This window comes from Curtobacterium sp. MCBA15_004 (assembly GCF_001865055.2).
Classification (GTDB): domain Bacteria; phylum Actinomycetota; class Actinomycetes; order Actinomycetales; family Microbacteriaceae; genus Curtobacterium.
Genome location: NZ_CP126266.1, coordinates 1828055 through 2058740, shown reverse-complemented (window position 1 = coordinate 2058740; position 230686 = coordinate 1828055). Strand labels below are relative to the sequence as shown.

At 72.3% G+C, this 230686-nt stretch carries 202 protein-coding genes, 2 tRNA genes and 2 pseudogenes (2 of these 206 cut by a window edge); 141 read left to right on the top strand and 65 right to left on the bottom strand.

Annotation, left to right across the window (positions count from 1 at the left end):
* The 10 genes from dxr to rbfA form a co-directional block, all read left to right on the top strand.
* Nucleotides 1-301 carry the 3' end of a 1-deoxy-D-xylulose-5-phosphate reductoisomerase gene (gene dxr / locus QOL16_RS09650; RefSeq protein ID WP_065959206.1) on the top strand. 788 nt of this gene lie to the left of the window's left edge, so the window shows 301 of its 1089 coding nt (coding positions 789-1089); its start codon lies off the left edge, out of view; the stop codon is at nucleotides 299-301.
* Nucleotides 302-496: 195 nt separating this feature from the next.
* Nucleotides 497-1831, top strand: coding sequence for an RIP metalloprotease (locus QOL16_RS09645; RefSeq protein WP_175473036.1), 1335 nt, complete (start codon nucleotides 497-499; stop codon nucleotides 1829-1831).
* 94 nt (nucleotides 1832-1925) lie between these two features.
* A complete protein-coding gene (locus QOL16_RS09640) occupies nucleotides 1926-3371 on the top strand; it encodes a cytosine permease (RefSeq protein WP_071247316.1) in 1446 nt (481 codons plus the stop codon).
* Complete coding sequence (locus tag QOL16_RS09635; protein ID WP_083393983.1) at nucleotides 3368-3994, top strand: cysteine hydrolase family protein; 627 nt, start codon at nucleotides 3368-3370, stop codon at nucleotides 3992-3994. Before QOL16_RS09640 ends, QOL16_RS09635 begins: the two co-directional genes overlap by 4 nt.
* A 50-nt stretch (nucleotides 3995-4044) precedes the next feature.
* Nucleotides 4045-5178: a flavodoxin-dependent (E)-4-hydroxy-3-methylbut-2-enyl-diphosphate synthase gene (ispG, locus tag QOL16_RS09630; RefSeq protein WP_071247348.1), complete on the top strand. Its 1134-nt coding sequence runs from the start codon at nucleotides 4045-4047 to the stop codon at nucleotides 5176-5178.
* Between the two features lie 21 nt (nucleotides 5179-5199).
* Nucleotides 5200-6957, top strand: a complete 1758-nt coding sequence (locus tag QOL16_RS09625) for a proline--tRNA ligase (protein ID WP_071282634.1) — start codon at nucleotides 5200-5202, stop codon at nucleotides 6955-6957.
* Between the two features lie 232 nt (nucleotides 6958-7189).
* Complete coding sequence (gene nusA / locus QOL16_RS09620) at nucleotides 7190-8185, top strand: transcription termination factor NusA (RefSeq protein ID WP_065959200.1); 996 nt, start codon at nucleotides 7190-7192, stop codon at nucleotides 8183-8185.
* 11 nt (nucleotides 8186-8196) lie between these two features.
* Nucleotides 8197-8610, top strand: a complete 414-nt coding sequence (locus QOL16_RS09615) for a YlxR family protein (protein ID WP_366556874.1) — start codon at nucleotides 8197-8199, stop codon at nucleotides 8608-8610.
* 75 nt (nucleotides 8611-8685) lie between these two features.
* Nucleotides 8686-11538: a translation initiation factor IF-2 gene (infB, locus tag QOL16_RS09610; protein WP_065959198.1), complete on the top strand. Its 2853-nt coding sequence runs from the start codon at nucleotides 8686-8688 to the stop codon at nucleotides 11536-11538.
* A gap of 134 nt (nucleotides 11539-11672) precedes the next feature.
* A complete protein-coding gene (rbfA, locus tag QOL16_RS09605) occupies nucleotides 11673-12122 on the top strand; it encodes a 30S ribosome-binding factor RbfA (protein ID WP_065959197.1) in 450 nt (149 codons plus the stop codon).
* A 3-nt stretch (nucleotides 12123-12125) separates the two neighbouring features.
* Here the strand turns inward: rbfA and QOL16_RS09600 are convergent, their stop codons facing one another.
* Complete coding sequence (locus QOL16_RS09600) at nucleotides 12126-13004, bottom strand: A/G-specific adenine glycosylase (RefSeq protein WP_071282665.1); 879 nt, start codon at nucleotides 13002-13004, stop codon at nucleotides 12126-12128.
* A gap of 106 nt (nucleotides 13005-13110) precedes the next feature.
* Here QOL16_RS09600 and QOL16_RS09595 point away from each other — a divergent pair, with 106 nt between their 5' ends.
* The 5 genes from QOL16_RS09595 (at nucleotide 13111) to QOL16_RS09575 (ending at nucleotide 16444) form a co-directional block, all read left to right on the top strand.
* The gene (locus QOL16_RS09595) at nucleotides 13111-13557 is read left to right on the top strand and encodes a hypothetical protein (protein WP_071282632.1); all 447 of its coding nucleotides are present in this window, start codon (nucleotides 13111-13113) and stop codon (nucleotides 13555-13557) included.
* Nucleotides 13558-13606: 49 nt separating this feature from the next.
* The gene (truB, locus tag QOL16_RS09590) at nucleotides 13607-14572 is read left to right on the top strand and encodes a tRNA pseudouridine(55) synthase TruB (protein ID WP_065959193.1); all 966 of its coding nucleotides are present in this window, start codon (nucleotides 13607-13609) and stop codon (nucleotides 14570-14572) included.
* Nucleotides 14569-14934, top strand: coding sequence for a hypothetical protein (locus tag QOL16_RS09585; protein WP_071282630.1), 366 nt, complete (start codon nucleotides 14569-14571; stop codon nucleotides 14932-14934). Before truB ends, QOL16_RS09585 begins: the two co-directional genes overlap by 4 nt.
* A 95-nt stretch (nucleotides 14935-15029) precedes the next feature.
* Entirely contained in the window at nucleotides 15030-15473 is a 444-nt protein-coding gene (locus tag QOL16_RS09580) for a hypothetical protein (RefSeq protein ID WP_071282628.1), read from the top strand.
* Nucleotides 15474-15481: 8 nt separating this feature from the next.
* Nucleotides 15482-16444 (top strand): bifunctional riboflavin kinase/FAD synthetase, encoded by a 963-nt coding sequence (locus tag QOL16_RS09575; protein WP_071282626.1) that lies wholly within the window; start codon nucleotides 15482-15484, stop codon nucleotides 16442-16444.
* Nucleotides 16445-16574: 130 nt separating this feature from the next.
* Here QOL16_RS09575 and QOL16_RS09570 read toward each other — a convergent pair whose 3' ends face one another.
* Both QOL16_RS09570 and QOL16_RS09565 read right to left on the bottom strand, forming a co-directional pair.
* Entirely contained in the window at nucleotides 16575-17807 is a 1233-nt protein-coding gene (locus tag QOL16_RS09570; protein WP_171898685.1) for a DUF349 domain-containing protein, read from the bottom strand.
* 112 nt (nucleotides 17808-17919) lie between these two features.
* The gene (locus QOL16_RS09565; protein WP_065959185.1) at nucleotides 17920-18729 is read right to left on the bottom strand and encodes a peptidylprolyl isomerase; all 810 of its coding nucleotides are present in this window, start codon (nucleotides 18727-18729) and stop codon (nucleotides 17920-17922) included.
* 130 nt (nucleotides 18730-18859) lie between these two features.
* Between QOL16_RS09565 and QOL16_RS09560 the strand changes: the two genes are divergently transcribed.
* The 9 genes from QOL16_RS09560 (at nucleotide 18860) to aroB (ending at nucleotide 29363) form a co-directional block, all read left to right on the top strand.
* Nucleotides 18860-20239, top strand: a complete 1380-nt coding sequence (locus tag QOL16_RS09560) for a replication-associated recombination protein A (protein ID WP_083394162.1) — start codon at nucleotides 18860-18862, stop codon at nucleotides 20237-20239.
* A 260-nt stretch (nucleotides 20240-20499) separates the two neighbouring features.
* A complete protein-coding gene (gene rpsD / locus QOL16_RS09555; protein ID WP_058742120.1) occupies nucleotides 20500-21129 on the top strand; it encodes a 30S ribosomal protein S4 in 630 nt (209 codons plus the stop codon).
* Nucleotides 21130-21259: 130 nt separating this feature from the next.
* Complete coding sequence (locus QOL16_RS09550; protein ID WP_065959183.1) at nucleotides 21260-21442, top strand: hypothetical protein; 183 nt, start codon at nucleotides 21260-21262, stop codon at nucleotides 21440-21442.
* An 87-nt stretch (nucleotides 21443-21529) separates the two neighbouring features.
* Nucleotides 21530-24187, top strand: a complete 2658-nt coding sequence (alaS, locus tag QOL16_RS09545) for an alanine--tRNA ligase (RefSeq protein ID WP_065959178.1) — start codon at nucleotides 21530-21532, stop codon at nucleotides 24185-24187.
* 8 nt (nucleotides 24188-24195) lie between these two features.
* Nucleotides 24196-24639, top strand: coding sequence for a Holliday junction resolvase RuvX (gene ruvX / locus QOL16_RS09540; protein ID WP_065959320.1), 444 nt, complete (start codon nucleotides 24196-24198; stop codon nucleotides 24637-24639).
* An 87-nt stretch (nucleotides 24640-24726) separates the two neighbouring features.
* The gene (gene mltG, locus QOL16_RS09535; RefSeq protein ID WP_253181518.1) at nucleotides 24727-26301 is read left to right on the top strand and encodes an endolytic transglycosylase MltG; all 1575 of its coding nucleotides are present in this window, start codon (nucleotides 24727-24729) and stop codon (nucleotides 26299-26301) included.
* Between the two features lie 55 nt (nucleotides 26302-26356).
* The gene (gene aroC, locus QOL16_RS09530) at nucleotides 26357-27577 is read left to right on the top strand and encodes a chorismate synthase (RefSeq protein ID WP_065959318.1); all 1221 of its coding nucleotides are present in this window, start codon (nucleotides 26357-26359) and stop codon (nucleotides 27575-27577) included.
* Nucleotides 27574-28257 carry a shikimate kinase gene (locus tag QOL16_RS09525; protein ID WP_366556873.1) on the top strand — a complete coding sequence of 228 codons (684 nt, stop codon included), beginning with the start codon at nucleotides 27574-27576 and terminating at the stop codon, nucleotides 28255-28257. Before aroC ends, QOL16_RS09525 begins: the two co-directional genes overlap by 4 nt.
* A 23-nt stretch (nucleotides 28258-28280) precedes the next feature.
* A complete protein-coding gene (gene aroB, locus QOL16_RS09520) occupies nucleotides 28281-29363 on the top strand; it encodes a 3-dehydroquinate synthase (RefSeq protein WP_065959316.1) in 1083 nt (360 codons plus the stop codon).
* Nucleotides 29364-29383: 20 nt separating this feature from the next.
* Here aroB and QOL16_RS09515 read toward each other — a convergent pair whose 3' ends face one another.
* Complete coding sequence (locus tag QOL16_RS09515) at nucleotides 29384-29563, bottom strand: hypothetical protein (RefSeq protein ID WP_065959176.1); 180 nt, start codon at nucleotides 29561-29563, stop codon at nucleotides 29384-29386.
* Nucleotides 29563-29913: a hypothetical protein gene (locus tag QOL16_RS09510; RefSeq protein ID WP_305410762.1), complete on the bottom strand. Its 351-nt coding sequence runs from the start codon at nucleotides 29911-29913 to the stop codon at nucleotides 29563-29565. The genes QOL16_RS09515 and QOL16_RS09510 overlap by 1 nt, the downstream gene beginning before the upstream one ends.
* Before the next feature lie 135 nt (nucleotides 29914-30048).
* Between QOL16_RS09510 and QOL16_RS09505 the strand changes: the two genes are divergently transcribed.
* From QOL16_RS09505 to QOL16_RS09440, 14 genes are all read left to right on the top strand, one after another.
* Nucleotides 30049-31737 carry an AarF/ABC1/UbiB kinase family protein gene (locus tag QOL16_RS09505; protein ID WP_065959174.1) on the top strand — a complete coding sequence of 563 codons (1689 nt, stop codon included), beginning with the start codon at nucleotides 30049-30051 and terminating at the stop codon, nucleotides 31735-31737.
* Nucleotides 31738-31959: 222 nt separating this feature from the next.
* On the top strand, nucleotides 31960-32523 hold the full coding sequence (gene efp / locus QOL16_RS09500) for an elongation factor P (protein ID WP_065959173.1): 564 nt from the start codon (nucleotides 31960-31962) through the stop codon (nucleotides 32521-32523).
* 10 nt (nucleotides 32524-32533) lie between these two features.
* Nucleotides 32534-33031 carry a transcription antitermination factor NusB gene (gene nusB / locus QOL16_RS09495; protein ID WP_253181517.1) on the top strand — a complete coding sequence of 166 codons (498 nt, stop codon included), beginning with the start codon at nucleotides 32534-32536 and terminating at the stop codon, nucleotides 33029-33031.
* Between the two features lie 57 nt (nucleotides 33032-33088).
* Nucleotides 33089-33712, top strand: coding sequence for a bifunctional pyr operon transcriptional regulator/uracil phosphoribosyltransferase PyrR (gene pyrR, locus QOL16_RS09490; protein ID WP_071282624.1), 624 nt, complete (start codon nucleotides 33089-33091; stop codon nucleotides 33710-33712).
* Nucleotides 33709-34671, top strand: coding sequence for an aspartate carbamoyltransferase catalytic subunit (locus QOL16_RS09485; RefSeq protein ID WP_065959169.1), 963 nt, complete (start codon nucleotides 33709-33711; stop codon nucleotides 34669-34671). The genes pyrR and QOL16_RS09485 overlap by 4 nt, the downstream gene beginning before the upstream one ends.
* Complete coding sequence (locus QOL16_RS09480; protein ID WP_071282622.1) at nucleotides 34668-36023, top strand: dihydroorotase; 1356 nt, start codon at nucleotides 34668-34670, stop codon at nucleotides 36021-36023. Before QOL16_RS09485 ends, QOL16_RS09480 begins: the two co-directional genes overlap by 4 nt.
* Nucleotides 36020-36562 (top strand): hypothetical protein, encoded by a 543-nt coding sequence (locus QOL16_RS09475; protein ID WP_083394904.1) that lies wholly within the window; start codon nucleotides 36020-36022, stop codon nucleotides 36560-36562. The genes QOL16_RS09480 and QOL16_RS09475 overlap by 4 nt, the downstream gene beginning before the upstream one ends.
* On the top strand, nucleotides 36562-37761 hold the full coding sequence (carA, locus tag QOL16_RS09470; protein WP_071249555.1) for a glutamine-hydrolyzing carbamoyl-phosphate synthase small subunit: 1200 nt from the start codon (nucleotides 36562-36564) through the stop codon (nucleotides 37759-37761). Before QOL16_RS09475 ends, carA begins: the two co-directional genes overlap by 1 nt.
* A complete protein-coding gene (gene carB, locus QOL16_RS09465; protein ID WP_071282620.1) occupies nucleotides 37761-41039 on the top strand; it encodes a carbamoyl-phosphate synthase large subunit in 3279 nt (1092 codons plus the stop codon). The genes carA and carB overlap by 1 nt, the downstream gene beginning before the upstream one ends.
* A 2-nt stretch (nucleotides 41040-41041) precedes the next feature.
* Nucleotides 41042-41935, top strand: a complete 894-nt coding sequence (gene pyrF / locus QOL16_RS09460) for an orotidine-5'-phosphate decarboxylase (RefSeq protein WP_370692518.1) — start codon at nucleotides 41042-41044, stop codon at nucleotides 41933-41935.
* Entirely contained in the window at nucleotides 41932-42846 is a 915-nt protein-coding gene (gmk, locus tag QOL16_RS09455; protein WP_253181516.1) for a guanylate kinase, read from the top strand. Before pyrF ends, gmk begins: the two co-directional genes overlap by 4 nt.
* A gap of 103 nt (nucleotides 42847-42949) precedes the next feature.
* Entirely contained in the window at nucleotides 42950-43213 is a 264-nt protein-coding gene (gene rpoZ, locus QOL16_RS09450; protein ID WP_071249552.1) for a DNA-directed RNA polymerase subunit omega, read from the top strand.
* 5 nt (nucleotides 43214-43218) lie between these two features.
* A complete protein-coding gene (metK, locus tag QOL16_RS09445; protein WP_065959153.1) occupies nucleotides 43219-44433 on the top strand; it encodes a methionine adenosyltransferase in 1215 nt (404 codons plus the stop codon).
* 39 nt (nucleotides 44434-44472) lie between these two features.
* Nucleotides 44473-46692: a hypothetical protein gene (locus tag QOL16_RS09440; protein ID WP_071249550.1), complete on the top strand. Its 2220-nt coding sequence runs from the start codon at nucleotides 44473-44475 to the stop codon at nucleotides 46690-46692.
* Between the two features lie 161 nt (nucleotides 46693-46853).
* On the opposite strand, the gene QOL16_RS09435 is transcribed toward QOL16_RS09440, so the two are convergent.
* Entirely contained in the window at nucleotides 46854-47309 is a 456-nt protein-coding gene (locus tag QOL16_RS09435; RefSeq protein WP_065959146.1) for a DUF4383 domain-containing protein, read from the bottom strand.
* 168 nt (nucleotides 47310-47477) lie between these two features.
* On the opposite strand from QOL16_RS09435, the gene QOL16_RS09430 reads away from it, so the two are divergent.
* The 19 genes from QOL16_RS09430 to QOL16_RS09340 all read left to right on the top strand — a co-directional run bounded on the left by QOL16_RS09430 (nucleotide 47478) and on the right by QOL16_RS09340 (nucleotide 70428).
* Nucleotides 47478-48413, top strand: coding sequence for a methionyl-tRNA formyltransferase (locus tag QOL16_RS09430; RefSeq protein WP_071282618.1), 936 nt, complete (start codon nucleotides 47478-47480; stop codon nucleotides 48411-48413).
* Nucleotides 48410-50035 carry an RsmB/NOP family class I SAM-dependent RNA methyltransferase gene (locus QOL16_RS09425; protein WP_083393801.1) on the top strand — a complete coding sequence of 542 codons (1626 nt, stop codon included), beginning with the start codon at nucleotides 48410-48412 and terminating at the stop codon, nucleotides 50033-50035. Before QOL16_RS09430 ends, QOL16_RS09425 begins: the two co-directional genes overlap by 4 nt.
* Nucleotides 50036-50225: 190 nt before the next feature.
* On the top strand, nucleotides 50226-51005 hold the full coding sequence (locus QOL16_RS09420; protein ID WP_071282616.1) for an Abi family protein: 780 nt from the start codon (nucleotides 50226-50228) through the stop codon (nucleotides 51003-51005).
* A complete protein-coding gene (gene rpe, locus QOL16_RS09415) occupies nucleotides 51002-51661 on the top strand; it encodes a ribulose-phosphate 3-epimerase (RefSeq protein WP_065959142.1) in 660 nt (219 codons plus the stop codon). Before QOL16_RS09420 ends, rpe begins: the two co-directional genes overlap by 4 nt.
* A 152-nt stretch (nucleotides 51662-51813) precedes the next feature.
* Complete coding sequence (locus tag QOL16_RS09410) at nucleotides 51814-52077, top strand: phosphoribosyl-ATP diphosphatase (RefSeq protein WP_058742152.1); 264 nt, start codon at nucleotides 51814-51816, stop codon at nucleotides 52075-52077.
* Nucleotides 52078-52147: 70 nt separating this feature from the next.
* The gene (gene hisG, locus QOL16_RS09405; RefSeq protein WP_065959140.1) at nucleotides 52148-52987 is read left to right on the top strand and encodes an ATP phosphoribosyltransferase; all 840 of its coding nucleotides are present in this window, start codon (nucleotides 52148-52150) and stop codon (nucleotides 52985-52987) included.
* Nucleotides 52984-53793: an imidazole glycerol phosphate synthase subunit HisF gene (hisF, locus tag QOL16_RS09400; protein WP_254780163.1), complete on the top strand. Its 810-nt coding sequence runs from the start codon at nucleotides 52984-52986 to the stop codon at nucleotides 53791-53793. The genes hisG and hisF overlap by 4 nt, the downstream gene beginning before the upstream one ends.
* A 153-nt stretch (nucleotides 53794-53946) precedes the next feature.
* Nucleotides 53947-54399 (top strand): phosphoribosyl-AMP cyclohydrolase, encoded by a 453-nt coding sequence (gene hisI, locus QOL16_RS09395; RefSeq protein ID WP_065959139.1) that lies wholly within the window; start codon nucleotides 53947-53949, stop codon nucleotides 54397-54399.
* Complete coding sequence (locus QOL16_RS09390) at nucleotides 54396-55946, top strand: anthranilate synthase component I (RefSeq protein WP_071282614.1); 1551 nt, start codon at nucleotides 54396-54398, stop codon at nucleotides 55944-55946. The genes hisI and QOL16_RS09390 overlap by 4 nt, the downstream gene beginning before the upstream one ends.
* Nucleotides 55943-56677: a Trp biosynthesis-associated membrane protein gene (locus QOL16_RS09385; RefSeq protein ID WP_065959134.1), complete on the top strand. Its 735-nt coding sequence runs from the start codon at nucleotides 55943-55945 to the stop codon at nucleotides 56675-56677. The genes QOL16_RS09390 and QOL16_RS09385 overlap by 4 nt, the downstream gene beginning before the upstream one ends.
* A complete protein-coding gene (locus tag QOL16_RS09380) occupies nucleotides 56674-56913 on the top strand; it encodes an HGxxPAAW family protein (protein WP_065959132.1) in 240 nt (79 codons plus the stop codon). Before QOL16_RS09385 ends, QOL16_RS09380 begins: the two co-directional genes overlap by 4 nt.
* Before the next feature lie 13 nt (nucleotides 56914-56926).
* Nucleotides 56927-57727 carry an indole-3-glycerol phosphate synthase TrpC gene (trpC, locus tag QOL16_RS09375; protein ID WP_065959303.1) on the top strand — a complete coding sequence of 267 codons (801 nt, stop codon included), beginning with the start codon at nucleotides 56927-56929 and terminating at the stop codon, nucleotides 57725-57727.
* A gap of 65 nt (nucleotides 57728-57792) precedes the next feature.
* Nucleotides 57793-59007, top strand: coding sequence for a tryptophan synthase subunit beta (trpB, locus tag QOL16_RS09370; RefSeq protein ID WP_065959130.1), 1215 nt, complete (start codon nucleotides 57793-57795; stop codon nucleotides 59005-59007).
* Nucleotides 59004-59807 carry a tryptophan synthase subunit alpha gene (gene trpA / locus QOL16_RS09365; protein ID WP_071282612.1) on the top strand — a complete coding sequence of 268 codons (804 nt, stop codon included), beginning with the start codon at nucleotides 59004-59006 and terminating at the stop codon, nucleotides 59805-59807. Before trpB ends, trpA begins: the two co-directional genes overlap by 4 nt.
* Before the next feature lie 274 nt (nucleotides 59808-60081).
* Nucleotides 60082-61074, top strand: coding sequence for a prolipoprotein diacylglyceryl transferase (lgt, locus tag QOL16_RS09360; RefSeq protein WP_083229944.1), 993 nt, complete (start codon nucleotides 60082-60084; stop codon nucleotides 61072-61074).
* 208 nt (nucleotides 61075-61282) lie between these two features.
* Nucleotides 61283-65890 carry a glutamate synthase large subunit gene (gltB, locus tag QOL16_RS09355; RefSeq protein WP_139266483.1) on the top strand — a complete coding sequence of 1536 codons (4608 nt, stop codon included), beginning with the start codon at nucleotides 61283-61285 and terminating at the stop codon, nucleotides 65888-65890.
* On the top strand, nucleotides 65883-67340 hold the full coding sequence (locus QOL16_RS09350) for a glutamate synthase subunit beta (RefSeq protein ID WP_071285128.1): 1458 nt from the start codon (nucleotides 65883-65885) through the stop codon (nucleotides 67338-67340). The genes gltB and QOL16_RS09350 overlap by 8 nt, the downstream gene beginning before the upstream one ends.
* Before the next feature lie 139 nt (nucleotides 67341-67479).
* Nucleotides 67480-68925 carry a pyruvate kinase gene (pyk, locus tag QOL16_RS09345; RefSeq protein ID WP_065959125.1) on the top strand — a complete coding sequence of 482 codons (1446 nt, stop codon included), beginning with the start codon at nucleotides 67480-67482 and terminating at the stop codon, nucleotides 68923-68925.
* 405 nt (nucleotides 68926-69330) lie between these two features.
* Nucleotides 69331-70428: a VIT1/CCC1 transporter family protein gene (locus QOL16_RS09340; RefSeq protein ID WP_071285129.1), complete on the top strand. Its 1098-nt coding sequence runs from the start codon at nucleotides 69331-69333 to the stop codon at nucleotides 70426-70428.
* A 287-nt stretch (nucleotides 70429-70715) separates the two neighbouring features.
* Here the strand turns inward: QOL16_RS09340 and QOL16_RS09335 are convergent, their stop codons facing one another.
* The 7 genes from QOL16_RS09335 to QOL16_RS09305 are packed head-to-tail and all read right to left on the bottom strand — an operon-like array spanning nucleotide 70716 to nucleotide 79465.
* The gene (locus tag QOL16_RS09335; RefSeq protein ID WP_139266484.1) at nucleotides 70716-71255 is read right to left on the bottom strand and encodes an HdeD family acid-resistance protein; all 540 of its coding nucleotides are present in this window, start codon (nucleotides 71253-71255) and stop codon (nucleotides 70716-70718) included.
* Nucleotides 71256-71284: 29 nt separating this feature from the next.
* The gene (locus QOL16_RS09330; protein WP_065959120.1) at nucleotides 71285-71902 is read right to left on the bottom strand and encodes a hypothetical protein; all 618 of its coding nucleotides are present in this window, start codon (nucleotides 71900-71902) and stop codon (nucleotides 71285-71287) included.
* Entirely contained in the window at nucleotides 71899-75849 is a 3951-nt protein-coding gene (gene eccCa, locus QOL16_RS09325) for a type VII secretion protein EccCa (RefSeq protein WP_071285130.1), read from the bottom strand. Before eccCa ends, QOL16_RS09330 begins: the two co-directional genes overlap by 4 nt.
* On the bottom strand, nucleotides 75846-76700 hold the full coding sequence (locus QOL16_RS09320) for a hypothetical protein (protein WP_065959117.1): 855 nt from the start codon (nucleotides 76698-76700) through the stop codon (nucleotides 75846-75848). The genes eccCa and QOL16_RS09320 overlap by 4 nt, the downstream gene beginning before the upstream one ends.
* Entirely contained in the window at nucleotides 76700-78028 is a 1329-nt protein-coding gene (locus QOL16_RS09315; RefSeq protein WP_065959115.1) for an EsaB/YukD family protein, read from the bottom strand. Before QOL16_RS09315 ends, QOL16_RS09320 begins: the two co-directional genes overlap by 1 nt.
* Nucleotides 78025-78402 carry a hypothetical protein gene (locus QOL16_RS09310; protein WP_065959114.1) on the bottom strand — a complete coding sequence of 126 codons (378 nt, stop codon included), beginning with the start codon at nucleotides 78400-78402 and terminating at the stop codon, nucleotides 78025-78027. Before QOL16_RS09310 ends, QOL16_RS09315 begins: the two co-directional genes overlap by 4 nt.
* Nucleotides 78395-79465, bottom strand: coding sequence for an FHA domain-containing protein (locus tag QOL16_RS09305; protein WP_071285131.1), 1071 nt, complete (start codon nucleotides 79463-79465; stop codon nucleotides 78395-78397). Before QOL16_RS09305 ends, QOL16_RS09310 begins: the two co-directional genes overlap by 8 nt.
* A 134-nt stretch (nucleotides 79466-79599) precedes the next feature.
* On the opposite strand from QOL16_RS09305, the gene QOL16_RS09300 reads away from it, so the two are divergent.
* The 6 genes from QOL16_RS09300 to QOL16_RS09275 all read left to right on the top strand — a co-directional run bounded on the left by QOL16_RS09300 (nucleotide 79600) and on the right by QOL16_RS09275 (nucleotide 85159).
* Nucleotides 79600-80016, top strand: a complete 417-nt coding sequence (locus QOL16_RS09300) for a hypothetical protein (RefSeq protein ID WP_366556872.1) — start codon at nucleotides 79600-79602, stop codon at nucleotides 80014-80016.
* Between the two features lie 16 nt (nucleotides 80017-80032).
* Complete coding sequence (locus tag QOL16_RS09295) at nucleotides 80033-80347, top strand: pore-forming ESAT-6 family protein (protein WP_065959111.1); 315 nt, start codon at nucleotides 80033-80035, stop codon at nucleotides 80345-80347.
* A 155-nt stretch (nucleotides 80348-80502) separates the two neighbouring features.
* On the top strand, nucleotides 80503-80847 hold the full coding sequence (locus tag QOL16_RS09290; RefSeq protein WP_139197247.1) for a DUF6507 family protein: 345 nt from the start codon (nucleotides 80503-80505) through the stop codon (nucleotides 80845-80847).
* Nucleotides 80844-83423 carry a DNA/RNA non-specific endonuclease gene (locus QOL16_RS09285; protein ID WP_305410744.1) on the top strand — a complete coding sequence of 860 codons (2580 nt, stop codon included), beginning with the start codon at nucleotides 80844-80846 and terminating at the stop codon, nucleotides 83421-83423. Before QOL16_RS09290 ends, QOL16_RS09285 begins: the two co-directional genes overlap by 4 nt.
* A 264-nt stretch (nucleotides 83424-83687) precedes the next feature.
* A complete protein-coding gene (locus QOL16_RS09280; protein ID WP_139266458.1) occupies nucleotides 83688-84290 on the top strand; it encodes a hypothetical protein in 603 nt (200 codons plus the stop codon).
* Nucleotides 84291-84295: 5 nt separating this feature from the next.
* Entirely contained in the window at nucleotides 84296-85159 is an 864-nt protein-coding gene (locus QOL16_RS09275) for an SseB family protein (protein WP_071284958.1), read from the top strand.
* 33 nt (nucleotides 85160-85192) lie between these two features.
* On the opposite strand, the gene QOL16_RS09270 is transcribed toward QOL16_RS09275, so the two are convergent.
* Nucleotides 85193-85600 (bottom strand): hypothetical protein, encoded by a 408-nt coding sequence (locus tag QOL16_RS09270; RefSeq protein WP_139266457.1) that lies wholly within the window; start codon nucleotides 85598-85600, stop codon nucleotides 85193-85195.
* 366 nt (nucleotides 85601-85966) lie between these two features.
* Between QOL16_RS09270 and QOL16_RS09265 the strand changes: the two genes are divergently transcribed.
* A complete protein-coding gene (locus QOL16_RS09265) occupies nucleotides 85967-87253 on the top strand; it encodes a hypothetical protein (RefSeq protein WP_139266456.1) in 1287 nt (428 codons plus the stop codon).
* Between the two features lie 46 nt (nucleotides 87254-87299).
* Here the strand turns inward: QOL16_RS09265 and QOL16_RS09260 are convergent, their stop codons facing one another.
* Nucleotides 87300-87698 (bottom strand): hypothetical protein, encoded by a 399-nt coding sequence (locus QOL16_RS09260; RefSeq protein WP_071284956.1) that lies wholly within the window; start codon nucleotides 87696-87698, stop codon nucleotides 87300-87302.
* Nucleotides 87688-88773, bottom strand: coding sequence for a DUF6177 family protein (locus QOL16_RS09255; protein WP_139266455.1), 1086 nt, complete (start codon nucleotides 88771-88773; stop codon nucleotides 87688-87690). Before QOL16_RS09255 ends, QOL16_RS09260 begins: the two co-directional genes overlap by 11 nt.
* 130 nt (nucleotides 88774-88903) lie before the next feature.
* Here QOL16_RS09255 and QOL16_RS09250 point away from each other — a divergent pair, with 130 nt between their 5' ends.
* Entirely contained in the window at nucleotides 88904-90445 is a 1542-nt protein-coding gene (locus QOL16_RS09250) for an aldehyde dehydrogenase family protein (RefSeq protein WP_071249288.1), read from the top strand.
* Nucleotides 90445-90879 (top strand): annotated as a pseudogene (locus tag QOL16_RS09245) (DUF779 domain-containing protein); the annotation flags it as partial. The gene QOL16_RS09250 and the pseudogene QOL16_RS09245, both read left to right, overlap by 1 nt.
* Nucleotides 90880-91073: 194 nt before the next feature.
* Here QOL16_RS09245 and QOL16_RS09240 read toward each other — a convergent pair.
* Nucleotides 91074-92339 carry a glycosyltransferase gene (locus tag QOL16_RS09240; protein ID WP_083395084.1) on the bottom strand — a complete coding sequence of 422 codons (1266 nt, stop codon included), beginning with the start codon at nucleotides 92337-92339 and terminating at the stop codon, nucleotides 91074-91076.
* 62 nt (nucleotides 92340-92401) lie between these two features.
* Between QOL16_RS09240 and QOL16_RS09235 the strand changes: the two genes are divergently transcribed.
* The 3 genes from QOL16_RS09235 to QOL16_RS09225 all read left to right on the top strand — a co-directional run bounded on the left by QOL16_RS09235 (nucleotide 92402) and on the right by QOL16_RS09225 (nucleotide 96201).
* Nucleotides 92402-93298: a UbiA family prenyltransferase gene (locus QOL16_RS09235; protein WP_254780294.1), complete on the top strand. Its 897-nt coding sequence runs from the start codon at nucleotides 92402-92404 to the stop codon at nucleotides 93296-93298.
* Nucleotides 93295-94788: an NAD(P)/FAD-dependent oxidoreductase gene (locus QOL16_RS09230; RefSeq protein WP_305410739.1), complete on the top strand. Its 1494-nt coding sequence runs from the start codon at nucleotides 93295-93297 to the stop codon at nucleotides 94786-94788. Before QOL16_RS09235 ends, QOL16_RS09230 begins: the two co-directional genes overlap by 4 nt.
* Nucleotides 94789-94995: 207 nt before the next feature.
* Nucleotides 94996-96201 carry a GAF domain-containing protein gene (locus tag QOL16_RS09225; protein WP_175473111.1) on the top strand — a complete coding sequence of 402 codons (1206 nt, stop codon included), beginning with the start codon at nucleotides 94996-94998 and terminating at the stop codon, nucleotides 96199-96201.
* A gap of 190 nt (nucleotides 96202-96391) precedes the next feature.
* On the opposite strand, the gene QOL16_RS09220 is transcribed toward QOL16_RS09225, so the two are convergent.
* Nucleotides 96392-96937: a hypothetical protein gene (locus QOL16_RS09220; RefSeq protein ID WP_305410738.1), complete on the bottom strand. Its 546-nt coding sequence runs from the start codon at nucleotides 96935-96937 to the stop codon at nucleotides 96392-96394.
* 144 nt (nucleotides 96938-97081) lie between these two features.
* On the opposite strand from QOL16_RS09220, the gene QOL16_RS09215 reads away from it, so the two are divergent.
* Nucleotides 97082-97765 (top strand): response regulator transcription factor, encoded by a 684-nt coding sequence (locus QOL16_RS09215; RefSeq protein ID WP_071284953.1) that lies wholly within the window; start codon nucleotides 97082-97084, stop codon nucleotides 97763-97765.
* Nucleotides 97766-97944: 179 nt separating this feature from the next.
* Entirely contained in the window at nucleotides 97945-99711 is a 1767-nt protein-coding gene (locus QOL16_RS09210) for a HAMP domain-containing sensor histidine kinase (protein ID WP_254780293.1), read from the top strand.
* A gap of 989 nt (nucleotides 99712-100700) precedes the next feature.
* Here QOL16_RS09210 and QOL16_RS17265 read toward each other — a convergent pair.
* Nucleotides 100701-100913 (bottom strand): annotated as a pseudogene (locus QOL16_RS17265) (tetratricopeptide repeat protein); the annotation flags it as partial.
* A 115-nt stretch (nucleotides 100914-101028) separates the two neighbouring features.
* Complete coding sequence (locus QOL16_RS09205) at nucleotides 101029-102456, bottom strand: 26S protease regulatory subunit (protein WP_071284951.1); 1428 nt, start codon at nucleotides 102454-102456, stop codon at nucleotides 101029-101031.
* 186 nt (nucleotides 102457-102642) lie between these two features.
* Between QOL16_RS09205 and QOL16_RS09200 the strand changes: the two genes are divergently transcribed.
* The 3 genes from QOL16_RS09200 to QOL16_RS09190 all read left to right on the top strand — a co-directional run bounded on the left by QOL16_RS09200 (nucleotide 102643) and on the right by QOL16_RS09190 (nucleotide 104119).
* A tRNA-Leu gene (locus tag QOL16_RS09200) sits at nucleotides 102643-102723 on the top strand.
* A gap of 92 nt (nucleotides 102724-102815) precedes the next feature.
* Nucleotides 102816-103421: an ANTAR domain-containing response regulator gene (locus QOL16_RS09195; RefSeq protein ID WP_022903868.1), complete on the top strand. Its 606-nt coding sequence runs from the start codon at nucleotides 102816-102818 to the stop codon at nucleotides 103419-103421.
* A gap of 227 nt (nucleotides 103422-103648) precedes the next feature.
* On the top strand, nucleotides 103649-104119 hold the full coding sequence (locus QOL16_RS09190) for a GNAT family N-acetyltransferase (protein ID WP_065959079.1): 471 nt from the start codon (nucleotides 103649-103651) through the stop codon (nucleotides 104117-104119).
* An 11-nt stretch (nucleotides 104120-104130) separates the two neighbouring features.
* Here the strand turns inward: QOL16_RS09190 and QOL16_RS09185 are convergent, their stop codons facing one another.
* Nucleotides 104131-104499 carry a PaaI family thioesterase gene (locus QOL16_RS09185; protein ID WP_058743365.1) on the bottom strand — a complete coding sequence of 123 codons (369 nt, stop codon included), beginning with the start codon at nucleotides 104497-104499 and terminating at the stop codon, nucleotides 104131-104133.
* Between the two features lie 143 nt (nucleotides 104500-104642).
* Between QOL16_RS09185 and polA the strand changes: the two genes are divergently transcribed.
* The 15 genes from polA (at nucleotide 104643) to QOL16_RS09110 (ending at nucleotide 126244) form a co-directional block, all read left to right on the top strand.
* On the top strand, nucleotides 104643-107288 hold the full coding sequence (gene polA / locus QOL16_RS09180; RefSeq protein ID WP_305410732.1) for a DNA polymerase I: 2646 nt from the start codon (nucleotides 104643-104645) through the stop codon (nucleotides 107286-107288).
* Nucleotides 107289-107414: 126 nt separating this feature from the next.
* A complete protein-coding gene (locus QOL16_RS09175) occupies nucleotides 107415-109094 on the top strand; it encodes a DUF885 domain-containing protein (RefSeq protein ID WP_071284950.1) in 1680 nt (559 codons plus the stop codon).
* Nucleotides 109095-109442: 348 nt separating this feature from the next.
* Nucleotides 109443-110921 carry a 30S ribosomal protein S1 gene (gene rpsA / locus QOL16_RS09170; RefSeq protein ID WP_065959074.1) on the top strand — a complete coding sequence of 493 codons (1479 nt, stop codon included), beginning with the start codon at nucleotides 109443-109445 and terminating at the stop codon, nucleotides 110919-110921.
* 140 nt (nucleotides 110922-111061) lie between these two features.
* Nucleotides 111062-111673 carry a dephospho-CoA kinase gene (coaE, locus tag QOL16_RS09165; protein WP_071284343.1) on the top strand — a complete coding sequence of 204 codons (612 nt, stop codon included), beginning with the start codon at nucleotides 111062-111064 and terminating at the stop codon, nucleotides 111671-111673.
* Between the two features lie 75 nt (nucleotides 111674-111748).
* The gene (uvrB, locus tag QOL16_RS09160; protein ID WP_171898683.1) at nucleotides 111749-113833 is read left to right on the top strand and encodes an excinuclease ABC subunit UvrB; all 2085 of its coding nucleotides are present in this window, start codon (nucleotides 111749-111751) and stop codon (nucleotides 113831-113833) included.
* On the top strand, nucleotides 113823-114752 hold the full coding sequence (locus QOL16_RS09155) for an SDR family NAD(P)-dependent oxidoreductase (RefSeq protein WP_071284346.1): 930 nt from the start codon (nucleotides 113823-113825) through the stop codon (nucleotides 114750-114752). The genes uvrB and QOL16_RS09155 overlap by 11 nt, the downstream gene beginning before the upstream one ends.
* 121 nt (nucleotides 114753-114873) lie before the next feature.
* Nucleotides 114874-117834 (top strand): excinuclease ABC subunit UvrA, encoded by a 2961-nt coding sequence (gene uvrA / locus QOL16_RS09150; protein WP_071284349.1) that lies wholly within the window; start codon nucleotides 114874-114876, stop codon nucleotides 117832-117834.
* Nucleotides 117835-119979, top strand: coding sequence for an excinuclease ABC subunit UvrC (uvrC, locus tag QOL16_RS09145; protein ID WP_083395010.1), 2145 nt, complete (start codon nucleotides 117835-117837; stop codon nucleotides 119977-119979).
* A 112-nt stretch (nucleotides 119980-120091) separates the two neighbouring features.
* The gene (gene rapZ / locus QOL16_RS09140; protein ID WP_083395011.1) at nucleotides 120092-121069 is read left to right on the top strand and encodes an RNase adapter RapZ; all 978 of its coding nucleotides are present in this window, start codon (nucleotides 120092-120094) and stop codon (nucleotides 121067-121069) included.
* A gap of 73 nt (nucleotides 121070-121142) precedes the next feature.
* On the top strand, nucleotides 121143-122123 hold the full coding sequence (gene whiA, locus QOL16_RS09135; RefSeq protein WP_065959066.1) for a DNA-binding protein WhiA: 981 nt from the start codon (nucleotides 121143-121145) through the stop codon (nucleotides 122121-122123).
* Nucleotides 122124-122389: 266 nt separating this feature from the next.
* Nucleotides 122390-123400: a type I glyceraldehyde-3-phosphate dehydrogenase gene (gene gap / locus QOL16_RS09130; protein WP_058742911.1), complete on the top strand. Its 1011-nt coding sequence runs from the start codon at nucleotides 122390-122392 to the stop codon at nucleotides 123398-123400.
* Nucleotides 123397-124614, top strand: coding sequence for a phosphoglycerate kinase (gene pgk / locus QOL16_RS09125; RefSeq protein WP_071247041.1), 1218 nt, complete (start codon nucleotides 123397-123399; stop codon nucleotides 124612-124614). Before gap ends, pgk begins: the two co-directional genes overlap by 4 nt.
* Before the next feature lie 52 nt (nucleotides 124615-124666).
* The gene (tpiA, locus tag QOL16_RS09120) at nucleotides 124667-125446 is read left to right on the top strand and encodes a triose-phosphate isomerase (RefSeq protein ID WP_071281939.1); all 780 of its coding nucleotides are present in this window, start codon (nucleotides 124667-124669) and stop codon (nucleotides 125444-125446) included.
* A 183-nt stretch (nucleotides 125447-125629) separates the two neighbouring features.
* Nucleotides 125630-125881, top strand: a complete 252-nt coding sequence (gene secG, locus QOL16_RS09115; protein ID WP_065959060.1) for a preprotein translocase subunit SecG — start codon at nucleotides 125630-125632, stop codon at nucleotides 125879-125881.
* Between the two features lie 3 nt (nucleotides 125882-125884).
* A complete protein-coding gene (locus tag QOL16_RS09110; RefSeq protein ID WP_065959058.1) occupies nucleotides 125885-126244 on the top strand; it encodes an RNA polymerase-binding protein RbpA in 360 nt (119 codons plus the stop codon).
* A gap of 295 nt (nucleotides 126245-126539) precedes the next feature.
* Here the strand turns inward: QOL16_RS09110 and pgl are convergent, their stop codons facing one another.
* The 6 genes from pgl to tkt form a co-directional block, all read right to left on the bottom strand.
* Complete coding sequence (gene pgl / locus QOL16_RS09105; protein WP_071281937.1) at nucleotides 126540-127310, bottom strand: 6-phosphogluconolactonase; 771 nt, start codon at nucleotides 127308-127310, stop codon at nucleotides 126540-126542.
* A 147-nt stretch (nucleotides 127311-127457) separates the two neighbouring features.
* Entirely contained in the window at nucleotides 127458-128402 is a 945-nt protein-coding gene (locus QOL16_RS09100; protein WP_065959052.1) for a glucose-6-phosphate dehydrogenase assembly protein OpcA, read from the bottom strand.
* Entirely contained in the window at nucleotides 128399-129937 is a 1539-nt protein-coding gene (zwf, locus tag QOL16_RS09095; RefSeq protein ID WP_065959048.1) for a glucose-6-phosphate dehydrogenase, read from the bottom strand. The genes QOL16_RS09100 and zwf overlap by 4 nt, the downstream gene beginning before the upstream one ends.
* Nucleotides 129938-129960: 23 nt before the next feature.
* The gene (locus tag QOL16_RS09090) at nucleotides 129961-131559 is read right to left on the bottom strand and encodes a glucose-6-phosphate isomerase (protein WP_065959046.1); all 1599 of its coding nucleotides are present in this window, start codon (nucleotides 131557-131559) and stop codon (nucleotides 129961-129963) included.
* Nucleotides 131560-132672, bottom strand: a complete 1113-nt coding sequence (tal, locus tag QOL16_RS09085; RefSeq protein ID WP_071247045.1) for a transaldolase — start codon at nucleotides 132670-132672, stop codon at nucleotides 131560-131562.
* A 134-nt stretch (nucleotides 132673-132806) separates the two neighbouring features.
* Nucleotides 132807-134900 (bottom strand): transketolase, encoded by a 2094-nt coding sequence (gene tkt / locus QOL16_RS09080; RefSeq protein WP_071281935.1) that lies wholly within the window; start codon nucleotides 134898-134900, stop codon nucleotides 132807-132809.
* 383 nt (nucleotides 134901-135283) lie between these two features.
* Between tkt and QOL16_RS09075 the strand changes: the two genes are divergently transcribed.
* Nucleotides 135284-136216 (top strand): heme o synthase, encoded by a 933-nt coding sequence (locus tag QOL16_RS09075; protein ID WP_065959037.1) that lies wholly within the window; start codon nucleotides 135284-135286, stop codon nucleotides 136214-136216.
* Between the two features lie 396 nt (nucleotides 136217-136612).
* Here QOL16_RS09075 and QOL16_RS09070 read toward each other — a convergent pair whose 3' ends face one another.
* A complete protein-coding gene (locus tag QOL16_RS09070) occupies nucleotides 136613-137599 on the bottom strand; it encodes a heme A synthase (RefSeq protein ID WP_083229936.1) in 987 nt (328 codons plus the stop codon).
* Between the two features lie 264 nt (nucleotides 137600-137863).
* Between QOL16_RS09070 and sufB the strand changes: the two genes are divergently transcribed.
* From sufB to QOL16_RS09045, 5 genes are all read left to right on the top strand, one after another.
* Entirely contained in the window at nucleotides 137864-139282 is a 1419-nt protein-coding gene (sufB, locus tag QOL16_RS09065; RefSeq protein WP_065959033.1) for a Fe-S cluster assembly protein SufB, read from the top strand.
* On the top strand, nucleotides 139282-140568 hold the full coding sequence (sufD, locus tag QOL16_RS09060; RefSeq protein ID WP_065959030.1) for a Fe-S cluster assembly protein SufD: 1287 nt from the start codon (nucleotides 139282-139284) through the stop codon (nucleotides 140566-140568). Before sufB ends, sufD begins: the two co-directional genes overlap by 1 nt.
* Complete coding sequence (locus QOL16_RS09055) at nucleotides 140568-140894, top strand: non-heme iron oxygenase ferredoxin subunit (protein WP_083394845.1); 327 nt, start codon at nucleotides 140568-140570, stop codon at nucleotides 140892-140894. The genes sufD and QOL16_RS09055 overlap by 1 nt, the downstream gene beginning before the upstream one ends.
* Before the next feature lie 103 nt (nucleotides 140895-140997).
* Nucleotides 140998-141771, top strand: a complete 774-nt coding sequence (gene sufC, locus QOL16_RS09050; RefSeq protein ID WP_065959025.1) for a Fe-S cluster assembly ATPase SufC — start codon at nucleotides 140998-141000, stop codon at nucleotides 141769-141771.
* Between the two features lie 2 nt (nucleotides 141772-141773).
* Nucleotides 141774-142103: a metal-sulfur cluster assembly factor gene (locus QOL16_RS09045; protein WP_022902786.1), complete on the top strand. Its 330-nt coding sequence runs from the start codon at nucleotides 141774-141776 to the stop codon at nucleotides 142101-142103.
* Nucleotides 142104-142422: 319 nt separating this feature from the next.
* Here the strand turns inward: QOL16_RS09045 and QOL16_RS09040 are convergent, their stop codons facing one another.
* On the bottom strand, nucleotides 142423-143022 hold the full coding sequence (locus tag QOL16_RS09040) for a biotin transporter BioY (RefSeq protein ID WP_071247050.1): 600 nt from the start codon (nucleotides 143020-143022) through the stop codon (nucleotides 142423-142425).
* A gap of 116 nt (nucleotides 143023-143138) precedes the next feature.
* Here QOL16_RS09040 and QOL16_RS09035 point away from each other — a divergent pair, with 116 nt between their 5' ends.
* A complete protein-coding gene (locus tag QOL16_RS09035; RefSeq protein WP_065959018.1) occupies nucleotides 143139-144737 on the top strand; it encodes an ABC-F family ATP-binding cassette domain-containing protein in 1599 nt (532 codons plus the stop codon).
* A 197-nt stretch (nucleotides 144738-144934) separates the two neighbouring features.
* On the opposite strand, the gene QOL16_RS09030 is transcribed toward QOL16_RS09035, so the two are convergent.
* From QOL16_RS09030 to QOL16_RS09020, 3 genes are read right to left on the bottom strand one after another with little or no spacing between them, the layout of a single operon-like run.
* Nucleotides 144935-145930, bottom strand: a complete 996-nt coding sequence (locus QOL16_RS09030) for an SURF1 family protein (RefSeq protein ID WP_083393971.1) — start codon at nucleotides 145928-145930, stop codon at nucleotides 144935-144937.
* A complete protein-coding gene (locus QOL16_RS09025; protein WP_065959017.1) occupies nucleotides 145927-146235 on the bottom strand; it encodes a hypothetical protein in 309 nt (102 codons plus the stop codon). Before QOL16_RS09025 ends, QOL16_RS09030 begins: the two co-directional genes overlap by 4 nt.
* Nucleotides 146235-146735 carry a DUF3099 domain-containing protein gene (locus tag QOL16_RS09020; RefSeq protein ID WP_071281930.1) on the bottom strand — a complete coding sequence of 167 codons (501 nt, stop codon included), beginning with the start codon at nucleotides 146733-146735 and terminating at the stop codon, nucleotides 146235-146237. The genes QOL16_RS09025 and QOL16_RS09020 overlap by 1 nt, the downstream gene beginning before the upstream one ends.
* A gap of 165 nt (nucleotides 146736-146900) precedes the next feature.
* Here QOL16_RS09020 and fabG point away from each other — a divergent pair, with 165 nt between their 5' ends.
* The gene (gene fabG, locus QOL16_RS09015) at nucleotides 146901-147614 is read left to right on the top strand and encodes a 3-oxoacyl-ACP reductase FabG (protein ID WP_071281928.1); all 714 of its coding nucleotides are present in this window, start codon (nucleotides 146901-146903) and stop codon (nucleotides 147612-147614) included.
* 23 nt (nucleotides 147615-147637) lie between these two features.
* Here the strand turns inward: fabG and serB are convergent, their stop codons facing one another.
* Nucleotides 147638-148276 carry a phosphoserine phosphatase SerB gene (serB, locus tag QOL16_RS09010; RefSeq protein ID WP_065959012.1) on the bottom strand — a complete coding sequence of 213 codons (639 nt, stop codon included), beginning with the start codon at nucleotides 148274-148276 and terminating at the stop codon, nucleotides 147638-147640.
* A gap of 113 nt (nucleotides 148277-148389) precedes the next feature.
* Nucleotides 148390-149631 (bottom strand): glucose-1-phosphate adenylyltransferase, encoded by a 1242-nt coding sequence (gene glgC / locus QOL16_RS09005; protein ID WP_065959011.1) that lies wholly within the window; start codon nucleotides 149629-149631, stop codon nucleotides 148390-148392.
* 47 nt (nucleotides 149632-149678) lie between these two features.
* Between glgC and glgA the strand changes: the two genes are divergently transcribed.
* From glgA to QOL16_RS08990, 3 genes are all read left to right on the top strand, one after another.
* The gene (gene glgA / locus QOL16_RS09000) at nucleotides 149679-150878 is read left to right on the top strand and encodes a glycogen synthase (RefSeq protein ID WP_071281926.1); all 1200 of its coding nucleotides are present in this window, start codon (nucleotides 149679-149681) and stop codon (nucleotides 150876-150878) included.
* Nucleotides 150879-150887: 9 nt separating this feature from the next.
* Nucleotides 150888-151670, top strand: a complete 783-nt coding sequence (locus QOL16_RS08995) for an ABC transporter ATP-binding protein (protein ID WP_065959006.1) — start codon at nucleotides 150888-150890, stop codon at nucleotides 151668-151670.
* A 145-nt stretch (nucleotides 151671-151815) separates the two neighbouring features.
* Nucleotides 151816-152064: a type B 50S ribosomal protein L31 gene (locus tag QOL16_RS08990; RefSeq protein ID WP_065959005.1), complete on the top strand. Its 249-nt coding sequence runs from the start codon at nucleotides 151816-151818 to the stop codon at nucleotides 152062-152064.
* 193 nt (nucleotides 152065-152257) lie between these two features.
* On the opposite strand, the gene QOL16_RS08985 is transcribed toward QOL16_RS08990, so the two are convergent.
* The 13 genes from QOL16_RS08985 to treS form a co-directional block, all read right to left on the bottom strand.
* Nucleotides 152258-153067, bottom strand: a complete 810-nt coding sequence (locus QOL16_RS08985) for a hypothetical protein (RefSeq protein ID WP_071281923.1) — start codon at nucleotides 153065-153067, stop codon at nucleotides 152258-152260.
* Nucleotides 153064-155715, bottom strand: a complete 2652-nt coding sequence (locus QOL16_RS08980) for a phosphoribosyltransferase domain-containing protein (RefSeq protein WP_071281921.1) — start codon at nucleotides 155713-155715, stop codon at nucleotides 153064-153066. The genes QOL16_RS08985 and QOL16_RS08980 overlap by 4 nt, the downstream gene beginning before the upstream one ends.
* Entirely contained in the window at nucleotides 155712-156899 is a 1188-nt protein-coding gene (locus QOL16_RS08975; RefSeq protein WP_071281919.1) for an HpcH/HpaI aldolase/citrate lyase family protein, read from the bottom strand. The genes QOL16_RS08980 and QOL16_RS08975 overlap by 4 nt, the downstream gene beginning before the upstream one ends.
* A 3-nt stretch (nucleotides 156900-156902) precedes the next feature.
* Nucleotides 156903-157478 (bottom strand): hypothetical protein, encoded by a 576-nt coding sequence (locus tag QOL16_RS08970; protein ID WP_139266266.1) that lies wholly within the window; start codon nucleotides 157476-157478, stop codon nucleotides 156903-156905.
* 347 nt (nucleotides 157479-157825) lie between these two features.
* On the bottom strand, nucleotides 157826-158386 hold the full coding sequence (locus tag QOL16_RS08965; RefSeq protein WP_065958994.1) for a TerD family protein: 561 nt from the start codon (nucleotides 158384-158386) through the stop codon (nucleotides 157826-157828).
* Complete coding sequence (locus QOL16_RS08960) at nucleotides 158383-158943, bottom strand: hypothetical protein (RefSeq protein ID WP_065958991.1); 561 nt, start codon at nucleotides 158941-158943, stop codon at nucleotides 158383-158385. The genes QOL16_RS08965 and QOL16_RS08960 overlap by 4 nt, the downstream gene beginning before the upstream one ends.
* Nucleotides 158944-158961: 18 nt before the next feature.
* Nucleotides 158962-160182: a toxic anion resistance protein gene (locus QOL16_RS08955; RefSeq protein ID WP_071281881.1), complete on the bottom strand. Its 1221-nt coding sequence runs from the start codon at nucleotides 160180-160182 to the stop codon at nucleotides 158962-158964.
* An 86-nt stretch (nucleotides 160183-160268) separates the two neighbouring features.
* Nucleotides 160269-160847, bottom strand: a complete 579-nt coding sequence (locus QOL16_RS08950; RefSeq protein ID WP_071247063.1) for a TerD family protein — start codon at nucleotides 160845-160847, stop codon at nucleotides 160269-160271.
* A 71-nt stretch (nucleotides 160848-160918) separates the two neighbouring features.
* A complete protein-coding gene (locus QOL16_RS08945; RefSeq protein ID WP_065958984.1) occupies nucleotides 160919-161500 on the bottom strand; it encodes a TerD family protein in 582 nt (193 codons plus the stop codon).
* 20 nt (nucleotides 161501-161520) lie between these two features.
* Complete coding sequence (locus QOL16_RS08940; protein WP_065958982.1) at nucleotides 161521-162108, bottom strand: TerD family protein; 588 nt, start codon at nucleotides 162106-162108, stop codon at nucleotides 161521-161523.
* A gap of 77 nt (nucleotides 162109-162185) precedes the next feature.
* Entirely contained in the window at nucleotides 162186-163313 is a 1128-nt protein-coding gene (locus tag QOL16_RS08935) for a DUF475 domain-containing protein (protein WP_065958980.1), read from the bottom strand.
* A 76-nt stretch (nucleotides 163314-163389) separates the two neighbouring features.
* The gene (locus QOL16_RS08930; protein WP_083229955.1) at nucleotides 163390-164133 is read right to left on the bottom strand and encodes a 3'-5' exonuclease; all 744 of its coding nucleotides are present in this window, start codon (nucleotides 164131-164133) and stop codon (nucleotides 163390-163392) included.
* A 218-nt stretch (nucleotides 164134-164351) separates the two neighbouring features.
* Nucleotides 164352-166061 (bottom strand): maltose alpha-D-glucosyltransferase, encoded by a 1710-nt coding sequence (gene treS, locus QOL16_RS08925; RefSeq protein WP_071281879.1) that lies wholly within the window; start codon nucleotides 166059-166061, stop codon nucleotides 164352-164354.
* Between the two features lie 359 nt (nucleotides 166062-166420).
* Here treS and QOL16_RS08920 point away from each other — a divergent pair, with 359 nt between their 5' ends.
* Nucleotides 166421-167497, top strand: coding sequence for an alpha/beta fold hydrolase (locus QOL16_RS08920; RefSeq protein ID WP_254780121.1), 1077 nt, complete (start codon nucleotides 166421-166423; stop codon nucleotides 167495-167497).
* A 5-nt stretch (nucleotides 167498-167502) separates the two neighbouring features.
* Entirely contained in the window at nucleotides 167503-168579 is a 1077-nt protein-coding gene (locus QOL16_RS08915; RefSeq protein WP_071281951.1) for a glycosyltransferase family 1 protein, read from the top strand.
* A 92-nt stretch (nucleotides 168580-168671) separates the two neighbouring features.
* On the opposite strand, the gene QOL16_RS08910 is transcribed toward QOL16_RS08915, so the two are convergent.
* The 3 genes from QOL16_RS08910 to QOL16_RS08900 form a co-directional block, all read right to left on the bottom strand.
* Entirely contained in the window at nucleotides 168672-169391 is a 720-nt protein-coding gene (locus QOL16_RS08910) for a hypothetical protein (RefSeq protein WP_139266265.1), read from the bottom strand.
* A gap of 149 nt (nucleotides 169392-169540) precedes the next feature.
* Nucleotides 169541-170179 carry a histidine phosphatase family protein gene (locus tag QOL16_RS08905; protein WP_065958974.1) on the bottom strand — a complete coding sequence of 213 codons (639 nt, stop codon included), beginning with the start codon at nucleotides 170177-170179 and terminating at the stop codon, nucleotides 169541-169543.
* Complete coding sequence (locus QOL16_RS08900; protein ID WP_071247242.1) at nucleotides 170176-171009, bottom strand: NAD-dependent protein deacetylase; 834 nt, start codon at nucleotides 171007-171009, stop codon at nucleotides 170176-170178. Before QOL16_RS08900 ends, QOL16_RS08905 begins: the two co-directional genes overlap by 4 nt.
* Nucleotides 171010-171083: 74 nt before the next feature.
* Here QOL16_RS08900 and QOL16_RS08895 point away from each other — a divergent pair, with 74 nt between their 5' ends.
* The 3 genes from QOL16_RS08895 to QOL16_RS08885 all read left to right on the top strand — a co-directional run bounded on the left by QOL16_RS08895 (nucleotide 171084) and on the right by QOL16_RS08885 (nucleotide 174705).
* Entirely contained in the window at nucleotides 171084-171902 is an 819-nt protein-coding gene (locus QOL16_RS08895) for an RNA methyltransferase (protein ID WP_071247072.1), read from the top strand.
* Between the two features lie 20 nt (nucleotides 171903-171922).
* Nucleotides 171923-173161 carry a D-alanyl-D-alanine carboxypeptidase family protein gene (locus QOL16_RS08890; RefSeq protein ID WP_175473022.1) on the top strand — a complete coding sequence of 413 codons (1239 nt, stop codon included), beginning with the start codon at nucleotides 171923-171925 and terminating at the stop codon, nucleotides 173159-173161.
* A 149-nt stretch (nucleotides 173162-173310) separates the two neighbouring features.
* On the top strand, nucleotides 173311-174705 hold the full coding sequence (locus QOL16_RS08885; protein WP_071281871.1) for a serine hydrolase: 1395 nt from the start codon (nucleotides 173311-173313) through the stop codon (nucleotides 174703-174705).
* An 87-nt stretch (nucleotides 174706-174792) separates the two neighbouring features.
* Here QOL16_RS08885 and QOL16_RS08880 read toward each other — a convergent pair whose 3' ends face one another.
* Nucleotides 174793-175584, bottom strand: a complete 792-nt coding sequence (locus QOL16_RS08880) for an SGNH/GDSL hydrolase family protein (protein ID WP_065961664.1) — start codon at nucleotides 175582-175584, stop codon at nucleotides 174793-174795.
* A 23-nt stretch (nucleotides 175585-175607) separates the two neighbouring features.
* Between QOL16_RS08880 and QOL16_RS08875 the strand changes: the two genes are divergently transcribed.
* The 8 genes from QOL16_RS08875 (at nucleotide 175608) to QOL16_RS08840 (ending at nucleotide 185623) form a co-directional block, all read left to right on the top strand.
* A complete protein-coding gene (locus tag QOL16_RS08875; protein WP_071281869.1) occupies nucleotides 175608-176765 on the top strand; it encodes an acyl-CoA dehydrogenase family protein in 1158 nt (385 codons plus the stop codon).
* Between the two features lie 134 nt (nucleotides 176766-176899).
* Nucleotides 176900-178150 (top strand): DNA polymerase IV, encoded by a 1251-nt coding sequence (gene dinB / locus QOL16_RS08870; RefSeq protein WP_071281867.1) that lies wholly within the window; start codon nucleotides 176900-176902, stop codon nucleotides 178148-178150.
* A 167-nt stretch (nucleotides 178151-178317) separates the two neighbouring features.
* Nucleotides 178318-180114, top strand: coding sequence for a DEAD/DEAH box helicase (locus tag QOL16_RS08865; RefSeq protein WP_065961680.1), 1797 nt, complete (start codon nucleotides 178318-178320; stop codon nucleotides 180112-180114).
* Nucleotides 180115-180124: 10 nt separating this feature from the next.
* Nucleotides 180125-180334, top strand: coding sequence for a hypothetical protein (locus QOL16_RS08860; protein ID WP_065961658.1), 210 nt, complete (start codon nucleotides 180125-180127; stop codon nucleotides 180332-180334).
* 192 nt (nucleotides 180335-180526) lie between these two features.
* Nucleotides 180527-181855: an NAD(P)/FAD-dependent oxidoreductase gene (locus QOL16_RS08855; RefSeq protein ID WP_071281865.1), complete on the top strand. Its 1329-nt coding sequence runs from the start codon at nucleotides 180527-180529 to the stop codon at nucleotides 181853-181855.
* Nucleotides 181856-182092: 237 nt separating this feature from the next.
* Nucleotides 182093-183586, top strand: a complete 1494-nt coding sequence (locus QOL16_RS08850; protein ID WP_071281863.1) for an HD domain-containing protein — start codon at nucleotides 182093-182095, stop codon at nucleotides 183584-183586.
* Between the two features lie 187 nt (nucleotides 183587-183773).
* The gene (locus tag QOL16_RS08845) at nucleotides 183774-184913 is read left to right on the top strand and encodes a zinc-dependent alcohol dehydrogenase (RefSeq protein WP_071247084.1); all 1140 of its coding nucleotides are present in this window, start codon (nucleotides 183774-183776) and stop codon (nucleotides 184911-184913) included.
* Nucleotides 184910-185623: a hypothetical protein gene (locus QOL16_RS08840; RefSeq protein ID WP_254780119.1), complete on the top strand. Its 714-nt coding sequence runs from the start codon at nucleotides 184910-184912 to the stop codon at nucleotides 185621-185623. Before QOL16_RS08845 ends, QOL16_RS08840 begins: the two co-directional genes overlap by 4 nt.
* A gap of 255 nt (nucleotides 185624-185878) precedes the next feature.
* On the opposite strand, the gene QOL16_RS08835 is transcribed toward QOL16_RS08840, so the two are convergent.
* A tRNA-Leu gene (locus tag QOL16_RS08835) sits at nucleotides 185879-185964 on the bottom strand.
* Between the two features lie 184 nt (nucleotides 185965-186148).
* Here QOL16_RS08835 and QOL16_RS08830 point away from each other — a divergent pair.
* The 3 genes from QOL16_RS08830 (at nucleotide 186149) to mshC (ending at nucleotide 189598) form a co-directional block, all read left to right on the top strand.
* The gene (locus QOL16_RS08830; protein ID WP_071281861.1) at nucleotides 186149-187465 is read left to right on the top strand and encodes a M20/M25/M40 family metallo-hydrolase; all 1317 of its coding nucleotides are present in this window, start codon (nucleotides 186149-186151) and stop codon (nucleotides 187463-187465) included.
* 61 nt (nucleotides 187466-187526) lie between these two features.
* Nucleotides 187527-188357: an undecaprenyl-diphosphate phosphatase gene (locus QOL16_RS08825; protein ID WP_071281858.1), complete on the top strand. Its 831-nt coding sequence runs from the start codon at nucleotides 187527-187529 to the stop codon at nucleotides 188355-188357.
* On the top strand, nucleotides 188354-189598 hold the full coding sequence (gene mshC, locus QOL16_RS08820; RefSeq protein WP_071281855.1) for a cysteine--1-D-myo-inosityl 2-amino-2-deoxy-alpha-D-glucopyranoside ligase: 1245 nt from the start codon (nucleotides 188354-188356) through the stop codon (nucleotides 189596-189598). Before QOL16_RS08825 ends, mshC begins: the two co-directional genes overlap by 4 nt.
* Nucleotides 189599-189756: 158 nt before the next feature.
* On the opposite strand, the gene QOL16_RS08815 is transcribed toward mshC, so the two are convergent.
* Complete coding sequence (locus tag QOL16_RS08815) at nucleotides 189757-190689, bottom strand: proteasome assembly chaperone family protein (RefSeq protein ID WP_065961678.1); 933 nt, start codon at nucleotides 190687-190689, stop codon at nucleotides 189757-189759.
* Between the two features lie 209 nt (nucleotides 190690-190898).
* On the opposite strand from QOL16_RS08815, the gene QOL16_RS08810 reads away from it, so the two are divergent.
* The 9 genes from QOL16_RS08810 (at nucleotide 190899) to QOL16_RS08770 (ending at nucleotide 201617) form a co-directional block, all read left to right on the top strand.
* Complete coding sequence (locus QOL16_RS08810; protein WP_254780117.1) at nucleotides 190899-191609, top strand: HAD family phosphatase; 711 nt, start codon at nucleotides 190899-190901, stop codon at nucleotides 191607-191609.
* 104 nt (nucleotides 191610-191713) lie between these two features.
* Complete coding sequence (locus tag QOL16_RS08805; protein ID WP_370692572.1) at nucleotides 191714-192862, top strand: tRNA (adenine-N1)-methyltransferase; 1149 nt, start codon at nucleotides 191714-191716, stop codon at nucleotides 192860-192862.
* A gap of 43 nt (nucleotides 192863-192905) precedes the next feature.
* Nucleotides 192906-193829: an FKBP-type peptidyl-prolyl cis-trans isomerase gene (locus QOL16_RS08800; protein ID WP_071281853.1), complete on the top strand. Its 924-nt coding sequence runs from the start codon at nucleotides 192906-192908 to the stop codon at nucleotides 193827-193829.
* A 69-nt stretch (nucleotides 193830-193898) separates the two neighbouring features.
* Nucleotides 193899-194957: a YafY family protein gene (locus QOL16_RS08795; RefSeq protein ID WP_071281850.1), complete on the top strand. Its 1059-nt coding sequence runs from the start codon at nucleotides 193899-193901 to the stop codon at nucleotides 194955-194957.
* Nucleotides 194950-195921, top strand: a complete 972-nt coding sequence (locus QOL16_RS08790; protein WP_065961639.1) for a YafY family protein — start codon at nucleotides 194950-194952, stop codon at nucleotides 195919-195921. Before QOL16_RS08795 ends, QOL16_RS08790 begins: the two co-directional genes overlap by 8 nt.
* Before the next feature lie 298 nt (nucleotides 195922-196219).
* Nucleotides 196220-196972, top strand: a complete 753-nt coding sequence (gene tatC / locus QOL16_RS08785) for a twin-arginine translocase subunit TatC (protein WP_071247250.1) — start codon at nucleotides 196220-196222, stop codon at nucleotides 196970-196972.
* Complete coding sequence (locus QOL16_RS08780; RefSeq protein ID WP_071247093.1) at nucleotides 196972-199413, top strand: RNA helicase; 2442 nt, start codon at nucleotides 196972-196974, stop codon at nucleotides 199411-199413. Before tatC ends, QOL16_RS08780 begins: the two co-directional genes overlap by 1 nt.
* An 11-nt stretch (nucleotides 199414-199424) precedes the next feature.
* Nucleotides 199425-201089 (top strand): apolipoprotein N-acyltransferase, encoded by a 1665-nt coding sequence (gene lnt / locus QOL16_RS08775; protein WP_254780113.1) that lies wholly within the window; start codon nucleotides 199425-199427, stop codon nucleotides 201087-201089.
* 177 nt (nucleotides 201090-201266) lie between these two features.
* Complete coding sequence (locus QOL16_RS08770) at nucleotides 201267-201617, top strand: RNA polymerase-binding protein RbpA (RefSeq protein WP_071247095.1); 351 nt, start codon at nucleotides 201267-201269, stop codon at nucleotides 201615-201617.
* 69 nt (nucleotides 201618-201686) lie between these two features.
* Here QOL16_RS08770 and QOL16_RS08765 read toward each other — a convergent pair whose 3' ends face one another.
* Both QOL16_RS08765 and QOL16_RS08760 read right to left on the bottom strand, forming a co-directional pair.
* The gene (locus QOL16_RS08765) at nucleotides 201687-202862 is read right to left on the bottom strand and encodes an SPFH domain-containing protein (protein ID WP_071281848.1); all 1176 of its coding nucleotides are present in this window, start codon (nucleotides 202860-202862) and stop codon (nucleotides 201687-201689) included.
* A complete protein-coding gene (locus tag QOL16_RS08760) occupies nucleotides 202859-203329 on the bottom strand; it encodes an NfeD family protein (RefSeq protein WP_065961631.1) in 471 nt (156 codons plus the stop codon). The genes QOL16_RS08765 and QOL16_RS08760 overlap by 4 nt, the downstream gene beginning before the upstream one ends.
* A 277-nt stretch (nucleotides 203330-203606) precedes the next feature.
* Between QOL16_RS08760 and QOL16_RS08755 the strand changes: the two genes are divergently transcribed.
* The 7 genes from QOL16_RS08755 (at nucleotide 203607) to QOL16_RS08725 (ending at nucleotide 210332) form a co-directional block, all read left to right on the top strand.
* Nucleotides 203607-204368, top strand: a complete 762-nt coding sequence (locus tag QOL16_RS08755) for an SDR family oxidoreductase (protein WP_065961630.1) — start codon at nucleotides 203607-203609, stop codon at nucleotides 204366-204368.
* Between the two features lie 119 nt (nucleotides 204369-204487).
* Complete coding sequence (locus QOL16_RS08750) at nucleotides 204488-204955, top strand: NUDIX hydrolase (protein WP_065961667.1); 468 nt, start codon at nucleotides 204488-204490, stop codon at nucleotides 204953-204955.
* Between the two features lie 62 nt (nucleotides 204956-205017).
* Nucleotides 205018-207381, top strand: coding sequence for an excinuclease ABC subunit UvrA (locus QOL16_RS08745; protein WP_071281846.1), 2364 nt, complete (start codon nucleotides 205018-205020; stop codon nucleotides 207379-207381).
* A 100-nt stretch (nucleotides 207382-207481) separates the two neighbouring features.
* Nucleotides 207482-207790, top strand: coding sequence for a DUF4190 domain-containing protein (locus QOL16_RS08740; RefSeq protein WP_139197465.1), 309 nt, complete (start codon nucleotides 207482-207484; stop codon nucleotides 207788-207790).
* A 239-nt stretch (nucleotides 207791-208029) separates the two neighbouring features.
* Nucleotides 208030-208194 (top strand): hypothetical protein, encoded by a 165-nt coding sequence (locus tag QOL16_RS08735; RefSeq protein ID WP_171898746.1) that lies wholly within the window; start codon nucleotides 208030-208032, stop codon nucleotides 208192-208194.
* A 300-nt stretch (nucleotides 208195-208494) separates the two neighbouring features.
* The gene (locus QOL16_RS08730) at nucleotides 208495-209130 is read left to right on the top strand and encodes a response regulator transcription factor (RefSeq protein WP_139197466.1); all 636 of its coding nucleotides are present in this window, start codon (nucleotides 208495-208497) and stop codon (nucleotides 209128-209130) included.
* Nucleotides 209127-210332, top strand: a complete 1206-nt coding sequence (locus QOL16_RS08725; RefSeq protein WP_254780111.1) for a sensor histidine kinase — start codon at nucleotides 209127-209129, stop codon at nucleotides 210330-210332. Before QOL16_RS08730 ends, QOL16_RS08725 begins: the two co-directional genes overlap by 4 nt.
* A gap of 304 nt (nucleotides 210333-210636) precedes the next feature.
* On the opposite strand, the gene QOL16_RS08720 is transcribed toward QOL16_RS08725, so the two are convergent.
* Together QOL16_RS08720 and QOL16_RS08715 are read right to left on the bottom strand one after the other, a co-directional pair.
* Complete coding sequence (locus QOL16_RS08720; RefSeq protein WP_071281842.1) at nucleotides 210637-211674, bottom strand: alcohol dehydrogenase catalytic domain-containing protein; 1038 nt, start codon at nucleotides 211672-211674, stop codon at nucleotides 210637-210639.
* Between the two features lie 224 nt (nucleotides 211675-211898).
* Nucleotides 211899-212579: an SDR family NAD(P)-dependent oxidoreductase gene (locus QOL16_RS08715; protein ID WP_071281840.1), complete on the bottom strand. Its 681-nt coding sequence runs from the start codon at nucleotides 212577-212579 to the stop codon at nucleotides 211899-211901.
* A 101-nt stretch (nucleotides 212580-212680) separates the two neighbouring features.
* Between QOL16_RS08715 and QOL16_RS08710 the strand changes: the two genes are divergently transcribed.
* Entirely contained in the window at nucleotides 212681-213514 is an 834-nt protein-coding gene (locus QOL16_RS08710; protein WP_071281838.1) for a helix-turn-helix domain-containing protein, read from the top strand.
* Between the two features lie 122 nt (nucleotides 213515-213636).
* On the opposite strand, the gene dhaM is transcribed toward QOL16_RS08710, so the two are convergent.
* The 3 genes from dhaM to dhaK are packed head-to-tail and all read right to left on the bottom strand — an operon-like array spanning nucleotide 213637 to nucleotide 216079.
* A complete protein-coding gene (gene dhaM / locus QOL16_RS08705) occupies nucleotides 213637-214401 on the bottom strand; it encodes a dihydroxyacetone kinase phosphoryl donor subunit DhaM (protein WP_071281836.1) in 765 nt (254 codons plus the stop codon).
* Entirely contained in the window at nucleotides 214398-215024 is a 627-nt protein-coding gene (dhaL, locus tag QOL16_RS08700; protein WP_065961619.1) for a dihydroxyacetone kinase subunit DhaL, read from the bottom strand. Before dhaL ends, dhaM begins: the two co-directional genes overlap by 4 nt.
* A 53-nt stretch (nucleotides 215025-215077) precedes the next feature.
* The gene (gene dhaK, locus QOL16_RS08695; RefSeq protein WP_071281834.1) at nucleotides 215078-216079 is read right to left on the bottom strand and encodes a dihydroxyacetone kinase subunit DhaK; all 1002 of its coding nucleotides are present in this window, start codon (nucleotides 216077-216079) and stop codon (nucleotides 215078-215080) included.
* Between the two features lie 311 nt (nucleotides 216080-216390).
* Here dhaK and QOL16_RS08690 point away from each other — a divergent pair, with 311 nt between their 5' ends.
* Together QOL16_RS08690 and glpK are read left to right on the top strand one after the other, a co-directional pair.
* Nucleotides 216391-217113 carry an MIP/aquaporin family protein gene (locus QOL16_RS08690; protein WP_071247109.1) on the top strand — a complete coding sequence of 241 codons (723 nt, stop codon included), beginning with the start codon at nucleotides 216391-216393 and terminating at the stop codon, nucleotides 217111-217113.
* A gap of 101 nt (nucleotides 217114-217214) precedes the next feature.
* The gene (glpK, locus tag QOL16_RS08685) at nucleotides 217215-218726 is read left to right on the top strand and encodes a glycerol kinase GlpK (protein WP_065962232.1); all 1512 of its coding nucleotides are present in this window, start codon (nucleotides 217215-217217) and stop codon (nucleotides 218724-218726) included.
* Nucleotides 218727-218904: 178 nt separating this feature from the next.
* Here the strand turns inward: glpK and trpD are convergent, their stop codons facing one another.
* On the bottom strand, nucleotides 218905-219960 hold the full coding sequence (gene trpD / locus QOL16_RS08680; protein ID WP_071281832.1) for an anthranilate phosphoribosyltransferase: 1056 nt from the start codon (nucleotides 219958-219960) through the stop codon (nucleotides 218905-218907).
* Between the two features lie 70 nt (nucleotides 219961-220030).
* On the opposite strand from trpD, the gene QOL16_RS08675 reads away from it, so the two are divergent.
* The 5 genes from QOL16_RS08675 to QOL16_RS08655 all read left to right on the top strand — a co-directional run bounded on the left by QOL16_RS08675 (nucleotide 220031) and on the right by QOL16_RS08655 (nucleotide 225434).
* Nucleotides 220031-220669 carry a heme-copper oxidase subunit III gene (locus QOL16_RS08675; RefSeq protein WP_065962236.1) on the top strand — a complete coding sequence of 213 codons (639 nt, stop codon included), beginning with the start codon at nucleotides 220031-220033 and terminating at the stop codon, nucleotides 220667-220669.
* Between the two features lie 21 nt (nucleotides 220670-220690).
* Nucleotides 220691-221500, top strand: a complete 810-nt coding sequence (locus tag QOL16_RS08670) for a cytochrome c (RefSeq protein ID WP_065962238.1) — start codon at nucleotides 220691-220693, stop codon at nucleotides 221498-221500.
* A 33-nt stretch (nucleotides 221501-221533) separates the two neighbouring features.
* Complete coding sequence (locus QOL16_RS08665; RefSeq protein WP_071281830.1) at nucleotides 221534-222604, top strand: ubiquinol-cytochrome c reductase iron-sulfur subunit; 1071 nt, start codon at nucleotides 221534-221536, stop codon at nucleotides 222602-222604.
* A complete protein-coding gene (locus QOL16_RS08660; protein WP_065962241.1) occupies nucleotides 222604-224292 on the top strand; it encodes a ubiquinol-cytochrome c reductase cytochrome b subunit in 1689 nt (562 codons plus the stop codon). Before QOL16_RS08665 ends, QOL16_RS08660 begins: the two co-directional genes overlap by 1 nt.
* A 182-nt stretch (nucleotides 224293-224474) precedes the next feature.
* Nucleotides 224475-225434, top strand: coding sequence for a phosphodiesterase (locus QOL16_RS08655; protein ID WP_071281828.1), 960 nt, complete (start codon nucleotides 224475-224477; stop codon nucleotides 225432-225434).
* 272 nt (nucleotides 225435-225706) lie between these two features.
* Here QOL16_RS08655 and QOL16_RS08650 read toward each other — a convergent pair whose 3' ends face one another.
* From QOL16_RS08650 to QOL16_RS08635, 4 genes are all read right to left on the bottom strand, one after another.
* The gene (locus tag QOL16_RS08650) at nucleotides 225707-227260 is read right to left on the bottom strand and encodes a stealth conserved region 3 domain-containing protein (RefSeq protein WP_065962249.1); all 1554 of its coding nucleotides are present in this window, start codon (nucleotides 227258-227260) and stop codon (nucleotides 225707-225709) included.
* A 175-nt stretch (nucleotides 227261-227435) separates the two neighbouring features.
* Nucleotides 227436-227885 (bottom strand): DUF6804 family protein, encoded by a 450-nt coding sequence (locus QOL16_RS08645; RefSeq protein ID WP_254780109.1) that lies wholly within the window; start codon nucleotides 227883-227885, stop codon nucleotides 227436-227438.
* The gene (locus QOL16_RS08640; RefSeq protein WP_065962251.1) at nucleotides 227885-228484 is read right to left on the bottom strand and encodes a GDSL-type esterase/lipase family protein; all 600 of its coding nucleotides are present in this window, start codon (nucleotides 228482-228484) and stop codon (nucleotides 227885-227887) included. Before QOL16_RS08640 ends, QOL16_RS08645 begins: the two co-directional genes overlap by 1 nt.
* Nucleotides 228481-230013: an SDR family oxidoreductase gene (locus QOL16_RS08635; protein ID WP_071281825.1), complete on the bottom strand. Its 1533-nt coding sequence runs from the start codon at nucleotides 230011-230013 to the stop codon at nucleotides 228481-228483. The genes QOL16_RS08640 and QOL16_RS08635 overlap by 4 nt, the downstream gene beginning before the upstream one ends.
* 42 nt (nucleotides 230014-230055) lie before the next feature.
* Here QOL16_RS08635 and deoC point away from each other — a divergent pair, with 42 nt between their 5' ends.
* Nucleotides 230056-230686, top strand: partial view of a deoxyribose-phosphate aldolase gene (deoC, locus tag QOL16_RS08630; protein WP_071281823.1) — the 5' portion only. The gene runs 116 nt beyond the window's last position; the window shows 631 of its 747 coding nt (coding positions 1-631); the start codon lies at nucleotides 230056-230058; the stop codon falls past the right edge of the window.

Below are 230686 nucleotides of genomic sequence, written 5' to 3'. Positions count from 1 at the left end.
CCCGCTCGACTGGACGACCGCGAGCACCTGGACGTTCGAGCCGCTGGACACGCAGGCGTTCGGGGCCGTCGACCTCGCGAAGCACGTCGGGGTCCTCGGCGGCACGTTCCCCGCGGTGTTCAACGCGGCCAACGAGCAGGCCGTCGCCGCCTTCCACGCGGGGGCCATCGGGTTCCTCGACATCGTCGACACGGTGCGCCGGGTCGTCGACGCGCACACGGCGGGGGAGCCGTCGCTCGACGGGGTGCTCGCCGCCGAGCGGTGGGCCCGCGACACGGCCGACCGCGTCCTGTCGCGCTGACGCGCCGATGCGGTCGGCGCCACGCGACCGCCTCCTCGACGACCCGTCGACGTGCGCGGGGCACGCGACCCGGCCGCGTGGCGACGCGACGGGTGCGCGTCACGTGCACCGCGCCTCCAGACCGGACGGGAGGCGCGGCAGACCTCTCAGGGTGCGCTCGGCTCCGTCATGGCCAGGGTCCCGTACCCTCTCCTGGTGACCGTCGAAACCGTGCTCCTCTTCGTCCTCGGCGTGGTCGTCTTCATCGTCGGCCTGCTGGTCTCGATCGGACTCCACGAGCTCGGACACCTGTCCTTCGCGAAGCTCTTCGGGGTGAAGGTCACGCAGTACTCGCTCGGCTTCGGGAAGCCCCTCTGGTCCTTCCGCCGCGGTGAGACCGAGTACGGGATCCGACCGATCCTGCTCGGCGGGTACATCTCGATGGTGGGCATGCTCAAGCCGCGTGCCTCCGGCAAGCCGAGCGCGATCACGAACACCGGCATGTACGGCGCGTTCGTGCAGGACGCCCGCGAGGCGAGTGCGGCCCAGATCGCCGACTCCGGCGGCGACGACTCCCGTGCCTTCTACCGCCTGACGCCGTGGAAGCGCATCATCGTCATGGTCGCCGGCCCCGCGATGAACCTCGTCATCGGTGTCGTGCTGTTCGGCGTGCTGCTCTGCGGGTTCGGCGCCCCGACGACGACCTTCACGTCGAGCGTCGACTGCGTCCTCCCGTCGAGCAGCGCCACGGCCTGCACGCCCGGTGACGCCGAGTCGCCCGCGAAGCAGGCCGGCATCCGGGACGGCGACGTCGTGCTCGCGGTGGACGGGCGGCAGGACCCGACGATCGCCGAGGTCTCGAACGTCTTCCAGCGGTCCGCGGGCGAGCGTGTCACGGTCGTGGTCGAACGCGACGGCGAGCGGAAGACCCTCGAGGTCACGCCGCAGCTCGCCACGCGCGACGTGGTGAAGGCGGACGGCACGGTCGCGAAGCAGGCCGACGGGTCGACGAGGACGCAGGAGGTCGGCGTCGTCGGCGTCAGCATCGGGCAGTCGCTCGTCCGCCAGTCCCCGGCGGCGGTGCTCCCGGCGACCGGTGCGCAGATCGCGGCGTCGGCGCACCTCATCATCGACCTGCCGCAGCGGCTCGTCGCGGTGTGGAACGCGGCGTTCGGCTCGCAGGCGCGGTCGCAGGACAGCCCGGTGTCGGTCGTCGGCGTCGGCCGCGCGATCGGCGAGGTGTCCTCGATGAGCGGGGTGCCGGTCGTCGACAAGGCGTACACGATCCTCGGGCTGCTCGCGTCGCTCAACATCGGTCTGTTCGTCCTCAACATGGTCCCGCTGCTGCCGCTCGACGGCGGGCACATCGCCGGGGCGCTGTGGGAGGCGGTGAAGCGTCGGGCCTACGTGCTCGCCGGCAGGCCGGACCCGGGTGCGATCGACCTCGCGAAGACGATGCCGCTGACGATGGTCGTCGTCGTGCTCCTCGCCGGGATGAGCGCGCTGCTCATCTACGCCGACCTCGTCCGCCCGGTCGACCTGTTCGGCTGACCCGGTTCCTCCACACGGCCCCGGCAGTCGGGGTGCGTCCACAGGACGCGCCTGACGGCCGGCTGCCCGTCGCGTCCGCCGCTACGCTCGCCCCATGAGCACAGTCCCCGAGGTCCGCGCCGTCGAGCGCCAGGGCATCGACGTCATCGCCGAGTCCGACCGCAAGGGCCGACCGCGGGGGCTGTTCTGGCCGTGGTTCGCCGCGAACGTCTCGGTCCTCGGCCTGAGCTACGGTTCGTTCGTCCTCGGCTTCGGGATCTCCCTCGTGCAGGCGACGGTCGTGTCCGTCGTGGGCGTGGCGTTCTCGTTCCTGCTGTGCGGCATCGTGGCGATCGCCGGCAAGCGCGGTTCGGCACCGACCATGGTGCTCAGCCGGGCGGCCTTCGGGGTGCGCGGGAACCGGCTGCCGTCGTTCCTCAGCTGGGTGTTGACGGTCGGGTGGGAGACCGCGCTGGCCTCGCTCGCCGTGCTCGCCACGTCGACGGTGTTCCGCGAGCTCGGCTGGGACGACGGCGTCCTGACGAAGCTCGTCGCCCTGGTGGTGGTGGCGGCGCTCGTCGTCGGGGCCGGCATCGCGGGCTTCGACGTCATCATGCGGCTGCAGACCGTGATCACCGTCGTGACCGCGGTGCTGACCGTGGTCTACGTCGTGCTCGCGGTGCCCTCGATCGACCTCGGCACCCTCGGGGCCCTGCCTGCGGGCAGCGCGCAGAACGTCCTCGGTGCGCTCGTGCTCGTGATGACCGGCTTCGGCCTCGGCTGGGTCAACGCGGCGGCCGACTACTCGCGGTACCTGCCGCGCACGGCGTCGACCGGCGGAGTGGTCTGGTGGACGACGTTCGGCGGCGCCCTCGCCCCCGCGGTGCTGGTCGTGGTCGGGGTCCTGCTCGCCGGCTCGTCGAAGGGGCTGAACGACGCGATCGGCGCCGACCCGATCGGTGCGCTCACGACGATCCTGCCGGTGTGGTTCCTCATCCCGTTCGCCCTCGTCGCGATCCTCGGGCTGGTCGGTGGTGCCGTGCTCGACATCTACTCGTCGGGTCTGGCGCTCCTCAGCGCCGGGGTGCGCATCCCGCGGCCGGTGGCGGCCGGGGTCGACGGCGTCGTCATGGTCGCCGGCGCGGTGTACGTGGTGTTCTTCGCCCGCGACTTCATCTCGCCGTTCCAGGCCTTCCTCGTCACGCTCGGTGTCCCGGTCGCCGCGTGGGCGGGCGTGTTCGTCGCCGACGTCCTGCTCCGCCGTCGGGCCTACGCCGACACCGAGCTCGACGACCGCCGTGGTCGCTACGGCGACGTCCGGTGGGCGGCGATCGGCCTCGTGGTGCTCGGCACCGTCCTCGGTTGGGGGCTCGTGACGAACACGTACGGTGTGCCCGCCTGGCTCAACTGGCAGGGCTACCTGCTCGGCCCGTTCGGCCTCGGCGGCCGCGACGGTGCCTGGGCGTACGCGAACCTCGGCGTCCTCGTGGCCCTGGTCGTCGGCTTCGTCGGCACGCTGCTCACCGCGCGCGGCACGGTCCGGCGGCAGGAGCGGGCGTGAGCGTCGCCGTGCCGGACGACGCCTGGCTCGTCGCGATCGACCTGCAGCGGATCTTCACCGGGGACAGCCCGTGGGCGGCGCCGCGCTACGACGACGCGGCCGCCGGCACGGAACGGCTGCTGCCGCGCTTCGCCGGCCGCACGGTCGTCACCAGGTTCGTCGCCCCGTCCCGGCCCGCCGGCGCCTGGGTGCCGTACTACCGCGACTGGTCCTTCGCGCTCGTCCCGGACACCGACCCGCTGTACGCGCTGACCGAGCCGTTCGCAGCGGCAGCGGCAGCGGCAGTGGCAGCGGCGGCATCGGCAGCGGCCTCGTCACCGGGGTCGTCGGCCGGACGGCTCCCCGTCGTCACCGAACCCACCTTCGGCAAGTGGGGGAGCGCCCTCCGCGCGGTCGTCGGCGAACACCCGCACCTGGTGCTCACCGGCGTCTCGACCGACTGCTGCGTGCTCAGCACCGCCCTGGCCGCCGCGGACGCGGGCGCGACGGTGACGGTCGTGGCCGACGCCTGCGCCGGCGCGACCGACGCCGACCACGAACGAGCCCTCGACGCGATGCGGCTCTACGCCCCGCTCATCACCGTCGTCGAGCGCGGGACGGACCTGGTGACGGGCAGCGAGTGACGTCACCCGGACCGCGTAGAGTGACGCGCGTGCCAGCAGTGAACCTCGGTCTGCCGAAAGTCCCCGAAACCCTCGCCCCGCGCCGGAAGTCCCGGCAGATCCGGGTCGGCAAGGTGCTCGTGGGCGGTGACGCCCCGGTGTCGGTGCAGTCGATGACGACCACCCCGACGACGAACATCAACGCGACGCTGCAGCAGATCGCCGAGCTCACCGCCTCGGGCTGCGACATCGTCCGGGTGGCGGTCCCGAGCCAGGACGACGCCGACGCACTGCCGATCATCGCGAAGAAGTCGCAGATCCCGGTCATCGCCGACATCCACTTCCAGCCGAAGTACGTCTTCCAGGCGATCGACGCCGGCTGTGCCGCGGTCCGCGTGAACCCCGGCAACATCCGCAAGTTCGACGACCAGGTCGGCGCCATCGCCCGTGCCGCCAAGGACGCCGGCGTCTCGCTCCGCATCGGCGTGAACGCGGGGTCGCTCGAGCCGAGTCTGCTGCAGAAGTACGGCAAGGCGACGCCCGAGGCGCTCGTCGAGTCGGCGGTGTGGGAGGCGAGCCTGTTCGAGGAGCACGACTTCCACGACTTCAAGATCTCGGTCAAGCACAACGACCCGATCGTCATGGTCAAGGCCTACCGGCAGCTCGCCGCGGCGGGGGACTGGCCGCTGCACCTCGGCGTGACCGAGGCCGGCCCGGAGTTCCAGGGCACGATCAAGAGCGCGACCGCGTTCGGCATCCTGCTCGCCGAGGGCATCGGCGACACCATCCGCGTCTCGCTGTCGGCACCGCCCGCGCAGGAGGTCAAGGTCGGTCTGCAGATCCTGCAGTCGCTGAACCTGCGGGAGCGCAAGCTCGAGATCGTCTCCTGCCCGAGCTGCGGCCGTGCGCAGGTCGACGTCTACCAGCTCGCGAACGACGTCACCAAGGGGCTCGAGGGCATGACCGTGCCCCTGCGCGTCGCCGTCATGGGCTGCGTCGTGAACGGTCCGGGCGAGGCCCGTGAGGCCGACCTCGGTGTCGCGTCGGGCAACGGCAAGGGCCAGATCTTCGTCAAGGGCGAGGTCGTCAAGACCGTGCCGGAGCGCGAGATCGTGCAGACGCTCATCGCCGAGGCGAACCGCATCGCCGACGAGATGGGGCCGGACGCGGCTCCCGGCACCGTGCAGGTCGTCACCGCGCCGTAGCACGCCGCTAGGCTTGCGTCCGTGGTCACACGGCTCTCGCATCTGTTCCTCCGTACGCTCCGCGACGACCCCTCCGACGCCGAGGTGACGAGCCACAAGCTGCTCGTCCGCGCCGGGTACGTCCGTCGCCAGTCGCCCGGTGTCTTCGCCTGGCTGCCGCTCGGGCTGCGTGTCCGGCGGCGCATCGAGGAGATCGTCCGCGCCGAGATGATCGCCGCCGGTGCGCAGGAGGTCCTGCTCCCCGCGCTCCTGCCGCGCGAGCCGTACGAGGCCACGGGTCGCTGGACCGAGTACGGCGACGGCATGTTCCGCCTGCAGGACCGCAAGGGCGCGGACCACCTGCTCGCGCCGACCCACGAGGAGATGTTCGCGCTCCTCGTCAAGGACCTGTACGGCTCGTACAAGGACCTCCCGGTGACGCTGTTCCAGATCCAGGACAAGTACCGCGACGAGGCCCGCCCCCGTGCCGGTCTGCTCCGTGGCCGCGAGTTCACGATGAAGGACGCCTACTCGTTCGACCTCACCGATGAGGGGCTCGAGCGCAGCTACCAGGTGATGCGCGACGCGTACGAGCGCATCTTCACCCGTCTCGGCCTCGAGTACGTCGTCGTCAAGGCGGACGCCGGTGCGATGGGCGGCTCGAAGTCGGAGGAGTTCCTGCACCCCATCGGCGTCGGCGAGGACACCTTCGTCCGCAGTGCCGGCGGCTACGCGGCGAACGTCGAGGCGTACGTCACCCCGGTGCCCGACGCCCTGCCGATCGAGGGCCAGCCGGAGCCCGTGACGCTGCCGTCCGCGGACACCCCGACGATCGACACGCTCGTCGCCCACGCGAACGCCGTCGCGCCGCGCGAGGGGGCAGGGTGGACCGCGGCCGACACCCTCAAGAACGTCGTGCTCGCCCTCACACACCTCGACGGCACCCGCGAGGTCGTGGTCGTCGGCCTGCCCGGTGACCGCGACGTCGACCTCAAGCGCGCCGAGGTCGCCTTCGCGCCCGCGGACGTCGAGCCGGCCGGCGACGACGACTTCCGGAAGCACCCGGGCGTCTTCGTGAAGGGCTACATCGGACCGCAGGTCCTCGGCGCGGACAGCCCCTCCGGCATCCGGTACTTCGTCGACCCCCGTGTCGTCGACGGCACCGCGTGGATCACGGGTGCGAACGAGCGCGGCGTGCACGTCTCGGGCCTCGTGATGGGCCGCGACTTCACCGCGGACGGCGTCGCCGAGGTGTCCGACGTCCGGGCCGGCGACCCGGCCCCGGACGGCTCCGGGCCGCTCGAGACCGCGCGCGGCATGGAGATCGGCCACGTGTTCCAACTCGGTCGCAAGTACGCCGAGGCGCTCGACCTCAAGGTGCAGGACGAGAACGGCAAGCTCGCGACGGTCACGATGGGCTCGTACGGCATCGGCGTGACCCGCATCATGGCGATCCTGGCCGAGGCGCACAACGACGAGAAGGGGCTGGCCTGGCCCAAGGAGGTCGCCCCGTTCGACGTCCACGTCGTCGCCACGGGCAAGGACCAGACGGCGTACGACCTCGCGACGTCGCTCATCACGTCGCTCGAGGCCGAGCGCTACGACGTCGTGTACGACGACCGTCCGAAGGTGTCGCCCGGCGTGAAGCTCCGCGACGCCGAGCTGCTCGGCGTCCCCGTCGTGGTCGTCGCCGGTCGGAACGCCGCCGACGGCGTCGTCGAGCTCTGGGACCGCCGGTCCGGCGAGCGTCGCGACGTCCCGGTCGCGGACCTCCTCGAGGCGGTCCGCGCGATCCAGTAGCACCCGTCGCCGGTCACGGACGACGCGACCAGGGCGGCTGCCCGCAGCGGGATCCCGCTGCCGGGCAGCCGCCCTCGTCACGTTGCGTGGGTGGGCGCGGACCGCGGGGCGGACGGGAGGCCCGTGGCGGGCCCGCCACGGGCCTCCCGTCCGGAACTGGGGTACGCTGATCGCCGACTTCCGCGCAGATCCACCCCGCGGAGGCGACTCAGCTGAACACGGAGGCACCTCGGTGAAGATCGACCTCGCAGTCCTGCGACTCATGGAACGCGAGCGGGAGATCCCGTTCGACGAACTCGTCCAGATCATCGAATCCGCCATCCTGACGGCGTACCAGAAGCACTCCGCCGAGAACGGCGAGCCCGCGGACGCGCAGTCCCGCGTCGAGCTCGACCGCAAGAGCGGCGAGGTCTCGGTCTACGTGCCGGAGCGCGACGAGGAGGGCACCGTCGTCGGGGAGGCCGTCGACCAGCCCAGCGACTTCGGGCGCATCGCCGCCTTCGCCGCGAAGCAGGTCATCAACCAGCGGCTCCGCGACATCGGTGACGACAAGATCCTCGGCCAGTTCCGCGGCAAGGAGGGCGACATCGTCGCCGGCATCATCCAGCAGGGACCGAACCCGAAGATGGTGCACGTCGACCTCGGCACGGTCGAGGCGATCCTGCCGCCCGAGGAGCAGGTCCCGGGCGAGGAGTACAAGCACGGGCAGCGCATCCGCGTGTACGTGACGAGCGTCGGTCGCGGCCCCAAGGGTCCGCAGATCATCGTGTCGCGCACCCACCCCGGTCTCGTCCGCAAGCTGTTCGCCCTCGAGGTGCCGGAGATCGCGTCCGGCGTCGTCGAGATCACCTCGATCGCCCGCGAGGCCGGCCACCGCACCAAGCTCGCGGTGAAGGCGAACGAGCAGGGCGTCAACGCCAAGGGTGCCTGCATCGGTGAGCTCGGTGCCCGCGTGCGGGCCGTCACGACCGAGCTCGGCGCCGAGAAGATCGACATCGTCGACTGGTCGTCCGACCTGTCGTCGTTCGTCGCGAGCGCGTTGTCGCCGGCCAAGGTGACCAGTGCCTTCGTGCTCGACGCCTCGACGAAGGCCGTCCGTGCGCTCGTCCCGGACTACCAGCTGTCGCTCGCGATCGGCAAGGAGGGGCAGAACGCCCGTCTCGCCGCGAAGCTCACGGGTGCCCGCATCGACATCCAGCCGGACAGCATCCTGGACGGCGAGGACTAGGGACCAGCACGGTGGACCGGCTGCCCGACCCCCGGTCGGCGGCCGGTCTTCGCTCGTGGCGTGACCGGATCGGGCGCGCCGGATCGCGGTCGTCCGAGGCAAGGAGTAAGGTGGTACCCGTCAGAACGTGCATCGGCAGTCGTCGCCGTGCTCCCCGATCCTCCCTCCTCCGTGTCGTCGCCCTGCGTGACGGTCGCGTCGTGGCGGATCCGAAGGCAGTCATGCCGGGCAGGGGAGCGTGGCTCACCCCGACCGTCGATGCCTACGAGCTGGCCGTCAAGCGCCGGGCCTTCCGCCGGGCGCTCCGGCTGGATCGCGAACCCGACACGTCCGCAGTGCTCGACCATCTGCTCAGCCTCACAGCTGCGCGGTCGGACGGACACGAGGACACGACAGAACAGGCTGAACGGCTTATGGACAACTGATGAGCGGCTCGAAATGAGACCCGTCATCCAGTGAGTCCTGCCCCCTTCGCGGGGTGGGACCCGTGAAGGAGAACAGTGGCGAAACCACGCGTACACGAGATCGCATCCGAACTCGGTGTCGACAGCAAGACCGCAATGGAGAAGCTCAAGGAACTCGGCGAGTTCGTCAAGGGCCCGAGCTCCAGCGTTGAACCCCCCGTCGCGCGCAAGCTCCGTGCTGCGCTGCAGGCTGCTGGCGCCTCGGCGTCCGCCCCGGCAGCGTCCGCATCGACGAGCGCGCCCGCCAAGAGCGCCGCGCCGAAGTCGAGCGCGCCGAAGCCCGGCGGTCCCCGCCCGGGTCCGGCACGTCCGGCCGCCGCCGAGCCCGAGCCCGAGGCCCAGACGCCGGCTCCCGCCTCGGACGCTCCGGTGCCCGCTGCGCCGAAGTCGGTCGCCCAGCGACAGGCCGAGGCCGAGGCTGCCCGCAAGGCCGCTGCCGCCGAGAAGGCCGCAGCAGCCGAGCAGTCGACCGAGCAGGGCTCCGCCGACTCCGGCGAGCCGAAGAGCGACGCCGTCAAGCCCGGTGGCGCCCCGAAGCCCGGGTCGGCCGCCGGCCCGAAGCCGGGTGGCCCGAAGCCGGGCGCACGTCCCGGCAACAACCCGTACGCGTCGAGCCAGGGCATGGGCTCGCGCCCGCCGCGTCCGGGCAACAACCCGTACTCGTCCAACCAGGGCATGGGGCAGCGTCCCGCTGCCGGTGCCGGTGGTGGGAACGGCATCCCGCGTCCGGCCCCGCCGCGTCCGGGCGTGCCCCGTCCGGGTGCTCCGCGTCCGGGTGGCCCCGGTCAGGCGAACCGCCCCAACGGCTTCGGGCAGCGCCCGGGCCAGGGTGGCGGCCGTGGTGGCCCCGGCGGTCGTCCGGGTGCACCGGGTGCCGGTGGCGGCTTCCCGCGTCCGGCCTTCAGCGGCCCGCGTCCCGCCGGTGGCGGTGGCCGTGGTCGTGGCCCCGGCGGTGGTACCGCAGGTGCGTTCGGTCGCGGTGGCGGCAAGAGCCGTGCCCGCAAGTCGAAGCGGACGAAGCGCGCCGAGTACGAGATGCGGCAGGCGCCGTCGCTCGGCGGTGTGCAGGTCCCTCGTGGCGACGGCAACACGGTCGTCCGTCTGCGTCGCGGTGCGAGCATCTCGGACTTCGCGGACAAGATCGACGCCATGCCCGGCAACCTCGTGACGGTGCTGTTCCACCTCGGTGAGATGGCGACCGCCACGGAGTCGCTCGACGAGGCGACGTTCGAGGTCCTCGGCGAGGAGCTGGGCTACAAGATCCAGATCGTCTCGCCCGAGGACGAGGACCGCGAGCTCCTCGAGGGCTTCGACATCGACCTCGATGCCGAGCTCGAGGACGAGGACGACGACGTGCTGCAGCAGCGCCCGCCGGTCGTCACCGTCATGGGTCACGTCGACCACGGCAAGACCCGCCTCCTCGACGCGATCCGCAACTCGAAGGTCGTCGAGGGCGAGGCCGGTGGCATCACCCAGCACATCGGTGCGTACCAGATCACGACCGAGCACGAGGGCATCGAGCGCCCGATCACCTTCATCGACACCCCGGGTCACGAGGCGTTCACCGCCATGCGTGCCCGTGGTGCGCAGGTGACGGACATCGCGATCCTCGTGGTCGCGGCGGACGACGGAATCATGCCCCAGACGATCGAGGCACTGAACCACGCGCAGTCGGCCGGTGTGCCGATCGTGGTCGCGGTGAACAAGATCGACAAGGAGGGTGCGAACCCCGCCAAGGTGCGTCAGCAGCTCACCGAGTACAACCTGGTGGCCGAGGAGTACGGCGGCGACGTCATGTTCGTCGACGTGTCGGCGCGCAACAACGTCGGCATCCAGGACCTCCTGGACGCCGTGCTGCTCACCGCCGACGCCGGGCTCGACCTGCGAGCGAACCCCGACAAGGACGCCCGCGGTGTGGCGATCGAGGCGCGACTCGACAAGGGTCGTGGTTCGGTTGCGACCGTGCTCATCCAGTCCGGAACGCTGCACGTCGGCGACGCGATCGTCGCGGGTACGGCCTACGGCCGCGTCCGTGCGATGACGGACGAGAACGGCGACCCGGTCAAGGCCGCGACGCCGAGCCGCCCGGTCCAGGTGCAGGGTCTGTCGTCGGTGCCCCGCGCCGGTGACACGTTCCTCGTCACCGAGGAGGACCGTACGGCCCGTCAGATCGCCGAGAAGCGTGAAGCCGCCGAGCGCAACGCCCAGCTGGCCAAGGCCCGCAAGCGCATCTCGCTCGAGGACTTCACCCGTGCGCTCGAAGAGGGCAAGGTGGACTCGCTCAACCTCATCATCAAGGGTGACGTCTCCGGTGCCGTCGAGGCACTCGAGCAGTCGCTCCTGGACATCGAGGTCGACGACAGCGTCCAGCTCCGGATCCTGCACCGCGGCGTCGGTGCGATCACGGAGTCGGACATCGACCTGGCCACGATCGACAACGCGATCGTCGTCGGCTTCAACGTCCGTCCGGACGTCAAGGCCCGCGAGCGTGCAGCCCGCGAGGGCATCGACGTGCGCTTCTACTCGGTCATCTACAACGCACTCGAGGACATCGAGCAGTCCCTCAAGGGCATGCTCAAGCCCGAGTACGAAGAGGTCCAGTCGGGTGTCGCCGAGATCCGCGAGGTGTTCCGCTCCTCGAAGTTCGGCAACATCGCCGGTGTCATCGTCCGCTCCGGCACGATCACGCGCAACGCCAAGGCGCGCGTCATCCGTGACGGTGTGGTGCTCGCCGACGGCCTCGCGATCGAGTCGCTGCGTCGCTTCAAGGACGACGTCACCGAGGTCCGCACGGACTTCGAGGCCGGTATCGGTCTGGGCAAGTACAACGACATCCAGATCGGTGACGAGATCGAGACCACCGAGCTCGTCGAGAAGCCGCGCGACTGATCGTGTGACTACTCTGGGCCCCGGCCTCCTTCACGGGAGGCCGGGGCCCGACCCCGTTCCGGGGCCATCCGCCCCGGGACACGAACCAGGAACACCGTGCGGGACGCGTCCCGCCACTGCCCCAGGAGGCACCCATGGCCGATCCGCAGCGCGCACGCAAGATGGCGGACCGCATCAAGGAAGTCGTCGCCCGACGACTCGACAAGGGGCTGCGCGACCCGCGCCTCGGATTCGTGACGATCACGGACGTCCGGGTGACGGGCGACCTGCAGCACGCCTCGATCTTCTACACCGTGTACGGCTCCGACGAGGAGCGCGCCGACTCCGCCGCGGCGCTCAAGGCGGCGACCGGCATGCTCCGCTCGGAGGTCGGCAAGAACATCACCGCGCGGCTGACCCCGTCGCTCGAGTTCATCGCCGACGCCCTGCCGGAGACCTCCGCGCACATGGAGGACCTGCTCGTGCAGGCGCAGGTCCGCGACGCGCAGGTCAAGGCCGCGGCCGCCGGCGCGCAGTACGCCGGCGACGCCGACCCGTACAAGCACGACGAGGACGACGACGAGGACGAGACCGACCGGGCCTAGTGCTCACGCAGACGGGAGCGTGTACCCGCGCGCATCGTCACCGACGGCCAGACCGTCGCGGACGAGCGAGGCGAGGGCGCGCTCCCGCTGTGCGTCGTCGGGCCACACCAGGTCGATCTCCGACCGGGTCACGGGGACGTCGCTCGACCGCAGCTCGGCCATGAGCAGCCCGCGCACCTGACGGTCGCTGCCGGCGAACCTCGCCTGCTTCGGCGCCCGCGGGCCGTCGTGCTCCGGGTACCCGGCGGCACGCCACGCGCAGCGGTCCGCGATCGGGCAGGCGTCGCAGGCGGGGGAGCGGGCCACGCACACGAGCGCGCCGAGCTCCATCACGGCGGCGTTGGTCGCGGCGGCGGCGTCCCGGTCGGCGGGCAGCACGGACTCCATGAGCGGCAGGTCCTGCTTCGCCTTCGCGGGCCCCGGTTCGCCCTGTCCGAGCAGGGCACGTGCGAGCACGCGTCGCACGTTGACGTCGACCACCGGGTGCCGGTCGCCGTACGCGAACACCGCGACCGCCCGGGCCGTGTAGTCGCCGATGCCCGGCAGCGCGAGCAGCGCGTCGACGTCGCGCGGGACGACGTTGTCGTGCTGCTCGGCGATCGCGGTCGCCGCCGCGTGCAGCGCGAGCGCGCGTCTCGGGTAGCCGAGCCGGTCCCAGGCACGCACCGCCTCCGCCGGAGGCGACGCCGCGAGGTCCGCAGGAGTCGGCCACCGGGTGAGCCACGCCTCCAGCCGGGGGACCACGCGCGCGACCTGCGTCTGCTGCAGCATGACCTCGCTCACCAGCGTGCCCCACGCGGGGAAGCCGGGGCGGCGCCAGGGCAGGTCCCGCGCCTCGGCGCGGAACCAGGCGACCAGCGGGGTCGCGATGTCGGGGTGGATCGCGGCCGGCGGGTCGTCCACAGGTGAGCGGGTGACGTCCGGTGGGCTGTCCACAGGGGGACGGGAGGCTCCGCGCGCGTTCACCACGACAGCCTACGGTGGGCACATGGCACGCTGGGCACCGCAGGAGACCGACACGTACGCCGAGATCGCGGGCGAGGTGATCGCACAGGTCGGGACCAACCGCGCCGTCGTCGGTGTCGACGGACAGGACGGCGTCGACCTCGAGCGTGTGGCCGCCGGGCTGGTCGCCGGGTTCGCACGATACGGGGTGTCCGCGATGGCGGCGGCGGCGCCCTCGAGCGACGTCGACGTGCTGCGCTCCGACGTCGTGACGCCGTTCCGCACGACCGGGGCCGGGGACGGCGTGCTCGTCGTGCACGGGCACGGCCTGCTGGCACCGGGCGCGCGCGGTCTGTGGCGCTGGTCGCTGTGGGCGGAGCAGGAGACCGGTCGGCTCGAGCGGCGGGCCGACGTCAAGATCGCGGCCTCGGCGGTGCTCGACGTCACCGACCCGGACCACCCCCGCCGCGAGTGGAACGACGCCTGCTGACGGGCGGCACCGGGGTCGCGGCGGGCGTGGCCGCTGGTAGCCTCGTCCGGTGCTCGCATCCGCGCCTGACGGCATCCTCCTCGTCGACAAACCGCAGGGCATCTCCAGCCACCGCGTCGTCTCGATCGCACGGCGGCGGCTGGGTCTGAAGAAGATCGGGCACGCGGGCACCCTCGACCCGATGGCGACGGGTCTGCTCATCCTCGGGGCCGGACCGTCCACGCGGCTCCTCACGCACCTCGTCGGGCTCGGCAAGACCTACACCGCGACCATCCGCCTCGGCGTCTCGACCGACTCGGACGACGCCGACGGCACACCGACCGCCGCCGTGGGCGTCCGGGACGCCGACGTCTCGGCGGACGCCGTCGAACGGGCCGTCGCCGCGCAGCGCGGCACCATCGACCAGGTCCCGTCGACCGTCAGTGCGATCAAGGTGGACGGTCGTCGCGCCTACGACCTGGCGCGGAAGGGCGAGGAGGTCGTCCTCCGTGCACGGACCGTGACGGTCTCGCGGTTCGAGGTGACCGGACGCGAGGAGCACACGGTCACGGTCGACGGCACCGACGTCACGGTCGTCGACCTCGACGTCGTGGTCGACTGCTCGTCGGGCACCTACGTCCGGGCCCTCGCACGCGACGTCGGGGCCGCGCTCGGCACCGGCGCCCACCTCACGGCGCTCCGGCGCACGGCGGTCGGTCCCTTCGCGGTGACCGACGCGGTCGACATCGAGGACGAGTCCGTCGACGTCACCGCGGCCCTCGCCCGTCCTGCGGACGTCGCACGACGGCTCTTCCCGGTCGTCACGCTCGACGCCGCCGAGGCGAAGGACCTGACCGACGGCAAGCGGGTCGCCGCTGAGCACCCCGATTCAGAGGCTCCGGTCGCGGCGGTCGCACGCGAGGACGACCGGCTCGTCGGACTGGTGTCCGTCCACCGTGGGCGCCTGCGCGTCATCACGAACTTCCCGGCGCCGACCCCGGCCTCCGCCGCCCGCGGGACGGAGGCACGCCCGTGATCGAGTGGTTCACCTGGGTGCAGGTCGTCCTCGCCGTCGTCGTGGGGCTGTTCGCGGTCGTCGTCGGGTTCGTGGGGTGGAAGCCCGACGACTACACGGTCGGTGCGCTGGCGCTCGTCGAGCTCCTGCTCCTCGCGCAGGGCGTCGTCTCGCTCGTCCTCCCCGCGACCGGTGCGCCGCCGCAGGGCAACGCACTCGAGTTCGGGGTCTACGCGGTGTCGGTGCTGCTCGTCCCGCCGGCCGCGATCGTGTGGGCACTGATCGACCGGACGCGGTGGAGCACGGTCGTCCTCGGCGCGGGGGCGTTCACGGTCGCCGTGATGGTCTACCGGATGTACCAGATCTGGTTCGCCCTGAACTGAGGCGGACCGCGGACCGGCCCCACCGTCGGGCCCGCTGTGGGGCGTCGGCGGGCGTCCGTCGTCGGCTGTCCCCGGGCGTCGGTAGACTCGGTGCAATGGCGACCAGATCCTCCCTCGCGACCGGTGTCGGGCGCGTCCTCATCGCCGTCTACGGCATCCTCGCCCTCGCCGCGACCGGTCGCAGCGTGGTGCAGATCATCGAGAAGTTCTCCCACGCTCCCGTCGCCTACACGCTCAGCGCCCTCGCCGCGGTCGTCTACATCGTCGCGATGATCGCGCTGATCGCACCCGGCCGGGCCTGGTACCGCGTCGCCTGCGTGACGATCGGCTTCGAGATGGCCGGCGTGCTCGTCGTCGGCACGCTCTCGCTCGTCGACCGCCAGCTGTTCCCCGACGACACCGTCTGGTCCTACTACGGGCTCGGCTACGTCTTCGCCCCGCTCGTCCTGCCGATCGCCGGGCTGTGGTGGCTGCGCAAGCACCACCGTGCCGCGGCGGTCGAGCCCGCGCGGGCGTCCGTGCCGGCGGCCGGCGAGTAGGGCGCGCCGTGCAGTTCTACGACGACGTCGCGGACGTCGCCCAGGGGTTCGGCCCGAGTGCCGTCACGATCGGCAAGTTCGACGGCGTGCACGTCGGCCACCGTGCCGTCATCGCACACCTCGAGCGCGCCGCCCGCGAGCACGGCCTGGTGTCGACCGTCGTGACGTTCGACCGGCACCCCCTGAGCGTCATCGACCCGCAGCGGGTCCCGCCGTCGCTCACGAGCACCGCGCAGCGTCGCGAGCTGCTCGAGTCGATCGGTGTGGACGCCACGCTGCTCCTGCACTTCGACGACCGACTGCAGTCCCGCGAGCCCGAGGCGTTCGTGTCGGACGTCCTCGTCGACACACTGCACGCCCGGCTCGTCTTCGTCGGCAGCGACTTCCGCTTCGGTGCCCGCGGTGCCGGTGACGTCGCGCTGCTCCGGCAGCTCGGCGAGCGGCACGGCTTCCGGGTCGAGCTGATCGACGACGTCGACCTCCGCGACGACGTCCGCGCCGCCGACGAACGACGCGTGTCCTCGACCTGGATCCGCGAGCTGCTCACCGACGGCCGGGTCGCCGAGGCCGCACGGCTGCTCGGGCGCGAGCACGCGGTCCGCAGCACCGTGGTCCGCGGCAACCAGCGCGGCCGGCTCATGGGCTACCCGACCGCGAACCTCGACCCGGCATGCGAGGGCTTCGTCCCGGCCGACGGGGTGTACGCGGCGCGGGTGCTCCACGACGGGACGATCTACCCGGCTGCCGTCTCCGTCGGCAACAACCCGACGTTCGAGGGTGTGCCGGCGAAGCAGATCGAGGCGCACCTGCTCGACGTCGACATCGACCTGTACGACGAGACGATCTCGGTCTTGTTCGTCGCGTACGTCCGCGGGATGGTGGCGTTCTCGTCGATGGACGAGCTCGCGACGCAGATGCGGCAGGACGACCTCGACATCCGGCTCCTGCTCGGGATGCAGTCGACGGTCTGAGGCTCCCGACGGCCTGAGGCTCCCGACGGACTGAGGCTCCCGACCGTCTGAGCTTCCCGGAGGCGGTCCGCAACGCAGGAGGCCCCGTGACCGGTCGGTCACGGGGCCTCCTGCGTCGTCCGGGGTGGTGTCAGCCGCCCAGTGCGTCGAGCCAGATCCGGCGGGCGTCCAGGGCTTCCTGCGCGTCCTTGATCTTGCGGGCGTCACCGGTCGCGCGCGCGTCGGCGAGCTCGGCCTCGAGCTTGCCGATGGCGTCCTCGAGCTGGCTGGCGAGGCCGGTCTGGCGGGCCTTGCGCTCCGGGTCGGAGGACTTCCAGTGCTGGTCCTCGAGGCTCCGCACGTGGTCCTCGACGGCGCGGAGGCGGTCCTCGATCCGGCGCACGTCACCGCGGGGGACCTTGCCGATCTCGTCCCAGCGACGCTGGATGTCGGTCAGGGTCCGGCGTGCGGCGACCCGGTCGGTCTGCTGCAGGAGCGGCTCGGCCTCGGTGAGGAGGGCCTGCTTGGCGACCAGGTTCGCGGAGAACTCCTCGTTCTCGACCGCGACCTCGGCGTGGCGCTGCTCGAACAGCACGTCGCCGGCGGCCTTGAACCGTGCCCAGAGCGCGTCGTCGTGACGCTTCCCGGCGCGTCCGGCGCGCTTCCAGTCGTCGAGCAGCTCGCGGTAGGCGGGGATCCCGTCGGCACCGCGCGACGCGAGGGCCTCGGCCTGCTGGACGAGCTCCTGCTTGCGAGTGCGGGCGTCACGGTGCTGCGCGTCGAGCTCCGAGTAGAACGCACGGCGGTGCTGGTCGACGGTCGAGCGGGCGGCACGGAAACGCTTCCACAGCTCGTTCGCCTCGTTCTTGGGCAGACGCGGGCCGTCGTGCTGGTGCTGCTGCCAGCGTGCGAAGACGTCGTCGAGCTGCGCCGTGATCTGCTTCCACTGCGCACGGGCGGGGTCGACCGCGGCCAGCGCCTCGGCCTCCTCGACCAGTGCGGTGCGGTGCGCGAGGGCTTCGGTGAGGGCCTGCTGCGCCTGGGCAGCCTGCTCCGCGGTCAGGGAGCCGACCTGCTCGGACAGCGCCGCGACGCGGGTCTCGAGCGACTTCAGGTCGCCGACGACCCGGGCCTCGGCCACCTGGGCGCGCAGGTGCTCGACGCTCCGCGAGACGTCGTTCGCCGAGGCACCGCCCTTGGCGCGCTGCTCGGCGATCTTCACCTGGCCCTCGAGGTCGGCGTACTTGCGCGCGAAGTACGCGAGCGCTTCGTCCGGGGTGGCGTCCGGGTACTCACCGACCGCCTTCTCGGTGTCCTCGTACCGGACGTACACCGTCCCGTTCTCGTCGACCCGGCCCCAGGTCGTTGCTTCGTCAGGTCCCACAGGTCTCGCCTCGATCGTGGTAGTGCATCGCCGACGTCACCGTCGGCACGGTCAGGTCGTCAGCCTATTGCACGGACGGCCCCAGCGGCCCGCCGTGACGGGGACCTGTGGACTACTGCTCCTCGCGGATGGTCGCACCGGTGATCGTGGTGGCGACCTTCGGCTTCCCCGTGCCGTCCGCCCCGGGGTCCTGGACGCCCTTCGACGTGATCGTCGACTCGAGCGCGTCGAGACCGCTCGTGACCTTGCCGACGACCGTGTAGCCGCCGGTGGAGCCGTCGAGCGTGGTGTCGCCGTAGACGATGAAGAACTGCGTGGACTGCGAGTACGGCGAGGCCCCGCGGGCGATCGCGATGTCGCCGGTCGCGTACTTCCCGTCGGCCGGGACGTTCTCGAGCGGGCCGTACTGGAACCCGGCGTCACCGGTGCCGTCGCCGTTCGCCGACCCGCACTGCAGGAAGCGGAGGTCGGCGCCGTCGGCCAACCGGTGGCAGGTCGTCCCCGTGTAGAACTGCTTGCGGATGAGGTCGATCTCGACGCTCGCCGCCTGCGGGGCCGCCGCACCGTCGAGCTCGATGCCGAGGTCGACGGTCTTGTTCAGCGTCAGCGTGCCGGTCCAGGTGGCGCCCTTCGCGATGCGCTTGCTCGGGACGTCGCCGGTGTTGCCGGCCGCGCTCGCGGACGGTGTCGGCGTGGCGGTGGCCGACGCACTCGCGTCCGCTCCGGCCGATCGGTGCGTGCCGGCGAAGGCGAGCTGCGACCCGGTCGCGAGCGCGGCGACGAGCACCAGGACCACGATCCCGACCGTGTCGTCCCGGACACGCCGGCGTCGCTGCCGCTCGTGGAGGCCCTGACGGGCCTGGTACAGACGGAGCCGCTCGCGCGCCTCGCGGTTGTCGCGCGACTGGTTCTTCGGTGCCACGGTGCTGGTCGGACCTCTCGTCGAGTGTGCCGACGAGCGTAGCGGACGGCGCGGTGCGCCCGGCCTGGAGGCGCGCCCCCCGTCGGTGGGTCGGCCTACGATCGTCTGCATGGCAGCGGATCGATCGGGGATGCGTGCGCCCACCACGGGTGGGCGTGCGGGCCTGGCACAGGGGTCCGTCCCGCTCGCGGTGCGGATGCGCCCGACCAGCCTCGACGAGGTGGCCGGGCAGCAGCACCTGCTCGGACGCGGCAGCCCGCTCGTGCAGCTCGCGTCCGGCACCCGTGAGAACCCCGGTGGGGTCTCGGTGATCCTGTGGGGTCCTCCCGGCACCGGCAAGACGACCCTGGCGCAGGCGATCGCCCGGCAGTCCGGGCGCGAGTTCGTCGAGCTCTCGGCGGTGACCGCGGGCGTCAAGGACGTGCGCGAGGTCATGGAGAAGGCCCTGACCCACCGCGACCTGTACGGGTCGACGACGGTCCTGTTCCTCGACGAGATCCACCGCTTCAGCAAGGCCCAGCAGGACGCGCTGCTCCCCGGGGTCGAGAACGGGTGGGTCATCCTCATCGCAGCGACGACCGAGAACCCGTCGTTCTCGGTGATCTCGCCGCTGCTCTCCCGGTCGCTCCTGCTCACGCTCAAGCCGCTCACCGACGAGGACCTCGGCATGCTCGTCGACCGTGCCGTCGAGGACCCACGCGGCCTCGGCGGTTCGGTCGTGCTCGGCGACGACGCCCGGGCGGCCATCGTGCGGCTCTCGTCCGGCGACGCCCGCCGCGCCCTCACCGCGCTCGAGGCCGCGGCGGCCTCGGCCACGTCGCTGCACGAGGACGACGACGCGGACGGCCCCGCCCTCGACGGGGTCGACACCGTGCCGCTGGTGGACGCCGACACGGTCGCCGCCGCGGTCGACCGTGCCCTGCTGCGCTACGACCGACAGGGCGACGAGCACTACGACGTCATCAGCGCGTTCATCAAGTCGGTGCGGGGGAGCGACGTCGACGCCGCGCTGCACTACCTGGCCCGCATGATCGAGGCGGGGGAGGACCCGCGCTTCATCGCTCGTCGCATCATCATCTCGGCGTCCGAGGACATCGGCATGGCGGACCCGCAGGCGCTGCCGATCGCGGTCGCCGCCGCGCAGGCGGTGCAGCTCATCGGCATGCCCGAGGGGCGCATCCCCCTGGCCGAGGCGGTCGTCTACCTGGCGACCGCGCCGAAGTCGAACGCCGCGTACAACGGGGTGAACGCCGCGGTGGCCGACGTCAAGGCCGGTCGCATGGGGGTCGTGCCGCCGCACCTGCGTGACGCGCACTACCCGGGGGCGAAGCGCCTCGGGCACGGCAAGGGCTACGTCTACTCGCACGACGCCGAGCACGGTGTGGCGCAGCAGCAGTACCTGCCCGACGCGCTCGACGGCACCGAGTACTACACGCCCACCGGCAACGGCTTCGAGCGAGAACTCGGCCCGCGGCTCGAGCGGCTCCGGAAGATCACCCGCGGCGAGTAGCCACGCCGACACCGGCGTCCTGCGCCGGGCCGCGGTTGCTGCTATCGTTGTCGAGCCCACGTCCCGGTCCTCGCGTGCGGCTGCGTCGAGGACAGAGTGTCCACCGGTCTCCGGTGCCACGCGGACAGGGTTCGGACTGTAGCCGTCCGATCCCACAGGCTCATCCCTCTGGATCCCGTCGTCGGGTCCGACCGTGTCCGTTCGTCGAGCGCGCGTCCGGTGCCCCTCGAGTATTCAGTTCAGACAGAGAAAAGGACCCTGTGTCTACCAAGTCACGCACCCGTAGCAAGACCCGCCTGTCGCGCGCCCTCGGCATCCCGCTGACGCCGAAGGCGGCCCGGTACCTCGAGAAGCGCCCCTACGGCCCCGGTGAGCACGGCCGCACCCGCCGTCGTGCGGACAGCGACTACGCCGTCCGCCTCCGTGAGAAGCAGCGTCTGCGCGCCCAGTACGGCATCCGCGAGAAGCAGCTCCGCATCGTCTTCGAAGAGGCCCGCAAGACGAAGGGCCTGACCGGTGAGAACCTGGTCGAGCTCCTCGAGCAGCGCCTCGACGCCCTCGTGCTCCGTGCCGGCTTCGCCCGCACCACCGCGCAGGCCCGTCAGCTGATCGTGCACCGCCACATCATGGTCGACGGCAAGCTCGTCGACCGCCCCTCCTTCCGCGTGAAGGAGGGCCAGATGATCCACGTCAAGCAGCGCTCCGAGTCCCTCGAGCCCCTCCAGGTCGCCGCCGCCGGTGGCCACCTCGAGGTCCTCCCGAAGGTCCCGGGCTACCTCGAGGTCGAGATCGAGAAGCTCCAGGCCCGCCTGGTCCGTCGCCCGAAGCGCGCCGAGGTCCCCGTGACCTGTGAAGTGCAGCTCGTCGTCGAGTACTACGCAGCTCGCTGATCACCTGATCACCCCGAACGGCGGGTCGTCCTCTCAGGAGGGCGGCCCGCCGTTCTGCGTTCCCGGGACGTCCCGCCGCTAGACTCGTCGGCGCACGCAACCGCCCGCGTGCGCGAGAGGGAGAGGCACCGTGAAGCAGCTGGTCTTCGTCGCCGTCGGCATCGTCATCGGCTTCGCCGCTGCGCACCGGATCGCCCACACGCCCGGTGGTGCCCGCTTCTTCGCCGACGTGGACGCGCGCACGAAGGCCTTCACCGGCGCCGTGGCCGACGGCTACCGCTCGCGCGAGGCCGAGCTCCGCACCGACGCCTGACCCCCGCGGGGCGACCCGCCAGCGACCGCGTCACCGCACGACCCGTGCACCGCACGACCCTCCCGCCGACCTGAATCAGGAAGCACCATGCAGACCGCAGAGATCCGCCGCCGTTGGCTCCAGTTCTTCGGTGACCGCGGCCACACCGTCGTCCCGTCCGCGTCGCTCGTCTCGGACGACCCGTCGCTCCTGTTCACCGTCGCGGGCATGGTGCCGTTCATCCCGTACCTCACCGGTCTCGTGCCGGCGCCGTACCGTCGTGCGACGAGCGTGCAGAAGTGCATCCGCACGAACGACATCGAGGAGGTCGGCAAGACCCCGCGGCACGGCACGTTCTTCCAGATGAACGGCAACTTCTCGTTCGGCGACTACTTCAAGGAGCAGGCGATCGAGTACGCCTGGGAGTTCCTGACGTCGGCGGAGTCGGACGGCGGCCTCGGGTTCGACCCCGAGGACCTCTGGGTCACGGTGTACGAGGAGGACGACGAGGCGATCGCGTTCTGGAAGCAGCACTCCACGCTGCCCGACGAGCGCATCCAGCGCCTGGGCAAGGACACGAACTACTGGTCGACCGGCCAGCCCGGCCCGGCCGGACCCTGCTCGGAGATCTTCTTCGACCGCGGACCCGAGTACGGCGTCGACGGCGGTCCGGCGACCGACGACGACCGCTACGTCGAGATCTGGAACCTCGTGTTCATGCAGTACCAGATCCAGAACGTGCGGTCGAAGATCGACTTCGACATCACCGGCGACCTGCCGAACCAGAACATCGACACCGGCATGGGCCTCGAGCGCGTCGCGTTCATCAAGCAGGGTGTCGACAACATGTACGAGACCGACCAGGTCCGCCCGGTGCTCGACCGTGCCGCGGCCGTGTCCGGTCGTCGGTACGGTGCGGTGCACGAGGACGACGTCCGCATGCGGGTCATCGCCGACCACGTCCGGTCGTCGCTCATGCTCGTCGCCGACGGCGTCACCCCGTCCAACGAGGGCCGCGGCTACATCCTCCGCCGCCTGCTCCGTCGCACGGTGCGGGCGATGCGCCTGCTCGGCGTCGAGGGCGCGACCTTCCCCGAGCTGTTCCCGGCGTCGCGCGACGCCATGCAGGACGCCTACCCCGAGGTCGCCGAGCAGTACGACCGCATCGCGCGGATCGTCTACGCCGAGGAGGAGACCTTCCTCCGCACCCTGGCGCAGGGCACCACGATCCTGGACGTCGCGGTCGAGCGCGCGAAGCAGGACGGTGCGGCGGCGATCGGCGGGGACACCGCCTTCCTGCTGCACGACACGTTCGGCTTCCCGATCGACCTGACGATGGAGATGGCCGAGGAGGCCGGGGTCCACGTCGACCGCACGGCCTTCGAGACGCTCATGTCGGAGCAGCGGTCCCGCGCGAAGGCCGACGCGAAGAGCAAGAAGACCGCCCTCGCCGACCTCAGCGTCTACAGCGCCTTCCGCGCTGCCGGCGAGACGGTCTTCCTCGGGTACGACGCGCTCGAGGCCGAGTCGGCGATCCTCGGCATCATCGTCGGCGGGGTCAGCGTCGACCGTGCGGTCGCCGGCGACATCGCCGAGGTGATCCTCGGCGAGACCTCGCTGTACGCCGAGTCCGGTGGCCAGGACGCCGACCAGGGCTCGATCGTCGGCAACGGGTTCGACCTCGAGGTGCTCGACGTGCAGCGCCCCGTCGCCGGCCTCTGGAGCCACACCGTGCAGGTCCGCTCCGGCGAGGTCGGGGTCGGGGACGCCGCGACCACGGTCGTCGATGCCGAGTACCGCCGCGGTGCGACCCAGGCGCACTCGGCCACGCACCTCGTCAACGCCGCGCTCCGCGACGTCCTCGGTCCCGAGGCGCTGCAGGCCGGCTCGTACAACAAGTCCGGCTACATGCGCCTGGACTTCTCGTGGTCGCAGCCGGTGTCCACCGCGACGCGCTCCGAGATCGAGGAGGTCGTGAACGCCGCGATCCGCTCCGACCTCGAGGTCTCGACGCGTGTGCTGCCGCTCGACGAGGCGAAGTCCCTCGGTGCGCAGGCCCTGTTCGGCGAGAAGTACGGCGCCGAGGTCCGCATGGTCGACATCGGCGGCCCGTGGTCCCGCGAGCTGTGCGGTGGCACGCACGTGGCCTCGAGCGCCCAGGTCGGGCTCGTCAACCTCGTGGGGGAGTCGAGCGTCGGTTCGACGAACCGTCGTGTCGAAGCCCTGGTCGGGCTCGAGGGCTTCCGCGACCTCGCCGCCGAGCGCACGATCGTGTCGCAGCTGTCCAGCGCGCTCAAGGCGCCGCGCAACGACCTGCCCGCGCGGGTGCAGAGCCTGATGGAGGACCTCCGGAACGCCCAGAAGCGCATCGCGGAGTTCGAGTCGGCCAACCTGCAGCAGCGCGTCCCGACCATCGCGAAGCAGGCGACCACCGTCGGCTCGACGACCGTCGTGGCGGAGGCCGTCGACGGCCTGCAGTCGGGCGACGAGCTGCGGTCCCTCGCCACGGGCGTGCGTGCACAGCTCGGCGACGCCGCGGCCGTGGTCGTGCTCGGCGCCGTGGTCAGCGGCAAGCCGGTCGTGATCGTCGCGACGAACGACGCCGCGCGCGCCGCCGGTGTCCAGGCGGGCCCGCTCGCCAAGGAGGCCGCCGGCGTCCTCGGCGGTGGTGGCGGCGGCAAGCCCGACCTCGCCCAGGGCGGCGGGACCGACGCGGCGGCACTCCCGGCCGCGCTCCGCGCCGTCACCGCGCGTCTGGCGGGCTGAGGGTGGCGATGCGGTCCGGGCGACGACTCGGCGTCGACGTCGGGCGCGCCCGGATCGGCATCGCCGTCTGCGACCGGGACGGGCTGCTCGCCACCCCGGTCGAGACCGTCCGTCGTGACGACAAGACCGACGTCGGTCGCATCCTCGCGATCGCCGACGAGTACGACGTGCTCGAGATCGTCGTCGGGCTGCCGCTGTCGATGTCCGGCGACGACACGGCCTCGACGGCCGATGCCCGCGCGTTCGCCGACCGGCTGGCACGGCACCGACCCGTCCGGCTCGTCGACGAGCGACTGTCGACCGTCACGGCGCAGCGTGGCCTGCACCAGGCGGGCCGGAACACGAAGAAGTCGCGGGCCGTGATCGACCAAGCGGCCGCTGTTATCATTCTGCAACACGCGCTCGACCACGAGCGCGCGTCCAGCGCCGCCCCAGGCGCCACGCTCCCCTGACCGGCCGGCCCGGGACGCCGCGCCGACCGTCGTACCCGGACCGACGACCCCAGGCGGAGAACCCCGACCCGAGAGACCGAGGATCTGTTGGCAGACGACCTGGACTGGAACGCGATCATCGCGCCCGGCGACGACGCCGAGGGGCGGAACCAGCCTTCCGACCGTCCGACCGACACCGTCCGACCGCGCTCACGCCGCGAGGCGCGTGCAGCCGAGGCCCGTGCCCAGCAGGAGCAGGAGCAGGAGCAGGCGCTCAGGGCTCCGCAGCAGCAGGAGCCGCAGGAGCAGCCGGTGCCGCACCAGGCGATCACGCCGGACGAGGCCGCGCCGCAGCGACGCCGCGCGCAGCAGCAGGACCGGCCCGTCTCACCCGCTGACGCTCCCGTCGCGCGTGACCACGACGAGCTGCACCCCGAGGTGCAGGCCCTCCTGACCGGCGAGGTCCCGGCCGGTGCGGCTCGCGCCGGCGGCGCGGGAGGATCCGGACGTGACGGCGGCGACGGAGCCGGCCACGGCGGTGGCGGCGCGGGAGACGACGGACGCGACGGTCGTGGCGGGCGTGGGCGAGCCTCCCGTCAGCCGCGCGGACCGCGCCCGAAGCGGCGCCGCGGTCCGCTCGTGGCGGGCATCGTGATCGTCGCGGTCGTGCTGGCGGCCGGTGGTGGCGCGTACGCCTTCGCCGCGCCCAAGATCCAGCAGGTCGTGCAGGCATTCAGCGGGTCGCAGGAGTCCGACGACTACTCCGGCTCGGGCACGAGCAAGGTGACGATCACGATCAAGCAGGGCGACATCGGCGAGGACGTCGCGAAGACCCTGCAGCGCAGCGGTGTCGTGAAGAGCTCGAAGGTGTTCTACAAGCTCCTGCTCACCTCGCCCGACGTGCAGTTCCAGCCCGGCTCGTACGAGCTGAAGAAGCAGATGAGCGCGAAGTCGGCGCTCTCGGCCCTGCAGGACACGAAGAACCGGGTCCAGGCGTCGATCGTCATCCCCGAGGGCACAGCGCTGCAGGACATCGAGGCCGGCATGGTCTCGAAGGCCGGACTGAGCAAGGACGAGGTGTCCTCGGCCGCGAAGGACGTGCAGGCGTACGGTCTGCCGGCCGGTGTGACGACCCTCGAGGGCTGGCTGTTCCCCGCGACCTACCCGATCAACCCGGGGTGGAGCGCGAAGCAGTACTTCCAGTCGATGGTCGACACCATGAAGCAGCACCTGCAGGCCGCCGGCGTCGCCGAGGCCGACCAGGAGCGCGTGGTGGTCTTCGCCTCGCTGGTGCAGAAGGAGGCCGGCCAGGCCGACGACTTCCCGAAGGTCGCGCGCGTGTTCCAGAACCGCCTCGACAAGGGGATGCTCCTGCAGTCCGACGCGACGGTGGCCTACGGGACGGGGAACACCCACACCGTCACGACCACCGACGCCGAGCGCGCGGACGCGGACAACCCGTACAACACCTACGTGCACAAGGGGCTGCCCCCGGCACCGATCTCGAACCCGGGCGACGTCGCGATCAAGGCCGTCACCCAGCCGGCCACGGGCAACTGGCTGTACTTCGTGACCGTGAACCTGGACACCGGCGAGACCGTGTTCTCGGACACGCTGGCGCAGCACGACGCGGCGGTCGCCCAGTTCCGAGCGTGGTTGCGGGCGCACCCCGAGTACCAGTAGCAGCGGGGGCGTCGCAGGCCGTCGCACGTGCACGGGCTGTGGGAGGATGGGCGGCATGCTTCGTTGGTTGACCGCTGGTGAGTCCCACGGACCCGAACTCATCGCGATGCTCGAGGGCCTGCCCGCTGGCGTCCCGGTGTCGTTCGAGTCCATCCGCACCGACCTCGCGCGACGCAAGCTCGGCTACGGCCGTGGCTCGCGCATGAAGTTCGAGCAGGACGAGCTGCACGTCTCGGGCGGCGTCCGCCACGGGTACTCCATGGGCAGCCCCATCGCGATCCGCATCGGCAACACCGAGTGGCCGAAGTGGGTCGAGGTGATGAGCCCGGAACCGATCGAGCAGACCGAGATGTCCCGTGGTCGCGGCGCACCCCTCACCCGGCCCCGCCCCGGCCACGCCGACCTCGTCGGCATGCAGAAGTACGGCTTCGACGAGGCCCGCCCGATCCTCGAGCGCGCCTCGGCCCGCGAGACCGCGGCTCGTGTCGCCCTCGGCGCCGTCGCGAAGTCCTTCCTGGCCGAGCTCGGCATCCGGTCGGTCGCGCACACCCTGCAGGTCGGTACCGTGCGCGTGCCGGACGGCACCGCGCTGCCGATGCCCGACGACGTCGACCGCCTCGACGAGGACCAGCTGCGCTGCGCCGACCCCGAGACGTCGGCACGCATGGTCACCGAGGTCGAGGCCGCGAAGAAGGACGGCGACACGCTCGGCGGCGTCGTCGAGGTGCTGTTCTACGGGGTCCCGCCGGGCCTCGGCTCGCACGTGCAGTGGGACCGTCGGCTCGACGCTCGGCTCGCCGCGGCGATCATGGGCATCCAGGCCATCAAGGGCGTCGAGGTCGGCGACGGCTTCGCGACCGCCGGTCGTCGCGGTTCGGCCGCGCACGACGAGCTGTACCGCGAGGACGGCGAGATCATCCGGACGAGCGACCGCGCCGGCGGGACCGAGGGCGGCATGTCCACGGGCACCGTGCTGCGGGTCCGTGCCGCGATGAAGCCGATCGCCACCATCCCGCACGCGCTGCACACCATCGACACCACCACGGGTGAGGACGCCGCAGCGCACCACCAGCGCAGCGACGTCTGCGCCGTGCCGGCCTCCGGCGTCGTCGCCGAGGCGATGGTCGCGCTCGTGCTCGCCGACGCCGTGCTCGAGAAGTTCGGCGGCGACAGCCTGGCCGAGACCAAGCGCAACCTGGAGGGGTACCTGGCCGCGATCCCGGAGACGCTGCGCTCCCGGCGCACCGAGACCACCGAGCCGACCGCCGCCCGGTGACCGGGACGGGACCGGCGCAGGCGGCCACCGCGGGCAGCACCGCGCCGGTCGTGGTCATCGGACCGATGGGCGCCGGCAAGTCCAGCGTCGGCAAGCGCGTCGCGAAGGCGCTCGGGGTGTCCTTCACCGACACCGACCGTGCGATCGTCCGCGAGCACGGTCCGATCCCCGGCATCTTCGCCGACCGCGGTGAGGCGGCGTTCCGCGAGCTCGAGGCCGAGGCCGTGCGCGCCGCGGTCACGCGCGGCGGCGTCGTCGCCGTCGGCGGGGGAGCGGTCACGCACGCGGCGACCCGCGAGGCGATGGCCGGCGCGCGGATCGTCCTGCTGACCGTCTCGCCCGAGGCCGTCGCCGACCGCATCGCCGGCAGCGACCGGCCGCTGCTGGCGGACGGCGGCATCGACGCGTGGCAGACCATCCTGGACGCACGCGCGGCGACGTACGCCGAACTCGCGCACGCGACCTTCGACACCTCGCGGCGGCCGATGTCGCACGTCGTTGACGAGGTCGTCGCGTGGGTGCGGGGAAGCACACCGCCCGACCCCCGCACGCCGGCCGGTACGAGCACCCCGGCCGACACGAACACGCCGACCAGTGCGAGCACGCCGACCGGCACGAGCACGCCGACCGACACGAGCCCCGGAGCGGGGCGTCGCACCACCACCGGAGGGACCCCGTGAACCAGTCGACCCCGAGCACCCACCTGCCGGAGGGCACCACCGAGATCCGTGTCGGCGGCGAGGGCGGCTACGTCGTCGTGGTCGGGAACGGGCTGCTCGGCGCCGTCCCGGCACTGCTCGGGCCGCGGGTCGCGAAGGTGCTGATCGTGCACGCGCCGACGCTCGGCGCCCGCGCGAACGAACTCCGCGCGCTGCTGGCGGACGCCGGGCTCGAGGCGCTCATCGCCGAGGTGCCCGACGCCGAGGGCGCGAAGCGCGTCGAGGTCGCCGCATTCTGCTGGCAGGTGATGGGGCAGGCCGACTTCACCCGGACCGACGCCGTCATCGGGCTCGGCGGGGGCGCGGTGACCGACCTCGCGGGCTTCGTCGCCGCGACGTGGCTCCGCGGCGTCGCGTTCCTGGCGATCCCGACGAGCGTGCTCGCGATGGTGGACGCGAGCGTCGGCGGGAAGACGGGCATCAACACCAACGAGGGCAAGAACCTCGTCGGGGTGTTCGCCGCGCCGCGTGCGGTGGTCGTCGACCTCGACCTCGCGAAGACCCTGCCGCGGAACGAGATCCTGACCGGGTTCGCCGAGATCGTGAAGGCCGGGTTCATCGCGGTGCCGGAGATCCTCGACCTGGTCGAGGCCGACGTCGCCCGGGTCACCGACCCCACCACGCCGGAGTTCCGTCGCGTGGTCGAGCTGGCGATCGAGCTCAAGGCGCAGGTGGTGTCCGACGACTTCACCGAGCAGGGCCGCCGGGAGATCCTGAACTACGGGCACACGCTCGGGCACGCCATCGAGCACGCTGAGCGGTACCAGTGGCGGCACGGCGCGGCGGTCGCCGTCGGCATGGTGTTCGCGGCCGAGCTCGCTCGGCTCACGGGGCACCTCGACGACGCCACGGTCGATCGGCACCGCTCGATCCTGGAGTCGCTCGAGCTGCCGACCACGTACGGCCTCGGCCGGTGGGAGGGACTGCTCGCGACGATGCGTCGGGACAAGAAGGCCCGGGCCGGGATGCTGCGGTTCATCATCCTCGACGGGGTCGGCAAGCCGGTCACGCTCGAGGGACCCGAGGACCACCTGCTGTTCACGGCCTACCAGGAGGTCGGGGTCTAGGCCGACGCCGCCGAAGGGGTTCAGCGGAGCGTCGGCCGTGTCCGCCGCCACCACCACTTCAGGCGCATCGACACCGTGAGCACCCCGGTGCGTTGCCACTCCCGGAACTCCTCGACCGTGGCGCCGTTCTCCCACGCCCAGTACTCGTCGTCGTCCCGGTCGGGGTCGAGGGCGTCCGGCAGCGGCTTCAGGAGAGACATCAGGAGGGCTCCTCATCGGGTGACGGTGTCTGCAACGGTGACGATGACGGCGGTTGTCGTGGCGGTCGTGGTGGTTGCGACGCGACGGCGGGGTCGCTGGCGAGGGCGCGACGCGCGAGGCGTCGGTCGGCCTTCGGCCAGGACGTTACCGTCGCCAGGTTCCGCAGTACAGCGGTGGAAATGTTGTACGCGCTGCTGCCCGGGCGCTGGTCGAGCGCCCAGGTGAAGCGGTCCCAGGCATGGTGTCGGACCGCCGTTCGCCGCGCCTGGTGGGCGCCGAACCAGCTGACCGCCGCACCGACGATCGATGCGACCGCCGCGAGAGCGGCTGCGATGACTGCTGTCTCCATGCGATGATCCTGCGGCCCGGAAGGCGAGGCGAGGACGGCGGTGCGCCGACCTGTGGATGCCGCGCCGCGCCTCCAGGCTGTGGAGGAACACGGGCGCTGCGGCTGTCGCGCAGGGCCGGGGAGCAGACTGGTCCGGTGCCCACTCCGCCCCGCCTGAGCGACCTCGGTCAGCAGGACGTCGAGGTCGGGAGCCTGCGGTCCCGCGGCCGTCGCTTCGCCGAGCTGCTCGCGATCGCCCGCCGTCACCGGCTGCTGCCGTTCCGTCGACTCGACTTCACCCGTGACCCCGCGACCGCGGACCTGCGACGTGACCAGGCCGAGCACCTGCGCCGAGCGCTCGAGGAGGCCGGCGGCGGGTTCGTGAAGATGGGGCAGCTGCTGTCGACCCGGGACGACCTGCTCCCCGAGGAGTGGACCGAGGGGCTCGTGCACCTGCAGGGGAGCGTGACGCCCGCCGCCCCCGACGAGGTCGCCGCGCTGCTCCTGGAGGAGCTCGGCGCGCCGGTCGACGAGGTGTTCGCGACGTTCGACCCGGAGCCGGTCGCCGCGGCCTCGATCGCGCAGGTCCACCGCGCGACGCTGGCCGACGGGACCACCGTGGCCGTCAAGGTGCAGCGCCCCGGCATCGACGCGGCGGTGCGGCGGGACGTCGACATCGCGATGCGGGTCGTGCGGTTCCTCGCCCGGACCAGCGCCGAGGCGCGGCAGGTCGGCATCGTCGACGTCGCGCAGCAGTACGCCGACGACCTGGTCCGCCAGGTGGACTTCGCCTCCGAGATGCGGAACCTCGCGGCGCTGCGTGCGGCGCAGGCCCGGAGCGCGCGGCCGGATGCGGTGGCGTTCCCCGAGCCGTACCGGGAGCTCTCCACGCGACGGGTGATGGTGATGGAGTTCCTCGAGGGCGAGACCCTCAGCGCGCTCCGCGCCGTCCGGTCCGACCGCGACCTGGACGCGCCGATGCGCGCCGTCCTCGACGCGTTCCTGCGACAGGTCGTGTTCGACGGGATCTACCACGCCGACCTGCACCCCGGGAACGTCGTGCTCCTGCCGGACGGTCGGCCGGCGCTCATCGACTTCGGGTCGGTCGGGCGGCTCGACCCGGGGCTGCGGGAGACCGTCCAGGAACTCCTCGCCGGGTACATCCAGGACGACACGGCACGGATCGCCGACGGGGTGCTCCGGATGGCGCCCGTGCGGGACCCCGAGGACGAAGCCGACTTCCGCCGGGACATCGCCGCGTTCGTCGCCGACGAGCTCGGGCCGGGTGCCCGCATCGGCGTGGAGACGGTGGACGACGCCGTGGCCGTCTTCGGGCGGTACCGGCTCAAGCCGCCGCCGGACTTCGTGGCCGCCGCCCGGGCACTCGCCATCTTCGAGGGGACGCTCCGGACCCTGGCGCCGTCGTTCGACCTGCTCGAGGAGTCCCGGGACCTGGCCCGTCGCCAGATCCGCGACCAGCTCCGGCCGAAGGCGGTGCGGGACCTGGCGCTGCGCGAACTCGTCGGCGTGGCGTCGACGCTCCGGAAGCTCCCGCGCCGGATCGACCGGATCGGCGAGGCCGTCGAGAAGGGCGACCTGGCGGTCCGGATCCGGCTGTTCTCGGACCGGCGCGACCGGGAGGTCGTCGCCGGCCTGGTCCGTCGGGTGCTGCTCGTGCTCCTCGGGGCAGGCGCCGGCGTGCTCGCGATCGTGTACCTGGCGACGCCCGTGCGGTCGGACGCCGTGCTGTCGACCGCGAGCGCCGGGGGACTGCTCGGCGGGACGGCGGTGGTGCTGCTGGTGTGGGCGGCCGTCGACGCGTGGATCGCACGGCGGAGACGGTGACGCCGTGCCGTGCCGCGGGCGTCCTGCGGCGGCAGGGACGCTGACGCCTGCGGCGACGCTGACGCCGTGCGTCGGCGGTCCTGCGGCGCGGGCGTCCTGCCCTGCGGGCGTCCCGCCCCCGTCCGCTAGACTCGTCCGGGCGTCGGCTCGGGTCACCCCGGCCGACACCGGGACCGGACGCACGTCCGGGAGACCTTCACAACACCATCGAACGGAAGACCCATGGCGAGTACCACTGACATCAAGAACGGCGCCGTTCTCATCATCGACGGGCAGCTCTGGTCGGTCGTCGAGTTCCAGCACGTCAAGCCGGGCAAGGGCGGCGCATTCGTCCGCACCAAGCTCAAGAACGTCGTCTCGGGCAAGGTCGTCGACCGCACGTTCAACGCCGGCGCGAAGATCGACACCGCGACCGTCGACCGTCGCGACTACCAGTACCTGTACCAGGACGGCGAGTCCTACGTGTTCATGGACACCGACACCTACGACCAGGTCCACGTCTCGGAGACCGTCGTCGGCGACGCCAAGAACTTCCTGCTCGAGTCCGCCATGGTCACCATCGCGATGAACGAGGGCAACCCGCTCTACATCGAGCTCCCGACCTCCATCGTCACCGAGGTCGAGACCGAGCCCGGCCTGCAGGGCGACCGCTCGTCCGGTGGCACGAAGGACGCGACGATCATCGCGACCGGCCACCGCATCCAGGTCCCGCTGTACCTCGAGAGCGGCACCACCGTGAAGATCGACACGCGCGACGGCAGCTTCCTCGGCCGCGTCAACAACTAGGCGACGCTGTATGAGTGCTCGTTCGAAGGCCCGCAAGCGCGCCCTCGACATGCTGTACGTGGCCGAGGTGCGTGAGCTCCCGATCACCGACGTCCTGGCGACGGAGACCGTGCGGCACCTCGACCAGCCCGAGCGTGCCTCGAGCTGGGACTACGCACGACAGATCGTGACCGGTGTCGACGACGACCGGTCCGCGATCGACAAGGTGATCATCGAGCACGCGCAGGGCTGGTCGATCGCCCGGATGCCCGTGCTCGACCGCTGCATCCTCCGGATGGGCGTGTGGGAGATCCGGTACAACCCGGAGGTGCCCGACGCGGTGGCCATCGCCGAGGCGGTCGAACTCGCGCAGTCGCTGTCGACGGACGACTCGGCGAGCTTCGTGAACGGCGTCCTCGGCGCCGTCGCGGGCGGCCGGGGAGCAGCCGGTCGGAACGGCGACCACGGCACCACGCAGCACGAGGAACCGTCCGATCGGACGGTCGCAGGGGACCAGGAGTCCCGGTAGGGTTGTCCACGTCAGCGTCCTTTAAGTCCGTCCGGTGAGGCGGGGAAGGAGGTCGGCGTGGGAACCAGAACGGTCCTGCATCAGTCCGACATCACGCGTGCTCTGACACGCATCGCACACGAGATCCTCGAGGCCAACCACGGTGCCTCGGACCTGGTGTTGCTCGGCATCCCGACACGGGGTGCCGTCCTGGCCGAGCGGCTCGACCGCGTCCTGGCCGACATCGAGCCCGAGTGGGCCCACGACCGCGACCAGCGGGTCGGGACCCTCGACGTCACGATGCACCGTGACGACCTCGGGCACGGCATCGGTCGCGCCCCGCACCGCACGACGATCCCGACGAGCGGCATCGACGGCAAGGTCGTCGTGCTCGTCGACGACGTGCTGTACTCCGGCCGGACCGTCCGGGCGGCGCTCGACGCGCTGCAGGGCATCGGCCGCCCGCGCGCGGTCCGCCTCGCGGTGCTCGTCGACCGCGGGCACCGGGAGCTGCCGATCCGGGCCGACCACGTGGGCAAGAACCTGCCCACCGCGTCGGACGAGCGGGTCACGCTGCGGCTGACCGAGACCGACGGCACGGACGAGGTCGTCATCGTGCAGCCCGGCACGCCCGGGCAGCCGAGCGCGACCGAGCAGCCCGTGCAGCCCGGCACCGCCGAGCAGCAGGGGGGCGCAGCGTGAAGCACCTCCTCTCCACCGCCGACCTGTCCCGCGCCGAGGCCGTCCACGTCCTCGACGTCGCCGAGGAGATGGCCGAGGTGAACACCCGCGAGGTCCGGAAGCTCCCGGCCCTCCGCGGCAAGACGGTCGTGAACCTCTTCTTCGAGGACTCCACCCGCACCCGCATCTCGTTCGAGGCCGCCGCCAAGCGCCTCTCGGCCGACGTCATCAACTTCGCCGCCAAGGGCTCGAGCGTCTCGAAGGGCGAGTCCCTCAAGGACACCGTGCAGACCCTCGGCGCGATGGGCATCGACGGGATCGTGATGCGCCACCACGCCTCCGGCGCACCGCGCGTGCTCGCCGAGGCCGACTGGATCGACGTGCCCGTGGTGAACGCCGGCGACGGCACCCACGAGCACCCGACGCAGGCGCTCCTCGACGCCTTCACGATGCGGCGCCGCCTGCACGGTGGTGCGAGCCGCGGGAAGGGCCTCGACGGCGTCCGGGTGACGATCGTCGGCGACGTCCTGCACAGCCGGGTCGCGCGGAGCAACGCCTGGCTCCTCCGCACCCTCGGGGCCGAGGTCACCTTCGCCGCCCCGCCGACGCTGCTGCCCGCGGTGGACCGCCCGTTCGGCGCGGCGGTGCACCACGACCTCGACGCGGCCCTCGCCGAGGACCCGGACGTCGTGATGCTGCTCCGCATCCAGCAGGAGCGCATGAACGACGCGTTCTTCCCGAACCCCCGCGAGTACACGCGGCACTTCGGCCTGACCGCGGCCCGCGCTGCGGCGCTGTCCGAGCGCACGCTGATCATGCACCCGGGGCCGATGAACCGCGGGCTCGAGATCGCCGGCGTCGCCGCCGACGACCCCCGCTCGACGGTGGTCGAGCAGGTCGCGAACGGCGTCTCGGTCCGGATGGCCGTCCTGTACCTCGCCCTGACGGGCGAGCACGAACCGAAGGAGTCCGTCGCATGACCGCCCACCTCATCCGCGGCGCGCAGCTGGTCGACGGCTCGCGTGCCGACATCCGCCTGGAGGCGCGGCGCATCACCGCGGTCGGGTCCGGTCTCGACGTGGCCGGTGCCACGGTCGTCGACGCCGACGGGCTGATCGCCCTGCCCGGTCTGGTGGACCTCCACACCCACCTGCGCGAACCCGGCTTCGAGGAGTCCGAGACGGTGCTCACCGGGTCCCGCGCCGCGGCCGCCGGCGGCTTCACGGCCGTCAACGCGATGGCGAACTCGTCGCCGGTCGCCGACACCGCGGGGGTCGTCGAACAGGTGCAGGCACTCGGTGACGACGCCGGCTACGTCACGGTCCGCCCGATCGGCGCGGTCTCGCAGGGGCTGCAGGGCACCCACCTGTCCGAGATCGGCGCGATGGCGACGTCGCGGGCGAAGGTCCGGGTGTTCTCGGACGACGGTTCCTGCGTCGCCGACCCGCTGCTCATGCGCCGGGCGCTCGAGTACATCAAGGGCTTCGGCGGGGTGCTCGCGCAGCACGCCCAGGAGCCGCGACTGACCATCGGCGCGCAGATGAACGAGGGCCGGCTGTCGTCGGAGCTCGGGCTCGCCGGGTGGCCCGCCGTGGCCGAGGAGGCGATCATCGCCCGCGACGTGCTGCTCGCCGACCACGTCGGTGCCCGGCTGCACGTGTGCCACGTGTCGACCGCCGGCAGCGTCGAGGTCGTCCGGTGGGCGAAGTCCCGCGGGATCGACGTCACCGCCGAGGTCACGCCGCACCACCTCGTGCTCACCGAGGACCTCGTCTCCGGGGTCGACGGTGCGCCCGGGTACGACGCCCGGTACAAGGTGAACCCGCCCCTGCGCTCCCGCGAGGACGTCGACGCGCTGCGGGCCGCCCTGGCCGACGGCACCATCGACATCGTCGCCACCGACCACGCGCCGCACACGGCCGAGGCGAAGTGCTGCGAGTGGCCGGCCGCCGCGAACGGCATGGTCGGGCTCGAGTCGGCACTGAGCGTCGTGCACGCCGCCGTGGTCGAGAGCGGGCAGCTCGACTGGGCGGACGTCGCCCGGGTGCTCTCCGAGGCGCCGGCGCGGATCGGGCAGGTCCAGGGGCACGGCCAGGGCATCGTGGCGGGCGCACCCGCGGAGCTGACGCTGTACGACCCCGCCGCGGTGCGCGAGTTCTCGGTCGACGACCTCGCGGGGCAGTCGCAGAACTCGCCCTACCTCGGCATGCGCCTGCCCGGCCGTGTCGTCGCGACCTTCCACCAGGGCTACCCGACGCTGCTCGACGGCCGGCTCGTCGACACCGACACCGTCGCGGCCGCCGCGGCGACCGCGACGGCGGCGCTCCGGTGAGCGGCGACGGGCTGCGCTGGCTGACCGGCGGGGTGGTGCTGCTGCTGGTGGCGCTGCTGTTCGTCGCGATGGCGCGCACCTGGCGGACCCGCACCCGCGCGCAGGCGGCGGCCGTGCCTCCCGTCCCGGTCCCGGCCGGGCTGGGACCGGCGGCCGGGTCCTGGGACGGCTTCACCGTCGCGACGACCCGTGCCGACCAGCCGCTCGAGCGGATCACGGCGGGCGGACTCGGCTTCCGGGGCCGCGGTGGCGTGACCGTGCACGACACCGGTGTGGTGCTGCACCACGCCGGGGTGGCAGACCGCTGGATCGAGGCCGGCGACGTCCGCGGTGCCGACCGCGCGACCACGGCCATCGACCGCGTGGTCGAGCCGGGGGGACTGGTCCGTCTGCGATGGACGGCGACCGGCGCCGCAGGTGCGACGGACCTCGACACCTACTTCCGGTTCCCGCAGGGAGACCAGGCCGCACTGGCCGCCCTGCAGGGACTGACGACGACGAACGACCACCCGCAGAGCGCGGGCGAAGGGACGAACTGATGACACGCGAACGGGCTGTACTGGTCCTCGAGGACGGCACACGGTACGACGGTTGGGCGTACGGCGCACGAGGCCGATCCCTCGGCGAGGTCGTCTTCGCGACCGGCATGACCGGGTACCAGGAGACGCTCACCGACCCCTCCTACGCCGGGCAGATCGTGGTGCAGACCGCGCCGCACATCGGCAACACGGGCGTCAACGACGAGGACCCCGAGTCCCGTCGCATCTGGGTCGCCGGGTACGTGGTGCGCGACCCCAGCCGCGTGGTGTCGAACCACCGCGCGAACGCGACGCTCGACGACCACCTGGTGCGCGACGGCATCGTCGGCATCTCGGGGATCGACACCCGCGCGCTGACCCGCCGGATCCGCGACGCGGGCGCCATGAAGGGCGGCGTGTTCAGCGGTGCCGACGCGGCGCTCGACCCGGACGCGCAGCTCGACGCGGTCCGGTCGCAGGCGACGATGGCCGGGGCGAGCTTCTCGTCGGTCGTGTCGACGCCGGAGACGTACGTCGTCCCGGCCGTCGGCGAGCAGATCGGCCGGCTCGCGGTGCTCGACCTCGGCGTCAAGGCGTCGACCACGCGGTACCTGGCGGAGCGCGGCTTCGAGGTGCACGTGGTGCCGCAGGACATCACCGCCGCCGAGCTCTCGGCGCTCGACCCGGACGCGCTCTTCTACTCGAACGGCCCCGGCGACCCCGCGGCGAGCGACGCGCAGGTCGCGCTGCTGCAGGAGTCGCTGCGGACCGGGCGGCCGTTCTTCGGGATCTGCTTCGGCAACCAGCTCCTCGGCCGCGCGCTCGGCTTCGGCACGTACAAGCTGCCGTTCGGCCACCGCGGGATCAACCAGCCGGTGCTCGACACGGCCACCGGCAAGGTCGAGATCACGAGCCAGAACCACGGCTTCGCGGTCGACGCGCCCCTCGGCGAGGTGCTCGAGTCGCCGGCCGGGTTCGGCCGTGTCGAGGTCTCGCACTACTCCCTGAACGACCAGGTCGTCGAGGGCCTCCGCGCGCTCGACGTGCCGGCGTTCAGCGTGCAGTACCACCCGGAGGCGGCGGCCGGTCCGCACGACTCCATGTACCTGTTCGACCGGTTCGCCGAGATGGTCCGCGCACGACGTGCCGGCGAGCCGCTCGACGCGGCGACCGCCACCGCGACCACCCCCGCAGCCGACGTCACGAAGGAAGCCAACTGATGCCGAAGCGCGCAGACATCGAGTCCGTCCTCGTCATCGGCTCCGGTCCGATCGTCATCGGGCAGGCCGCCGAGTTCGACTACTCCGGCACCCAGGCGTGCCGCGTCCTCCGTGCCGAGGGCGTCCGCGTGATCCTCGTCAACCCGAACCCGGCGACGATCATGACCGACCCGGACTTCGCCGACGCGACGTACATCGAGCCGATCACGAGCGCCTCGCTCGAGGAGATCATCCGGATCGAGCGTCCGGACGCCGTCCTGCCGACGCTCGGCGGCCAGACGGCCCTGAACGCCGCGATCAAGCTCGACGCCGAGGGGATCCTCGCGAAGTACGACGTCGAGCTCATCGGCGCGAAGGTCGACGCGATCCAGCGTGGTGAGGACCGGCAGCTCTTCAAGGAGCTCGTGCTGGAGTCCGGCGCCGACGTCGCCCGGAGCCACATCGCGCACACGCTGGACGAGGCGAAGGAGTTCGCGAAGGACCTCGGCTACCCGCTCGTCGTGCGCCCGTCCTTCACGATGGGCGGTCTCGGCTCCGGCTTCGCGTACAACGAGGAGGAGCTCATCCGCTTCGTGGGGGACGGCCTGCAGTCGAGCCCGACCACCGAGGTGCTCCTGGAGGAGTCGATCCTCGGCTGGAAGGAGTACGAGCTCGAGCTCATGCGCGACAACTTCGACAACACCGTCGTGATCTGCTCGATCGAGAACGTCGACCCGGTGGGCGTCCACACGGGTGACTCGATCACGGTCGCTCCCGCGCTGACGCTGACCGACCGCGAGTACCAGAACATGCGGAACATCGGCATCGACATCATCCGCCGCGTGGGCGTCGACACGGGTGGCTGCAACATCCAGTTCGCGGTCGACCCGTCGAACGGCCGGCTCATCGTCATCGAGATGAACCCGCGCGTGTCCCGCTCGTCGGCCCTGGCGTCGAAGGCGACCGGGTTCCCGATCGCCAAGATCGCCGCGAAGCTCGCGATCGGCTACCGCCTGGACGAGATCGAGAACGACATCACCCGCGTCACGCCGGCGAGCTTCGAGCCGACGCTCGACTACGTCGTCGTGAAGACCCCGCGGTTCGCGTTCGAGAAGTTCCCGGCCGCCGACGCGACGCTCACGACGACGATGAAGAGCGTGGGCGAGGCGATGGCGATCGGCCGCAACTACGCCACGGCGCTGCAGAAGTCGCTCCGCTCGCTCGAGAAGCGCGGCTCGTCGTTCCACTGGGACACCCCGGCGGCGGAGCTCGACAAGGACGCCCTGCTCGAGAAGGCCCGGATCCCGACCGACGGCCGCATCGTGACGGTGCAGCAGGCCCTGGTCGCCGGTGCCACCGCGGACGAGGTGTTCGAGGCCACGAAGATCGACCCGTGGTTCATCGACCAGATCGTGCTCATCAACGAGGTCGCGGCCGAGGTCGCGGCAGCGGGGACGCTCGACGCCGACACCGTGCGCTGGGCCAAGGAACACGGCTTCAGCGACGCGCAGATCGCGAGCCTGCGCGGCATCTCCGAGCAGGAGGCACGCGACGCCCGGCACGCGTTGGGCATCCGCCCGGTCTTCAAGACCGTCGACACCTGTGCCGGCGAGTTCCCGGCCCTCACGCCGTACCACTACTCGTCGTACGACACCGAGACCGAGGTCGCCGCGAGCGACCGGAAGAAGGTCGTCATCCTCGGGTCCGGCCCGAACCGCATCGGTCAAGGCGTCGAGTTCGACTACTCGTGCGTGCACGCGTCCTTCGCGCTGAGCGACGCCGGGTTCGAGACGATCATGATCAACTGCAACCCCGAGACGGTGAGCACCGACTACGACACCTCGGACCGCCTCTACTTCGAGCCGCTGACCACCGAGGACGTCCTCGAGGTCATCGCCGCCGAGGCGGCGTCCGGCGAGCTCGTGGGCGTGGTCGTGCAGCTCGGGGGCCAGACCGCTCTCGGGCTCGCGAAGCCGCTCGAGGCCGCTGGCATCCCGATCCTCGGCACGACGCCGACCGCGATCGACTCCGCCGAGGAGCGCGGCCAGTTCTCGCGCATCCTCGAGGAGGCCGGGCTGCTGGCGCCGCGCAACGGCACGGCGCACGACCTCGCGAGCGCGACCGCCGTGGCGGAGGAGATCGGCTACCCGGTGCTCGTCCGGCCGTCGTTCGTGCTCGGCGGCCGCGGCATGGAGATCGTCTACGACCCGAGCGCCCTCGCCGACTACTTCGACCGGATGGCCGACCAGGCGATCATCGGGCCGGACCTGCCCCTGCTGGTGGACCGGTTCCTCGACGACGCCGTGGAGATCGACGTCGACGCGCTGTTCGACGGGGAGCGCCTGTACATCGGCGGCATCATGGAGCACATCGAGGAGGCCGGCATCCACTCCGGTGACTCGGCGTGCACCCTGCCCCCGGTCGGCCTCGGCAAGACGGAGATCCGCGGCGTGGTCGCGGCGACCGAGAAGATCGCCCGCGGCATCGGCGTGCAGGGCCTGCTCAACGTGCAGTTCGCCATCGGCGCGGGTGTGCTCTACGTCCTCGAGGCGAACCCGCGTGCCAGCCGCACGGTCCCGTTCGTGTCGAAGGCGCTGGGGATCCCGCTCGCCAAGGCCGCTGCGCGGATCATGACGGGCACGACCATCGACGCGCTCGTCGCCGAGGGCATGTTGCCCGAGCGCGACGGTTCCTCGGTGCCGCCGCAGGCCCCGGTCGCCGTCAAGGAGGCCGTGCTGCCCTTCCGCCGGTTCCGCACCCACGACGGCCAGGTCGTCGACTCGGTGCTCAGCCCGGAGATGCGCTCCACGGGCGAGGTCATGGGCATCGACCGCGACTTCCCGCGCGCGTTCCTCAAGTCGCAGGACGCCGCGTACGGCGGGCTGCCGACGAGCGGCACCGTGTTCGTGAGCGTCGCGGACACCGACAAGCGCCAGGTCGTCCTGCCCGTGCACCGGCTGCAGCAACTCGGCTTCACGATCACCGCGACCGAGGGGACCGCCGAGGTCCTGCGCCGCAACGGCATCGAGGTCACGCTCGTCGGCAAGTACAGCGAAGGTGGCGAGAGCGTCGTCGACCTGCTCGCCCGCGACGCCGTCGACATCGTGATCAACACCCCGTCCGGCGCGGCCGGTCGTGCCGACGGCTACGAGATCCGCGCGGCGACCGTGGCCGCGGACAAGCCGCTCTTCACGACGATCGCGCAGCTCGGCGCGGCGGTCGCCGCGATCGAGACGATCGGCACCCCGCTCAGCGCGCGCAGCCTGCAGGACTACGCGCTCGAGCGCGCGAGCTGGTGACGGTGACCGACGTGGTCACGGACCGGCCGGGAGGCGCGACCCCCTTCGGCGTGCGGCTCGCCGCCGCCGTGGGGGAGCGTTCCCCCCTGTGCGTCGGCATCGACCCCCACGCCGCCACCCTGGCGGCGTGGGGGCTCGGCCGCGACGAGGCCGGCCTGACGGCCTTCGGCGCGACCCTGGTCGACGCGGCCGCCGGCCGCGCGGCGATCGTGAAGCCGCAGGTCGCCTTCTTCGAGGCGGCCGGGGTGGCGGGCTACCGTGCGCTCGACGCGACCCTGCGTCGGGCACGCGATGCGGGCCTCCTGGTCGTCGCCGACGTCAAGCGGGGCGACATCGGCTCGACGGGTGACGACTACGCGCTCGCGTGGCTCGACCGCGACGGGCCGTTCCGGGCGGACGCGATGACCGTGTCGCCCTACCTCGGCTACGGATCGCTGGCCGGCACCGTCGACGTCGCGCGCCGGAACGGCGCCGGGGTCTTCGTGCTCGCCGCGACGAGCAACCCGGAGGCGCGCCTGCTCCAGACCGCGGTCGTCGCGGAGGGCCCGCGTGCCGGACGGAGCGTGGCGGCCGGTATCGTCTTGGACGTGGCAGACGACAACCGGACCGGCGGCGACCAGCCGCTCGGGGACGTCGGGCTCGTGCTCGGCGCCACCCTCGACCTCGACGACTTCGGCATCGACGCGCAGGCCATCGGCTCCGCGCCGGTGCTCGCCCCGGGCTTCGGAGCCCAGGGCGCCCGCATCGAGGACCTCCGGTCGCTGTACGGCGCGCGTGCCGAGCAGGTCCTGGTGAGCGAGTCGCGCGGGCTGCTCGTCGACGGACCGGACGGTGTCGCGGCGCTCGTGCGCGACCGTGCGGACCGCATCCGCACAGCCCTGGCGGTCGCCGCGTGACCGACGACCGCGACGCCCTGCCCGCGCACCGCAACCCGCCGGAGGTCGACCGCGTCGCCGCCGCCCGCGCAGCCGTCGCCGCGCGACGCGCCCGGGCCGCGGTGAAGGCCCAGGTCGCCTCGGGGGAGCGCAGCCCCCTCGAGGTGGCGCGGGCCGCCTGGTCGGACGCCGACCTGCCCGCCGAGAAGTCCCTGCGGGTGCGCGACCTGCTGACGAGCATCTCCGGCATCGGTCCCGCACGCGCCGAGGCCGTGATGGGCGAGCTCCGCATCGCGCCGTCGAAGCGCCTCGGCGGACTCGGGTCCCGGCAGCGGACGGCCCTCGCCGACTGGCTCGCCGCACGTGGCCGCAAGCGCGGGGCGTCGAAGCTCGTCGTGCTCGCCGGACCGACCGCCGTCGGCAAGGGCACGGTGAGCGCGTACATCCGCGAGCAGTACCCGGACGTGAACCTCAGCGTCTCGGCGACGACCCGCAAGCCGCGTCCCGGCGAGGTCGACGGCGTGCACTACTACTTCGTGGACGACGCCGAGTTCGACCGGATGATCCGCGACCGCGAGCTGCTCGAGTGGGCGGTCGTGCACAACTCCTACCGCTACGGCACACCCCGTCCGCCGATCGACCGTGCGCTCGACGCCGGCGACAAGGTGATGCTCGAGATCGACCTGCAGGGCGCCCGGCAGGTGCGCGACGCCATGCCCGAGGCCGTGCTCGTGTTCCTGCTCCCGCCGACGTGGGACGAGCTCGTCCGTCGACTGATCGGCCGCGGCACCGAGTCCGCCGAGGAACAGGCGCGACGGCTCGAGACCGCGAAGGTCGAACTGGCCGCCCAGGACGAGTTCGACGTGCGGATCGTGAACTCCGATGTCGGCACCGCGGCACGCGAGGTCGTAGACTTGTTCTCTGCGCCCTGACACGGGCGTCCCCGCGCCCGCCGGCCAGCTCCGGCAGCGCGTCCCGCGAGTCCGGCCCCGGTCGGCGTCGCGCCCCACGCATCCGCTGCCGACAGGAGACACCATGGCCAACCCCCAGGGCATCATCGACCCGCCCATCGACGACCTGCTCGCCAAGGTGGAGTCGAAGTACGCGCTCGTCATCTTCGCCTCGAAGCGCGCGCGCCAGATCAACGACTACTACGCCGACCTGCACGAGGGTTCGCTCTTCGACAACGTCGGCCCGCTCGTCGACTCGACGATCGACGACAAGCCGCTGTCCGTCGCTCTCCACGAGATCAACGAGGACAAGCTGACCGTCACCAAGCAGCAGCAGCCCGCCGACTGATCGCGGTGACGAGCACCAACCTGCGCCTCTTCACGTCCGAGTCGGTGACGGAGGGGCACCCCGACAAGATCTGCGACCAGATCTCGGACACGATCCTGGACGCCCTGCTCACGGTCGACCCGCACGCGCGCGTCGCTGTCGAGACGATGGTGACGACGGGTCTGGTGCACGTCGCCGGCGAGGTCACCACCTCGGGCTACGTCGAGATCCCGAAGCTCGTGCGTGACGTCATCACGGGCATCGGGTACAACTCGTCCGAGGTGTCCTTCGACGGCCGCACCTGCGGTGTCGAGGTGTCGATCGGTGCGCAGTCCCCGGACATCGCGCAGGGGGTCGACGAGTCGCTCGACTCGCGCTCCGGTGCCGGCGTCGACCCGCTCGACCGCCAGGGTGCCGGCGACCAGGGCATCATGTTCGGCTTCGCGACGAACGAGACGCCCGAGTACATGCCCGTCGCGATCTGGCTGGCGCACCGACTGGCCGAGCGTCTGGCCGAGGTCCGCAAGACCGGGCAGCTCGACTTCCTGCGTCCGGACGGCAAGACCCAGGTCACCGTCGGGTACGACGGCGTCGTGCCGAAGACGGTCGAGACCGTCGTGCTCTCGACGCAGCACTCGCCGGCCGTCACGCTCGCCGAGCTCACCGCGCAGATCACCGAGCACGTCATCCGTCCGGTGCTCGACCTGGTCGACCTCGACTCGTCGCACGTCGACGTCATCGTGAACCCGACCGGCCGCTTCGAGATCGGCGGTCCGCAGGGCGACGCCGGGCTCACCGGGCGCAAGGTCATCGTCGACACGTACGGCGGCGCGTCCCGCCACGGCGGTGGCGCGTTCAGCGGCAAGGACCCGTCGAAGGTCGACCGTTCGGCCGCGTACGCGCTCCGTTGGGTCGCGAAGAACGCGGTCGCAGCGGGCCTGGCCGACCGCCTCGAGGTCCAGGTCGCCTACGCCATCGGCCGTGCGAAGCCGGTCGGGCTGTACGTCGAGTCCTTCGGCACCGGCCACGTCGACGACGCCACGATCGAGGCCGCGATCCTCGAGGTCTTCGACCTCCGTCCGGCCGCGATCATCCGCGACCTCGACCTGCTCAAGCCGCGGTACGCGCAGACCGCCGCGTACGGGCACTTCGGCCGCGAGCTGCCCGGGTTCACCTGGGAGCAGCTCGACCGTGTCGACGCCCTCCGCGCTGCAGCAGGGCTCGTCGCCGCAGCCGTCTAGGCACCGCGTGCGTCCGTCCCGCCGACGTCCGGGCACCGTGTGACCACCGTCGCGCGCGTCGTCCTCGACTCGCCGCTCCCGCAGTTGGACCGTCTGTTCGACTACCGGGTGCCGGCCGAGCTCGAGGACGACTGCGTGCCCGGGGTCCGCGTGAAGGTGCCGCTGCGCACCGGTGCCCGGATGTCGGACGCCTACGTCGTCGAACTCGTCTCCGAGGGGGACTGGCCGGGCGAGTTGAGTCCGATCGAGCAGGTGCTCTCGCCGGTCCCGGTGCTCGCGCCCGAGATCTGGACGCTCGCCCGTGCCGTCGCCGACCGTGCGGCGGGGGTGGCGTCCGACGTGCTCCGGCTCGCGGTCCCGCCCCGGCAGGTCCGTGCCGAGAAGGCCTGGCTCGCCCGGGACACGTCGTGGTCGCCGCCGCCGGTCGTCGCCCCGCCGGTCACCGGCTACGCCGAGGGCGTCCTGGAGGCGCTGGTCGCCGAGCGCGGTCGGGCTGCGGTGGCCGCGGTGCCGCACCCGGTGGCGCTCCGCCCGGTCCGGGGTGGTCCGTCGGCGGCGGCCGCGCCGTCCTCGACTCCAGATGTCGCGTCTGCGACGGCGGGCGCCCCGCCCTCGGCGCACGCCGAGCCGTCTGCGACGCACCCCGAGGCGTCTGCGACGCACCCCGAGGCGTCTGCGACGGCGGACGCGCCGTCCGCGGCGGCGGACGTGCCGGCCGCGACGGCACCGGCGCCGGCCTCGACCCCGGGCGGGTCGTCACCGCTCGGCGCGGGCCCCGACGACGTGTGGGTGCCCGGCTGGGCCGCCACCGTCGCCCAGGCCGCCGCGCACGCGCTGGCCGCCGAGCGGTCCGCGGTCGTCGCGGTCCCCGACTTCCGCGACGTGCAGGACCTCGAGCGGGCGCTGCTCGCCGTGCTGCCGCCGGAACGCGTCGTGCGGTTCGACGCGAAGCAGACGAACGGGCAGCGTGCGAAGGCACTGCTGCAGGCCCGGACGCACGCGGTGGTCGCGATCGGCAACCGCACCGCCGTCTACGCGCCGGCGACGGAGCTCGGACTCGTCGTGCTGTGGGACGACGGCGACGCCTCGTTCGTCGAGCCGCGCGCGCCGTACGTGCACACGCGCGACGTCGCCCTCATCCGGGCCGCACAGTCGGGCGCCGGTCTGCTGTTCGTCTCGCACGCGCGGAGCACCGACGTGCAACGCCTCGTCGAGCTGCACTGGCTCGACGAGGTGACGCCGTACCGCGTGCGGACGCCGAAGGTCATCCCGACCGTGCAGCAGTCGGCGGCCGAGGGCCACGCCGCGCAGGCCCGCATCCCGAGCACCGCATGGCGCGCTGCCCGTGAGGCCAGTCGTGAGGGACCGGTGCTCGTGCAGGTCGCGAGCCCCGGGTTCGGCACCGGACTCGTCTGCGCGCAGTGCGGGGAGCGTGCGCACTGCCGCGTGTGCGGCGGCCCGCTCGGGCAGCCCCACCGCGGCGCCACACCGCAGTGCCGGTTCTGCGGCGCCCTCGCGGTCGGGTTCCGCTGCCCGACCTGCGGCAACGGGACCGTCAAGGCCGTCGGACAGGGGGCGCAGCGCACGGCCGACGAGCTCGGTCGGGCGTTCCCCGGCACGCGCATCGTCGTCGCGGACGGTTCACGCCCGCTCGACGAGGTCCCCGCCCGCCCGTCCGTCGTGGTGGCGACGCGCGGCGCCGAGCCGAACGTGCCCGGGGGCTACGCCTGCGTACTGCTGCTCGACGGTGAGCGCATGCTCGCCCGCGAGGGCCTGCGCGTGCAGGAGGACGTGCTGCGCTTCTGGACCGGTGCCGCCGCGAAGGGGGCACCGGGCGCTGAGGTGTACCTCGTCGGCATCGGGGGACGGCTCGCGACCGCGATGGCGCTCTGGCGGCTCGACGGCCCCGCGCACGACGAACTCGTCGACCGCCGGGCGTTGCACTTCCCGCCGGCGGTCCGCGTGGCGACGCTGACGGGCACGGACGAAGCGGTGACCGCCGCGGTGGAGGCACTCGGTGACGCCACGGCCGGCCCCGTGCTCGGCCCGGTCCCGGCGCCGGACGACCCGGTCCCGGGGACGGTCCGGGCGATCGTGCGCTTCCCGTACGCGCACGGCGCCGAGGTCGCGGCGACCCTCAAGGCCGAGGTCATCCGGCGGTCGTCGACCCGCCGCGTGCTGCCGGGCGGCAACCGGCGCCGCGCCGCCCCGACGCTCCGGGTGCGGATGGACGACGTCGAACCCTTCAGCGAGGTCTGACCCCCGTCCCTGCCCGGGCATCCCCGAACGCCCCGGAACGCACGGTCGGCGGTTGCTCGCAGCGAGATGTCGCTACGAGCAACCGCCGACGTGGCGTGGCGCGGGTGCCGCTCGGGGGCGGACCGGCCGGACCGACCGAGGTCGACCGAGCCGGATGGGCGTCAGGCGCTGACCGGGGTGCGACGGCCGCGCGGGAAGATGATCCCGAGCGCGACCATGCCGACGGCGAGCACGAGGTGCAACCAGTTGTCGGCGTTGTTGAGCGGCACGAAGTTCGCTCCGGTGCTGTGGCCGGCGGTGAACAGGCCGTAGATCCAGAGGACGAAGTAGACGATGCCGCCGATGACGAGGTACATGCGGGAGCCGCTGGCGCGGTTGGCCGCGAGCAGGCCGACGACGCCGAACAGCAGGTGGACGACGTTGTGCAGCACCGAGACCTGGAAGATCCCGAGCAGCATCGCCATCGAGCCGTGGCCGGCACCGGCGAGGTCGCCGGAGGTCAGGCCGGGGACGAACCCGGCGATCCCGACGAGCAGGAAGACGATGCCGACGACGAGCGCGACCTTCTGGACGGACGAGCCCGCGTAGCGGTTGGTGGACGTGGTGACGTCAGACATGGTGGTGCTCCTTCGATCGCTGTGGTGCAGACGCTACGCAGGATCTTCACGGGCCGTTCTCAGTCCGACGCGTTCGCGCGTGCCGTGGACAGAGCGGTCTGCTGTGGAGGGCGTCACGGGCTGTGGAGGAGTGCTGGCGGCGGCCCGGCCCGTGGGACCATGGATGCCATGCGTCTCGTCGTCGCCGGCAGCCCCGCTGCGGCCGTCCCCACCCTCCGCCGCCTCGCGGCGTCCGACCACGAGATCGCCGCCGTGCTCACCCGCCCGCCGACGCCGCAGGGCCGCAAGCGCGTCCTCACGCCGACCCCGGTCGCCCAGGCCGCCGAGGAGCTCGGGCTCCCGGTGATCGAGGCCGTCCGTGTCGACGACGAGGTGACCGCCCGGATCGCCGACCTCGGGGTCGACCTCGGGGTCATCGTCGCGTACGGGGCCCTGCTCCGTCGGCCCGCCCTCGACACGCCCCGTCACGGGTGGGTCAACCTGCACTTCTCCGACCTGCCCGCCTACCGGGGCGCCGCTCCCGTGCAGCGTGCGGTCATGGCCGGCGACACCCGCACCGCCGCCACCGTCTTCCAGCTCGTGGAGGCCCTCGACGCCGGGCCGGTCTTCGCGAGCGACCCGTTCACGATCGACGCCGAGGCCACGGCGGGCGAGGTCCTCGCGGCGATGGCCGAGCGCGGCGCCGACACCGTTCTGCGGGTCGTCGACGCGATCGCCGACGGGACCGCCGTCGCGCGCGAGCAGGTCGGCACCCCGACCACCGCCCCGAAGACCACGATCGAGGACGGCCTGGTCCGCTTCGCCGCGCCCGCCGCCGTCGTGCACGCCCACCTGCGCGGCGTCACGCCCGAGCCCGGTGCGTACGCCCACCTCGGCGAGACGCGGGTCAAGCTGCTCCGCAGCGCCCGCCTGTCGCCAGGCTCGTCCGAGCCCGTCCCGTCGCTCGCCCCCGGCGCGCTCGCCCTCCACGGCGGTCGGCTGCTCGTCGGGACCGCCGACGACCCGCTCGTGCTCACCGAGGTCCAACCCGCCGGCAAGAAGGCGATGGACGGTGCCGCCTGGGCCCGCGGGCTCGGCGACCTCACCTCGGCGGTGCTGTCGTGAGCGCCGCACCACGCCGTCCGCAGGGCGGGCGCCCGGCGGGTCCGCGCACCACGAGTGCGCGGCGGGTCGCGTTCGACGTGCTCCGCGCCGTGCAGGTCGACGACGCGTACGCCAACCTCCTGCTGCCGAGCCGCATCCGGCGTGCCGGCCTGTCCGCCCGCGACGCGGGGTTCGCGACCGAGCTCACCTACGGCTCGATCCGCATGCTCGGTCGCTACGACGCGATCATCGGCGTCGCGTCCGGACGCCGTGTCGAGAACGTCGAAGCCGACGTGCTCGACGTGCTGCGGCTCGGTGTGCACCAGCTCCTCGGCATGCGCACGCCCGTGCACGCGGCGGTCTCGGCGACCGTCGAGCTCGCACGCGAGGTCGGCGCGCGCCGGGCCACGGGCTTCGTGAACGCCGTGCTGCGCAAGGTCGCCGCCCGCACCGACGACGAGTGGGACGCCTCGATCACCGAGGGCCGGGCGGGCGACGCCCTGCTCGCGACCCGCTGGTCACACCCAGCGTGGGTGGTCGCGGCCCTGCGGGACGCCCTGGCGGCGGAACGGTCCCGCGACGAGCTCGCGGCGCTGCTCGCGGCCGACAACGTCGCGCCGCGGGTCCAGCTCGTGGCGCTGCCCGGACTCGCGACCGACGAGGACGTGCGCACCGCGGTCCGCCCACCCGCGTCGGCACCGGAGGACGACGCCTCCGCGGCTGCCGACCGCGCCCGGCCCTCGGCCGCGACGGAGGACGACGTGACCGACGCCGTCGACCGCGACCAGTCGTCCGACGGAACGGGGGACCCGTCCGTGACCACGTCGGGGCCGCGAGCCGCCGACGGCACGGACGCCGCGCCTCCCGTCCCGGACGTGGTGGTCGAGGCGGACCGCAGCCCGGTCTCACCCGTCGGCATCCGTGGCGTCTCCGGCGACCCCGCCCGGGTGCCGGGCGTCGCCGCCGGACGCCTGCGCGTGCAGGACGAGGGTTCGCAGCTCGCGGCCCTCGCGCTGAGCCGGTCCTCGGCGGTGCGGCCGGGCGAACGCTGGCTCGACATGTGCGCCGGGCCCGGCGGCAAGGCGGCGCTCCTCGCCGCCGAGGCCCGCGTCGGCGGCGCGACCCTGGTCGCGAACGAACTCGTGCCGGCCCGCGCCGGGCTGGTCCGGAAGGCGCTGTCCACGGTCGCCGACGAATCCGTGGTGACCGTCCGCCAGGGCGACGCACGACGGTTCGGCGCACCGGGGGACGAGCGCTTCGACCGCATCCTGCTCGACGCGCCGTGCACCGGACTCGGTGCCCTGCGACGGCGGCCCGAGGCACGGTGGCGCAAGCAGCCCGAGGACGTCCCCGAGCTGGCGGCCCTGCAGACCGAGCTGCTCGACGCCGCGGTCCGGGCCCTCGCACCCGGCGGCACGCTCGCGTACGTCACGTGCTCGCCGCACCTCGCCGAGACGCGCGGGCAGGTCGACGCGCTGATGTCCCGGCACGGCGACGTGCTCGAACAGCTCGACACCGCGGGCATCGTCCGTGCGGTGGCCGCCCGTGACCCGCAGGTCGCCGACGGTCGGACGGTGCAGCTCTGGCCGCACCGGACCGGCACGGACGCCATGTTCGTCGCGCTGTTCCGCCGGACCGCCTGACGCAGCACGCCCGACCCGTTGCAGTGTCGGAGGGCGTCTGATATGTTGGTCGGACAAGACCGGTTCCGCCTGCTCAGCAGGTCCAGGGCCGGTCCTCTTCGTTGTCGGGGGCGTCCCGTCATCGGGGACGGCCCGCTGTCAGGGCCGCTGATCGCAGGGAAGGTCGGTTCCGTCGCACGGTGTCGACGGGGTGCGGATCGAGTGGGGGTCGATGTCCGAGGTCGAGCGTTACTGCTCTCCGGAGGAACAGGTCGTCCTGCTCCGCGGCCGCGGGTTGCACATCGACGACGAGGGCATCGCCGTCGACCGACTCCGGCAGATCGGCTACTACCGGCTGAGCGGGTACTGGTACCCCTTCCGTGTCCTCCAGGGCGACCGCCGCACCGACTCCTTCGTCCCCGGCTCGACCCTCGACGACGTCCTCGCGTTGCACTCGTTCGACGAACGCCTCCGAACCGCCGTGCTCGGCGCGCTCGGAGCGGTCGAACTCGTCGTCCGTGCTCGACTCGGCGACGCGCTCGGGCGGGTCGACCCGTGCGCCCACCTCCGGCCCGACCTGCTCGGTCCGCTCGCGCGTGACGGACGCGACCACGACGAGTGGCTCCGGCGGCACCACGCCGAGGTCGCCCGTTCGCGCGACGAGTTCGTCGAGCACCATCGCGCGTCGTACGGGGGACGGCTGCCGGTCTGGGCCGCGGTCGAGGTCATGGACTGGGGAGCGCTGACGAGACTCTTCAGCTTCGTGTCGCCACCGGTGCAGCGGTCCGTCGCGAGCACGTTCGACCTCCGGCCGCCGCAGATGGTGTCCTGGCTCCGAGCGCTCAACGTCCTGCGCAACGTGTGCGCCCACCACGGTCGCGTGTTCAACCGCGTCTACGCGAAGCAGCCTCGGCTGCCCCGGCCAGGCGGACCTCGCCGCTCTGGGCGTCACGCGACGCTGCACAGCCGCGTCGGTAGGCTTGTCCGGTGACCATCCGCATCGCGCCGAGCATCCTGTCCGCCGACTTCGCGAACCTCGAGCGGGAACTGCACCGCATCGAGAGCGCCGACCTGGTGCACGTCGACGTGATGGACAACCACTTCGTGCCGAACCTCACCCTCGGCCTGCCGATCGTGCAGCGGTTGCAGGAGGTCTCCCCGGTGCCGCTCGACGTGCACCTGATGATCACCGACGCCGACACGCAGGCGCCGAAGTACGCCGAGACCGGTGCGTCGAGCGTCACGTTCCACTTCGAGGCGGCGGCCGACCCCGTGGCGACCGCGGCGGCGATCCGCTCGAACGGCGCCCGCGCGGCGGTGGCGATCAAGCCCGGGACGCCCGTGACCGACGTGCTGCGGCACCTCGACGCCTACGACATGGTCCTGCTCATGACGGTCGAGCCGGGCTTCGGCGGCCAGTCGTTCATGCCGTCCGTGATGCCGAAGCTCGCCGACGCCCGCGCAGCGGTCGACGCCTCGGGGCTCGACGTGTGGCTCGAGGTCGACGGCGGGATCGCGGTCGACACGGTGCCCGAGGCGGTCCGCAGCGGTGCCGACACGCTCGTCGCGGGGTCCGCCGTCTACGGCGGGGAACCGTCGCAGCGCATCGCCGACCTGCGGGCGGCAGCCGCGGCGGCACGCGCGTGACCGCCGACGCGACCGGCGCGTCGGACCCGGCCCGCGCCTCCCGGCCGACCGGAGCGGCCGACGGTGCGGACGACGGTGCGGACGTCGGCGTGACCGCCGGTGTCCCGGTGGGTGGGTCCGCCGGGGCGGCCGGGGACGGTAGCCTGTCCTCCGTGAAGACGTTCGACGACCTGTTCGCGGAGCTGACCGAGAAGGCGCGGACGCGCCCCGAGGGCTCCGGCACCGTCGCCGAACTGGACGCAGGCGTGCACCAGATCGGCAAGAAGATCGTGGAGGAAGCCGCCGAGGTCTGGATGGCGGCCGAGTACGAGGGCGACGAGCGCACCTCCGAGGAGATCTCGCAGTTGGTCTACCACCTGCAGGTCCTCATGGTCGCGAAGGGCCTGACCCCGGCGGACGTCTGGCGACATCTGTAGGCAGGCGTGTCGCGCACCGAGCGCCACCGCCCCCGCAGCCGTCCCGACCTCCAGCAGAAAGCAGACCCTGATGCTCCGCATCGCCGTGCCCAACAAGGGCTCGCTGTCCGAGACCGCCTCCGAGATGCTCAAGGAGGCCGGGTACGCCGGTCGCCGCGACCCGAAGGCGCTGCACCTGCTCGACGAGCGCAACGGCGTCGAGTTCTTCTTCCTCCGTCCGCGGGACATCGCGACGTACGTCGGGTCGGGGGCGCTCGACGTCGGCATCACCGGTCGCGACCTGCTGCTGGACTCCGGCTCGGCGGCGCACGAGGTCGACGCGCTCGGGTTCGCCGACTCGACGTTCCGCTTCGCGGGCACGCCCGGCCGATTCACCGAGCTGCAGGACCTCGACGGCGTGCGGGTCGCGACCAGCTACCCCGGCCTGGTCGGGGAGTTCCTCGCCCAGCACGGCGTCTCCGCGACCCTCGTCAAGCTCGACGGCGCCGTCGAGAGTGCGGTGCGCCTCGGTGTCGCCGACGCGGTCGCCGACGTCGTCTCGACCGGCAGCACCCTCCGCGCCGCCGGCCTGGAGATCTTCGGCCCGGTCATCCTCGAGTCGACCGCGCTGCTCATCTCGACCGACGAGTCGATCCCGGGCATCGACGTCCTGCGCCGTCGGCTGCAGGGCGTGCTCGTCGCCCGCGGCTACGTGATGCTCGACTACGACATCCCCACCGGCCTGCTCGAACAGGCCACCGCGGTCGCCTCGGGCATCGAGTCGCCGACCGTGTCGCCGCTGCACGACCGCGACTGGTCGGCGGTGCGGGTGATGATCCCGCGCGAGGACGCGAACCTCATCATGGACGCGCTCTACGACCTCGGCGCACGCGCCATCCTCGTCAGCCCGATCCACGCCGCACGCCTGTGACCGACGCAGCGGAGCCGGGCGTGTCCGGTGTACCGGCGGCGGTCGGCGGGGTCGCCGTGCGCGTCGTGCCGTGCCTCGACGTGCACGGCGGTCGCGTCGTCAAGGGCGTCAACTTCCTGGACCTGCAGGACGCCGGCGACCCGGTCGAGCTCGCGGCGCGCTACTACGAGCAGGGCGCCGACGAACTGACCTTCCTCGACGTCGGAGCGACGGTCGAGAACCGCGCGACGATGTACGACACCGTGACGCGAACCGCCGAGCAGGTGTTCATCCCGCTGACGGTGGGCGGTGGGGTCCGCAGCGTCGACGACGTGTCGCGCCTGCAGCAGTGCGGCGCCGACAAGATCGGTGTGAACAGCGCCGCGATCGCCCGGCCCGACCTGGTCGGCGAGATCGCGGACCGCTTCGGCGCGCAGGCGGTCGTGCTCTCGCTCGACGTCAAGCGGTCCGACCGGATGCCGTCCGGCTTCGTCGTGACGACGCACGGCGGGCGCACCGAGTCCGACCTCGACGCGATCGCGTGGGCGCGCGAGGGCGTCGAACGCGGCGCGGGGGAGCTGCTCGTCAACTCGATCGACGCCGACGGCACGAAGAACGGCTTCGACCTCGAGCTCATCGCCGCGGTCCGCGCGGTGTCCTCCGTCCCCGTGATCGGGTCCGGCGGCGCGGGCCGGATCGAGCACTTCGCCCCGGCCGTCGAGGCGGGCGCCGACGCGGTCCTCGCGGCGAGCGTCTTCCACCGCGGCGAGATGACCATCGGCGACGTCAAGGCCGCGCTGCGCGCGGACGGTCTCGTCGTCCGCTGACCAGTCCTCGTCGACCGCGCCCCCGCCCCGTGGTGGACCCGAGGCGCGTGGGCCCTGCCCCCGCCCCGTGGCGCGACCACGGCCGGACGGGAGGCGCGGGGCGGGCCCGCCCCGCGCCCCCCCCCGTCCGGCACGCCGTAGGCTAGGAGCCTCATGACCGACAGCACCAGCACCAGCACGGACGCGGTCCTCGACCGCGCGCGGTTCGGTGCGGACGGGTTGCTCCCCGCCGTCGTGCAGGAGGAGTCCACGAAGGACGTCCTCATGCTCGGCTACATGGACCGGGAAGCCCTCCGCCGCACCCTGACCGAGGGCCGGGTGACCTTCTGGTCACGCTCCCGGCAGGAGTACTGGCGCAAGGGTGACACGTCCGGCCACGCCCAGTACGTGCGTGCCGCGGCGCTCGACTGCGACGACGACACCCTGCTCGTCACCGTGCAGCAGGTCGGTGCGGCGTGCCACACCGGCGCGCACCGCTGCTTCGACGTCGACCCGCTCGACCCGGTCACGGCCTCCGCGCCGCCCGCCGGGTCCGCCGCGGACGAGGCCGTCGCGGCCTGGACCGCACTCACCGACGCCGCCACGTCGGACGGAGCGGCACGGTGAGCGCGGCGACCGCGCACGGCTCCGACGAGCCGCGCACGACGACCCGCGCCGCGTACGACGGTCTGCTCGCCGACCACCGGGTGGTCCCGGTCGTCCGCGCGCTCTACGCGGACAGCGAGACCCCGGTCGGCGTCTACCGCAAGCTCGCGGACGGTCGTCCCGGGTCGTTTCTGCTGGAGTCCGCCGGCCAGGGCGGTCTGTGGTCCCGCTGGTCCTTCGTCGGCGTGCGCAGCTTCGGTGTGCTCACGCAGGAGGGCGACCGCGCCGCCTGGATCGACACCGGCATCAGCGCCGAGCGCGCGGTCGGCTCGCTCGACGGCGCGCCGCTCGAGGTGCTCGCACGACTGCACGAGCGCTGGGCGACCCCGCGCGTCCCGGGCACCCCGCCCCTCGTCGGCGGCACGGTCGGCTTCGTCGGCTGGGAGGCCGTCCGTCAGCTCGAGCACCTGCCCGACGCCCCGCCCGCGGACTTCGACGTCCCGGGACAGGCGCTGTCCTTCGTGTCGGAGCTCGCGGCGCTCGACCACCGCACCGGACTCGTGCTGCTCGTCGCGAGCGTCCTCAACGACGGCACCGACGACGCCGACGCGATGTGGAGCGACGCCCAGGTACGACTCGACCGGATGCAGGCCGACCTCGTGCAGCCGACCGTCGCGACCGTGGCCGAGGCGTTCGAGATCGCCGAGCCCACCCCGACCCACCGCACCTCTCCCGACGACTACATGGCCGCGGTGGTCCGGTCGAAGGACTTCATCCGCGACGGCGACGTCTTCCAGGTCGTCATCTCGCAGCGGTTCGACCACGAGGTCACCGCCGACCCGCTCGACGTCTACCGCGTGCTGCGGACGCTCAACCCGAGCCCGTACATGTACTTCCTGTCGCTCGCGGACACCGCCGACGAGCGGTTCTGGATCGTCGGCGCGTCGCCCGAGGCGCTCGTCAAGGTGCAGGGCGGCCGGGCCATCACGCACCCGATCGCCGGATCGCGTCCGCGCGGGGCCTCGCCCGTCGAGGACGTCCGTCTCGGCGAGGAACTGCTCGCCGACCCGAAGGAGCGCGCCGAGCACCTCATGCTCGTCGACCTCGCCCGCAACGACCTGCAGAAGGTCTGCGAGCCGGGCACGGTCGCCGTGACCGAGTTCATGACGGTCGAGCGGTTCAGCCACATCATGCACCTCGTGTCGAGCGTCGAGGGGTCGGTCCGGCCCGGGGCGTCCGCGATCGACGTGTTCCGCGCGACGTTCCCGGCCGGGACCCTGTCCGGTGCGCCGAAGCCACGCGCGCTCGAGATCATCGACGAGCTCGAACCGGCGAAGCGCGGCGCGTACGCCGGTGTCGTCGGCTACTTCGACTTCGCGGGCGACGCCGACCTGGCGATCGCCATCCGCACCGCCCTGATCAAGGACGGCGTCGCGCGCGTGCAGGCCGGCGCCGGGCTCGTCGCCGACTCCGACCCGCACACCGAGCACGTCGAGGCCGTCAACAAGGCGGCGGCCCCGCTGCGCGCGGTCGCGACGGCGAACCGGATGCGCGAGGTGCGTCCGTGAGCCGCACCCGGTCACTGACCCGCGCGCGGTCGCGCCCGCTGGTGGTCGTCGGCGGCCTCGCGGTGGCCGGCATCGTGATGCTCTCGTGGACGCAGACCTGGTTCACCGTGCGGCTCCACGCCGGGACCGCCGTGGTGTCGCAGGTCGTCGCGGACGGCGCGGCCGCGGTGCCGCAGTACACCGCCCTCGCGATCGCCAGCCTCGCGCTGTTCCTCGCGCTCACGATCGCCGGCCGCGTCCTCCGGGTCGTGCTCGGAGTCGTCGAGGTGCTGCTCGGTGCCGGTGTCGTCCTCACCGGCGCCTCGGCACTGGCCGATCCCGTCGCCGCGTCGAAGGGCGCCGTGGGCGGGGTCGCCGGCGTGAGCGACATCGACGCCGTGCGCCGAACCGTCGCGAGCGTCGTCGTGACCGTCTGGCCGGCCGTCGGCATCGCCGGTGGCGTCCTCGCGGTCCTGCTCGGCGTCGCGGTCCTGGTGCTCCAGCGGTCCTGGCCCGGTCCGACCCGCAAGTACGGCGCGCAGACGACCGGTGCGGCCGCGGCGGCACGGGCTGCGGCACCGGCGCAGCGCGATGCGATCACCGACTGGGACGACCTCAGCGCCGGCGACGACCCGACCGTCCTCGACGGTGCGCAGGGCGGCGCGGTGGGGGAGCCCACCACGACCGGCGCGGTAGGATCGCAGGGGCGTCGATCGGACGACGACGCCGGAACCGAACGAGGAGCACCGTGAGCAACACTGAGCCCGCAGAACTCGGCGAAGGCCACTCGCCCGCCGCCTGGACCGCCGTCGTGATCATGCTGATCGGGTTCGCGGCCGGGACGCTGTTCTTCTGGTTCGACATGGCGTGGGGCGTCTGGGCCTCGGCCGGTGTCGTGGTGGTCGGCCTGATCGTGGGCGCCGTCATGGGCAAGGCCGGCTACGGCGTCAACGGCCCGAAGTACGTCGCCAAGCACCACGCGGAGTAGTCCCGTGGCGAACGTGCTCGAGACCCTCGTCGCCGGTGCGCTCGAGGACGCCGAAGCCCGGCGCCTCGACCGCCCCTACGCCGACGTCGAACGCGACCTCGACCGGGTCGCGTCGCCGCTCGACGCCCTGGAGTTCCTGGCCCCCGGCGACCGCGTGAAGATCCTCGCCGAGGTCAAGCGTGCGAGCCCGTCCCGCGGCTCGATGGCCGCGATCGAGGACCCGGCCGCACTCGCCGCCGACTACGAGCGCGGCGGTGCGTCGACGATCAGCGTGCTCACCGAGGGGCGGAAGTTCCTCGGGAGCCTCGCCGACCTCGAGGCCGTCAAGGCCCGGGTCGGCGTGCCGGTGCTCCGCAAGGACTTCATCGCAGACCCGTACCAGGTCGTCGAGGCACGTGCGTCCGGCGCCGACCTCGTGCTGCTCATCGTCGCGGCCCTCGACCAGCAGCGGCTCGTCGAGCTGCACGGCCTGGCCGAGGAGCTCGGCATGCGCGTCCTCGTCGAGGCGCACTCCGCCGACGAGGTCGCGCGCGGCCTCGACGCCGGGGCACGCATCCTCGGCGTGAACGCCCGTGACCTGACCGACTTCTCGCTGGACCGCGACCTGTTCGGCTCGCTCGCCGACCGGATCCCCGACGGGGTCGTCCGCGTCGCCGAGTCCGCCGTCGCCGGTCCCGCCGACGTCGCGCACTACCGCTCCGCGGGTGCCGACGTCGTCCTGGTGGGGGAGGCGCTCGTCACGGGCACCGACCCGGCCGCAACCCTCGCGTCGTTCATCGCCGCCGCGGACGGCCTCGGCCGCCCGCGCGCCTGACCGCGCTCCGTCCCACCGGCCGCGCCCGACTCCGGGCGCGGCCGCTCCACCCCGGGAGACCCACCGTGACCTCACTCCGTGACCTGCAGGGCCCGTACTTCGGCGACTTCGGCGGACGCTTCGTCCCCGAGTCCCTGGTCGAGGCGCTCGACGAGCTCGAGACCGCCTTCCGTGAGGCCTGGGCGGACCCGGCGTTCCGCGAGGAGCTCGACACGCTCCAGCGCGAGTACACCGGCCGCCCCTCGATCATCACCGAGGCGCCGCGGTTCGCGAAGCACGCCGGTGGTGCCCGGATCATCCTCAAGCGCGAGGACCTCAACCACACCGGTTCGCACAAGATCAACAACGTGCTCGGCCAGGCCCTGGTCGCGAAGCGCCTCGGCAAGACCCGCCTGATCGCCGAGACCGGCGCGGGCCAGCACGGCGTCGCGACCGCCACCGCAGCCGCGCTGTTCGGCATGGACTGCGTCGTGTACATGGGTGCGGTCGACACCGAGCGCCAGGCGCTCAACGTCGCCCGGATGCGGCTCCTCGGCGCCGAGGTCATCCCGGTCGAGACCGGCTCCCGCACGCTCAAGGACGCGATCAACGACGCGCTGCGCGACTGGGTCGCCAACGTCGAGTCGACGCACTACCTGCTCGGCACGGTCGCCGGCCCGCACCCGTTCCCCGAGATGGTGCGCGAGTTCCACAAGGTGATCGGCGAGGAGGCCCGGCAGCAGGTGCTCGACCGCATCGGCCGCCTGCCCGACGCCGTCGCCGCGTGCGTCGGCGGCGGGTCGAACGCGATGGGCATCTTCGAGGCGTTCCTCGACGACGAGTCCGTCCGGCTGCACGGCTTCGAGGCCGGCGGCGAGGGGATCGAGACCGGTCGTCACGCGGCGAGCATCTCGCTCGGTCGCACGGGTGTCCTGCAGGGCACGATGTCCTACCTCATGCAGGACGAGGACGGCCAGACGATCGAGAGCCACAGCATCTCGGCGGGTCTCGACTACCCGAGCGTCGGCCCGGAGCACGCCTACCTCGCATCGATCGGCCGCGCGCAGTACACGCCGATCACCGACGCCGAGGCGATGGAGGCGTTCCGTCTGCTCGGCCGCACCGAGGGCATCCTGCCGGCGATCGAGTCGGCCCACGCACTGGCCGGCGCGATCAAGCTCGGCAAGGAGCTCGGCCCGGACGGTGTCGTGCTCGTGTCCCTGTCCGGACGCGGCGACAAGGACGTGGCGTCCGCCAGCCGCTACTTCGGCATCCTCGACGAGAACGCGGTGCAGCTGTGACCACTCCCGGAACCACCCGCTCGGTCGCGACGACGATCGACACCGCCAACGCCGAGCGTGCGGGCGCGGTCGTCGGGTACCTGCCCGCCGGCTTCCCGGACGTGCAGACCAGTGTCGACGCCGCCGTCGCCCTCGCCGAGAACGGCGTCGACGTCATCGAGTTCGGCCTGCCCTACTCCGACCCGGTCATGGACGGTCCCGTCATCCAGCGCGCCGCCGAGGAGAGCCTGGCGAACGGCTTCCGCGTCGCCCAGGTCTTCGACGCGGTCGACCAGATCACGAACCGCGTGGACGTGCCGGTCCTGGTGATGACCTACTGGAACCCCGTGCTCCGGTACGGCGTGGAGCGCTTCGCAGACGACCTCGTCGCCGCCGGTGCCTCCGGGCTCATCACCCCGGACCTCATCCCCGACGAGGGCCGTGCCTGGATCGACGCCTCGGAGCGCACCGGGCTCGACCGCGTGTTCCTCGCCGCCCCGTCCTCGACGGACGCCCGGATGCAGCAGGCCGTCCGGTCGAGCCGCGGGTTCGTCTACGCGGTGTCGACGATGGGCGTCACCGGCGCCCGGGTCGGCGTCGACGTCGCCGCGCGCACGGTCGTGTCGCGGCTCCGCGACGCGGGCGTCGAGCGCACCTGCGTCGGCCTCGGGATCTCGACGGCCGACCAGGTCGCCGAGGTGCTCGAGTACGCCGACGGCGCGATCATCGGATCGGCGTTCGTGCGCGCCCTCGCCGACCTCGGCGTCCAGGGCGTGGCCGACCGTGCGGCCGACCTCGCGTCCGGCGCTGCGCGCCGCTGACGACGGATCCGGGGTGCGCGGCCGACCGCTCCTCCGGCACCGCTGACCACCGGACCGACGCGCGTCGGGCCGTCACCGCGTTCCGGACGGGAGGCGCGGTGCGGGTGACCGACGTCGCTCACCCGCACCGCGCCTCCCGTCCGTGCGTGCGGTCACAGTTCCCACAGGTCGGCCGCCGGCGTTCCTGCCGGGCGCGGTTCCCGCGCTACAGTGAGCGGGGCCGCCGCCTCGGCGGAACCGCGGCCGTCCAGCACCGAAAGGCGACAGCACCTCCATGCCCCTCCTGAGCATCCCGAGCCCGAGCACCGCGTGGCAGTACTTCGACCTGACCGCCTGGCTGCGCGACGTCTTCGGCTGGAACCTGCCGCTCGACTTCCGCATCCACGCGTACGCCATCTGCATCCTGCTCGGGATCGTGGCCGCGGTGCTGCTCGCGAACCGTCGCCTGAACGCGCGCGGGGTCGAGCGGTGGATCATCATCGACATCGCGATCTGGGCGGTGCCGCTGGGGATCATCGGCGGACGGCTGTTCCACGTGTTCACCCACGTCAAGGACTACTTCGGTCCCGGCCGTGACCCGTGGTCCTTCCTCTACGTGTGGGAGGGCGGTCTCGCGATCTTCGGCGCGATCATCCTCGGGTCGCTCGGCGCGTGGATCGGGTGCCGCCAGGTGGGCCTGCGCTTCACGACGCTGATCGACGCCATCGCTCCGGGCGTGCTGCTCGCGCAGGCGTTCGGCCGGCTCGGCAACTACTTCAACCACGAACTCTTCGGCATGCCGACGAACCTGCCGTGGGGCCTGCAGATCGAGTCGACGAACCCGGCGTTCCCGACCGGCCTGCCCGCGGGCACGCTGTTCCACCCGACCTTCCTGTACGAGATCATCTGGAACGTCGTCGGCGTGGTCGTCATCCTGCTGCTCGACAAGCGTTTCCAGCTGCAGTGGGGCAAGGTCATGGCCCTCTACCTGATCTGGTACGGCACCGGCCGTTCGGTCCTCGAGTCCATCCGTGTCGACACGAGCGAGACCTTCGCCGGCATCCGCACGAACGTCTGGATGTCCTTCGCGGCGATCCTCGTGGGCGTGATCGTGTTCCTCGTGCAGACCCGTCGCCACACCGGCAAGGAGCCCGGCCCGTACCGCCCGGGTCGCGAGCCGCGTCGGACCTCCGATGTAGACTCCGATGACACCTGGTCGGAACACGACGACGACGCTCCGGCAGCCGTCACGGACTCCGATCCGGTCACCGCAGCGGGCCGCGCCTAGGAAGCACCCCTCCCGCGTGGACGGCACCCGCCGGCCACGCGGCCACGCTGCACCGGTCCTCGTCGCCACGAGCGACGGCACGACCTCGCGCGTCGCCACCGACCACACCGACAGCGTCGCGCACGGGCACCTGTCCCGCCCGCTCGGGCGGAACGCACCACCGGGCCACCGACGTCCCTGTTCCACTTCCTCGTGAGGACGGTTCCCCATGGCGCTCCAGCCACACACTGCCCCCCGGTCGACCGGCGCGCTCCTGCCGCCGCACCGACGCTTCTCGGCCGTGCCCGACGCCGTCGGCGCGTACGACCCGGCGAACGAGAAGGACGCCTGCGGGCTCGCGATGGTCGCGACGCTCCGCGGCACGGCCGGACACGACATCGTCGACGCCGCCCTCGGCGCCCTGCGCAACCTCGAGCACCGCGGTGCGGTCGGGTCCGACGCGGGCACCGGCGACGGCGCCGGCATCCTGTGCCAGGTGCCGGACGCCTTCCTGCGCGACGAGGTCGACTTCGTGCTGCCCGCCGCGGGGGAGTACGCCGTCGGCACCGCCTACCTGCCCGTCGACGACGACGCCCGGCACGCGGTGCAGGGCGCGATCGAGCGGATCGCACGCGAGGAGGGCCTCAAGGTCCTCGGTTGGCGTCCGGTCCCGGTCCGTCCGGAGGTGCTCGGCACCCTGGCGCGCGCCGCGATGCCCGCCTTCGAGCAGCTCTTCGTCGCGTCGATGCGGCACGACGCGCACGGGGCCGCCTGGAGCGGCATCGCCCTCGACCGCCAGGCCTTCCGGCTCCGCAAGCGCGCCGAGCGCGACACCGAGGTGTTCTTCCCGTCGCTGTCGAGCCGGACCATGGTCTACAAGGGCATGGTCACGACGCTCCAGCTCGAGCCGTTCTACCCCGACCTGAGCGACGAGCGCTTCGCCTCGAAGCTCGCGATCGTGCACTCGCGGTACTCGACGAACACCTTCCCGTCGTGGCCGCTCGCGCAGCCGTTCCGCACCCTCGCGCACAACGGCGAGATCAACACCGTCCGCGGCAACCGCAACTGGATGCGCGCGCGGCAGTCGCAGCTCGAGAGCGAACTGCTCGGCGACGTCGCACCGCTGCTGCCCATCGTCAGCCCCGGCGCGAGTGACTCCGCCTCGTTCGACGAGACCCTCGAGCTGCTCACGCTGTCCGGCCGCTCGCTGCCGCACGCGGTGTCGATGATGGTGCCCGAGGCGTGGGAGAACCAGGTCGGGATGGACCCGGACCTCCGGGCGTTCTACGAGTACCACTCGATGCTCATGGAGCCGTGGGACGGCCCGGCCGCGATCACGTTCACCGACGGGTCGATCGTCGGCGCGACGCTCGACCGCAACGGCCTCCGTCCCGGGCGCTTCCTCGTCACCGACGACGGGCTCATCGTGATGGGCTCGGAGACGGGCGTCATCGACGTGCCGCCGGGCAAGGTCGTGCGCAAGGGCCGGCTGCGGCCGGGTCGGATGTTCGTCGTGGACACCGAGGCCGGTCGGATCATCGAGGACGACGAGGTCAAGCGCGGCCTCGCGGCCTCCGGTCCCTGGGCGCAGTGGCTCGACGAGGGCCGGATCAACCTGTCCGACCTGCCCGACCGCGAGCACATCGTGCACACCCCGGCCTCGGTGACGCGGCGGCAGCGTGCCTTCGGCTACACCGAGGAAGAGGTCCGGATCCTGCTCCGTCCGATGGCGCAGACCGGTGCCGAGCCGCTCGGTGCGATGGGTTCGGACACCCCGATCGCGGTGCTCTCCACCCGCCCGCGCCTGCTGTTCGACTACTTCACGCAGCAGTTCGCGCAGGTGACGAACCCGCCGCTCGACTCGATCCGCGAGCAGGTCGTCACCTCGATGGGCATGGGCCTGGGGCCGGAGCGCAACCTCCTGGACGCCGGACCCGAGCACGCGAAGCAGATCGTCCTCGACTTCCCGGTGATCGACAACGACGAGCTCGCGAAGATCCAGCACTTCGAGACCGCGTCCGGCCGCGACCTGACCGTGACGATCCGGGGTCTGTACCGCGTCGACGCGGGCAAGAAGGCGATGCAGAAGCGCATCGCCGCGGTGTGCGACGAGGTCGACGCCGCGATCGAGTCGGGCAAGCAGTTCATCGTGCTGTCCGACCGCGACGGCAACGCCGAGCAGGCACCCGTCCCGAGCCTGCTGCTGCTCGCCGCGGTGCACCACCACCTCATCCGCACCGAGCAGCGCATGAAGGTCGGGCTCATCGTCGAGGCCGGCGACGTGCGCGAGGTCCACCACGTCGCGACCCTGATCGGGTACGGCGCCTCGGCGATCAACCCGTACCTCGCAATGGAGACGTGCGAGAACCTCGTGCGCTCGGGCATGATCACCGGCATCACCCCGGAGCAGGCCGTCAAGAACGTCATCAAGGCGCTCGGCAAGGGCGTCCTGAAGATCATGTCGAAGATGGGCATCTCGACGGTGTCGAGCTACGCCGGTGCGCAGGCGTTCGAGGCCGTCGGGCTCAGCCAGGAGTTCGTCGACCGGTACTTCACCGGCACGTCGTCGATCCTCGGCGGTGTCGGCATCGAGGTCATCGCGAAGGAGAACGCCGAGCGGCACGCCCAGGCGTACCCGCAGGACGGCGCGGTGCTCTCCCACGAGCGGCTGCAGACCGGCGGCGAGTACCAGTGGCGCCGCGAAGGGCCGCCGCACCTGTTCAACCCGGACACGGTGTTCCGGCTCCAGCACGCCACGCGTGCCCGCCGGTACGACGTCTTCCGCGAGTACTCCAAGGCGGTCGACGACCAGTCCGAGGAGCTCATGACCCTCCGCGGGCTGTTCCGCTTCCGGCACGGCGTCCGCGAGCCGATCGCGCTCGAGGACGTCGAGCCGATCGAGTCCATCGTCAAGCGGTTCAACACCGGTGCGATGTCCTACGGGTCCATCTCGAAGGAGGCCCACGAGACCCTCGCGATCGCGATGAACCGCCTCGGCGGCCGGTCGAACACGGGTGAGGGCGGCGAGGACGTCGAGCGGCTGCTCGACCCCGAGCGCCGCAGCGCGATCAAGCAGGTCGCCTCCGGCCGGTTCGGCGTCACGAGCATGTACCTGACGCACGCGACCGACATCCAGCTGAAGATGGCGCAGGGCGCGAAGCCGGGCGAGGGCGGCCAGCTCCCGCCGACGAAGGTGTACCCGTGGGTCGCCCGCACCCGGCACGCGACCGCGGGCGTCGGGCTGATCTCGCCGCCGCCGCACCACGACATCTACTCGATCGAGGACCTCAAGCAGCTGATCTTCGACGTCAAGCGGGCGAACCCGTCGGCGCGCGTCCACGTCAAGCTCGTGAGCCAGTCCGGGATCGGCGCGGTCGCCGCGGGGGTGACGAAGGCGCTGGCCGACGTCGTGCTCGTGTCCGGCCACGACGGCGGGACCGGTGCGTCGCCGCTGAACTCGTTGAAGCACGCGGGCACCCCGTGGGAGATCGGCCTCGCCGAGACGCAGCAGACGCTCATGCTCAACGGCATGCGCGACCGCGTCGTCGTGCAGGTGGACGGGCAGATGAAGACCGGCCGGGACGTCGTCGTCGCCGCGCTGCTCGGGGCCGAGGAGTACGGCTTCGCCACCGCGCCGCTCGTCGTCGAGGGCTGCATCCTCATGCGGGTCTGCCACCTCGACACGTGTCCGGTCGGCGTCGCGACGCAGAACCCGGAGCTCCGCAAGCGCTTCACCGGCCAGGCCGACCACGTCGTGAACTTCTTCGAGTTCGTCGCGCAGGAGGTCCGGGAGATCCTGGCCGAGCTCGGGTTCCGCACCCTCGACGAGGCGATCGGCCAGGTCGACGCGCTCGACACCGACCGCGCCGTCGAGCACTGGAAGGCATCCGGCCTCGACCTGGCACCGGTCCTGCACGGGCCCGAGTTCGGCCGCCACGAGCCGCGCCGCCACCTGCGCGACCAGGACCACGAGCTCGACGAGCACTTCGACGTCCAGCTCGTGCAGCAGACCGCCGACGTCCTCGAGCACGGCGGGTCGGTCGCGCTCGACCTCCCGATCCGGAACACCGAGCGCGCGGTCGGCACCATGCTCGGCCACGAGGTCACGCTCCGCCACGGCGAGCACGGGCTCCCGGCCGGGTCGATCGACATCACGCTGCGTGGTTCGGCCGGGCAGTCGCTCGGCGCGTTCCTGCCGGCCGGGATCACCCTGCGCCTGGTCGGGGACAGCAACGACTACGTCGGCAAGGGCCTGTCCGGCGGGTCGATCACGGTGCGCCCCGACTCCGAGTCGGCGTTCGAGGCGTCCGAGAACGTCATCGCCGGCAACGTCATCGGCTACGGCGCGACCCAGGGCAGCATGTTCATCCGCGGCATCGTCGGTGAACGCTTCCTGGTCCGGAACTCCGGTGCGACCGCGGTCGTCGAGGGCGTGGGCGACCACGCGCTCGAGTACATGACCGGGGGCCTGGCGCTCATCCTCGGCGAGACCGGCCGGAACCTCGGCGCGGGCATGTCCGGCGGCACCGCGTACGTGCGGGACCTCCGGCGTGAGCACGTGAACACCGACGCGCTGGCGAGCGGTGAGCTGCGGCTCGAGGAGCTCGACAGCGCCGACGTCGAGATCGTCACCGACCTGCTCCGTCGGCACCACGCCGAGACCGGGTCGACCGTCGCGGCCGACCTGCTCGACTCGGGCGACCTGAGCGGCTTCACGAAGGTGCTGCCGCGGGACTACGCGGCCGTGCTCGCGACCCGTCAGCAGGCCGTCGACGAGGGCCTCGACCCGGACGGCGACGTCGTCTGGAACCGCATCCTGGAGGTGACCCGTGGCTGACCCCAAGGGCTTCTTGAAGGTGCAGGAGCGCGAGCTCCCGCCCCGCCGACCCGTCCCCGTGCGGCTCATGGACTGGAAGGAGGTCTACGAGCAGCAGGAGTCCGGTGCCCTGAAGCGCCAGGCCGGCCGGTGCATGGACTGCGGCGTGCCGTTCTGCCACCAGGGCTGCCCGCTCGGCAACCTCATCCCGGAGTGGAACGACCTGACGTGGCGCGGCGAGGGCCGCCAGGCGATCGAACGCCTGCACGCGACGAACAACTTCCCGGAGTTCACCGGCAAGCTGTGCCCGGCTCCGTGCGAGGCGTCGTGCGTGCTCGGCATCAACCAGCCGCCCGTGACGATCAAGCAGGTCGAGGCGTCGATCATCGACGACGCGTTCAAGAACGGCTGGGTGACGCCGCACCCGCCCGAGCGCCTGACGGGCAAGACCGTGGCCGTCGTGGGGTCCGGTCCCGCCGGACTCGCCACCGCGCAGCAGCTCACCCGCGCCGGGCACACCGTCGCGGTCTACGAGCGCGACGACCGGATCGGCGGGCTGCTCCGCTACGGCATCCCGGACTTCAAGATGGAGAAGCGCCAGATCGACGCGCGCCTCGCCCAGATGCAGGCCGAGGGCACCCGCTTCCGCGCGGGCGTCGAGATCGGTGTCGACATCACCTGGGACGACCTGAAGTCCCGCTACGACGCGGTCGTCGTCGCCACGGGTGCAACGGTCCCGCGCGAGCTGCCGATCCCGGGCCGCGACCTGGCCGGCGTGCACTTCGCGATGGACTACCTCGTCCAGCAGAACAAGACGAACGCGGGCACGACGGTCGACAACCAGGTGACCGCCGAGGGCAAGCACGTCGTCGTCATCGGCGGTGGCGACACCGGCGCCGACTGCATCGGCACGGCCCACCGCCAGGGCGCGCTCAGCGTGACGAACCTGGCGATCGGCAAGCAGCCGCCGCTCGAGCGTCCCGACGACCAGCCGTGGCCGATGTTCCCGACGGTGTTCGAGGTCTCGAGTGCGCACGAGGAGGGCGGCGAACGTCACTACCTCGCGTCCACGGTCGAGTTCCTCGGCAACGCGGCCGGCGAGGTCCGGGCACTCCGCGTGGCCGAGACCGCGTACGTCGACGGCCGGCGTGTGCCGAAGTCGGGCACCGAGCGCGAGATCCCCGCGGACCTCGTGCTCATCGCGATGGGCTTCACCGGCCCGGACACCGAGACGCTCGAGCCGCAGCTCGGTCTCCCGGTGACCGCCGCCGGTGCCGTCGCCCGGCAGGCCGACTACTCCACGAACGAGCCGGGTGTGTTCGTCGCCGGCGACGCCGGTCGTGGTCAGTCGCTCATCGTCTGGGCGATCGCCGAGGGCCGGGCCGCCGCGGCCAAGGTGGACGAGTACCTCGAGGGCTCGACCATCCTCCCGGCGCCGGTCAAGGCGACCGACCGTGCGATCAGCATCTGACGCCGTGGACACCTCGACGACGCACGACCGTCAGTGACCAGCAGGCCACCGGCACTCGATAGGGTGCAGGTGGCCTGCTCGCGTTCCGCGCGGCCCCACAGCGCGGAAACCAGCACCATCAACCACACGAAGGAATCCATTGAGACGCGCAAAGATCGTTTCGACGCTCGGACCCGCCACGTCGGAGTACGAGACCGTCAAGGAGATCATCGAAGCGGGCGTCGACGTCGCCCGACTCAACCTCAGCCACGGTGACTACAGCGTGCACGAGGCCAACTACGCGAACGTGCGCCGCGCCGCCGAGGAGCTCGGCAAGCCGGTCGCGATCCTCGTCGACCTGCAGGGCCCGAAGATCCGCCTCGCGAAGTTCGCCGACGGCCCGCACGAACTCGCGGTCGGTGACGTCTTCACGATCACGACCGAGGACGTCCCCGGGTCGAAGGAGATCTGCGGCACGACGTTCAAGGGGCTGCCCCAGGACGTCAAGCCCGGCGACCCGCTCCTCATCGACGACGGTCGGGTGCGCCTCCGCGTGCTCGACACCGACGGCGTCCGCGTGCGCACCGAGGTCGTCGTCCCCGGTACGGTCTCGAACAACAAGGGCATCAACCTGCCCGGCGTCGCCGTCAACGTCCCCGCGCTGAGCGAGAAGGACGAGGCCGACCTGCGCTGGGCGATCCGCCAGGGGGCCGACCTCATCGCGCTGTCGTTCGTGCGCAACGCCGCCGACGTCGACCGCGCGCACGAGATCATGGACGAGGAGGGCAAGCGCCTCCCCGTCATCGCCAAGGTCGAGAAGCCGCAGGCCGTCGACGCGCTCGAGGAGATCATCGACGCGTTCGACAGCATCATGGTCGCCCGCGGTGACCTCGGTGTGGAGCTGCCGCTCGAGGCCGTCCCGATCGTGCAGAAGCGCGCGGTCGAGCTCTCCCGCCGCATGGCGAAGCCGGTCATCGTCGCGACGCAGATGCTCGAGTCGATGATCTCCTCGCCGATCCCGACCCGCGCCGAGACGTCCGACGTCGCGAACGCGGTGCTCGACGGCGCGGACGCGGTCATGCTCTCCGGCGAGACCAGCGTCGGCGAGTACCCGGTGCAGACCGTCCGCACCATGGCCCGCATCGTCGAGTCGACCGAGGACCACGGCCTCGAGCGCATCGCGCCGCTCGGCACCAAGCCGCGCACCCTCGGCGGCGCGATCACGCTCGCCGCGGTCGAGATCGCCGAGTTCACCGAGGCGTCGTACCTCTGCGTGTTCACCGAGTCGGGCGACTCCGCACGCCGCATGTCGCGACTGCGCCACGGCCTGCCGATCATCGCCTTCACGCCGAACGAGGCCACCCGCCGGCGGATGGCGCTCACGTGGGGTGTCCGCTCGTTCCTGGTCGACCGGAAGACGCACACCGACGAGCTGTTCTCGCAGGTCGACGACGTGCTCCTCGCGAACGGCCTGGCCGCCCCCGGCGACCGCGTCATCGTCACCGCCGGGTCGCCTCCCGGACTCGAGGGCTCGACGAACGACCTCCGCGTGCACCGCGTCGGCGACGCGCACGCCGAGGCCGCTCCGGCCTACGTCCGGAGCTGACGCCCGGTCACCACGCCACGGGGCGCGGACGGGAGGCACGGCGCAGCACGCGCACGCCGCCTCCGGTCCGCGCCCTTCCGCGTCCCCGCCGAGCCCGCCGCCGTCCGTCCCTGCCGCGTCCGGCTCCCGCGAAAGCGACAGTTCGCCGCCTCGGCACGGCCTTGTCTCCCGCGAAAGCGACAGTTCGCCACCGATGGTTCCCGGCGAACTGTCGCTTTCGCGACAGGGACCGAGCACGGCGACCGTGACCTGTCGCTTTCGCGACAGGGACCGAGCACGGCGACCGCGAACTGTCGCTTTCGCGACAGGGACCGAGCACGGCGACCGTGACCTGTCGCTTTCGCGACGGGGACCGTCGCGTCCCACGGCACCGGTGGTGACCCGGCGCCGCCGCGAGCGGGCAGGATGGCCGGTGTGAGCCTCCAGGACGACACCCGCTCTGCACCCACCGCAGCCGACGTGCGCCGGTGGCGTCGCTACCTCGCCGACGAGCGGGCGGAGGCGGCCGTGTACCGGAACCTCGCCGCGCGGCGCGACGGCGAGGAGCGCGAGATCCTCGCCGCCCTGGCCGAGGCCGAGGGGCGGCACGAGCAGCACTGGGTCGACCTGCTCGGCGCCGAGGCCGGCCGGCCGCTGCGCGGGAGCCTGCGCACCCGCGTGCTCGCCGCCCTGGCGAAGCGGTTCGGGTCGGTGTTCGTGCTCGCGCTCATGCAGAACACCGAGGACCGCTCGCCCTACGCCGACGACGACGACGCCACCGCCCGGATGGCCGCCGACGAGCGCATCCACGGCGAGGTCGTCCGCGGCCTCGCGAACCGCGGGCGGATGCGACTGTCCGGCACGTTCCGCGCGGCGGTGTTCGGCGCCAACGACGGCCTCGTGTCGAACCTGGCGCTCATCATCGGGATCAGCGCCTCCGGGGCGGACCGCCACTTCGTGCTGCTCAGCGGCATCGCCGGTCTGCTCGCGGGCGCGCTGTCGATGGGTGCGGGGGAGTACGTCTCGGTGCGGTCGCAGCGGGAACTCCTCGACGCCTCGGCACCGCACCCCGATGCCGGCGACGCCGTGGCGCACCTCGACGTCGACGCGAACGAGCTCGCGCTCGTGTACCGGGCGCGCGGGATGCCGGAGGAGCAGGCCGAGGCGCACGCGGCGGACGTGCTCGCTGGGCTCACCGGCGGAGCGTCGACCGGTCCGGTGCGGACGTCCGAGGACCACGAGGCGGTCGGGACCGGGACGAGCGCGGCGCTGTCGAGCTTCTGCTTCTTCGCCTCGGGCGCGGTGATCCCGGTGCTGCCGTACCTGTTCGGCCTCGAGGGGTGGCCCGCGATCGCGGTCGCCGCGGTGCTGGTCGGGATCGCGTTGCTCGGCACGGGCGCCGTGGTCGGGGTGCTCAGTGGCGCGTCGCCGCTCCGCCGGGCGCTGCGGCAGCTCGGGATCGGCTTCGGTGCGGCGGTCGTGACGTACCTGCTCGGGCTGCTGTTCGGGACCGGCGCGGCCTGACCTGCGCGGCGTGACCGGCGCGGGGTGCCCGAGGCTCCGGACCGGCGGTCGGGAGGCGCGTGGCGGACTGGTGCCGTGCCTCCCGTCGGTGACGGACCGGCGGTCGGGAGGCGCGTGGCGGGCTGGTGCCGTGCCTCCCGTCGGTGACGGGGCGGCGGTCGGGAGGCGCGTGGCGGGCTGGTGCCGTGCCTCCCGTCGGTGACGGACCGGCGGTCGGGAGGCGCGTGGTGGGCTGGCGCCGCGCCTCCCGTCCGCGCGGTGCGCGCCGGGCGGCCGGTCCGCCGTCGTCAGCGGCGGGCCGCGGCCCGCGGTGGCAGCAGGAGCAGCGTCGCGGCGCCCACGACCACGAGGGCGATCCCGGCCACGACGACGAACACGCTGAGCGCGACACCCGGTGCCGCGAGCACCGCGACGCCGCACAGCAGGGACAGGACCCCGCTCACGGTGGTCGGCAGCCGCGACGAGCCGGGGTGCCCCACCACCGCGCCGACGAGCGACGCGACGCCCTCGACGAGGAACGCGATCCCCGCGAGGACGGCGTAGGCGACGAGCGGCACGAACGGGTCGAGGAGTGTCACGAGGCCCGCCAGTCCGACGACCCCGCCGACGACGCCCGTCGTCCACCGCCAGACCGGTGCCGTCCCGTGCCCGCGTGCGGCCGCGAAGACGCGCATCGCTCCGGCCACGACGAGGTACACGCCGAAGAGCAGCGCGACGACCACGAGGGTGGGCCGCGGCCAGGTGATCGCGACGACCCCGAGCACGAGGGCCACCACGGCGGCGGTGACGACGAAGGCCCGGAACGTCCGGACGGCACGGGTGTCCACGTGGGGCTCCTCCTGCTCGTGACGGCGGTTCAGACGGTACCCGCGGGACCGCCCCGGCGTTGCGTCGCGAGCAACCCGACCGTGCGGCGGTCGAACTCGGCGAGGGCCCGTCGGGTGCTCGCCGTCAGCCGTGAGGACGGGATGCGGCCGCCGACCGCGAGCGCCGGGTCGGCCGGCAGTCGCAGCACCGCGGCGTGGTGGTGCCGCGCACGGAACGCCTCGACCGCGCTCCCGCGGAGGGCGTCACCGGTCGCGGCGCTGACGACGACGACGATCCGTGTCGCCGCGGTCAGGCCCGACCGTCGCGCGGCAGCCTCGACCAGGAGGTCGGCATCGGCGAGGCCCGCGGCGTTCGCCGGCGCGACGACCACGAGGAGGTCCGACGGGGACGTGAGCGCGTCGAGCCCGCCCCGCATCGCGTGGGGGCCGGCGTCGTGCACCGCGACGGTGTCGTCGACGGCCGAGACGTCGTCACCGTTGGGCAGGCGGAGGCCGAGGTCACCGCCGGAGTGGTCGTACAGCACCGGTGCGCCGACGGTCGACGCCCGCCGGAGCGCCTCGAACAGCAGGGCGGCGACGGTGGTCGTGCCGACGCCGCCGGCCGTGCCGGCGACGACGATGCGGACCGGGACGGGCGCGGTCGTCATGCCTCGCCCCCGGTCCGGTCGGGGGAACCGAAGTGCGCGACCTGGGCGATGAACGCGCGTTCACCGCGGCGGAGCATGCGTCCGCGGCCCGGGGTCATCGGCTCGGCGTACACCTGGGGCGCGATCTGCCCCTCGCTCCGTTCGCCGGACATGAGGAACGTGCTGCCACCGGTGTCGCGCAGCGCCTGGAGCGTGAGGTCGAACAACGCCCGCTGGAGTCCCGCGACCGGACGGGCGACGAGGACGTGCAGCCGCAGGTCGCGGGCGGACGGGAGGTACGGCAGGAGCGGCTCCAACGGCTGCGTGCCGCCGCTGGCGAGGATGTCGAAGTCGTCGACCACGACCACGATCCGCGGACCGGCGCTGCGGTCGCTCGAGGCCTGCCGCTTCGCGAGTTCCTCCGCGATGGCGGCGGCGAGGGACCGCGCCTCGAGCGCGCTGGTCGCCTGGCCGCCCAGGTAGTCGTCCGGGCAGACGTCCGTCAGGCCGCCGCGGCTGTCCATCACCGCGACGACGAGTTCGTCGGGGGCGTGGCGGTCGACCAGACCCTCGACGACACCGCGCAGCAGCGTGGTCTTGCCGGAGCGCGAGTCGCCGAAGACGAGCAGGTGCTGGTCGCGGTCCGCGAGCTCGAGGAACGCCGGCTGCATGGTGTCCTGCCGGAGGCCGAACGGCACGCGGTCGGGCTCCTCGAACGGGTCCGGGAGGTCGGACGGCTCGTAGTCGCTGGGGAGCAGGCGGATCGGCGCGGCACCGGGCCCGCTCCAGCTCGCCGCCGCCCGGCGGGCGAGGGCCTCGAGCGCGTCGGCGACCTCGTCGTCCTCGACGTCCTCCATCACCGGCAGGGCGAGCTGCACGAAGCGACGCTCCTCGGTGATCGCCCGGCCGCGCTGGTCCGGGCGGATCGTCTGGGACAGCTTGCGCTCGACGACCGAGTCGGCGGGGTCGTTCAGTCGGAGTTCCACACGGGTGCCGACGAGCGGTTGGACGGCCATGCGCAGCTCGTTCCACCGGGTCAGGGTGACCACGACGTGCACGCCGAGACCGGAGCCGCGCTGCAGCAGTTCCGCGATCACGGGCTCGAACCGTTCGTACTCGTCCCGGACGGCGCCGTAGCCGTCGACGAGCAGGACGACCTCCGCGCTCGGGAGCTCCGGCAGGTCACCGTCGGCGTGTCGGGCACGGAGGGCGTCGAGCGAGTCGACGCCGTGCACGCGGAACACCCGCTCGCGGGTCGCGAGCATGAGCTGCAGCTCCTCGAGGAGCCGCTGCATCGTGGCCGGGTCGGCGCGGGTCGCGACGCCGCCGACGTGCGGGAAGCCCTCGATGCGCGCCAGGCCGCTGCCGGTCAGGTCGAGCCCGTAGATGCTCACCTGCTGCGGGGTCGTCGTCAGGGCCGTCGCGGCGGCGACCGACCGGAGCATCGTCGACCGGCCGGACTGCGGAGCCCCGATGACCGCCGCGTGGCCGCCCGCACGGGTCAGGTCGAGGGACCAGGGACGCTGCGCCTGGTCGGACGGGTCGTCGAGCAACCCGAGCGGGATCCGCAGTGCCGGGGTGCCCTCGAGACGCTCGGTCACGACACGGGAAAGTGCCAACCGGCCGGGCAGGGGCGGCAACCAGATCGGTCGCGTCGTCCGGTCGGCGTCGAGCAGGCGCTCGACGGCCTCGTCGACGAGCGCGCGGCCGGTCTGCGGTCGGCGCAGCTCCGGCTCGGCGGCGGACCGCGACGGGTCCTGCTCCGCGGCGAGCGTGTTGAAGACGGGCAGGAGGACCGGCTCGGGGCGTGTCGACGCCTCGGTCCGCGCGGCGCTCGCCTCGACCGGGCCGGACACGTACCCGGCACGGAACCGACGGTAGACGGACGTGTCGACCTTGAGGTAGCCGTAGCCCGGGATCGCGGGGAGGTGGAAGGCGTCCGGGCGGTCGAGGATGGTCGAGCTCTCGGCCTCGGAGAACGTCCGGAGCCCGAGCCGGTACGACAGGTAGGTGTCGAGGCCGCGGAGACGACCGGCCTCGATGCGCTGGCTCGACAGCAACAGGTGCACGCCGATCGAGCGACCGATGCGGCCGATCGTCATGAGCAGCTCGATGAACTCCGGTTCGGCGGTGAGCAGTTCGCCGAACTCGTCGATCACGAGGAGCAGGTGCGGGAGCGGGGCGAGGTCGGGACGCTGGGTGCGGAGCTCCCGGTAGTGCGTGATCGACGGCGCGTTGTCGGCGTCGCGGAGCACCCGCTGGCGTCGGACCACCTCGCCGGCGATCGACGCGCGGGCACGTTCGATGAGCCCGGCGTCGTCCTCGAGGTTGTCGATGATGCCCGCGACGTGCGGCAACCCGGCGAACGGGGCGAACGCGGCACCGCCCTTGTAGTCGACGAGCACCATGCTGAGGTCCTCGGGCGAGTGCGACAGCGCCAGCCCCAGGACGAGCGTGCGGAGCATCTCCGACTTGCCGGAGCCCGTGGCCCCGATGCAGATGCCGTGCGGCCCCATCCCGAGCTGCGCCGACTCCTTGAGGTCGAGCAGCACCGGGGCGCCGAAGTCGTCCAGCCCGATCGGGACGCGGAGGAAGTCGCGGGGCGACCGCGGCAGCCAGACCTGCTCGGGCGAGACCTCGGTGACGTCCTCGATGCCGAGGAGCTCGGCGATCCCGATGCCCTCGGTGGACTCCGCGGCGTCCTGCGCGGTCAGGCTGAGCCGGAGCGGGGCGAGTTCGCGCGCGAGTGTCTCGAAGGTCGACGCCGGGACACGGTCGGTGCGGAAGCGCGTCTCGACGACCTCGCCGTCGGCCTCGCGCCGGGCGTCGGTGACGGTCGCCACCTCGTCGTCGACGACCACGCGCACCGTGACGTCCGACGGCTCGTGCAGGCGGTCGGACAGCAGATGGACGGTCGTGACCTGCAGGTCGGCGAGCCCGAGGTCGGCGTCGGGTACCGGCAGGTCGGAGGCGACGTGCCCGTGGTCGTCGACGAACACGACGAGCCGGGAGTTCTCGGCCTGGTCGCTCGTGCCGGCGCTGCGCTTGGCGGTCGCCGCGAACTGCGCCCGGTCCGCGAGCTCGCCGCCGACGACACCGAGCAGGGCGGGCACGTCCGGAGCGATGCGGCGCGCGGGCACGTCACCGTCGAGCAGTTCGTCGTCGACCGCGTGCGGCAGGAGGTCGAAGCCGCGCCAGTCGTCGGCGACCCCCGCCGGGTGCACGAGTGCGAGGTGCAGGTCCTCGGGGGAGTGGAACGCTGCGAGCTGCGCGATCATGCCGCGGGCCACCTCGAGGACCCGGGCGCGGTCGCCGATCACGGCGACGTGCCCGGCCCGGTCGAGGTCGACCGTGACCGGCATGCCCGCGACCGTGGCGTAGTGCCGGACCACGGTGCTCGCCTCGTCGAGCATGATCGGGTCGAACGGTTGCACGGGGTTGTCGTCGTCGGGCAGCACGAGGTCGAACCACCGTACGTCCCCGAGCCCGGTGCGGACCCGCAGGAAGTCGTCGTGGCCGCGGCGGCGCTCCCAGAGCCGTGCCGGGTCGCGGACCACTTCGACCAGGGCGTCGGGTTCGGGGTTGAGCACGGTCGCCTTCGCCCGGACCTCGCGCGCCCGCGCCCGCATCTCGGTGCGGGTCCGTTCGAGGAAGTCGAGGTAGCGCTCACGCTGGGACCGTCGGGTCCTGGCCTGGTTGCCGCGCTGCGAGAGCGCCATGCCGACGCCGCCGACCAGTGCGACGACGAGGACCACGGCGCCGATCACCATGAACACCGGGTTCGCGTTCCGGAGCACCACGATCATCACGATCGAGGACAGCGAGCCGACGACCGGCAGCAGCGTCTGGATGGGGATGCCGCCGACGGGCCCCTCCGGGAGCGCGGGCGGGGGAGCGAGGTGCTCGGTCGGCTCCTCGCGGAGCGGTCGGCTCACGCGCGTCGGGCGGTGGACGAGGCGACGGGTCATCGTGCGGTCCTCCCGGGGGTGAGCAGCGCGGCGGCGAGGCGGACGTGGGCGGTGCGGGTCGCGACGGTGAGGTCGCGGCTGGACCGCGGCACGTCGCTGCGGCGCGCACGGTCCGTCGGCACCGCGAACACCGTGCCCGGCGGCCAGCGGACGGCGTCGACGGCCTGCGACCCACCACCGCCGAGGTCGACGGCCGCGACCACGACGACCGGGGCGTGCTCGAGCGACCGCACGGCCTCGACCACGGCGACCGCGCGCTCGAGCGACACCCGCTCGCTCCGGGCGACCAGGCAGACCGCGTGACTGGCGTACGCCACCGCGGTGAGGTCGACGCCCGGCGGCCGGACGCCCCAGTCGGTGCACACCACGTCGAAGAAGCGCGTCACGGGCGCGACGGCATCGGCCCACGCCGACTCGGTCGCCTGGCGCGGCGGCGCACCCTGCTCGTCGTCGACCGGCGTCGGACGGACGTCGAGCGCGTACAGCCCGGATCCGGCGCGGACGAGCCCCGCGGTGGCGTCGGCGGTGCTGACCGGGTCGAGGCGGCGGGGGTCCGTCCCCTGCGCGGCCGTGTCGGGCAGCCCGGCGTGCCACAGCATCGACCGCCCGCCGGCCGCCGCGTCGACCCCGAGGACCGGTCCCGAGCGGCGGTGCGCGACGAGGTTCGCGACGAGGGCGGCCGTGGTGGACGCGCCGACACCGCCGGTGAGCTGGACGAAGCCGACCCGTCGGCTGAGCGCCAGGGGCGCCCGGACCGCGCGGTCGGCGTCCCGCAGCACGCTGGTCCGCGCTGCGGTGGCTCCGAACACGGCCGCCGGCGCAGAGCGGACGAGCGAACCGAGCGCGCCCATCAGAACGCCCCGAGGAGCTGCTCGTAGACGCCGAACACGCCGAGCAGGAGCGGGACGAGCGCGACGACCGAGAGCGTCTCGAGCACGTTGCCGAGCCGTCGGAGGGATGCACGCTGGTGTCGCGCCGGGGTGACGAGCACGAGCAGGGCGACGACCACCGCGAGCCCCGTCAGCACCGCGGTGCCGAGGACACCGTCGGTCCCGTGCAGGTGCCGGGAGACGCCGACCACGACGCCGGGCAGGACCGCGGCCCAGAGCGCTCCGACCTGGGTCGCGAGGGGGAACGCCCTGGTGCGGAGGACGGTCACGAGGACGAGCGCCACCCCCAGCCACGGTGCCCAGGGTCCCGGTCCGCCCGCCACACCGACGAGTGCGATCCCGAGCGTCGACGCGACGGCGAACGTCGACCAGGTGAGCGTCCGGTAGGCGCGGTCGACGGTGGTCAGCACCGTGCTGCGCTGTGCCAGGCGGCCGGCGATCACCTGGTCGTCGAGGCCGGTGAGCCCGGAGAGGGACATCGCGTACCAGGGGACCAGTCCGACCACGACGACGGCTGCCGTGGCGAGGACGCCCGCGCCCTCGGCCGCGGTCATCGGTGTCAGGGCGAGGAACGTCGCGGCACCCGCGCCGACGACGCCAACGGCGGAGCCGAGCGCGGCCGACGCGGAGCGGCGCCCGAGCCCGGCGACCAGGAACAACGCGAGCCAGACGAGTGTCGCGACCGGCGCGGCGAGGGCGGGTGTCACCGAGCCGGACGGACCGGAGGAGGTGAGCAGCGCCTCCAGGTCGGCTGCGGCGGGCACGGCGAGACCGAGGGCCGCGCCGAGCAGCGTCCACGCGACCGTGCGGGCGCCGGCGAGGGCGATCCCGGTGCCGCCGAGCACGCAGACCAGCCAGGCGACCGCCGGGACGGCCCCGAGCCCGGGAGCGCCGAGCGCGGTGGTGCCGGCGGCGAGGGTCAGCGCGCCGGTCCCGACGGCGCCGACGAGGAGCCGAGCCCGGGCGTCCCAGAGCCCGGCCCGCGCCCCGAGCGCGTCGCTCACGGCGTCCGTGACGTCACTGACCTCGGGCGGCGGCGGTGCCTCGTCGAGGCGGAGCAGCCGGAGCACCTCGCCGTCGAGCACGCCCTGCTCGGCGGCGGTCGCGGTGGTGTCGAGCTGTTCGCCGGTCGCGCGCAGGAGGGTCAGCGGTCGCGCCACCGGGGCGACGCGCTCGTCGAGCAGCTCCACGAGGCGGGGGACGAGCGAGCCGAGGGTCTCGTCGCTCGGGATGACGAGCGTCGCGCGGCGCGTGGCACCGACGACGGTGAGGCGCGTGAAGTCGGTCACCGGTCCCCTCCCGACGTGGCGGGACCGACGGGGGCGGTCGACCCTGTGGCTGCGGCCGCCCCAACGGCTTCGGTGGACGCCGCGCTCCCGTGGGACGTGGCCGCTCCGGCGGCCCTCGCCGGGGTCGCCGGGCTCGACGGCACCGTCGTCGTCGCACCCCCGACCTGCCCGTCGCGGATGGCGCCGAGGACGAAGGCGGTCCCCACGCAGCCCGCGCAGACCACGGCCGCGAGGACCACGCTCCCGATGAGCCGCCGGACGTTGTCGTTCACGGATCGGCGCTCGTCGAGCCCGCCGATGAGGAACGCACCGCGCAGCCGCACCCGGTGGGTCCGGACGGACTCGAGCAGGATCGTGTCGTCGTTGTCAGGCACGTGCCGTCGTCTCCTCGTGGTCGGGTCGCGGGACCGCGGGCACGGCCCGGGTGCCGGCGGTCACGGTGTAGGTGCGCTCACCGAGCTCGACCCGCCACCCCAGGGCCGCAGCGGTGCGCTGCCCGGGGACGAGCGGTTGCACCGTCCCCTCGGGTGACGTGATGGTCGTGCCGTTCGTGGTGTGCAGGTCGGTCACCCAGAGCAGCTCGTCGGCCCACTCGAGCACCGCGTGGTTCCGGGACAGGGTCCGCGCGATGTCCGGGAGCGCCAGCACCGTCACGTCCGGGGCGTCGGACTCGGGTCGCCGACCCACCAGGACGGTGCCCCGGACGACGATCGCGTCCCCGGTGCCGGGGACGAGCCGGACGTCGAGCAGGCGGGCGGTGTCCCGACCGCCACGACGACTGCTCCCGGCCGAACCCTGTCCGATGGTGTCCGGCTGTCCGGCGGCGTGCGTCGCGGTCCCCGCCGGCGGTCGCGTCCGAGCGGCGCGGCGCCCCTCGGCCGGCCCCGTCGCGACGGGTACGACCGCCGGTCCGAGCTCCTGACGGTCCAGCGGGACCCGCGCCGGGGTGAGCGGGTCGCGCCCACGCCGCAGGTCGGCGGTGATGGTGGCGGGAGCCGACCACGGGACGAGCGCACCGCGGACGGCCGTGAGCGGTGCCGGTGGGAGTGCGGTGAGGACGTCGACACGGCGGGCTCGGCACACCGCGAGCCCGACGGTGCGTCCCGACCGGGCCGTCGCGACGAGCTGCGCGACGAGCACCAGGACCGCCGTGGCGACGCCCCAGGCGGTGCGCGTGGCCGGCTCCGCGGACGGCGCGGCCAGCGCCACGGCGACGGCCGGGAGGACCGTGGCCAGGACGTCGACGAGGACCGCTGTCCGCCGTCGGGTCGCGTTCGCGGGCACGACCCCCGTGAGCAGACCGGCTGCGGTCGACGTCGCGGCACCGCCTGCGGCGGCGACCTGCGGGGCGCCGCACCGCGTGCAGAACCGCTCACCGGACGCGAGGATGCGGGAACACCGTGCACAGCTCAACGAGCCGACGAGCGCGCTCGGCATCGGTTCCTCCCCGTGGATCCGCGTGGTTGCAGGCGTCCGACGTTAGCAGTCCGGCCGCGCGCAGGGCCGGCCCCGAGGGCGTCCGCGGTCCGGCCGGACCGCGGACGCCCTGAACCATCGTCCAGGTTCAGCGTGTGTCCCTTGCACGGGGGGTGGGGATCGACGACAATTGCTCGCTGAACCAGGGACGCACGACCGATCGAGGGGAAGACGACGTGAAGTTCGCGATGGGGGCCGACACACTCGGTCAGCTCGGCAAGAGGACGGGGAGCGCCTCGCAGGACCTCGGCGCGCAGGTCAAGGCACTGCTCGCCGCGGCCGAACCCCTCCAGGGCAAGTTCAACGGTGCGGGCCGTGCGGCGTTCGACCGCTTCAAGGCACAGTCCGACCAGGTCGCCAACGAGCTGAACGCGGCACTCGCCGCGGTCCTCAGCGGCATCGGCGGGATGGACACCGCGTTCGGCCAGGGCGACCAGCAGATGGCGGACGACGCCACGCAGGCGGCCGGCACCGTGAACTTCGACGCAGCGCGCTTCGGCGCCGGTCACTGAGACGAGGGGGACGACCATGGCAGGGAACCAGGCAGACCGCCGCGACTACGACGTCGCCGCGTCGCAGAGCGCCCAGGACAACTTCAACCGGCTCGCCGCGCAGCTCGAGGCGCTGATCGACCAGCGCGACGCCGACGTGCGCGCCGCGATGAGCGACTACCAGGCCGACGGCGTGTCCGACGAGTACCAGTCGAAGGAACTCCGCTGGAAGAACGCGGCGACCGAGGTCCGGGGCATCATCTCGACCCTCCGCACCTCGCTGCAGTCCACCGACCAGACCGCGCAGCAGACCGTCCAGAAGGCCAAGAGCGCCGTCGACAGCATCGGCTGACGACCCGATTCCGCATCCCTCGGCATCCCGGCCGAGGGCGAGTCCACGTCCTTCGGCCGTCCTGGCCGAGGGCGAGTCCACGTCCTTCGGCCGTCCTGGCCGACGGCGAGTCCACGTCCTTCGGCCGTCCTGGCCGACGGCGTGAGAGGTGAGCCATGACGTACAGAGTCGACCCCGCAGGGGTGAAGAGCGTCCTGACGGACGTCGCGTCCAAGAGCCAGCCCGTGATGGACGCGCTCGGCAAGATCGACGGCACCGTGCAGACCGTCGCGACGGGCGCCCAGTCCGAGCTGATCAACGGCGCGCTGTCGAAGTTCTTCGACGCGATGTCGGGGAACGTCACGACGATCACGCGCCACGTGCCGGCGGCGATCGACGGTGCCGTCGCGGCGACGAACGCGGTCGTCCACGGCGACGAGGACATCGCCGCCACGATGGAGACGAACGCGGGCCGTGCGGCGGCGAACGGTGACCTCTCGATCCTCGGGGTCGCGCAGTGAGCCTCATCGACCCGGACGCGTTGCCGGGCGCGAAGATCGACGCCGCTGCGGTGTCCTCCGGGGCCTCGACGCTCGCGACCCTCGCCTCGACCGTGAGCACGGGCGGCGGTGACACCGTCCGCGCCTGGCAGGCGATCTCCGGCTCGTACCAGTCCGACGGTGCCGAGCACCTGTACTCCGTGATGACGCCCGTCGGCACCGCCACCACCGCGCTGGGGGACGGACTGTCCTCGGTGGCCACGGCGCTCACCACCTACGCCGAGACCCTCGCGCAGATCAAGACGAAGCTCGACGCCCTCAAGACCGAGGCCGAGGACTTCGTCCACCGCGCGAAGAACTTCCAGCCGCGGTGGCAGGACTCCGAGGACGGTTACGTGATCGCCTCCCAGGCGGTCAGCACCATGGGCGTCAGCCTGCTCACGGGGACCAAGGTCGAGATCACGTCCTGGGACCAGGACCCCGACATGGTCGACGAGAACAACCGGCTGATCCGACGCGGCGCCGACCTGGCCGAGGAGTGGCTCGCCGCGCAGCAGCAGTGCGCGAACGCGATCCTCGGCGCCGCCTGCCTCGCACCGCTGCCCGGGACCGGCCAGAAGTCGCCGCAGCAGATCATGGCCGAGGCCGAGGCGTCGATGCCGTGGGCGGGCGAGCAGGACATCGACACGCCCTGGGGCTCGACCGGGGACCGCAAGGAGTCCTGCGGTGAGAAGGCCGCGGGCTTCCCGGCGCACCTCGTCAAGGGCGTCGTCGTCGACGGCCTTGGCGGGATGGCGAAGGGGCTCAGTTCGCTGCTCCTCGGCTGGGACGGCACCGGGGTCCCGTGGTTCTCCGAGGCGATCGTCGGTGCGGTCGTCGGGCGGAAGGACATGGTCGACGACGCCTGGGACCGCGCCGGACAGACCTACGGGGGCTCGTGGCTCGGGCTGGGCCACCTCGCCTCGGCGCTGTCCCCGGTGGGCACGGTCGTGAACACCCTCGGCAACACCCCGATCGGTGACTTCCTGCCGAAGGACACCCAGCAGTTCCTGTCCGACTGGGGCCACGACGACACGACCGCCCTGGCGGACACCGTCGGCGGACTCGTCGGGCTGAAGCTGCCCGAGCAGTGGTGGGAAGCCTCCTCGTGGGACGGCTACAACCCGGCGCAGTCGTGGGTCGACGACCCCGGCGGCACCTTCGGTGCGAGCGCGTTCAACATCGGCACGATGTTCATCCCGGGGGCCGGCGAGGCCAGTGCGGGCGCCCACGCGACCGCTGCGGCTGCCGACGCCGCGGGTGACGTCGCGCGCGCCGGTGGGTTCGCGGACGACGCGGCGCGGGCTGCCCGTGGTGCTGACGAGTTCGTGAACGCGGCGAAGGGCGTCACCGTCGGGGACCTGGCGAACCTCGGGAAGGGCGTCGACGCGGGTGACGTCGCGAAGATCGCGCGCGAGGGCGACCTGCCGACGACGAGCGTCGACCTGGCGAGCGATGCCGGCAAGGTCGACGTGCCGACGACGCATGCGGATCCCGCTCCGGCTCCGCACGTCGAGGCGCCGCGCGGCGAGAGCCCGACCGCGGGGCGGGGCGATGCGCCGTCGGTCGCGCGGGATGATGCTCCGGCTGCTGGTCGTGGTGACGTTCCGGCTGCTGGTCGTGGTGACGCTCCGGCGGCTGAGCGGGGCGATGCGCCGTCGGTCGCGCGGGATGATGCTCCGGCTGCTGGTCGTGGTGACGTTCCGGCGGCTGAGCGGGGCGATGCGCCGTCGGTCGCGCGGGATGATGCTCCGGCTGCTGGTCGTGGTGACGCTCCGGCGGCTGAGCGGGGTGACGCTCCGACCGGTGAACGTGGTGACGCCCCCACCGCCGGGCACGGCGACGCTCCGGCGGCGGATCGCGGTGACGCTCCGACGGCTGGGCAGCACGACAGTCCTGCGGGCGCTCGTGATGAGTCTCCGGTCACCGGGCGCGACGATGCGCCGTCGTCGGCGCACGACGAGTCGCAGCCTCCGCAGTCCGCGGACGGGACCGGCGCCCACGACCCGTCGCCGACGACCCACGTCGGGAAGGACGGGGTCGAGCGGACGGTGCTGCAGTTCGACTCGGGTGCCAAGGGTGGCTGGAACACCGACCTCTACCACAAGGCGATCGAGCCGAACACGCGCTACGAGATCGACGGCGGCAAGTGGGTCTACGAGACCGACGAGCACGCGCGGGTCGTCCACGCCGAGGGCCACCTCGACCAGGTGGTCAAGCAGCTCGAGGACCGGAACCGGCACGGCGGTCAGCAGAAGACCGCAGGTGGCGATGACCGCCTCGACGTCGACCACGGCGGTCACATCTTCGCCACCCTGTTCGGTGGTCCCGGTGAAGGCATCAACCTCACCGCGCAGTGGAGCAAGGTCAACCTCGGCTCGTACAAGGCACTCGAGAACCAGTGGGCGGCGGCGATCGATTCAGGGAAGTCCGTCAGAGTCGAGGTCAACTTGGAGTATGCGGGCAAGAACCTTCGACCCGATTTGTACGATGTGAGGTGGCAGGTCGGAGACGGACCGCTCCGTGTCCGACCGTTCAGCAACATCCCGACACCGTGATCAACGACCAGGAGTGACGTGAGCACAGGAACACCGGACGACGAAGCCGCCCTGGTGGAAGCAACCCGGAACCTTCTGGCCCAGGAGGACTGGGTCTCCGCGCAGTTCGAGGGTGCCTTCGTCGGCCCTGAAGCCTCCGTCGTCGGCAAGTTCGTTCGTCCAGACGGATCGACCGGGGTGCTCTGGCCCGCGCTCGCATTCACACGGAAGTGGTGGGCCTTCCACGACTCCTGTGCGAGCCAGGAACGCGGGACGTGGTTCTCGATGAAGATCAACCTGATGCGGGAGCCTGTGGAGGCCGAAGTGTCCTACAACTGGCAGGACCGGGTCTTCTTCGACCAGATGGTTCCGGACCTGGACCCGGCGGAAATGGACTTGACCATGCCCCTCGACGAGTCCTGGGCGGACGAGTTGCAGCGGCACCCTCGGTCGCCTCAGTACGTGCCGACGTGGTTGCGAGAGCTGGTCGGCAGCGAGGACGCGGAGCGAGCATCCGGGGACCATGCTGCCGTCGAGCGGGCGATCGCTGCGGCGCCGACGTGGCCGCCGTTGCGCGCCGAGTTGGCGTCGTCGGCGCGGTGGTCGGCGGTGTTCGATGCCGTGTCCGAGGAGATCGTGCGGGCACTGCGTGCGGAGACCCCGGCGACGGAGTTGCTGCGACGGGAGGCGGACGACCGTGCGTTGGAGCAGGTTGCCGAGACGGCGACGAACGCCCTGCTCACCCGGTTCGTCGAAGACGAGTCGGCGTGTGCTGCGCTCGCGGCGGAGTTGGGTTCGTCGAACGGTCCTGAAGGGGCGGAGGACGACGTGACGGACGCGATCACGGACCTGGTGGACTGGCAGCTCGCACGGCGGTTCGAGCAGTGAGCGGCATGGAGAACCCGGAGCTCGACGCCCAGCTCGAGCAGGCACTCGTGGACCCGTCGTCGCTCGGTGCGTTCGTGAACCACTTCATGAGCAGCCCGCTCCTCGTGCCGATGAACATCGACGGTGACACGGCGTTCCCGATCGCGAAGCGTTTCGATGACGGACCGGCACTCGTGGTCTTCACCGGGGAGCAGCACAGCTTGCAGGTGGACCTGCCGACGGCAAACCAGGTCGTCGTGTTGAACGGAGCGCGGGTCATCGAGTTGGCCGATCCGGACCACGGCGTGCTCGTCAACCCCGGGCCGCAGGAACTCCACCTGCCGATCGGCCTGGTCGCACACCTGCGCCCGCAGATCCCTGCGGAGCTGCTCGCGCCGGCGACGGGCGCTGCGGATCAGCGGCCTGCGGCGCCCGAGCCCGCGCCGGGTGGGTCCTTGGTCGCCGCGCAGCAAGTACAGACGACCCTCGCGGGGAACGCTCACCGGTGGCTGACGCAGGGGCCTGCGTTCGAGACGGCCGACTTCTTCGTGGCGTTCTGCGGGAGCGAGCACACCACGCGGGGTCGCGTCGAGTCCGGCGGCCAGGCCGTCGCGGTGCCGGTCCCAGACCCGATGGTCGATGAGTTCCGTGCACTCCGGCAGGCCGCAGCCGTCCCGGACAAGGGGACGTGGATCGGTGCCGAACTGCACCTGACCTCAGCGGGGTCGTTCTCGTACTCGTTCGTCTACGACGACCGGCTCGACTTCGGCGCGCCCGATCCGCGCGTTGCTCGGACGGACGCCGAACCAGCGCCGGGCCTCGAAGCCTGGCGGTCGGAGTTCATCGCGCAGGGGCGCGCGGAACGGTACGTCCCGGAGTGGGCGCGCTGACCCAGGGATGCGGTCCTGCCGACGGTCGTCTGCTCAGGAACGCGTACCGGTCGAACGGGCTGGTTCTGGCGGTTCCGGCGGGAGGTCGAGCACGACGATCTCGCCGTCCGCGCTCATCGCACTCGGAACGACGTTCGGACGGACGCCGCCGCCTCGCCACAGGGGCAACAGGTTCGGCGAGCACTGTCGGATGAGTTCGGCGTACCAGGGGCCGTACTCTGGATCCGGCTCACGCCCGCGCGCGTCGAGGTCGAGTTCGAGGGCGTCGGCGATCTCGTCTGGCGTCATCGAGGCCGACGGATCGTGGGGGAACGGCATCTCCCAGTCGTCGGCGCCGATGTACAGGCCGAGTCGGAACGGTCGTCTTCCTGATCGCCATCCCGAAGCATGGAGCCAGCAGCGCCAGTCGCCGATCTCGTACAGCTCGGTGAACACGCGCACGGATTCCCATCCGCGCCGGTGGAGGACCGCGACGGCCTGCAGGAAGGCGTGCGAGGGAGTGAGGTCCACGGGGCAGAGGCTACCCCTGGTGCAGCTTCCACCACGGAACGGGCCGCCGTGCCGTGAACCACGTGCCCGTTTCCCGACGATGGTCCACCGCGCAACGAGCCGAGGCGACCCACCACTGACCAGTGGATCGATGAGCTCGAGCGGTAGCCGCGAAGTCCTGAGTGCGTCCCGACGTGGTTGCGGGCGCTGGTCGGGGACGGGAACGCGCAGCGCGAGGCCGTCCAGGGCAGCCATGCGACCGGCCCTGATTCTGGGGGCCGCCAGATGAGGACGATGACGAGGGCGAGGACGAGGACAGTGTCGACGGAGCAGCAGCAAATCGAAGCCACCATCGCCGCGGATGCCCGTCGGGTGCTCGAGCCGATAGAAGTCCCGAGCCCGCTCGCCGACCTCTGGGAGGAGCTCCGCGAGGTCATGGCCGCGCTGGACCGCGGGACGTGGTTCTCGGCGACGCTCGACCTGGTTCGCGCCGACGGCTCCGCCGCGTTCTCCTACAACCACGACGAACGCATCCGGTTCGATCGGCTGATCCCCGAACTCGACCCGGCAGACATGGATTTGACGTCGCCGCTCGACGAGTCCTGGGCGGATGAGTTGCGGCGGCATCCTCGGTCTCCTGCGTACGTGCCGGCGTGGTTGCGGGAGCTGGTCGGGGGCGAGGCCGTGGCACGCGGGTCCGGCCAGGACGGTCGCGGCACGACTCCAGAGCCCGATGTCCACCGAACCACGAGGACAGTGTTGCCCAAGCAAGAACAGATCGAAGCGACCATCGCCGCGGAGGCACGTCGTCTGCTCGAGCAACGTGAGTGGACGACAGCGCGGTTCACTGTCGCTCGGGTCGGTGGCGAAGGAACTTCCGTCGGGCGCTGCACTCGACCCGACGGCTCACTCGAGGCCATCCGCCTCCGCATGCCCTTCAGGGATCTCTGGGAGGAGCTGCGCGAGGTCATGAACGAGCCGGACCGCGGCACGTGGTTCTCGGCGACGCTGGACCTGGACCGCGCCGACGGCTCCGCTGCGTTCTCCTACAACCACGACGAACGCATCTGGTTCGACCGACTCATCCCGGATCTGGACCCGGCGGACTTGCACCTGACCGTGCCGCTCGACGAGTCGTGGGCGGATGAGTTGCGGCGGCACCCGCGGTCTCCGGAGTACGTGCCGGCGTGGTTGCGGGCGTTGGTGGGCAGCGAGGCCGCGGGGAGCGAGCCCGAGGATGGTGCTGCCGTCGAGCGGGCGATCGGCGTGGCTCCGACGTGGCCGCCGTCGCGTGCGGGGCTGGCGTCGTCGGCGCGGTGGTCGGCGGTGTTCGATGCCGTGTCCGAGGAGATCGTGCGGGCACTGCGTGCGGAGACCCCGGCGACGGAGTTGCTGCGGCGCGAGGTGGACGACCGTGCGTTGGAGCAGGTTGCCGAGACGGCGACGAACGCCCTGCTCACCCGGTTCGTCGAAGACGAGTCGGCGTGTGCTGCGCTCGCGGCGGAGTTGGGTTCGTCGAACGGTCCTGAGGGGGCTGAGGACGACGTGACGGATGCGATCACGGATCTGGTGGACTGGCAGCTCGCACGACGGTTCGAGCGATGAGGCGTGCGGAGGAACCCGGCTGACCTTCGCCGGGAACCCCTTCCGTTCAGGAGCGCTGCTCGCCCGATCCGGAGAGCACACCACCCGCGTGCTCGGCGATCGACCGCGCGAGAGCGACCCCGAGCGGTTCCGTGCCCACGGGCGTCGTCCCGTCGTCCTCGTCGTGGAGCGGCACGAAGACGTCGGTCCACCACCAGCCGCCGCCCTCGGCCTGGGCGGGGAGCTCGACGATGTCAGGCAAGAGTCGGCGCACCTCCGACTCCGATCGGATCCGGCGGGGGTGTTGCACCGTCGCGACGACACGGCCCTCGGCGTCGCTGAACCGCCCGACGAGTCCGTCGCGTTCCAGTCGGAGACCGATGCCGTGGCCGACGGCTTCGGCGGCCGGATGGAACTCAGCATCACCGACGAGCGTCGGAGCGATGACGTTCAGCTCACGAGGCATCGCGGTCTCCCTCCGGTCCGGTCGACCGTGCCGCACCGAAGTCGCGGCCGGTGAGGCGTTCGACCGCATCGCGTCCGAGGTGGTCGACGACCGGTCGCAGGCGTTCCCACCCGGTGGCGTCCGGGCGCGACGGTCCGTCCCGGAACCGCAGGACGAGCGACGGGACGCGCGGGCGACCGACGCGTTCGGCGCCGAAGCGATCCCGCATCTCGTCGACGTCGAGCCCGAGCCCCCGCACGGCGGGTGCTCCGAGCAGCATCGCGACCGGCTCCGGCTCCTGCTCGAGCACCGGTCGGAGGGTCAGGTCCCGCGACCCGACCCGCGCGAAGACGAGCGCGACGAGCGGGAGGGCCGTGCTGCAGAGGTCGGCGAGGAGCACGGTCGCGGCGTCGTGCGCGCGCTGCACCTCCGGGGTCCCCGGTGCTCCGACGCCGACGAGGCCGGCCACGACCTCCTCGACACCGTGCTCGGTCCGTCGCGCGGTCACCGAACCGGCGAGTGGTGCGCCGGCGTCCCCGACGACGACGAACCGCGCGTCCGCCGGCATCCTGCCGCGTGCCGCCGCCGTCAGCGTGTCCTTGTCCCAGTCGGCCTCGACCGGCTCGTGGGTGCCCCACCCGGCCGGTGTCGAGCCGGGTCCGAGCGCCGCGAAGGTCTCCCACGCACGTCCGAGACGCGTTCCGGCGTCGGCGCGGTGTCGGATCGACGCCGACACCACGAACTGCACCTGCTCCGGACGAGGGAGCTCGAGGTAGCGCGGGTCGACGGCGTCGGTCGTCCCCGGAGCGCGGAAGGCGTCGGCGACTCCCAGCAGCGCCGTACCGGTCGACCCGTCACGGAGCGCGCCCTCGGCCGACCGGACGACCCAGCGTCCGTCGGCCGCGTCGAGGACCTGCCGGAAGGGTTCGGTCAGCCGGGTGGTCTCGGGGGTGAGGAACACCACCCGCAGTCCGGCGGCCGTGGCCTGGACGACGAGGTCGGCACGCATCGGCGTGAGGGTCACGATCGACCCGACGGTCTCGCTGACCACGTAGCCGTCACCGGTCCCGTCCACCAGCGGGTGTTGCATCCCCATGCACCCGACCATACCGGGGCCCCCGTCGGACCGGACTGCTCGCAACCGGGTGCAACCTCGGCGGTCGTAGCCTCCCGACCGAGGCGCGCAGACCGTGCGCCGTCGACACCGTCGTCGAGAGGGCACCACCATGACCATCGCAGCATCGCCGACCACCTACGCCGCGCCGGGCGAGGACGGAGCGCTCGTCTCCTTCCGCCCCCGGTACGACCACTACATCGGCGGGGAGTACGTCCCGCCGACGGGTGGGCAGTACTTCGAGAACCCGACCCCGGTCACCGGCAAGACCTTCACCGAGGTCGCCCGGGGTGACTCCACGGACGTCGACAAGGCCGTCGCCGCGGCCTGGAAGGCGTTCCCGGCGTGGGGGAGGACGAGCGTCACCGAACGCGCGAACATCCTCAACCGGATCGCGGACCGGATGGAGCAGAACCTCGAGATGCTCGCCGTCGCCGAGACGTGGGAGAACGGCAAGCCGATCCGCGAGACCCTCGGCGCCGACATCCCCCTCGCGATCGACCACTTCCGGTACTTCGCCGGGGCGATCCGGGCACAGGAGGGCTCGACGGGGGAGATCGACCACGACACCGTCGCATACCACTTCCACGAACCGCTCGGCGTGGTCGCGCAGATCATCCCGTGGAACTTCCCGATCCTGATGGCGGTGTGGAAGCTCGCCCCCGCCCTCGCCGCCGGCAACTGCGTCGTGCTCAAGCCCGCCGAGCAGACGCCGGCCTCCATCCACGTGCTGCTGGGACTCATCGAGGACCTGCTCCCCGCCGGCGTCCTCAACGTCGTCAACGGGTTCGGCTTCGAGGTCGGCGCGCCGCTCGCGCAGCACCCCGACGTCCGGAAGGTCGCCTTCACGGGGGAGACCACCACGGGGCGGCTCATCATGCAGTACGCCTCCCAGAACCTCATCCCGGTGACACTCGAACTCGGCGGGAAGAGCCCGAACGTGTTCTTCGCCGACGTCGCCCAGGAACGAGACGCGTTCTACGACAAGGCGCTCGAGGGGTTCGCCTTCTTCAACCTCAACCAGGGCGAGGTCTGCACCTGCCCGTCGCGGGCGCTCGTCGCGGAGGAGATCTACGACGGGTTCGTCGCCGACGGCCTCGACCGTGTCCGCGCCGTGAAGCAGGGCCACCCGCTCGACCTGTCGACCATGATCGGAGCGCAGGCGTCGAACGACCAGCTCGAGAAGATCCTGAGCTACATCGACATCGGCAAGCAGGAGGGCGCGAAGCTGCTCACCGGCGGCGAGCGCGCCGACCTCGGCGGCGAACTCAGCGGCGGCTACTACGTGACCCCGACCGTGTTCGAGGGCGACAACGCGATGCGGATCTTCCAGGAGGAGATCTTCGGCCCGGTCCTCGCCCTGACCCGGTTCAGCGGCTACGACGACGCGATCCGGATCGCCAACGAAACGCTGTACGGCCTCGGTGCCGGGGTGTGGAGCCGCGAGGCGACGACGCTCTACCGGGCCGGCCGTGACATCCAGGCGGGTCGCGTCTGGTCGAACACGTACCACCAGTACCCGGCGGGCGCGGCGTTCGGCGGCTACAAGCAGTCCGGCGTCGGGCGCGAGAACCACAAGATGATGCTCGACCACTACCAGCAGACGAAGAACCTGCTCGTGTCGTACGCCGAGGGTCCGATGGGGTTCTTCTGATGCCGCTGCCGGACGGCGGTGCCACCGTCGGCCGGTCCGAGGGGACCGGCCCCGCCGCCGGGACGGTCCCGGACCGGGTCGCGGTCACGCCGGCGGCGGAGGAGCTCCTGCGCTCCCTCGCCGCCCGGCACGGCCCCCTGATGTTCCACCAGTCGGGTGGCTGCTGCGACGGCTCGAGTCCGATGTGCTACCCCGTCGGCATGTTCCGGACCGGACCGGGCGACGTGCTGCTCGGGACGCTCGAGGTGGCGGGCACGGCTCCGGTCGAGGTGTACATGTCGCGCTCCCAGTTCGAGTACTGGAAGTACACGCACCTGACGATCGACGTGGTCGAGGGTCGGGGCAGTGGGTTCTCCGTCGAGGTCCCCGAGGGCAAGCGGTTCCTCACCCGGTCACGGATGTTCACCGACGCCGAGCTCCGCGCCTTCGGGCTCCTGCCCACGGCAGAGCAGCCGACGGCAGGGCAACCCACGGCAGAGCAGCCGACGGCAGGGCAACCCGCGGGTGAGCAGCCGACGGCAGGGCAACCCTCGGGTGAGCAGCCGGCGGCAGAGCAACCCACGGGTGAGCAGCCGACGGCCGCGCAACCCGCGGCGCACCCCCGGACGGCAGCCCGAGGCTGAGGACGTCACGGCCCGCCGGCGGATGCCCGCACCGACCCCGACGGCGGGCCCACGACGTCCGACGCCGACCCGGCTCCCATTGACTCGAGCACGTCGACCGCCCGCTGCACCCCCTGTTCCCGCCGCACGGCCCGCCCCACCTCGGCCGCACGTCCGCGACGCGACAGCGCGTCGCCCATCGCGCGCCCGAGTGTGTCGGCCGACACACGGCGCAGCGGGACCGGGGCGGCGGCGACACCCTGGCGGTGGAGCTGCGCTGCCCAGAACGGCTGGTCGGCGGTGACGGGCACGACGACCGCCGGCACACCCGCCCGGGCGACCGCGTGCGAGGTCCCGGCCCCGCCGTGGTGCACCACGAGCGTCGCGTGCGGCAGGACCGCGTCGAACGGGACCGAGCGGACGGCCAGGACGTCGTCGTCCGGTCCTCCCGTCGGCAGTGCGAGCCCACCCCACCCGGTCACGAGCAACACCCGGAGCCCGTGTGCCCGTGCGGCTGCGACGACCGCCGCACCACGGGCCGTCGCGTCGCCGACGGCCATCGACCCGAAGGAGGCGACGACGGACGGACCGCCCCGCAGGAAGTCGCGCACCGCCGCGTCCGCTCCGGCCTCGTCAGCGCCGTCGTACCAGGCCCCGGTCTGGTGCACCCGCGCCGGCCAGTCGTCGGGACGCGGCAGCAGCGTGGGGCTGACGGCCATGAGCACGGCGCTCGACGCCGTCCGGTGGGCGGGACGACGGCCGCCCGGCAGTTCCGCTGCGGCACGGGCCACGTCGGTGTCGAAGAGCCGTGCCGCGGCTCGCGGGACGGCGTAGGTGAACCGGTTGGCCGCACCGAGGTCGCGGGTCGCGGTGGGCCCTCCGGCCGCGGGGATCCGCTCGCTCGCCGTGGCGACCGGGGCGAACTCGACGAGCACCCGCGGCACGCCGAGCGCGTCCGCCACCATCGGCGCGCTGAGCACCAGCGGGTGGTGCACCACCACGTCCGGCGCGAAGGCGATGCTCTCCCGCACGGCTGCGGCGAGCATCCGCTGCATCGCCGGGCGGACCTCGACGCGCAGGTGACGAGCGAGTGCGAGCGGGGTCCGGCCGCGCGGCGTGAGCATCCGCTGCACGTCCAGACCGAGCGGCACGGAGTCGACCCCGTCGGGCGCTGCGGCGTCGTCGGGCAGCGCCAACCGGACCTCGTGACCCCGCGCGACGGCGTGCCGTGCCAGCGCCGCGAACGGCTCGACGTCACCGCGGGTGCCGGCGGTGAGCAGCATGATGCGCATCCGACCAGTGTGGCGGGGGCGACTCCGCCGGTTGTCGAGGTGCACCGGGTAGCCTCGGCCCTGTGACCGACGGGAGTGAGTGGATGCTGCGCACCACCCCCTCGGGGACCGCCACGGCCGTGCGCCGACTCGTGCACATCTCGCGGCCGGTGCTGTGGATCAACACGATCGGCTCCGGTCTCGTCGGCGTCTGGCTCACCGGCGCGCTGTTCGACGTCCGCGCCCTGCCGGTGCTCCTGTGGCTCACCCTGCCGTTCAACCTGCTCATCTACGGCGTCAACGACGTGTACGACCAGGACACCGACGCCACCAACCCGCGCAAGGGATCGATCGAGGGTGCCCGGATCCGCCAGTCCGAGGTCCGGCTCATCGCCTGGGCGGTCGCGGTCACGAACGTCCCGTTCCTGGTGTACTTCCTCGTCGCACTGCCGCCGCTCGCGAACGCCGCGATCCTGCTGTACGTCGGCGTCTTCGTCTTCTACTCGGCGCCGCCGCTGCGGTTCAAGGCGCGTCCGTTCCTCGACTCCCTGAGCAACGCGGCCTATGCGCTGCCGTTGGTCATCGTCCCAGCGGCCCTCGCGGAGACGCCGGTCTGGCCGGCCGCCCTCGGGCTCATGGCGTGGAGCGTCGCCAAGCACGCGTTCGACGCGGTGCAGGACATCGGGGAGGACCGGGATGCGGGCATCACCACGACCGCCGTGCTCCTCGGCCCACGCGGGACCGCGCTCTGGAGCGGCGCCTGGTGGCTCGTGTCCGTGGCGCTCTTCGCGGTGGTGAGCGTGCCCGTCGCCGTCGTCGACCTCCTCATCGCGGGTGTGCTCGTGGTGTGCCTGTTCCGCGATCCGACGCCGGCGACCGGCCACCGTCTGTACCGGCTGTCCGTGGCGTTCCCGTACATCGCCGGGACGTTCGCCGGGGTGCTGCTCCTGGTCTCGATCGTGCTCGGGGGGACCCGGTGAGCCGCGTCGTCGTCGTCGGCGGGGGGATCGGCGGCCTCACCGCCGCCGCGCTGCTCGCCCGTGCCGGTCACCGGGTCACGCTGCTCGAGGCGTCCGGCGAGCTGGGCGGCAAGAGCCGCCGGATCCAGCTCGGCGACGAGCGCATCGACACCGGGCCCTCGCTCGTGACCTTCCCCGCCGTGTGGGACGAACTGCTGCGTCGCCTCGGCGACGGCGGAGCCGAACTCGACCGGTCGCGCGCCGACGGCGGAGCCGAACTCGACCGGTCGCGCGCCGACGGCGGAGCCGCACTCGACCGGGTCGACGCCGACCTCGACCTCGTCCGGATGCCCGAGGTGGGCCGGTACTACCACGCCGGCGAGGAGACCTCCCTACCGGTGGCACCGGACCACCCCTGGTACCCCGCGTGGCGGCGGTTCTCCGAGCTGCACGCGCCGCTGGCCGACGACGTCACCCGACTGCTGCTCGCCGACCCGCTCGACCGTGCGGCGCTCCCGGCCGTCCGCCGGCTGCTCGCCGTCTACGGCTCACGCCTCACGACGCGCGCCTACCTCGACGGCCTGCCCTGGCTGCCCGACGGATTGCGCGAGATCATCGCGATCCACACGCTGAACGCCGGTGTCTCGCCTGCTCGCACCCCGGCCCTGTACGCGAGCATGCCCGCGATCATGGCGGCGACCGGGGCGTGGGTCCCGCGCGGGGGCGTGTACGAGATCGTGCTCGCGCTGACGCGCCTGGCCGAGGCCGCCGGGTGCGAGGTGCGCACCGGCGAGGTCGTCACCCGCATCGAGCGCGGTTCGGTCACCACCGACCTCGGTCACCACCGCGCAGACCTCGTCGTCAGTGCGCTCGACGCCGACCGGCTCGCACAGCTGACCGGCCCGTCGCGGGTCCCGGCACTGCCCCGACTGCGCCCGCGCACGCTGTCCTGCTCGGCCGTCGCCCTGTACGGCGTGCTGCGCGAGGAACTCCCGGCGGAGATCGCCACCCACAGCGTGGTGCTGCCGACGAAGCCGGCCGCGCTTCACCGCAGCCTGGAGGCGGGCGACGAGCCGGCCGACACGATGGTGTTCGTCAACCAGTACCGCCCGGGCGAGGTCTACCCGAACGCGCGCGGCACCCTCGGCATCCTGCTCACCGCACCCGCCGACGGCGGCCACTACTCGGTCGACCACCCCTTCGTGCGCCGCGAGGTGGACCGTGTGTCCCGGGCGATGGGGCTCGACGGACCCCTCACGGACCTGCTCGACGAACAGACCGTGCTCGACCCGCAGCACTACGGCACCCTGGGCGAACCGCACGGCGCACTGTACGGTGCCGCGCGACCGCCGTGGCAGAGCGGGCCGTTCCACCGACCGTCGTACAACGACCGGTGGCGGCCGTGGCTGTGGCGCGTCGGTGCGTCGGTGCACCCCGGCGGCGGCATCCCCGCGGTGGTCGGCGGCGCGATGATCGCGGTGGACCGGCTGCTGCGCGCGAACCGCGCCTGACCGACTCGACCGACCGACCGCCCGGACCTCGCCCGACCTGCGCCGGACCGGCGCCGGACCGGTGCCGGACCGGTGCCGGACCGCCAGCACCGCGCCCGACCGCCCGAGCCACGGCCGACCCCCGACCCCTGGCCCCCGCACCCCGCCCGACGTAGGCTGACCCCACCGACCGCGACGACGCGGCCGCGACCTGCGAGGGGAGGCGACGTGCCCGTCCCCGCCGGTCTCCGCCCGCTCGTCGCCGCGTCGTGGCGTCGCTCGTCCCGGGTCGACCCGGACGGCACCCCGGCCCTCGCCCTCGACGACGACCAGCTCGACGCCCTCCGCGCCGAGGGTCCGATCGGGACCGCCCTGCCGGTGGTCCGCCGGCTGCTCCTCGACGAGGTGCGCGCCGCGGGCTGCGTGGTCGCGGTGACCGACGCGACGGGCTGCATCGTCTGGGTCGACGGTGCCCGCCGCGCTCGACGCGCCGCGGAGGACATGGGCTTCACCGCGGGCGCCGACTGGGCGGAGGACCACGTCGGCACGAGCGCCCCGGGGACGGCCCTCCGACTCGGCCGCGGCGTGCAGATCCGGTCGGAGGAGCACTACGCCACCGCCGTCAAGGCGTTCTCGTGTACGGCGGTCCCGCTCCACGCGGCCGACGGCTCGGTCGTGGGCGCCCTCGACATCACCGGCGACGACCGGGCCGTCGAACGGCACACCCTGCCGCTCCTCACCGCCACCGCCGCAGCGGCCGAGGCGCAGATCGCCCTCGCCGCCGTGCGGCGTCCGCCGGGAGCGGCGACCGAGGAGCCCACCGCGGGCGTCGCCCGGCGCCGGACCCCCGTCCGGTCCGAGCTCGACCTGCTCGGGTCCGACACCGCGACCCTGCGGACGGGCGACCGCTCGGTCCGTCTGTCGGAGCGGCACTCCGAGGTCCTCGCCGTGCTCGCATCGACGCCCGGCGGGCTCGCCGCCGAGGACCTCGCGGTCGCCGTCTACGGCGACCGCCGCGCGGTGCCGACGCTGCGTGCCGAGGTGGTGCGGCTGCGGCGCGTCCTCGCGGAGCACGCGCCGGACGCGCGTCTGACGTCGCGTCCGTACCGCCTGACCGGGATCCGCACCGACGTCGACACGGTGCTGTCCGCGCTCGACCGCGGGGCGCGCCTCCAGGCCGTCGACGGGTACCCCGGACCGGTGCTGCCGGGTTCGGCGTCCCCGGGGGTCGACGACCTGCGCGACGCGGTGCGTCTGCGGTTCCGCGAGTCGGTGCTCACCGACGGCGGCGCGGAGGCGCTGCACGCGTGGTCGCGCACGGCGGACGGTGCCGCGGACCCGGAGGTGCTCCGCGCCCTCCTCGCGGTCCTGCCGCGGCGGTCGCCGCGACGAGCCGGTCTGGTGGCCGCGATCGAGGCGCTCGAGCGCCGCTGACGGGTCCGGGACCCGGGCCGGGAGGCGCGACCCGGGTCGACGCGTCGGCCTGCGGTCGCGGGACCCCGTGGCGGGAGGCGCGCCCCGCGTCGACGGGTCGGCTCCCGTGTGCGGAACGCCGGCCGGGAGGCGCGCCCCGCGACGGCCGCCCGGCCGGCGGGTGCGCCTCCCGCTCCTGGTGCGGTCCGGGTCAGGACCCGGAGGTCGGTGCCGGGGTCGCCTGGTCGCCCTGCTGCGGTGCGGCCGGCGCGTCCTTCGGCGTCGCGCCGTCGGCGGGCGGTGCGGGCGGAGCGGGCGCGTCCTTCGGCGCGGTGCCGTCGGCGGGCGGTGCGGGCGGAGCGGGCGCGTCCTTCGGCGCCGTGCCGTCCGCGGGCGGCTTCGGAGCGGTGCCACCGGGAGCCGGGAGTGCGACGCACCCCGGAGCCGGCGCAGCCGATCCGCCGGGGCCCGCGGCGTCCTTGCCCTTCGCGTCCTTGCCGGTCGCGTCCTTGCCCTTCGCGTCCGTGCCGCCGACGCCGGGCGTGGGTGCGCCCTTCGGTGCCCCGGTCGGCGCACCGCTGGGCGCTCCGCTCGGTGCGGTCACCGTCGGCGCGTTCCCGCCCCCGTCGGCCATCGCGGCAGTGACGCCGATCCCGCCGAGCACGAGCACCGCGGCGGCCGCGGTGCCGATGCCCGCGGCACGGAGGGTCCGGCGACGGCGGTCACCGGTGGGCTGGTCGTGTCGTTCGTCGTGCATGGTGTCTCCTGTTCGTCGGGCGGATCGGGTCGGTCCGCCGGCGAGGACGACGGTCCGATCCGAACCTGAAGCAGGACTGAAGTCCAGGTGATGTCCAGGTCGCTCCATGCTCCGTGCGGGCCGAACCCACCTACGGTTGCCGCCGTGAACGCACCAGCACGCATCCTCGTGGTCGAGGACGACGACACGCTCCGCACCGCCGTCGTCACGACCCTGCGCGCCGAGGGGCACCTCGTCGCCGCCGCGGCCGACGGTCGGACGGTCGTCGACGACCTCGAGCGCGCGGTCCCCGACCTCGTCCTCCTCGACTGGATGCTGCCGGGCCCGAGCGGCATCGCCCTGGCCGCCCGCATCCGGGCCCGCTCGGACGCCGCCGTGGTGATGATGACGGCGCGGGACGAGCTCGACGACCGGCTCCGCGGGTTCGCCGAGGGCGCCGACGACTACGTGGTGAAGCCGTTCGCGATGGCCGAGCTCGTCGCGCGCGTGACGGCAGTGCTCCGTCGGCGCGGTCGCGTGCCCAGCGTGATCGAGGTCGGTGACCTCGTGATCGACCCCGAGGGCGCGACGGTCCGGCGCGGCGGCGTGCTGCTCGACCTCACCGCGACGGAGTTCCGGCTGCTCCGCTTCCTCGCCGAGAGCCGCGGCCGGACGGTCTCGAAGGGACAGATCACGACGCAGGTGTGGGGCTACGACGCGGTCGCGGGGAACCTCGTCGAGGTCCACCTCAGCGCGCTGCGTCGCAAGATGGAGGCGCACGGGCCCCGGCTCGTGCACACGGTCAGGGGCCTCGGGTACCGGCTCGGTGTCGACCGGGGTGCGGCGTGACTGCCGACGCGGGCACCGCGGGCACGGCGGGTCCCGCGGGCACGGAGGGTCCCGCGGACGCTGCGGGTCCCGCGGGCACGGAGGGTCCCGCGGACGCTGCGGGTCCCGCGGACGCTGCGGGTCCCGCGGGGCAGCGTGGCCTGCGCACCCCGTCGCTCCGGCTGCGCACCGTCGTCGCCGTGCTCGTGCTCCTCGCCGTCCTGCTCACCGGACTCGTCGTCGCGGTCGAGGCGGTCCTCGGCGCCCGGCTCCGCGCCCAGGTCGAGGACCGACTGCGCGACCGTGCCTCGGCCGCGGCGGCCCTCGTCGGCGTGCTCGACGCCGACGACCTGGCCGACCGGCTGTCCGCACAGGGACTGTCGGTCCGGATCGTGCAACCCGACGGAGCGGCCGTCGACGCCGGACCCACGCCCGACCAGCTGCGCTCCGGACCGCCGGACCCCGCGACCCTCCCCGGACCCGCGGGTCGCGAGGGCCGCGGCTCCGCGACCTCGGGGTCGACCGCGGACCGCGGGACCGACGCGTCGGACGGCACGTCGTCGACCGCGCGGACGGGCGGCGTCTCGGTGGCGTCGTCGTCCGTCTCGTCCGACGACGGGGTCCTGACACTCCGGTCGGTGCTCGACGACGGCACCCGGATCACCCTCACCGCGGGGACCCGGGACGTCGAGGAGACCCTCACCCAGCTCGGCTGGGTGATGGGCGGTGCCTCGCTCGCGTTCCTCGGTGTCGCCGTGGTCGGCGTCGTGTTCGTCGTGCGGCGCTCGCTCCGTCCCCTCGACGAGCTCGCCGCCACCGCACGGTCCATCACGCAGGGCGACCGCGGCCGTCGTCTCCGGCCGACGCGCCGGGACACCGAGATCGGCCGGGTCGCGGTGGCCCTCGACGACATGCTCGACGCCGTCGAGGGTGCCGAGGCGCAGGCCGTGGCCGCCGAGGAGCGCGTCCGTGGCTTCCTCTCCGACGCCGCCCACGAGCTGCGCACCCCCGTGGCGGGGGTCCGCGCGGCGGCGGACACGCTCGTCCGGGACGCCGACCCGGCGATGCGCGAGGAGCTCGCGGTGCACGTGGTCCGGCAGGCCGACCGTGCCGCGCGGCTCGTCGACGACATGCTCACGATGGCCCGGCTCGACCGCGGGATCGCCCTCGACCGACGCCCGGTCGACCTCGTCGCCTGGGCCCGTGCCGAGGTCGACCGCGCGCGGGTCCGGCTCCCCGCGATGACGCTCGACGTCCGGGCGCCCGACCACGCCGTCACCGCCGAGGTCGACCCCGACCGACTCGCGCAGGTCCTCGGCAACCTCGTCGACAACGCCGCCCGCGCCACCGACGGCGTGGGCACCATCCGGGTGACGGTCGCGCGCGAGCACGATGCGGCGCTGCTCATCGTCGAGGACGACGGCCCCGGCATCCCCGCGGCCGACCGCGAGCGGGTGTTCGACCGGCTCGTCCGGCTCGCCGAGGCACGCGACGTCCGGTCCGGCGGGGCCGGCCTCGGGCTGCCGATCGCCCGCGGGATCGCGACGGCGCACGGCGGCACGCTCGCGCACGCGCCCGAGCACGCGCCGCCGGACGAGACGCCGCTCGGCGGCGCACGCTTCGTCCTCCGCCTACCCGTCCGGACGGCCCGAACGGCGCCAGGACCGGCAGCGGGCGACCGCGCCGGTCAGGTGCCGCCGGCCGCGGGCGACCGCGCTGCTCAGGTGCCGCCGGCCGCGGACGACCGCGCCGGTCAGGTGCCGATCGAGGGGACGTCGAACGGCGGGAACGACGGCAGGTCGAGCGTCGGTGTCGGCACGCTCGTCGGCGGTGCCCAGGACGGCACCGGTGCCGGAGCGGGGCGCCCACCCTCGTGCGGCAGGTCCCGTGCCGACGCGTCCCGGAGCCCGAGCGCGCCGAGCACGAGCAGCAGCACCGTCAGGCCGAGGAGCGCGACCAGCCGGTAGCGCACGCCGACGGCGCGGAGCCAGCGCTGCGGTGCGTGCCGACCGGCGCGGACGGCCTCGACGAACGAGGCGGCGGCGACGAGCGCGACCGGCCACGCGACGACGGTGACCGCTCCGTCCGGCGCCGTGGGCAGCACTGCTCCGGCGACGGCTGCCGCGAGGGCCGCGACCGCGAGGCCGGTCCCGAGCGCGAGCTCCTGGCGCAGCCCGCCGTACCGCCAGGCGGTGCCGAACGCGACCCGACCGGAGCGGCGTCGGGCGGCGAGGAGCGCCCGGTCGTCGCCCGGCAGCGGCGCGACGACCACGACCAGGCCGGCCACGACCGCGACGCCGAGGACCCCGAGCACCACGACCGGGGCGACCGTGTCCAGGGGCGTCCACGCGAGGACCACGCCGGCGCCGACCGCGACCGCAGCCGTCCACGCCGCCCACCGGGCCGGTCGTCGTCCGGTCCGGGGCAGGGTGTCGAGGTAGCTCGTGGGCAGCCGGTCCCGCCGGGCGCGGTACCGCCGCCGCACGAGCAGCGCGAGCCCGCCCGATGCCGCGGCGAGCAGCGTCGCCAGCGGGCCGGCGGCAGCCGGAGCGGCGACGACCGCACCGAGCGCGACGACCGCGACCACGACGGGCAGCACCGCAGCGGTGGCGGCGAGCCGGCGCTCCCAGGTGACGGCCGCGTCGAGCAGTTCCCGCGCCTCCTGGTCCGACGGGTTCGTCGTGAGCAGGTCGAGCAGCAGGGCCGGCTGCTCGCAGACGGGCGCGTACTCGGCGCGGAGCCCGAGCAGGGCGGGGGACTGCGGCGCGATCGCGAGCCCGCGCGCCACGAGGTCCCGCGCGACCGCGTGCCGGCGGTACGCGTGCTCGCAGACCGCGGCGACGACCACGTGGTCGGGGTCGTCGGGCGCCAGGTCGATCGCCCGGCGGTACGCGTCGCGCACGGTCGCGAGCGACCCCGGGCGTCGGTCGTCGACGGAGGCCAGCGCGTGGGTCGTCCAGACCGCGGGCACGTCCGGTGCCTGGGCGACGAGCTGCGCGGTGACGGCCCGCGCCTCGCGCCCGCGTTGTGCCGCGACGAGCACCAGGGCCAGCCGGACGTACCCCGCGAGCGACTCGGGCGCGGCGCGGACCGCGGCTCGCGCGGCGGACTCGGCGCCCGCGAGGTCGCCGCGGTGCTGGAGCAGGGTCGCCCACTCGACGAGCAGCACCGGGTCCTCGGGCGCGTGCGCGGATGCCTCGCGCAGCACCTGCTCCGCACGGTCGAGCTGCCCGACGGCGCGGAGCGACCCGGCCAGTGCCGCCGCGGACGCGGTCGCGTCGGCGTCAGAGGACACGCTTGCGCCGCAGGTACGCGACGAGGTCGTCGTACCGGCCGTCCGCGTTCGCGAAGGCCGCGACGTTCTTCGCCGTGACGAGCCAGGACCCGGTCGACGGCTGCACCTGCGAGCGGGCACGCAGGACGTCGTCCATCACGACCGGTTCGATCCGTCCGGCGGCCACCGACCGCGCCATCGCCTGCTCCGCCGCCGAGGTGACGAGGTGCTCCAGGTCGGCTCCGCTGAAGTCCTCGGTCGCGGCGACGACCTCCGCGAGGTCGATCCCGGCGATCGGCCGTCGCGCGAAGTGGTGCCGGAGGATCGCCTCGCGAGCCGGGGCATCGGGCGGTAGCACGAGCGTCATCCGGTCGAAGCGACCGGGTCGCAGGAGCGCGGGGTCGACGTCCCACGGGCTGTTCGTCGCGGCGAGGACGAACAGGCCGTCGTTGTCCGACCCGACCGAGTCGAGCTCGAGCAGCAGCTGGTTGACCATCTGCCGCAGGCCGCTCCACCCCGTGCCGATGCTCGAGCGGCGTGCCCCGAGGGCGTCGATCTCGTCGAGGAACAGGACCGCGGGCGCCTTGGCCCGCGCGGCCTCGAACACGGCGTGCAGGTTCTTCTCCGTCGCGCCGACGTACGGGTCGAGCACCTGGTCGATGCGCACGGTGAGGAAGTGCGCACCGAGCTCTCCGGCGATCGCCCGCGCCATGAACGTCTTGCCGCACCCGGGCGGGCCGTACAGCACGAGGCCGCCGCGGAGGGTCTTGCCGAACGCCGCCGCCAGCTCGGGGTGCCGCATCGGTTCGAGGAACGACTCCCGGATCCGCTGCTTGACGTCCTCGAGGCCGCCCACGTCGGCGAGGGTCACCTGCGGGCGCTCCACCTCGACGTCGACGACCGGTTCCCCGTCGCCGCCGTCCACCCGGATCCGCTCCGGGCGGTCGCCGTCGCCGTCCGCCGTGGACCGGTCGGACGTCGGGGTCGCGTCGACGAACGGCGGCGGCACGACGTGTCCCAGCTCCGCCTCCGCACGTCGCCAGTCGAAGTCGTCGCCGGCACGGCCGGGAGGCGCGGTGCCGGTCCCGGGACCGCCCGCGTCGGCGGGGTGGTCGCCGTCCGCCGCGGTGCTGCGGTCCCCGGTCGCCTCCGGTGCCGCATCCGCGTGCGGCCGGACGCCGCCGTCGGTCCCGCGCTCCGGGGTCGGGACGGCGTCGCCCGCCGCCGACCCGCGCAGGGCTGCGGACGCCGCGGTCAGCACCCGCAGTGCGGTCGCGTCGCGCGGGGCGTGCTGCAGGGCGACCGCCGCGTGCTGCAGCGCCTCCGCCGGACGGCCGCGGTCGAGCAGGAGCTGTGCGACCTGCCCGCGCAGGCCGACGTCGTCGGGGGCTGCGGCCACCGCGGCGAACAGGCTCGAGAACAGGGCGTCGTCGGTCATGGGTGCCTCCGGGTCGGTGCGAGGGGACGACGACGTCGGCCTCGCGCCCCCGCATCCCCGTGCGACCGACTGTAGCGGCCGGCCCCGACGACCGCGGCGGACGGCGACCGCGGCGGACGACGACCGCGGCGGACGGCGGGCGCGCGAACGGGGTGCGGCGTGCCGGGCTGCTAGCCTGGTCTCCTCGCGAGTGTGGTGGAACGGTAGACACGGGGCACTCAAAATGCTCTGCCTCACGGCGTGCGGGTTCGAGTCCCGCCACTCGTACCGATCGTCCGTCGGCCGGGTCCTCGGTCGGGCCGGTCGTCCGTCGGGATGCCCGGCGGCGTCCTCTCCGGCCGTCTAGTAGGCTCTCCGTCGTGAGTGACACAGAAGCAACCCCAGCAGCACCGCGTCGCGTCGTCGTCGCCGAGGACGAGTCGCTCATCCGTCTCGACATCGTCGAGATCCTCCGCGACAACGGCTTCGACGTCGTCGGCGAAGCGGGTGACGGCGAGACCGCCGTGCAGCTCGCGACCGACCTCCGCCCGGACCTCGTGGTCATGGACGTCAAGATGCCCCAGCTCGACGGCATCTCCGCGGCCGAGAAGCTCTCCAAGAACCACATCGCTCCGGTGGTCCTCCTCACGGCGTTCAGCCAGAAGGACCTCGTCGAGCGCGCGACCGAGGCCGGTGCCCTCGCCTACGTCGTGAAGCCCTTCACCCCGAACGACCTGCTCCCCGCGATCGAGATCGCCCTCTCGCGGCACCAGCAGATCATCACGCTCGAGGCCGAGGTCGCCGACCTGGTCGAGCGCTTCGAGACCCGCAAGCTCGTCGACCGCGCCAAGGGCCTGCTCAACGAGAAGATGGGCCTCACCGAGCCCGAGGCGTTCCGCTGGATCCAGAAGGCGTCGATGGACCGCCGCCTCACCATGCACGACGTCGCCAAGGCGATCATCGAGCAGCTCAGCGCCAAGAAGTAGCACCCGCTCGCTCACGCGACAAGCGCCGCCGGACACCGTCCGGCGGCGCTTGTCGCGTTCCCGGGCCGCCCGCCCCGGCCGCCGATGGAGCAGGAACCGTCGGGTGGGCGCCCGCGACCCGACGTCGTCTGCTCCGTCGGCGCGGGTGACGGCCGACGCGTGGTGCGGGTCGGACGGGAGGCGCGGGTCGGCCCCGCCGCGGACCGGCCACCTGGCAGGGTGGGGGCATGGACGACGTGGTGATCCGTGCCTCCCGGCCGGAGGACATGGCAGCGGTGGCCGACCTGCGGTGGCGGTGGAGCGTCGAGGAGGACGGTCGGGTACCGACCGTCACACCCGAGGCGTACCGCGACGCGACGGCGGCGTTCGGGCGCGAGCACGCGGACTCGCACCGGTGCGTCGTCGCGGAACGGGGCGGCGTCGTGCTCGGCATGGCGTGGCTCGCGCTGAACCCGCGCCCGCCGGTGCCGCACCGGCCGCACGGCCGCGTCGCGGCGGAGCTGCAGAGCGTCTACGTGCACCCGGACCTGCGTGGTGGGGGCGTCGCGGGTGCGCTCGTCGCCGCGCTGGTCGACCTCGCGGACGAGGCCGGCGCGGAACGGGTCGTCGTGCACTCGAGCGTCGTCGGGGAGCGGCTCTACCGGCGGCTCGGCTTCGGCGACGCGCGACTGTTGCTGCAGCGACCGCCGGAGGACTGACGGCTGCGGGGTCAGCGCCGCTCGCGGATCATGTTCGTGATGCGGACGGTCGAGCAGCGTCGGCCCTCGTCGTCGGTGAGCACGATCTCGTGCGTGGTGAGCGTCCCGCCGAGGTGGATCGCCGTGCACGTCCCGGTGACCCGGCCGCTCGTGGCGCTGCGCGAGTGCGAAGCGCTCAGCTCGATCCCGACGGCGTACCGACCCGGGCCGGCGTGCACGTTCGCGGCCATCGACCCGAGGCTCTCGGCGAGCACGACGTACGCGCCGCCGTGCAGCAGGCCGACCGGCTGCCGGTTGCCCTCGACCGGGATCGACCCGACCGCGCGCTCGGCGGTCAGCTCGGTGATGACCATGCCCATCTTCTCGGCGAGTTCCCCCATGCCGCGGTCGGCCAGACGGGGGTCCACCCCGGCGTCGGCGAGGGTTCCACCGGTGGTCGCTTCGTCGGTCACGCGCGCAGGACTCCCGTGTCGTATGGCGTCGGTAGGCTGTCCGGGTGTCGGACTCCGCAAAGCCTACCCTCATGGTCATCGACGGCCACTCGCTCGCCTTCCGTGCCTTCTACGCCCTGCCGGTCGACAGCTTCGTGAACCGCGAGGGGCAGCACACGAACGCCATCCACGGCTTCATCTCGATGCTGCTCATGCTCCTCCAGCGCGAGAAGCCCACGCACCTCGCGGTCGCGTTCGACATCTCCCGGTTCTCCTTCCGCACGCGGGAGTACGAGGACTACAAGGGCACCCGCTCCGAGACCCCGGCCGAGTTCAAGGGGCAGATCCCGCTCCTGCAGCAGGCGCTCGAGGCGATGGGCATCACCACCGTCACGAAGGAGGACTACGAGGCCGACGACATCCTCGCCACCTTCGCCCGCCAGGGGTCCGAGCAGGGCTACCAGGTGTACGTCGTCTCGGGCGACCGCGACTCGATCCAGCTCGTCAACGACGACGTGACGCTGCTGTACCCGTCGGTCCGCGGGGTGTCCGAGCTCACGCGCTACGACCGCGACAAGGTGTACGAGCGGTACGGCATCGAACCGCACCAGTACCCGGACATCGCCGCCCTCGTCGGTGAGACGAGCGACAACCTCATCGGCATCGACAAGGTCGGCGAGAAGACCGCGGTGAAGTGGATCACCCAGTACGGCTCGCTCGACGGCGTCCTCGAGCACGCCGACGAGATCAAGGGCGTGGTCGGCGGCAACCTGCGCGACCAGAAGGACCGGGCGATCCGCAACCGCAGGCTGAACCGACTGGTGGACGACGTCGAGCTGCCGGTGGGCCCCGGCGACGTGGCGCTCCGCCCGCTCGACGAGCAGGCCGTGCGCGAGCTGTTCGCGAAGCTGCAGTTCCGCACCCTGCTCGACCGCGTGCTCAAGGTCGCGGGCACCGGCGAGCCGTCCGACGGCACCGCTGCCGAGGGCGCCGTCGACAGCGGTGCGCCGACCCCGCCGCCCGTGAAGACCGTCATCGACGAGGAGCTCGGCCACTGGCTCGACCAGAAGGTCGCGAAGGACGCCGAGAACGGGTTCGGCGTCGCGGTCGAGGTCATCGACGGCCGCCTCAGCGCCATCGGCATCGCGACCCACGACGACGCCGTGCTGGTCCCGGGCGGCAGTGGCACGAAGGACTACGAGCAGCTCGCGGCCTGGTTCGCCTCCGATGCGCCGAAGCACTTCCACGACGCCAAGGCCGCGATCAAGGCGCTCGGCACGGTCGGCATCACCGTGCACGGCATCGCCGGTGACGCCCGACTGACCGGGTGGCTCGCGCAGCCCGGCAAGCAGGGCCAGCCCCTCGCCGACCTCGTCTACCAGGAGCTCGGCGAGGAACTCCCGACCGCCGACCCGAACCAGCTCGTGCCCGAGACCGACCCGGTGAACGTCGGGGTGCACGCCTGGTACGTGCTCCGCGTGGACACGGCCCTGCGCGCCCGGGTCGACGAGTCCTCGCTCCGGGTCCTCGACACGATCGAGCTCCCGCTCGTCCCGGTCCTCGCCGGCATGGAGACCATCGGCGTCGGCATCGACCGGCCCGTGCTCACCGGTCTGTCGCACGACCTGGGGGAGCGCGCGGCCGAGCTCGCGCAGCAGGCCTTCGCCGAGATCGGCCACGAGGTGAACCTCGGCTCGCCGAAGCAGCTGCAGGAGGTCCTGTTCACCGAGTTGGCGATGCCGAAGACCCGCAAGACCAAGACCGGCTTCTCGACCGACGCCGCGAGCCTCGCCGACCTGCAGGAGCAGCACCCGCACCCGTTCCTCGGCCTGCTGCTCCAGCACCGCGACGCGACCAAGCTCCGGCAGATCGTCGACACCCTCGACGCCGCGGTCGTCGACGGCCGCATCCACACCAGCTACGAGCAGACCGGCAGCAGCACCGGCCGCATCTCGTCGACCGACCCGAACCTGCAGAACATCCCCGTCAAGACCGCCGTGGGCCGTCGGGTGCGGTCGGCGTTCGCCGTCGCGGAGCCGTACACGACCCTCGTCACCGCCGACTACTCGCAGATCGAGATGCGCATCATGGCGCACCTGTCCGGCGACCCCGGGCTGATCCAGGCGTTCAACGAGGGCGAAGACCTGCACCGCTTCGTCGGCGCCCGGGTGTTCGGTGTCGAGCCGGCCGACGTCACGCCCGAGATGCGCACCAAGGTCAAGGCGATGTCGTACGGCCTCGCGTACGGGCTCAGCCCGTTCGGCCTGTCCAAGCAGCTGCGCATCGAGCAGTCCGAGGCGCGCACGCTCATGAACGAGTACTTCGCCCGGTTCGGCGCCGTCCGCGACTACCTGCGCGGGGTCGTCGAGCAGGCCCGCGAGGACGGCTACACCGAGACGATCTTCGGACGCCGACGCCCGTTCCCCGACCTGAAGAGCCCGAACCGCGTCCTGCGCGAGAACGCCGAGCGCGCCGCGCTGAACGCGCCGATCCAGGGGTCCGCCGCGGACATCATGAAGATCGCGATGCTCGGCGTCGCCGCCGACCTGCGGGACGGCGACCTCGCGTCGCACCTGCTGCTCCAGGTGCACGACGAGCTCATCCTCGAGGTCGCACCGGGGGAGCAGGAGCGTGTCGAGGAGATCCTGCGCACGCGCATGGGCGGTGCCGCCGAGCTCAGCGTGCCGCTCGACGTGTCGGTGGGCGTGGGCCCGAACTGGGAGGCGGCGGCGCACTGACGTCGACCGCGACCAGCGGACGGACGGGAGGCGCGGTGCGGGCCCGCACCGCGCCTCCCGTCCGCCTTCCCGGGCGTTCCGCGGCCGCGCCAGTGTCCCGGAACGCACGTGGGTAGGGTCGGGGACATGACCGAAGCCCGTCCCGTCCGCCAACCGTCCGCCGTCGACCGCGTCGCCGAGGACTGGGTGTCCACGCTCGTCGACCTCGACCCGACCGTCGCCACGTACATCGGCGTCCCGGGCCGCACCGACGGGTACGGCGACACGTCGCCCGCCGGTGCCGACGCGCTGGCCGACGCCGCCCGCGCCGCGCGTCGCGCGCTCGACGCGGCCCCCGCGGCCGACGACGTCGACCGGGTGACGAAGACCGACCTCGGTGCCGAGCTCGACCTCGTGGTCGAGTCGCACGAGCGGCAGCTGCACCTGCGCGACCTCAACGTCATCGCGAGCCCCGCGCAGGAGCTCCGGGACGTGCTCGACCTCATGCCGACCGCGACGACGGACGACTGGCAGCACGTCGCCGGCCGACTGCACGCGCTGCCGGACGCCCTCGAGGGCTACCGCGAGACCCTCCTCCAGGGCACCCGGGAGCAGGTCACGCCGGCACGGCGGCAGGTCGCGCTCATCGCCGAGCAGGCCGCCCGCACCGGCGCCCCTGACGGCTTCTTCCGCCAGTTCGTCGCGTCCGCCGCGCTCGAGGGCGGTGCGCCGCTGCCCGAGTCGCTGCAGGCCGAGCTCGCCCGCGGCGCCGAGGTGGCCGCGGCTGCCTACCGCTCGTTCGGCGGGTTCCTCGAGCACGAGCTGCTGCCCCTCGCGACGCCGGTCGACGCCGTCGGACGCGAGGACTACGCGCTGCACTCCCGCCGCTTCCTCGGCGCGGTCGTCGACCTCGACGAGACGTACGAGTGGGGGATCGAGGAGCTCGCCCGGATGCGCGACGAGCAGGAGCGCATCGCCGACCGCATCGAGTCCGGCGCCTCGGTGGCCCGCGCCATCGAGCTGCTCGACGCCGACCCGGCCCGGGTCCTGCACGGCACCGACGCGCTGCAGCGGTGGATGCAGGAGACGAGCGACGCCTCGATCCGCGCGATGGACGGCGTCTACTTCGACATCGCGGACCCGATCAAGCGCCTGGAGTGCCGGATCGCCCCGACGCAGGAGGGCGGCATCTACTACACGGGGCCCTCGGACGACTTCTCCCGCCCCGGCCGCATGTGGTGGTCGGTGCCCGAGGGCGTCACCGAGTTCGGCACCTGGCGTGAGAAGACGACGGTCTACCACGAGGGCGTCCCGGGCCACCACCTGCAGATCAGCCAGGCCGTGCACAACCGCGGCGAGCTGAACACCTGGCGCCGGCAGCTCGCCGGACCGTCGGGGCACGTCGAGGGCTGGGCGCTCTACGCCGAACGCCTGATGGAGCAGCTCGGCTTCCTCGACGACGACGGCGACCGGCTCGGCATGCTCGACGGGCAGCGGATGCGTGCCGCCCGGGTCGTGCTCGACATCGGCGTGCACCTGCAGAAGACGAACCCGGACGGTGGCGGCTGGACGTGGGAGTACGCGCTCGACTTCATGGGCCAGAACGTCAACATGGCGCCCGAGTTCGTGCAGTTCGAGGTCGCCCGGTACTTCGGCTGGCCCGGGCAGGCGCCGTCGTACAAGGTCGGCCAGCGCGTGTGGGAGTCGATCCGCGACGAGGTCCGGGCGCGCGAGGGCGACGCCTTCGACCTCAAGGCGTTCCACCACCGCGCGCTCGCACTCGGCGGCGTCGGGCTCGACACGCTCCGGAGCGCACTGCTCGACTGAGCGGACGCCGGGGGCGGGTCACCGTCGCCGGTCATCGGGGCCGGCCCGCGTCGCCGGGGGTGCGCACCTGGCGGACGGGAGGCCCGTGGCGGCCCCGCCACGGGCCTCCCGTCCGCCGCGGTGCGGCCGCACCGCGGCACCACCGCCGGGTCTGCACCGCACGTGACGCTCCGTGACACGCCCGACCGGCCTGGTTGTGGGTGCCCGCGCGGTGCGGTTAGACTCCATTGGCGCAATCCGCGCCAACCAATCACTGCCATGACGGCTCGCACCGACGATCGGTGTGGACCAGGGGGTCGCTCCCTCGTCGTCACGGCCCGACTCATGTCCGTTCGGAGCAATCTCTACATGACAACCACCACGACCAAGGCTCCCAAGCAGGTCGCCATCAACGACATCGGCTCGGCTGATGACTTCCTGGCCGAGGTCGAGAAGACCCTCAAGTTCTTCAACGACGGCGATCTGATCTCCGGAACCGTCGTGAAGATCGACCGCGACGAGGTCCTCCTCGACGTCGGCTACAAGACCGAGGGCGTCATCCCCTCGCGCGAACTCTCGATCAAGCACGACGTCGACCCCAACGAGGTCGTCGAGGTCGGCGACGAGGTCGAGGCCCTGGTCCTCCAGAAGGAGGACAAGGAAGGTCGCCTGATCCTGTCGAAGAAGCGTGCGCAGTACGAGCGTGCGTGGGGCGACGTCGAGAAGATCAAGGAGTCCGACGGCGTCGTGACCGGCACGGTCATCGAGGTCGTCAAGGGCGGCCTGATCGTCGACATCGGTCTCCGCGGCTTCCTCCCGGCCTCGCTCATCGAGCTGCGTCGCGTCCGCGACCTGACCCCGTACCTGGGCCAGGAGCTCGAGGCGAAGATCCTCGAGCTCGACAAGAACCGCAACAACGTGGTCCTCTCGCGCCGCGCCCTGCTCGAGCAGACGCAGTCCGAGTCGCGCACCACCTTCCTCAACAACCTCCACAAGGGCCAGGTCCGCAAGGGCATCGTGTCGTCGATCGTCAACTTCGGTGCGTTCGTCGACCTGGGCGGCGTCGACGGTCTCGTCCACGTCTCCGAGCTCTCCTGGAAGCACATCGAGCACGCCAGCGAGGTCGTCGAGGTCGGTCAGGAAGTCACCGTCGAGATCCTCGAGGTGGACCTGGACCGCGAGCGCGTGTCGCTCTCGCTCAAGGCCACCCAGGAGGACCCGTGGCAGGTCTTCGCCCGCACCCACGCGATCGGTCAGATCGCGCCGGGCAAGGTCACGAAGCTCGTGCCGTTCGGTGCCTTCGTCCGCGTCGCCGACGGCATCGAGGGTCTCGTCCACATCTCGGAGCTCTCGAACAAGCACGTCGAGCTCGCCGAGCAGGTCGTCTCCGTCGGTGACGAGGTCTTCGTCAAGATCATCGACATCGACCTCGACCGTCGCCGCATCTCGCTCAGCCTCAAGCAGGCGAACGAGGGCGTGGACCCGGAGGGCACCGAGTTCGACCCGGCGCTCTACGGCATGCCGACCGAGTACGACGACAAGGGTGACTACAAGTACCCCGAGGGCTTCGACCCGGAGACCAACGAGTGGCTCGAGGGCTACGACACCCAGCGCACCGAGTGGGAGGGCCAGTACGCGGCCGCCCAGGCGCGTTGGGAAGCCCACAAGGCGCAGGTCGCGAAGACCATCGCCGACGAGGAGAAGGGTGGCTTCGACCTCCCGGCCGGCGCGTCCTCGACGTCGACCTCCTCGACGCCGTCGTTCTCGAGCGAGTCGAACGGTCAGGGCACCCTGGCCGACGACGCCTCGCTCGCGGCGCTCCGCGAGAAGCTCAGCTCGAACAACTGATCGAGCTGGTCGCACCGACCGGAAGCCCGGCACCCATCGTGGGTGCCGGGCTTCCGGCGTTCCCGGGCGTCGTCGTCCCCTCGTGCGTGCGGCGTTCCGGGACGCCGTCCCGTCCGGGTGTCGCTCGGTAGCCTGGTGGCGTGCGCATCATCGGTCTGACGGGCGGCATCGCCGCGGGCAAGTCCACGGTCTCCCGACGCTGGGCGGAGCACGGCGCCGTCGTGGTGGACGCCGACCAGCTCGCTCGGCAGGCGGTGGCGCCGGGGAGCCCCGGACTCGCCCGGGTCGCCGAGCGCTTCGGGGCCGGTGTGCTGACCGCAGACGGCTCGCTCGACCGGCCGGCACTCGGCAGCATCGTCTTCGCCGACCCGCAGGCGCGGAAGGACCTCGAGGGCATCACCCACCCGGAGGTCTGGCGGCTCGCCCAGCAGGCCTTCGACGCGGCCGAGGCCGCAGACCCGGACGCGGTCGTGGTCTACGACGTCCCGTTGCTCGCGGAGGCCCGGGGGAGCCGTCCGCTCGCGTTCGACGCCGTCGTGGTCGTCGACGCCCCGGCCGCGCAACGGGTCGAGCGGCTCGTCGCACACCGGGGGATGCCCCGCGACGAGGCCGAGCGGCGTGTGGCGGCCCAGGCGTCCGACGCCGAACGGCTCGCCCTCGCCGACCACGTCGTGGACGCCACGGGGACGCTCGACGACACGGTGCGGTCTGCGGACGAGGTCTGGCGGCGGATCGCTGGCGTGCGGGACTGACCAGGTGGGCGGGGTCCTTCTGCCCTGGGCGAAGCGGCCGGTCCGGTGTCGGCGGTCCCGACTACCGTTGCCTGCATGGCAGTGTCGATCGAGCCCACGCGGGCGATCCGTCCGTTCGAGGTCATCAGCGAGTACTCGCCGAGCGGCGACCAGCCGGCGGCGATCGCCGAGCTCGCCGGCCGCATCAACGCCGGTGAGACCGACGTGGTCCTGCTCGGCGCGACGGGTACGGGCAAGTCGGCGACGACCGCCTGGCTCATCGAACAGGTGCAGCGTCCGACCCTGGTCCTGGCGCACAACAAGACCCTCGCGGCGCAGCTCGCGAACGAGTTCCGCGGGCTCATGCCGAACAACGCCGTCGAGTACTTCGTCTCGTACTACGACTACTACCAGCCCGAGGCGTACGTCCCGCAGACCGACACCTTCATCGAGAAGGACTCGTCCGTCAACGCCGAGGTCGAGCGCCTCCGCCACTCCACGACCAACTCGCTGCTCAGCCGGCGCGACGTCGTGGTGGTGTCGACCGTGTCGTGCATCTACGGCCTGGGGACGCCCGAGCAGTACATGAACGCCTCGGTCGCGCTGCACGTGGGCCAGACGATCTCCCGCGACCAGCTCGTCCGCAAGTTCGTCGGCATGCAGTACCAGCGCAACGACGTCGACTTCGCGCGCGGCACCTTCCGGGTCCGCGGCGACACCATCGAGATCATCCCGATGTACGAGGAGCACGCGATCCGCATCGAGATGTTCGGTGACGAGATCGAGGCGCTGTCCTCGCTGCACCCGCTCACGGGCAGCGTGATCGACGACCTGCCCGCGGTGTCGATCTTCCCGGCGTCGCACTACGTCGCGGACACCGACGTCATGCACAAGGCGATCGAACGCATCAAGGACGAACTCGCCGACCGGCTCGCCGAGCTCGAGGGCCAGGGCAAGCTGCTCGAGGCCCAGCGGCTCCGCATGCGCACGACGTTCGACATCGAGATGATGGAGCAGATCGGGTTCTGCTCGGGCATCGAGAACTACTCGCGGCACATGGACGGGCGCGAGGCCGGCGAGGCCCCGCACTGCCTCATCGACTACTTCCCCGACGACTTCCTCATCGTGATCGACGAGTCGCACGTCACGGTGCCGCAGATCGGCGCGATGTACGAGGGCGACGCCTCGCGCAAGCGCACCCTGGTCGAGCACGGTTTCCGCCTGCCGAGCGCCCTCGACAACCGCCCGCTCACGTGGGAAGAGTTCCTCGAGCGCGTCGGGCAGAAGGTCTACCTGTCGGCGACGCCCGGCAAGTACGAGCTCGGCGTGACGGACAGCGTCGTCGAGCAGATCATCCGCCCGACCGGCCTGGTCGACCCCGAGATCGTCGTCAAGCCGAGCGACGGACAGATCGACGACCTGCTCGAGGAGATCAAGCTCCGCACCGAGCGCGACGAGCGTGTGCTCGTCACGACGCTCACCAAGCGCATGGCCGAGGAACTCACCGACTTCCTCGGCAACGCGGGCGTGCGGGTGCGGTACCTGCACTCCGACGTCGACACGCTCAAGCGCGTCGAGCTCCTCACCGAGCTGCGCCAGGGCGTGTACGACGTCCTCATCGGCATCAACCTGCTGCGCGAGGGCCTCGACCTGCCCGAGGTGTCGCTCGTCGCGATCCTCGACGCCGACAAGGAGGGCTTCCTCCGGTCGTCGACCTCGCTCATCCAGACGATCGGTCGCGCGGCGCGCAACGTGTCCGGCCAGGTGCTCATGTACGCCGACAAGATGACCGACTCGATGCGGAACGCCATCGACGAGACCGACCGGCGCCGCGAGAAGCAGGTCGCGTACAACCTCGAGCACGGCATCGACCCGCAGCCGCTGCGTAAGAAGATCGCGGACATCACCGAGGTGCTGCAGCGCGAGAACGACGACACCAAGGCCCTGCTCGAGGGCCGGGGCGGTGCGGACGGTCGGCGGTCCCCGACGCCGAACCTGCGTCGCGAGGGCATCGCGGGCGAGGGTGCGACGCAGCTCGGCGCGACGATCGCCGACCTCAACGAGCAGATGCTCCAGGCCGCCGCCGAGCTGAAGTTCGAGCTCGCCGCCCGCCTCCGCGACGAGGTGCAGGACCTCAAGAAGGCGCTCCGGCAGATGGAGTCCGCCGGCCATGTCCGCTGACGCCGTCCGGGCCGAGCCGGAGCACCGCACGGTCGTGGTGACCGGGGCGAGCGCCGGGTTGGGCTACCACGCGGCCGAACAGCTCGCGGCCCGTGGGCACCGGGTGGTCCTGGCCGTCCGGGACCCGGAGCGGGGTGCGGCCGCCGAGCGGAGCATCCAGCGCCACGTCGACGGTGCGGACACGGCGGTGCTCCGACTCGACCTCGCCGACCTCGACAGCGTCCGGTCCGCGGCCACGGCCCTCGCCGACCACGGACCGGTCCACGCGGTCCTCAACAACGCCGGCGTCGTCGGGTCCGCCGAGCGCCGCAGCACGGCGCAGGGGTTCGAGCTGCAGGTCGGCACGAACCACCTCGGGCACTTCGCCTGGACCGCGCGCGTCCTGCCGCTGCTCGACCCCGCGGTCGGCCGCGTCGTGCACCTCGGCTCGATCGCGCACCGGTTCACGACGCTCGACCGGACGGACCCGCTCGCGACCGGTCGGTACGAGGGCCACCGCCAGTACGCGCGGAGCAAGCTCGCCGTCATGCTCTTCGGGTTCGAGCTCGCCCAGCGCCTCGGCGACGCGGGGTCCCGGCTGCGCAGCGTCGTGGCGCACCCCGGCCTCGCGCTCGACGCGGCCGCCCCACCGCGGCCGGAGATCGCGCCGACCCGTTCCGAACCGGCGTGGATGCGTGCGGGCTCCGGCTGGGTGGCACAGGGCAAGGACGCCGGTGCGCACCCGCTCGTGCACGCTGCCGTCGGCGACGGTGTCCGGTCGGGGGAGTACTGGGGGCCGGGCGGTCCGCTGCAGTTCGCCGGTCCGCCGGCGCTCGTCCCGGCCCGGACCCGCGCGCACGACCGCACCGCGGCAGCGCGGCTGTGGGCCGCGAGCGAGCGGGCGACCGGTGTCGCGTTCGCTCTCGACGGAGTGCTCTGACCCGCCACGCGCGGGCGGATGTCGGTGCGGGTTCGTAGACTCGTCTCCGATGACCATCACCTCTGACCGCGGAACCTCGACGTCGGGCGGCGACGCCTTCGGCGAGCCCGCCGACCTCCACATGCCCGGCGGGACCGCTCCGCACAGCACCTCGACGCTCAGTGTCCGGGGTGCGCGCGTGCACAACCTGCAGGACGTCGACCTCGAGATCCCGCGGGACTCCCTCGTCGTGTTCACCGGGCTCTCCGGTTCCGGCAAGTCCTCGCTGGCGTTCGACACGATCTTCGCCGAGGGGCAGCGTCGCTACGTCGAGTCGCTGTCCGCCTACGCGCGCCAGTTCCTCGGCCAGGTCGACCGCCCGGACGTCGACTTCATCGAGGGCCTGTCGCCCGCGGTGTCGATCGACCAGAAGTCGACGAACCGCAACCCGCGGTCGACGGTGGGCACCATCACCGAGGTCTACGACTACATGCGCCTGCTCTGGGCGCGCATCGGCGTCCCGCACTGCCCCGTCTGCGGCGAGGTGATCAGCAAGCAGAGCGTGCAGCGGATCGCCGACCAGCTCATGCAGTTCGAGACAGGGACGCGGTTCCAGGTGCTCGCGCCGGTCGTGTCGAAGAAGAAGGGCGAGTTCGTCGACCTCTTCCAGGAGCTCGCCGCCTCCGGCTACGCCCGCGCGATCGTCGACGGCGAGCGTGTGCAGCTGAGCGACCCGCCGACGCTCAAGAAGCAGGTCAAGCACGACATCTCGGTCATCGTCGACCGCCTCGTGGCCAGCGACGACGGCCTCGGACGCCTCACCGACTCGCTCGAGACGGCGCTGCGCCTGACGAACGGCACGGTGGCGATCGACCTCGTCGACCACGAGGGCCCGGGTGCCGTCCGCACCTACTCCGAGAACCTCTCCTGCCCGAACAACCACCCGCTCGCGCTGACCGAGATCGAGCCCCGAACGTTCTCGTTCAACGCGCCGTTCGGTGCGTGCCCGGAGTGCTCGGGCCTCGGCACCCGCATGTCGGTCGACCCCGACCTCGTGCTCGGCGACCCCGAGGCCTCGCTGCGTGACGGTGTCCTGCTGCCCTGGACGGGCACGAGCGGGCTGTACTCCTACTTCGAGAAGCTCCTCGCGGGTCTCGGCAAGGAGCTGGGCTTCAACCTGGACACCCCGTGGAACCAGCTCGACCCGAAGGTGCAGGCGTCGATCCTCACCGGCAAGGACTTCGAGGTCTCGGTGTCCTGGCGCAACCGGTTCGGTCGCGAGATGCGCTACACGAGCGGCTTCGAGGGCGTCATGCCGTACATCGAGCGCAAGTTCGCCGAGGCCGAGTCGGACTCGCAGCGGCAGCGCTTCCAGGGGTACCTGCGCGAGGTCCCGTGCCCGGTGTGCGACGGCACGCGCCTGAAGCCCGAGGTCCTCGCCGTGACGGTCGACGGGCGCAGCATCGCCGACGTCACCGACATGTCCCTCGACCAGGCGTACGACTTCATGGACTCGCTCACGCTCACCGAGCGCGAGGCCCACATCGCCGCCGCGGTCCTGCGCGAGATCCGGGCGCGGCTCGAGTTCCTGCTCGAGGTCGGCCTGAACTACCTGACGCTCGCGCGCGGGGCCGGTGGCCTCTCCGGCGGCGAAGCCCAGCGCATCCGGCTCGCGACGCAGATCGGTTCCGGCCTGACCGGGGTGCTGTACGTGCTCGACGAACCGAGCATCGGCCTGCACCAGCGCGACAACCGCCGGCTCATCGACACCCTCGTCAAGCTCAAGGACCTCGGCAACACGCTGATCGTCGTCGAGCACGACGAGGACACGATCCGCACCGCCGACTGGGTCGTCGACATCGGCCCGGGGGCCGGGGTCAACGGCGGCAAGGTCGTACACTCCGGGTCGTACGAGGGCATCATCGCGAACCGCGAATCGGTCACGGGTGACTACCTGGCCGGGCGCCGCGCCATCGAGGTCCCCACCGAGCGCCGGAAGATCAACCCGAAGCGCGTGATCAGCGTGCAGGGCGCGCGGGCGAACAACCTCAAGCAGGTCGACGTCGACTTCCCGCTCGGCGTCTTCACCGCGGTCACCGGGGTGAGCGGCTCGGGCAAGTCGACACTGGTCAACGACATCCTCTACAAGGTGCTCGCCAACCAGCTCAACGGTGCACGGCACATCGCGGGCAAGCACACGCGCGTCAAGGGCCTCGACCAGCTCGACAAGGTCGTGCACGTCGACCAGGCGCCGATCGGCCGTACCCCGCGGTCGAACCCGGCGACGTACACGGGCGTCTTCGACCGCATCCGTCAGCTCTTCGCCGAGACCCCCGAGGCGAAGGCACGCGGCTACCAGCCCGGCCGGTTCAGCTTCAACGTCAAGGGCGGCCGCTGCGAGAACTGCTCCGGCGACGGCACGATCAAGATCGAGATGAACTTCCTGCCCGACGTGTACGTCGCGTGCGAGGTCTGCGGCGGCGCGCGGTACAACCGCGAGACGCTGCAGGTGCACTACAAGGGCAAGGACATCTCCGAGGTCCTCGACATGCCGATCAGCGAAGCGGCCGAGTTCTTCGAGCCGATCTCCGCGATCCACCGGTACATGGCCACCCTCGTCGACGTCGGTCTCGGCTACGTCCGGCTGGGGCAGAGCGCCACGACGCTGTCCGGCGGCGAGGCACAGCGCGTGAAGCTCGCGACCGAGCTCCAGCGCCGGTCGAACGGGCGCACGGTGTACGTGCTCGACGAGCCGACCACGGGTCTGCACTTCGAGGACGTCCGCAAGCTCCTGCTCGTCCTGCAGAGCCTGGTCGACAAGGGCAACACCGTCATCACGATCGAGCACAACCTCGACGTCATCAAGTCGGCGGACTGGCTCGTCGACATGGGCCCCGAGGGCGGTGCGGGCGGCGGCACGGTCCTGGCCGTCGGGACCCCGGAGCACGTGGCCGACGTCCCCGAGAGCCACACCGGCGTCTTCCTGCGCGAGATCTTCGACGCGCAGGACGCCCGGGTCGGCAAGCAGCAGGCGGTGGGTGCGCGGACGGCGACCCAGAAGCGGTCCGGCACCGCGACGAAGCAGAAGGCAGGGGCTCGGTAGGTGGCGAACACCGTCTCGTGGCGGCCGAAGGCGTCGGAGATCCCGACCGACCCGGGCGTCTACCGGTGGCGTGACGAGGCGGGGCGGGTGCTCTACGTCGGCAAGGCGAAGAACCTCCGCGCCCGCCTCAGCAACTACTTCGCGCCACTGCCCACGCTGCACGAGCGCACCCGGCGCATGGTCCTCACGGCGCGCAGCGTCGAGTGGACCACGGTCGGCTCCGAGATCGAGGCACTCCAGCTCGAGTACACGTGGATCAAGGAGTTCGACCCGCCGTTCAACGTCAAGTTCCGGGACGACAAGTCGTACCCGTACATGGCGATCACCCTCGGCGAGGAAGCACCGCGGGTGATGGTGACCCGCAACCGCAAGATCAAAGGTGCCAAGTACTTCGGTCCGTACCCGAAGATCTGGGCGGTGCACGACACCATCGACCTGATGATCAAGGTGTTCCCGATCCGTACCTGCTCGGACTCGTCCTACAAGCGGGCGATGCAGACCGGCAAGCCCTGCTTCCCGGGGCAGATCGGCAAGTGCGGTGGCCCCTGCTCGCAGAAGGTCACGATCGCCGAACACCGGGCGATCGTCGAGCAGTTCGTCCGCTTCATGGCGAGCTACGACCGCCGCGTCATCACCGAGCTGAAGCAGCGCATGGCCGCGTCGGCCGACGCCATGCAGTACGAGCAGGCGGCGCGCTACCGCGACCAGGTCGGCGCGCTCGAGGCCGTGCTCGAGAAGTCCGCCGTCGTGCTCCGCGACTCGGTCGACCTCGACCTGTTCGGCGTCGCCGAGGACGAGCTCGCGGCCGCGGTGCAGCTGTTCTCGGTCCGCGGCGGCCGCATCCGCGGTGTCCGCGGCTGGGTGGTCGACAAGGAGCTCGACATCAGCACGGGCGACCTCGTCGAGCAGATCGTGCAGGGGCAGTACGCCACGACCGAGGAGCCCCCGCGCGAGGTCGTCGTGCCGGAGCTGCCCGAGGACGCCGAGGCGCTGCAGCAGTGGCTCAGCGAACGGCGCGGCGGGCGGGGGACCAAGCTCAGCACCGCCCAGCGCGGCGACCGTGCCGGACTCGCCCGCACGGCCGCGCAGAACGCCGCGCAGGCGCTCATGCTCTACAAGACCAAGCGCAGCGCGGACTACACCACGCGTGCCGCGGCCCTCGCGGACATCCAGGAGGCCCTCGGCATGACCGAGGCACCGCTGCGGATGGAGTGCTACGACATCTCCCACCTGCAGGGCACGAACGTCGTGGCGTCGATGGTCGTGTTCGAGGACGGTCTGCCGCGCAAGGACCAGTACCGCCGGTACTCGATCGCCGAGACGACCGACGACACCGACAGCATGTACCAGGTGCTGTCGCGCCGACTCGCCCGACTCGACGAGGACGCCGCCGTGCCGGACGTCCCCGACGCCACGAGCGACGCCGTCGTCGAGGGCACGAAGCCGACCAAGCGGTTCGCGTACCGACCGCAGCTGCTCATCGTGGACGGCGGGCAACCGCAGGTGCAGGCCGCGAAGCGCGCGATGGACGAGGCCGGCGTGCACGACATCGCCCTCGTCGGGATCGCGAAGCGTCTCGAGGAACTCTGGCTGCCCGACGACGACTTCCCGGTGATCATGCCGCGCAACTCCGAGGCGCTGTTCCTCATCCAGCGCATCCGCGACGAGGCGCACCGGTTCGCGATCACGCACCAGCGCACCCGTCGCAAGCGGGACGTCCGGTCGCAGCTCGCCGAGATCCCGGGGCTCGGGCCGACCCGGGTGTCGGCGCTGCTCAAGCACTTCGGGTCCGTGGCGCGGCTGCGGGAGGCGACGGCGGAGCAGATCGCCGAGGTGAACGGCGTCGGCCCCGCGACCGCGGCGGCCGTGGTGACGAAGCTGGCACAGGCCCCGGCCAGTGCGGCCGAGCCGGGCAGCGCCCCGACCGACAGCGCACCGCAGCCCGCCAGCGCGCCCGAGCCGGGCCGCACGCCGACCGACAGCGAGCCGGAGCCGACGAGTGCGCCGGAGCCGACCAGCGCGCCGGAGCCGACCAGCGCACCGGAGCCGAGCCGCGCCTCCCGACCGGACCGCGAGCCCGGCGCGGCCAGCGACACCGTCAGCGTGCCGGCCGTCAGCGCGGACGGACCGCACCGCCCCCGCTGATGGCCCCAACTCGCTCCGACGACCCCGTCCGGACGCCGGGCGGTACCCTCGAGACCAACCGAAGCCGCCCCGGGCCACGGGCCCGGCCCGTCACGACGGAGCCCTCCCACACATGAGCGACACGAGCGACACGAGCGACCGCACCAGCAGCGACCCGGCACCGGCCGACGACCACGACGAACCGGGGGCCGAGCACGCCGCGGACGCCGCCCCCCGCAGCTCCCAGCAGCACGACATCCTCATCGTCACGGGTATGTCGGGCGCCGGCCGCTCGACGGTGGGCAAGGCCCTCGAGGACCTCGGCTGGTACGTGGTCGACAACCTGCCGACCCAGATGCTCGCGCCGCTGACCGAGCTCGCCGACCGCGCGGGTGAGAAGATCCCCAAGATCGCGACCGTCGTGGACGTCCGCGGCGGCCGGTTCTTCACCGACCCCGAGCAGGCGGTCGTCCAGGTGCGCGCGAGCGCGTCCGCGCGGGTCCGGGTGCTCTTCCTCGAGGCGACGGACGCCGTGCTCGTCCGCCGGTTCGAGCAGGTCCGCAGGCCGCACCCGCTGCAGGAGGACGGCACGCTGCTCGACGGGATCGGGCGGGAGCGCGCGCGGTTGGCCGGGCTCCGCGAGGCGTCCGACGTCGTCATCGACACGTCCGACCTCAACATCCACCAGCTCGCGAACACCGTCACCGAGCGGTTCGCCGACGACCACTTCGTCGGTGTCCAGGTGACGCTCATGAGCTTCGGCTTCAAGTACGGTCTGCCCGCCGACGCCGACATGGTCGCCGACGTCCGGTTCATCCCGAACCCGTACTGGGTCCCGGAACTCCGGGCGCACACGGGCCTCGACGCACCCGTCTCCGAGTACGTCCTGGCCCAGCCGGGTGCCCGCTCGTTCGTCGAGCGGTACGCCGCCGTGCTCGAGCCCGTGCTGGCGGGATACCAACGCGAGAACAAAAGACACGCTACGATCGCCATCGGCTGTACCGGCGGCAAGCACCGCTCGGTCGCCGTCGTCGCCGAGTTGGCGAACCTCCTCCGCGGGATGCCCGACGTCGCCGTGCGTGTGAAGAACCGAGATCTCGGCCGGGAGTGACCGTCCCTCCGGCCGTGCCACACGAGTGCGCCGGGCCCGCGGACCCCACCGAAGAAACGTTAGGAATGATGCTGTGCCGTTGACTGCCGAGGTCAAGGACGAACTGGCCAGGGTCGTCGTGAACCGCAACACGGTCCGCGCCGCCGAGCTCGCGACCATCCTGCGGTTCGCGGGCGGCCTGCACGTCATCTCGGGCAGGATCGCGGTCGAGGTCGAACTCGACACCCGGATCATCGTCCACCGGGTCCGCAAGGACCTCGCCGAGCTGTACGGGGTGCGCTCCGAGGCGTCCGTCGGTTCGACGGCATCGTCGCGTCGCGGCACCCGCTACCTCGTCCGCGTGCTCGAGGCGGGGGAGACCCTGGCCCGCCAGACGGGCCTGATGGACGCCCGTCGCCGCCCGGTCCGCGGGCTGCCGAACCGGCTCACCACGGGCAACCGTGAGGACCTCGCCGCCGTGTGGCGCGGCGCGTTCCTCGCGGCCGGCACCCTGACCGACCCCGGGCGTGCGGCCGCCCTCGAGGTCACGTGCCCGGGCAACGAGGCCGCGATGGCCCTCGTCGGCGCGGCCTCGCGGCTCGGGATCGCCGCCAAGGGCCGCGAGGTCCGGGGCGTGCACCGCGTCGTCATCCGCGACGGCGAGGCCATCGGCCAGATGCTCACCGTCATGGGTGCCGCCCGCACCACGGCGGACTGGGAGGAGATGCGGCAGCGCCGCGAGGTCCGCGCGACCGCGAACCGGCTCGTCAACTTCGACGACGCGAACCTCCGCCGGTCGGCGCAGGCAGCGGTCGCGGCGTGCGCCCGCGTCGAGCGTGCGCTCGAGATCCTCGCCGACGAGGTGCCGGACCACCTCAGGTACGCCGGCGCCCTCCGCCTCGAGCACCGCGACGCGTCGCTCGACGAGCTCGGACAGCACGCCGACCCGCCCATGACCAAGGACGCCATCGCCGGACGCATCCGTCGACTCCTCGCGATGGCCGACAAGCGGGCGTCGGACCTCGGCATCCCGGGCACCGAGGCCAGCGTGCCGGAGGAGCTCGAGGGGGTCTGACCGACGCGGGTCCCCACCCACCGGACGGGAGGCGCGGTGCCAGCCGGCACCGCGCCTCCCGTCCGTCGTGTGGCGGGTCCACGGGCCGGTTCCCGGCCCGTCGGGGACCGTCCGGACGGACCGTCTCACGGCGCTGCTGCGCAGTGTCCGACTGCTAGGGTCGAGACGGCGACGTCACGGGCGTATCGTCCACCGCAGGTGGGCCCGCAGGGCCCGCGACTCCGAACGCAGCGCCCTCCGGGCGCCCAGACCCAACAGGAGATCCATTGACCGTCAAGATCGGCATCAACGGCTTCGGCCGGATCGGCCGTAACTTCTTCCGGGCCGCCCTCGCCAAGGGCTCCGACCTCGAGATCGTGGCGGTGAACGACCTCACCGACAACGCGGCCCTCGCGAACCTGCTGAAGTTCGACTCCGTCACGGGTCGTCTCGGCGTCTCCGTCGAGCTCGACGGCGACAGCATCGTCGTCGACGGCAAGCCGATCAAGGTCCTGGCGGAGCGCGACCCCGCGAACCTGCCCTGGGGCGAGCTGGGCGTCGACGTCGTCATCGAGTCGACCGGCTTCTTCACCAAGGCCGCCGACGCGCAGAAGCACATCGACGCGGGCGCCAAGAAGGTCATCATCTCCGCCCCGGCCACGGGTGACGACGTCACCATCGTGCTCGGCGTGAACGAGGACCAGTACGACCCGGCGAACCACCACATCATCTCGAACGCGTCCTGCACCACGAACAGCCTCGCGCCGCTCGCCAAGGTGTTCCACGACAAGTTCGGCATCGAGCGTGGCCTCATGACGACCGTGCACGCGTACACGGCCGACCAGAACCTGCAGGACGGCCCGCACAAGGACCCCCGTCGTGCCCGCGCCGCCGCGCTGAACATCGTCCCGACCTCGACCGGTGCCGCGAAGGCCATCGGCCTGGTCATGCCGGAGCTCGCCGGCAAGCTCGACGGCTACGCGCTGCGTGTCCCGGTCCCGACCGGTTCGATCACCGACCTCACCCTCGAGACCAAGTCCGAGGTCACGGTCGACGAGATCAACGCCGCGTACAAGGAGGCCGCCGAGGGTCCGCTCAAGGGCATCCTGCTCTACAGCGAGGACCCGCTGGTGTCGACCGACATCACCACGGACCCGCACTCCTCGATCTACGACTCCGGCCTGACCAAGGTCATCGGCGGTCTCGTGAAGATCACCTCGTGGTACGACAACGAGTGGGGCTACTCCAACCGTCTCGTCGACCTGACCGAGTACGTGGGCGAGCGACTCTCGGCATGAGCCTCCGCACCCTCGAGGACCTCGGCGACCTCGCCGGCAAGCGCGTCGTCGTCCGCTGCGACCTGAACGTCCCGCTCAAGGACGGCCGGATCACCGACGACGGTCGTGTCCGCGCCTCGCTCGGCACGCTGAACACGCTGGTGAACGCCGGGGCGCGGGTCGTCGTGATCTCGCACCTCGGCCGCCCGGACGGCAAGCCGGCGCAGGAGTACTCCCTCGCGCCGGTCGCCCAGCGGCTCTCCGAGCTGCTCGGGAAAGAGGTGACCTTCGTCGGCGAGACCGTCGGCGACGAGGCCACCGCGGCCGCCGAGGCCCTCGGGGACGGCGACGTCCTGCTGCTCGAGAACCTCCGCTTCAACCCGGAGGAGACCTCGAAGGACGCGTCCGAGCGGCAGGCCTTCGCCGAGCGGATCGCCGCCCTCGGCGACGCGTTCGTGTCCGACGGGTTCGGGGTCGTGCACCGCAAGCAGGCCTCGGTCTACGAGCTCGCGGCGGCGCTGCCGAGCGCGGCCGGCTCGCTCATCGAGTCCGAGCTGCGCGTGCTCGACCGCCTGACCGCCGACCCCGAACGGCCGTACACGGTCGTCCTCGGCGGCTCGAAGGTCAGCGACAAGCTCGGCGTCATCGACCACCTGCTGCCCCGCGTGGACACGCTGTGCATCGGTGGCGGCATGCTCTTCACGTTCCTCGCGGCCCAGGGTCACGGGGTCGCGAAGTCGCTGCTCGAGCAGGACCAGCTCGACACCGTGCGGACGTACCTCGCCCGCGCCGACGAGCTCGGCGTGACGATCGACCTGCCCACCGACGTCGTGGTGGCCTCCGGCTTCGCGGCCGACGCCGACCACGAGACGGTCGCCGCGGACGCGATCGAGTCCACCGCGTTCGGCACGGACGGTGTCGGCCTCGACATCGGTCCGGAGACGGCGGAGCGCTTCGCCGCTGCGGTGTCCGGGTCGAAGACGGTGTTCTGGAACGGGCCGATGGGCGTGTTCGAGTTCCCGGCCTTCGCCGCGGGGACCAAGACCGTCGCCCAGGCGCTCACCGAGGTCGCCGGCCTCGGGGTCGTCGGTGGCGGCGACTCCGCTGCGGCCGTGCGGTCGCTCGGGTTCTCCGACGACCAGTTCGGGCACATCTCGACCGGTGGCGGTGCGAGCCTCGAGTTCCTCGAGGGCAAGTCGCTGCCCGGTCTCGAAGCGCTGGGGTGGTCCGCATGAGCCGCGGTACCCGCACGCCGCTGATCGCCGGGAACGCTCGGGGAGGCACAGCATGAACCGCACGCCGCTGATCGCCGGCAACTGGAAGATGAACCTGGACCACCTCCAGGCCATCGCCACGGTGCAGAAGCTCGCGTGGACGCTGAAGGACGCGCGCCACGACCACGACGACGTCGAGGTCGCGGTGTTCCCGCCCTTCACCGACCTCCGCAGCGTGCAGACGCTCATCGCGGCCGACAAGCTGTCGATCCGCTTCGGTGCCCAGGACCTGTCGCAGCACGACTCCGGTGCCTACACCGGTGACGTGTCCGGCGCGTTCCTCAAGGCCCTCGACGCGCAGTACGTGATCGTCGGGCACTCCGAGCGTCGCACGATGCACGGCGAGACCGACGAGGTCGTGGCGGCCAAGACCGCCGCAGCCGTCAAGCACGGACTCGTGCCGGTGGTCTGCGTCGGCGAGACCGGTGCGCAGCGCGAGGAGCGCGGCGCCGGTGTCGTCGCGGTCGAGCAGCTGCAGGTCGTCCTCGACGCCGTGGAGCCCGCCGAGATCGTGGTCGCGTACGAGCCGGTCTGGGCCATCGGCTCCGGCCAGGCCGCGACCGCCGAGCAGGCCCAGGAGGAGTGTGCCGCGATCCGTCGTGGCATCGCCGCCGCCTGGGGTGACGAGGCCGCCGCGGCGACCCGGGTGCTCTACGGCGGTTCGGTGAAGTCGGGCAACATCGCCGGCTTCCTCCGCGAGCCCGACGTCGACGGTGCGCTCGTCGGCGGCGCCTCGCTCGACGTGCAGGAGTTCGCTGCGATCGCGCGCTTCCGCCAGCACGTCGGCCTCTGAGGCTCCCGACCCGTTCGCTCCGACAGGCCGTCCGCGTCCGCGCGGTCGGCCTGTCGCACGACCCGGGCGACAGCGCCCCGGGCACCCGACCACGCCCCGACCGGGGCCACACCCGTGCCGGTGCGACGGGCCGCCGCCCCGGCCCGCTACACTTGCAAGGCTGACTGACACGAAAGGTACGTCGTGGCGATACTCTCCGTCGTGCTGCAGGTCCTGCTCGCTATCACGAGTCTCCTGCTCACGCTCCTCATCCTGCTGCACAAGGGCCGCGGTGGCGGCCTCTCCGACATGTTCGGCGGCGGCGTGACGAGCAACCTCGGGGCGTCCGGCGTCGCCGAGCGCAACCTCAACCGCATCACGGTGATCCTCGGTCTGATCTGGATCATCTCGATCATCGTGCTCGGTCTCATCAACAAGTTCACAGCGGGGAGCTGAGCCATGGCATCCGGAGGCAGTGCAATCCGAGGGTCCCGCGTCGGAGCAGGACCGATGGGGGAGCAGGACCGCGGGGTCCAGGCCGAGCGCGTCGCCGTCTCGTACTGGGACGCGCTCGGCAACGAGGTCGTGCGGTACTTCTCCGCGACCCTCCCCGACGAGGAGATCCCCGAGACGGTGGACTCGCCGTCGAGCGGGCTCCCGGCTGGCCGTGACAAGGAGAACCCTCCGCAGGTCACGAAGACCGAGCCGTACAAGACGCACCTGGCGTACGTGAAGGAACGGCGCACCGAGGAAGAGGCAGCACAGCTCCTCGAGGACGCGCTGCAGCAGCTCCGCGCCCGCCGCGGTACCGCGAAGTAGCGACTCCCACGTCGAAGGCCCCCGCACCGATCCGGTGCGGGGGCCTTCTGCGTCTCCCGCCTGCGGGCTGCCGCGCGGTTCGGTCGGACAGCAGCTGCAACAAGCCGAGGCGCGCTCGTCGAGGTTCCGCGAAACGCCGCGTGGCGTCCTGCGAGGTCGCACTGCGAGGTCGCACTGCGAGCTCGTGCCGGCCGCGAGATGCCAGAATTCTGGACCCTCGGGGGTCACCGGACACACGGAAGACGGGAGGCGCGGTGCCAGCTGGCACCGCGCCTCCCGTCCGTCGTCGCGCGCGTCAGTACGTCGACGCGATGAGGTTCTCGGGTACGTCGCGCGCCGCGTCCTGGTCGACGAAGAACACCGTGCGCTTGCGACCCTGCACGCCACCGACGGGGACCTCGTCCACCGCGGCGCCGGCGAGGGCGAGACCGAGCACCGACGCCTTCTCGGCACCCGACAGGATGACCCAGACCCGCTGCGACGCGTTGATGACCGGGAACGACAGCGTCAGACGCTGCGGCGGCGGCTTGGGGGAGTCGTCGACCGTGAGCACCGCGCGGTCGGTGACCGACAGCTGCGGGAACTCGGGGAAGAGCGAGGCAGTGTGCCCGTCGGGGCCGACGCCGAGCAGCGTGATGTCGAAGCGCGGCGCGACGGCACCGTCGGGGGCGGCGTCCTGGAGCTCGCGCTCGTACTGCGCGGCGGCCTCGTCGATGGAGAGCCCGGCGTCGGACGCAGCCATCGGGTGCACGTTCTCGGCGGGGATCCCGACGTGGTCGAGGAAGTCGGTCTGGGTACCGGTGACGTTGCGGTCGGTGTCGCCCTCGGCGACCCAGCGCTCGTCGACCCACCAGACGTGCACCTTCGACCAGTCGACGCTCTCGCGCGCGGGGGACTGCCCGATCGCGGCGAGGACGAGCGTCGACACCGAACCGCCGCTGATGGCGATGTCGGCACGCTCCTGCTCGTCCAGCACGTCGATGATCTTCGTGATGAAGCGAGCGGCGACGGATGCGCCGAGGGCCTGCTTGTCCGGGTGCACCAGCACCCGTCGTTCGTTGGTCACGTGACTCCCGTGTTCGTGGCGGCCGATCGGGTGCGACCGCCTTCGGTCCGACCGGAGGCCTCGGCCGGCCGGTCCGGCCGATCGGAGGGCCGGGCCCGGCGTCGGTGACGCTCGTTCCCGGCCCGTCCGGCCGACCGTGTGTGGGTGCTAGCCCGCGATCGACTCGCGGAGCTGGGGCACCCCGTGCTTGACGACGTCCCCGAAGAGGACGTCAGGGTCGAGTCTACGGAGTTCCTCGGCCAGGCAGTCGCGCAGGTTGCGGCGCGGCAGCGACAGGTCGTGCGTGGGCTGGCCCGGCATCGAGAGCGTGGCGACGTCCACCAGGGAACGCTCGAGGTCGATGACGCCCGAGGCACGTTCGAGCTTGACCCCGTGGATGCCGCTCGACCCCGTGGCCCGCGGCGACGTCACGACGCGGACCGGGACCTGGAGCTGCAGCTGGAGCCACGCGGCGAGCAGGATCGTCGACGGGCTGTCGCTCGCACCGGAGACCTCGACGCCGGTGATCGGCTCGTAGGGCGGCTGGTCGAGCGCCGCGGCGAGCTGGTTCCGCCAGAGCGTCAGACGGGTCCAGGCGAAGTCGGTGTCACCCGGAACGTAGGTCGCACCGAGGGCCTCGATCGCCCGGTTCGGGTCCTTCTGCGCGGCGGCGTCGGTGATGCGACGCTGCGCGATCCGGCCCAACGCCGACGCAGCGGGCTGCTCCGGGGCGTGCTGCGGCCACCAGGCGACGACCGGGGCGTCCGGCAGGAGCAGACCCGTGACCAGGCTCTCCTCGTCGGTCGCGGTCTCGCCGTAGGCACGGAGCACGATCACCTCGCTCGCACCCGCGTCGCTGCCGACACGGATCTGGGCGTCGAGGCGACCCGGGGACTTCGTGTCCCCGGCGTTCTTCGACACGATGATGACGCGCATCGGGTGCTCGCGGGACGCCTCGTTCGCGGCCGAGATCGCCTCTTCCTCGTGGCCGAGGCCGGTCGAGATGATGAGGGTCAGGACGCGGCCGAGGGCGACGGCGCCACCTTCCTCGCGGATGTGCACCAGGGTCTTCTGGATCTTCGAGACCGTGGTGTCGGGCAGGTCGATCTTCATGGACGCCTCCAGGTCCGGCCGTCACGGGCGAGCAGGTCGTCGGCCGAGGCCGGACCCCACGTGCCGGGACGGTACTGCTCGGGCTGGCCCTGCGTGGCCCAGAACTCCTCGATCGGGTCGAGGATCTTCCAGGAGAGCTCGACCTCCTGGTGCCGGGGGAACAGGGGCGGGTCGCCGAGGAGCACGTCGAGGATGAGTCGCTCGTACGCCTCGGGGGATGCCTCGGTGAACGCGTGGCCGTAGCCGAAGTCCATCGTCACGTCGCGCACCTGGGTCCCGACGCCGGGGACCTTCGAGCCGAAGCGCAGGGTCACGCCCTCGTCCGGCTGGACGCGGATGACCAGGGCGTTCTGTCCGAGGGGGGACTGCGGGATGCCGAAGACGTCCTCGGGGACGCGCTTGAACACGATCGCGATCTCGGTCACCCGTCGGCCCAGACGCTTGCCGGCGCGCAGGTAGAACGGCACGCCCTGCCAGCGGCGGGTGGCGATGTCGAGCTTGATGGCCGCGAACGTCTCGGTCGTGGACTCGGGGTTCATGCCCGCTTCCTCGAGGAAGCCGAGCACCTTCTCGCCGCCCTGCCAACCGCCGGCGTACTGACCGCGGGCCGTCGCCGTGGCGAGGTCCTCGGGCAGGCGCACCGCGGAGAGCACCTTCTCCTTCTCGGCGCGGAGGTGTCCGGCCTTGAACGAGACGGGCTCCTCCATCGCGGTGAGGGCGAGGAGCTGCAGCAGGTGGTTCTGGATGACGTCGCGCGCCGCGCCGATGCCGTCGTAGTACGCGGCACGACCGGCGACGCCGATGTCCTCGGCCATCGTGATCTGCACGTGGTCCACGTAGTTCGAGTTCCAGATGGGTTCGTACATCTGGTTCGCGAACCGGAGCGTCAGCAGGTTCTGGACGGTCTCCTTGCCGAGGTAGTGGTCGATGCGGAACACGTCGTCGGGCGCGAACACGCTCTCGACGATCGCGTTCAGCTCCCGTGCGGTGCGGAGGTCCGACCCGAACGGCTTCTCGACGACCACGCGGCTCCAGGAGCCCTCGCGCTGCTCGGTCAGCCCGGACAGCTTGAGCTGCTCGGTGACGACCGGGAACATCTTCGGCGGGATGGACAGGTAGAACGCGTGGTTGCCCAGCGTCCCGCGCTCCTCGTCGAGGGTGTCGACGGTGCGCTTGAGCTCGCGGAACGCCTCGGGGTCGTCGAACGAGCCCTGGACGAACCGGATGCCCTGTTCGAGTTGACGCCAGACGTCCTCGTCGAACGGGGTGCGTGAGTGTTCCTTGACCGCGTCGTGCACGAGCTGGGAGAAGTCTTGGTCCTCCCAGTCGCGACGGGCGAACCCGACCAGCGCGAACCCGGGCGGCAGGAGCCCCCGGTTCGCGAGGTCGTAGACCGCGGGCATCAGCTTCTTGCGTGACAGGTCGCCCGTCACGCCGAAGATGATGAGGGTGCTCGGTCCCGCGATCCGGTTCAGTCGACGATCGGTCGGCAACCGGAGCGGGTTGTGCTCCGGGGTGACAGCCACCGGTGACATGAGTCGGTGAACTCCTTCGAGAGTCAGAGGGAGACGGCGGAGCGCAGTGCTGTGGTGACAGCGGCGACGTCCGTCGTCGTGAGGGTCAGGACCGGGCGGCCGTGCGCGGCGAGGACGCTCGCGTCCCCGGCGGCCTGGGCCTGGATGAGCTGGCCGAACGTGAACGGCCGACCGGGGATCGCGAGGTCGTCGGCGTGGTCCGCCACGATCTGCAGGAACACACCGTTCGCGGGACCGCCCTTGTGGTACTGGCCGGTCGAGTGCAGGAACCGGGGGCCCCAGCCGAACGTGACCGGGCGGCCCGTGCGGGCCGCGAAGGCGTCGCGCAGCGACGCCAGGTCGGCGTTCGCGGTGCGGTCGACGTAGGCCTGCACGGCCAGGTAGCCGGTCGCGTCCACCTCGGCCAGGAGGCTCGACACGGCCTGGGCGATGGAGGTCCCGACCGCGAGTCCGGGCGTCGCGCGGACGGCGGTGCCGTCCTCGACGAAGGCCGGCTCCGACGGTGCGGGGCGCGCGTCGAGCAGCTCGCGCGTGGCCGCCTTCGCGGCCTCGACGTCGGGCTGGTCGAACGGGTCGATGCCGAGCAGGCGGCCGGCGACCGCGACGGCGTACTCCCAGACCAGGAGCTGACCGCCGAGGGAGCCGGCGATCTCGACCTCGCCGTCGTCGACGTGGCGTTCGTCGTCGCGCGAACCGACGAGGCGCACGACCTGCACGTCGGGCACACCGGCCGTGATCTCGGGGGAGTCGGGGTCGAGCACCACCGGGAGCAGTCCGCGACCGTCCTTGCCGGTCGACTCGGCGATGAGCTGCTCGGCCCAGTCGCCGAAGCCGACGATGTGGGTGCCGTCCGCGACGATCGCGATCTTGTCCCGGAGGGGCTGCGTCCCGGCGAGCACGGCACCGAGCACGAGGCCCGGGTTCTCGTCGGTGTCGACCGCGAGGAGGACCGAGATCGCCTCGGCCTCGTCGAGCAGCTCGGCGATGTCCGCGCCCGCGAGCCCGGAGGGAACGAGACCGAACGCGGTGAGCGCCGAGAACCGGCCGCCCACGTTCGGGTCGGCCGTGAAGACGCGGTGTCCCGCGTCGGTGGCCGCCGCTTCGAGCGGCGAACCCGGGTCGGTGACGACGACGATCCGTGACGCGGGGTCGAGCCCCGCGTCACGGAACGCCTGTTCGAACACCCGGCGTTGTGCGTCCGTCTCGACGGTCGAGCCGGACTTCGACGAGACCACGAGCACCGTGCGCTCGAGGTCGTGCTCCACCGCTGCCCGCACCTGGGCGGGGTCGGTCGAGTCGAGCACCGTCAGCGGGACGCCGGCCGTGCGCGTGATCACCTCGGGCGCCAGCGAGGAGCCGCCCATGCCGGCGAGGACGACGCGGTCGATCCCCTCGGCACGGAGCGAGTCCCGCAGCGCGGTGATCTCGGCGACGAGCGGGCGGGAGACCGCGACGGCCTCCACCCAGCCGAGGCGCTTCGACGCCTCGGCCTCGGCGTCCGGACCCCAGAGCTCGGGGTCCTGCGCGGTGATGCCCGACGCGACCAGGTCGGCGACGAGCCGCGGGACCGTCGTCTCGACGGCCCGTGCGGCGTCGCCGGTGGCAGCGATGGAGACCGTCACTTACTTGGCGTTCTCGAGCGCGGTCTTCACCGTGTCGACGAGCTCGCCCCAGGAGACGTTGAACTTGTCGACACCCTCCTTCTCGAGCAGCGCCACGACGTCGTCGTAGTCGATGCCGACGGCGGCGAGCTGGTCGAGGACCTGCTGGGCGTCGTCGAACGAGCCGGCGATGGCGTCGCCGTGGATCTCACCGTGGTCGAACGTGGCGTCGAGCGTCTTGCCCGGCATGGTGTTCACGGTGTTCGGCGCGGCGAGCTCCGTCACGTACAGGGTGTCGGGCAGCGACGGGTCCTTGACGCCGGTCGAGGCCCAGAGCGGACGCTGCGTGTTCGCGCCGGCCTCGAGCAGGCCGAGGGCACGCTCGGTGGAGAAGAGCTCGGTCCAGACCTGGTAGGCGAGCTGGGCGTTCGCGATGCCGGCCTTCGACTTGAGGGCCTTCGCCTCGTCCGTGCCGACGGCGTCGAGACGCTTGTCGATCTCGGAGTCGACGCGCGACACGAAGAACGACGCGACCGAGTGGATCTTCGACAGGTCGTGGCCGGCGGCCTTGGCCTTCTCGAGCCCACCGAGGTAGGCGTCGATGACGGCGCGGTAGCGCTCGAGCGAGAAGATCAGGGTGACGTTCACCGAGATGCCGGCACCGATGACCTCGGTGATGGCCTCGAGGCCCTCGACGGTCGCGGGGATCTTGATGAGGACGTTCTCGCGGCCGACCTTGTCGAACAGGAACTTGGCCTGCTCGATGGTCTTCGCGGTGTCGTGCGCGAGGCCCGGCTCGACCTCGATCGAGACGCGGCCGTCGAAGCCCTTGGTCTCGTCGTAGATCGGCTTGAAGACGTCGGACGCGTTCGCGACGTCCTGCGTGGTGATCTCGAAGATCGCCGCGGTGACGTCGGTGCCCGCCGCGGCGAGCTCCTTGACCTGCGCGTCGTAGCGCTCGCCCTTGGCGAGGGCCGAGGCGAAGATCGTCGGGTTGGTGGTGACGCCGACGACGTTCTTCTGCTCGATGAGCTCGGTCAGCTTGCCGGTCTCGAGCAGCTCGCGCGACAGGTCGTCGAGCCAGATGCTGACGCCGACCTCGGAGAGGGCGGCGGTGGGGGTGTTCTCAGCCATGGTTCCTTCTTCTGTGACGGGCCCGTGTGGGGCCGTTGAGTCTGGGTCCTGCGGACGGGAGGCGCGTGGCGGAGCCGAGCCGCGCCTCCCGGCAGGAGGGCCTGATCCGGTGTCCCGGACCCGGCCCCGGTGGGTCAGGAAGCTGCGATCGATTCCTTGGCGGCGGCCACGACGTGCTCGGTCGTGAAGCCGAACTCGGCGAACAGACGCTGGTAGTCGGCCGACGCACCGAAGTGCTCGATCGAGACGCTGCGGCCCTTGTCGCCGACGATGTCGCGCCAGCTCATGCCGATGCCGGCCTCGACCGAGACGCGGGCGGTGACGTCCTTCGGCAGGACCTGGTCGCGGTAGTTCTCCGACTGCTCGAAGAACCACTCGAGCGACGGCGCGCTCACGACGCGGGCGTTGATGCCCTCGCCCTTGAGCTGCTCGCGTGCGTCGACCGCGATCTGGACCTCGGAACCGGTCGCGATGAGGATCACGTCCGGGGTGCCGTTCGGCGCCTCGGCCAGGATGTACGCACCCTTGCCGACGTTCTTCGCCGAGGCGAAGGTCTCGCCGGACGCCTCGCCCTCGCCACGCTCGAAGACGGGGAGGTTCTGGCGGCTCAGCGCGATGCCGGCCGGGCGGTCCTTGTGCTTGAGCATCTCGAGCCAGGCGTACGCGACCTCGTTGGCGTCGGCCGGACGGACGACGTCGAGACCCGGGATCGCACGGAGGGCCGTGAGCTGCTCGATCGGCTGGTGCGTCGGGCCGTCCTCGCCGAGGGCGATGGAGTCGTGCGTCCAGACGTAGATCGCCGGCGCGCCCATGAGCGCGGCGAGACGGACGGCCGGGCGCATGTAGTCGCTGAAGATCAGGAACGTGCCGCCGAAGGGGCGGGTGTTCCCGTGCAGGACGATGCCCGACAGGATCGAGCCCATCGCGTGCTCGCGGATGCCGAAGTGCAGCACGCGGCCGTACGGGTCGGTCGACCAGGTCTTCGTGCTCGCCTCGGCGGGACCGAAGGACTTGGCGCCCTCGATGGTGGTCAGGTTCGACTCGGCGAGGTCCGCCGAACCGCCCCAGAACTCGGGCATGAGCGGCGCGATGGCGTTGATCACCTTGCCGGAGGCGGCACGGGTCGACACCTCCTTCTCGGTGGAGAACACCGGGAGGGCCTCCTCGAGGCCCTCGGGGAGCTCGCCCGAGTTGATGCGGTCGAGCATCGCCTTCTTCTCCGGGTTGGCCGCGGCCCACGCGTCGAAGGTCTGCTGCCACTCGGCGTGCTCGACCTGGCCCTTGGCGATGGCGCCGCGGGTGTACTCGAGCACCTCGGGGTCGACCTCGAAGGTCTTCTCCGGGTCGAAGCCGAGGACCTCCTTGAGGCCCTTGAGCTCGTCGGCACCGAGGGCCGAGCCGTGGATCTTGCCGGAGTTCTGCTTGGTCGGCGACGGCCAACCGATGATCGTCTTGAGGACGATGAGCGACGGCTTGGTCGTCTCGGCCTTGGCGGCCTCGACGGCGCGGTACAGGGACTCGACGTCCTCGGAGTACTCGCCGGTCTTCTTCCAGTCGACGTGCTGGACGTGCCAGCCGAGCGCCTCGTAGCGAGCCGCGACGTCCTCGGAGAAGGCGATGTCGGTGTCGTCCTCGATCGAGATCTGGTTCGAGTCGTAGAACACGACCAGGCGACCGAGCTGCTGGCGACCGGCGAGGCTCGCGGCCTCGTTCGTGACGCCCTCCTGCATGTCGCCGTCACCGGCGATCACGTAGGTGAAGTGGTCGAACGGCGACTCGCCGTCGGCGGTCTCCGGGTCGAACAGGCCGCGCTCGAAGCGCTGCGCGTAGCCGAAGCCGACGGCCGAGGCGAGGCCCTGGCCGAGCGGGCCGGTGGTGATCTCGACACCGTCGGTGTGGCCGTACTCCGGGTGACCCGGGGTCTTCGAGCCCCACTTGCGCAGGTGCTGCAGGTCCTCGAGCTCGAGGCCGTAGCCGTGCAGGTAGAACTGCACGTACTGCAGGATCGAGGCGTGACCGGCGGAGAGGATGAAGCGGTCGCGGCCGATCCAGGTGGAGTCGCTGGGGTCGCGACGCATCACCTTCTGGAAGAGCAGGTGGGCGACGGGAGCGAGGCTCATCGCGGTGCCGGGGTGACCGTTGCCGGCGGCCTCGACCGAATCGGCGGCGAGGACCCGTGCCGTGTCGACGGCCTTCCGGTCGATGGCGTCCCAGGTGAATTCAGCCACTTGGATGTAGACCCTTCGTTGTTGCGACATGTGCGAGGGCTCGTGCCATCGCACGGACATGGTCGCCGTCCCGGGCCGTGTGTCGTGTCGCCGTCGAGCGGCGGCCGATCCGGCACGGTGCGGCCGACGTCTTCGGGGCACGCACTGCGGGAGGGCACCCCCAGCATAGTGACCACGTACTCAGAAGGTGTTCAGGTGACACGGTCTGGTGTCGGACGTCGACCGGTCCGGCGGGGCGGGGCATCGTCGCGGCGCCGTGATGGCCTAAACTGACGGTGACCCGTGTGCATTCCGGGTCGACGCACGCCCCGACGACGACGGAGCCGTCCACCGAGTGTGCGAGCCGATGCGAACAGACTGAGGTTCCCTTGCCGACTGCCACCGTGACCCGGCCGGACACCGATCGACCCCGTTCGACGCTGTCCCGCAAGGTCCGTGCGTACGTCTCGCTGACGAAGCCGCGCGTGATGGAGCTGCTGCTCGTGACGACCGCGCCGACGATGTTCCTCGCCGAACGCGGCGTGCCGGACCTCTGGCTCGTGTTCTGGACGATGCTCGGCGGCGCGATGTCTGCGGGCTCCGCCTCGGCGTTCAACTGCTACATCGACCGCGACATCGACCGGCTGATGAAGCGCACGAGCACGCGTCCGCTCGTGACGGGGGAGCTGTCCGACCGCGAGGCCCTGGTGTTCTCGTGGGTGCTCGCCGTCCTGTCGACCGCGGTCCTCGGGTTCCTGGTCAACTGGCTCGCCGCCGCGCTGAGCGTCGTCGCGATCCTCATCTACGTGTGCGTCTACACGCTCTGGCTCAAGCGTCGGACGCCGCAGAACATCGTCTGGGGTGGCTCGGCCGGCTGCATGCCCGTGCTCATCGGCTGGGCCGGGGTCACCGGTTCGCTGTCCTGGACGCCGATCATCCTGTTCATGGTGATCTTCCTCTGGACGCCGCCGCACTACTGGCCGCTGTCGATGAAGTACCGCGACGACTACGACGCCGCCGACGTGCCGATGCTCGCCGTCGTGCGGGGCCGCACGGTCGTCGGGCTCCAGGTCGTCCTGTACGCGTGGGCGACGCTCGTCTGCTCGCTGTTGCTCGTGCCCGTCGCGAACATGGGTCCGCTCTACACCGTGGTCGCGCTGGCCGGGGGCATCTGGTTCGTCGTCGAGTCGCACCGCCTGTACTCGCGGGCGATCCAGCACGTCGAGCACGTCCAGCCGATGCGCGTGTTCCACAGCTCCATCACGTACCTGACGCTGCTGTTCATCGCCGTGGGCATCGACCCGCTGCTGCCGCAGGTCTTCACCTTCTCGGTGTAGTCCCGCGGGTCGCACGCCGCGCCGCCTGGCCGGATCCGTGCCTCCCGTCCGACGGGTGGCAGGCCGGGAGGCGCGTGGCGGGCTGGTTGCGCGCCTCCCGTCCGACGGGTGGCAGGCCGGGAGGCGCGTGGCGGGCTGGTTGCGCGCCTCCCGTCGCGTGGGTGGTCCGGTCGCAGGGGCCCCGTCGCTGTCGAGCGTCATCGCCGCTGTCGTCCGACGTCGGAGTCGTCGCACGACGCGGCCGAGTGTCCGTGGGGCGGCTGTCTGCGTCATCGCCGCTGTCGTGCGACGTCGACGATGTCGCGCGCGCCGGGCGCGTGCGACGCCGTCCGCCCGGACGCGACGATGCCCCGCGCGCCGAGGGCGCGCGGGGCATCGTCCAGTGGTGTGGACGGGTCAGGCGTGCAGGGGCTCCCGCACGGCCTGGCGACCGGCGCTCGCGCGCGTCGAGAGCACGACGACCGTGACCGCGCCGACGAGCAGACCCGCGAGGACCATGTGCGTGCCGACGAGTCCGACGGGGAGGCCGGTGCGCGCCTGGGTGAGGCCGACCGCGATCTGCACGAACTCGACGACGAGGAGCACGAGTGCCCACCGGCTCGACATGCGCAGCACCACCGCACCGGCGACGAGGACGAGCGTCAGGGCGAACAGGACGTAGGCCGGGACCGCGTGCAGGTGCTCCATGAGCTGCGGGTCGAAGCCCGTGCGGTGGAGTCGTCCGCCGTCGACGGCTTCGTCGGCGCCGGCGTGCGGGCCGCTCCCGGTCGTGAGGATGCCAACGAGCACCGTGACCGCGACGGCCGCGACGGTCGCACGGACGACGCCGGTGTACCACGCCGGGACCAGACGGGCCGCGGCGCGGGGGCCGTTCATCGACCGGTACACGAGCGTCGCGGTGACCGCCACGAGGGTCGCCGAGACCACGAAGTGCAGGCCGACGACGAACGGGTTGAGGTTCGTGAGCACGCTCAGGCCACCGATGACCGCCTGCACCGGGATGGCGATGCCCTGGGCGAAGGCGAGCCAGAACAGCTCCGGGCGGGTGCGGCGCATCCGGACGACGGCCAGGAAGGTGGCGATCGCGACGACGACGAGCACGAAGGTGAGGAGCCGGTTCCCGAACTCGATCACGCCGTGGATGCCCATCTCGGGCGTCGACACGAGCGACTCGGCCGTGCACTTCGGCCACGTCGGGCAGCCGAGCCCGGACGCCGTGAGCCGGACGAGCCCGCCGGTGCCGATCAGGACGACCTCGACCACGAAGGACGCCCACGCGAGCCAGATCACGCGGGGGTCGACCGCCCGGGGGAGGGACCACCACCGTGCGGTCCGGCCGTCGTGTGCGACGTGCTGTTCGACGGGTGGTCCGACGCGGGTCACGAGGATGGTGCCTTCCTGTTGTTCGGTGCGCTGAGCCTGTAGGATTCGAGGGTTCAGCAGCAGTCAAGTCTAGGCAGGCGCCGGCTCCGAATGGGCCGTGATCGCCGATCGATCCGGGGACTGCGTGGGACCATCGACGTTGCGAGGCAGCAACACCGCGTCCGCGGCACACGGCAGCACCGTGTCGGGGGTCTGCGGTGGAATGTCGTCCGACACCGACCGGTTGCACCGGCTGCAGCTGCCGCGAAGAGAATTGAGGAGACCATGTCCGACGTGCTCATCGACCGTCCCGAGCTCGAAGGGCTCGGCCAGTACGAGTTCGGCTGGTCCGACTCCGACACCGCCGGGGCCTCCGCCCGCCGCGGCCTGTCCGAGGAGGTCGTCCGCGACATCTCGGCTCGCAAGTCCGAGCCGGAGTGGATGCTGAAGAACCGGCTCAAGGCCCTGACCCTCTTCGACCGCAAGCCGATGCCCTCCTGGGGTGCCGACCTGTCGGACATCGACTTCGACAACATCAAGTACTTCGTCAAGTCGACCGAGAAGCAGGCGCAGTCCTGGGAAGACCTGCCCGAGGACATCCGGGCGACCTACGAGCGCCTCGGCATCCCCGAGGCCGAGCGTCAGCGCCTCGTCGCCGGTGTCGCCGCGCAGTACGAGTCCGAGGTCGTCTACCACCAGATCCGCGAGGACCTGGAGCAGCAGGGCGTCATCTTCATGGACACCGACACGGCGCTCCGCGAGCACCCGGAGTTCTTCGAGGAGTACTTCGGCTCCGTCATCCCGGCCGGCGACAACAAGTTCGCCGCGCTGAACGCCGCCGTGTGGTCGGGCGGCTCGTTCGTCTACGTCCCGAAGGGCGTGCACGTCGAGATCCCGCTGCAGGCCTACTTCCGGATCAACACCGAGAACATGGGCCAGTTCGAGCGGACGCTGATCATCGCGGACGAGGACTCCTACGTCCACTACATCGAGGGCTGCACCGCGCCGATCTACAAGTCGGACTCGCTCCACTCCGCCGTGGTCGAGATCATCGTGAAGAAGAACGCCCGTGTGCGCTACACGACGATCCAGAACTGGTCGAACAACGTCTACAACCTCGTGACCAAGCGTGCCATCGCGCACGAGGGCGCCACGATGGAGTGGATCGACGGCAACATCGGCTCCAAGGTCACGATGAAGTACCCGTCGATCTACCTCGCTGGCGAGCACGCCAAGGGCGAGACCCTCTCGGTCGCGTTCGCCGGTCCGGGTCAGCACCAGGACGCCGGCGCGAAGATGATCCACATGGCGCCGTACACGACGTCGTCGATCGTCTCGAAGTCCATCGCCCGCGGTGGCGGTCGTGCCGGGTACCGCGGCGAGGTCCGGGTCGACCCGGGCGCCCACCACGCGGCGAACACCGTCCGGTGCGACGCGCTCCTGGTCGACACGGTCAGCCGCAGTGACACCTACCCGGCGATCGACATCCGCGTCGACGACGTGCAGCTCGGCCACGAGGCCACGGTCTCGCGCGTGAGCGAGGAGCAGCTGTTCTACCTCATGTCCCGCGGCATGCCCGAGGACGAGGCGATGGCGATGATCGTCCGCGGCTTCATCGAGCCGATCGCCCGCGAGCTCCCGATGGAGTACGCACTCGAACTCAACAAGCTCATCGAGATGAGCATGGAAGGATCCGTCGGCTAGTGAGCAGCACCACGCCCACCCCCCGCATCGACCAGCCGGTCGCCCCGGCCCCCGGCTCGGAGCAGCACGGCGCGAAGGCGCACTCCGACGGCGGCTGGGACGCCCCGACCGCCGACGGCGCCGAGAAGAAGGTCCCGGTCCAGACGCGCTCCGAGCGTCCGCAGTCCGGTGACCTCGAAGCCTTCCCGCCCGTGACCGGGCGCGAGGTGAACTGGAAGTTCGCGCCGATCGCCAAGCTGCAGCCGTTGCTCGACGGCGGGCTCGACGGATCCGCGTACCCGTTCCTCGCCCGTCAGACCGCGGGTGCCGACGTCGAGTGGGGTCGCAGCGACGACCCGGCCGTCGGGACCGCTGGCCTGCCGGAGGACCGTGCGGCCGCGGCGGCCTGGACCGCACGCGACGCTGTGCTGAAGGTCACGATCAAGGCGACCGAGGCCCACGAGTCGATCACGATCACGCGGTCGGACTTCGGCTCGCAGGCTCGTGCCGCGCACACGGTCATCACCGCCGAGCAGCACGCGCAGGGCATCGTCGTGATCGACAACCGCGGGTCCGCACTGCTCAGCGAGAACGTCGAGATCGTCGTGCGGGACGGCGCTCGCCTGACCGTCGTCAGCCTGCAGGACTGGGACGACGACGCCGTGCACGTGTCGACGCAGTTCGCCGAGGTCGGCCGTGACGCCTTCCTCAAGCACGTGGTCGTCTCGCTCGGCGGTGACGTCGTGCGCGTCAACCCGTCGACGCACCTCGGGGCACAGGGCGCGGACACCGAGATGTACGGCGTGTACTTCGCGGACGCCGGGCAGTACATCGAGCAGCAGGTCTACGTGAACCACGACGCGCCGAACACGCGCGGTCGGGTCAACTACAAGGGCGCGCTGCAGGGCGAGGGCGCGCACACGGTCTGGATCGGCGACGTGCTCATCGGCCGTGCCGGCGACGGGACCGACTCGTACGAGCAGAACCGCAACCTGGTCCTCACGGACGGCACGCGTGCGGACAGCATCCCGAACCTCGAGATCGAGACGGGCAACATCGAGGGCGCCGGGCACGCGAGTGCGACCGGGCGCTTCGACGACGAGCAGCTGTTCTACCTGCAGGCCCGCGGCATCCCCGAGGAAGAGGCCCGTCGCCTCGTCGTCCTGGGCTTCCTCGTCGAGGTCATCCAGAAGATCGGCGCACCCGAGCTCGAGGAGCGCCTCATCGCCGCGGTCGAGCAGGAGCTCGCCGCCGGCCGGACCGTGATCGCCGAGCCCGAGGCCGGCGCCGAGCAGGCGGACGCCTGATGGCCGAGAAGGTCTGCGCCGAGTCGGAGATCACCGTCGACAGCCCGATGCGGGTCGTCGTCGACGGCACAGCGGTCGCGATCGTGAAGGACTCCGCGGGTGCGGTGCACGCCATCGGCGACACCTGCACGCACGGCGACATCTCGCTGGCCGAGGGCTTCGTCGAGGGGGACACCCTCGAGTGCTGGGCGCACGGCTCGCGGTTCTCGCTGGCCACCGGCAAGCCGCAGAACTTCCCGGCCTACGAGCCGGTCCCGGTCTTCCGGGTCAAGGTCCGGGACGGCGACGTGTACGTCGACGTCCACGACCCCGTACCCGTCGACTGACCGTCCCCGGTCCGTCGACCGGCCTCGTGCCCGTCGCCCGACCGGGCGCAACGACTTCCCGCGGCTCGTCCGCGGCACGACCGCAAACGAAGGAACACACGCAATGTCCACTCTGGAAATCCGCGACCTGCAGGTCTCGATCGACACCGACCAGGGCACGAAGGAGATCCTGAAGGGTGTCGACCTCACCATCAACGAGGGCGAGATCCACGCGATCATGGGGCCGAACGGGTCCGGCAAGTCGACCCTGGCCTACACGATCGCCGGTCACCCGCGCTACCACGTCGTCGGCGGCTCGATCACCCTCGACGGCGAGGACGTCCTCGCGATGAGCGTCGACGAGCGCGCCCGGGCGGGCATGTTCCTCGCGATGCAGTACCCCGTCGAGATCCCGGGCGTCACGGTGTCGAACTTCCTGCGCACCGCGAAGACCGCGATCGACGGCGAGGCCCCGGCGCTCCGCGGCTGGGTCAAGGACCTCCGCAGCTCGATGGCCGACCTCAAGATGGACCCGGCGTTCGCCGAGCGCAACGTCAACGAGGGCTTCTCCGGTGGCGAGAAGAAGCGCCACGAGATCATGCAGCTCGAGCTCCTCAAGCCCCGGTTCGCGGTGCTCGACGAGACCGACTCCGGCCTCGACGTCGACGCGCTGAAGATCGTGTCCGAGGGCGTCAACCGCGCCAAGGCCGCGACCGGCCTGGGCGTGCTGCTCATCACGCACTACACGCGCATCCTCCGCTACATCAAGCCGGATTTCGTGCACGTGTTCGTCGCGGGCAAGGTCGCCGAGCAGGGCGGCCCCGAGCTCGCCGAGCGTCTCGAGAACGAGGGCTACGACCGCTACGTGCAGGCCGCTGCCGCGACGACGGCGGAGTGACCGTGATCACCGCACTCTCCCCGGAGAAGTTCGACGAGGTCGTCGAGGGCCTCAAGGAGGTCCAGGACCCCGAGCTCGGCGTGAACATCGTCGACCTCGGCCTGATCTACGACCTCGCGATGGACGACGAGGCCAACGCACTCGTCATCAGCATGACGCTGACGAGCGCCGGCTGCCCGCTGACCGACGTCATCGAGGGCGACACGGCCAACGCGCTGGACGGCATCGTCGACGCGTTCCGCATCAACTGGGTGTGGATGCCGCCGTGGGGTCCGGAGCGGATCACCGACGACGGGCGCGAGATGATGCGCGCGCTCGGCTTCTCGATCTAGTCGCGACCCCCAGACGGACGGGAGGCGCGGTGCCAGCTGGCACCGCGCCTCCCGTCCGTCGTCGGTGTGGGTCGCCGCCGGGCGGATCCGACGGCACCGCGCCTCCCGTCCGTCGTCGGCGCAGGGCACCGCCGAGCGGGACCGTTTCGTCACCCTCCCCGCGTCGGGTCGACCGGTCCGGCCCGCTCGGCGTTGGACCCACGGCGTGTCCCGCCCGGTCGTGGCCGCCCCCCCCCGAACGACGGAGGGCCCCGCACCGTCCGGTGCGGGGCCCTCGTGGGCGGGACGCTGCGTCACGACGCAGCGTCGGCGCGCTGCGTCAGCGGCGGCCGACCAGCTTCCACGTGAGGGGCAGCAGGCCCGCGGCGATGAGCGCCTTGGCGACACCGCCGACGACGAACGGGTAGAGGCCGGCGGCGAGCACCGACTGCAGGTCGTTCGGCGCGCCGAGCTCACCGAGCACGACCGCGAGCCAGGGCAGCCCCGTGACGAAGGGGATCGCGCTCGCGAGGAGCATGGCGACGGTGGCGCGGCCGACCTTGCGGTCCCAGTCGCGACGAGCGAGCCAGCCGACGACGCCCGCGGCGGGGACGAAGCCGACGACGTACCCGAAGCTCGGCGAGGCCAGCGCTGCGAGGCCGCCGGAGGCCTCGGCGAAGAACGGCGCACCGGCGAGCCCGGCGACCGCGTAGACGAGCAGCGAGAGCATGCCACGGCGGGCACCGAGGGTGGCGCCGACGAGGACGACCGCGAGCGTCTGCCCGGTGATCGGCACGGGCCACATCGGGACCTGCACCTGTGCCATGGCGGCGGTGAACAGCGCTCCACCGGCGACGAGTGCGACGTTCGTGGCGAGGCCGTGGGTCCGAAGACGGTCGGCGAGGACTGCGCGGCGAGCGAAGCCGGTGGCGTTCGTCATGGATTCTCCTAGAATGGACTGCTGGTCCCGTTCGGTGACCATCGGTCCCGTCAGCGTAGCGGTGCACCTCCCGCACACACCGTTGTGCAAAACCACCAACTGATTGGACGTCCTCTGTGCTTGCCGTGCACGAACTCGAGATCCGCGTCGGGGCCCGACTCCTCATGGAGGACGTGTCGTTCCGCGTCGAGAAGGGCGACAAGATCGGTCTGGTCGGGCGCAACGGCGCCGGCAAGACCACGATGACGAAGGCCCTCGCGGGTGAGACGCAGCCGACCGGCGGCAAGATCGAGCGCACCGGGGAGATCGGCTACCTGCCGCAGGACCCGCGCTCCGGCAACCCGGAGGACACGGCACGCAAGCGCATCCTCGACGCCCGTGGTCTCGGCGAGCTGGTCGAGGGCATCCGGCAGGCCACCCTGGACATGGCGAGCGAGGACCCGGCCGTCTCCGAGAAGGCCATGCGTCGGTACAGCCGGCTCGACGACCAGTTCAACGCGCTCGGCGGCTACGCGGCCGAGGCCGAGGCGGCGTCCATCGCGTCGAACCTCAAGCTGCCGGACCGGATCCTCGACCAGCAGCTGAAGACCCTGTCCGGCGGTCAGCGTCGCCGCATCGAGCTCGCCCGGATCCTGTTCTCGGACGCCGAGACGATGATCCTCGACGAGCCGACGAACCACCTCGACGCCGACTCGGTCGTGTGGCTCCGGGAGCACCTCAAGACCTACCCGGGCGGCGTCATCGTGATCTCGCACGACGTCGAACTCGTCGACGAGGTCGTGAACCGCGTCTTCTACCTCGACGCGAACCGGCAGAGCATCGACATCTACAACATGGGCTGGAAGCTGTACCAGCGCCAGCGTGCCGCCGACGAGGAGCGCCGCCGCAAGGAGCGCGCGAGCGCCGAGAAGAAGGCCGCGACCCTCAAGGACCAGGCCGCGCGCTTCGGGGCGAAGGCGTCGAAGGCCGCTGCGGCACACCAGATGGTCGCGCGCGCCGACAAGCTGCTCGCCGGGCTCGAGGACGAGCGCGTCGCCGACCGCGTCGCGAAGCTGCGCTTCCCGACGCCGGTGCCGTGCGGACGCACCCCGCTCATGGCCGAGGGCCTGTCGAAGTCGTACGGGTCGCTCGAGATCTTCGCGGGCGTCGACCTGGCGATCGACCGCGGTTCGCGCGTCGTCATCCTCGGCTTCAACGGTGCCGGCAAGACGACCCTGCTGCGCATCCTCGCGGGCGCCGACCAGCCCGACACGGGGGAGATCCAGCCCGGCCACGGCCTGCGCATCGGCTACTACGCGCAGGAGCACGAGAACATCGACGTGAACCGGACCGTCATCGAGAACATGGTCTCGGCGTCCACCGAGCTCAACGAGACCGAGGCCCGTCGGGTGCTCGGGTCGTTCCTGTTCACGGGTGACGACGGCTACAAGAAGGCCGGCGTCCTGTCCGGCGGCGAGAAGACCCGCCTGTCCCTGGCGATGATCGTGGTCTCCGGCGCGAACGTGCTGCTGCTCGACGAGCCCACCAACAACCTCGACCCGGCGTCGCGCGAGGAGATCCTCGGCGCGCTGGCCGGCTACGAGGGCGCCGTCGTGCTCGTGTCGCACGACGCCGGGGCGGTCGAGGCCCTGAACCCCGAGCGGGTCCTGCTGCTGCCGGACGGCACCGAGGACCACTGGAACAAGGACTACGCCGAGCTCATCGAGCTCGCGTAGCGGCCAGGGTGCGCCGGTCGGCGCACCCACCGGACGGGAGGCGCGGTGCCGGCTGGCACCGCGCCTCCCGTCCGTCTGTCCGTCCGTCTGTCCGTCCGTCCGTCGAGCGGTGCGCGCTGACGGTGGAGGTCGGCGCTGTTGCCGCGTCGTCGGCGCCGTGCGCCGGTCGTCGGTTCGGTTCGGTGCGGCGCCGGTCGTCAGCGCTGCGCGCCGAGCAGGGCGTCCTCGACCTCGTCGTCCGACCGCGGCTTGGCGTCCTTGCGCCGCTGCCGTTCGAGCGCGCGCTCCCGCTCCTCGGGGTCGTCCTGGTTGAGGTTGCGGTACTCCTGCACCATCACGTAGGCCAGGAAGCCGAAACCGCCGAACGCGAAGAGGAACCACTGGATGAAGTAGCTGAGGTGCAGCCCGGTGTCGGCCGAGGGGCGGTCCCAGCCGAGCGGCCGTGCCTCGGTGGGCCCGGGGCGCTCGGTCGCGAGCTGGCCGTACGCACCCGTCCAGATCGGGACGTCGACCTTGTCCGCGACGTCCGGCAGGGTGACCGACTGGACCTGGTCGGTGTGCTTCGGGTCGGTGCGCCCGGGGATCCGCGGCTCGCTCTGCTGCAGGCGTGCGGTGACCGTGACCTCGCCCGACGGCGGGGCCGGGACGTGGTCGGGCGCGTCCTGGGCGTTGCCGGTCGGCACCCAGCCGCGGTCGACCACGAACGCACGACCGTCGGCGGTGACGAGCGGCGTGAGCACCTCGAAGCCGGGTTGGCCGTTGTGCACCCGGTTCCGGACGAGCAGCTGCTCGTCGGTGTCGTAGCGTCCGGTGACCTCGACCCGCAGCCAGGTCTGGTCGTCGTCCCAGCTCGACGCCCGGGGGAGCGCCTGGTCGAGGGGCACCGGGGTGTGGTCGTAGTTCGTGGCGATCTGCTCGTTCACCCGCACGGCTTCGTTCCGGCGGTCCCACTGCCACATGCCGAACAGCGTGCAGATGATCGCGAACGCGACGGCGATCGCGAAGTAGCCCAGCCAGCGACGACTGCGGACGAAGTGCCACCCTGGCGTGGGGCCGCCGGTGCCCGGTCCGCCATCGCGGTCGGACGACGGCGTGGTGTCGGGGTCGACGGGCGGTCGTCCGCCGGCCTGCTGCCGGATCTTCGCCGCGTGCTTGCGCCCGTACCGGGTGCTCGGGTCGAACCCCTGGGTCATCGCCCGGTTCCGGAGGAACGCACCCCGACGTCGTTCTTCGGGGCGTCCTCACGCGCACGGACGTCGTCCAGGTGGTCGACCTCTTCCTGCATGCCGGTCACCCGCACCGGGAACGAGCGGGACCGCAGGTAGTCGGCGAGGAAGTCGCAGTGCTCCTCGCACGCCGCCCAGATCTTCACGCGGTCGACCGAGTGGATGCGCGGGTTGCGCCAGTTGATCCGCCACTCCGCGGTGTTCGTGCACCCGGCACGGGAGCACACCGGCGTCGAGCCCGGCTCGGTGAAGAGGTCGAACGTCGCCCCCATCAGCGGTGCGCTCGGGACTTGGAGGACCAGACGCGGGAGCGGTCGCCGTTGCGCTGCCATTCTTCCTGCGCGTGCTGGGCCTGCTCGCGGAGGCGTTCCTGCTCGGCGCGGTAGGCCTCGGCCCGGGCGTCCTCCTGCTGCTCGCGGAGGCGCGGGTCGACCGCGTCGTAGAGCTCGATCGCACCGGCCGGGGACACGAGGTCGCTCTCGGTGTGGTTGCCGGCGTTCGCGACGATGACCGCGACCCACGGGATCACGGCGGCGAGGACGATCGGGATGACCGCGAGCCAGGTGTGCCACGTGGTCCAGATGAGCACCGCCCCGACGAAGCACACGACGCGGACGCCCATCTGCCACACGTAGCGGGACAGGCGGTGCGCCCGGTCCTGCTCGGGCGAGTCCGGCAAGGACGTGATGCTGTTCGTGCTCTGGAGCTGTCGCGCCCCACGACGACCGGCGTCGTGACGTCGCTGCTCTTGGTACCGCTGCGTCGACTTCATCCCGTGTTCTTCCCTCGGTCTCCGACAACCCTAAGCCCGCACCACCGACAGTCACCCCGCCGCGCGGGGGACAAGTGCGGGGATCGGCTCCGGTACGCTCGTCCGGGCGTGTCCGGCCGGGAGACCGACGGCGCGCCGAGCCCCACACCACCGAACGGAGCGACCATGAGCACCCCCCGTACCGTCCTCATCACCGGCGGCAACCGCGGCATCGGCCACGCCCTCGCGGAGCGCTTCGTCGCCGCCGGGCACCGCGTCGCCGTGACCTCCCGCAGTGGCCAGGGCGGCCCCGAGGGTGCGCTCACGGTCGCCGCGGACATCACCGACTCGGCCTCGGTCGACGCCGCGTTCTCACAGGTCGAGGCGGAGCTCGGGCCGATCGAGGTCCTCGTCGCCAACGCCGGCATCACGAACGACCAGCTGCTGCTCCGCATGTCCGAGGAGGACTTCACGAGCGTCGTCGACACGAACCTCACGGGCACCTTCCGCGTCGTCAAGCGCGCCACGAAGGGCATGATGAAGGCGAAGTTCGGCCGCATCGTCCTGATGTCGAGCGTCGTCGGCGCCTACGGCCAGGTCGGTCAGGTCAACTACGCGTCGTCGAAGGCCGCCCTCGTCGGCATGGCCCGGTCGATCACGCGCGAGCTCGGCTCCCGCGGCATCACCGCGAACGTCGTCGCGCCCGGCTTCATCCAGACCGACATGACCGCCGCGCTGCCCGACGAGCTGCAGGCCGAGTTCAAGAAGCAGATCCCCGCGGCGCGCTACGGCACCGTGGACGACGTGGCCGAGGCGACGCTGTTCCTCGCCGGCGACGGTGCCGGGTACGTCTCCGGCGCGGTCATCCCCGTCGACGGCGGCCTCGGGATGGGTCACTAGCCCGACCGCGGCCGGCGTCCGCGCTAGCCGCGCAGCCCGAGGGTCGCGAGCACCGCGGACAGGTCTCGGTCGACGACCGCCACGTCCGCCCGCTCGCGCACGAGCGGCTTCGCGTCGAACGCCACCCCGAGCGCCGCGACGCCGAGCATCACGAGGTCGTTCGCCCCGTCCCCGACCGCGACCGTCCGCGTCATGGGCACGCCGTCCTCGTCGGCCCAGGCGCGCAGGGTCTCGGCCTTCGCCGCGGCGTCGACGACCGCGCCGGACACCCGCCCGGTGAGGACGCCGTCGACGACCTCGAGCCGGTTCGCCCGGCAGTGGTCGAGCCCGAGGCGCGCCGCGAACGGGTCGAGCACCTCGTGGAACCCGCCCGACACCACACCGACGGTCCCGCCGGCGGCGTGCACGCCGCGGACCAGGTCGTCCGCACCCCGCGTGACGCGGACCGCCTGCTGCGCGCGGGTGCACACCTCGGCCGGGAGGCCCGCCAGGGTCGCGACCCGCTCCCGCAGGCTCGCGGCGAAGTCGAGTTCGCCGCGCATGGCGCGCTCCGTCACCGCCTGCACCTGTGGCCGGGTCCCGGCGTGGTCGGCGAGCAGTTCGATGACCTCGTCCTCGAGCAGCGTGGAGTCGGCATCGAGGACGACGAGGAAGCGGGGCACGGACCAACGGTACCGACAGCAGGAGGCGCGGCCGACGTCCGTGACGTCAGCCGCGCCTCCCGGCCCGGTGCCGCGTCGTGGACGCGACCGGGCGTGGCGGTCGGTGGACCTGCCTAGGCCTCCACGCGGACGCCCTTGCCGACGACCGTGATGCCGGACTCGGTGACCGTGAAGCCGCGGGCCTCGTCGGTCTCGCGGTCGACGCCGACCCGGGCGCCGGGGGCGATCACGACGTCCTTGTCGAGGATGGCGCGGTTCACGACGGCGCCGGCACCGATCGAGGCCCGCTCGAACACGATCGAGTCGAGGACCTTCGCGCCGGAGTCGATCCCGCACCACGGACCGATCACGCTGCGCTCGACCTGCGCGCCGGACAGCAGGCAGCCGAGCGACACGATCGAGTCGACGGTCGAGCCGGTGTTGCCGTTTGCGTCGCGCACGAACTTCGCCGGGGGCAGGTTCGTCTGCTGGTTGAAGATCGGCCAGTCCTGGTTGTACAGGTTGAACACCGGCACCGGCGCGATGAGGTCCATGTGGGCGTCGAAGAACGAGTCGATCGTCCCCACGTCGCGCCAGTAGTACCGGTCGCGCTCGTTCGACCCCGGCACGTCGTTGCCCTTGAGGTCGTAGACGCCGGCGTCGCCACGGGCCACGAAGTCGGGGACGATGTCGCCGCCCATGTCGTGCTTGCTCGTCTCGATCTGCCCGTCGCGGAGCACGGCGTCGACGAGCGCGTCGGCGTTGAAGACGTAGTTGCCCATCGACGCGAGGATCTCGTCGGGGGAGTCGGCCAGGCCGACGGCGTCCTTCGGCTTCTCGAGGAACGCGTCGATCCTGGTCGGGTCCTCCTCGTCCACCTGGATGACGCCGAACTGGTCGGCGAGACCGATCGGCTGACGGATCGCCGCGACCGTGGCACTGCGGCCGGAGGCGATGTGGGCCTCGATCATCTGGTGGAAGTCCATGCGGTAGACGTGGTCGGCACCGACCACGACGACGATGTCGGGGCGTTCGTCACGGAGCAGGTTGAGCGACTGCAGGATCGCGTCGGCCGAGCCGGCGAACCAGCGCTTGCCGAGTCGCTGCTGCGCGGGCACCGACGCGACGTAGGACCCGAGGAGCCCCTCCATGCGCCAGGTCTCGGCGACGTGGCGGTCGAGGCTGTGCGACTTGTACTGCGTCAGGACCACGATCTTCTGCAGCCCGGAGTTGACCAGGTTGGAGAGCGCGAAGTCGATGAGGCGGAAGTTGCCGCCGAACGGGACTGCGGGCTTCGCGCGGTCGGCCGTGAGCGGCATGAGCCGCTTGCCCTCGCCACCGGCGAGGACGATGCCGAATACCTTCTTTGGTGCCATGTGGTTCACAGTAGGCGTCCGGACAGTGAACCCGTTACGTTGAACCAGTGCGAGTCGATCTGCTGACCAGGGAGTATCCGCCGGAGGTCTACGGCGGAGCGGGTGTCCACGTTGCCGAACTCACCGCTGCGTTGCGGTCGGGGACGGAGACGGACGTCCGTGTCCGGGCCTTCGGGGCCTTCCGTGACGAACCCGACGTGTGGGCGTACCGCACGCCCGCCGGTCTGGAGAACGCGAACGGCGCGCTCCAGGCCCTCGGCACCGACGTCGCCATCGCGGCCGACGTCGCGGGCGCCGACATCGTGCACTCGCACACCTGGTACGCGAACGCCGCGGGCCGCATCGCCCAGTTGACGCACGGCATCCCGCACGTCGTCTCGGCGCACAGCCTCGAGCCGCTGCGTCCGTGGAAGGCCGAGCAGCTCGGCGGCGGGTACCGCCTGTCCAGCTGGATGGAGCGCGAGGCGTTCGAGAACGCCGACGGGGTCATCGCGGTGTCGAAGGCCATGCGCGCCGACATCCTCCGCTCGTACCCGTCGATCGACCCGGCGAAGGTCCGCGTCGTCTACAACGGGATCGACATCGACGCGTGGAAGCCCACCGTCGACGAGGACGCCGTCCGCGCGCTCGGCATCGACCCCGGCAAGCGCAGCGTCGTCTTCGTCGGGCGCATCACCCGCCAGAAGGGCCTGCCCTACCTGCTCCGCGCGGTCGCGTCGCTCCCCGAGGACGTCCAGGTCGTGCTCTGCGCGGGCGCGCCCGACACCCCCGAGATCATGGCCGAGGTCACCGGGCTCGTCGAGTCCCTCCGGACCGAGCGCGAGGGCGTCGTCTGGATCGACCGGATGCTGTCGCACCAGGAGATCGTCAACGTCCTGTCCTCCGGCACGGTCTTCGTCTGCCCCTCGATCTACGAGCCCCTCGGCATCGTCAACCTCGAAGCCATGGCGTGCGGCATCCCCGTCGTCGGCACGCGGACCGGCGGCATCCCCGAGGTCGTCGCCGACGGCCTGACCGGCCGGATCGTGCCGATCGACCAGGCGCAGGACGGTACCGGGACGCCGAACGACCCCGACCGGTTCGTCGCCGACCTGGCCGCGACGCTCGAGGAGGTGCTCGCCGACGAGGGCCTCGCGAAGCTCATGGGACGCGCGGGCCGCCTGCGCGTCGAGACCGAGTTCACGTGGGACGCGATCGCCCGCCGGACACGGCAGGTCTACGACGAGGTGCTCGCACAGAAGCCGTAGGCTGGGGCCATGCCCTCGGTCGTGCGCTTGTCAGACGTCTCCGTTGTCCGCAACGGGTCCACCATCCTCGACGGGATCTCGTGGGAGGTGCAGGACGACGAGCGCTGGGTGGTGCTCGGCGCGAACGGCGCGGGCAAGACCACGCTGCTGCAGGTGGCCGGCGCGCAGACCTTCCCGACGTCCGGTTCGGTCGAGGTGCTCGGCACCGAGCTCGGCAGCGCGGACCTGGCCGAGCTGCGGCCCCGCATCGGCTTCGCGTCGACGGCACTCGCGCGCCGCATCCCGGTGACCGAGAAGGTCGTCGACGTCGTGCTCACCGCCGCGTACGCGGTCACCGGGCGCTGGAACGAGGAGTACGAGGAGCTCGACGTCCGCCGTGCCCAGCGCGTGCTCGACGAGTGGGGCCTCGGGTCGTTCACCGATCGGACGTTCGGCGAGCTGAGCGACGGTGAGCAGAAGCGCGTCCAGATCGCCCGCGCCGTGATGACCGACCCCGAGGTGCTGTTCCTCGACGAGCCGGCGGCGTCGCTCGACCTCGGCGCCCGCGAGAGCCTCGTCCGCACCCTCGGCGGCTACGCCCAGAGCAGCGACTCGCCCGCGATCGTGGTCGTCACACACCACGTCGAGGAGATCCCCGAGGGCTTCACGCACGCACTCGTGCTGTCCGACGGACACGTGCAGGCGGCCGGTCCGATCGACGAGGTCCTGACCGGCGAGACGCTGTCCACGGCGTTCGGCATCGGGCTCACCGTCACGAAGGACGCGGGTCGCTGGACGGCTCGCGCGTCCTGACGACGCGCCGCTCCACACCCGCCCGGATGCTCCCGTGCGGGCCGGTCGTCTGGTAACGTAGACGGCTGGCGCACGCCACAGACTTCCCGTGCCGCGCTCGTCTCGATCGCGACACAGTCCGACCCATCTCAACCGAGGAATCGCCATGAAGACCGAAACCCACCCCGAGTACAACGCCATCGTCTTCCGTGACCTGGCTTCCGGTGAGACGTTCCTGACGCGTTCGACCGCGACCAGCGACAAGACCATCGAGCTCGACGGTGCGACCTACCCGGTCATCGACGTCGAGATCTCCTCCGCGTCGCACCCGTTCTACACGGGCAAGCAGCGCATCCTCGACTCGGCCGGCCGCGTCGAGAAGTTCAACCAGCGCTTCAAGGGCTTCAGCAAGTAAGCAGCCACGGCGTCCGGACGGGCGGTCCTCCCCTGGGAGGGCCGCCCGTTCTGCGTGTGCGGCGTGGGTCGTGTCGGACGGGAGGCGCGGGGCGGGCTGGTCGCGTGCCTCCCGTCCGGCGGATGGTCGGACGGGAGGCGCGGGGCGGGCTGGTGGCGCGCCTCCCGTCCGGCGGACGGTCGCTGGTGGCGCCTCAGGCGCGCGCGACCGCTGCGGCGGCGCGGCGCACGATCTCCTCGCCGGCGAGCACGCCGGACGCGTCGGTGACGGTGCAGTGCGGGGCCGTCCACCCGGCGGCGTGGAGTTCGCCGTGCGCCGGTCGGAGCGCGACGTCTGCCCAGGCGAGCATGTCCCGGTCGAGCAGGGAGTCGCCGGCGGCGACCGAGGTGGTCGCGCCGACCCGGGCCCCGACCTCGGCGAGGGCACGTTCCTTGCGGATCGCGCGCGGCACGGCGTAGAGCTTCCGGCCCTGCAGCGAGACGACCCAGCCGCGGGCGTCGAGTTCGGCCGTGAGGGTCGCGAGCGCGTCGTCGGGGAGCTGTGCCCGGTCGACGACGGCGTAGACGAACAGCTCCTCGGCGCGGTGGTTGCGGAGGAGCGCCCCCTCGGGGAGGAGGGCGAGGAAGCGTTCCTCGGCTTCGGGCAGCGGTGCACTCGACGCGTCGATGTCGGTGCGGAGCGTCCGCGTCCAGTCGGCGTCCGGCTCGCCGTCGTGCAGCACGACGGCGCCGTTCGTCGTGACCGCCCACCCGGCGGTCGGGAGCGGGAGGCGGATGCGACGGTACTGCGCCACCGTCCGGGTGGTGACCGGCACGACCGTCGCGGCGCGGGCGAGGTCGGCGAGGGCGGTCTCGGCTGCGCGTGTCATGAAGGACAGCGGGGCACCCTGGTAGACCTCCGCGACGACGAGGGGTGGGGCGTCCTGGTCGGGGCCGCCGAGGAGGAGCGCGGCGGCCGAGTAGACGAGGGTGCGGTCGAGGTCGAACCCGACGAGGGCGGTCACCGGGCGACCCGGGTCGGTGTCGTGGGGGTGTCGGTCGTGGTCGCGTCGGGTGCGGTCGCCGTTGCGTCGGTCGTGTCGGTACCCGCGTCCGTCGCGGTGCCGGTGTCGGTCGGCACCCCTTCGCTCACGCGGCTGCCGAGGGGGTGGATGAGACCGACGCAGCTGTAGGCGAGGTCGGGGCGGGTGACGACCGGCACGCCGCGTTCCCGGGCGAGCGCGACGACGTGCGCGACGTCCACGTCGTCGGGGTCCCGCACGAGCACCTGCCACGGGACGCGCCGGAGCAGCACCCGGGTGGTCTCCCCGACGCCGGGCTTGACGAGGTGCAGGTCCGCGATGCCGAACTCGGCCCCGATCGCCTCGACGGTCCGCATGCCGCGCCAGTCCACCGCGCGTCGGGCGACGGCGTCCGGCCCCTCGTCGGCCAGGGCGGCGCGGACACGGGGGAGGACGGCGCCGAAGTGCGCCTCGATCGCGGCGACGAAGGCCTGCGAGTGGTCACGGGCGGCGAGGTGCCGGTACTGCTTCGCGCCGTGCAGCGTGCCGAGCGGCGTCACCGCGCGGTTGAACACCGTCCGCGAGACCAGCCCCGAGACGGTCGAGTTCAGGCACGCCGAGGGCACGAGGTAGTCGTCGCGCGTCCCGTGCAGCGGGGTGCACCCGGCCGGGTCGGCGAGCACCGCGAGGTCGTCGCGGAAGCGGACCCCGTCGGAGGCCGCGAACCGGTCGAGCGCGTCGGTGAGTTCGCGGGTGATGGCGCCCTTGCCGGTCCAGCCGTCGACGAACACGACGTCGTCCGGGTCGTGGTGCGCGGCGAGCCAGCGGAGGGCGGTCTCGTCGATGCCGACCCCGCGGACGATGCTCGCGGTGCGGTGGGGGAGCAGGACGCCGTGCTGGCGCTCGGCCCACCGGCGCATGAGGATCCCGACAGGCGTGCCGGCACGGGCGAGCGACACGAGGACCGGTCGGCGGCGGTCGCGCAGCACGAGTTCGGTGACGACGCCGACGGCCTCGGCGATGCGCTCCGCCGAGCGTGCCAGCGCGTCCTCGTACAGCCGCTCGTAGGCCTCGGACGGGACGTACTCCACGGGCAGGGACTCGGCGTAGTTCGCGCCCTCGAGCTGGATCGCGCGTTCCCGGTCGGCGGTGTCCGCCTCGAGCGCGACGTCCGCCAGGTCCTGCAGCAGCCAGGTGACGTCGTCGGGCGTGTAGGAGCCGAAGGAGGGGCCGGTCAGGGGTCGGGGCCCGGCGGCGGTCGACGCCGTCGGGGCCGTGCCGGCCGACGTGGACCCGCTCGACGCGGGGACGTGGAGCGGGGCCTCGACCAGGACGACGTGCGCGGTGACCGCCGTCAGGGCTGCGAGCAGGCCGTCGTCGCCGTCGAGCAGCGCACGGTCGGTGCCGGGTTCCGGCAGCACCACGATCGCGTCGAACCCGTGGACGTTGTACGCGAAGCGCTCGCCCGGCCCGTCGACGGTCCGTTCCCGTGAGCGGAACCGGACGCCGGAACGCACCGGCCAGGCCGGGTCGTCGAGGACCGCGACGGGCGACCGGGTCGTCGTGGACGACGTCACGTCGACACCGGTCCGGCGCAGCGCATCGGCGACCACGAGCGGCGTGTGCATGTGCTCCTCGGTGCCGAGCACCAGGACGCGTCCGGGCTCCTCACCGAGGATCCGTCGGAGGTCGGCAGCGGTCCCCTCGACGTCGGTCCGCGGCAGGCGGCTGCGTCCGGCGGGCACGCCGTGGCGGTCGACGTCGGTCGGTGCGGCCGTCAGCGCGGTCACGCGACCCGGCCCGCTCGCGCCGCTCGTCGGGGTCGTCCCGTGGTCGGCCACGACCCGTGCGGCGGTGTCGACCAGGCCGTCCGGGAGCGACACCGAGCCGCGTCCCAGTCCGACGACGGTGACCGGGGCGCCGAGTTCGCGCGCGAGGTCGTCCGTCGCTGCGACGTCGGCGGGGGAGCGCAGGTCCACCAGGTTCGCGACGACCCAGCGGCGCTGCGGCGCGATCGCGTGCAGTGCTCGGATCGTCGCCCGTGCGGTGGCGCCCGTGCTGAGCTCGTCGTCGACGAGCACGACCGTGCCGTCGGTCGGCAGCCACTCGGGGTCGCTCGGGAGCAGGCGGTGCGCGGTCGCGTGCGAGTGCGCCTCGTCGAAGCCGGCCGCCGCGGTGGCACCGACCGGGTCGTGCCGGGTGGAGTGCAGGTACCGGGCCCCGAGCGTCTCGGCGACCATCGCCCCGAGGGCGGTCGCGGTCTCGGCGAAGCCGAGGACGAGCACGTCTGGTGCATCCGGGCGGTGGACCGCGAGGTCTGTGCGGAGGGCGGTCGCCGCGCGGTGCAGGTCGGCGTCGGAACGGTCGGCGTCGAGCAGCGCGGCGAGGCGGCCGGCGGCACCGGCGTCGAGACGGGACCCGCCGTCCAGGGCGTCCGCGACGCGCGCGCCGAGTGCCTCGCCGGCGGCGAGGGCGACCGCGGGCACGGTCGGGACGTGCTTCGCGAGCACGGTCGACACGAGCAGGTGCGCGCGCTTCGGGTTGCGCCGCAGGGCGACGCGGACGAGGGCGGCGAGCGGGACGAGCGGGTGGGGCGCGGTCGTCGCGTCGGTGAGGACGACGCCGAGGTCGGCGGGCGTGGGGATGGTCACGGCAGGCTCCGTTCGAGCAGGTCGACGAAGGTCACGTCGGGTGCGGCCACGCCGAAGGCCCGGGCGCGGAGCAGGGTCCGGGTGGCCCATTCGTGGTGCGGCTTCATCTCGTTCATCTTGTTGCCGTAGCGGGACGCGGCGGCCCCGCCGGCGGTGTTCGCGAGCACGTCGGAGGCGTCCGAGAACTCCTCGTCGGTCACGACGGACATGGCGTGCACGAGCGGGACGTGGCGGGGGTGGATGACGGTCTTGCCGGTCAGTCCGTTCGCGCGGTCGAGGGTGACCTCGCGGAGGAGTCCGTCGAAGCCCTCGAGCAGCAGCTCGCGACGCAGTCCCGGGTCACCGGCCTGCTCGAACGGCGTCGATCGGAGCTGGGTCCGGAAGACCCGGTCCGAGCCGGGGTAGTGCTCCCAGACCGGACCCGACACGACGAACCCGTCGCGCGCCCGGCCGAGCACGTTCACCACGTCGCCGATCACCGACGCCAGCATCTGCACGTCGTAGACCGTCAGGTGCGACGGTCGACGGAGCCCGTAGACGCTCGACAGGTCGGTCGCCCCGATCCGGACCGCGAGCACGTCACGTCGGCGGGCGAGCAGCAGGCCGCGGATGGCCGCGAGGGCGCCGACACGGCTCTCGCGGTGCATGATCGACGGCGACTCCAGGATCGGCATCACGAGCAGTCGTCGGTCGTCTCCCCGGTCGGCGTTGAGCTCGTCGAGCACCTCGAACCACCGTGCGCCGCGGCCGTCGCTGGCCTCGAACTTCGGCAGCACGATGCCGCTCAGGGCGTCGAGGGCCGCGGGACCGAGTCGCCCGGCGAACCGGGCGAGGTGCTCGGCGTCGCGCACGCGCAGGAAGAGCTGGGGGAGCGCGGCCACCGAGTCCGCGCCGGAAGCGGCGAGCTCGCGGAGGGCGGCGTCGACGTTGTCCTCGGCGCGGGGCAGGTCGGTGTCGGCCACCGAGTCCTCGAGGCACAGCACGATCGACGCGGCACCGAGGTCCCGCTGGCGCAGGACGTCGCGGACGAGTTCCGGCCGGATGCCCGGCGTGTAGAGGGTCGCTCCGAGCGCGACGGCGCGGAGGTCCTGGTCGCTCGCGCGGGTGACGTCCTCCGGCGGCGTGCGGAAGAACGCCGCGTGCCCCTCGGGATCGCTGCGCTCGAGCTGGGCGAAGTGGCGCACGGGTCAGGCTCCGATCGGCGGTGCGGAGAGGGTGAACCCGAACGCGGCGAACACCTCGCCGTCGTGGAGGGCACGGGGGAACGGTTCGGCGCGGAGTTCGACCTCGCCGTCGATCACGGACAGCGCGGTGATCGTCATCGTGTCGGCGGTGCCGGGGTCCACCGCGAGCGTGGTGCCGTCGTGCAGGGCCACGACGGTGCGGTCACCACCGCGGTTGATGAACAGCGCGCGGCGCAGGGTGCGGACGTGCCGGAGCGTGACCAGGGCCACGTCGCCGTCGAACCCGACGAGGGGCCGGTTGCCCGGGGTCTGCACCGGGCGGCCGGCGGAGCGACCGTCGACGGTGAGGGCGCCGACCACGTGGTCGACGCTCTCCCAGACCGTGCTCGTGCAGCCGGAGACGACCAGCGTGCCGACCGCGGAGCGGCGGCGGTCGACGCGGACGACGGGCGTCTCCGCACCGAGGACCTGGACGTCACGGGGGTCGGGCGCCGGGAAGGGCCGGACCCGTGCGGCACGGGCGGCGAGCCGCGCGGCCACACGTGCCGACGGCCCCTGCGCGGCGGGGGCGCCCGACACCGCGGACGGGCTCGGCGTTCCGGACGCGCCGGCGCCGCTGGCCGTCCGTGCCGGGCTGGGAGCGGTCGCCGGGACCGGTGGCGTGCCGGTCGCGCCACCGAAGGACAGCTGGAGCCCGGCACCGCCGGGACGCGGGCCCGTGCTGGCCCTCGTGCTCGTGCCTGCGGCAGCGGGCCCCGTCGACGCGCCGCGGGAGGGCTCCGGGGCGGTGGCGGCGGGGCCGGTCACCGGTGCGCCGGGGGTCGGACGGTCGCCGGTGTGCGCCGAGGGCAGCGTGGCGGTCGTGGCGTCGGCAGGGGTGGCGGGCCTCGGGCGTGTCCGCCGCCGGAGCCACGGGTGCGCGGAGGTCACCGGGCGCGACCGATGCCGTGGTCGGCGCGCAGACCGGTCAGCCCGGTCGTGTAGCCCTGGCCGACGGCCCGGAACTTCCAGTCCGACCGGTGCCGGTACAGCTCGCCGAGGATCACCGCGTCGATGGTGTGGTTGCGGTCGGCCGGCACCGCGAACGAGACGAGCTCGCGACCGTCCGGTGCGCACACCCGGATCGCCATCGACCGGACCGACCCGAGGTCACGCGGCGAGCGGCGCTCGGGGTCGAGGTAGAGCGCGAACACGATCTTGTCGACGACCGCGGGGACCGAGACGAGGTCGACGTCGATCTCCTCCTGGTCGGACTCGTCGAGGTACCGGACGGAGGCGTCGGCGCTCTCGAGCTGGTTGAAGAACACCAGGTCCTCGTCGGACAGCACGAGGCCGTCCTGCCCGCAGACCAGTGCGACCGGCACGAGCTCGGCGGACGGACCGCGGCTCGGGATCTGGTCCCACGAGATGCCGACCACGACGGCCTGCAGGTCGGGGTTCTCGGCGGTGAGCGCGGCGTTCGCCCCCGGGACGAGCCGGCCGGTCACGAGTCGGCTCCACGCAGGCGGAGACCGGCGTCGCCGTCGCCGAGGCGGTCCCGGAGGAAGCGTCCGTGGGTGGAGAGTTCGGCGATGGCTCCGCTCCTGATCTGTTCGTGCATGTCCTCGACCGTCTCGGCGACGACCTGCAGCTGGTCGGCCAGGGTGCGGGTCGCGGCGCTGTCCTCGCGCCGGTCGGACGCGGGCAGGGACCGGTACGTGCGGACCGGTGTGGGCAGGTAGTCGTCGACGACGGCCTGGAACAGGTACCGCTGCTCGGTCGAGGCCCCGCGCGCGACGGTCGTGCCGGCCGCGTCCCGGAGCAGGTCCTCGACGTGCCGGACGCGGGAGGCGATCACGGTGGGGAGGTCGTCCCCGGCGGCGCGCACGAACGCCCGGAGGTCGTCGAGCCCCGCGGCGACCGCGCCGTCGTCCGCCGCACCGCCCGCGCCCCGGACGTCGATCCGCGCCGCGGCCGCGGCTGCCGCCTCGTGCGCGGTGGGCGCCGGGGCCTGGTCGTCGCGGTCGTCGTCGCGGCCGAACAGGGACCGGAACCGGTCACGCACGGCGCGCGACCGTCCGGGTCATCGGCCGACCGACCGGGGGTCGTCGTCCGTCTGCCGGGCGCGCTCCAGGTACGGCTTCGCCCGCTGGATGCCCGACTCGAGCGCGGACACGGTGGACGCCATGTTCTGCGCGGCCTCGGAGCGGAATGCGTCGATCGCGTCCATCGTCTGGAACACGTTGTCGAACGCCTTCTGCAGGGTCTCGACGCTCACGCCCGAGTTCGTTGCCTGCTGGTGGATGCGCGTCGTCTGGTCGCGCAGCATCTCGCTGGTCTGCAGGATCATCGCGTTCGTCGTGTTGTTGACCGCGTCGATCTGGTCGAGCACCATCCGCTGGTTCGCGAGTGCCTGCGCGACGACCACCGCGGTGCGCAGGGCGGCGATCGTGGTGGTCCGGGCGCGCTCGACGCCCTTGATGAGCTCGGTGTTGTTCTTGCGCACCAGGTCCATCGCGAGGTACCCCTGCACCGAGACGGCGAGCTGCGTGAGGATGTCCTGGTGTCGCTGGCGCACCGGGAAGAGGACGTCCGACTCGAGCTGCTGGGCGGCCTCGACCTTGCCGGCGTTCCGGAGCGACTCGACCTTGGTGACGGTCGCCTGGTCGAGGGCCTTGGCGAAGACGGCGTACTCGCTCAGCTGCTGCATGGTCTCCCACAGCTGCACCTTCTCGTCGGCGAGGGTGGCGTTGTCCTTGCGGAGCTCGTCCTGCCCGGCCATGAGCGACTTGATGATGTGGTCGAGCTGGGTCTGCGCCGACTCGTAGCGCTGGAAGTACTTCGCCAGCTTGTTGCCGCCCGGGATCATCCCGAGGATCTTGCGTCCGGTGCTGAGGTCGGCCTGGTTCGGTGTGAGGTCCTCGACCGTGGACCGCAGGTCGCCGAGGGTCGTGGCGACCCGGACCTGCGCGTCGTCGCCGGAGCGCTTGGCCCCGGCGACGGACGACTGGGACCGCTCGAGCATCCGCGACGAGAATCCGCCGGAGCGGGCCATCTCACTGCCGGCGATCTGGTTGATGCCGTCGATCTTCTGCCCGAACTCCGGGGAGCGCGGGTCGAGCGCCGCGACCTCGTCGACGAACTCGCGGGCCTGCGCCGCGATCTGCGTCTGCCGCTCGGCGTCGACCGGCACCATGCCCGGCGCGTCGTCCGGGGTGATCGTCTCGGCGGCGTCGGCGGGCCGGAGGACGAGGGCGTCCTCGGACGAGTCGGCGGGTTCCGGCGGTGCGAGGGGTCCGGGCATCGTTGCGCTCCTGGGTCGGTCTGCTCGTGCGGGTGGTGCGGTTCGTGCAGGTGGTGCGGGTGGTGCGTGGTGTCGGGCCGGGCGGGTCAGCCCAGCTGCACGCCGAAGTCCGTGGCGATGCCGGCGAGGCCCGTGGTGTAGCCCTGACCGACGGCGCGGAACTTCCACTCGCCGCCGTTGCGGTAGACCTCGGAGAAGATCATCGCGGTCTCGGGAGCGGCGTCCTCCGACAGGTCGTAGCGGACGATCTCGGTGCCGTCCTGGTCGAGCACGCGCGAGTAGGCGCTGCGGACCTGGCCGAAGTTCTGGCCGCGGGCGTCGCCCTGGTCGATGGACACGACGATCACCACGCGCGCGACGTCGGCGGGGAGCGCCTGCAGGTCGATGCTGATCTGCTCGTCGTCGCCCTCGCCCTGGCCGGTGCGGTTGTCGCCCTTGTGCTCGACGGCTCCGTCGGCGCTGCGCGGCTGGTTGTAGAAGATGAAGTCGGCGTCCGACCGGACCTTGCCGGACTCCCCGATGAGGAGCGCCGAGGCGTCGAGGTCGAACTGCTCACCCGAGGTCGTGCGCGGGTCCCAGCCGAGGCCGACGGTCGCGACGGTCAGCCCGGGGCTGGTCTTGGTGAGGGAGAGGTTGTTGCCCTTGGCGAGCGAGAGTCCGGCCATGGTCGGGTTCCTTCCTGGTGGTGCGGTGGGTGGTGCGGCGGACACGGCCGGTCGACCGTGTCCGCGTGGCGTCAGTCGAGGACGACGCCGAAGTCGGTCGCGACGCCGCGCAGCCCGGTGGCGTACCCCTGGCCGACGGCGCGGAACTTCCACTCCCCGTTGTACCGGTAGATCTCCGAGAAGATCATGCCGGTCTCGGAGGCGGCGTCCTCGGTGAGGTCGAAGCGGACCACCTCGTTGCCGGTCTCGTCGTTGACGACACGGCAGAACGCACCCCGGACCTGGCCGAAGTTCTGGTGCCGGGCGTCGGCCTGGTCGATCGTCACGACGATGACGACGCGGTCGACGTCGGCAGCGACGGCGTCGAGGTCGATGAGGATCTGCTCGTCGTCGCCCTCGCCCTCGCCGGTGCGGTTGTCGCCCTGGTGGACGACCGAGCCGTCGACCGACTGCAGCTGGTTGTAGAAGATGAAGTCGTCGTTCGAGCGGACCCGGCCGTTCGCGCCCACGAGCAGCGCGGACGCGTCGAGGTCGAACTGCTCGCCCGCGGTCGTCCGCGGGTCCCAGCCGAGGCCGATCATCGCGCGGCGGAGGCCCGGGTCGGTCTTGGTGAGCGAGAGGTTGTTGCCCTTGGAGAGCGAGAGGGTCGCCATGGTGGGTCCTTCCGGGTCGATCAGAGCGCGGCGGCGGCCGGGGCGATGAGGTCCTGGACGGTGCGGCCGTCGGCACGCTCGCCGATCGCGCTGAACGACCAGCCGTTCGCGCCGCGGGACACCTTCGCCATCACCATCGCGGTGTGCGGACCGGACTCGGTCAGCTGGTACCGGACGACCTCGGGGGAGCCCGCGGTCGAGTCGTCGACCACGCGGCAGAACGCGTTCTGCACCCGGTCGAACGTCTGACGGCTGTAGCTGCTGATCACGAACACGATCTGCGCGACGGCGGGGTGCACGGCGCTGAGGTCGATGCGGATGGTCTCGTCGTCGCCCTCGCCGGCACCCGTCAGGTTGTCACCGGTGTGCTGCGCCGAGCCGTCCTTGCTGCGGAGCTGGTTGAACCAGACGGTGTCCACCGCCGAGCCCTGCGCGTCGAAGAAGATCGCCGAGGCGTCGAGGTCGACCTCGGCCTCCTTCCGTCCGCCGAACAGCCCCCGCTTCGCGGCGACCGCGTCCCAGCCGAGACCGAGACGGACGCGCGACATCGCGCTGCCGTCCTGCTTCGTCAGGGAGAGCGACTGACCCTTCTGGAGGCTGAGACCCATGGTGTGACCCTTTCGTCGGTTCGTGCGGTGCGCGGATCGGGTCGCGCACGCTGGGGGAACGGCTCAGTGCACTCGGTTCAGTGCACGAGGGAGGCGGGCCGCTCGGCCTGCTCCGTCTCGGCCTTGCGCCGGTTGCGGACCACCGAGGACGTGAACGCCGCGAGGATGAACACGACGCCGATCAGGCCGGTGACGACCTCGTTGACCTCGGTCGAGATGGTGACGAGCAGGATGACCGCGAGCGCACCGATCGCCCAGTGGGCGCCGTGGTCGAGGTACTCGAACTCGTCGAGCGTGCCCTGTCGGACGAGGAACACGGTCAGCGACCGGACGAACATCGCCCCGATGAGGCCGAGGCCGAGGGCGATGATGATCGGGTCGGCGGTGATCGCGAAGGCGCCGATGACGCCGTCGAACGAGAACGACGCGTCGATGACCTCGAGGTACAGGAAGAGCAGGAACGCCGCGCGGCCGGCGACGTGGCCGACCCGGCGCTTCTTCGTGATGCGGTCGGCCTCGGCGACCATGTGGTCGGCGCTCTCGAGCGCGTCGCCCTCGTCCTCGGGGTCGTCGACGTCGAACAGCCCGCCGAGTCCGGTGACGAGGAAGTACGTGACGAGCCCCGCGATGCCCGCGATGAGCACGACGCTCTGGTGGTCGCCCGAGGTCACGGCGAAGACGGCGAGGAGCACGAGCGCGATGACGACGTTCACCATCGGCAGCTTGCCGACGAACTGCAGCGGGCGCTCGAGCCAGCGCAGCCACAGGATGTCGCGCTCCTCGAACATGAAGTCGAGGAAGATCATGAGCAGGAACATGCCGCCGAAGGCCGCGATCTGCGGGTGCGCCTCGTGCAGCAGGTACGCGTAGGTGCCGGGCTCGTCGATCGGGCCCTTCTCGAGCGCGAGCTGCACGGCCTCGACCGGGTTCAGCTGCGCCGTGACGCCGACGATGAGCAGCGGGAACAGCACGCGCATGCCGAACACGGCGATGACGATGCCCACGGTGAGGAACATCTTCTGCCAGAACGGGTTCATCCGCTCGAGGATCCGGGCGTTCACGACGGCGTTGTCGAAGCTCAGGCTGATCTCGAGCACGCCGAGGATGAGCGTGATGACCACCGCGCTCCACCCGCCGTAGACCAGGGCGGTGGCGAGGGCGATTGCGGTGATCACGAGGGACCACCCGAAGGTCTTCAAGAACACGTGCGGTCGTCTCCCGATCGGTACGTCGTCCAGCGGTGGGCGGGACGGACCACGTCGATCTGCCCCCGCCGTGATGCTACAGGTCCGCGGCCCCGCGGTGCGGCCAGCGACCGTCGGCCGTGAACGACGGGTCGCGCTTCTTGCGCATGTACTCCTGGAACGAGGTGGCCTGCTCGGCGCACCAGCCGACCTGCTTGCGGTGCAGTTCCTCTGCGGAGACCCCGAGCTCGTCCGGGTACTTCTTCGCGATCGCCTGCGCGACCCGACCGGCGGCCACCGCGTCGGCGCCGGCGTCGTGGGCGTCGGACAGCGTCACACCGTAGGTCTCGGAGGCGGCCTCGAGCGTGCGCTTGCCCTTCCGGTACGTGTCGAGCGCCTTGTCCATCACGAGCGGGTCGACGACGTTGCCGATCACGGGGGAGGGCAGGCCGTGACGCCGGGCCTCGCGGTCGAGGACGGTGAGGTCGTACGGGGCGTTGTAGATGACGAGCGGGATGCCCCGTGCGAAGACGGCCTCGACCGCGGCGATCACCTCGGCCACGACCTCGGCGGCGGGGCGACCCTCTGCCCGGGCGCGCTCGGTCGTGTACCCGTGCACCGCGGCGGCGCCCTCGGGGATCTCGATGCCGGGGTCGGCGGTCCACGCGCCCTCGACGATGGAGCGGCCCGTCATGTCGATGAGGCCGACGTGCGCCGTCACGATCCGTGCGGTCTCGACGTCGACGCCGGTGGTCTCGAGGTCGAACACACCGAGTGCGTGCCACCAGGGCCGGCCGGAGAGGTCCTGCACCGTCGGGGCGTCCGGCGTGGCCGTGTCGATCGCTGCTGCGGAGGAGGTCACGTCACGAGGCTAACGGGACGCACCGACACGACCACCGCGACCCGCGCGCCGGGCGCGCACCGCGCCTCCCGACCGACCCGGCCGCACACCGCGACCCGCCGGCCGGGCGCGCACCGCGCTTCCCGACCGAACCGGGTCGGCCGCGCCGACCCGCCGACGCCGCGCCGACCCGCCGACGCCGCGCCGACCCGACCCGACTACCCGACCGGCGCGCCCACGTGCAGCCAGTAGAACGACTGCGTACCCATCGTCAGCGTGACGTTCCCGTCCTCGTCGAACGACGGGAACGAGCCCCCGCCGAACAGGTCGTAGAGCGGCCGCCCCGCGAACTCCGGAGCCGACACCGTGACCGACGTCGGGTTCGTGGCGAACGAGAACACGCAGAGCACGTCCTCGGCGCTCGGGCCGAACTGCTGCCCGGAGCCCTCCCACGACCGGACGAAGGCGAGCACCGAGTCGTTCGTCGTGTCCTGCACGTGCAGGCTGCCCATGCCGAACACGGGATGGGCCTTCCGGACGTGGATGACGTTCCGCACCCAGTGCAGGAGCGAACGCGACTGGGCGAGCTGCGCCTCGACGTTGACCTGCGCGTAGTTGTAGACGAGCGACTGCACGACCGGCAGGTAGAGCTTGCCCGGGTCGGCGGTCGAGAACCCGGCGTTGCGGTCCGGCGTCCACTGCATCGGCGTGCGCGAGGAGTCGCGGTCCGGCAGCCAGATGTTGTCGCCCATCCCGATCTCGTCGCCGTAGTACAGGAACGGCGAGCCCGGCAGCGAGAACAGCAGCGCGTGGATGAGCTCGAGCTCGGCGCGGGAGTTGTCGAGCAGCGGCGCGAGTCGGCGGCGGATGCCGATGTTGCTGCGCATCCGCGGGTCGTAGCCGTACCAGCCGTACATCGCCTGGCGGTACTCCTCGCTCACCATCTCGAGCGTCAGCTCGTCGTGGTTGCGGAGGAACACGCCCCACGCGGCCTTCTCGGGCACGTCGAGCGTCTCGGACAGGATCGCCTTGAGCTCGGCGGCGTGCTGGGCGCGCAGCGAGTAGAAGATGCGCGGCATGACGGGGAAGTCGAAGGCCATGTGGCACTCGGGCTCCTCGTCGGTGCCGAAGAACGCGGCGGTCTCGCGCGGCCACTGGTTCGCCTCGGCGAGCAGCACGCGGCCCGGGTACTCGTCGTCGACCATGGCGCGGAGCTTCTTGATGAACTCGTGGGTCTCCGGCTCGCCCTCGCCGTTGCCCTCCTCGGACTGGAACAGGTACGGGATCGCGTCGAGCCGGAGCCCGTCGACGCCCATGTCGAGCCAGTGCCGGACGACGTCGTACACGGCCTCGACCACGGCCGGGTTCTCGTAGTTGAGGTCCGGCTGGTGCGAGAAGAAGCGGTGGAAGAAGAACTGCCGACGGACCGGGTCGAAGGTCCAGTTCGACTCCTCGGTGTCCACGAAGATGATGCGGATGTTCTGGTAGTGCTCGTCGGTGTCGCGCCAGACGTAGAAGTCGCCGTAGGGCCCGTCCGGGTCCTCGCGGGACTGCTGGAACCACTCGTGCTGGTCGCTCGTGTGGTTGAGCACCATGTCGATGACGATGCGCATGTTGCGCTCGTGCGACTTCGTGACGAGCTCGCGGAAGTCGTCGAGCGTCCCGAACTCGGGCAGGATCGCCTTGTAGTCGGCGATGTCGTAGCCGCCGTCGCGCATCGGCGACTGGAAGAACGGCGGGAGCCACAGCGCGTCGACGCCGAGCCACTGCAGGTAGTCGAGCTTGCCGATGACCCCCTGGATGTCGCCGATGCCATCACCGTTCGAGTCGACGAACGAGCGGATCATGCACTCGTAGAAGACCGAGCGCTTGTGCCACTGGGGGTCGAGCGTGAGTCCGGGCAGCTGGATCGGGGCCGTGAACGTCAACCGTGCTCCTCGTCGAAGGGTCGGCGGGCCGGCGAGGTGGCCCGACCACGGCCACACTAGGCGCGCGATCCTGCGACTGTCCGCGGGGAGTCGTCGGTGGGCGCGTCGCGGAGCGCCCGGGGTCGTCGGGTGGGTGCGGCGTCCCGCCCGTCGCGTGGGCGCGGCGTCGCGCCTCGTGCGCGCGGACGGATTCGCGGCGTCGCGCCTCGTTCGTGCGGACGGGGCGCGGCGTCGCGCCTCGTGCGTGCGGACGGACGGGAGGCGCGGCTCCTCCTCCACAGGCGTGCTCGCTGCGGCGGTCTCCACAGCGGGGCGCGGGGCGCCGCGCCCGCCGGGTGCGGCTTCGTAGACTGGCGGCGATGCAACCGCCCGTGATCTCCCCGTACCAGTCGCTGATGGCGGCCACCCCGGTCGTGCACCGAGCCGTCGTCGTCGACGGCCGCACCACGCACTACTGGGAGTACGGCCCGACCGACGCCGAGCAGACCGTCCTCGCCGTGCACGGGTTCCGCGGTGACCACCACGGGCTCGAGACGATCGCGGCGCACCTGCGCGGCGTCCGCGTGCTCGTCCCGGACCTGCCCGGCTTCGGGCTCTCCGACCCGCTGCCGGTGTCCGACGTCGACGCCTACGCGGGCTGGCTGGCCGGGTTCCACGACGCGCTCGGTCTCGGCCACGACACCGTGGTGCTCGGGCACTCGTTCGGTTCGATCGTCACCGCGGCCGCCGTCGCCGCCGGGCTCGACACCCGGTTGCTCGTCCTCGTGAACCCGATCGCGGCGCCGGCGCTCCAGGGGCCGCGCGCGGTCGCCACCGCCGTCGCCATCGGGTACTACCGCGCGGGGGCGGTCCTGCCGAAGGCCCTCGGGCTCGGGCTGCTGCGCAACGGGGCGATCGTCCGCGCGATGAGCGTCGCCATGCTCAAGAGCCGTGACCGCGACCTGCGCCGCTGGGTGCACGACCAGCACGACCGCTACTTCTCGGCCTTCGCCGACCGCACGAGCGTGCTCGAGGCCTTCCGGACCTCGGTCACGCACGACGTCTCCGAGTACGCCGACCGAATCGACGTGCCGGTGTTCCTCGTGGCCGCCGAGCACGACGACATCACGGCGGTGCCCGAGCAGCGTGCGCTGGCGGCCCGGCTGCGTGACGCCGAGCTCGTGGTCGTGCCGGGAGTCGGCCACCTCGTGCACTACGAGACCCCCGGGGCCGCGGCCGACGCGGTCCTGCGGCGGATGGCCGACCGCGGTCGCGAGCGGCGGGGGCGGGCACGCCAGCGCGCACGCGGGCGCGGGACGACCGCGAAGGGCGGCACGACCACGGGCGGGGCGACCACCGGCGGGGCGACCGCGGGCCCCGGCAGGACGACGGGCTCCGACACGACGACCGGCCCGGGCTCGGACAAGGGCCACGGCACGACCGGGGCAGCGTCGTGACGCGGCTGCGGATCGGCATCGACTGCCGCTACGTCCGGATCGGCCGGCACGACGGGATCAGCCGGTTCACCGCGGGCATCGCGGCGCACCTGCCCGACCGCCACGACCCCGTGCTGCTCGTGCACGACGAGCGCCAGCTCGAGTCGCTCCCCGACCTGCCGTGGGAACGCATCCCGGCACCGACCGACGCGGGGGAGCCGCTCGTCGCCCGGGCCGTGAACCGGCTCGGGCTCGACGCGGTGTTCTCACCGATGCAGACGATGGGCTCGCGCGGTCGTCGGTACGCGCTCGTCCTGACGCTCCACGACCTCATCTACTACCGCAACCGCACGCCCCCGCGGGAGTTCTCGTGGCCGATCCGGCTCGGCTGGCGGCTGTTCCACCTGTCGTGGGCGCCGCAGCGGTTCCTGCTCGACGGGGCCGACGGCGTCGTCACGGTGTCCGAGACCACCGCGGAGTTGATCGCCGAGCACCGGCTCACCCGACGCCCGGTGACCGTGGCGTACAACGCCGCCGACCCGGCGGAGCCCCGTGACCCGGCGGCGGGTCGGGAGCGTTCGCTCGTGTACATGGGCTCGTACATGCCGTACAAGAACGTCGAGACCCTCGCGGCGGCCCTCCCGCTGCTCGGAGCCGACTGGGTGCTGCACTGCATGTCCCGGATCTCCGACGCCGACCGGCGACGGCTGACCGCGCTCGCCCCGTCCGGGTCGATCGTCTTCCACGACGGCGCCTCGGACGACGAGTACCTCGCGACGCTGCGGTCCGCGACCGCGCTGGTGACCGCCTCCCGCGACGAGGGGTTCGGGATCCCGCTCGTCGAGGCGATGGGGGTCGGGACGCCGGTCGCCGTCAGCGACATCCCGATCTTCCGCGAGATCGGCGGGAGCGCGGCCGAGTACTTCGACCCGTCGTCGCCCTCGGCCGTCGCGGCGGCGGTCCGTCGGCTCGAGGACCGCTGGGACGAGGCCTCGGTGGCGTCGCGGGAGCGAGCGGCGCGGTTCCGCTGGCAGGACTCCGCCGAGCAGGTCGTCCGGGCCGTCGAGCGGGCCGTGGCGGACCGGGCACAGCGGGGGCGCTGACCTCCCGGTCCGACGGTCCGTCCCCGCGCGGTCCGACGGTCCGACCCCGCCCGGTCCGACCTGGCGGGCCCACGTGCGGCAGACCGGCGCGGTCAGTTCGGCGACGACACCACGGTCGCCCCCGGGAACACGCCGTGCGCGCGCTCCGACGCCGTCGCCACGATCGTGTCGAGCGCGGCCCCGGTCCCGCCCGTGACGACCTCGATCCGCTGCAGGGTGGGGTCCTCGGCCGTGCGCTCCGCCCCGACCGAGCACCGGACGGCGGCCACGCCACCGATCGCGGCGACCGTGCGAGCGACGTCCAACCGCTGTGTGCTCAGGACGGTGTCCGCGGTGACCCCGATCGACAGGTTCCCGGCGACCACGACGGCCCCGACGCGGACGCCGTTCCCGCCGGCGTCGTCCGCCGCGGCGCTGACGGCTCGGACCACGGCGGTCTGGTCGATCGGCGCGGTGTCGTCGTCGAGGACGACGGTCGCCGTGACGTCGTACGCCGCGAACGCCCGTTTCTCGGTCGTGCCGTCGAGGACCTGCTGCACGCCGTCGATCGCGGCCGCAGCGGTGCTGAACCGCGCGAGTGCGGCCTCGGGCCGGGGGAACACGCCGCCGACACCGTCCTGCACGCGGCCGATGATCGTCCACAGTGCGGCGGCGAGGACCGCGGCGGTGAGCAGCACCCCGATCCCGATGACGGTCCCACGGCGGATCCGCTGCCGCGGCGTGGCGGTGCGGACCGACGCGGTGTCCGGTCCGAAGGCACGCGCGAGGTCGTCGTCCGTCGCGGCGGCGTGGTCGGGAGGTCGATCCGTCATCGCGTCCCCCTCCCGCCCGTCGTCGGACGCCACGAGTGTCCGTCAGGTGGCCCGTGGGACGGAGCGTAGCCCCCCGGGGCCCGGGGCGCCGCGCGCGCCGCACCGGGCTGTCCGCCGTGGGAGGTGGGGGCGTGCTGCGTCCGAGCGGGTCAGCTGCGCTGTTCGAGCGGGTTCTGCCGCTCGAAGGGCTCCTCGCCGGTCTGCTCCGACAGCTCGTCGATCGGGTCGTCGAAGCGCACCAGTTCGGCGCGGAACCGCTCCGGGTCCCAGCGGAACGCGTGCACCGAACCGTTGCGGATCGGGGTCGCGTACCGGTCGGCGGTCCCGGGCGCGGCCTCGTTCACCAGGCTGCGGATCACCGCACCGTGCGTGGCGACGACGACCGCGCCGGCGTCGTAGCGCACCGCGATCTCGGCCAGGGTCTCGGTGGCGCGGGCCACGAGGGCTGCGCGCGACTCCCGTCCCGGGACGTCGTCGTCCGGGTAGCGCTCGGCGACCTCGGTGTCGGTCAGCCCCTCGGCCTCGCCGTAGGACCGCTCCGCGAGCCCGGCGTAGGTGGTCGGTGCGGGCAGGCCGAGGTGGGCGGCGATGATCGCACCGGTCTCGGCGGCACGGGACAGCGGCGACGCGACGACGGCGTCGAACCGGCGACGGCCGAGCAGCAGTGCCGTGGCGGCCGCCTGCGATCGACCGGTCGCGTTGAGGGGGATGTCCGTCGAGCCCTGGATGCGGCGTTGCGCGTTCCAGTCGGTCTCGCCGTGCCGGACCAGGTACAGGAGCGTCGTCACCGCTCGATCATCGCAGACGGCAGGAGCCGCGCGGCCAGCGCCTCGAGCGTCTCGGTCGTGCCCGCGTCGACCTTCACGGCGGCGCGTCGGTCGCTCCGGGTGTCGCCGCGGTTGACGATCACGACCGGGTGCCGACGGCGCGTGGCGTGGTCGACGAGTCGGACGCCGGAGTTCACGGTGAGCGACGAGCCGACCACGAGCAGCGCGTCGGCCTCGGCCACGATCGACACCGCCTCGCGGAACTTCTCGGTCGGGACGAACTCGCCGAAGAACACCACGTCGGGCTTGAGGACGCCGCCGCACACCGAGCAGTCCGGCACGCGGAAGCGCTCGACGTCGGTGATCTCGACGTCGCCGTCGGGCTGCAGCTGCACGGTCCCGGGGTCGTCGATCCACGGGTTGTCCCGGTCGAGCACGGCGGCGAGGTCGGCGCGCGAGAACACCTGCCCGCAGGTCAGGCAGACGGCGCGGTCCATCGACCCGTGGATCTCGACGACGCGGCGTGACCCGGCGCGGAGGTGGAGGCCGTCGACGTTCTGCGTGACGACCCCGGTGACGAGGCCGGCCTGCTCGAGGCCGGCGAGCGCCCGGTGCCCGGCGTTCGGACGGGCGGCGGCGAAGCTGCGCCAGCCGAGGTGCGACCCCGCCCAGTACCGCTGCCGCTTCGCGGGGTCGGCACGGAACTCCTGGAACGTCATGGGCTTGCGGACGACGCGACCGGAGCCGCGGTAGTCCGGGATGCCCGAGTCGGTGCTGAGCCCCGCGCCCGAGAGCACCGCGAAGCGCTTGCCGTCGAGCAGGTCGACGACGCGGTCCAGCTCGGCCTGCATCGGGTCGGTCAGCACGTCGTCCACGGTACCCTCAACAGCCGACCGCCCCGCCCCCTTCCCATGAAACGAGCCCCGTGCAGACCGTCCGCATCGACTCCCTCGACGACCCCCGCCTCGACGACTTCGCGCGGTTGACCGACGTGGCCCTGCGGCGGGTGTCGGAGCCCGAGGGCGGCCTGTACATCGCCGAGTCGAACACCGTGATCGAACGTGCGGTCCGGGCCGGGCACGTCCCGCGGAGCGTCCTCGTGCAGGAGAAGTGGCTCGACGGCGTGCTGCCGCTCGTGGCCGACCACGACGGCCCGGTCTTCGTCGGGCCGGACGCCCTGCTCGAACAGCTGACCGGCTTCAACATGCACCGCGGAGCCCTCGCCGCGATGCACCGTCCGGCGCTGCCGAGCGTCGCCGAGGTCGTCCGGGACGCCCGGCTCGTGGTCGTGCTCGAGGACATCGTGGACCACACGAACGTCGGTGCCGTGTTCCGCAGCGTGGCGGGCCTCGGCGCGGACGCCGTGCTCGTCAGTCCGCGCTGCGCCGACCCGCTCTACCGCAGGAGCGTCCGGGTGAGCATGGGCACCGTGCTGCAGGTCCCGTGGACGCGCATCGGCGACTGGCCGGCGGCGGGGGAGGACCTGCGCGCGCAGGGCTTCCACCTGGCCGCGATGGCCCTCACGGACCGGTCGGTCGACCTCGACGCCTTCGCCGCCGACGTGCCCGACCGGGTCGCCCTCGTGATGGGCACCGAGGGGCAGGGGCTCACCGACGCCGCGATCCGGTCCGCCGACACGACGGTGCGGATCCCGATGCACCACGGCGTCGACTCGCTCAACGTGGCCGCGGCGAGCGCCGTGGGCCTCTGGGCGGTCGCGCACGCCCAGCGCTCGGCCCGCTGACCCCGCTACGCTCGGCTCCCGTGCCGTCAGTCGTCCGTCGCCCCCGTTCCGCCGTCCGGAGGCCGGTGACGATCTCGGTCGTCGCCGTGCTCCTGCTCGTCGTGGGGTACCTCGTCGCCGCGGCCGTGGTGCCCTTCGCCCCGGCGAGTGCCCGCACGACGACCTACGCGGCACCGACGTCGACGGTGCCGGACCTGTCGTTCCCCGCGTACGGGGCGACGGCGGTCGAGGCGACGGACTTCCCCGAGAGCCTGCGGACGAGCGGCGACCGCACGCCCCGGTCGATCGCGAGCATCTCGAAGGTCGTCACGGCGCTCGTCGTGCTCGACGCGAAGCCGCTCCAGCAGGGGCAGGCCGGTCCGACGATCGCGTTCGACGCGCAGATGCAGGCCCTCTACGCGCAGTACCTCGCCCAGGACGGCGAGGTCGCACCGATGCCGGCGGGGCTGCAGCTCTCCGAGTACCAGACGCTCCAGGTCATGCTCATGAAGTCGGCGAACAACTACGCGGGTGCCCTCGCGCTCTGGGCGTTCGGCTCGATGGACGCGTACCGGTCGGCTGCCGACCGGTGGCTCGACGCGCACGGCCTCGACCACACGACGATCCGCGAACCCACCGGGCTCGACGCGGGCAACACCTCGACCGCGACCGACCTCGTCGACCTCGGGCAGCTCGCCCTCGCGAACCCCGTCGTCAAGGAGGTCGTCGGGACGAAGCAGGCGACGATCCCCGGTGCGGGCGCGATCGAGAACTCGAACAAGCTGCTCGGGATGGACGGCGTCGAGGGCATCAAGACCGGCACGCTCGACGAGGCCGGCGCCTGTCTGCTGTTCGCCGCGACGTACGAGCGCGGCGGCCGCACGGTCACGGTGGTCGGCGCGATGCTCGGCGGGGTGGACCACGCGGCCCTCGACGGCGACGTGCAGCGCCTCCTGCGGTCCGTGGCCGACAACTTCCAGGTCATCACGCTCACCCACGCCGGTCAGACGTTCGGCACGTTCTCGACGCCGTGGCGCGACGAGGCCGACGCGGTGTCCGCGCGCGCGGCCGAGGTGCTCGTCTGGGGCAGGACGACCGTGACCGCGAAGACCACGCTCGAGCAGGTGACCTTCGGGACGAAGGGCGAACGGGTCGGCACGGTGCGGTTCACGGTGTCGGACCACGACCCGGTGACGGTGCCGCTCGTGCTCGAGCGCCCCATCGAGGACCCGGGCGTGTGGTGGCGCTGGACGAACCCGTTCCAGGGCACGGACGCCTGACGGCGCCCGGTCCGCACGCACGACCCACCCGGTCCGCACGCACGACCCACCCGGTCCGCACGCCACACCGACACGACCGCGCGCGGGCCGCCCGCCACACCGCCCGTCCACCCGCCCGACCCGCCCCGTGCTCGCGTAGGGTCGGCAGCGTGACGACGACGTTCCCCCGGTCCACCCCGTCCGCCCTCGGCATCGACGCCCGCGGGGTGTCCGCCTTCCTCGACGCCCTCGAGTCGACGCCCGACGTGGAGCCGCACAGCATCGTGCTGCTCCGGCACGGGCAGCTCGCCGCGCAGGGCTGGTGGGCCCCGTACGCCCCGGAGCGCGTGCACCTGCTCTACTCGCTCAGCAAGAGCTTCACCGCCGCCGGCGTCGGGATCGCCGTCCGCGAGGGCCTGGTCGACCTCGACGCCACGGTCCTGTCGTACTTCCCGGAGCTCGACGCCGACGTCACCGACGACCGCAGTCGACGGATCCGCGTGCGGCACCTCCTCGCGATGGCGTCCGGGCACCGCGAGGAGACCCTCGACCGGGCCCGCGCCGCCGACCAGCACGACCTGGTCCGGGGCTTCCTGCTCACCCCGCCGGACGAGGAGCCCGGCACCGTCTTCGCCTACAACCAGCCCTGCACCTACACGCTCGCAGCGATCGTCCGGCGGGTCACCGGCGGGTCCCTCGTGGACTGGCTCCGCCCGCGGCTCCTCGACCCGCTCGGGATCGACGACCTGGCGTGGAAGCGCGACGAGACCGGTGCGGAGCTCGGCTTCAGCGGCTGCCACGCGCCGACCTCGGCCGTCGCGGCGCTCGGACAGCTGTACCTGCAGCGCGGCGTGTGGGACGGGCAGCGCATCCTCGACGAGGACTGGGTCGACGCCGCGACGAGCGCGCAGGTCGCGAACCCGGACGAGGCGAACCCCGACTGGAGCCAGGGCTACGGCTTCCAGTTCTGGATGGCGCGCCACGGCTTCCGCGGCGACGGCGCGTACGGGCAGTTCTGCGTGGTCCTGCCGGAGCAGGACGTCGTCCTCGCGCTCACCGGGCAGAGCCTGGACATGCAGGCCGTCCTCGACGCGGCGTGGGCACACCTCCTGCCGGCGATCGCCCCGGTGGACGACGCGGCGGCTGACGACGCGGCGCGCGACACGACGGCGGACGACGGCCTGGAGGCGCGGCTCGCCGTCCTCGGGCTGCCTCCCGTCGCGGGGTCGGAGCCGACCGACGACGCGGCCGGCTCGTACGACGCGACCGGCGTGGTGGACGGGGTCCGCCTCGCGGCGGACGCCGACGGCTGGCGGGTCACGCTCGACGTCGACGGCGGCATCCTGTCCGCACCGGTCGGCGTGGGGGACTGGCGGGTCGAGGGTCCGCTCGCCGCGAGTGCCGCAGTCGACACCGACGGGGCGGTGCAGCTGGACGTGCGGTTCGTCGAGACGCCGCACCTGCTGCACGTGCGCCTCGACGTCGCGGCCGGGACCGCCACCTCGGTGTGGGCGACGCAGCCGCTGCACGACGGACCGCTGACGCTCCGCCGTCCCGCCGACTGACGGGGGCCGGAGCGGCGTCGGTTGCCACCCGGCCGCGCCGACGGCGCCCGCGCGGCCGGGCTCACGGCAGCGCGTGCCGGATCGTGCCTACGGGGTCGTGGAGCGCCGGTCGACGGGCTGCAGCTCGGGACGCTTGGCGCTGATCCCGTCGCCGGAGGACGTGTGCCGGATCCGGCGCACGACCCACGGCACGAGGTACTCGCGCGCCCAGCCGAGGTCCTCGACGCGGGCCTCGCGCCACGGCCGGGCCTCGAGCGGCTCCGGCGTGGACGGTGCCAGCCCGTGCTCGACGCCGAGGGTGTCGAGCACCGCGGCCGCGACCGTCGCGTGGCCGGTCGGGGAGTGGTGCAGTCGGTCCGGCGCCCACATCCGCGGGTCCCGGAGCACCCGGAGCGCCCACATGTCGGCCACGTGTGCGCCGTGCTTCAGCGCGATCGCGTGCAGGTTCTCGTTGTAGACCGCCGTCTTGCCCCGGACCATGCCGAGGACCGGCGTCATGCCGACGTCCGGGCCGGTGAAGAGCACCACGGTCGCCCCGCCGCTCCGGAGCCGCTCGACCATGCGGTCGAACCGCTCGGCGAGCTCGTCCGGGTCCGAACCGGGGCGGATGATGTCGTTGCCCCCCGCCGACACCGTGACGAGGTCCGGGCGGAGCGCGAGGGCCGGCTCGACCTGTTCGTCGACGATCTGCCCGAGGAGCCGCCCGCGGACCGCGAGGTTCGCGTAGGCGAAGTCGTCGGTCCGGGCGGCGAGCACCTCGGCGACGCGGTCCGCCCAGCCGCGGTGGCCGCCCCGGGCGGTGGGGTCGGGGTCGCCGATCCCCTCGGTGAACGAGTCACCGATCGCGACGTACCTGGACCACGGATGACGATCTGACACAGGTGCGACCGTAGTCTCGTGCCATGACCAAGGCCACCTCGCCGGGCTGGACCCTGCCGGACGACCTGCTCACGCGGATCGCCGAGCGGGCCCCGCGGTACGACGCCGAGAACACGTTCTGCACCGAGGACCTCGACGAACTCCGCGCCGCCGGGTGGCTCCGGATCGGTGTGCCCGTCGAGCAGGGCGGCTCGGGCCTCGGCCTCGCCGCGACCGTCGCGCTCCAGCAGCGCCTCGCGCAGGCGGCGCCGGCGACGGCGCTCGGGCTCGGGATGCACCAGGTGTGGGTGCAGGCGGCCCGCAGCGTGTCCGCGCGGGGCGGGACGTTCCTCCAGACCGTCACCGACCACGCGGCGGACGACCACCTGCTCGCGTTCGGGGTGAGCGAACCCGGCAACGACGCCGTCCTGTTCGACTCGTCGACGACGGCGGAGCCGGACGGCGACGGCGGGTACCGCTTCACCGGCACGAAGGTGTCCACGTCCCTCGCGCCGGCGTGGGACGTGCTGAGCGTCTTCGGCAAGGACACCACCGGTCCCGAGCCCCGGCTCGTGCACGGGTTCGTGCTCCGCTCGGACGGCGACGTCGAGCACGTGGACGACTGGGACACGCTCGGCATGCGCGCGACGCAGAGCCGCACGACCCGACTGCTCGGCGTGCACGTCCCGGCCGAGCGCATCGTGCGGTCGCTGCCCGTGGGTCCGACGGCCGACCCGCTCGTCTTCGGGATCTTCGCCGCGTTCGAGCTGCTCGTCGCCGCGGTGTACGTCGGCGTCGCGTCCCGCGCGGTGGAGCTGGCGGTCGCGGCGGTGTCCGGTCGACCTGGCCGGGACGGCGTCGCGCGGTCGCAGGACCCGGACGTCCGTCGGGCGGTCGCCGACATGCGCGGTGCCGTCGACGCGGTCGCGCTGCAGGTCGGGTCGCTCGCACGGTCGGTGGACGACGGCGACGACCTCGGCGCGCGGTGGTTCCCGCTGCTCGTCGGGACGAAGGCGCGGACGGTCGACGCGGCGCGGCACGTCGTGGACGAGGCGATGCGCGTGGTCGGCGGCTCCGCGTACGCGGCGACGTCGGAGTTGTCGCGGCTCGCCCGTGACGTCCGCGCCGGCCAGTACCACCCGTCGACGCGCGACTCGGCAGCCCGGACGATCGCGGCGGCCGAGCTGGGGCCGCTGCCGTAGCGGGCCCGCCGTCCGGCGACGCGCCGGCGACCGGCAGGCGGCGCGGGCGTGCTGACCGGCGGCGGACCCGGCGTCGCGCCCGTGTCGCTCGTCGGCGGACGGGCGGTGTCGGCGGCCCGTGGCATCATCGGCGGGTGAGCAAGCAGGACGGACGCAACCGGTTGGTCTCGGACCGACCGGTCGACGACGTGACGGCGACGGTGCTGCACGTCGACATGGACGCGTTCTTCGCCTCCGTCGAGCTGCTCGACCGCCCCGACCTCCGCGGTCTGCCCGTCATCGTCGGCCACGACTCCGACCGGTCCGTCGTCACCGCCGCGACGTACGAGGCCCGGAAGTACGGCGTGAACTCCGCGATGCCGATGGCCGTCGCCAAGCGTCGTTGCCCGAACGCGGTCATCGTCGAACCCCACTTCGAGAAGTACACGGCCAAGTCCGCCGCGGTGATGCGCGTGTTCGGCGAGTTCACGCCCCAGGTCGAGAAGCTCGGCATCGACGAGGCGTTCCTCGACGTCGCCGGGGCCATGCGCCTGTACGGCACGCCGTGGCAGATCGGCACCGCGATCCGCGCCGCTGTCCTCCGCGAGACCGGACTGCACTGCTCGGTCGGCGCCGCGTCCACGAAGTTCGTCGCCAAGCTCGCGTCGAGCCGGGCGAAGCCGGACGGGCTCCTCGTCGTGCCGGCCGAGCACACGGTCGCGTTCCTGCACCCGCAACCGGTGTCGGCACTGTGGGGCGTCGGCGGCACCACCCAGGAGAAGCTCGAGCGCCGCGGCATCCGCACCGTCGGCGACCTCGCACACACCCCATTGGCGTCCCTCGTCGCCGCCCTCGGTCCGGCCGGCGGGCAGCGCCTGCACGACCTGTCCTGGGGCCGGGACCCACGCGTGGTCGACACGGGCGTGAGCGAGAAGTCGATCGGGCACGAGGTCACGTTCGGCCGCGACCTCACCGAGCGCGACGACGTCGCCCGCGAACTGCTCCGCCTGGCCGACAAGGTGGCCGTGCGCCTGCGCCGAGCCGAGGTCCAAGCCCGCACCGTCGCCCTCAAGGTCCGCTACACCGACTTCAGCACGCTGACCCGGTCGCGCACGCTCGCCGAGCCCACCGACGTGGCGAAGCGCCTGCACCACGAGGCGGTCGAGCTGTACGACGTCCTGCACCGTCCGGGCAACCGGATCCGGCTCATCGGGGTCCGCGGCGAGAACCTCGTGCCGGCGGCCGCGAGCAACGCACTGTGGGACGACGACGCGCCGTGGCGGGACACCGAGACGACCGTCGACGCGGTCGCCGCGCGGTTCGGCGCCGGCGTGCTGCGGCCCGCGTCGCTCGTCCGCGGCACGCCCGAGCAGCGGCCGCCGCACGCCCGACAGGACCCGGCGTGACGGTAGGATCTCCCGGAGTGAGCGCAGCGGAACACCAGCACCAGCAGCAGCCCGCGACGCTGTGGGGCGACACCCCCGAGAGCGCCGAGGGCCGTCCGGCGAACGGTCCCACCGAGCAGGCCGACGGCACCGCCGACACGGTCGTCCGGCCGCACGACGAAGCCGTCGTGCAGGCCGAGAACGCGGGCAACGCGGCGGCCGAGCACCTGTCCCCGGCCTTCCCCGAGCGTGCCGCGTGGGGAACGGCGTCGAAGCTCCGCGCCTGGCAGGTCGAGGCCCTCACGAAGTACTTCGAGAAGGAGCCGCGGGACTTCCTCGCGGCCGCGACCCCGGGCGCCGGCAAGACCACCTTCGCGCTCCGGCTCGCGACCGAGCTCCTCGCCCGCGGCACGATCGACCGCATCATCGTCGTCGCGCCGACCGAGCACCTCAAGCGGCAGTGGGCGGACTCCGCCGACCGCGTGGGCATCCGGCTCGACCCGATGTTCAAGAACGGCGACGGCATGTACGGGCGCCACTACCAGGGCGTCGCGATCACCTACGCGCAGGTCGGCATGAACCCCGAAGTGCACCAGCGGATCACCGAGGGCGGCCGCACGCTCGTGATCCTCGACGAGGTCCACCACGGCGGCGACGCGCTCACGTGGGGCGACGGCATCCGCGAGGCGTTCACCAAGGCCACACGCCGCCTGTCGCTGTCCGGGACCCCGTTCCGCTCCGACACCGCGCCGATCCCGTTCGTGCAGTACGCGCCCGACGAGCAGGGCATCCGCACCTCGGTCTCCGACTACAACTACGGCTACGGCCGCGCGCTCAAGGACGGCGTGGTCCGGCCGGTGCTGTTCATGGCGTACGCCGGGCAGATGCGCTGGAAGACCCGGATGGGCGACGAGATGTCGGCGTCCCTCGGCGAGCAGGTGACGAAGGACATCACCGCGCAGGCCTGGCGCACGGCGCTGTCGCCCGACGGCGAGTGGATGCCCGCGGTGCTGTCGGCCGCCGACAAGCGCCTCACCGAGGTCCGCCGCGGGGTCCCCGACGCCGGCGGTCTGGTCATCGCCACCGACACCACCACCGCGCGCGCCTACGCCCGGATCCTGCAGCAGATCACGGGGGAGCGGCCGACCGTGGTGCTCTCCGACGAGGCCGCCGGCTCGAGCCGGATCCAGGCCTTCGCCGAGGACACCTCGCGGTGGATGGTCGCGGTCCGGATGGTGTCCGAGGGCGTCGACGTCCCGCGGCTCTGCGTCGGCGTGTACGCCACGAGCGCGAGCACCCCGCTGTTCTTCGCCCAGGTGATCGGCCGCTTCGTGCGCGCCCGACGCCGCGGCGAGACCGCGAGCGTGTTCCTGCCGAGCGTGCCGAACCTCATGGCACTGGCGGCGACCCTCGAGCTCGAGCGCGACCACGCCCTCGACCGTCCCAAGGACGCCGACGACGGGATGTACAACCCCGAGGACGCCATGGTCGCCGAGGCCAACAAGGAGGACCGCGCCTCCGAGAGCCTCCTCGAGGTGCAGCCGTTCCAGGCGCTCGACTCGCAGGCGTCGTTCGACCGCGTCCTCTACGACGGCGGCGAGTTCGGGACCGGCGGCGAGGTCGGCTCGCTCGAGGAACTCGACTTCATCGGGATCCCGGGGCTGCTCGAACCCGACCAGGTGCGCGACCTGCTCCGGGCACGACAGGCGACCCAGGCGAAGCGCTCCCGCGGCCGGACCGCCAAGGACGGCATGCCGAAGCAGCAGCCCGCCCCCGACCGCCCGATGTACCAGACGCTCAAGGAGCAGCGCACCGAGCTCGCGCGGCTCGTGTCGATCTGGTCCCGGCACGCGAACGAGCCGCACGGCGCGATCCACGCCGAGCTCCGTCGCATCAGCGGGGGACCGGCCGTCGCGCAGGCGAGCATCGAGCAGATCCAGAAGCGCATCGACGTGCTGCGCTCCCGTATCGGCAACCGACGGTGAGCGTCCGCGCGTGATCGACCCCGTCGACGACCGCACCTGGCTCGTCCGTCGCACGCCGGAGTCGTCGCCCGAGGCGATCATCGACCGGTTCGGCGGCGGCTACCGGCTGCGGCGGTTCTCGCTCACCGAGGCCCGGCGCACCCCGCACGGCGTGTACACCGGCGTCGAGCTCGCCGAGACGGCGTGGTGGCGGCTCCAGGACCGCCCGCTGCGGCGCTGACCGGCACCGGCAGGGTCCGATCACGCCGACGCGTGACGGAGGGCACCGCCCGGATCCGCCGACGCTCGGCGGACGGTGCGGCGCGGATCGGCCGACGCTCGGCGGACGGTGCGGCGCGGATCGGCCGACGCTCGGCGGACGGTGCGGCGCGGCTGGGTGACGCGACCAGGGTTCTTCCGGTAGACCGGACCCATGGCAGACTCCATCCCCCACGTCCTCGTCCTCGGCGGCGGCTCCGCCGGCTACACCACGGTCAAGCAGCTGCAGAAGCACGCCGCGACCGTGCCGATGCGCATCACGCTGGTGGACCAGAACACGTACTACACGTACCTGCCGTTCCTGCCCGAGGTCGCCGGCGGCCACATCGCGCCGAAGGACGTCACCTTCGAGCTGCGTCGCGCGCTGAAGAAGACCCGCGTCATCCAGGGCAAGGTCACCGGGATCTCGTCGAAGGACAAGACCGTCTCGATCGCCACCGCCGGCGGCGACGACCGCACGCTCGGCTACGACCAGCTCGTCGTCGCGCTCGGCTCGGTCACCCGTACCTTCCCGACCCCGGGCCTCGACGAGGTCGGCGTCGGCTTCAAGACCGTGGAGGAGGCCGCCTACGTGCGCGCCAAGCTCCTCGACAACATCGCCAAGGCGGCTGCCACCCGCGACGAGGACGAGCGTCGCCGGCTGCTCACGAGCATCTTCATCGGCGGCGGCTACACCGGCGTCGAGGCGATCGGTGAGCTCTTCGACGTGTCCCAGGCCGCCATCAAGACGTACCCGTCGCTCGCCGGCGAGCAGCCGCGCTGGGTCCTCATCGACGCGCTCGACCGCGTCGCGCCCGAGGTCGGCCCGGAGCTGTCCAAGTGGACGCTCGAGTCGCTCCGTGCCCGCGGCATCGACGTGCGACTGAAGACCACCATGCCGAGCTGCGAGGGCGGCGTCGTCAAGCTGTCCGACGGCGACGAGTTCGCGACCGGCCTGCTCGTCTGGACGGCCGGCGTCAAGCCGAACCCGCTCCTCGACGCGACCGACCTGCCGCGCGGTCCGAAGGGCCACCTCGCCGCGAACGCCAAGCTCCAGGTCGAGGCCGAGTACACCCACGAGGTCGTCCCGGGCGTCTGGGGTCTCGGTGACGTCGCCCAGGTCCCCGACCTGACCGCCGAGAAGCAGCCGGCCTACTACCCGCCGAACGCGCAGAACGCCGTCCGTCAGGCCGTCGTCGCCGCCGACAACGTGGTCGCCACGATCACCGGCAAGCCGCTCGAGGAGTACCGCCACCCGTCGATCGGCACCGTCGCCTCGTACGGTGTCGCGAAGGGTGCCGCGAACATCAAGGGCGTCAAGATGACGAACCTGTTCGCGTGGCTCGCCCACCGCGCGTACCACGTGTACGCGATGCCGACGCTGAACCGCAAGGTCCGCATCGTGATCGGCTGGGTCACGGGCGCGGTCTCGGGCCGCGACGCGACCTCGCTCATCAAGGAGACCGACCCGCGTCGCACCTTCGTCGAGGCCTCGAAGAGCTGACGCAGGACCCCCTGCTGGTCGCGTCCCGTGGACGCGACCGGACGACGGACGGGAGGCGCGGTGCCGGTCGGCACCGCGCCTCCCGTCCGTCCGTGCTCGCCCGCCGGGCCGGGGCCGGGTCGGGCGGTGCCACGCGCGGACCGGTCCGGGCCCGGCGCGCGTCGGGTCGCGCACGGCGCGCGCGTGCGGCAGACTGACTCCCTCGCCGCGCGCGGCCGAGGTCCCGGAGGTGTCCACGTGAACCCCGAACCGCCCACCACGCCCGTCGTCCGTCGCCCCGCACCGGACCACCTGCACCGCACGATCGCGTCGATGCCCGGCGCACGGACCGTGCTCGACGCCCTGCACCCGCTCGGCCGCCCGCTCGTCGTGGGCGGGACCGTCCGCGACGCCCTGCTCCGCGAGGCCGGACGTCCGGTGCCGGGGACGGCCGCCGGGGACCTCGACGTGGAGCTCCACACGGGGCACGGCGTCGACCGGGTCGTCGCGGCGCTCCGGGAGGTCGGCGCATCCGTCGTCCGCGCCGGAGCCCGGTTCGAGGTGTGCAAGGTCGCGCTCGACGGTTCCCAGGTCGACGTCGCGGTCGTCCCCGCTGCACTCGAGCCCGACACGGGCTTCCGGGACGCCTCGGCACGCCGCGACTTCACGGTCGACGCTGTCGCGTGGGACCCGCACGAGGACGTCCTGCTCGACGCGCACGGCGGCCTCGAGGACGTCCGGTCCGGTGTCCTCCGGCACACGTCCGACCGGTTCGTCGAGGACCCGCTCCGGGTGCTCCGCGCGGTGCAGCTGGTCGCGCGGTACGGCTTCGTCGTGCACCCCGACACGGTCGCCCTCGCGCGGCGCACGAGCGACCGCTGGACCGAGATCGCACCCGACCGGGTCTGGCCGGAGCTCCGCCGGCTCGCGTCCGGCGACCACGTCGCAGCGGCGCTCGAGGTCCTGCACGCGGTCGACTGGGAGCGGCACCTGCCCGAGCTCGCGGCGGTCCGGGACGTCCCGCAGGACCCGTCCTGGCACCCCGAGGGTCCGGTGCACGTCCACCTCGGGCTCGCGGGCGACGCTGCCGCTCGTGCCTGCACCGCCGACGGGGTCACCGGCGAGGACCGCGTGGTCGCCGTGCTCGGCGCGGTCCTGCACGACCTCGGCAAGGCCGGCGACGGGACGCAGGTCGTCGACGAGGACGGGCGACGGCGGATCCGGAGCCTCGGCCACGAGGTCACCGGTGCCGAGGCGGCCCGCGCGCTGCTCCGTCGCGTCGGGGCACCGCGGTCCGTCACCGAGCGCATCGCCCGGATCGTCCGCGAGCACATGGTGCCGCACTCGACCGGCGGGGCCGCCCCGACGGTGCCGGCGGCGCGTCGCCTGCTCCGTCGCCTCGGTGGGACGCGGGCCGACGTCGACGCGTGGGCGCGGGTCTGCGCGGCCGACGTGCACGGGCGTGGGAGCGCCTGCGGCGTCCCGCAGGGCGTCGGCACGAGCACGTCGAGCACGTCGAGCACGAGGCTGCCGGACCCCGTCGCGCGGTGGCTCCGGGTGCTGACGAGCGACGCGGTCCTCGGACGCCGCACGCCGCTGCTCACCGGGCGGGACCTGCTCGACGCCGGGCTCGCTCCGGGGCCCGCGTTCCGGACGGTGCTCGACGCGGCGACGGCCGCGCAGGACGACGGCGTCTTCGACGACGTCGACGGCGCCCGCGGGTGGCTGGCCGCGCACATCGCCGAGCGCTGACGGCGACCGGGGACGGACGGGAGGCACGGGGCGGGCCCGCACCGGGCCTCCCGTCCGTCGTCCGGTCGCCGCGCGATCCGCTGGCGGGCACGTGCCGCGCGGACGGCGTTTGGTCGTTGCACGCGGTCCTGGACCGGCTCCCACGCGCCGGCCACGAGCGTGGGCCGCACGAGCGAGAGGAGCGCGCATGCGCGCCATGACGTACCGCGGGCCCTACCGGGTCCGTGTCGAGGAGAAGCCCGACCCGCGGATCGAGCACCCGAACGACGCGATCGTCCGTGTCGAGCGGGCGGCGATCTGCGGGTCCGACCTGCACCTGTACCACGGCATGATGCCGGACACGAGGGTCGGTCACACGTTCGGCCACGAGTTCATCGGGGTCGTCGAGCAGGTCGGGCCGTCGGTCCGCAGCCTGGACGTCGGCGACCGGGTGATGGTCCCGTTCCACGTGTCCTGTGGGAGCTGCTGGTTCTGCGCCCGCGGTCTGTACACGAACTGCCACAACGTGAACCCGAACGCGACCGCGGTCGGCGGCATCTTCGGGTACTCGCACACGACGGGCGGCTACGACGGCGGGCAGGCCGAACGGGTCCGCGTGCCGTTCGCCGACGTGGGGCCGCAGGTGATCCCCGAGTGGCTCGACCCCGACGACGCCCTGATGATGACGGACGCGCTCGGCACCGGGTACTTCGGGGCGCAGCTCGCGTCGATCCGGCAGGGCGACACCGTCGTCGTGCTCGGCGCCGGGCCGGTCGGCCTGTACGCGGCGAAGTCGGCGTGGTTCATGGGCGCTGGCCGCGTGATCGTCGTCGACCAGTTCGAGTACCGGCTCGAGAAGGCGCGGACGTTCGCCCACGCCGAGACGATCAACTTCGCCGAGGTCGACGACGTCGTGGTCGAGATGAAGAAGCAGACGGACTACCTGGGTGCCGACAGCGTGATCGACGCCGTCGGCGCCGAGGCGGACGGCAACTTCCTGCAGCACGTGACCTCGGCGAAGCTGAAGCTGCAGGGCGGCTCGCCGGTCGCCCTCAACTGGGCGATCGACGGCGTCCGGAAGGGCGGCACCGTGTCCGCGATGGGCGCCTACGGCCCGATCCCGAACGCGGTCAAGTTCGGGGACGCGATGAACAAGGGCGTGACGATCCACATGAACCAGGCACCCGTGAAGCGGCAGTGGCCGCGGCTGCTCGAGCACATCCAGGCGGGCCACATCACGCCGAGCGAGATCATCACGCACCGGATCCCGCTCGAGCACATCGACGAGGCGTACCACCTGTTCTCGGCGAAGCTCGACGGCTGCATCAAGACGGTGATCGTCCCGTGAGCGCCGTGGAGGGCGGGGACGCCGTGCCCGGCGGCGCGGGCGATGTGGACGTGCCGGGCGGAGCGGCGCCGGGAGACGCCGTCGCGGCCCGGCGGGCGGGTGCCGGGGTGGACGCCGTGCCGCCCGGAGCGCTCGACCACACGCCGTACGTCGCGGACCCGCCCCGACGGGTGCCGTCGGCGGCCGAGCTCCTGGAGCGCATCCCGGGGTGGGGGAGCGACCTCGACCTGGAGGACCGTCCCTCGGTGCCGAAGCTGTCCCGCGAGGTCGGGGCCACCTCGGGCGCGCACTGGGACCTGCCCGACCAGCAGCCCGGCGGTGAGGGCCGGGAGCGCTCGATCGAGCACGCCCACGTCACGCCGGTCTTCGGCACCGCACAGCCGCTGTCCGGGCCGGCCGGGGTGGTGCGGCGCTACGCCTACCGGCGGTTCAGCGAGGGACGGCTCGCGCACTGGATGCTGCTCGTCCTGGGTGACCGGATCGACGTGGCGACGCACCGGGTCACGGACGCCCTGCGTGGACGGCCGGACCGGGTCGTGCACGAGACCGGCGTGCGGGCGGAGCTGCGCCACCACCCGGTGGCATCGCGTGCCGGGTCGTCGCGGCGGGACTGGCGGCACGGGCTGCTCGACCCCGTGGTGGCGAACTGGGGGTGGTTCGCGGCGCTCGGCGGCGTGGTGCTGCTCGTCCGGCGGCTCCGGCGTCGCTGAGCACGAGCGCACGGGCGGTGGGCGGCGCGCGAGGGCGAGCGCGCGGCGGATGCGACATCGCCGCTGTCGTTCGACGTCGGAGATGTCGCACGCGCCGAACTCGCGCGGCTCGTCGTGGGACAGGCGTCAACGCCGCTGTCGTCCGACATCGGAGATGTCGCACGAACAGCACGCCCGCCCCGCCTCACCCACCGGAACGACCCCGAGAACGACGAAGGCCCCGCAGCCTGAGCTGCGGGGCCTTCGTCTTTGCTGTGTCCGAGAGGGGACTTGAACCCCTACGCCCTAATACGGGCACTAGCACCTCAAGCTAGCGCGTCTACCAATTCCGCCACCCGGACAGGTGGTACTGCTGTCGTGCAGGCCGTCTCACCGGGCTGTTTCCCCGGCGTTCCTGCCGAGAGAAGACACTAGCACGGCTCTGAACGCCCGATGAACACGGCTGTACATCCCGGGCGCGTCCTCCCGCGTCACACCCGTGCACGACAGCCCCGGGACCGGACCGACGCCCGGTAGCGTGGGCGCATGAGCGACTCCCGGGCGACCGAGCAGGACCTCGAGGGCACCGCGGCGATCGCCCGTGACCTCATCCGCATCGACACGACGAACTGGGGCGGGGGCAAGTCCCGCGGCGAGACCGAGGCGGCCCACTACGTCGAGGCCGAACTGCGCGCGCTCGGGCTCGAGCCGCAGCTGTTCGAGTCCGAACCCGACCGCGTGAGCGTCGTCGCCCGGGTCCCGGGCCGTGACCGCTCGAAGCCGGCACTCGTCGTCCACGGGCACCTCGACGTCGTTCCGGCCGACCCGGCGAACTGGTCGGTCGACCCGTTCGGCGGCGAGGTCCGTGACGGCTCGCTGTGGGGGCGCGGCGCGGTCGACATGAAGAACATGGACGCGATGATGCTCACCGCCCTCGGGGACGTCGTCGCCCGGCAGGGTGCTCCCGAGCGCGACCTCGTGATCGCGTACTTCGCCGACGAGGAGGCCGGCGGCGTGCTCGGCTCGCACCACGTCGTCGAGCACCACCCCGAGGTCTTCGCCGGCGCGACCGCGGCCATCAGCGAGGTCGGCGGCTACTCGATCACCCTCGGCGACCGGCGCGCCTACCTGCTGCAGACCGGCGAGAAGGCCCTCATGTGGGTCAAGCTCGTCGCGACCGGCACCGCCGCCCACGGCTCGCACGTGATCCGGGACAACGCCGTCACGAAGGTCGCTGCGGCGGTCGCCCGGATCGGCAGCGAGGAGTGGCCCGTCCGGCTGTCCGCGACCACCGACGCGATGGTGGCCGAGATCGCCCGGTTCCTCGGGGTCGACCCGGCCGTCACCGGACCGGACGAGGTCGCGCTCGCCACCGGCTCGGCGTCGCGGTTCATCCACGCGGCCCTGCACACCACCTCGAACCCGACGGTGCTCACGGCCGGGTACAAGCACAACGTGATCCCGGACCGTGCCGAGGCGCTCGTCGACATCCGCTGCCTGCCGGGCGACGAGGAGACGGTGCTCGCCCGCGTGCGGGAGCTCGCCGGCGACGACGTCGAGGTCGTCACCGAGTTCCGCGACGTCGGCCTCGAGCAGGACTTCGGCGGACCGCTCGTCGACGCCGTGCGGGACGTGCTCGAGCGGCGCGACCCGGGCGCCCCCGTGCTGCCGTACCTGCTCTCGGGCGGGACCGACAACAAGGCGCTGTCGACACTCGGCATCGCCGGCTACGGCTTCGTACCGCTGCAGTTGCCGGCCGGGGTCGACTTCCCGGCGATGTTCCACGGCGTCGACGAGCGCGTGCCCCTCGACGCCCTGGCCTTCGGGCGGCGCGTCCTCGGGGACCTGCTCGCCACGTACTGATACATTGCCGGGTCGCCACCGCGGCACCGTCCTGCCTGCCGACCCCTGAAAGGCCCGCACGATGCACATCCTCGAGGCGATCTTCCTCGGCTTCGTGCAGGGGCTCACCGAGTTCCTGCCCGTGTCCTCGAGCGCGCACCTGCGCATCGTGGGCCTGTTCCTGCCCGACGCGAAGGACCCCGGTGCCGCGTTCACCGCCGTCACGCAGCTCGGCACCGAGACCGCGGTGCTCATCTACTTCTGGACGGACATCACCCGGATCATCGGTCGGTGGTTCCGCTCGCTGTTCCGACGCGACGTGCCGAAGGGTGACCCGGACGTCCGGCTCGGCTGGCTGGTGATCCTCGGCACGATCCCGATCGGCGTCGCGGGACTCGTGCTCAAGGACGCGATCGAGACCACCTTCCGCTCGCTCTGGATCGTCGCGGTGGTCCTCATCGTGTTCGGTGTGGTCCTGGGCGTCCTCGACGTGGTCGGGCGCAAGGTCAAGCCGATCGAGCAGATGACCTTCCGCAACGGTCTGCTCATCGGCGTCGCGCAGATGCTCGCGCTCGTCCCCGGCGTCTCGCGTTCGGGTGCCACGGTGTCGATGGGGCTCGCGCTCGGGTACACCCGCCCGGCGGCCGCCCGGTTCGCCTTCCTGCTCGCCGTCCCGGCGGTCTTCCTGTCCGGCTTCTACGAGGCGGCGACGAGCCTCGGCGACACCGGTGCGCCGTTCGGACTCGCCGACACGCTCATCGCCACGGTCGTCGCGTTCGTGGTCGGCTTCGTCGTGATCGCGGCGTTCATGAACTACATCAGCAAGCGCAGCTTCATGCCCTTCGTGGTCTACCGGATCGCACTCGGTATCGTGCTCATCGTGTTGCTGTCGCTCGGAGTGGTCCAGCCGTGAGGGCCTGGGAGGCCCCGTCCGTCCCCGACGTCCCCGGGGAGGGCCCTCGTCCCGTCGTGCACGACACGGCGTCCGGGCACCCGGTGGACCCGACGCACGGTGAGGACCGCGCGGCGCTGTACGTCTGCGGCATCACGCCGTACGACGCGACCCACCTCGGGCACGCCGCGACCTACCTGGCGTTCGACACGCTCGGCCGCGCCTGGCGCGACGCCGGGCTCGAGGTCGAGTACGCCCAGAACACGACCGACGTCGACGACCCGCTGCTCGAACGCGCCGCACGCGACGGCGTCGACTGGCGCGAGCTCGCCGCCTCGCAGATCGACCTGTTCCGCCGCGACATGGAGGCACTCCGCGTCCTGCCGCCGGACGAGTACGTCGCCGTGACGGACGAGGTCGACCGCGTCGCCGAGGCCGTCGCGTTCCTGCAGGAGACCGGCTACGCCTACGAGGTCCCCACCGCCGACGCCGCGGGCGACGACCTGTACTTCGACGTGAACCGCCCGACCGAGGCCTGGTCCCTCGGCGACGAGAGCCGGCTCGACCGCGAGACCATGGCTACCCTGTCGGCCCAGCGCGGCGGCGACCCCGACCGCCCCGGCAAGCGCGATCCGCTCGACCCGCTGCTCTGGCGAGCAGCCCGCGAGGGGGAGCCGAGCTGGGACACCGTCGTCGGTCCCGGCCGCCCCGGCTGGCACATCGAGTGCAGTGTCATCGCCGGCGACCGCCTCGGCCTGCCGATCAGCGTGCAGGGCGGTGGCAGTGACCTGGTCTTCCCGCACCACGAGATGAGCGCCGGACACGCGGCCGCACTCGCGCACCAGCCGCTCGCGAACGCCTTCGTGCACACCGGGATGATCGCCTACCAGGGCGAGAAGATCTCGAAGTCGCTCGGCAACCTCGTCACCGTGCGCGGGCTGCTCGACGACGGCGCCGACCCGCGCGCGATCCGCCTCGCGCTCCTGTCGCACCGGTACTCGGACGACTGGGAGTGGTTCGACGGCGAGCTGTCGAGTGCCACGGCACGCCTCGCGACCTGGGACGCCTGGGCCGGCGGTGCGCCGGCCGGGCACGCGGACGACGCCGCCGACGTGGTGGCGCGGGTCCGCGCGCGCGTGGCCGACGACCTGGACACCCCGGGTGCGGTCGCCGCCGTGGACACCGCGATCGCGGGCGGGACCGCGGTGACGCCCGAGCTCGTCGACCTCGTCGACGCGCTCCTCGGCATCCGCCTGGGCTGACCAGGGGACGGGCGCGCAGCGCACCGGGCCGCCCGTGCGCGGGTGTGCAGGGCGTGCGCCGGGGTGCGCGGCCGGACGCACGCGGGACGCGACCCCACGACGGACGGGAGGCGCGGTGCCAGCTGGCACCGCGCCTCCCGTCCGTGTCGTGGGTGCGTCTACTGCGGCGGCTGCGGCGGACGGAACCCGCCACCGGCCGTGCCGCCGTCCTTGCCGTCCTTGCGCTCGCGTCGGCGGAGGTACTGCTCGAACTCCTGCGCGATCGCGTCGCCCGAGGCCTCGGGGGAGTCGACCGTGTCGCGCGCCTGCTCGAGCTGGCCGATGTAGCTGGCCATGTCCTCGTCGTCGGCGGCGAGGGCGTCGATGCCCTCCTCCCACTCGGTGGCCTCGTCGAGCAGGCTGCCGCGCGGGACGGTCACGTCGGTGAGCTCCTCGATCTTGTCGAGCAGCGAGAGCGTGGCCTTCGGTGAGGGCGAGTTGTGCACGTAGTGCGGCACCGACGCCCAGAGGGACAGCGTCGTGATCCCGGCCCGGTGCACCGCGTCGGCGAGCACGCCGAGGATGCCGGTCGGACCCTCGTACGTCGAGCGGTCGACGTCGAGCGCCGTCCGGACCGCGGCGTCGTCGCTCGACACGAACACCGATATCGGTCGGGTGTGCGGGACGTCGGCGAGCATCGCGCCGACGAAGACGACGGCGTCGATGGCGTGCACGTCGACCAGGTCGACCACCTCGGCGCAGAAGCTCCGCCAGGTGCGCGAGGGCTCGGGGCCGACGAGCACGAAGACGTCGCGGTCGATCTCGGTGCCGGTCGCGGAGACGACGCGTCTGGCGGCGGCGTCCGGGCCCGGGCCGTGCAGGACGATGCGCGGCCAGGTGATCTCGCGGGAACCGTCCTCGGCGGTGCCGACCTCAGGGCGGTTGAACTGGTAGTCCACGTACCGCTCGCCGTCGAACTCGCGCAGCTCCTCGAGGCCCATCGCGTCGACGATCCGTCGCGCGAGGCCGCTGGCCGCCTCTCCGGCGTCGTTCCAGCCCTCGAACGCGACGACGAGCAGTCGTCCGTCGCTGAAGGGGGAGTGCTGTGGCACGGGGGCCTCCTGGGTCGGAGCGGGCACGCGCGGGACGCGCGCGGCCGGACACGGTACGGGTGCTGCGGCGGTGCCGGGACCGTCGCGGTGGTCGTGCCGCGACGGTGCGGACACCGACGCGGTACGGGTACCCAAGGATAGGCCCGACGCCGGTCGGCCCGTCCCGGCGTCCGCGTGCAGCGGAACCCCGCCCGCTAGACTCGTCGCCCGTGACCGCCCAGCACCCCGACCGAGTCCTGCCCGCAGCCGTGCTGTGGGACATGGACGGCACGATCATCGACACCGAGCCGATCTGGCAGCGGTCCCAGGTCGAGCTGACCGCCCGGTACGGCGCCGAGTGGACGCACGAGGACGGGCTGTCGCTCGTCGGCAGCGGCCTCGAGCGCTCCGGTGAGATCCTCCGCGACAAGGGCGTCGACATGGAGGTCGAGGAGATCGTCCAGTGGATGACCGACTACGTGATGGAGCACCTGCTCGCCGGTGAGCTCCCGTGGCGTCCCGGCGCACGCGAGCTCGTCGAGGAGCTGCACGACCGCGGGGTGCCGACCGCGCTCGTGACGATGTCCCGCCGCAAGATGGCCCTCGTCGCCGCCGAGGCCTTCGGTGCCCGCGGCTTCCGGGTCGTCGTGGCCGGGGACGACGTGGACCGGCCGAAGCCCTACCCGGACGCCTACCTGGCCGCCGCCGCGCAGCTCGGCGTCGAGCCGACCGCGTGCGTCGCGATCGAGGACTCGGCCACCGGTGTCGCCGCGGCCGTCGCGTCGGGTGCGGTCACCGTCGCCGTCGAGCACATCGTGCCGCTCTCCGAGATCGACGGCGGCGACGTGCACCTCACCACGCTGCAGGGGGTCGACGTCGACCGGCTCGCCGAGCTGACCGGCCCGGCCCTGACCGCGCGCGCCGCAGCGGTCGCCCGATGACGACCGGGGCCCCGACACCGGGCGGCCGGACCACCACCGGCACCGAGCCCGCCACGGGCACCGAGCCCACCCCCGGCACCGACCCGACGACGGACGAGCACACCATGAGCGACCAGCACCCGACCACCGACGACACGGACGGCACCGGCGACGCGCTGCCGGAGACCGACGCGCAGCCGTTCGCCGCGCAGCCGGCAGCCCCGGTCCCGGCCGACCTGCCGCACACTGCCGGCGGCGCCCCGCACACCCCGCCCCGCGGACCGTTCCGCGCGGGCGACCGCGTGCAGCTGACCGGGCCGAAGGGCAAGCTCACGACCCTGTCGCTCGAGACCGCCGGCGAGTACCACACCCACCGCGGCGTCCTGCGGCACGACGACGTCATCGGGCAGCCGGACGGCTCCGTCATCCGCGCGAGCACCGGGGACGAGTACCTCGCGCTCCGACCGCTGCTCAACGACTACGTCATGTCGATGCCGCGCGGCGCCGCGATCGTCTACCCGAAGGACGCCGCCCAGATCGTGGCCTTCGCCGACGTGTTCCCCGGCGCTCGCGTGGTCGAGGCCGGCGTGGGGTCCGGCGCGCTGTCGCTGTTCCTGCTCCGCGCGATCGGACCGACCGGCCGCCTGCAGTCGTTCGAGCGTCGCGCCGAGTTCGCCGCGATCGCCCAGGGCAACGTCGGCACGTTCCTCGGTGCGGTCCCGGACAACTGGTCGGTGACGGTCGGCGACCTCGTCGAGGCGCTGCCCGAGGCCACCGAGCCGCAGAGCATCGACCGCGTCGTGCTCGACATGCTCGCGCCGTGGGAGTGCGTCGACGCCGCAGCCGACGCCCTCGTGCCCGGCGGCCTGGTCGTCTGCTACGTCGCGACCGTCACGCAGCTGTCCCGCACGGCCGAGGCGCTCCGTGACACCGGACGCTTCACCGATCCGCAGTCGAGCGAGACCCTGGTGCGCACCTGGCACGTCGAGGGCCTCGCCGTCCGCCCCGACCACCGGATGGTCGGCCACACCGGCTTCCTCGTCACCGCCCGACGACTCGCCGACGGCGTCGTGCTGCCCAACCTGAAGCGTCGCGCAGGCAAGACGGAGTTCTCGGACGAGGACGTCGAGGCCTGGACCCCCGGCGCCGTGGGGGAGCGCTCCGCGAGCGACAAGAAGCTGCGCAAGGTCGCCCGCCAGGCCGCCGCGCAGGCCCGCAAGGTCGCCGCCGCCGAGGCCTCGGACGCAGCCGGGACCGACGAGGGCGACCGGTAGGCTACGCACCGTGCCCGTCCTGCATCGAACGGAAAGAGGGTCCGTGCGCACCATCCCCGCACTCCTGGTCACCATCGGCCTCGCAGCCTCCCTCACCGGCTGCGCCGCGAGCGGAGCCGGCACCGCCGCCTCCGACTGCGCGACGCCGGGTGCAGCATCGCGCGCCGTGACCGCATCCGGCGCGTTCGGCAAGGAGCCGAAGGTCTCGGTTCCCGCCGGCCTCACGACGACCGGCACGCAGGTCTCGGTGCTCCGCTCGGGCGAGGGACGCCAGGTCGAGGCGGGCACCCCGGTCGTCCTCGACTACACGCTCGTCGACGGCGCCACCGGCAAGGCCGTGCAGTCGAGCGGCTACACCGGCCCCTCGGAGCCGATCGTCGCCGGCGCCGCGAAGTCCGGCCCACTCGGCAAGGCCGTCGAGTGCGCGCACGTGGGTGACCGGCTCGCGGTCGCGATCCCGAAGAGCTCCCTCACGCAGGGCGGGGCCACCGGCAGCGAGTCGCGTCGCAGCGACGACGCCGTCGTCCTCGTGATCGACGTCGAGCGCGCCTTCGACTCGCGTGCCACCGGGACCCCGCAGCTCGCGGGCGACGGGATGCCCGCGGTCGTGCTCGCGCCGTCCGGCCAGCCCGGCATCACGATCCCGTCCTGGAGCGCGCCCGCGAACGACCAGCAGCACCTGCTCCGCAAGGGGTCCGGCGCCGAGCTCACCGAGCGCGACACCGTGGTGCTGAAGTACACCGCGGTGTCGTGGCCGCAGGGCGGCGGGACCTCGACGGTCCTCAGCTCCAACTGGTCCGACGGCGACGGCCCGCTCACCCTGCCGCTCGCGAAGGGCCAGCTCGCGGACGGCGTCCGGGACGCCATCGTCGACCACCACGTGGGCGACCAGGTGCTCGCGGTCGTGCACCAGCAGAGTGGTCCCGCGGTCTACGTGATCGACATCGTCGGCCGGATCGCCGGCTGACCGACAGCCCTCCACCGACGGCAGCGCGGGTGCACTCCGGTGCACCCGCGCTGCCGTAGGATCGGGCTCGTGCCAGCGACCCGAGCTCCCCGCGTGCCCGCCGAGGAGCGGCTCTTCAGCCTCGTGCTGGCACTGCTCTCGACCGAGTCGGGGCTGACGAAGGCCGAGATCCTGGCCAACGTCCAGGGCTACCGGCAGCGGTTCACCCCCGGCGGCGACAACGCCTCGCTCGAGCGGCAGTTCGAGCGTGACAAGGACGACGTCCGCGAGCTCGGCATCCCGCTCGAGACGATCGAGACGCCCGGTGCAGCCGGGAACAACCAGACGCTGCGCTACCGGATCCCCAAGGGCGAGTACGACCTGCCGCTCGACGTCCGGTTCACGCCCGACGAGTCCGCGCTGCTCTCCCTGGCCGCGATGGCGTGGCGTGAGGGCGCGCTGTCCGCCGACTCCCGCCGTGCCCTGCTCAAGGTCCGCTCCGCCGGCGCCGACGAGGACCCGGCCGGTCCGCTCGGCACCGCCGCGTACGCCCCGCGCCTCCGCACGCGTGACACGGCCTTCGAGCCGCTGCGATCGGCGCTCGACCGGGCCGCTGCGGTCCGCTTCGACTACATCACCCCGGGCGAGCACGAGCCCCGGCAGCGCGACGTCGCACCGCTCGCGCTCGTGCAGCACGGCGGCCGCTGGATGCTCGCGGCCCACGAGTTCGCGACCGACAGCGTGAAGAACTACCTGCTCTCGCGCATCGTCGGACCGGTCACCGCGCACCACGCCGGTCAGCACCCCGCGCCGGCCGGGGCGGGGGAGCGCGCCCTCGCGGAACTCGACCGCATCTGGTCGGAGCGCACGGCCCGCATCGCCGTCGCGCCCGGCTCGGACGCCGAACGGCGACTCCGACGGCGCCGCGGGACCGAGGTCGACGGCGAGGGCGTCCTGCTCGTGCACCACGTCGACCCGCACATCCTCGCCGAGGAACTCGCCGCCTTCGGCCCCGAGGTCCGCGTCCTCGAACCCGCCGCCCTGCGCGAGCGCGTGGTCGCCCGGCTCCGGGCACTGGTCGCCGACCACACCGACGCAGCCGGCACCGCCGGCACCGCCGACACCACCGGGGGAGACGACCGTGGCTGACCAGCACCCGCTGCAGGCGCAGGACAAGCTCGCGTTCCTGCTCGTCCTCGTCCCGTACCTCATCGACCACGAACGCGTCTCGGTGCGCGAGGCCGCGCGGCACTTCGGTGTCCCCGAGCAGCGCATCCGCCGCGCGGTCGAGCTCATCGCGGTCTCGGGCGTGCCCGGCGAGACGATGCAGTACCAGCACGGCGACCTGTTCGACATCGCGTGGGACGACTTCGAGCAGAACGACATGATCGTCCTGACGAACCTCGTCGCGATCGACGACGCGCCCCGGCTCTCGGCACGCGAGGCGTCGGCGCTCATCGCCGGTCTGCAGTACCTGTCCGCCCTGCCCGAGGCAGCCGACCGCGACGCGATCCACGCCCTGATGGCCAAGCTCTCCCGCGGTGCCGGCGGAGCGGCGTCCAACGTCGCCGTCGGGCAGGACCTGCACGACGCGACCCTCGCGACCGTGCGCCGCGCGATGTCGGACTGCCGCGGCCTGACGTTCGAGTACGCCGGCCCGCGCACCCGCGGCGGCACCCGCCACGTGGACCCGCTGCGCGTCGAGTCGATCGACACCGACTGGTACCTCCGCGCCTGGGACCTCGACCGCCAGGCGATCCGCACGTTCCGCTTCGACCGCATGTCCGACGTCCGGGTCGACGAGCGCGCGGCCGAGAAGTCGCTCGCCGACGTCACGCTGCCCGACACGCTGTTCCAGCAGTCGAGCCAGGACGTCATCGTCACGGTCGAGCTCGACTGCTCGTCCCTGCCCCTGGTCGCCGACTTCCTCGCCGACACCGCGGACGACGAGGACGCCGACGGCCGGGTGCGCATCCGGCTCGCGGCCTCGAACGGCTTCGACGGCGTGGTCCGGCTCGTGGCCGGTCTGCCGGGTCGCGCGGTCGTCATCCACCCGCCCGCCGCGCGCGCGGCGGTGCGCGCGTTCGCCGAGGCGGCCCTCGCCGCCGAGTAGCGGCCGACCCCGTCGGCGCCGCGGGGCGACGGCCCGCGGCACGCGCTCCGGACCGGACCCGCAGCCGGACGGGAGGCGCGTGCCGGGCCCGCCACGCGCCTCCCGTCCGCGCGTCCTGGACGGGAGGTCCGTGGCGGCCCCGCACCGCGCCTCCCGTCCGCCTCGACGCCCCCTGGGCGTCCGCCCGGCCACGGCCGTCCTGTCGGTCCCCGTCCCGTAGGATCGGTCCATGGCTTCGACGACCGCGAGCGGGCAGGCGAAGCGGCCCGGGCGTCCGAAGAAGGACACCGAGGGTCGCATGTCGCTCGGGCAGCACCTCATCGAGCTGCGCAACCGACTGTTCAAGGCCGTCGTCGCGGTCGCCGTGTGCGCGATCGGCGGCTGGTTCCTCACCCCGTTCGTGCTCGACGCGCTCCGCGCCCCGGTCACGCAGCTGGCGAAGGTCGGCGGCCACACCGCCGAGCTGAACTTCCCGATGATCACGGGTGCGTTCGACCTCAAGCTGCAGATCGCGATCACGATCGGCATCGTGATCTCGAGCCCGGTCTGGCTGTACCAGCTGTGGGCGTTCATCGTCCCCGCACTCGTGCGACGCGAGAAGCAGTACGTGTTCGGGTTCCTCGGCACCGCGATCCCGCTGTTCTTCGCCGGCTGCTGGTTCGGGTGGTACATCCTGCCGCACGTGGTCGGCATCCTCGGCAGCTTCGTGTCGTCGTCGGACACGTCGATCGTCGACGCGAAGGCGTACTACGACTTCGTCATCAAGCTGATCGTCGCGGTCGGCATCGCCTTCGTGCTGCCGGTCTTCCTCGTCCTGCTCAACTTCGTCGGCGTGCTGTCCGCCGCGTCGATCATCAAGTCCTGGCGCGTCGCGATCCTCTGCATCCTCGTGTTCTGCGCGATCGTGACCCCGTCGGCCGACGTCGTCTCGATGTTCCTGCTCGCGGTGCCGATGGTCGTGCTGTACGTGGCCGCGTGTGCGATCACCTGGCTGCACGACCGCCGCGCCGCGAAGCGCCAGGCGAAGCTCGACGCGGAGTACGGAGCCTGATGTCCACCCAGCTGAGTCCCGCCGAACGGTTCGCCGCCGCGAAGTCCCGCAGCCGCTCACGCAACCTCGAGTTGTTCCGCACCGACCTGCGGTTCGACCTCGACCCGTTCCAGACCGCGGCGTGCGACGCCCTCGACCAGGGCCGGAGCGTGCTGGTCGCGGCTCCGACCGGCGCGGGCAAGACCATCGTGGCCGAGTTCGCCATCTGGCTGGCGATGCGGCAGCCCACCGCGAAGGTCTTCTACACGACGCCGATGAAGGCGCTGAGCAACCAGAAGTACGCCGAGCTCGTGCAGGCCTACGGCGAGTCCGAGGTCGGGCTCCTCACCGGTGACACCAACGTGAACCCGCGGGCGCGCGTCGTCGTGATGACGACCGAGGTGCTCCGGAACATGATCTACGCCGGGTCCGACCTGCTCGACGACCTCGCGTGGGTCGTGCTCGACGAAGTCCACTACCTCGCCGACCGGTTCCGCGGGGCGGTGTGGGAAGAGGTGATCCTGCACCTGCCGACCGAGGTACGACTCGTCTCGCTCAGCGCGACGGTCTCGAACGCCGAGGAGTTCGGCGACTGGCTGCAGACCGTCCGCGGCGACACCGACGTCATCGTGTCCGAGGAGCGTCCGGTCCCGCTCGAGCAGCACGTGCTCGTCGGGTCGAAGATGGTCGACCTGTTCGACTCGAGCGGTGCGGCGGCGACGAACCGCGTCAACCCCGAGCTGCTCCGCATGGTCGGGGGAGCGGCGCGCAGCGAGCGGCACGGCGGCGGTCAGCGCGGGCGACGCGGCCGCGGCGGGTACCCGGAGCGCCGGGGTCCACGCACCGAGAAGATGTTCCGCGAGCAGATCGCCCGCGTGCTCGACGAGCGGATGCTGCTGCCCGCGATCTTCTTCGTGTTCAGCCGCAACGGCTGCGACCAGGGCGTCCGCCAGGTCCTGCGGTCCGGGGTGTCGTTCACGACGGCGCAGGAGCGCAACGAGATCCGCGAGACCGCGGAGTACCACTGCCGCACGCTGCTCGACGAGGACCTCGCCGTGCTCGGGTACTGGGAGTGGCTCGAGGGCCTCGAGCGGGGCGTCGCCGCCCACCATGCCGGGCTCCTGCCGGCGTTCAAGGAGGTCGTCGAGGACCTGTTCCGCCGCAAGCTCCTCAAGGTCGTGTTCGCGACCGAGACCCTGGCGCTCGGCGTGAACATGCCCGCGCGCACCGTCGTCCTCGAGAAGCTCGAGAAGTTCAACGGCGAGGCCCGCGTGCCGATCACGCCGGGGGAGTACACGCAGCTCACGGGTCGTGCCGGGCGCCGCGGGATCGACGTCGAGGGCCACTCGGTCATCCAGTGGTCGGACGGCCTCGACCCGCAGGCCGTGGCGTCGCTCGCGAGCCGTCGCACCTACCCGCTGAACTCGTCGTTCAAGCCGACGTACAACATGGCCGTCAACCTCATCGACCAGTTCGGCCGGCAGCGCACGCGCGAGGTCCTCGAGACGTCGTTCGCGCAGTTCCAGGCCGACCGTTCGGTCGTCGACCTCGCGCGCAAGGTCCGGTCGCAGCAGGAGTCGCTCGACGGCTACCAGCAGGCCATGCAGTGCCACCTCGGCGACTTCACCGAGTACGCCGCCCTGCGCCGACGCCTGTCGGACCTCGAACGCACCAACGTGCCGGGCGGCCGCGAGGCGTCGCACGGCGCGAAGCAGGAGCGCCAGGCCGCGATCACCGAGGTGCGTCGCCAGATGCAGCGCCACCCCTGCCACGCCTGCCCGGACCGCGAGGCGCACGCCCGCTGGGCCGAGCGCTGGTACAAGCTCAAGCGCTCGCACGACAAGCTCGTGCAGCAGATCCGGTCGCGCACGGGTGCCGTCGCGACGACGTTCGACCGCGTCACCGACGTCCTGCTCCAGCTCGGCTACCTGGTCGACACCGGGAACGGCGAGGCCACGGTCGCCGCGGGCGGGCGACGCCTGCAGCGGATCTACGGCGAGCGGGACCTGCTCGTCGCCGAGTGCCTCGAGGCCGGGGTCTGGAAGGACCTCACGCCCGCACAGCTCGCGGCGATGGCGTCGACGATCGTCTACCAGCCCCGGAGGGAGGACGCCCCCGGCACCGAGCACGCCCTGCCCCGCGGCGCGTTCCGCCCGGCGCTCGACGAGACCCTGACGATCTGGGCGCGGCTCGACGACGTCGAGCGCGACGCCCGCCTGGCCGGCTCGCAGCCGCCCACCCCGGCGATGTCGGTCGGGATGTTCCGCTGGGCGTCGGGCACCTCGCTCGACGACGTCCTGCGCACGCTCGACATGCCCGCCGGTGACTTCGTCCGCTGGTCGAAGCAGGTCATCGACCTCCTCGACCAGGTCCGGAACGCCGGCGACGAGGAACTCGCCCAGACCGCGCGGCGCGCGACGGACGCGGTGCGCCGCGGCATCGTCGCGTACGCGACGGTCTGACGGGAGGCACGGTGCCGGCTCCCGAGATCGCGGTGCGTCCGTCGCGCGGCGGCGTCCCGTCGTCCGTCCCCGCCCGGGCAGGTCACCGGCCGTCGTGGCGCCCGGCCGGACCGCGTCCGGTCGGCACCGGTGCGTCCGAGTTCGCGGCGCTGCCGCTCCGGAGCGCGTTCCCGCTCGCCGTCGTCGGCGGGCTGCTCTTCGCCCTGTCCTTCCCGTCGCCCGGCTGGTGGTTCCTCGCGTACCCGGCGATGGCGTGCATGCTGCTCGCGGCGATGGGACAGCGGGCCCGCCGAGCCGCGTGGCTCGGCTACGTCGCCGGGGCCGCGTTCTGGTTGCCGGCGATCTCGTGGGCCGGCCGGTACCTCGGCCCGGTGCCCTGGCTCGCGCTGGCGCTGTTCGAGGCCGCGTACTTCGCCCTGGGCAGCGTCGCGATCGCGCTCGCGTACCGCTGGGTCGCGCGCGTGTTCCCGTCGACCGCCTGGCGGGTGTGGGGGCTGCCGGCCGTCGTCGCGGGACTGTGGACCGGGCGTGAGTGGTTCTCCGGCAGTTGGCCGTACGAGGGCTTCGCGTGGGGGCGGGTCGGGCTGTCGCAGTCGCAGGGGCCGTTCACGCACCTGGCCGCCTACGTCGGGGTGCTCGGGGTGACGTTCGTCGTCGTCTACTGCGTGGCCGTCGTGCTGTCGCTCGCCCTGGTCGTCCCGCGGGCACCGGGTGCCGTGCTGCGGCTGCCGGTCCGCATCGCCACCGCCGGGCTGCTCGTCGCGGTCGTCCTCGCGGTCCCGGCGTGGCCCACCCGCGTCGACGGGAGCATCCGCGTGGAGGCCGTGCAGGGCAACGGACCCGCGGGCTACTTCGACCGGGCGCAGCCGGGCGAGGTGCTCGCCGACCAGGTCGCCGCGACCGACGTCGACGCGAAGGGTGTGGACCTGGTCGTCTGGCCCGAGGCGGCGGCGGAGGCCGACCCGCGCGTCCAGCCGGTCGTCGCGCAGGCGCTCGACAGCGTCGTGTCGAGCGTCGGAGCGCCCATCGTGGCGGGGGCGATCACCCGGACGTCGACGGGCGTGCTGCACAACACGTCGTTCGTGTGGACCGCCGACGGATGGCAGTCGTCCTACGACAAGAAGCGTCCGGTGCCGTTCGGCGAGTACGTCCCGGACCGCTGGTTCTTCTCGAAGCTCGCACCGTCGCTCATCGGGCTGCTCCAACGCGACTACACGCCGGGCACGAAGCCGAACGTCCTCGACGTCGCCGGGGTGCGGGCCGGCATCGCGGTCTGCTTCGACATCGTCGACGACGGTCTGACGAACGACATGGCGCGCGGGGGAGCGCAGGTGATCCTCGCGCAGACGAACAACGCCGACTTCTCCGGCACCGACGAGAACCTGCAGCAGCTCGAGATCGCCAGGTTGCGTGCCGTCGAGACCGGTCGCTCGCTCGTGAACATCTCCACGGTCGGGGCGTCGCAGGTGATCGACCCGACCGGACGCACGATCGACCGGGTCCCCGCGTACACCGCGACGTCGATGGTGACCGACGTGCCGCTCGGCACCGGGACGACGCCGGCGACCGTCGCGTCCGGCTCGGTCACCCTGGTGGTCTCGCTCGGCGCGCTGCTCGCGCTCCTCGCGTGCGCGCCGTGGTCGCCACGCCGCCGGTCGACCACCGTCCGGCCCTGACCACCTCGACCGCCGCCCGGCCCTGACGACGTCCGCACGCGCCGTCGGGTCGACGCTGCGCGGGCTCGGAAGCCCGCCGTGACCACCCACTGGGAACGGTCTGTGAATGCGCCCCACCGGGATTGATGCTGCGTGGGACAGTGTTGGGGAGGGCAGACGAGCGAGAGGAGCACACACATGGCTGATCGGAGTCTCCGCGGCATGCGGCTCGGGAGCCAGAGTCTCCAGAGCGAAGAGGGCGTCGAGCTCTCGGACCGCAAGCGTGCGGTCTACCAGACCGAGTCGGGCGAGACGTTCGACATCGTGTTCTCGGCCGACGCGGACGTCCCCGCGAACTGGTCCGAGCCCCGTTCCGGACGTGAGGGTCGGCTCCTCGGCGACGACGGGATCCCCGTCGAGGTCGCGGCCGAGGACGTCAAGGCGCCGAGGACCCACTGGGACATGCTGCTCGAGCGGCGGTCCCGCGAGGAGCTCGAGGAACTCCTGCAGGAACGCCTGCAGGTCCTCCGGGCCCGACGCGGCGCCTGACCGCACCACACACGACGACGCCCGTCCCGGATCGATCCGGGACGGGCGTCGTCGTGCGTGCGGGTGTGCTCAGGCGGGCGTGCCCTGCCCCGTGCTCGGGTCGGTCGTCGAACCGGCCGCGCCCCGTGCGGCCTCGTCGGCCGCGGCGATCTTCTCGTCGACACTGCGGTTCGACTCCGCGAGCCGTTCGTCGATCGCGGCGTCGGGCACGATGTCCGCGGCGGTCGCGTTCGGTCGGGGGTCCGACCCGGCGGCACCGGCGGACGCGGTGTTGGCGAGGCTCTCGTTCGCGAGTGCGGAGATCCGGGACAGGAAGTCCGTCCCGCCGGCACCACCGGTGACCGGGCCGGAGCCCGAGCGTCCCGCGGTGAAGCCCTTCGCGATGCCCGACAGCGCCTCGGTGAACTCGCTCGGGATCATCCAGAGCTTGTTCGCGGTGCCCTCGGCGATCTTCGGCAGGGTCTGCAGGTACTGGTACGAGAGCAGCTTCTCGTCCGGGTCGCCCGTGTGGATCGCCTCGAAGACGGTCGCGATGGCCTGGGCCTCGCCCTCGGCGCGGAGGACCTGCGCCTTGGCGTCACCCTCGGCGGCGAGGATCGCGGCCTGCCGCTGGCCCTCCGCCTCGAGGATCTGCGACTGCTTCGTGCCCTCGGCCTGCAGGATCGCCGCACGACGGCTGCGCTCGGCGCGGAGCTGCTGCTCCATGGCGTCCTGGATGGACACGGGCGGCTCGATCGCCTTGAGCTCGACCCGGCCGACGCGGATGCCCCACTTGCCGGTCGCCTCGTCGAGGACGACGCGGAGCTGGCCGTTGATGTTGTCGCGGCTCGTCAGCGCCTCCTCGAGGTTCAGACCGCCGACGACGTTGCGGAGCGTGGTCGTCGTGAGCTGCTCGACGGCGCCGAGGTAGTTCGCGATCTCGTAGGTCGCGGCGCGCGCGTCGGTGACCTGGAAGTAGACGACGGTGTCGATCGACACGACGAGGTTGTCCTCGGTGATCACCGGCTGCGGCGGGAAGGACACGACCTGCTCGCGCATGTCGAGCAGCGGGCGGAGACGGTCGATGAACGGGACCAGGAGGTTCAACCCGGGGTTGAGGGTCTTGTGGTACTTCCCGAGGCGTTCCACGATGCCCGCGGTCGCCTGGGGGACGATCCGGATGGCGCGGGACAGGACGACGATCACGAAGATCACGACGACGAGGACGAGGACGAGCAGTGCGATCGTCCCGGCTGAGATGGTCACTTGGTGGCCCTTTCTCCGAGGCGGACGACGGCTGTCGACCCCTCGATGGACTCGACGACCACGGGGGTGCCGAGCGGCGGTGTGCGGTCGGGGGAGTCGGCGGCGAGCCGGGCGCTCCAGGTCTCGCCGTTCGCGAGCCGGACCTGTCCGGGGGCGGACGTGGTGAAGGCCACGGCCACGGTCCCGGGGAGGCCGATGAGCCCCTCGACGTTGGTGCGGTGCGGATCGGCGTTGCGGCCGAGGGCGACGAGGAGGCGCGGGCGGACGACGGCGAGCAGGAGCAGCGCGACCCCGGCGGCCACGATGGCCGACAGCCACCACGGTGCGCCGACCAGGCCGGCGATCAGTCCGCCGGCCGCGCCCGCCGCGAGCATGAGGAAGACGAAGTCGAGGGTGAAGACCTCGACGACCCCCAGCAGCAGCGTCAGTCCGATCCAGACGACCGTCTGGATCCAGTCGATGTTCACGCGATCTCCCTCCCTCGGTCGCGCGCTCCGGCGTGCAGCGTCGCGACGGCCGGTGTTCTTCCCTCCACGGTACCGGTCCACCCGCCGGGTCGGCTGACCACCTACGGCGCGGTCCCGGACCGCCCGGCACCGTTCGGCACCGCCCTGCGCTGTCCCGGACCGGTCGGCACCGCACGGCAGGGGACGGCACGGTGCCGGTCGACTCGGTGGTGGTCGGTCCGGGCGGTAGGCTCGTCGGCGGCCGACCGGCCGGTACCGCGACCTGGAGAACACGACTGTGACGAACCCCCTCGCCCCCGGATCCCTCGCCGACACGCGCGCACTCGTCACGGGTTCGTCGCGCGGGATCGGCGCCGACACGGTCGGGTACCTGGCCGAGGCCGGCGCGAAGGTCGTCGTCAACTACCGCAACAAGGCGCGTCGCGCAGAGCAGATCGCCGAGAAGATCGTCGCGGACGGCGGCGCTGCCCTGGCGATCGGCGCCGACCTCACCGACCACGAGTCGGTGCAGGCGATGGTCGACGCGGTCGTGGCCGAGTGGGGCGGCATCGACCTGCTCGTCCTCAACGCCTCCGGCGGCATGGAGAGCGGCCTCGGCGAGGACTACGCCCTCCGCCTGAACCGCGACGCCCAGGTCGACATGCTCCAGACCGCCGTGCCGCACATGCCGGCCGGCTCCCGCGTCGTCTTCGTCACGAGCCACCAGGCCCACTTCGTCGAGACCGCCGAGACGATGGACGAGTACGTCCCGGTCGCGAAGAGCAAGCGCGCGGGCGAGCTTGCCCTGCGCGAGCTCATCCCGCAGCTCGAGGCCGTCGGCATCGAGTTCGTGGTCGTCTCCGGCGACATGATCGAGGGCACGATCACCGCGACGCTCCTCAACCGGCTGAACCCCGGCGCGATCGAGGGCCGACGCCAGGAGGTCGGCAAGCTCTACAGCGTGTCCGAGTTCGCGGCCGAGATCGCCCTCGCCGCGGTCGAGCCGATCCCGGCCGACCACACCAAGCTCGTCGGCGACGTCAGCGGCTTCACCGCCTGACGGCGCGGCAGCCCGACGGCGCGGCAGCCCGACGGCGCGTCCGCGCCGGTCGCGACCCGCACGAGACGGCGAGTCGATCTGCCAGCGCGACCACCGTCCGACCGGCTAGCGTCGTGGACGTGACCGCCAAGCCCGGCCTGCGCCGTTCCTCCAGGATCATCCTCCTCGACCCCGACGACCGTGTGTTCCTGATGGACACGCGGTCGCCGTCGTCCGACGGGTCCCACCGCTGGATCACGCCCGGCGGCGGCGTCGACCCGGGGGAGTCGCACCGGGTCGCGGCGGTGCGCGAGCTCCGCGAGGAGACCGGCATCGTCGTCGACGACCCGGGCGAGCCGGTGTGGACGTGGGACTTCACCGTCGAGTGGGACCTCGCCGACCACGACCGCGGGCACAGCGAGTTCTACGTCGTCCGCACGCCGGGCTTCGTGCTGTCCGAGGCGGGCTGGACCGACGACGAGCGCGTCGACATCCTCGCGTCCCGCTGGTGGACCGCCGACGAGCTCGACGCCACCGACGAGCCGTTCGAACCCGCCGAGCTCCCGGAGCTCGTGCGCCGTCACGCCGCGCGGTCGGGCACGGTCTGAAGCCCGACCCCGGCACCGACCGGGGGTGGCGGGGGCGGGGTGCGGAGCAGTAGCGTCCTGACATGCAGCACGCCACCGACCACGCGGCGGACCGACACGACCGTATCCGCGTCCGCGGTGCGCGCGAGAACAACCTCCGCGACCTCGACGTCGACCTGCCGAAGCGCCGGCTGACGGTCTTCACCGGTGTCTCCGGGTCCGGCAAGAGCTCGCTCGTCTTCGCGACGATCGCGGCCGAGTCGCAGCGGATGATCAACGAGACCTACAGCGCCTTCCTGCAGGGCTTCATGCCGTCGACGGCGCGACCCGACGTCGACGTGCTCGACGGCCTCACGACCGCGATCGTCGTCGACCAGGAACGCATCGGTGCCGACCCCCGGTCCACGGTGGGGACGGTCACCGACGCGAACGCGATGCTCCGGTTGCTGTTCAGTCGACTCGGGACGCCGCACATCGGGGGACCGAACGCGTTCTCGTTCAACCTCGCGACCGTGACCGCCGGCGGGGCGATCACGGTGCAGAAGGGCAAGGACGCGAAGGCCGAGAAGGTCTCGTTCTCGCGGCTCGGCGGCATGTGCGCCGACTGCGAGGGCCGCGGCACCGTCACGGACATCGACCTGACGCAGCTCCTGGACACCGACCGGTCGCTGGCGGACGGGGCGATCACCGTCCCGGGGTGGGGCACGGACGGCTGGATGGTGCGGATGTACGCCGAGTCCGGCTTCGTCGACAAGGACAAACCGGTGCGCGACCTCACCGAGCAGGAGCGTGCCGACCTGCTGTACCGCGAGCCGACCAAGCTGAAGATCGCCGGCATCAACATGACCTACGAGGGACTCGTGCCCCGCGTTCGCCGGTCGTTCCTGCAGAAGGACCGCGAGGCGATGCAGCCCCACGTCCGTGCCTTCGTCGACCGCGCGGTGACCTTCACGACCTGTTCGGCGTGCGACGGCACCCGGCTCAACGACACCGCCCGGTCGTCCCTCGTCGACGGCAGGAGCATCGCGGACGTCTGCGCGATGCAGGTGTCCGACCTCGCGGCGTGGCTGCACGGACTCGACGCGCCGTCGGTGGGCCCGCTGCTCGACGGTCTGCGGGACGCGGTGGACTCGTTCGTCGAGATCGGCCTCGGGTACCTGTCCCTCGACCGGCCCACGGGGACGCTCTCGGGTGGCGAGGGCCAGCGCGTGAAGATGGTGAAGCACCTCGGCTCGAGCCTGAGCGACGTCACGTACGTCTTCGACGAGCCGAGCACCGGGCTGCACCCGCACGACGTGCAGCGCATGAACGCCCTGCTGCTGCGGCTCCGCGACAAGGGCAACACGGTCCTCGTCGTCGAGCACAAGCCCGAGGTGATCGCCGTCGCCGACCACGTGGTGGACCTCGGGCCCGGGGCGGGGGTCGAGGGCGGCACGCTGTGCTTCGAGGGCACCGTCGCGGAGCTCCGAGCGAGCGACACCGTCACCGGCCGCCACCTCGACGACCGTGTCTCGGTCAAGGACGAGGTCCGCCCACCCACGGGTGCGATCGAGGTCAGGGGAGCTGACCGGCACAACCTCCGGGACGTCGACGTGGACGTCCCGACGGGCGTGCTCACGGTCGTCACCGGGGTCGCCGGGTCCGGCAAGAGCAGCCTCGTCCACGGGTACCTCGCCGGTCGCGACGACGTCGTCGCGATCGACCAGAGCGGTATCCGCGGCTCGCGGCGCAGCAACCCGGCGACGTACACGGGGCTGCTCGAACCCGTCCGCAAGGCCTTCGCGAAGGCGAACGGCGTGAAGCCGGCGCTGTTCAGCGCGAACTCCGAGGGTGCCTGCCCCGCGTGCAACGGCGCCGGGGTGCTGTACGTCGACCTCGGCATGATGGCGGGCGTGTCGACCCCGTGCGCGGAGTGCGAGGGCAAGCGCTTCGACCAGTCCGTGCTCGCCTACCGACTCGGCGGGAAGGACATCAGCGAGGTCCTCGCGATGTCGGTCGCCGAGGCCGAGCGCTTCTTCGCCGCGGGGGAGTCGCGTGTCCCGGCAGCGCACGCGGTGACCACCCGGCTCGTCGACGTCGGCCTCGGCTACCTGACGATCGGGCAGCCGTTGACCACCCTGTCCGGAGGCGAACGGCAGCGCCTCAAGCTCGCCACGCACCTCGGCACGCCCGGCGGGGTGATCGTGCTCGACGAACCGACCGCGGGCCTGCACCTGGCCGACGTCGCGCAGCTGCTCGGCCTGCTCGACCGGCTCGTCGACGACGGGCGCACGGTCGTGGTGGTCGAGCACCACCAGGCCGTGATGGCGCACGCCGACTGGATCATCGACCTCGGCCCGGGCGCCGGGCACGACGGTGGCCAGGTCGTCTTCGCGGGGACGCCCGCCGACCTGGTCGCCGCACGGTCGACGCTCACGGGGGAGCACCTCGCCGCGTACGTCGGCTGACCGGCCGGTGCCGCGGCGAACGGGCGCGGCGGGAAGCGCCTACCGTGAGCGCCGACGGTCGCGTGCACCCGCACGGCGGGCCACGACACGAGGAGTGACCATGTCCACCAACGGATACCCGCCGGCACCGAACGCTCCCGGCGGCGCACCCGCGAAGAGCGGCGGCAACGGGCTCGCCGTCGGCTCGCTCGTCCTCGGCATCGTCGGCGTCGTCTTCGGGTTGATCATCGCGCTCGTCGGCATCGTCGCCGGCGTCGTCGGCCTCGTGCTCGGCATCATCGCGCGTCGCCGTGGACTGTCGCGCGGCATGACGCTCGCCGGCATCATCCTGTCGGCGATCGCCATCGTGCTCGGCATCATCGGCTACATCCTGGCTGCCGTCGCGCTGACGCAGCTCGGCACGAACTGACGCGACCGCGGGCGGACGGGAGGCGCGTGGCGGCATCGCCACGCGCCTCCCGTCCGTCCACCACCCGCGTCCGACGGGCGACGCGTGCCGGGGCCGCGCCGCGCCTCCCGTACCGTCGGGCGCGTGGTCGGGCCGGTCTGGAGGCGCGGGTCGCGACAACGCGGTGGCTGCCGGCGCCGCAGGTGGCCGGGTCGCGCACCGCCCGACCACCCAGGGTGGTCGGGAGTAGCGTCCGCGGCATGACGTACAGCCAGCCGGACCCGGCAGAAGAGACCACGCAGGCAGAGGCACCCGAGCAGCCCGACACGGACCGCCCCGACCTCGAGGAGCACGGCGAGGAGCAGGCCGCGCTCGAGATCGACGCGGACGACGTGCCCACCGGGGACGAAACGCCCGAGCACTGAGCTCGTGACCGGCGGGCGCGGCCCGTCGTGACCACCACGGACGCCCGGACCACGCCGGTCCGGGCGTCCGTCGTCGCGGGTGGCGGGTCCCGCGGGCGGAACGCCACGGAGGCTTCGGTGCCCCTGCTCGAGTCTAGCGCCGATAATGCATATTATGTCAACTCAGGTGCAGCCGGCCGGTCCCGTCGGGCTCCCCGGCACCTCCCCGCAGCCGGTCGGCTGCCGCTGACCACCGGGTGGACACCGCCGGTGATCGTGTCGGCGGATGCCGCGGCGGCGAGGTGCGACGATCATGGGTCCGTGTCCTCCGTGCTCATCGTCGATGACGAGACCCTGGTCCGATCCGGCCTGTCGATGATCCTCGACGCCGACCCCCGGATCGACGTCGTCGGAGCCGTCTCCGGTGCGGACGCCCTCGAGGCGGTCGAGACCGCCCGACCCGACGTCGTGCTGCTCGACATCCGGATGCCCGACGTGGACGGTCTGCAGCTGCTGGCCGAGATCACCGGCCGGCCGGACGCCCCGGTCGTGGCGATGCTCACCACCTTCGACAGCGACGACCACCTGACCGCGGCTCTGCGTGGCGGCGCCGCGGGGTTCCTCCTGAAGAACACCGACCCGGTCGCGCTCACGCAGATGGTGCACACGCTCGCCGCCGGAGGGACGGTGCTCGCCCCGGGCGTGAACCGGACCGTCCTGGCGTCCGCGGCGCTCGACCCGGACGCCCGCGCGCGGGTCGCGACCCTGACGGACCGGGAACGGGACGTCCTGCGGCTGGTCGCGGAAGGTGCCACGAACGGTGAGATCGCCGACGCCGTCGGGGTCAGCCTCGGCACCGTCAAGGACGACGTCGGGACGGTACTCGTCAAGCTCGGCGTCCGGAGCCGGGTGCTCGCCGCGCTGACCGCAGCCCGCGCCGGACTGGTCGACCGGTGACCGCCGACGAGGACCGCCGCGACACCGGGCGGACGCACCGCGGTGCCCGGTGGTCGCCGTTCCTGATCGACGTCGTGCTCGTGCTCGTCTCCGCGTCGTACTCCGCGCTGAGCGTGTACAGCGACGCGGACGCGCCGTCGAAGTGGGTGCTGACGATGATCGCCGCCGCGGGCTTGCTGCTGCGTCGTCGCTGGCCGTACGCCAGCCTGGTGCTGGCGCTGCCGGGTTTCGAGTGGGGCTTCGCGGTGTTCGCGGTCATGTTCGCGCTGTACAGCGTCGCGCGCAGCGAGCGCCGCACCGCCTGGATCGTGGGCGCCGCGGTGGTCGCGTTCTGCTGCTCCCCCTCCTGGCGCGGGATGACGACGGGGATGCGGTTCGACCTGTCGACCCTGCAGTCGCTGGTGACCGCCGCGCTCTTCTCGGCGCTGTACGTGGCAGCGCCGACGGCACTTGGTGTGGCGATCCGCGTGGGCGCCGAGCTCCGCCAGGAGATCCGCGAGCGTGCCGCCCTGCAGCAGCAGCGCGCCCGTCTCGCAGCCGAGCACGCCCTCGAACGCGAACGTGCGGTGCTCGCCCGCGAGATGCACGACGTCGTCTCGAACCAGGTGAGCCTCATCGCGGTGCAGGCAGGCGCGCTGCAGGTGGCCTCCCCCGACGCCACCGCTCGACGGGTCGCCGCCACGATCCGCGGGCTCAGCGTGACGACGCTCGACGAGCTCCGCGCGATGATCGAGGTCCTCCGTGCCGCCGGTGGCGCCGACCGCGGGCCCGCTCCACAACCCACCCTCGCGGACCTGCCAGGACTCCTCGAGCAGAGCGGCATCGCCGTCGACACGCACGTCGAGCTCGACCGACCACTCCCCTCCGCGGTGCAGCGTGCCGTCTTCCGACTCGTGCAGGAAGGCCTGACGAACGCTCGGAAGCACGCACCGGGAGCAGCGGTGCACCTGACGATCAGCACGTCCGGGACCCGGGTCTCCGTGGAGCTGGTCGCCGAGCCGCCACAGGGTCCCCCGCTCGACCTGCCGAGCGCGCACCACGGTCTCGTCGGGCTGCGGGAACGGGCGGAACTCCTCGGCGGCTCACTCGAACGGCACCTCGGCGACGACGGGACCCACACGCTCCGGATGACCCTCCCCGCACCGCGGACGACGACCGGGCCACCCGCACCCGATCAGCCGGACCGGCGTCCAGACAGCTGATCGACACCGCCGTCCGGCACATGCCGTCCGACGTCGGGGCCGATGTCGCGGCCGATGACGCGGGCGGCGTCCGCAGCCGGGCGGCCAGCCGATCGGCTGCGGGACTTCATCCGGAGGACTGATGTCGGTGTCGGTTCCCCGGTGCCATGATGGTCTCGTACGGGGGGCGCACCAGTCGGGGTGCCTTGTCTGGTTCGATTTCCGGAGCCCTCCACCATCACGACGTCGATCAGGTCGGCATCCGGAGCAGCGTCCGATCAGGCTGCCGCGCCGAGCACCGACCGGTCGTCCCGAACGGCCTCGGTCACCTCGTCACCACTGCCACCGTCATGCCCGCAGCGGTCGGCGGCCCGTCCATCGCGAGGATCGCGTCCGGCAGCTCGTCGAACCCGATGGTCCGGCCGATCGACTCCGACGGACGCAGCCGCCCGGCGACGACGTCGTCGAGCATCGCGGCGTACTCCCCGACCGAGATGCCGTGACTGCCGAGCAGTTCGAGTTCGTCACCGACGACGCGACCCATCGGGATCGCCGGGACGGCCTCGTCGCCGAGCAACAGGCCGACCTGCACGTGTCGTCCGCGCGGGCGGAGCGAGGCCACCGCGGCGACCGAGGTCGCTCGGCTGCCGAAGGCGTCCACCGAGACGTGCGCTCCCCCGCCGGTGAGGTCGTGCACAGCGTCGACGACGTCGTCGTCCATCGACAGGGTCTCTGCGCCGAGCGCCGCCGCCCGCTCGAGTGCCGCCGCGGAGACGTCGACCGCCACGACCCGGGCGCCCGCCGCGACCGCGACGATCACCGTCGAGAGGCCGACTCCCCCACAGCCGTACACGACGACCCACTCACCCGCGGCCACCCGACCCCTGGCGTGCACGGCGTGGTACGCCGTCCCGAAGCGGCAGCCGAGGCCGGCCGCCTCGGCGAACCCGACGGCGTCGGGCAGTGCCACCAGGTTGACGTCGGCGTGCGGCACCACGACCGACTCGGCGTACGAGCCCGGCAGCGTGAAGCCGGGTTGCTGCTGTCGCGTGCAGACCTGCGTCGCGCCCTGCTGGCACTGCTCGCACGTCCCGCACGCGAAGACGAACGGTGCGGTGACGCGGTCGCCGACCGCGAAGCCGGACACCCCGGCCCCGACGGCGCTGACGACACCCGCGAACTCGTGTCCGGGCACGTGCGGCAGCACGACCGAGTCGTCGTGGCCCTTCCACGCGTGCCAGTCGCTCCGGCACACGCCGGTGGCGGCGACCCGGACGACGACCCCCTCGGCCGGTGCGACGGGTTCGGGCAGGTCGACGATGGCGGGGGCGGCTCCGAACCGGTCGTACTGGACTGCGCGCATGCCGTCATCCTGGCAGACCGGTCGCCGCCCGACCGAGCCGGGTGGAGCCCTGTGGGCGACCGCCCGACCCACCGCCGCCTGTGGAGGAACCGGGCCCCGCGCCTCCCGGCCGGGCCCCGCGCCTTCCGGCCGGGCCCCGCGCCTCCCGGCCGGGCCCCGCGCGTACCGGCGCGGGCCCCGCGCGTACCGGCCGGGCCGCGCGCGTACCGGCGGGGACCCGCGCCTCAGTACGCGATCCGGCCGTTCCGGCCGTGGAACTCCCCCGTCGGCCCGTCCTGGTCGAGCAGCGCGAGCCGCACGGTGGCGTCGGTGCCCTCGGTCACGGTCTGGTGGCCGCCGAACCCGTTGAACTCGGTCGCCGTGTAGCCGGGGTCGCTCGCGTTGACGCGGAACCCGGGCAGGTTCTTGGCGTACTGCACGGTCATCGCGATGAGGGCGGCCTTCGACGCGGCGTACGGCACCGCGGCGACCGGGTACTCGTCGTGACCAGGGGTGGTCAGCCACCGGGTGAAGCCGACGCCCGAGGCGACGTTGACGACGACCGGGTTCGCCGAGCGCCGGAGCAGCGGCAGCGCGGCCTGCGTCACGCGCACGACACCGGTGACGTTCGTCGCGAGCACGGCGTCCATCGCGGCCGGGTCGAGGTCGTCGACGCCGAAGGCCGTCCCGAGCACGCCGGCGTTGTTCACGAGCACGTCGAGTGCGGGCAGGGCGGCGATCGCGCGGTCGACGCTCGTCTGGTCGGTGACGTCGAGCTGCACGACCTCGGCGCCGAGCTCGCGGACGGCGTCGGCCGAGGCAGGGTCCCGGACCCCGGCGACGACCGTGTGGCCGGCCTCGAGGAGGCGGCGGGTGGTCTCGAGTCCGAGGCTGCGGTTGGCCCCGGTGATGAGTGTGGTGGTCATGGGTCCAGCCTGGCCCCCGCGGCTGCACTCCCCCAGGCACGGGTCGACCATGGGACCGGCAGTACCAGGGAGCCCGGGCCGTCCGGGGCCAGGATGGACGCATGAGCGAGTTCGCCGAGGTGCTGCGCGCGTGGCGCGACCGGGTCCGACCCGAGCAGGTCGGCCTGCCTGCGGGGCCCGGGCGCCGCACGGCCGGGCTCCGCCGCGAGGAACTCGCCGCACTCGCCGGGGTCAGCGTGGACTACGTCGTCCGGCTCGAGCAGGGGCGGGCGACGAACCCGTCGCCGCAGCTGCTCGGCGCACTCGCGACCGCGCTGCGACTGAGCACCGCGGAACGCGACCACCTGTTCCGGGTCGCCGGCGCGGCCGCGCCGTCCCGCCTCACGGTGCCGACGCACGTCCCCCCGGGCGTGCAGCGCATCGTCGACCGACTCGGCGACGTCCCCCTCGCCGTGTTCACCGCGGCGCACGACATCGTCCTCTGGAACGAGCTCTGGGCCGCCCTCGGGGACGACCCGGGACGCTGGACCGGCCTGGACCGGAACCTGGTGTGGCGGCACTTCGTGCACGGCCACGAGGGCGTGGAGTGGGACGACACCCACCAGGAGGACTTCTCGAGCGACCTCGTCGCCGACCTCCGGGCCGCGGTCGGGCGCTACCCCGCCGACGCACGGCTGGCCGACCTCGTCGCACGCCTCCGACGGGAGTCGGCCGAGTTCGAACGTCGGTGGGACAGCGGACGGATCGCCGCACACCGGACCAGCCGCAAGGTCGTGCACACCCCGGTCGGGCCGGTCGAGATCGACTGCGACGTCCTCGGCGTGCCCGGCAGCGACCTGCGCATCGTCGTCTACACCGCGGTCCCGGGCAGCACCGACGCCGCGACGCTCGACCTGCTCCGGGTCACCGGCCTGCAGGAGCTCACGCCGGGCTGAAACACGGCAGGACGCGTCCGCAGCGCGCCATCGCCCTGCCCGCACCGACCGGCCCGGCACCGGACGCGTCCGCAGCGCGCCATCGCCCTGCCCGCACCGACCGGCACGGGCAGGGCGGCGGATCACTCCCCGAAGCCCGAGCGCACCAGGCTGACCAGGGTGTCCACGGCGTCCCGGGCGTCCGGCCCGGTCGCGTCGATGGTCACGGACGCGCCCTTCGGCAGGGCGAGCGCCATGATCGCGAGCAGGCTCTTGGCGTCCACGCCGTTCACCGACACCCGGGCCTCGTGCTTCGCCGCGGCCTTGACGAACTCGGCCGCGGGGCGGGCGTGCAGCCCGCTCTCGTTCACCAGTTCGACGGTCGCGGACGCGACCGCGTCGTCACCGTCGGCTGTGCCGTCCACCGGCACCGCGCCTCCAGGCCGGTCACCCGACGGCGCGTCGGACGCGGCCTCGGCGGTCTGGTCGCCGAGCACCGGACTGGAGGCGCTGCCCGCGTCCGCCCCGCTGGTCGCGGCGGTCGCCGCCGCGGCGAGCACGGCGTCGGCGTCGCCTCCGGTCTGCGCGGCCACGGCCGCGGCGACCGTGCCCTCGACGACGGGTGCCGAGGACACGTGCACGCGACCCCGGGCGTCGTCGTCGAGGAAGTCGAGCGCGGTGTCCACCGTCAGGTAGGCCGAGCCGAGGTCGCACAGCACCACGACCGCGTCGGCACCGGCGAGTTCCCCGATCCCCTCGGTGATCGCCTCGAACGAGGTGCCGATCCCGCCGTCGTCGGTCCCGCCGGCGGCGACGAGCGGCACGTCCGCGGCCATCTGCCGGGCCAGGGCCACGGTCCCCTCGGCGATCGCCGCGCTGTGCGAGACGACGAGGATCCCGACGGTCACGCCGCGTCCGCCGCGGCGCGCAGGATGTACGCCGTCGACTGTGCGCCCGGGTCGCGGTGCCCGACGGCCCGCTCGCCGAGGTAGCTCGCACGACCCTTGCGGGCGACCAGCGGTTCGGTCGACTCGGCACCGGTGCGCGCGGCGTCCGCGGCGGCCTCGAGCACGCGCTCGGGCGACTCCCCCGCAGCGGCGGCCGTCGCTGCGGCGTCGACCGCTGCCGACCAGGCGTCCACCATCGTCTTGTCGCCGACCTCGGCCTTGCCACGGGACACCACGCCGTCGCGGGCCGCCGTGAGCACGGCCACGAGGGCGTCGGCGTCGAGCTCGGTCGCGTCACCCGCGGCCTGCGCGGCCTTCAGGTACGCCGTCCCGAACAGCGGCCCGGCAGCGCCTCCGACGGTCGAGATGAGCTTCGTCGCGACGACCTTGAGCACCGCGCCGGGGGTGTCGAAGGACCCGGCGTCGACGGCCTCGACGACGGCGCGGAAGCCGCGGTCGAGGTTCTCGCCGTGGTCGCCGTCGCCGATCTCACGGTCGAGCGTGACGAGCTCGGCCCGGTGTTCGTCGATCGTGGCGAGGGTGCGGTGCACCCAGTCGGTGGCCCATGCGGTGTCGAGCGCCAATTCGTGTCCCTTCCTGGATGGTGAACGGTGGTCCCGGGCCGCGTCGGGCCGGGTCAGCGACCCCAGCGCAGGGCCGGGGTCTCCACCGGGGCGTCCCAGAGGGCGGTGAGTTCCTCGTCCAGCACCGTGACGGTGAGCGAGAACCCCTGCATCTCGAGGGACGTGACGTAGTCGCCGACCACGCTACGCGCGACCCGGTGGCCACGCTCCGCGAGCACCTCGGCGGCGCGTCGGTAGACGATGTACAGCTCGGAGAGCGGCGTGCCGCCCATGCCGTTCACCAGGAGCAGCAGGTCAGAGCCCGCGGGGGCGTCGAGATCGGTGAGCACCGGCTCGATCACCCGGTCCACGAGTCGGTCGGCCGGCGCCATCGGGATGCGCTCCCGACCGGGCTCGCCGTGGATGCCGATGCCGAGCTCGACCTCGTCGTCGGCGAGCGTGAACGACGGTTCGCCGGCGTGCGGCACGGTCCCCGAGGACAGGGCGAGCCCCATCGACCGGGTCGCGGCGTTCACCCGGCGGGCGATCGCGGCCACCGCGTCCAGGTCGTCGCCGCGCTCGGCGGCGGCGCCCGCGCACTTCTCCACGACCACGGTCCCGGCGACCCCGCGGCGGCCGGCCGTGTAGAGCGAGTCCTGCACGGCGACGTCGTCGTCCACCACGACGGCCTCGACGCGCACGTCCTCCATCGCCGCGAGCTCGGCGGCGGTCTCGAAGTTCAGGACGTCGCCGGTGTAGTTCTTGACGATGTGGAGCACGCCCGCTCCCCCGTCGACGGCCTTCGTCGCGGCGACGATCGGGTCCGGGGTCGGGCTCGTGAACACCGGTCCGGGAACGGCCGCGTCGAGCATGCCGTACCCGACGAACCCGGCGTGCAGCGGTTCGTGGCCGCTGCCACCACCGCTGACGATCCCGACCTTGCCGGCCACGGGAGCGTCCACGCGGCGGATGTGGATCGGGTCCTCGACCAGGACGACGTGGTCGGCGTGCGCCTGCGCGAAGCCTCGGACGGTCTCGGTGACGACGGCCTGCGGGTCGTTGATGAGCTTCTTCACTGGTGCCCTCCACGGGTGCGGGGCCGTCCGCGGAGGTGCGACACCGCCGTCGTCGACCGGAGTGCGTCCACCCTACAGCGACCACCCGTTCCGCACAGGTGCACGTTCGTGCACTCCGCACCCGGTCCGGGAGCCTCCCGCGATCCCCCGGCGCACACGCGTCCTGCACGTTCGTGCACTTTGGTGGACTTCGCTCAGTGATGCGTCGCGCAGCGCGGAACGGCGTCACTATGCTCGGCCCCAATCACTCAACGGGGAGTGCCGGACGCAGCACCACCGGACCCCCGACCCTCATGCACTGGAGGTCACCGATGGACGGCATCGGCGTCAATTTCCTCAGCGAGCTCGTCGGTACGGCGATGCTCATCATCCTCGGTGGCGGTGTCGTCGCCGCCGTGTCGCTCACGAAGTCCAAGGGCTTCGGCGCGGGCTTCCTCATGGTCACGATCGGCTGGGGCTTCGCGGTCTTCGCCGGTGTGCTCGTGTCGTACAAGTCCGGCGGCCAGCTCAACCCCGCGGTCAGCCTCGCGCAGGCGATCCTCGGCAACATCACCATCGGCGAGATGTTCCTGTACTGGCTCGCGCAGCTCATCGGCGCGATCATCGGTGCGGTCATCGTCTGGCTCGCCTACAAGCAGCACTTCGACGAGGAGCCCGACGCAGCAGCGAAGCTCGGCGTGTTCTCGACCGGCCCCGCGATCCGCTCGTACGGCTGGAACCTCGTCACCGAGATCATCGGCACCTTCGTCCTCGTGTTCGTCATCCTCGCGATGACCAACGGCAAGGCCCCCGCCGAGCTCGGCGCGGTCCCCGTCGCCTTCCTCGTGATCGCGATCGGTGTCTCGCTCGGTGGCCCCACCGGCTACGCCATCAACCCGGCCCGTGACCTCGGCCCCCGCATCGCGCACGCCCTGCTGCCGATCAAGGGCAAGGGCACCAGTGACTGGTCCTACGCCTGGGTCCCGGTCGTCGGCCCCCTCGTCGGCGGCGCGCTCGCAGCGATCGTCTCCGGGCCCCTCCTCCCCCTCGTCTGACCCCCCTCCGCGTCGGTCGGCCCCACCCCGGGGTCGACCCCCGCACCGGTCGGTCCGTCACCGGGCCCGACCACACCGAACACACCCGCAAAGGAGCACCAATGGCCGACTACATCGTCGCCATCGACCAGGGCACCACCTCGACCCGAGCGATCGTCTTCGACCACTCCGGCTCGATCGTCTCGGTCGGGCAGAAGGAGCACGAGCAGATCTTCCCGCGCGCCGGGTGGGTCGAGCACGACCCGTCGGAGATCTGGGACAACACGCGTGAGGTCATCGGCCAGGCGCTGTCCCGTGCGGACATCACCCGCCACGACGTCGCCGCGGTCGGCATCACCAACCAGCGCGAGACCGCGGTCGTGTGGGACAAGACCACCGGCAAGCCGGTCTACAACGCCATCGTCTGGCAGGACACCCGGACGCAGGCCCTCGTCGACAAGCTCGCCGACGGCGACACCGACCGCTACAAGGCGATCGTCGGCCTGCCCCTGGCGACGTACTTCGCCGGCACGAAGATCATGTGGATCCTCGAGAACGTCGAGGGTGCCCGCGAGAAGGCCGAAGCCGGCGACCTGCTGTTCGGCACGACCGACACCTGGGTCCTCTGGAACCTGACCGGTGGCACCGACGGCGGCGTGCACAAGACCGACGTCACGAACGCGTCGCGCACCCTGTTCATGGACCTCGAGACCCTGCAGTGGCGTGACGACATCCTCGCCGACTTCGGTGTCCCGAAGTCGATGCTCCCCGAGATCGTCAGCTCCTCCGAGGTCTACGGCCACGTCGAGTCGTCGAACCTGCTCCGCGAGGTGCCGATCGCCGGCATCCTCGGCGACCAGCAGGCGGCGACGTTCGGTCAGGCCGCGTTCGACCAGGGCGAGTCGAAGAACACCTACGGCACCGGCAACTTCCTCATCTTCAACACCGGTACCGAGATCGTCCGCTCCGAGAACGGCCTCCTCACCACGGTCGGCTACAAGCTCGGCGACCAGGACACGCACTACGCGCTCGAGGGCTCGATCGCCGTCACGGGGTCGCTCATCCAGTGGCTCCGCGACAACCTCGGCATCATCGGCAGCGCCCCGGAGGTCGAGGCCCTCGCCAAGACCGTCGAGGACAACGGCGGCGTCTACTTCGTCCCGGCGTTCTCGGGGCTGTTCGCGCCGTACTGGCGTCCGGACGCCCGCGGTGCGCTCGTCGGCCTGACCCGCTACGTGAACAAGGGCCACATCGCCCGTGCCGCCCTCGAGGCGACGGCGCTCCAGACCCGCGAGGTCCTGGACGCCGTGAACGCGGACTCCGGCGTCGAGCTCACCGAGCTCAAGGTCGACGGCGGCATGACCGCCAACGACGCGCTCATGCAGTTCCAGGCCGACATCCTCAACGTGCCGGTCGTGCGCCCGGTCGTGGCGGAGACCACCGCGCTCGGCGCGGCCTACGCCGCCGGTCTGGCCGTCGGGTTCTGGGCGAACCTCGACGAGCTCCGTGCCAACTGGCAGGAGGACAAGCGCTGGGAGCCGCAGCTCGACGAGGAGGAGCGTGCGCGCCAGCTGCGCCTCTGGAAGAAGGCCGTCACGAAGACCTTCGACTGGGTCGACGAGGACGTGCGCTGACGCGCAGCTGAGGTGACCGCCTGGAGGCGCGGTGCGGGTCCGACGGACCGGCACCGCGCCTCCGGTGCGTTGCCGGCTGGTGCGGTGTGGAGTGCGGGTCCGGCGGCCACACGCCGCGCCTCCGGCGCGTGGCCCGCTGGTGCGGTCCGTAGTGCGGGTCCGGGAGCCCCTGTCGGGCTCAGGCGGCGGGCGCCGCGCCCACCCAGTCAGCCAGTTTGCGCGCTCCGGCACCCGAGTCGATCGCGTCGGCCGCGACGGCGAGCTGGTCGCGGAACCGCTGCAGGATCGGCACGTCGACCTGCTCCGGGTCCTCGGCGAGCCGGAAGGCCACGAGACCGGCCGCGGCGTTCAGGAGGACGATGTCGCGGACCGGTCCGGTCTCCCCCGCGAGCACCCGGTGCACCACCTGCGCGTTGTGCTCGGGGTCCCCGCCCAGGAGGTCCTGCGTGCGGGCCCGGGCGATGCCGAGGTCGCGCGGGTCGAGGTCGTGCTCGGTGACCCGGCCGCCGGTGACCTCCCAGATGTGGGAGTGGCCGGTGGTGGTCAGCTCGTCGAGACCGTCGTCGCCGCGGAACACGAGGGCCGTCGCCCCGCGGGTCTGGAACACGCCCGTGATGATCGGGACGAGGTCGAGCTGCGCCACGCCCACCGCGTTCGCTTCGCACCGGGCCGGGTTCACGAGCGGACCGAGGAAGTTGAACACCGTCGGCACCCCGATCTCGCGCCGGACCGGGGCTGCGTGGGCGAACCCGGGGTGGAAGGCGCTCGCGAAGGCGAAGGTCAGTCCGACACGCCGGAACGTCTCGGCGACACGCGCGGCGTCCATCGTCAGGTCGAGGCCGAGGGCCGCGAGCACGTCGCTCGACCCCGACTTCGACGAGCTCGCCCGGTTGCCGTGCTTCACGACCGGCACGCCCGCGGCGGCGATGACGATCGCGGCCATGGTCGAGACGTTGACCGTGCCGACGACGTCGCCGCCGGTCCCGACGATGTCCAGCGCCATCGGGTCCACGTCGAGCGGCACCGCCGCGTCGAGGATCGCGTCGCGGAAGCCGACGACCTCGTCGACCGTCTCGCCCTTCGCCCGCAGCGCCACGGCGAACGCGGCGATCTGTGCGGACGTCGCGCGTCCCTGGACGATCTCCTCCATGGCCCATGAGGACTGACTGATGGAGAGGTCCTCGCGAGCCATGAGCCCGCTGATCACCGAGGGCCAGGAGAGTGGGAGCGACATGGCTCGATCGTAGTGAATTCGGAAGACCCGCCAGTCTGCTGCGAAAACACTGTCACAGGTTTCGGCCATAATGGAGGACGTGACTAGCACCCCTCTCTCCAGAAGCGCCAGCGGTCCGGTCCTGAACAGGCCCAACGCCGTTGCCGTGGGGACGATCGTGTGGCTGGGCAGCGAGGTCATGTTCTTCGCCGGCCTGTTCGCGATCTACTTCACGTTGCGCAGCACCTCGCCCGAACTGTGGGCCACCGAGACCTCCAAGCTCGAGGTGCCCTTCGCCTCCGTGAACACGATCATCCTGGTGCTGTCCAGCTTCGCCTGCCAGTTCGCGGTGTTCGCCGCGGAGCGCTTCCAGGTGCACCGCACGAGCTGGAACCCCAAGGACTGGGGCATGACGGAGTGGTTCTTCGTCACGTACTGCATGGGAGCGATCTTCGTCTGCGGCCAGATCTTCGAGTACGCCAACCTCTGGCACGAGGGCATGACGCTCTCCTCGAGCGCGTACGGCTCGGCGTTCTACATGACCACCGGCTTCCACGGCCTGCACGTCACCGGCGGCCTGATCGCCTTCCTCCTCACCCTGGGTCGCGGGTTCGCCGCGAAGAACTTCGGGCACAAGGAGGCGACCACCGCGATCGTCGTGTCGTACTACTGGCACTTCGTCGACGTCGTCTGGATCGGTCTCTTCGCCGTCATCTACCTTCTCAAGTAGGAACTGGACACCCCCCACAGCATGTTCACCAGAACCAAGACCAAGAAGGGCCGCCGTTCCCCGATGGCGACCGTCTCGCTCATCGTCGTCGGTCTCATGACCACCGGCGGTGCGTACGCGCTGTTCAGTTCGACGGCCAACGCCGACGACAGCACCACCGCCACGGCGGCCTCGAGCCAGTCGCAGGTCAACGAGGGCCAGAAGCTCTTCGCATCGAACTGCGCGACCTGCCACGGCCTCGACGCCCAGGGCACGAGCGAGGGTCCGTCCCTCATCGGTGTCGGCGCCGCGTCGGTCGACTTCCAGGTCGGCACCGGCCGCATGCCGATGGCAGCGCAGGGCCCCCAGGCCGAGGAGAAGCCCGCCCAGTTCACGGACGAGCAGGTCGACGCCATGGGCGCCTACGTGGCCTCGCTCGGCCCCGGCCCGGGCATCCCCTCCACCAAGCTGACGAACGGCAAGGACGGCGACGCCGCCGAGGGTGCGGAGCTCTTCCGCATCAACTGCGCGATGTGCCACAACGTCGCGGGTGCCGGCGGCGCCCTGACCGAGGGCAAGTACGCGCCGAACCTGCAGACCGTCTCCGGCAAGCACATCTACGAGGCCATGGTCACCGGCCCGCAGAACATGCCGGTCTTCAACGACCTGAACCTCACCCCGGAGCAGAAGGCCGACATCATCACGTACCTGAAGTACGTGCAGGACAACAAGTCGCCGGGCGGGTTCGCCCTCGGCTCCCTCGGCCCGGTGGCAGAGGGTCTGTTCATCTGGATCTTCGGTCTGGGTGCGGTCGTCGCGATGACCGTGTGGCTGACCGCGAAGTCCAACTGATCGTCCGTGTCGCACGACACTGAAGGGAACACCATGGCAGAGCACGACGACGAGGCACTGAACTCGTCCTCGGCTGTCGAGAAGCACGGCACGACCAGCAGCGCCTCGGCAGGTACCGCGGTCGTCCCCGCGGACGCCTTCGAGAACCCGGGTGAGCCGCCGCACCGCGCACGTCGCACCGACGTCGACCCGAAGAAGCAGCGGCTCGCCGAGCGCCAGGTCGCCACGTTCTTCTACCTCTCCATCGTCGGCAGCGTCCTCGCGATCGCGGCGTACGTCGCGTTCCCGATCGACCCGGAGGACTTCGGCACGGTCCGCGCCGGCAACCTCTGGCTCGGCCTCGCCATCACCCTCGCGCTCCTCGCGCTGGGTCTCGGCGCGGTCTACTGGTCGAAGTCGCTCGTGGTCGACCGCGAGATCACGGAGATGCGCCACGGCACCCGTGGGACGGACGCGACCCGCGCCAAGGCGGTCGAGGCGTTCCAGCTCGCCGACAAGGAGTCGGGCTTCAGCCGTCGCAAGCTGATCCGCAACTCGATGATCGGTGCACTCGCGGCGTTCCCGCTGCCCGGCATCGTCCTCGTCCGTGACCTCGCCCCGGCGGAGGACCCGAACGAGCTGCTCCGCCACACGTTCTGGAAGTCCGGCCTGCGCCTGACCAAGGACCCGACGGGTCTCCCGATCAAGGCGTCCGACGTCACGATCGGCTCCGTCTTCCACGTCATCCCCGAGGGCATGCTCGAGTCCGAGCACATGCTCGAGGAGAAGGCCAAGGCGTCCGTGCTGCTGATGCGCCTCGACCCGAAGGACCTCAACCCCTCCAAGGGGCACGAGGACTGGGGTTACGACGGCATCGTCGCCTACTCCAAGATCTGCACCCACGTCGGGTGCCCGGTCGCGCTCTACGAACAGCAGACGCACCACCTGCTGTGCCCGTGCCACCAGTCGACGTTCGACGTCTCGAACAACTGCGAGGTCATCTTCGGCCCGGCCGCACGTCCCCTCCCCCAACTTCCGATCGCGATCGACGACGACGGCTACCTGGTTGCCCAGAGCGACTTCCACGAGCCGGTCGGACCGTCCTTCTGGGAGCGTGAACGCTGATGACCAGCACCACCACCACGAACGCCCCGTCGACGGCCACCAAGCCGCAGCCGGAGCGCGGGTCCCGCATCATCGGGGCCGCCGCCAACTACATCGACGAGCGCACCAGCATCTCCGGCCTCGTGAAGGAGGTCGGGCGCAAGATCTTCCCCGACCACTGGAGCTTCATGCTCGGCGAGGTCGCGCTGTACAGCTTCGTCGTCGTCCTGCTCTCGGGGACGTTCCTGACGTTCTTCTTCCAGGCGTCGATGACCGAGGTCGTCTACAACGGCTCGTACGTCCCGCTCAAGGGCGTCGAGATGTCGACCGCCCTGCAGTCGACCCTGAACATCTCGTTCGACATCCGCGGTGGGCTCTTCGTGCGCCAGGTCCACCACTGGGCAGCCCTGCTCTTCGTGGCCTCGATCATGCTGCACATGGCCCGCGTGTTCTTCACCGGTGCCTTCCGCAAGCCGCGTGAGATCAACTGGGTCTTCGGCTTCGTGCTGTGGGTCCTGGCCATGGCCGAGGGCTTCACCGGCTACTCGCTCCCCGACGACCTGCTCTCCGGCAACGGTCTCCGCATCATCGTCGGCATGATCGAGGGCGTCCCGGTGATCGGTGTGTGGATCGCCTACCTGCTGTTCGGTGGCGAGTTCCCGGGCACCGACATCGTCGGCCGCCTCTACACGCTGCACATCCTGCTGCTGCCGGCGATCCTCGTCGCGGTGCTCGGTGTCCACCTCGTGCTCGTGGTGATCAACAAGCACACGCAGTTCGCGGGCCCCGGCAAGACCAACGACAACGTCGTGGGCGTCCCGATCCTCCCGGCGTTCGCCGCGAAGGCCGGTGGCTTCTTCTTCATCGTCGCCGGCATCCTCGCCGCCATCGCGTCGCTGTTCACGATCAACCCGATCTGGAACTACGGCCCGTACGACCCGTCCCCGGTGTCCGCCGGTACCCAGCCCGACTGGTACATCGGCTTCGCCGACGGCGCGCTCCGTCTTGTGCCGCCGCACTGGGAGGTCGTGTGGTTCGGCTACACGGTGTCGTTCAACATCCTCGCGCCGATCGCCGTCCTCATGGCGCTCATCGTGGCGATGTTCGTCTACCCGTTCATCGAGGCCTGGGTCACGGGCGACAAGCGTGAGCACCACCTCGCCGACCGTCCGCGCAACGCGCCGACCCGCACCGCCATCGGTGCCGCGGGCATCACGCTCTACGCCTCGCTCTGGGCCGCCGCCTCGTCCGACATCATCGCCACGCACTTCATGGTGTCGATCGAGCACGTGATCCACGTCATCCAGGCCACGACGGTCCTCGGCCCGTTCGTCGCCTTCTGGATCACGAAGCGCGTCTGCCTCGCGCTGCAGAAGAAGGACCGCGAGATCGTCCTGCACGGCTACGAGTCGGGCCGGATCGTGCGGCTCCCCCACGGCGAGTACATCGAGGTGCACGAGCAGCTCGACGAGTACGAGCGCTGGAAGCTCCTGCAGTTCAACGAGTACAAGCCGCTCATGATCCGTCCGGACGCCAAGGGCCGGATCAGCCAGGCGCAGAAGGTCCGCGCCCGTGTCTCCCGCTTCTTCTTCGAGGACCGCATCGCGCCGGTCACGAAGGCCGAGCTCGAGGCCGCCCACGCCGCGCACCACGGTCCGGAGCTCGACAGCTCCGCGCCGGCACCCGCGGTCGGCGCCGGGAACCACTGAGTCTCCTCGGCAAGAACGAACGAGCCCCTCGTCCACTTCGTGGTCGGGGGGCTCGTTCGTTCTCCGCCCTTTCAGGAACACACCCCTCCGGTTCACCTCGGATTCACGATCGGGTGGTGGACTCGTCCAGGACGGTGTGGCAACGTGTTGCACCACGCATCCGCCAACGGAACGAGAGACCGATGGACAGCCGGACGGCCGAACACCCCAGGCCGAACCACTTCCTCCTCCACCTCAGCGACACCCACCTCGTGGCGGGTGACCGCGCCCTCTACGGCGACGTGGACTCCGCCGCCCGACTCCAGGCGATCATCGACGACGTCGAGGCCTCCGGGACCCGGCCGGAGGCGATCGTCGTCACGGGCGACGTCGCCGACAAGGGCGAGGCCGGCGCGTACGCGCGCGTCAAGGCGATCGTCGAGCCCGCCGCCGAACGCATCGGCGCGCAGGTCATCTGGGCGATGGGCAACCACGACGAGCGCGGCGCGTTCCGCCAGGAGCTCTTCGGCCTGCAGCCCACGGATCGTCCCGTCGACTTCGTCTACGACGTGAACGGCCTGCGGGTCATCACCCTCGACACGAGCGTCCCGGGCGCCCACCACGGCGAGGTCTCCCCCGCGCAGCTCGACTGGCTGGCCGAGGTCCTCTCCGAGGCGGCACCGCACGGCACCATCCTCGCGATGCACCACCCGCCGGTGCCGAGCGTCCAGGACCTCGCCGTGCTCGTCGAGCTCCGCGACCAGGCGTCACTCGCCGAGGTCGTCGAGGGCTCGGACGTCATCGCGATCATCGCCGGACACCTGCACTACTCGACGAGCGCGGTCTTCGCGGGCATCCCCGTCTCCGTCGCGAGTGCGACCTGCTACACGCAGGACCTCACCGAGTACCTCGGCGGCACCCGCGGTCAGGACGGTGCGCAGTCGTTCAACCTCGTGCACGTGTTCGGGACGAACGTCGTCCACTCGGTTGTCCCGATCGGGCACTACTCAACGGTCGGCGAGCCGGTCTCGGCCGAGCAGACCGAGGCCCGCCTCACGGCCGCCGGTGTCACGATCCCCGCTGCCGTCGAACCGGCCCCGGTCACGTCGAGCATTCCCGTGTTCACGCACGACACGGTGCCCACCTCGCCCATCCGTCGCTGACGGTCCGTCCGAGGTCGGCGACGGCAGCGACGGGAGCCCCGACCGTCACCCAGCGCCGAGACCCGCGCCACTCCGGCGGGATCGGCTGATGTGCCCCGCCGCCGAGCGGGCAGGACACGCCGCGCGCGTTCCGTCGAGCGCGCGGTGATCGTCGGACGGGGCTCACGAGCGTGACGGATCCGGCCCGCTCGCCCCCGAGCGTGACGGATCCGGCCCGCTCGCCCCCGAGCGTGACGGACCCCGCCCGCCGACGGACACCGGCCGGCGGGCCGCTACGCGTCCGTGCGCTCCCACGGCGCCGGGAACGGGAAGTACTTCTCGAGGAAGTCCGTCACGCGCTCCGTGCGCTCCTCGTCCGAGACCTCCGGGAAGCTCCCGTCGTTCAGGCAGAAGAAGTCGACGTCGCGCTTCTTGAGCAGGTCCTGGAGCGCCTTGAGCCCGGACTGCATGGTCGTGTCGATGTACCGCACCGGAGCGTTCTCCTGCACGATCGCCCGACCCGTGAGCAGCGCGTAGTAGTGGTACAGCGAGTTCGTGACGGAGATGTTCTCGGCGGCCCGGAACCGCGACGCGGCGGTCGCCCGGAACTCGTCCGCGAACTCGTGCTCCATCTCGGTCAGGATCGACGCGCGCAGGGGCGTCGGCGCGTGTTCGAGGTGCCTCGTGGTCACCGCCCCGAAGCGCTGCTGCAGCAGCCGCCGGTTGACACGGGCCGAGTTCTCGAACCCGCTGCGCGCCGGGTTGTTCGAGCCGAGTCCGATGCGGGTCGTCGCGAGGATGAACTTCGTCACGGACCCCGGGCTGAAGAACACCGACGGGTCGACCGTGCGCCCGAAGAACATGTCGTCGTTCGAGTAGATGAAGTGCTCGCTGATGCCCGGGATGTGGTGCAGCTGCGACTCGACGGCCTGCGAGTTGTGCGTCGGCAGGACGGAGGGGTCGGCGAAGAACTCCTCGCTGCGGACGATGCGGACCTTGGGGTGGTCGGCGAGCCACTTCGGCGCCGGCGAATCCGTGGCGATGTAGATCTGCCGGATCCAGGGCGCGAACGTGTGCACCGACCGGAGCGCGTACTTCAGCTCGTCGATCTGCCGGAACCGCGCGGGGGCGTCGTCGCCCTCGCCGAGCACCGCGTTCGCCTGCGCTGCCTGACGGGCGCGCTGGTACTCGATCGCGTTGCCGTCCACCCACGAGAACACGATGTCGATCGGGAACCGGATGTCCGAGACGTGGTCGTCGAACATGTGCTCGACGGTGCGCCAGGTCCGGCCGTAGCGCTCGATGTCGACCAGGACGAACTCGTCGACCGGCAGGCTGCGGCGCATGAGCGCGTTCTCGACCGGGGCGAGGACCTCGGTGTCCGTCACCCGCCAGAACTCGACCTGCACGCTCGTCTCGGCGCCGTAGCGGAGACGGCCGAGCGGCTCGAGCCGCGGGCGGAACACGCGCAGGACGGGCTCTTCCGGCGAGCCGAGGCCGTCGTCGATGACGAGCACGGCGGGCTCCCCCGGCGGCTTCGCGTAGAACGGCTCGTTCGCCGACGCCGCCATGATCGCGCTCTCGGCGCGCTGCCGGTCGCGCTCGTCGAGCGCGATCACCGGCCGCTGGTCGTTGCCACGGATGAGCAGGTGGTCGACGTCACCGGCGGTGAGCGCGTCGTCGAGGAACAGGAGGTCCTCGATCATCGACTGCTGGGGCGTGAGGTGCCCGTTCACCAACGTGAGGCGGCCCTTCCGGACCACGACGTCGGGACGGTCGAGACCGCCGGAGGACGGTCGAGGGTTCAGCAGAGGACTCTCGGTCGCCGGCTCGGTCTCGTGGCTCATCCATGCCCTTCGGGTCGCCGTCGGGCCCTGCGCCCGACCTTCCCGATCCTACCGTCCGGACGGCGGCCCGGTCCGCGCGGCACCGCTGGGCCGCCCGGCCTGCGGGAGGCGGGTGCCCGGGTGCGGTCTGGAGGCCGGTCCCGGCTCCGTCCCGCGGCCGGCGGTCGGTCTCCGGTCAGGGACGGGAGGCGGTGGTCGCGTCCGTCCCGCGGGGCACCTTCACGACGATCCCCACGACGATGAACAGGGCCGCGGCGAGCAGCTGCAGGGCTGCCCAGACCTGCCCCGGGATCGGCACGACCACCACGGGGTTCCAGCACACCGCGATCGCGGCGGTCAGCACCGCGGCCCACCAGACCCGCCCGCGCACGGCGAAGACGAGCACGATCAGCGCGAGCACCGTGATGCCCCAGCGCGCGAACACGAACGCCGACGAGTCGATCACGGCGACGCAGGCGAGCAGGACGATCGCTGCCAGCAGCGACGGGGCCAGGGCGGGACGCGTGTACCCGGGTGTGCCCGTGGCACCGCCCACGGGGGCCGTGCGACCCGCGGCGGACCGGGTCGGACCCGCCGGGACGCCGTGCAGCGACGACCCCGCCGGGGGGCGACCCTTCCGCGCCATCAGGCGTCGGCCTCCTCGAGGTCGATCGCCTGGATCGGTCGGGACATCGGCGGGAGCCCGCGCAGACGCTCGAGTGCCGGGACGAGCTCGTCGACGACGGCGCGGTAGCCGTCCTCGGTCAGGTGCAGGCCGTCCTCGGTGAAGCGTTCGTCGAGGTGGTCACCGTCGGCCAGCGCCGGCCACAGGTCGAGGTACTGCGCGTGGCACGTGGCGACGAACTGGCGCAGGTGCCGGTTCGCCTCCTCGATCTTGGCGGACCAGTCGGCCTGGCGCGGCAGGATCGACACGAGGAGCAGGCGGACGCCCGGCAGCTCGCGGCGGAGGGTGACGAGGATCGACTCGACGCCGCGGACGACGTGCTCGACGCTCGACCGGTGGTTGCCGAAGTCGTTCGTGCCGATGAGGAGCACGATCGACTCGGGCTTCGCGGCGACCACGTCGTCGAGGCGCGCGAGCACGCCGTCGGTGGTGTCACCCCCGACACCCTGGTTGACGGTGCGTTCGCCCGGGAGCCACTGGTCCCACGACCCCTGCTCGGTGATGCTGTCGCCGAGGAACAGGACGGTGCCCTGGTGCTCGGTCGCGGCCTGCGCGGTCATGCTGCCTCCTCGTGTGCGGGTTGCTGGGTCCCATCATGCTGGGTCCAGTTCCGCCCCGTCGACTCCGTGTGCTCGGACTCCCGCTCGGCGGCCGCCGTGATCCGCTCGACCATGCCGGGGAAGATCACGCCGTGGAAGGGCAGGATCCCGTACCAGTACAGCCGGCCGGACAGGCCCTGCGGGAAGTAGATCGCGCGCTGGTGGTAGTCGCTGCCGCCGGCCTCGTTCGGGGTGACGGTCATCTCGAGCCACGCGCGGCCCGGCGACTTGAACTCGGCGCGGAGGCGGAGGTACCGGCCGCGCTCGAGGCGTTCGACGCGCCACCAGTCGAGTGCGTCGCCCTGCTCGAGGCGCTTCGGGTCGCGACGGCCGCGGCTCAGGCCGACCCCGCCGGCGAGCTTGTCCATCCAGCCGCGGGCGACCCACGCCAGCGGGAACGAGTACCAGCCGTTGTCGCCGCCGATGCCCTCGACGACGCGCCAGACGTCCTCGGCGGACGCGGACGTGTGCCGTCGGCGGTCGTCGACGTAGACGGTGTGGCCCGCCCAGTCGGGGTCGCTCGGCAGCGGGTCTGCGGGGGTGGCCGACAGGGTCGCGCTCCGCCAGCTCGTCTCGACCTCGCCCGACCGCATCCGCGCGAGCGCCAGACGGACCGCACGTCGGTACGAGGTGAGCCCGCCCTCGGGCCGGGGCACGAGGCCGTCGATGTCGTGTTCGCGCTGGACGCACTCGAACTGCAGCGACTCGATGATCGGCGTCGCGAGCTTCTTCGGGATGGGGGTCACGATGTTGAACCAGTGCGCGGACAGCCCGGGGGTCAGGACAGGCAGCACCGTGAAGCGCCGCTGGGGCAGCTTCGCCTCGACCGCGTAGCCGTTGAGCATCTGCCCGTACTTGAGGACGTCGGGACCGCCGATGTCGAAGGTCCGGTTCACGTCGGCGGGGATGTCGATCGCCGCGACGAGGTAGTACAGGACGTCGCGCACCGCGATCGGCTGGATCCGGTTCCGGACCCACCGGGGCGCCGGCATCCACGGCAGGACGTCGGTCACGTGGCGGATCATCTCGAACGAGGTGCTCCCCGAGCCGATGACGACGCCGGCCTGGTACGCGATCGTCGGGACGCCCGACGCGAGCAGCACGTCGCCGACCTCCTTGCGGCTGCGGAGGTGCTTCGACAGCTCGCCCTCCGGGTGCAGGCCACCGAGGTACACGAAGCGCCGCACCCCGGCGTCCCGGCCCTCGCGCGCCATCGTCTCCACGGCGTCGCGCTCGGCCTGCTCGAAGTCGCCGTCTGCGCCCATCGCGTGCGCCAGGTAGTAGACGGCCTCGACGCCCTGCACGGCGGCACGGACGGCCTCGGCGTCCTGCAGGTCACCCGCGGCGACCTCGACGTCGTCGTGCCAGGGGACGTCCTGCAGCTTCCGCGGGGTGCGGACGAACACCCGGACCTGGTGTCCGGCTTCGAGGAGACGGGGGACGAGCCGACCACCGATGTAGCCGGTGGCGCCGGTGACGAGGACCTGCATGCAGGGCACGGTACGCGCGCCGCCTCCGGGTAGGCTTGCCGGGTGGACAACGCAGCCTCCCCCGCCGGTCCGGTCGCCCTCGACGCCGATGCCGTCCGTGCCCTCATCGACCACGCGATCCTCAAGCCCGAGCTGACCCGCGACGACGTCGACGCGCAGCTCGACGAGGCCGCGGCGCACCGCGTGTTCAGCGTGTGCGTCCGTCCGAGCGACGTCGCGCACGCGGTCGAACGCCTCCGCGGCACCGGCGTCGGCGTCGGGACGGTCATCGGCTTCCCGCACGGCACCACGACCACCGCGACCAAGGTCGCCGAGTCGCTGCAGGCACTCGCCGACGGCGCGTTCGAGCTCGACATGGTGCAGGACATCGGCGCCGCCCGCTCCGGCGACTGGGACCGCGTCGAGCAGGACGTCCGCGCGGTCGTCGACGCCGCCGGGGACACCGTCGTCAAGGTGATCCTCGAGACCGCGTTCCTCACCGACGACGAGGTCGTCGCCGCCTGCCGTGCCGCGCAGTCGGCCGGTGCCGCGTTCGTGAAGACCTCGACGGGCTTCGCCGGCGGCGGCGCGACCGTCGAGCACATCCGCCTCATGCGCGAGACCGTCGGGCCCGACACGGGCGTCAAGGCCTCCGGCGGTGTCCGCGGCCTCGACACCCTGCTCGCGATGGTCG

Coding starts and splice junctions, on each gene's coding strand:
- QOL16_RS08995 (WP_065959006.1), top strand. CDS start 150,888: ATGCCCTCGGTCGTGCGCTTGTCAGACGTCTCCGTTGTCCGCAACGGG.
- QOL16_RS09430 (WP_071282618.1), top strand. CDS start 47,478: ATGCGTCTCGTCGTCGCCGGCAGCCCCGCTGCGGCCGTCCCCACCCTC.
- QOL16_RS08670 (WP_065962238.1), top strand. CDS start 220,691: ATGTTCACCAGAACCAAGACCAAGAAGGGCCGCCGTTCCCCGATGGCG.
- QOL16_RS08780 (WP_071247093.1), top strand. CDS start 196,972: ATGTCCACCCAGCTGAGTCCCGCCGAACGGTTCGCCGCCGCGAAGTCC.
- QOL16_RS08920 (WP_254780121.1), top strand. CDS start 166,421: ATGCAACCGCCCGTGATCTCCCCGTACCAGTCGCTGATGGCGGCCACC.
- QOL16_RS09480 (WP_071282622.1), top strand. CDS start 34,668: ATGACCGCCCACCTCATCCGCGGCGCGCAGCTGGTCGACGGCTCGCGT.
- QOL16_RS09340 (WP_071285129.1), top strand. CDS start 69,331: ATGGCCGGTGTGAGCCTCCAGGACGACACCCGCTCTGCACCCACCGCA.
- QOL16_RS09250 (WP_071249288.1), top strand. CDS start 88,904: ATGACCATCGCAGCATCGCCGACCACCTACGCCGCGCCGGGCGAGGAC.
- tal (WP_071247045.1), bottom strand. CDS start 132,672: ATGGCTGAGAACACCCCCACCGCCGCCCTCTCCGAGGTCGGCGTCAGC.
- QOL16_RS09510 (WP_305410762.1), bottom strand. CDS start 29,913: ATGGAGACAGCAGTCATCGCAGCCGCTCTCGCGGCGGTCGCATCGATC.
- fabG (WP_071281928.1), top strand. CDS start 146,901: ATGAGCACCCCCCGTACCGTCCTCATCACCGGCGGCAACCGCGGCATC.
- uvrA (WP_071284349.1), top strand. CDS start 114,874: ATGCCCGGCGGGACCGCTCCGCACAGCACCTCGACGCTCAGTGTCCGG.
- sufB (WP_065959033.1), top strand. CDS start 137,864: ATGTCCGACGTGCTCATCGACCGTCCCGAGCTCGAAGGGCTCGGCCAG.
- rbfA (WP_065959197.1), top strand. CDS start 11,673: ATGGCCGATCCGCAGCGCGCACGCAAGATGGCGGACCGCATCAAGGAA.
- QOL16_RS09205 (WP_071284951.1), bottom strand. CDS start 102,456: ATGACCGACGACGCCCTGTTCTCGAGCCTGTTCGCCGCGGTGGCCGCA.
- glpK (WP_065962232.1), top strand. CDS start 217,215: ATGGCCGACTACATCGTCGCCATCGACCAGGGCACCACCTCGACCCGA.
- QOL16_RS08655 (WP_071281828.1), top strand. CDS start 224,475: ATGGACAGCCGGACGGCCGAACACCCCAGGCCGAACCACTTCCTCCTC.
- QOL16_RS08745 (WP_071281846.1), top strand. CDS start 205,018: ATGCAGCACGCCACCGACCACGCGGCGGACCGACACGACCGTATCCGC.
- QOL16_RS09100 (WP_065959052.1), bottom strand. CDS start 128,402: ATGAAGATCGACCTGCCCGACACCACGGTCTCGAAGATCCAGAAGACC.
- QOL16_RS09290 (WP_139197247.1), top strand. CDS start 80,503: ATGACGTACAGAGTCGACCCCGCAGGGGTGAAGAGCGTCCTGACGGAC.
- zwf (WP_065959048.1), bottom strand. CDS start 129,937: ATGTCACCGGTGGCTGTCACCCCGGAGCACAACCCGCTCCGGTTGCCG.
- QOL16_RS09110 (WP_065959058.1), top strand. CDS start 125,885: ATGGCATCCGGAGGCAGTGCAATCCGAGGGTCCCGCGTCGGAGCAGGA.
- rapZ (WP_083395011.1), top strand. CDS start 120,092: ATGAGCGACACGAGCGACACGAGCGACCGCACCAGCAGCGACCCGGCA.
- QOL16_RS09330 (WP_065959120.1), bottom strand. CDS start 71,902: ATGACGACCGCGCCCGTCCCGGTCCGCATCGTCGTCGCCGGCACGGCC.
- QOL16_RS08645 (WP_254780109.1), bottom strand. CDS start 227,885: ATGGCGCGGAAGGGTCGCCCCCCGGCGGGGTCGTCGCTGCACGGCGTC.
- uvrB (WP_171898683.1), top strand. CDS start 111,749: ATGGCAGTGTCGATCGAGCCCACGCGGGCGATCCGTCCGTTCGAGGTC.
- QOL16_RS09190 (WP_065959079.1), top strand. CDS start 103,649: ATGGACGACGTGGTGATCCGTGCCTCCCGGCCGGAGGACATGGCAGCG.
- carA (WP_071249555.1), top strand. CDS start 36,562: ATGACACGCGAACGGGCTGTACTGGTCCTCGAGGACGGCACACGGTAC.
- QOL16_RS08640 (WP_065962251.1), bottom strand. CDS start 228,484: ATGACCGCGCAGGCCGCGACCGAGCACCAGGGCACCGTCCTGTTCCTC.
- pgk (WP_071247041.1), top strand. CDS start 123,397: ATGAGCCTCCGCACCCTCGAGGACCTCGGCGACCTCGCCGGCAAGCGC.
- QOL16_RS09055 (WP_083394845.1), top strand. CDS start 140,568: ATGGCCGAGAAGGTCTGCGCCGAGTCGGAGATCACCGTCGACAGCCCG.
- QOL16_RS08900 (WP_071247242.1), bottom strand. CDS start 171,009: ATGCAGGCCGAGCTGGACCGCGTCGTCGACCTGCTCGACGGCAAGCGC.
- QOL16_RS09020 (WP_071281930.1), bottom strand. CDS start 146,735: ATGAAGTCGACGCAGCGGTACCAAGAGCAGCGACGTCACGACGCCGGT.
- QOL16_RS09305 (WP_071285131.1), bottom strand. CDS start 79,465: ATGCCGAGCGCGCTCGTCGGCTCGTTGAGCTGTGCACGGTGTTCCCGC.
- QOL16_RS09255 (WP_139266455.1), bottom strand. CDS start 88,773: ATGGGGATGCAACACCCGCTGGTGGACGGGACCGGTGACGGCTACGTG.
- efp (WP_065959173.1), top strand. CDS start 31,960: ATGGCGAGTACCACTGACATCAAGAACGGCGCCGTTCTCATCATCGAC.
- QOL16_RS08910 (WP_139266265.1), bottom strand. CDS start 169,391: ATGACGGATCGACCTCCCGACCACGCCGCCGCGACGGACGACGACCTC.
- QOL16_RS08770 (WP_071247095.1), top strand. CDS start 201,267: ATGGCTGATCGGAGTCTCCGCGGCATGCGGCTCGGGAGCCAGAGTCTC.
- QOL16_RS08710 (WP_071281838.1), top strand. CDS start 212,681: ATGAGCGAGTTCGCCGAGGTGCTGCGCGCGTGGCGCGACCGGGTCCGA.
- QOL16_RS09275 (WP_071284958.1), top strand. CDS start 84,296: ATGGAGAACCCGGAGCTCGACGCCCAGCTCGAGCAGGCACTCGTGGAC.
- QOL16_RS08720 (WP_071281842.1), bottom strand. CDS start 211,674: ATGCGCGCAGTCCAGTACGACCGGTTCGGAGCCGCCCCCGCCATCGTC.
- QOL16_RS08875 (WP_071281869.1), top strand. CDS start 175,608: ATGACCAAGGCCACCTCGCCGGGCTGGACCCTGCCGGACGACCTGCTC.
- sufC (WP_065959025.1), top strand. CDS start 140,998: ATGTCCACTCTGGAAATCCGCGACCTGCAGGTCTCGATCGACACCGAC.
- QOL16_RS09220 (WP_305410738.1), bottom strand. CDS start 96,937: ATGCACGACGAACGACACGACCAGCCCACCGGTGACCGCCGTCGCCGG.
- QOL16_RS09595 (WP_071282632.1), top strand. CDS start 13,111: ATGGCACGCTGGGCACCGCAGGAGACCGACACGTACGCCGAGATCGCG.
- nusB (WP_253181517.1), top strand. CDS start 32,534: ATGAGTGCTCGTTCGAAGGCCCGCAAGCGCGCCCTCGACATGCTGTAC.
- QOL16_RS08830 (WP_071281861.1), top strand. CDS start 186,149: ATGAGCGACTCCCGGGCGACCGAGCAGGACCTCGAGGGCACCGCGGCG.
- QOL16_RS08950 (WP_071247063.1), bottom strand. CDS start 160,847: ATGGCCGGACTCTCGCTCGCCAAGGGCAACAACCTCTCCCTCACCAAG.
- tatC (WP_071247250.1), top strand. CDS start 196,220: ATGTCGCTCGGGCAGCACCTCATCGAGCTGCGCAACCGACTGTTCAAG.
- polA (WP_305410732.1), top strand. CDS start 104,643: ATGGTCATCGACGGCCACTCGCTCGCCTTCCGTGCCTTCTACGCCCTG.
- carB (WP_071282620.1), top strand. CDS start 37,761: ATGCCGAAGCGCGCAGACATCGAGTCCGTCCTCGTCATCGGCTCCGGT.
- QOL16_RS08940 (WP_065958982.1), bottom strand. CDS start 162,108: ATGGGTCTCAGCCTCCAGAAGGGTCAGTCGCTCTCCCTGACGAAGCAG.
- QOL16_RS09560 (WP_083394162.1), top strand. CDS start 18,860: ATGCGTGCGCCCACCACGGGTGGGCGTGCGGGCCTGGCACAGGGGTCC.
- QOL16_RS09515 (WP_065959176.1), bottom strand. CDS start 29,563: ATGTCTCTCCTGAAGCCGCTGCCGGACGCCCTCGACCCCGACCGGGAC.
- QOL16_RS09295 (WP_065959111.1), top strand. CDS start 80,033: ATGGCAGGGAACCAGGCAGACCGCCGCGACTACGACGTCGCCGCGTCG.
- QOL16_RS09320 (WP_065959117.1), bottom strand. CDS start 76,700: ATGGGCGCGCTCGGTTCGCTCGTCCGCTCTGCGCCGGCGGCCGTGTTC.
- rpsA (WP_065959074.1), top strand. CDS start 109,443: ATGACAACCACCACGACCAAGGCTCCCAAGCAGGTCGCCATCAACGAC.
- QOL16_RS08735 (WP_171898746.1), top strand. CDS start 208,030: ATGACGTACAGCCAGCCGGACCCGGCAGAAGAGACCACGCAGGCAGAG.
- QOL16_RS08690 (WP_071247109.1), top strand. CDS start 216,391: ATGGACGGCATCGGCGTCAATTTCCTCAGCGAGCTCGTCGGTACGGCG.
- QOL16_RS09040 (WP_071247050.1), bottom strand. CDS start 143,022: ATGACGAACGCCACCGGCTTCGCTCGCCGCGCAGTCCTCGCCGACCGT.
- QOL16_RS09030 (WP_083393971.1), bottom strand. CDS start 145,930: ATGACCCAGGGGTTCGACCCGAGCACCCGGTACGGGCGCAAGCACGCG.
- eccCa (WP_071285130.1), bottom strand. CDS start 75,849: ATGACCCGTCGCCTCGTCCACCGCCCGACGCGCGTGAGCCGACCGCTC.
- QOL16_RS09025 (WP_065959017.1), bottom strand. CDS start 146,235: ATGGGGGCGACGTTCGACCTCTTCACCGAGCCGGGCTCGACGCCGGTG.
- QOL16_RS08635 (WP_071281825.1), bottom strand. CDS start 230,013: ATGCAGGTCCTCGTCACCGGCGCCACCGGCTACATCGGTGGTCGGCTC.
- trpD (WP_071281832.1), bottom strand. CDS start 219,960: ATGTCGCTCCCACTCTCCTGGCCCTCGGTGATCAGCGGGCTCATGGCT.
- QOL16_RS09175 (WP_071284950.1), top strand. CDS start 107,415: ATGACCGAAGCCCGTCCCGTCCGCCAACCGTCCGCCGTCGACCGCGTC.
- QOL16_RS09580 (WP_071282628.1), top strand. CDS start 15,030: ATGGCGACCAGATCCTCCCTCGCGACCGGTGTCGGGCGCGTCCTCATC.
- QOL16_RS08825 (WP_071281858.1), top strand. CDS start 187,527: ATGCACATCCTCGAGGCGATCTTCCTCGGCTTCGTGCAGGGGCTCACC.
- QOL16_RS09185 (WP_058743365.1), bottom strand. CDS start 104,499: ATGGGGGAACTCGCCGAGAAGATGGGCATGGTCATCACCGAGCTGACC.
- hisI (WP_065959139.1), top strand. CDS start 53,947: ATGACCGACAGCACCAGCACCAGCACGGACGCGGTCCTCGACCGCGCG.
- QOL16_RS09640 (WP_071247316.1), top strand. CDS start 1,926: ATGAGCACAGTCCCCGAGGTCCGCGCCGTCGAGCGCCAGGGCATCGAC.
- QOL16_RS09240 (WP_083395084.1), bottom strand. CDS start 92,339: ATGCGCATCATGCTGCTCACCGCCGGCACCCGCGGTGACGTCGAGCCG.
- lgt (WP_083229944.1), top strand. CDS start 60,082: ATGCCCCTCCTGAGCATCCCGAGCCCGAGCACCGCGTGGCAGTACTTC.
- QOL16_RS08805 (WP_370692572.1), top strand. CDS start 191,714: ATGAGCGACCAGCACCCGACCACCGACGACACGGACGGCACCGGCGAC.
- QOL16_RS09435 (WP_065959146.1), bottom strand. CDS start 47,309: ATGTCTGACGTCACCACGTCCACCAACCGCTACGCGGGCTCGTCCGTC.
- glgC (WP_065959011.1), bottom strand. CDS start 149,631: ATGGCACCAAAGAAGGTATTCGGCATCGTCCTCGCCGGTGGCGAGGGC.
- QOL16_RS08990 (WP_065959005.1), top strand. CDS start 151,816: ATGAAGACCGAAACCCACCCCGAGTACAACGCCATCGTCTTCCGTGAC.
- aroC (WP_065959318.1), top strand. CDS start 26,357: ATGCTTCGTTGGTTGACCGCTGGTGAGTCCCACGGACCCGAACTCATC.
- hisG (WP_065959140.1), top strand. CDS start 52,148: ATGCTCCGCATCGCCGTGCCCAACAAGGGCTCGCTGTCCGAGACCGCC.
- QOL16_RS08650 (WP_065962249.1), bottom strand. CDS start 227,260: ATGAGCCACGAGACCGAGCCGGCGACCGAGAGTCCTCTGCTGAACCCT.
- QOL16_RS08955 (WP_071281881.1), bottom strand. CDS start 160,182: ATGCCCGGACCCCTCGCACCGCCGGAACCCGCCGACTCGTCCGAGGAC.
- QOL16_RS08945 (WP_065958984.1), bottom strand. CDS start 161,500: ATGGCGACCCTCTCGCTCTCCAAGGGCAACAACCTCTCGCTCACCAAG.
- tpiA (WP_071281939.1), top strand. CDS start 124,667: ATGAACCGCACGCCGCTGATCGCCGGCAACTGGAAGATGAACCTGGAC.
- gltB (WP_139266483.1), top strand. CDS start 61,283: ATGGCGCTCCAGCCACACACTGCCCCCCGGTCGACCGGCGCGCTCCTG.
- alaS (WP_065959178.1), top strand. CDS start 21,530: ATGCAGACCGCAGAGATCCGCCGCCGTTGGCTCCAGTTCTTCGGTGAC.
- QOL16_RS09280 (WP_139266458.1), top strand. CDS start 83,688: ATGAAGATCAACCTGATGCGGGAGCCTGTGGAGGCCGAAGTGTCCTAC.
- QOL16_RS08740 (WP_139197465.1), top strand. CDS start 207,482: ATGTCCACCAACGGATACCCGCCGGCACCGAACGCTCCCGGCGGCGCA.
- QOL16_RS09155 (WP_071284346.1), top strand. CDS start 113,823: ATGTCCGCTGACGCCGTCCGGGCCGAGCCGGAGCACCGCACGGTCGTG.
- QOL16_RS08845 (WP_071247084.1), top strand. CDS start 183,774: ATGCGCGCCATGACGTACCGCGGGCCCTACCGGGTCCGTGTCGAGGAG.
- QOL16_RS08855 (WP_071281865.1), top strand. CDS start 180,527: ATGGCAGACTCCATCCCCCACGTCCTCGTCCTCGGCGGCGGCTCCGCC.
- ruvX (WP_065959320.1), top strand. CDS start 24,196: ATGCGGTCCGGGCGACGACTCGGCGTCGACGTCGGGCGCGCCCGGATC.
- QOL16_RS09260 (WP_071284956.1), bottom strand. CDS start 87,698: ATGCCTCGTGAGCTGAACGTCATCGCTCCGACGCTCGTCGGTGATGCT.
- QOL16_RS08715 (WP_071281840.1), bottom strand. CDS start 212,579: ATGACCACCACACTCATCACCGGGGCCAACCGCAGCCTCGGACTCGAG.
- rpoZ (WP_071249552.1), top strand. CDS start 42,950: ATGGCCAACCCCCAGGGCATCATCGACCCGCCCATCGACGACCTGCTC.
- QOL16_RS08675 (WP_065962236.1), top strand. CDS start 220,031: ATGGAGGACGTGACTAGCACCCCTCTCTCCAGAAGCGCCAGCGGTCCG.
- QOL16_RS08665 (WP_071281830.1), top strand. CDS start 221,534: ATGGCAGAGCACGACGACGAGGCACTGAACTCGTCCTCGGCTGTCGAG.
- QOL16_RS08660 (WP_065962241.1), top strand. CDS start 222,604: ATGACCAGCACCACCACCACGAACGCCCCGTCGACGGCCACCAAGCCG.